Annotated in this window: 197 protein-coding genes, 1 tRNA gene and 3 pseudogenes (1 of these 201 cut by a window edge); 109 read left to right on the top strand and 92 right to left on the bottom strand. The window is 63.4% G+C overall.

The genetic code is table 11. The features are described 5' to 3' along the window. The 7 genes from ACN0X6_RS11035 to ACN0X6_RS11005 all read right to left on the bottom strand — a co-directional run. On the bottom strand, positions 1-1,116 hold the 5' portion of the coding sequence (locus ACN0X6_RS11035; protein WP_417703896.1) for a sigma-54 interaction domain-containing protein. It extends 255 nt beyond the left edge of the window; only the first 1,116 of its 1,371 coding nucleotides appear in the window; the start codon lies at positions 1,114-1,116; its stop codon lies beyond the left edge, outside the window. Positions 1,117-1,220: 104 nt separating this feature from the next. Then, positions 1,221-2,048: an ABC transporter permease gene (locus ACN0X6_RS11030; protein WP_099525820.1), complete on the bottom strand. Its 828-nt coding sequence runs from the start codon at positions 2,046-2,048 to the stop codon at positions 1,221-1,223. 179 nt (positions 2,049-2,227) lie between these two features. Then, on the bottom strand, positions 2,228-3,475 hold the full coding sequence (locus ACN0X6_RS11025) for an ABC transporter permease (RefSeq protein ID WP_417703894.1): 1,248 nt from the start codon (positions 3,473-3,475) through the stop codon (positions 2,228-2,230). Positions 3,476-3,629: 154 nt separating this feature from the next. Beyond that, positions 3,630-4,661, bottom strand: a complete 1,032-nt coding sequence (locus ACN0X6_RS11020; RefSeq protein ID WP_417703892.1) for an ABC transporter substrate-binding protein — start codon at positions 4,659-4,661, stop codon at positions 3,630-3,632. A gap of 53 nt (positions 4,662-4,714) precedes the next feature. After that, a complete protein-coding gene (locus ACN0X6_RS11015; RefSeq protein WP_417703890.1) occupies positions 4,715-5,812 on the bottom strand; it encodes an ABC transporter ATP-binding protein in 1,098 nt (365 codons plus the stop codon). 325 nt (positions 5,813-6,137) lie between these two features. Then, positions 6,138-6,767 carry a response regulator transcription factor gene (locus ACN0X6_RS11010; RefSeq protein WP_179526596.1) on the bottom strand — a complete coding sequence of 210 codons (630 nt, stop codon included), beginning with the start codon at positions 6,765-6,767 and terminating at the stop codon, positions 6,138-6,140. Further along, a complete protein-coding gene (locus tag ACN0X6_RS11005; protein ID WP_417703888.1) occupies positions 6,764-9,169 on the bottom strand; it encodes a PAS domain S-box protein in 2,406 nt (801 codons plus the stop codon). The genes ACN0X6_RS11010 and ACN0X6_RS11005 overlap by 4 nt, the downstream gene beginning before the upstream one ends. Positions 9,170-9,282: 113 nt before the next feature. Between ACN0X6_RS11005 and ACN0X6_RS11000 the strand changes: the two genes are divergently transcribed. Next, entirely contained in the window at positions 9,283-10,284 is a 1,002-nt protein-coding gene (locus ACN0X6_RS11000; protein WP_417703886.1) for an alpha/beta hydrolase family protein, read from the top strand. A gap of 22 nt (positions 10,285-10,306) precedes the next feature. On the opposite strand, the gene ACN0X6_RS10995 is transcribed toward ACN0X6_RS11000, so the two are convergent. Genes ACN0X6_RS10995 through ACN0X6_RS10985 form a run of 3 tightly spaced genes read right to left on the bottom strand, consistent with a single transcriptional unit; the run spans position 10,307 to position 12,762 of the window. Then, complete coding sequence (locus ACN0X6_RS10995) at positions 10,307-11,068, bottom strand: TerB family tellurite resistance protein (RefSeq protein WP_417703884.1); 762 nt, start codon at positions 11,066-11,068, stop codon at positions 10,307-10,309. After that, positions 11,069-11,740: an N-acetylmuramate alpha-1-phosphate uridylyltransferase MurU gene (murU, locus tag ACN0X6_RS10990; protein ID WP_417703882.1), complete on the bottom strand. Its 672-nt coding sequence runs from the start codon at positions 11,738-11,740 to the stop codon at positions 11,069-11,071. It lies immediately after the preceding gene. Further along, positions 11,737-12,762 (bottom strand): aminoglycoside phosphotransferase family protein, encoded by a 1,026-nt coding sequence (locus ACN0X6_RS10985; protein ID WP_417703880.1) that lies wholly within the window; start codon positions 12,760-12,762, stop codon positions 11,737-11,739. The genes murU and ACN0X6_RS10985 overlap by 4 nt, the downstream gene beginning before the upstream one ends. Positions 12,763-12,886: 124 nt before the next feature. Between ACN0X6_RS10985 and ACN0X6_RS10980 the strand changes: the two genes are divergently transcribed. The 11 genes from ACN0X6_RS10980 to ACN0X6_RS10930 all read left to right on the top strand — a co-directional run bounded on the left by ACN0X6_RS10980 (position 12,887) and on the right by ACN0X6_RS10930 (position 27,200). Then, on the top strand, positions 12,887-15,697 hold the full coding sequence (locus tag ACN0X6_RS10980; protein WP_417703878.1) for an LPS-assembly protein LptD: 2,811 nt from the start codon (positions 12,887-12,889) through the stop codon (positions 15,695-15,697). Continuing rightward, the gene (locus ACN0X6_RS10975) at positions 15,678-16,970 is read left to right on the top strand and encodes a peptidylprolyl isomerase (protein ID WP_417703876.1); all 1,293 of its coding nucleotides are present in this window, start codon (positions 15,678-15,680) and stop codon (positions 16,968-16,970) included. The genes ACN0X6_RS10980 and ACN0X6_RS10975 overlap by 20 nt, the downstream gene beginning before the upstream one ends. Before the next feature lie 96 nt (positions 16,971-17,066). Beyond that, entirely contained in the window at positions 17,067-18,080 is a 1,014-nt protein-coding gene (gene pdxA / locus ACN0X6_RS10970; RefSeq protein ID WP_417703874.1) for a 4-hydroxythreonine-4-phosphate dehydrogenase PdxA, read from the top strand. Between the two features lie 204 nt (positions 18,081-18,284). Continuing rightward, a complete protein-coding gene (gene rsmA, locus ACN0X6_RS10965) occupies positions 18,285-19,094 on the top strand; it encodes a 16S rRNA (adenine(1518)-N(6)/adenine(1519)-N(6))-dimethyltransferase RsmA (protein WP_417703872.1) in 810 nt (269 codons plus the stop codon). A 29-nt stretch (positions 19,095-19,123) separates the two neighbouring features. After that, positions 19,124-19,504 (top strand): Co2+/Mg2+ efflux protein ApaG, encoded by a 381-nt coding sequence (apaG, locus tag ACN0X6_RS10960; protein WP_417703871.1) that lies wholly within the window; start codon positions 19,124-19,126, stop codon positions 19,502-19,504. After that, a complete protein-coding gene (locus ACN0X6_RS10955) occupies positions 19,504-20,322 on the top strand; it encodes a symmetrical bis(5'-nucleosyl)-tetraphosphatase (protein ID WP_417703870.1) in 819 nt (272 codons plus the stop codon). Before apaG ends, ACN0X6_RS10955 begins: the two co-directional genes overlap by 1 nt. Positions 20,323-20,364: 42 nt before the next feature. Then, on the top strand, positions 20,365-20,694 hold the full coding sequence (gene glpE / locus ACN0X6_RS10950; RefSeq protein ID WP_417703869.1) for a thiosulfate sulfurtransferase GlpE: 330 nt from the start codon (positions 20,365-20,367) through the stop codon (positions 20,692-20,694). Between the two features lie 284 nt (positions 20,695-20,978). After that, positions 20,979-22,901, top strand: a complete 1,923-nt coding sequence (locus ACN0X6_RS10945) for a PrkA family serine protein kinase (protein ID WP_196474694.1) — start codon at positions 20,979-20,981, stop codon at positions 22,899-22,901. A gap of 111 nt (positions 22,902-23,012) precedes the next feature. Then, entirely contained in the window at positions 23,013-24,284 is a 1,272-nt protein-coding gene (locus ACN0X6_RS10940) for a YeaH/YhbH family protein (protein ID WP_192982864.1), read from the top strand. Positions 24,285-24,294: 10 nt separating this feature from the next. Continuing rightward, the gene (locus ACN0X6_RS10935; protein WP_417703868.1) at positions 24,295-25,860 is read left to right on the top strand and encodes a SpoVR family protein; all 1,566 of its coding nucleotides are present in this window, start codon (positions 24,295-24,297) and stop codon (positions 25,858-25,860) included. 110 nt (positions 25,861-25,970) lie between these two features. Continuing rightward, positions 25,971-27,200, top strand: coding sequence for a multifunctional CCA addition/repair protein (locus ACN0X6_RS10930; protein ID WP_417703866.1), 1,230 nt, complete (start codon positions 25,971-25,973; stop codon positions 27,198-27,200). Positions 27,201-27,361: 161 nt separating this feature from the next. Here ACN0X6_RS10930 and folK read toward each other — a convergent pair whose 3' ends face one another. Beyond that, entirely contained in the window at positions 27,362-27,880 is a 519-nt protein-coding gene (folK, locus tag ACN0X6_RS10925) for a 2-amino-4-hydroxy-6-hydroxymethyldihydropteridine diphosphokinase (RefSeq protein WP_417703864.1), read from the bottom strand. Continuing rightward, on the bottom strand, positions 27,871-28,227 hold the full coding sequence (folB, locus tag ACN0X6_RS10920) for a dihydroneopterin aldolase (RefSeq protein WP_417703862.1): 357 nt from the start codon (positions 28,225-28,227) through the stop codon (positions 27,871-27,873). The genes folK and folB overlap by 10 nt, the downstream gene beginning before the upstream one ends. A gap of 75 nt (positions 28,228-28,302) precedes the next feature. Here folB and plsY point away from each other — a divergent pair, with 75 nt between their 5' ends. Beyond that, positions 28,303-28,872, top strand: a complete 570-nt coding sequence (plsY, locus tag ACN0X6_RS10915; protein WP_417703860.1) for a glycerol-3-phosphate 1-O-acyltransferase PlsY — start codon at positions 28,303-28,305, stop codon at positions 28,870-28,872. Positions 28,873-28,941: 69 nt separating this feature from the next. Here the strand turns inward: plsY and tsaD are convergent, their stop codons facing one another. Then, positions 28,942-29,967 carry a tRNA (adenosine(37)-N6)-threonylcarbamoyltransferase complex transferase subunit TsaD gene (tsaD, locus tag ACN0X6_RS10910; RefSeq protein WP_417703858.1) on the bottom strand — a complete coding sequence of 342 codons (1,026 nt, stop codon included), beginning with the start codon at positions 29,965-29,967 and terminating at the stop codon, positions 28,942-28,944. Between the two features lie 203 nt (positions 29,968-30,170). Here tsaD and rpsU point away from each other — a divergent pair, with 203 nt between their 5' ends. The 12 genes and pseudogenes from rpsU (at position 30,171) to ACN0X6_RS10850 (ending at position 45,208) form a co-directional block, all read left to right on the top strand. Further along, on the top strand, positions 30,171-30,386 hold the full coding sequence (rpsU, locus tag ACN0X6_RS10905; RefSeq protein ID WP_003290642.1) for a 30S ribosomal protein S21: 216 nt from the start codon (positions 30,171-30,173) through the stop codon (positions 30,384-30,386). 146 nt (positions 30,387-30,532) lie between these two features. Continuing rightward, a complete protein-coding gene (gene dnaG, locus ACN0X6_RS10900; RefSeq protein ID WP_417703856.1) occupies positions 30,533-32,533 on the top strand; it encodes a DNA primase in 2,001 nt (666 codons plus the stop codon). A 67-nt stretch (positions 32,534-32,600) separates the two neighbouring features. After that, positions 32,601-34,448, top strand: coding sequence for an RNA polymerase sigma factor RpoD (gene rpoD / locus ACN0X6_RS10895; RefSeq protein ID WP_417703854.1), 1,848 nt, complete (start codon positions 32,601-32,603; stop codon positions 34,446-34,448). Between the two features lie 155 nt (positions 34,449-34,603). Then, on the top strand, positions 34,604-38,338 hold the full coding sequence (locus ACN0X6_RS10890; protein ID WP_417703852.1) for a bifunctional diguanylate cyclase/phosphodiesterase: 3,735 nt from the start codon (positions 34,604-34,606) through the stop codon (positions 38,336-38,338). Positions 38,339-38,354: 16 nt separating this feature from the next. Next, a tRNA-Ile gene (locus ACN0X6_RS10885) sits at positions 38,355-38,431 on the top strand. Between the two features lie 252 nt (positions 38,432-38,683). Next, a complete protein-coding gene (locus ACN0X6_RS10880) occupies positions 38,684-39,805 on the top strand; it encodes a Fic family protein (RefSeq protein WP_417703850.1) in 1,122 nt (373 codons plus the stop codon). 245 nt (positions 39,806-40,050) lie between these two features. After that, positions 40,051-40,703 (top strand): annotated as a pseudogene (locus tag ACN0X6_RS10875) (hypothetical protein). Then, positions 40,700-40,861, top strand: a complete 162-nt coding sequence (locus ACN0X6_RS10870; protein WP_417703848.1) for a hypothetical protein — start codon at positions 40,700-40,702, stop codon at positions 40,859-40,861. The pseudogene ACN0X6_RS10875 and the gene ACN0X6_RS10870 overlap by 4 nt, the downstream one beginning before the upstream one ends. 213 nt (positions 40,862-41,074) lie before the next feature. Next, the gene (locus tag ACN0X6_RS10865) at positions 41,075-41,845 is read left to right on the top strand and encodes an NERD domain-containing protein (protein WP_417703846.1); all 771 of its coding nucleotides are present in this window, start codon (positions 41,075-41,077) and stop codon (positions 41,843-41,845) included. 135 nt (positions 41,846-41,980) lie between these two features. Further along, complete coding sequence (locus ACN0X6_RS10860) at positions 41,981-43,225, top strand: SIR2 family protein (RefSeq protein WP_417703845.1); 1,245 nt, start codon at positions 41,981-41,983, stop codon at positions 43,223-43,225. After that, a complete protein-coding gene (locus ACN0X6_RS10855) occupies positions 43,218-44,990 on the top strand; it encodes an ATP-binding protein (protein ID WP_417703843.1) in 1,773 nt (590 codons plus the stop codon). Before ACN0X6_RS10860 ends, ACN0X6_RS10855 begins: the two co-directional genes overlap by 8 nt. Before the next feature lie 5 nt (positions 44,991-44,995). Further along, positions 44,996-45,208, top strand: coding sequence for a KTSC domain-containing protein (locus ACN0X6_RS10850; protein ID WP_417703841.1), 213 nt, complete (start codon positions 44,996-44,998; stop codon positions 45,206-45,208). Between the two features lie 345 nt (positions 45,209-45,553). Here the strand turns inward: ACN0X6_RS10850 and ACN0X6_RS10845 are convergent, their stop codons facing one another. Further along, positions 45,554-45,793, bottom strand: a complete 240-nt coding sequence (locus ACN0X6_RS10845) for a helix-turn-helix domain-containing protein (protein ID WP_196474704.1) — start codon at positions 45,791-45,793, stop codon at positions 45,554-45,556. A gap of 297 nt (positions 45,794-46,090) precedes the next feature. Further along, a complete protein-coding gene (locus tag ACN0X6_RS10840; RefSeq protein WP_417703839.1) occupies positions 46,091-46,363 on the bottom strand; it encodes a helix-turn-helix domain-containing protein in 273 nt (90 codons plus the stop codon). 95 nt (positions 46,364-46,458) lie between these two features. Between ACN0X6_RS10840 and ACN0X6_RS10835 the strand changes: the two genes are divergently transcribed. The 3 genes from ACN0X6_RS10835 (at position 46,459) to egtD (ending at position 49,414) form a co-directional block, all read left to right on the top strand. Further along, the gene (locus tag ACN0X6_RS10835; protein WP_417703837.1) at positions 46,459-46,986 is read left to right on the top strand and encodes a Bro-N domain-containing protein; all 528 of its coding nucleotides are present in this window, start codon (positions 46,459-46,461) and stop codon (positions 46,984-46,986) included. Between the two features lie 179 nt (positions 46,987-47,165). Next, the gene (gene egtB / locus ACN0X6_RS10830) at positions 47,166-48,449 is read left to right on the top strand and encodes an ergothioneine biosynthesis protein EgtB (protein WP_417703835.1); all 1,284 of its coding nucleotides are present in this window, start codon (positions 47,166-47,168) and stop codon (positions 48,447-48,449) included. Between the two features lie 2 nt (positions 48,450-48,451). Beyond that, positions 48,452-49,414, top strand: a complete 963-nt coding sequence (gene egtD / locus ACN0X6_RS10825) for an L-histidine N(alpha)-methyltransferase (protein WP_417703834.1) — start codon at positions 48,452-48,454, stop codon at positions 49,412-49,414. A 131-nt stretch (positions 49,415-49,545) separates the two neighbouring features. On the opposite strand, the gene ACN0X6_RS10820 is transcribed toward egtD, so the two are convergent. Next, complete coding sequence (locus ACN0X6_RS10820; protein WP_003084988.1) at positions 49,546-49,704, bottom strand: YqaE/Pmp3 family membrane protein; 159 nt, start codon at positions 49,702-49,704, stop codon at positions 49,546-49,548. Positions 49,705-49,863: 159 nt separating this feature from the next. Here ACN0X6_RS10820 and ACN0X6_RS10815 point away from each other — a divergent pair, with 159 nt between their 5' ends. Beyond that, the gene (locus ACN0X6_RS10815) at positions 49,864-50,499 is read left to right on the top strand and encodes a LuxR C-terminal-related transcriptional regulator (protein ID WP_417703830.1); all 636 of its coding nucleotides are present in this window, start codon (positions 49,864-49,866) and stop codon (positions 50,497-50,499) included. Positions 50,500-50,502: 3 nt separating this feature from the next. On the opposite strand, the gene ACN0X6_RS10810 is transcribed toward ACN0X6_RS10815, so the two are convergent. After that, positions 50,503-52,134 carry an ATP-binding protein gene (locus ACN0X6_RS10810; RefSeq protein WP_417703828.1) on the bottom strand — a complete coding sequence of 544 codons (1,632 nt, stop codon included), beginning with the start codon at positions 52,132-52,134 and terminating at the stop codon, positions 50,503-50,505. Between the two features lie 196 nt (positions 52,135-52,330). Between ACN0X6_RS10810 and ACN0X6_RS10805 the strand changes: the two genes are divergently transcribed. Beyond that, complete coding sequence (locus ACN0X6_RS10805; RefSeq protein WP_417703826.1) at positions 52,331-52,699, top strand: hypothetical protein; 369 nt, start codon at positions 52,331-52,333, stop codon at positions 52,697-52,699. A 7-nt stretch (positions 52,700-52,706) separates the two neighbouring features. Here ACN0X6_RS10805 and ACN0X6_RS10800 read toward each other — a convergent pair whose 3' ends face one another. The 4 genes from ACN0X6_RS10800 to ACN0X6_RS10785 all read right to left on the bottom strand — a co-directional run bounded on the left by ACN0X6_RS10800 (position 52,707) and on the right by ACN0X6_RS10785 (position 56,806). Then, on the bottom strand, positions 52,707-53,807 hold the full coding sequence (locus tag ACN0X6_RS10800) for a GGDEF domain-containing protein (RefSeq protein ID WP_417703824.1): 1,101 nt from the start codon (positions 53,805-53,807) through the stop codon (positions 52,707-52,709). A 72-nt stretch (positions 53,808-53,879) separates the two neighbouring features. Beyond that, positions 53,880-55,175, bottom strand: a complete 1,296-nt coding sequence (locus ACN0X6_RS10795) for a TRAP transporter large permease (protein ID WP_417703822.1) — start codon at positions 55,173-55,175, stop codon at positions 53,880-53,882. Beyond that, entirely contained in the window at positions 55,165-55,641 is a 477-nt protein-coding gene (locus tag ACN0X6_RS10790) for a TRAP transporter small permease (RefSeq protein ID WP_417703821.1), read from the bottom strand. The genes ACN0X6_RS10795 and ACN0X6_RS10790 overlap by 11 nt, the downstream gene beginning before the upstream one ends. Before the next feature lie 163 nt (positions 55,642-55,804). Then, positions 55,805-56,806, bottom strand: coding sequence for a DctP family TRAP transporter solute-binding subunit (locus ACN0X6_RS10785; RefSeq protein WP_072425006.1), 1,002 nt, complete (start codon positions 56,804-56,806; stop codon positions 55,805-55,807). Between the two features lie 299 nt (positions 56,807-57,105). Between ACN0X6_RS10785 and ACN0X6_RS10780 the strand changes: the two genes are divergently transcribed. From ACN0X6_RS10780 to ACN0X6_RS10750, 7 genes are all read left to right on the top strand, one after another. Beyond that, the gene (locus ACN0X6_RS10780) at positions 57,106-58,566 is read left to right on the top strand and encodes a sigma-54 interaction domain-containing protein (protein ID WP_417703819.1); all 1,461 of its coding nucleotides are present in this window, start codon (positions 57,106-57,108) and stop codon (positions 58,564-58,566) included. Positions 58,567-59,114: 548 nt separating this feature from the next. Then, entirely contained in the window at positions 59,115-60,500 is a 1,386-nt protein-coding gene (locus ACN0X6_RS10775; protein ID WP_417703817.1) for a GntP family permease, read from the top strand. 175 nt (positions 60,501-60,675) lie between these two features. Continuing rightward, positions 60,676-62,229, top strand: coding sequence for an acyl CoA:acetate/3-ketoacid CoA transferase (locus tag ACN0X6_RS10770; RefSeq protein WP_417703815.1), 1,554 nt, complete (start codon positions 60,676-60,678; stop codon positions 62,227-62,229). A 92-nt stretch (positions 62,230-62,321) separates the two neighbouring features. Beyond that, positions 62,322-62,492, top strand: a complete 171-nt coding sequence (locus ACN0X6_RS10765; protein ID WP_417703813.1) for a hypothetical protein — start codon at positions 62,322-62,324, stop codon at positions 62,490-62,492. A 55-nt stretch (positions 62,493-62,547) separates the two neighbouring features. Further along, entirely contained in the window at positions 62,548-63,102 is a 555-nt protein-coding gene (locus tag ACN0X6_RS10760; protein ID WP_143510118.1) for an NADPH-dependent FMN reductase, read from the top strand. A 105-nt stretch (positions 63,103-63,207) separates the two neighbouring features. Continuing rightward, entirely contained in the window at positions 63,208-63,789 is a 582-nt protein-coding gene (locus tag ACN0X6_RS10755; RefSeq protein ID WP_417703811.1) for a TetR/AcrR family transcriptional regulator, read from the top strand. Then, a complete protein-coding gene (locus ACN0X6_RS10750) occupies positions 63,786-64,664 on the top strand; it encodes an alpha/beta fold hydrolase (RefSeq protein WP_417703809.1) in 879 nt (292 codons plus the stop codon). Before ACN0X6_RS10755 ends, ACN0X6_RS10750 begins: the two co-directional genes overlap by 4 nt. An 89-nt stretch (positions 64,665-64,753) precedes the next feature. Here the strand turns inward: ACN0X6_RS10750 and ACN0X6_RS10745 are convergent, their stop codons facing one another. The 6 genes from ACN0X6_RS10745 to ACN0X6_RS10720 form a co-directional block, all read right to left on the bottom strand. Next, positions 64,754-66,709: a PhoX family protein gene (locus ACN0X6_RS10745; RefSeq protein ID WP_417703808.1), complete on the bottom strand. Its 1,956-nt coding sequence runs from the start codon at positions 66,707-66,709 to the stop codon at positions 64,754-64,756. A gap of 67 nt (positions 66,710-66,776) precedes the next feature. Next, positions 66,777-67,577 (bottom strand): energy transducer TonB, encoded by an 801-nt coding sequence (locus tag ACN0X6_RS10740; protein WP_417703806.1) that lies wholly within the window; start codon positions 67,575-67,577, stop codon positions 66,777-66,779. Then, on the bottom strand, positions 67,574-68,023 hold the full coding sequence (gene tolR / locus ACN0X6_RS10735) for a protein TolR (protein ID WP_417703804.1): 450 nt from the start codon (positions 68,021-68,023) through the stop codon (positions 67,574-67,576). The genes ACN0X6_RS10740 and tolR overlap by 4 nt, the downstream gene beginning before the upstream one ends. A 10-nt stretch (positions 68,024-68,033) precedes the next feature. Further along, the gene (tolQ, locus tag ACN0X6_RS10730; protein ID WP_417703802.1) at positions 68,034-68,744 is read right to left on the bottom strand and encodes a protein TolQ; all 711 of its coding nucleotides are present in this window, start codon (positions 68,742-68,744) and stop codon (positions 68,034-68,036) included. 218 nt (positions 68,745-68,962) lie between these two features. Next, a complete protein-coding gene (locus tag ACN0X6_RS10725; protein ID WP_417703800.1) occupies positions 68,963-70,924 on the bottom strand; it encodes a phytase in 1,962 nt (653 codons plus the stop codon). Between the two features lie 62 nt (positions 70,925-70,986). After that, positions 70,987-73,497, bottom strand: coding sequence for a TonB-dependent receptor (locus tag ACN0X6_RS10720; protein ID WP_417703798.1), 2,511 nt, complete (start codon positions 73,495-73,497; stop codon positions 70,987-70,989). A 374-nt stretch (positions 73,498-73,871) separates the two neighbouring features. Here ACN0X6_RS10720 and ACN0X6_RS10715 point away from each other — a divergent pair, with 374 nt between their 5' ends. From ACN0X6_RS10715 to ACN0X6_RS10705, 3 genes are all read left to right on the top strand, one after another. Continuing rightward, positions 73,872-74,789: a GGDEF domain-containing protein gene (locus ACN0X6_RS10715; RefSeq protein WP_417703797.1), complete on the top strand. Its 918-nt coding sequence runs from the start codon at positions 73,872-73,874 to the stop codon at positions 74,787-74,789. Between the two features lie 10 nt (positions 74,790-74,799). Continuing rightward, complete coding sequence (locus ACN0X6_RS10710; RefSeq protein WP_417703796.1) at positions 74,800-75,831, top strand: AraC family transcriptional regulator ligand-binding domain-containing protein; 1,032 nt, start codon at positions 74,800-74,802, stop codon at positions 75,829-75,831. 415 nt (positions 75,832-76,246) lie between these two features. Then, the gene (locus tag ACN0X6_RS10705) at positions 76,247-76,906 is read left to right on the top strand and encodes an endonuclease (protein WP_417703795.1); all 660 of its coding nucleotides are present in this window, start codon (positions 76,247-76,249) and stop codon (positions 76,904-76,906) included. A gap of 84 nt (positions 76,907-76,990) precedes the next feature. On the opposite strand, the gene hutC is transcribed toward ACN0X6_RS10705, so the two are convergent. The 6 genes from hutC to hutI form a co-directional block, all read right to left on the bottom strand. Next, positions 76,991-77,704 carry a histidine utilization repressor gene (gene hutC / locus ACN0X6_RS10700; protein WP_417703793.1) on the bottom strand — a complete coding sequence of 238 codons (714 nt, stop codon included), beginning with the start codon at positions 77,702-77,704 and terminating at the stop codon, positions 76,991-76,993. A gap of 116 nt (positions 77,705-77,820) precedes the next feature. Next, complete coding sequence (hutH, locus tag ACN0X6_RS10695) at positions 77,821-79,356, bottom strand: histidine ammonia-lyase (protein WP_417703792.1); 1,536 nt, start codon at positions 79,354-79,356, stop codon at positions 77,821-77,823. A 13-nt stretch (positions 79,357-79,369) separates the two neighbouring features. Continuing rightward, positions 79,370-81,031, bottom strand: a complete 1,662-nt coding sequence (gene hutU / locus ACN0X6_RS10690) for a urocanate hydratase (protein ID WP_417703790.1) — start codon at positions 81,029-81,031, stop codon at positions 79,370-79,372. Between the two features lie 38 nt (positions 81,032-81,069). Further along, positions 81,070-82,395 carry a YjiH family protein gene (locus ACN0X6_RS10685; RefSeq protein ID WP_417703789.1) on the bottom strand — a complete coding sequence of 442 codons (1,326 nt, stop codon included), beginning with the start codon at positions 82,393-82,395 and terminating at the stop codon, positions 81,070-81,072. Between the two features lie 83 nt (positions 82,396-82,478). Next, positions 82,479-83,414, bottom strand: coding sequence for a formimidoylglutamase (gene hutG / locus ACN0X6_RS10680; protein WP_417703787.1), 936 nt, complete (start codon positions 83,412-83,414; stop codon positions 82,479-82,481). Beyond that, positions 83,404-84,621 carry an imidazolonepropionase gene (hutI, locus tag ACN0X6_RS10675; RefSeq protein ID WP_417703785.1) on the bottom strand — a complete coding sequence of 406 codons (1,218 nt, stop codon included), beginning with the start codon at positions 84,619-84,621 and terminating at the stop codon, positions 83,404-83,406. Before hutI ends, hutG begins: the two co-directional genes overlap by 11 nt. A gap of 226 nt (positions 84,622-84,847) precedes the next feature. On the opposite strand from hutI, the gene ACN0X6_RS10670 reads away from it, so the two are divergent. Next, on the top strand, positions 84,848-85,441 hold the full coding sequence (locus ACN0X6_RS10670) for a HutD family protein (protein WP_417703783.1): 594 nt from the start codon (positions 84,848-84,850) through the stop codon (positions 85,439-85,441). A gap of 52 nt (positions 85,442-85,493) precedes the next feature. Here ACN0X6_RS10670 and ACN0X6_RS10665 read toward each other — a convergent pair whose 3' ends face one another. The 10 genes from ACN0X6_RS10665 to bioB form a co-directional block, all read right to left on the bottom strand. Then, on the bottom strand, positions 85,494-87,272 hold the full coding sequence (locus tag ACN0X6_RS10665; RefSeq protein WP_417703782.1) for an acyl-CoA dehydrogenase C-terminal domain-containing protein: 1,779 nt from the start codon (positions 87,270-87,272) through the stop codon (positions 85,494-85,496). A gap of 164 nt (positions 87,273-87,436) precedes the next feature. Then, positions 87,437-88,756: a GGDEF domain-containing protein gene (locus ACN0X6_RS10660; protein ID WP_417703781.1), complete on the bottom strand. Its 1,320-nt coding sequence runs from the start codon at positions 88,754-88,756 to the stop codon at positions 87,437-87,439. 276 nt (positions 88,757-89,032) lie between these two features. After that, positions 89,033-90,838 carry a phenylacyl-CoA dehydrogenase gene (locus ACN0X6_RS10655; RefSeq protein WP_417703779.1) on the bottom strand — a complete coding sequence of 602 codons (1,806 nt, stop codon included), beginning with the start codon at positions 90,836-90,838 and terminating at the stop codon, positions 89,033-89,035. Between the two features lie 169 nt (positions 90,839-91,007). Continuing rightward, on the bottom strand, positions 91,008-91,745 hold the full coding sequence (locus ACN0X6_RS10650; protein WP_417703778.1) for a putative metalloprotease CJM1_0395 family protein: 738 nt from the start codon (positions 91,743-91,745) through the stop codon (positions 91,008-91,010). A 54-nt stretch (positions 91,746-91,799) separates the two neighbouring features. After that, positions 91,800-92,099, bottom strand: a complete 300-nt coding sequence (locus ACN0X6_RS10645; RefSeq protein ID WP_417703777.1) for a hypothetical protein — start codon at positions 92,097-92,099, stop codon at positions 91,800-91,802. Between the two features lie 99 nt (positions 92,100-92,198). Beyond that, positions 92,199-92,885, bottom strand: a complete 687-nt coding sequence (gene bioD, locus ACN0X6_RS10640) for a dethiobiotin synthase (RefSeq protein WP_417703775.1) — start codon at positions 92,883-92,885, stop codon at positions 92,199-92,201. Positions 92,886-92,955: 70 nt separating this feature from the next. Next, complete coding sequence (bioC, locus tag ACN0X6_RS10635) at positions 92,956-93,807, bottom strand: malonyl-ACP O-methyltransferase BioC (protein ID WP_417703773.1); 852 nt, start codon at positions 93,805-93,807, stop codon at positions 92,956-92,958. After that, positions 93,800-94,522 (bottom strand): alpha/beta fold hydrolase, encoded by a 723-nt coding sequence (locus tag ACN0X6_RS10630; RefSeq protein ID WP_417703771.1) that lies wholly within the window; start codon positions 94,520-94,522, stop codon positions 93,800-93,802. Before ACN0X6_RS10630 ends, bioC begins: the two co-directional genes overlap by 8 nt. Then, on the bottom strand, positions 94,515-95,684 hold the full coding sequence (gene bioF, locus ACN0X6_RS10625) for an 8-amino-7-oxononanoate synthase (protein WP_417703769.1): 1,170 nt from the start codon (positions 95,682-95,684) through the stop codon (positions 94,515-94,517). The genes ACN0X6_RS10630 and bioF overlap by 8 nt, the downstream gene beginning before the upstream one ends. 106 nt (positions 95,685-95,790) lie before the next feature. After that, a complete protein-coding gene (gene bioB, locus ACN0X6_RS10620; protein WP_417703767.1) occupies positions 95,791-96,849 on the bottom strand; it encodes a biotin synthase BioB in 1,059 nt (352 codons plus the stop codon). 369 nt (positions 96,850-97,218) lie between these two features. On the opposite strand from bioB, the gene ACN0X6_RS10615 reads away from it, so the two are divergent. The 5 genes from ACN0X6_RS10615 to rarD all read left to right on the top strand — a co-directional run bounded on the left by ACN0X6_RS10615 (position 97,219) and on the right by rarD (position 101,474). Next, positions 97,219-97,512: a hypothetical protein gene (locus ACN0X6_RS10615; protein WP_192982711.1), complete on the top strand. Its 294-nt coding sequence runs from the start codon at positions 97,219-97,221 to the stop codon at positions 97,510-97,512. A gap of 43 nt (positions 97,513-97,555) precedes the next feature. Then, positions 97,556-98,296: a ComF family protein gene (locus tag ACN0X6_RS10610; RefSeq protein WP_417703764.1), complete on the top strand. Its 741-nt coding sequence runs from the start codon at positions 97,556-97,558 to the stop codon at positions 98,294-98,296. Between the two features lie 61 nt (positions 98,297-98,357). Next, positions 98,358-99,122 (top strand): TOBE domain-containing protein, encoded by a 765-nt coding sequence (locus tag ACN0X6_RS10605; RefSeq protein ID WP_417703762.1) that lies wholly within the window; start codon positions 98,358-98,360, stop codon positions 99,120-99,122. A gap of 133 nt (positions 99,123-99,255) precedes the next feature. Then, positions 99,256-100,230 carry a serine/threonine protein kinase gene (locus ACN0X6_RS10600; RefSeq protein WP_417703760.1) on the top strand — a complete coding sequence of 325 codons (975 nt, stop codon included), beginning with the start codon at positions 99,256-99,258 and terminating at the stop codon, positions 100,228-100,230. Between the two features lie 350 nt (positions 100,231-100,580). Next, positions 100,581-101,474, top strand: a complete 894-nt coding sequence (rarD, locus tag ACN0X6_RS10595) for an EamA family transporter RarD (protein WP_417703758.1) — start codon at positions 100,581-100,583, stop codon at positions 101,472-101,474. A 295-nt stretch (positions 101,475-101,769) separates the two neighbouring features. On the opposite strand, the gene ACN0X6_RS10590 is transcribed toward rarD, so the two are convergent. Both ACN0X6_RS10590 and ACN0X6_RS10585 read right to left on the bottom strand, forming a co-directional pair. Continuing rightward, positions 101,770-102,288, bottom strand: coding sequence for a glycine cleavage system protein R (locus ACN0X6_RS10590; protein ID WP_074855414.1), 519 nt, complete (start codon positions 102,286-102,288; stop codon positions 101,770-101,772). A 33-nt stretch (positions 102,289-102,321) separates the two neighbouring features. After that, positions 102,322-102,771 (bottom strand): GNAT family N-acetyltransferase, encoded by a 450-nt coding sequence (locus ACN0X6_RS10585; RefSeq protein ID WP_417703756.1) that lies wholly within the window; start codon positions 102,769-102,771, stop codon positions 102,322-102,324. A 302-nt stretch (positions 102,772-103,073) separates the two neighbouring features. On the opposite strand from ACN0X6_RS10585, the gene ACN0X6_RS10580 reads away from it, so the two are divergent. The 3 genes from ACN0X6_RS10580 to ACN0X6_RS10570 all read left to right on the top strand — a co-directional run bounded on the left by ACN0X6_RS10580 (position 103,074) and on the right by ACN0X6_RS10570 (position 108,190). Then, positions 103,074-105,251 (top strand): malate synthase G, encoded by a 2,178-nt coding sequence (locus tag ACN0X6_RS10580; protein WP_417703754.1) that lies wholly within the window; start codon positions 103,074-103,076, stop codon positions 105,249-105,251. 309 nt (positions 105,252-105,560) lie between these two features. Continuing rightward, a complete protein-coding gene (locus ACN0X6_RS10575) occupies positions 105,561-107,492 on the top strand; it encodes a putative nucleotidyltransferase substrate binding domain-containing protein (RefSeq protein ID WP_417703752.1) in 1,932 nt (643 codons plus the stop codon). Further along, positions 107,489-108,190 carry a PolC-type DNA polymerase III gene (locus tag ACN0X6_RS10570; protein ID WP_417703750.1) on the top strand — a complete coding sequence of 234 codons (702 nt, stop codon included), beginning with the start codon at positions 107,489-107,491 and terminating at the stop codon, positions 108,188-108,190. Before ACN0X6_RS10575 ends, ACN0X6_RS10570 begins: the two co-directional genes overlap by 4 nt. A 479-nt stretch (positions 108,191-108,669) precedes the next feature. On the opposite strand, the gene yegQ is transcribed toward ACN0X6_RS10570, so the two are convergent. The 4 genes from yegQ to ACN0X6_RS10550 all read right to left on the bottom strand — a co-directional run bounded on the left by yegQ (position 108,670) and on the right by ACN0X6_RS10550 (position 112,861). Beyond that, the gene (gene yegQ, locus ACN0X6_RS10565) at positions 108,670-109,977 is read right to left on the bottom strand and encodes a tRNA 5-hydroxyuridine modification protein YegQ (RefSeq protein WP_417703748.1); all 1,308 of its coding nucleotides are present in this window, start codon (positions 109,975-109,977) and stop codon (positions 108,670-108,672) included. Positions 109,978-110,226: 249 nt separating this feature from the next. After that, positions 110,227-110,733, bottom strand: a complete 507-nt coding sequence (locus tag ACN0X6_RS10560; RefSeq protein WP_417703746.1) for a hypothetical protein — start codon at positions 110,731-110,733, stop codon at positions 110,227-110,229. A gap of 91 nt (positions 110,734-110,824) precedes the next feature. Next, positions 110,825-112,594 carry a sodium:solute symporter family protein gene (locus ACN0X6_RS10555; RefSeq protein ID WP_417703744.1) on the bottom strand — a complete coding sequence of 590 codons (1,770 nt, stop codon included), beginning with the start codon at positions 112,592-112,594 and terminating at the stop codon, positions 110,825-110,827. 6 nt (positions 112,595-112,600) lie between these two features. Then, positions 112,601-112,861 (bottom strand): DUF4212 domain-containing protein, encoded by a 261-nt coding sequence (locus tag ACN0X6_RS10550; protein ID WP_160020000.1) that lies wholly within the window; start codon positions 112,859-112,861, stop codon positions 112,601-112,603. A 338-nt stretch (positions 112,862-113,199) separates the two neighbouring features. Between ACN0X6_RS10550 and ACN0X6_RS10545 the strand changes: the two genes are divergently transcribed. Then, complete coding sequence (locus ACN0X6_RS10545; RefSeq protein WP_417703742.1) at positions 113,200-115,332, top strand: TonB-dependent siderophore receptor; 2,133 nt, start codon at positions 113,200-113,202, stop codon at positions 115,330-115,332. A 110-nt stretch (positions 115,333-115,442) separates the two neighbouring features. Here ACN0X6_RS10545 and ACN0X6_RS10540 read toward each other — a convergent pair whose 3' ends face one another. The 4 genes from ACN0X6_RS10540 to ACN0X6_RS10525 form a co-directional block, all read right to left on the bottom strand. After that, on the bottom strand, positions 115,443-116,231 hold the full coding sequence (locus tag ACN0X6_RS10540) for a hypothetical protein (RefSeq protein WP_417703741.1): 789 nt from the start codon (positions 116,229-116,231) through the stop codon (positions 115,443-115,445). A 144-nt stretch (positions 116,232-116,375) separates the two neighbouring features. Beyond that, the gene (locus tag ACN0X6_RS10535) at positions 116,376-116,678 is read right to left on the bottom strand and encodes a hypothetical protein (RefSeq protein ID WP_417703739.1); all 303 of its coding nucleotides are present in this window, start codon (positions 116,676-116,678) and stop codon (positions 116,376-116,378) included. 47 nt (positions 116,679-116,725) lie between these two features. Further along, on the bottom strand, positions 116,726-118,069 hold the full coding sequence (creD, locus tag ACN0X6_RS10530) for a cell envelope integrity protein CreD (RefSeq protein ID WP_417703737.1): 1,344 nt from the start codon (positions 118,067-118,069) through the stop codon (positions 116,726-116,728). Between the two features lie 179 nt (positions 118,070-118,248). Then, positions 118,249-118,668, bottom strand: coding sequence for a phage infection protein (locus ACN0X6_RS10525; RefSeq protein WP_417703735.1), 420 nt, complete (start codon positions 118,666-118,668; stop codon positions 118,249-118,251). Between the two features lie 247 nt (positions 118,669-118,915). On the opposite strand from ACN0X6_RS10525, the gene ACN0X6_RS10520 reads away from it, so the two are divergent. The 3 genes from ACN0X6_RS10520 to ACN0X6_RS10510 all read left to right on the top strand — a co-directional run bounded on the left by ACN0X6_RS10520 (position 118,916) and on the right by ACN0X6_RS10510 (position 124,981). Then, complete coding sequence (locus ACN0X6_RS10520) at positions 118,916-120,547, top strand: VRR-NUC domain-containing protein (RefSeq protein ID WP_417703733.1); 1,632 nt, start codon at positions 118,916-118,918, stop codon at positions 120,545-120,547. Continuing rightward, on the top strand, positions 120,544-122,844 hold the full coding sequence (locus ACN0X6_RS10515) for an ATP-dependent DNA helicase (RefSeq protein ID WP_417703731.1): 2,301 nt from the start codon (positions 120,544-120,546) through the stop codon (positions 122,842-122,844). The genes ACN0X6_RS10520 and ACN0X6_RS10515 overlap by 4 nt, the downstream gene beginning before the upstream one ends. A gap of 370 nt (positions 122,845-123,214) precedes the next feature. After that, positions 123,215-124,981 (top strand): hypothetical protein, encoded by a 1,767-nt coding sequence (locus ACN0X6_RS10510; RefSeq protein ID WP_417703729.1) that lies wholly within the window; start codon positions 123,215-123,217, stop codon positions 124,979-124,981. A 302-nt stretch (positions 124,982-125,283) separates the two neighbouring features. Here the strand turns inward: ACN0X6_RS10510 and creC are convergent, their stop codons facing one another. From creC to ACN0X6_RS10480, 6 genes are all read right to left on the bottom strand, one after another. Further along, positions 125,284-126,705, bottom strand: coding sequence for a two-component system sensor histidine kinase CreC (gene creC, locus ACN0X6_RS10505; protein ID WP_417703727.1), 1,422 nt, complete (start codon positions 126,703-126,705; stop codon positions 125,284-125,286). A 3-nt stretch (positions 126,706-126,708) separates the two neighbouring features. After that, positions 126,709-127,389, bottom strand: a complete 681-nt coding sequence (gene creB / locus ACN0X6_RS10500; protein ID WP_417703725.1) for a two-component system response regulator CreB — start codon at positions 127,387-127,389, stop codon at positions 126,709-126,711. 281 nt (positions 127,390-127,670) lie between these two features. Next, positions 127,671-128,111 (bottom strand): CBS domain-containing protein, encoded by a 441-nt coding sequence (locus tag ACN0X6_RS10495; protein ID WP_417703723.1) that lies wholly within the window; start codon positions 128,109-128,111, stop codon positions 127,671-127,673. Positions 128,112-128,169: 58 nt separating this feature from the next. Beyond that, positions 128,170-130,200, bottom strand: coding sequence for a methyl-accepting chemotaxis protein (locus ACN0X6_RS10490; protein ID WP_417703721.1), 2,031 nt, complete (start codon positions 130,198-130,200; stop codon positions 128,170-128,172). A gap of 309 nt (positions 130,201-130,509) precedes the next feature. Continuing rightward, positions 130,510-131,019 carry an ATP-dependent zinc protease gene (locus ACN0X6_RS10485; RefSeq protein ID WP_417703719.1) on the bottom strand — a complete coding sequence of 170 codons (510 nt, stop codon included), beginning with the start codon at positions 131,017-131,019 and terminating at the stop codon, positions 130,510-130,512. Between the two features lie 237 nt (positions 131,020-131,256). Further along, positions 131,257-132,495 (bottom strand): HD-GYP domain-containing protein, encoded by a 1,239-nt coding sequence (locus ACN0X6_RS10480; RefSeq protein WP_417703717.1) that lies wholly within the window; start codon positions 132,493-132,495, stop codon positions 131,257-131,259. Positions 132,496-132,686: 191 nt separating this feature from the next. On the opposite strand from ACN0X6_RS10480, the gene ACN0X6_RS10475 reads away from it, so the two are divergent. From ACN0X6_RS10475 to ACN0X6_RS10445, 7 genes are all read left to right on the top strand, one after another. Then, complete coding sequence (locus ACN0X6_RS10475; RefSeq protein ID WP_417703715.1) at positions 132,687-133,580, top strand: acyltransferase; 894 nt, start codon at positions 132,687-132,689, stop codon at positions 133,578-133,580. A 284-nt stretch (positions 133,581-133,864) separates the two neighbouring features. Beyond that, on the top strand, positions 133,865-134,773 hold the full coding sequence (locus ACN0X6_RS10470) for a glutamate/aspartate ABC transporter substrate-binding protein (protein ID WP_417703713.1): 909 nt from the start codon (positions 133,865-133,867) through the stop codon (positions 134,771-134,773). 216 nt (positions 134,774-134,989) lie between these two features. Beyond that, positions 134,990-135,736, top strand: coding sequence for an amino acid ABC transporter permease (locus ACN0X6_RS10465; protein ID WP_079782594.1), 747 nt, complete (start codon positions 134,990-134,992; stop codon positions 135,734-135,736). Next, a complete protein-coding gene (locus ACN0X6_RS10460; RefSeq protein WP_192982646.1) occupies positions 135,733-136,401 on the top strand; it encodes an amino acid ABC transporter permease in 669 nt (222 codons plus the stop codon). Before ACN0X6_RS10465 ends, ACN0X6_RS10460 begins: the two co-directional genes overlap by 4 nt. Continuing rightward, positions 136,398-137,132: an amino acid ABC transporter ATP-binding protein gene (locus ACN0X6_RS10455; protein ID WP_417703710.1), complete on the top strand. Its 735-nt coding sequence runs from the start codon at positions 136,398-136,400 to the stop codon at positions 137,130-137,132. The genes ACN0X6_RS10460 and ACN0X6_RS10455 overlap by 4 nt, the downstream gene beginning before the upstream one ends. An 88-nt stretch (positions 137,133-137,220) precedes the next feature. Further along, complete coding sequence (locus tag ACN0X6_RS10450) at positions 137,221-139,089, top strand: sensor histidine kinase (RefSeq protein WP_417703708.1); 1,869 nt, start codon at positions 137,221-137,223, stop codon at positions 139,087-139,089. Continuing rightward, entirely contained in the window at positions 139,086-140,405 is a 1,320-nt protein-coding gene (locus ACN0X6_RS10445; RefSeq protein ID WP_417703706.1) for a sigma-54-dependent transcriptional regulator, read from the top strand. The genes ACN0X6_RS10450 and ACN0X6_RS10445 overlap by 4 nt, the downstream gene beginning before the upstream one ends. A gap of 163 nt (positions 140,406-140,568) precedes the next feature. Here the strand turns inward: ACN0X6_RS10445 and fdhA are convergent, their stop codons facing one another. The 8 genes from fdhA to ACN0X6_RS10405 all read right to left on the bottom strand — a co-directional run bounded on the left by fdhA (position 140,569) and on the right by ACN0X6_RS10405 (position 151,101). Continuing rightward, positions 140,569-141,768, bottom strand: a complete 1,200-nt coding sequence (gene fdhA / locus ACN0X6_RS10440) for a formaldehyde dehydrogenase, glutathione-independent (protein WP_160020018.1) — start codon at positions 141,766-141,768, stop codon at positions 140,569-140,571. Positions 141,769-142,053: 285 nt separating this feature from the next. Further along, entirely contained in the window at positions 142,054-142,917 is an 864-nt protein-coding gene (purU, locus tag ACN0X6_RS10435) for a formyltetrahydrofolate deformylase (protein ID WP_417703704.1), read from the bottom strand. Positions 142,918-143,203: 286 nt separating this feature from the next. Continuing rightward, positions 143,204-143,833, bottom strand: coding sequence for a sarcosine oxidase subunit gamma (locus ACN0X6_RS10430; protein ID WP_417703702.1), 630 nt, complete (start codon positions 143,831-143,833; stop codon positions 143,204-143,206). Further along, complete coding sequence (locus ACN0X6_RS10425) at positions 143,826-146,849, bottom strand: sarcosine oxidase subunit alpha (RefSeq protein ID WP_417703700.1); 3,024 nt, start codon at positions 146,847-146,849, stop codon at positions 143,826-143,828. Before ACN0X6_RS10425 ends, ACN0X6_RS10430 begins: the two co-directional genes overlap by 8 nt. Beyond that, the gene (locus tag ACN0X6_RS10420) at positions 146,846-147,172 is read right to left on the bottom strand and encodes a sarcosine oxidase subunit delta (RefSeq protein ID WP_160020022.1); all 327 of its coding nucleotides are present in this window, start codon (positions 147,170-147,172) and stop codon (positions 146,846-146,848) included. Before ACN0X6_RS10420 ends, ACN0X6_RS10425 begins: the two co-directional genes overlap by 4 nt. A gap of 308 nt (positions 147,173-147,480) precedes the next feature. Beyond that, positions 147,481-148,731 carry a sarcosine oxidase subunit beta family protein gene (locus tag ACN0X6_RS10415; protein WP_417703698.1) on the bottom strand — a complete coding sequence of 417 codons (1,251 nt, stop codon included), beginning with the start codon at positions 148,729-148,731 and terminating at the stop codon, positions 147,481-147,483. A gap of 122 nt (positions 148,732-148,853) precedes the next feature. After that, positions 148,854-150,107: a serine hydroxymethyltransferase gene (gene glyA, locus ACN0X6_RS10410; protein WP_417703697.1), complete on the bottom strand. Its 1,254-nt coding sequence runs from the start codon at positions 150,105-150,107 to the stop codon at positions 148,854-148,856. A 694-nt stretch (positions 150,108-150,801) separates the two neighbouring features. Further along, the gene (locus ACN0X6_RS10405) at positions 150,802-151,101 is read right to left on the bottom strand and encodes a hypothetical protein (RefSeq protein ID WP_099525919.1); all 300 of its coding nucleotides are present in this window, start codon (positions 151,099-151,101) and stop codon (positions 150,802-150,804) included. A 237-nt stretch (positions 151,102-151,338) separates the two neighbouring features. Between ACN0X6_RS10405 and ACN0X6_RS10400 the strand changes: the two genes are divergently transcribed. Further along, on the top strand, positions 151,339-152,379 hold the full coding sequence (locus ACN0X6_RS10400; protein ID WP_417703695.1) for a low specificity L-threonine aldolase: 1,041 nt from the start codon (positions 151,339-151,341) through the stop codon (positions 152,377-152,379). Positions 152,380-152,477: 98 nt separating this feature from the next. Here the strand turns inward: ACN0X6_RS10400 and gbcB are convergent, their stop codons facing one another. After that, positions 152,478-153,581 (bottom strand): glycine-betaine demethylase subunit GbcB, encoded by a 1,104-nt coding sequence (gbcB, locus tag ACN0X6_RS10395; RefSeq protein WP_417703693.1) that lies wholly within the window; start codon positions 153,579-153,581, stop codon positions 152,478-152,480. Positions 153,582-153,894: 313 nt separating this feature from the next. Here gbcB and gbcA point away from each other — a divergent pair, with 313 nt between their 5' ends. The 8 genes from gbcA (at position 153,895) to ACN0X6_RS10355 (ending at position 161,269) form a co-directional block, all read left to right on the top strand. After that, positions 153,895-155,187 (top strand): glycine-betaine demethylase subunit GbcA, encoded by a 1,293-nt coding sequence (gene gbcA / locus ACN0X6_RS10390; protein ID WP_417703692.1) that lies wholly within the window; start codon positions 153,895-153,897, stop codon positions 155,185-155,187. Between the two features lie 365 nt (positions 155,188-155,552). Next, positions 155,553-156,614 (top strand): helix-turn-helix transcriptional regulator, encoded by a 1,062-nt coding sequence (locus tag ACN0X6_RS10385; protein WP_417703938.1) that lies wholly within the window; start codon positions 155,553-155,555, stop codon positions 156,612-156,614. Beyond that, a complete protein-coding gene (locus tag ACN0X6_RS10380; protein ID WP_417703690.1) occupies positions 156,611-158,176 on the top strand; it encodes a hypothetical protein in 1,566 nt (521 codons plus the stop codon). The genes ACN0X6_RS10385 and ACN0X6_RS10380 overlap by 4 nt, the downstream gene beginning before the upstream one ends. A 23-nt stretch (positions 158,177-158,199) precedes the next feature. Continuing rightward, the gene (locus tag ACN0X6_RS10375; RefSeq protein WP_417703688.1) at positions 158,200-158,766 is read left to right on the top strand and encodes a hypothetical protein; all 567 of its coding nucleotides are present in this window, start codon (positions 158,200-158,202) and stop codon (positions 158,764-158,766) included. A gap of 10 nt (positions 158,767-158,776) precedes the next feature. After that, positions 158,777-159,784, top strand: a complete 1,008-nt coding sequence (locus tag ACN0X6_RS10370) for a hypothetical protein (protein ID WP_417703686.1) — start codon at positions 158,777-158,779, stop codon at positions 159,782-159,784. A 68-nt stretch (positions 159,785-159,852) separates the two neighbouring features. After that, positions 159,853-160,203: a YkgJ family cysteine cluster protein gene (locus tag ACN0X6_RS10365; protein WP_417703684.1), complete on the top strand. Its 351-nt coding sequence runs from the start codon at positions 159,853-159,855 to the stop codon at positions 160,201-160,203. Positions 160,204-160,617: 414 nt separating this feature from the next. Then, positions 160,618-161,079 (top strand): hypothetical protein, encoded by a 462-nt coding sequence (locus ACN0X6_RS10360; RefSeq protein ID WP_417703682.1) that lies wholly within the window; start codon positions 160,618-160,620, stop codon positions 161,077-161,079. 67 nt (positions 161,080-161,146) lie between these two features. Next, entirely contained in the window at positions 161,147-161,269 is a 123-nt protein-coding gene (locus tag ACN0X6_RS10355) for a hypothetical protein (RefSeq protein ID WP_417703680.1), read from the top strand. A 187-nt stretch (positions 161,270-161,456) separates the two neighbouring features. Here ACN0X6_RS10355 and typA read toward each other — a convergent pair whose 3' ends face one another. Next, on the bottom strand, positions 161,457-163,280 hold the full coding sequence (gene typA / locus ACN0X6_RS10350; protein WP_417703678.1) for a translational GTPase TypA: 1,824 nt from the start codon (positions 163,278-163,280) through the stop codon (positions 161,457-161,459). Positions 163,281-163,430: 150 nt separating this feature from the next. After that, the gene (gene thiI, locus ACN0X6_RS10345; RefSeq protein ID WP_417703676.1) at positions 163,431-164,885 is read right to left on the bottom strand and encodes a tRNA uracil 4-sulfurtransferase ThiI; all 1,455 of its coding nucleotides are present in this window, start codon (positions 164,883-164,885) and stop codon (positions 163,431-163,433) included. A gap of 328 nt (positions 164,886-165,213) precedes the next feature. Here thiI and glnA point away from each other — a divergent pair, with 328 nt between their 5' ends. The 5 genes from glnA to ntrC all read left to right on the top strand — a co-directional run bounded on the left by glnA (position 165,214) and on the right by ntrC (position 170,869). After that, the gene (gene glnA, locus ACN0X6_RS10340) at positions 165,214-166,620 is read left to right on the top strand and encodes a glutamate--ammonia ligase (protein WP_417703674.1); all 1,407 of its coding nucleotides are present in this window, start codon (positions 165,214-165,216) and stop codon (positions 166,618-166,620) included. Positions 166,621-166,901: 281 nt separating this feature from the next. After that, positions 166,902-167,465, top strand: a complete 564-nt coding sequence (locus ACN0X6_RS10335; protein ID WP_417703672.1) for a DUF4124 domain-containing protein — start codon at positions 166,902-166,904, stop codon at positions 167,463-167,465. 5 nt (positions 167,466-167,470) lie between these two features. Next, positions 167,471-168,088, top strand: a complete 618-nt coding sequence (locus tag ACN0X6_RS10330; RefSeq protein WP_417703936.1) for a DUF4124 domain-containing protein — start codon at positions 167,471-167,473, stop codon at positions 168,086-168,088. 262 nt (positions 168,089-168,350) lie between these two features. Continuing rightward, entirely contained in the window at positions 168,351-169,439 is a 1,089-nt protein-coding gene (gene glnL, locus ACN0X6_RS10325; RefSeq protein WP_017675830.1) for a nitrogen regulation protein NR(II), read from the top strand. Further along, entirely contained in the window at positions 169,436-170,869 is a 1,434-nt protein-coding gene (ntrC, locus tag ACN0X6_RS10320; protein WP_003463926.1) for a nitrogen regulation protein NR(I), read from the top strand. The genes glnL and ntrC overlap by 4 nt, the downstream gene beginning before the upstream one ends. Positions 170,870-171,246: 377 nt before the next feature. On the opposite strand, the gene ACN0X6_RS10315 is transcribed toward ntrC, so the two are convergent. After that, positions 171,247-171,645 (bottom strand): NINE protein, encoded by a 399-nt coding sequence (locus tag ACN0X6_RS10315; protein WP_021490398.1) that lies wholly within the window; start codon positions 171,643-171,645, stop codon positions 171,247-171,249. Positions 171,646-171,792: 147 nt separating this feature from the next. Here ACN0X6_RS10315 and ACN0X6_RS10310 point away from each other — a divergent pair, with 147 nt between their 5' ends. After that, a complete protein-coding gene (locus ACN0X6_RS10310) occupies positions 171,793-173,004 on the top strand; it encodes a putative DNA modification/repair radical SAM protein (protein ID WP_417703669.1) in 1,212 nt (403 codons plus the stop codon). Further along, positions 173,004-173,891, top strand: coding sequence for a TIGR03915 family putative DNA repair protein (locus ACN0X6_RS10305; RefSeq protein WP_417703667.1), 888 nt, complete (start codon positions 173,004-173,006; stop codon positions 173,889-173,891). The genes ACN0X6_RS10310 and ACN0X6_RS10305 overlap by 1 nt, the downstream gene beginning before the upstream one ends. Here ACN0X6_RS10305 and ACN0X6_RS10300 read toward each other — a convergent pair. After that, positions 173,857-175,002, bottom strand: a complete 1,146-nt coding sequence (locus ACN0X6_RS10300; protein WP_196477003.1) for a PilT/PilU family type 4a pilus ATPase — start codon at positions 175,000-175,002, stop codon at positions 173,857-173,859. The genes ACN0X6_RS10305 and ACN0X6_RS10300 overlap by 35 nt on opposite strands. 114 nt (positions 175,003-175,116) lie before the next feature. Continuing rightward, positions 175,117-176,151 carry a type IV pilus twitching motility protein PilT gene (locus ACN0X6_RS10295; RefSeq protein ID WP_045735678.1) on the bottom strand — a complete coding sequence of 345 codons (1,035 nt, stop codon included), beginning with the start codon at positions 176,149-176,151 and terminating at the stop codon, positions 175,117-175,119. Positions 176,152-176,368: 217 nt separating this feature from the next. Here ACN0X6_RS10295 and ACN0X6_RS10290 point away from each other — a divergent pair, with 217 nt between their 5' ends. The 11 genes and pseudogenes from ACN0X6_RS10290 to ACN0X6_RS10240 all read left to right on the top strand — a co-directional run bounded on the left by ACN0X6_RS10290 (position 176,369) and on the right by ACN0X6_RS10240 (position 185,619). Next, a complete protein-coding gene (locus ACN0X6_RS10290) occupies positions 176,369-177,061 on the top strand; it encodes a YggS family pyridoxal phosphate-dependent enzyme (RefSeq protein ID WP_417703665.1) in 693 nt (230 codons plus the stop codon). 17 nt (positions 177,062-177,078) lie between these two features. Then, on the top strand, positions 177,079-177,897 hold the full coding sequence (proC, locus tag ACN0X6_RS10285) for a pyrroline-5-carboxylate reductase (RefSeq protein ID WP_417703663.1): 819 nt from the start codon (positions 177,079-177,081) through the stop codon (positions 177,895-177,897). 11 nt (positions 177,898-177,908) lie between these two features. After that, positions 177,909-178,502 carry a YggT family protein gene (locus tag ACN0X6_RS10280; protein WP_417703661.1) on the top strand — a complete coding sequence of 198 codons (594 nt, stop codon included), beginning with the start codon at positions 177,909-177,911 and terminating at the stop codon, positions 178,500-178,502. Positions 178,503-178,582: 80 nt separating this feature from the next. Next, positions 178,583-178,888 (top strand): annotated as a pseudogene (locus ACN0X6_RS10275) (DUF167 domain-containing protein). A 181-nt stretch (positions 178,889-179,069) separates the two neighbouring features. Then, entirely contained in the window at positions 179,070-181,046 is a 1,977-nt protein-coding gene (locus ACN0X6_RS10270) for a dynamin family protein (RefSeq protein WP_417703659.1), read from the top strand. An 85-nt stretch (positions 181,047-181,131) separates the two neighbouring features. Continuing rightward, a complete protein-coding gene (metX, locus tag ACN0X6_RS10265) occupies positions 181,132-182,271 on the top strand; it encodes a homoserine O-succinyltransferase MetX (RefSeq protein WP_417703657.1) in 1,140 nt (379 codons plus the stop codon). Between the two features lie 2 nt (positions 182,272-182,273). Then, positions 182,274-182,894 carry a methionine biosynthesis protein MetW gene (gene metW / locus ACN0X6_RS10260; RefSeq protein ID WP_064495098.1) on the top strand — a complete coding sequence of 207 codons (621 nt, stop codon included), beginning with the start codon at positions 182,274-182,276 and terminating at the stop codon, positions 182,892-182,894. Positions 182,895-182,908: 14 nt separating this feature from the next. Then, positions 182,909-183,325 carry a DUF4426 domain-containing protein gene (locus tag ACN0X6_RS10255; protein ID WP_417703655.1) on the top strand — a complete coding sequence of 139 codons (417 nt, stop codon included), beginning with the start codon at positions 182,909-182,911 and terminating at the stop codon, positions 183,323-183,325. Positions 183,326-183,443: 118 nt separating this feature from the next. Further along, positions 183,444-184,040, top strand: a complete 597-nt coding sequence (rdgB, locus tag ACN0X6_RS10250) for an RdgB/HAM1 family non-canonical purine NTP pyrophosphatase (protein ID WP_417703653.1) — start codon at positions 183,444-183,446, stop codon at positions 184,038-184,040. Beyond that, positions 184,037-185,197: a radical SAM family heme chaperone HemW gene (hemW, locus tag ACN0X6_RS10245; protein ID WP_417703651.1), complete on the top strand. Its 1,161-nt coding sequence runs from the start codon at positions 184,037-184,039 to the stop codon at positions 185,195-185,197. The genes rdgB and hemW overlap by 4 nt, the downstream gene beginning before the upstream one ends. A 98-nt stretch (positions 185,198-185,295) precedes the next feature. Continuing rightward, on the top strand, positions 185,296-185,619 hold the full coding sequence (locus tag ACN0X6_RS10240) for a DUF3392 domain-containing protein (RefSeq protein ID WP_017675845.1): 324 nt from the start codon (positions 185,296-185,298) through the stop codon (positions 185,617-185,619). 143 nt (positions 185,620-185,762) lie between these two features. On the opposite strand, the gene ACN0X6_RS10235 is transcribed toward ACN0X6_RS10240, so the two are convergent. The 3 genes and pseudogenes from ACN0X6_RS10235 to ACN0X6_RS10225 form a co-directional block, all read right to left on the bottom strand. Continuing rightward, positions 185,763-186,488, bottom strand: a complete 726-nt coding sequence (locus tag ACN0X6_RS10235; protein ID WP_417703933.1) for a methyl-accepting chemotaxis protein — start codon at positions 186,486-186,488, stop codon at positions 185,763-185,765. A 132-nt stretch (positions 186,489-186,620) separates the two neighbouring features. Next, a pseudogene (locus tag ACN0X6_RS10230) lies at positions 186,621-187,661 on the bottom strand (cache domain-containing protein); the annotation flags it as partial. 284 nt (positions 187,662-187,945) lie between these two features. Continuing rightward, positions 187,946-188,494, bottom strand: coding sequence for an AAA family ATPase (locus tag ACN0X6_RS10225; protein WP_417703648.1), 549 nt, complete (start codon positions 188,492-188,494; stop codon positions 187,946-187,948). On the opposite strand from ACN0X6_RS10225, the gene ACN0X6_RS10220 reads away from it, so the two are divergent. After that, positions 188,493-188,954, top strand: a complete 462-nt coding sequence (locus ACN0X6_RS10220) for an N-acetyltransferase (protein ID WP_417703646.1) — start codon at positions 188,493-188,495, stop codon at positions 188,952-188,954. The two genes, ACN0X6_RS10225 and ACN0X6_RS10220, sit on opposite strands and share 2 nt — an antisense overlap. A gap of 7 nt (positions 188,955-188,961) precedes the next feature. Here the strand turns inward: ACN0X6_RS10220 and ACN0X6_RS10215 are convergent, their stop codons facing one another. The 5 genes from ACN0X6_RS10215 to ACN0X6_RS10195 all read right to left on the bottom strand — a co-directional run bounded on the left by ACN0X6_RS10215 (position 188,962) and on the right by ACN0X6_RS10195 (position 193,033). Further along, entirely contained in the window at positions 188,962-190,305 is a 1,344-nt protein-coding gene (locus ACN0X6_RS10215) for a DUF1329 domain-containing protein (RefSeq protein ID WP_417703644.1), read from the bottom strand. Between the two features lie 384 nt (positions 190,306-190,689). Further along, positions 190,690-191,406, bottom strand: coding sequence for a tRNA (guanosine(46)-N7)-methyltransferase TrmB (gene trmB, locus ACN0X6_RS10210; RefSeq protein WP_417703643.1), 717 nt, complete (start codon positions 191,404-191,406; stop codon positions 190,690-190,692). Positions 191,407-191,474: 68 nt separating this feature from the next. Further along, positions 191,475-192,269, bottom strand: coding sequence for a thiazole synthase (locus tag ACN0X6_RS10205; protein WP_417703641.1), 795 nt, complete (start codon positions 192,267-192,269; stop codon positions 191,475-191,477). A gap of 18 nt (positions 192,270-192,287) precedes the next feature. Beyond that, on the bottom strand, positions 192,288-192,488 hold the full coding sequence (gene thiS, locus ACN0X6_RS10200) for a sulfur carrier protein ThiS (RefSeq protein WP_061240208.1): 201 nt from the start codon (positions 192,486-192,488) through the stop codon (positions 192,288-192,290). A gap of 173 nt (positions 192,489-192,661) precedes the next feature. Beyond that, positions 192,662-193,033: a DUF423 domain-containing protein gene (locus ACN0X6_RS10195; protein ID WP_417703639.1), complete on the bottom strand. Its 372-nt coding sequence runs from the start codon at positions 193,031-193,033 to the stop codon at positions 192,662-192,664. A gap of 57 nt (positions 193,034-193,090) precedes the next feature. Here ACN0X6_RS10195 and ACN0X6_RS10190 point away from each other — a divergent pair, with 57 nt between their 5' ends. Beyond that, the gene (locus ACN0X6_RS10190) at positions 193,091-193,390 is read left to right on the top strand and encodes a hypothetical protein (RefSeq protein WP_417703637.1); all 300 of its coding nucleotides are present in this window, start codon (positions 193,091-193,093) and stop codon (positions 193,388-193,390) included. 30 nt (positions 193,391-193,420) lie between these two features. After that, entirely contained in the window at positions 193,421-194,149 is a 729-nt protein-coding gene (gene mtgA, locus ACN0X6_RS10185) for a monofunctional biosynthetic peptidoglycan transglycosylase (protein ID WP_417703635.1), read from the top strand. 102 nt (positions 194,150-194,251) lie between these two features. Here mtgA and ACN0X6_RS10180 read toward each other — a convergent pair whose 3' ends face one another. The 5 genes from ACN0X6_RS10180 to ftsY all read right to left on the bottom strand — a co-directional run bounded on the left by ACN0X6_RS10180 (position 194,252) and on the right by ftsY (position 198,939). Continuing rightward, complete coding sequence (locus ACN0X6_RS10180; protein ID WP_417703633.1) at positions 194,252-194,863, bottom strand: hypothetical protein; 612 nt, start codon at positions 194,861-194,863, stop codon at positions 194,252-194,254. A 62-nt stretch (positions 194,864-194,925) separates the two neighbouring features. Beyond that, positions 194,926-195,780 carry an RNA polymerase sigma factor RpoH gene (gene rpoH / locus ACN0X6_RS10175; RefSeq protein WP_037005340.1) on the bottom strand — a complete coding sequence of 285 codons (855 nt, stop codon included), beginning with the start codon at positions 195,778-195,780 and terminating at the stop codon, positions 194,926-194,928. A gap of 143 nt (positions 195,781-195,923) precedes the next feature. After that, positions 195,924-196,940: a permease-like cell division protein FtsX gene (gene ftsX / locus ACN0X6_RS10170; protein WP_099525948.1), complete on the bottom strand. Its 1,017-nt coding sequence runs from the start codon at positions 196,938-196,940 to the stop codon at positions 195,924-195,926. After that, positions 196,940-197,608, bottom strand: coding sequence for a cell division ATP-binding protein FtsE (ftsE, locus tag ACN0X6_RS10165; RefSeq protein WP_017675858.1), 669 nt, complete (start codon positions 197,606-197,608; stop codon positions 196,940-196,942). Before ftsE ends, ftsX begins: the two co-directional genes overlap by 1 nt. Then, positions 197,605-198,939, bottom strand: coding sequence for a signal recognition particle-docking protein FtsY (gene ftsY, locus ACN0X6_RS10160; RefSeq protein WP_417703630.1), 1,335 nt, complete (start codon positions 198,937-198,939; stop codon positions 197,605-197,607). The genes ftsE and ftsY overlap by 4 nt, the downstream gene beginning before the upstream one ends. Before the next feature lie 341 nt (positions 198,940-199,280). Here ftsY and ACN0X6_RS10155 point away from each other — a divergent pair, with 341 nt between their 5' ends. From ACN0X6_RS10155 to ACN0X6_RS10135, 5 genes are all read left to right on the top strand, one after another. Continuing rightward, a complete protein-coding gene (locus ACN0X6_RS10155; protein ID WP_417703628.1) occupies positions 199,281-199,715 on the top strand; it encodes a BLUF domain-containing protein in 435 nt (144 codons plus the stop codon). Positions 199,716-199,859: 144 nt separating this feature from the next. Beyond that, on the top strand, positions 199,860-201,227 hold the full coding sequence (locus ACN0X6_RS10150) for a M16 family metallopeptidase (RefSeq protein ID WP_417703626.1): 1,368 nt from the start codon (positions 199,860-199,862) through the stop codon (positions 201,225-201,227). After that, positions 201,224-202,684 carry a M16 family metallopeptidase gene (locus tag ACN0X6_RS10145; protein ID WP_417703624.1) on the top strand — a complete coding sequence of 487 codons (1,461 nt, stop codon included), beginning with the start codon at positions 201,224-201,226 and terminating at the stop codon, positions 202,682-202,684. The genes ACN0X6_RS10150 and ACN0X6_RS10145 overlap by 4 nt, the downstream gene beginning before the upstream one ends. Continuing rightward, entirely contained in the window at positions 202,684-203,289 is a 606-nt protein-coding gene (gene rsmD / locus ACN0X6_RS10140; RefSeq protein ID WP_417703622.1) for a 16S rRNA (guanine(966)-N(2))-methyltransferase RsmD, read from the top strand. Before ACN0X6_RS10145 ends, rsmD begins: the two co-directional genes overlap by 1 nt. Positions 203,290-203,366: 77 nt before the next feature. Next, positions 203,367-204,347, top strand: a complete 981-nt coding sequence (locus tag ACN0X6_RS10135; RefSeq protein ID WP_417703620.1) for a hydrolase — start codon at positions 203,367-203,369, stop codon at positions 204,345-204,347. Positions 204,348-204,508: 161 nt separating this feature from the next. Here ACN0X6_RS10135 and ACN0X6_RS10130 read toward each other — a convergent pair whose 3' ends face one another. Continuing rightward, positions 204,509-205,168, bottom strand: coding sequence for a TetR/AcrR family transcriptional regulator (locus ACN0X6_RS10130; RefSeq protein WP_417703618.1), 660 nt, complete (start codon positions 205,166-205,168; stop codon positions 204,509-204,511). A 460-nt stretch (positions 205,169-205,628) separates the two neighbouring features. Here ACN0X6_RS10130 and ACN0X6_RS10125 point away from each other — a divergent pair, with 460 nt between their 5' ends. From ACN0X6_RS10125 to ggt, 6 genes are all read left to right on the top strand, one after another. Then, complete coding sequence (locus ACN0X6_RS10125; RefSeq protein WP_417703616.1) at positions 205,629-207,059, top strand: coniferyl aldehyde dehydrogenase; 1,431 nt, start codon at positions 205,629-205,631, stop codon at positions 207,057-207,059. 42 nt (positions 207,060-207,101) lie between these two features. Next, the gene (locus ACN0X6_RS10120; protein WP_417703614.1) at positions 207,102-207,647 is read left to right on the top strand and encodes a twin-arginine translocation pathway signal protein; all 546 of its coding nucleotides are present in this window, start codon (positions 207,102-207,104) and stop codon (positions 207,645-207,647) included. 266 nt (positions 207,648-207,913) lie between these two features. After that, positions 207,914-209,512, top strand: coding sequence for a GMC family oxidoreductase N-terminal domain-containing protein (locus tag ACN0X6_RS10115; RefSeq protein WP_417703612.1), 1,599 nt, complete (start codon positions 207,914-207,916; stop codon positions 209,510-209,512). A gap of 104 nt (positions 209,513-209,616) precedes the next feature. After that, positions 209,617-210,099: a pantetheine-phosphate adenylyltransferase gene (coaD, locus tag ACN0X6_RS10110; RefSeq protein ID WP_160020073.1), complete on the top strand. Its 483-nt coding sequence runs from the start codon at positions 209,617-209,619 to the stop codon at positions 210,097-210,099. Positions 210,100-210,242: 143 nt separating this feature from the next. Next, positions 210,243-210,494: a YfhL family 4Fe-4S dicluster ferredoxin gene (locus ACN0X6_RS10105; RefSeq protein WP_417703610.1), complete on the top strand. Its 252-nt coding sequence runs from the start codon at positions 210,243-210,245 to the stop codon at positions 210,492-210,494. A 109-nt stretch (positions 210,495-210,603) separates the two neighbouring features. Beyond that, positions 210,604-212,262 (top strand): gamma-glutamyltransferase, encoded by a 1,659-nt coding sequence (gene ggt / locus ACN0X6_RS10100; RefSeq protein ID WP_417703608.1) that lies wholly within the window; start codon positions 210,604-210,606, stop codon positions 212,260-212,262. Between the two features lie 89 nt (positions 212,263-212,351). On the opposite strand, the gene ACN0X6_RS10095 is transcribed toward ggt, so the two are convergent. The 5 genes from ACN0X6_RS10095 to ACN0X6_RS10075 all read right to left on the bottom strand — a co-directional run bounded on the left by ACN0X6_RS10095 (position 212,352) and on the right by ACN0X6_RS10075 (position 217,169). Beyond that, a complete protein-coding gene (locus ACN0X6_RS10095) occupies positions 212,352-214,187 on the bottom strand; it encodes a Na/Pi cotransporter family protein (protein WP_417703606.1) in 1,836 nt (611 codons plus the stop codon). Between the two features lie 94 nt (positions 214,188-214,281). Next, complete coding sequence (locus tag ACN0X6_RS10090) at positions 214,282-214,620, bottom strand: multidrug transporter (protein WP_196476644.1); 339 nt, start codon at positions 214,618-214,620, stop codon at positions 214,282-214,284. 76 nt (positions 214,621-214,696) lie between these two features. Next, a complete protein-coding gene (locus ACN0X6_RS10085) occupies positions 214,697-215,275 on the bottom strand; it encodes a lysophospholipid acyltransferase family protein (RefSeq protein ID WP_417703604.1) in 579 nt (192 codons plus the stop codon). Positions 215,276-215,387: 112 nt separating this feature from the next. Further along, complete coding sequence (gene mutM, locus ACN0X6_RS10080) at positions 215,388-216,200, bottom strand: bifunctional DNA-formamidopyrimidine glycosylase/DNA-(apurinic or apyrimidinic site) lyase (RefSeq protein ID WP_417703602.1); 813 nt, start codon at positions 216,198-216,200, stop codon at positions 215,388-215,390. A gap of 102 nt (positions 216,201-216,302) precedes the next feature. Beyond that, positions 216,303-217,169 (bottom strand): HDOD domain-containing protein, encoded by an 867-nt coding sequence (locus ACN0X6_RS10075; protein WP_417703600.1) that lies wholly within the window; start codon positions 217,167-217,169, stop codon positions 216,303-216,305. 138 nt (positions 217,170-217,307) lie between these two features. On the opposite strand from ACN0X6_RS10075, the gene ACN0X6_RS10070 reads away from it, so the two are divergent. The 8 genes from ACN0X6_RS10070 to ACN0X6_RS10035 all read left to right on the top strand — a co-directional run. Next, positions 217,308-218,507: a class I SAM-dependent rRNA methyltransferase gene (locus ACN0X6_RS10070; protein WP_192982520.1), complete on the top strand. Its 1,200-nt coding sequence runs from the start codon at positions 217,308-217,310 to the stop codon at positions 218,505-218,507. A 316-nt stretch (positions 218,508-218,823) separates the two neighbouring features. Further along, entirely contained in the window at positions 218,824-219,942 is a 1,119-nt protein-coding gene (locus ACN0X6_RS10065; RefSeq protein WP_417703597.1) for an ABC transporter ATP-binding protein, read from the top strand. 34 nt (positions 219,943-219,976) lie between these two features. Continuing rightward, a complete protein-coding gene (locus ACN0X6_RS10060) occupies positions 219,977-221,050 on the top strand; it encodes an ABC transporter substrate-binding protein (RefSeq protein WP_417703595.1) in 1,074 nt (357 codons plus the stop codon). A gap of 120 nt (positions 221,051-221,170) precedes the next feature. Next, positions 221,171-222,406, top strand: a complete 1,236-nt coding sequence (locus ACN0X6_RS10055) for an ABC transporter permease (RefSeq protein WP_417703593.1) — start codon at positions 221,171-221,173, stop codon at positions 222,404-222,406. Positions 222,407-222,539: 133 nt separating this feature from the next. Beyond that, positions 222,540-223,394, top strand: coding sequence for an ABC transporter permease (locus tag ACN0X6_RS10050; RefSeq protein WP_417703591.1), 855 nt, complete (start codon positions 222,540-222,542; stop codon positions 223,392-223,394). Between the two features lie 111 nt (positions 223,395-223,505). Next, positions 223,506-224,453, top strand: a complete 948-nt coding sequence (locus ACN0X6_RS10045; RefSeq protein WP_417703589.1) for an AraC family transcriptional regulator — start codon at positions 223,506-223,508, stop codon at positions 224,451-224,453. Positions 224,454-224,576: 123 nt separating this feature from the next. Continuing rightward, positions 224,577-226,241, top strand: a complete 1,665-nt coding sequence (locus ACN0X6_RS10040) for a ShlB/FhaC/HecB family hemolysin secretion/activation protein (RefSeq protein WP_417703587.1) — start codon at positions 224,577-224,579, stop codon at positions 226,239-226,241. Positions 226,242-226,318: 77 nt separating this feature from the next. Further along, on the top strand, positions 226,319-230,686 hold a 4,368-nt coding region (locus ACN0X6_RS10035; protein WP_417703585.1), incomplete at its 3' end, for an MBG domain-containing protein.

Below are 230,686 nucleotides of genomic sequence, written 5' to 3'. Positions count from 1 at the left end.
ATTGATCAGCTCACGGATGTTGCCGGGCCAGGCGTAGTCGGTCAGTGCATCGAGCGCTTCGAGTTCCCAGCTCAGCGCTCGACCATAACGCTGGTTAAACTCGGCCAGGTAGAAATCCAGCAGCGGCTGAATTTCCTCGGGCCGCTCGCGCAAGGCCGGAATATGGATCGGCACGACGTTGAGCCGGTAGTAGAGGTCGGCGCGAAAACGCCCCTCGGCGACCATCGTACGCAGGTCGTGGTGGGTGGCGGTGATGATGCGCACGTCCACTTCCTTCAACTCCAGCCCACCAACCGGAATGAAGCGACTCTCCTCGATCACCTTGAGCAGCTTGACCTGCAGCGGCAGCGGCAGATCACCGATCTCATCGAGAAACACCGTGCCCTGGTGCGCCAGCTCGAGCAGACCACGCTTGCCCTTGCTGCCGGCGCCGGTGAAGGCGCCTGGCACATAGCCGAACAGCTCGGCCTCGATCAGGTTCTCCGGCAGCGCGCCACAGTTCAGCGCGAGAAAAGGCTGCGCCGCGCGCGGGCTGCTCTTGTGGATGTACTGGGCGATCAGGGTCTTGCCGACGCCGGTTTCCCCCTGCAGCAGCACCTTCACGTCGCTGGCGGCGACCTGCCGTGCCTGCATGAAGACGCGCCCGGAAGCAGGCTGATCGGCGACTGGCGAGGCATCGAGCAGATCGTCACGCTGCCCGGCATGCAGCCTGGCCGTGCTGCTGCGCAACTGCTTCAGCTGCTGCAGCTCGTCGCGCTCGTGCTTCATGCGCAGCAGCTCGGTCATGTCGCGCACGGTGCTGACCACGTAGCGCACGCGGCCATCGGCGGCGAAGATCGGCGTACCACTGACCAGCAGGCGTTTGCCCTGGCTGACGCTCTGCATCAGCGATAGCGCCTTGCCTTCCTTGAGCACACGCAGGGACACCGACTGCGAGATCACGCCCTGCTCTACCAGCGCCTGCATGTGCTGGCCGACGACGTCCTCGGCACGCAGCCCGGTCAGGCGCTCATAGGCGCTGTTGACCTTGAGGGTGATGCCGTCGGCGTCGGTGATGTAGACGCCATCGTGCAACGCGTCGATCAGCTCGCGAAAACCGGGATCATCGAAGTCCATCTGGCCGCCTTGTTACGACAGGGGAAACTGCACATTCTACGCCCGGAAACGAGCAAGGCCCCGCCGGTTTCCCGGCGAGGCCCTGAACCTGCAGCTGCGGCGATCTATTCCGGCGTCGAAGTGCGCAGCTTCTCGCTCCGCCCACGCAGCCACTCCAGAGTCAGCAGCAGCAACACCGAGAAGCCGATCAGCAGGGTCGCGGCGGCCGCAATGGTTGGCGACAGGTTCTCGCGGATGCCGCTGAACATCTGCCGCGGCAGGGTGGCCTGCTCGGGACCGGCGAGGAACAGGGTCACCACCACTTCATCGAAGGAGGTGGCGAAGGCGAACAGCGCACCGGAGATCACACCTGGCGCGATCAGCGGCAGGGTCACCCGGCGAAACGCCGTCAGCGGCGAGGCGCCGAGACTGGCGGCGGCGCGAACCAGGTTGTGGTTGAAGCCCTGCAGCGTGGCCGACACGGTGATGATCACGAACGGCACGCCGAGCACGGCATGCACCAGGATCAGCGACAGGTAACTGTTGCCCATGCCCAACGGGGCGAAGAACAGGTAGCTGGCCACACCGATGATCACCACCGGCACGATCATCGGCGAGATCAGCAGGCTCATCACCAGCGCCTTGCCGCGAAACTCGCCACGGGTCAGGCCGATGGCCGCCAGGGTGCCGAAGACCATGGCCAGCATGGTCGCGGCCGGAGCGATGATCAGGCTGTTCTTCAGCGAGCGCATCCAGTCGGCGGACATGAAGAAGTCCTCGTACCAGCGCAGCGAGAAGCCCTGCAGCGGGTAGACCAGAAAGGTGCCGGAGTTGAACGACAGCGGCACGATCACCAGCACCGGCAGGATCAGAAACAGCAGTACCAGGCCGCAGAGAATGCGCAGGCCGTAGTACCAGAGACGCTCGACGGGTGACATGTAGGGGCTGAGCATGCGGTTTTACTCCAGTGAGCTTTTTAAGCTCCCCTCTCCCGCTTGCGGGAGAGGGGTTGGGGGCGCCCGGCGTAGGGGAGAGGGGTGGGCGCAACTAATAGCCGCCCTCTCCCGCCCTTCGGGCACCCTCTCCCATGAATGGGAGAGGGTCATCAGATGGCCTGCTGCGCAGACCGTTTTCAAGCAAGCCTCAGCTTGCTCGCACCAACCAGCCAGCTGTACACCACGTAGAGCACCAGGGTCGCCGCCAGCAGCAGGCCGCCAAGGGCCGTGGCCATGCCCCAGTTGATGGTGGTGTTGGTGTAGAAGGCGACGAAGTAGCTGATCATCTGGTCGTTCGGGCTGCCCAGCAGCGCCGGGGTGATGTAGTAGCCAATCGACAGGATGAACACCAGCAGGCAACCGGCGCCGACACCGGCCAGGGTCTGCGGGAAGTACACCCGCCAGAAACTGGCGAACGGGTGGCAGCCGAGCGACACCGCCGCACGCATGTAGCTGGGCGAGATACCCTTCATCACGCTGTAGATCGGCAGGATCATGAACGGCAGCATGATGTGCACCATGGCCACGTACACGCCGCTACGGTTGAACACCAGTTGCAGCGGCTGCTCGATGATGCCCAGCGAGATCAGCGCGCTGTTGATCAGCCCGCCCGACTGCAGCAACACGATCCAGGCCGCGACCCGCACCAGGATCGAGGTCCAGAACGGTAGCAGCACCAGGATCATCAGCAGGTTGCCTTGCCGCGTGGGCAGGTTGGCCAGCAGGTAAGCCAGTGGGTAGGCCAGCACCAGGCAGATGGCGGTGATCACCAGGCTCATCCAGAAGGTACGGGCGAAGATGTCCAGGTAGATGGCCTGGTCCGGCGTGGCCTTGGCCAGTTCGCCAAGGTCGTCGATGCGGTGATCGAGCGCGGCCAGCAAATAGTACGGCGTCACCGACGAAGCATTGCGGCGGATCACCTGCCAGTAGGCGGGATCGCCCCAGCGCTCGTCCATCTCGAGGAAGGCTTCCTGGTAGGACGCCGGCTCCTCGCGCAGCGGCAGCTTGCGTGCGGTACTGCTGACCAGGCTGCGAAAGCCCGCCAGCTCCATGTTCAGGCGCTTGGACAGATCGCCCAGGCTCTGGTTGCGCCGCGCCTCGAGCATATCGCCGGCAATCGCCCGGTATACCGATTCATCCGGCAGACCACGACCATCCCATCCGGCAATCGCCTCGACGGTACGCGGCAGGCTGCCGACCACCTCCGGGTTGTCGACGCTGCGCATCAGCAGCGCGCCGATGGGCAGCAGGAAGGTCAGCAGGAGAAACAGCAACAGCGGCAGGATCAGCGCCTTGGATTTCAGGCGATTGAAACGCTCGGCACGAGCCAGACGCTGCTTCAGGCTCGGCCCTGGCAAATCGTTGGCGGGCAGTACGGCGGCCATGGACAACTCCGCAAGCTAAGGCCGCACCAGGCGGCAGAGAATCGGGGGATACGACACACATCGTTTGAGCAGCTCCGCCCCTCATCCGGCGCTATGCGCCACCTTCTCCCGCAGGAGAAGGGGACGAGGAAGGCGTCGCTACGCGACACCTGGCTTAACGGGCGGCCCAGGCGTTGAAACGCTGCTCAAGCTGCTCGCCGTAGTCGGCCCAGAAGGTCACGTCGATGGCCACCTGGTTGGCGATGTTTTCCGGGGTGGTCGGCATCAGGTTCAGACGCTCCGGCGCCAGCAACTCGATGGCCTGCTTGTTGGCCGGACCGTAGGCGATGTTTTCCGAGTAGGTCTTCTGCGCTTCGGGCTTGACCGAGTAGGCGATGAACTCCTTGGCCAGCTCCACGTTCTTGGCGCCACGCGGGATGGCCCAGGAGTCGAAGTCGTAGATGCCACCGTTCCACACCACTTGCAGGTTGCTCTCGGCTTGCACGGCCGCGATACGACCGTTGTAGGCCGAGCTCATCACCACGTCGCCGGAGGCCAGGTACTGCGGCGGCTGGGCGCCGGCTTCCCACCACTGGATATTGGGTTTCAGTTCGTCGAGCTTCTTGAACGCACGATCCTGGCCTTCCTTGGTGGCCAGCACCTTGTACACGTCCTTGACCGGCACGCCGTCGGCCATCAGGGCGAACTCCAGGGTGTACTTGGCGCCCTTGCGCAGGCCGCGCTTGCCCGGAAATTTCGCCACGTCCCAGAAATCGGTCCAACTGGTCGGTGCCGCGCTCAGTTTGTCGGCGTTGTAGGCCAGCACCGTGGACCAGACGAAGAAGCCCACACCGCACGGCTGGATGGCGCCGTCGATGAAGTTGGCCTGATCGCCGAACTGTGCCGGGTCGAGCTCCTCGAACAGGCCTTCGTCGCAACCACGAGCCAGCTCCGGCGACTCCACCTCCACCAGGTCCCAGCTCACGCTGCGGGTGTCGACCATGGCTTTGACCTTGGCCATCTCACCGTTGTATTCGCCGCCCAGCACCTTGTTGCCGGTGTCCTTCTCGAAGGGTTCGTAGAACGCCTTGACCTGCGCCGCCTTGTTCGCGCCGCCGAAGGAAACCGCCGTCAGATCCACCGCCAGTGCCGGCATGGCACAGCTAACGCCCAGGGCCAACGCCGCGAGCTTCAGGGATTTCGTCATTCTTATCAGCTCCTCTGTGTTACGGGGTAAAGATGAAGCACTGCGCGAAAGGCTCACTCGACTTGGAGTGGATCCAGCGCACGGACATGCTCGACAGACCAGCCGAGCGGAACCAGGTCACCAACCGTCAGCGCCGGATCGAGCTCGGCCACGGGTTGCTTGACGTAGAAATCGGATCTGCCGCAGACCTCCATGCGAATACGCACGTGGTCGCCCAGGTAGATGAACTCGGCGATACGCCCGGAGAAACGGTTCGGACAGGCTTCGCTGTGGCCATTCAAGCGGATGCGCTCGGGGCGAATCGACAGGCTCACCGCTTCGCCGACCGCGCCGACGTTGACCGCCGTGGCGCGTATCTCTTCGCCACGCGCCAGACGCACCACGCACTGCTCGCCATCGCGGCTGATCAGCTCGCCGGCCAGGCGATTGTTCTCACCGATGAACTGGGCGACGAAGGTGTTGTGCGGCGCTTCGTAGAGCTCGCGCGGCGGGGCGATCTGCTGGATCTCGCCCTGGTGGAACACGGCTACACGATCGGACATGGTCAGCGCCTCGCCCTGGTCGTGGGTCACGTAGACCACGGTCACGCCCAGACGCTGGTGCAGGTGCTTGATCTCCATCTGCATGTGTTCGCGCAGTTGCTTGTCCAGCGCACCGAGGGGCTCGTCCATCAGCACCAGTTGCGGCTCGAATACCAACGCACGGGCCAGCGCCACGCGCTGCTGCTGGCCACCGGAGAGCTGGCCCGGATAGCGGTTGCGGAAGCTGTCGAGCTGTACCATCGACAGCGCGCGCTTGACCCGCTCGCTGATGTCGGTGCGCGACATGCCACGCACGCTCAGCGGGAAGGCCAGGTTCTCGGCCACGGTCATGTGCGGAAACAGCGCGTAGTTCTGGAACACCATGCCGATGTCCCGCTTGTGCGGCGGCAGTTTGTTCAGGGAGCGGCCATCGAGCAGGATCTCGCCAGCGGTCGGCGTCTCGAAACCGGCCAGCATCATCAGGCTGGTGGTCTTGCCGGAACCGGAGGGGCCGAGCAGGGTCAGGAACTCACCCTTGCGGATATCCAGGTTGAGGTCTTTGACGATCAGCGTTTCGCCGTCATAGCTCTTCTGCACGCCACGGAAACTCACCAGTACATCGTTTGCCATCACACCACACCCTTGTTCTTGTCTCAGGCCGATGACCCAAGATTAGGTCGGCGAGACAGGCTGAAAAATCGGGCGGGATGACAAGCTGGTATCAGGCGCGAGGAGAATCTCGTGTAGGGATTGTCCTACAAATCCCGAGTAGGTATCTCGGGCATCACGCCCGTAGGGTGTCGCGGGGCCGCCGAGGCTGTGCGCACCAGTGGGTAGGGTGGACATCGCTTTTCATGTCCACCGGTGCGGATGTACTCATATCGCCACGGTGGATGAAAAAGAGCGTCATCCACCCTACGCCGGCCATACCGCCGCGTGTTGCAGGAGCGGTCGCTCAGACCAGGCGATGCTCCATGGCGTAACGCACCAGATCAGCCATCGAATGCGCGCCGAGCTTCTGCATCAGGCGCGCCTTGTGCGTGCTCACGGTCTTGTTGCTGATCGCCAGGTGCAAGGCGATATCGTTGACGCCCTCGCCCCGAACCAGACGCTCGAACACCGAAAACTCACGCTCGGACAGTTGCGCATGAGGCGGGCGCGAATCGGTCAGGCCGACCTCGAAGACCATGCGGTCGGCCAGCGCCGGATCGATGTAGCGACCACCGCCGGCCACCTTGCGAATCGCGGTGATCAGCAGCGCCGGGTCGCTGTCCTTGGTGGCGTAGCCGGCAGCCCCGGCCTTGAGCGCACGCGCCGCCATCTGCGCCTCGTCGTGCATCGACAGCACCAGAATCGCCGGGGCATCGGTCAGTGCGCGAATGCGCGGGATGGCCTCCAGGCCATTGACGCCGGGCATGGAGATATCCAGCAGCACCACATCGCAAGGCGTGCGCCGCAACACCTCGATCAGTTGCTCGCCATTGCAGGCTTCGCCGGCCACCTCGAGATCACGCGCCATACCGATCAATTGCTTGATGCCTTCCCGCACGATGGTGTGGTCTTCAGCCACCAGAACCCGAATCACGCTGCGATCTCCTCTTCCAGATTGATGCGCGCACACAGCGTAGTGCCCTCGCCCGGCTGGCTGTCAATCTGCAACTGGCCACCGAGCATGAGCATGCGCTCCTGCATGCCGACCAGGCCGAAGGATTGCCCCGGTTTGCGCAGCGCCGGATCGAAGCCCTTGCCATCATCGACGACCAACAGACACAAGGCGCTCCCTTCCTGCCACAGGCGCACTTCGACGCTGTGCGCACCGGCATGCCGCATCACGTTGGTCAGCGCCTCCTGGAGAATGCGGAACATGCCTATGGCCTGGGCATCCGGCAGGTGCGACAGGTGCTCCGGTACCTCGACCAGACAAGGAATCTGCGTGCGCTCCTCGAAGCGCCGCACTTGCCACTCGATGGCCGAGGCAATGCCGGCATCGAGAATCGGCGGGCGCAACGCCGTGGCCACATCACGCACCAGCTGGAACAACTGAGCGATCAGGCGTTTCATGCTGTTGAGGCGCTCGTCCAGCTCGGGAATCTGGCCGGCGCAAACCAGCTCGCACATCGCCGTTTCCAGCTTGAGCACGGTCAGCACCTGCCCCAGCTCGTCATGCACTTCGCGGGCGATCCGCGCCTTTTCCTCCTCGCGCACACTTTCCAGGTGCGCCGACAGTTCGCGCAGACGCGCCCGCGAGTCGGCCAGCGCCAGCTCGGCCAGCTTGTTCTCGGTGATATCCCAGAGGATGCCGTCCCACACCACGCGCCCATTGCCCAGCGGACGCGCGGTGGTACGAATGTCCGCCCACAGCACCTCCTGCTCGGCGGTGAGGATGCGCCCCTGCCAGTACCAGTCGCTCTCGCCCTCCAGCGCCAGCGTCTGGCTGTTCAGGTAGCTATTCAGATCCTGCGGATGCACCAGGCTGCGGATACCGCGCTCCTCGCGCTGCAACTCGTGCGCCGGCCAGCCGACCATGTCCTGACTGGCCTCGCTGATGTAGGCGAAGTTGACCACCGCTCCCGGCCCGGCGCGCTCCAGGCGAAACACCAGGCCGGGCACGTTGCCGGCGATCCCCTTGAAGCGTGCCTCGCTCTCCTCCAGCGCCGCACGCGCCCGACGGCGCTCGGTGACGTCGCTGAGAAACACCACCAGGTACTCGGCCTGGCGATAACGCAGGAAGCTCAGGGACACATCGGCCGGCATGCGGCTGCCGTCGGCGCGCAGGCAGTCGACCTCGAAGCTGGGGGAACCCTCGTCCTGCTCGCGCACGCGCTTCCACAGGTTGAGCCAGCGATCCATGTGCAGGCCGGGCTCCAACTGACTCAATGGCTTGTCCACCAGCTCGCCGGCGGCGTAGCCGAGCATGCGTTCGGCGGCGCGGTTGGCGTAGCGCAGGTGACTGTCCCAGTTGACCCAGAGAATGCCCACCGTGCTGTGGTCGATGGAGAACTGGCTCAGGCGCAATGCCTCGGCCGCCTGCTGATGACGATCCAGCTCGCCACGTGCCCCCAGCAGCCCTCGCTCGAGCAAACGCGTCTGCTGCCTTTGCCGATAGAGCGCGGTTGCCACCAGCATCAGCACCAGGCCGAGAAATAGCGCGAGCGTCTTCCAGAAACCGACGAAATCAGTGGACTGCGGATAGCGCAGAGGCATCCAGGTTTCCCGCAACTGCTCCAGCTCGCGAGCCGGCAGCGCTTTCAGGGTCTGATCGACGATGTCGGACAACAGTGCCTGATCGCGGCGCGTGGCCAGGCGCAGGAGCTGCGGCAGACCGATGTCGCCGACGATGCTCAGGCTGGAGAAACGTGACTCGCGCAGCAGCTGGCTGAGGCTCGCTTCATCCAGTACCGCGTAGCTGACTTCCTGATTCAGAACCAGGAGCAACGCCGAACGCTCCGAAGTCGTCGCGTGCAGACGCAGGTTGGTATGAGTGCGCTCCAGGTATTCGGCAGCCTGACTGGGCATGCGCAACGCGACCCTCTGCTCCAGCGGCAGTTGGTCGAGATCCACCGCGCCATTGCCGCTGCGCTCGCCGACCACCAGATGCGGCACGCGCAGGTAAGGCATGGAGTAGTGCCAGATGCGCAGGCCAGCCGGTGTCTGCTGCAGGCCTGGGGCCAGGTCCACCTCGCCTGCACCGGCGGCACGCTCCAGGGCTTCCAGATTCGGATACAAGCGCCAATCGGGGGCGACACCCATGCCTTCGAGCAGACGCTGCATCAGTTCGACATTGGCGCCCGTCAACTGTCGGTTCTGGTCACGCAGTACCCAGGGCGCCTGCTGAATCAGGCCCACGCGCAGCACCGGATGCTCCCTGAGCCAGGCGCGCTGCTCGGCATCGAAAACGGGGCGCAAGGGCATGCGCGTGCTCTCGGCCCAGGCGGAGGAAACAGCCAGCATCAGCAGGAGGGCGAGGGAACGGAGAAGGGAGTTCATGCACGGCGAATCCGGTGACGCGATCCCCTACCTTACTCCAGTCTTGCGCTAATCGCCTGACAAAAGCGGAGCTCGGCATTAGGCTCTGTAGCAGCCCCCAAGGAGCTTCATCGATGCCCCCCCACTCACTCGCACTGCTCGGTTTCTGCCTGCTCTTCGCCGCCACGAGCTGGGCGCAGGAGTCGCCCGAGGACACCCAGAACGCGACAGCCGACGAGGCCGAAACATCGACTTCCAGCGAACGCCCACTGCTGCCCGAGCGCAGCGTCAGCGAGGCGCACACGCTGGAGCAACGTCTGGACAAACGTGAACAGCAGATGTTGCAGGCCGGCACCGACACTTTTCTCGCCCTGTGGCTACCCGCCAACGTCGGCGAGCCCAGCGGTGCGGTGATTCTGCTGCCCGGCGATGTGGAAAACGCCGACGGCGCCGCCGCGATTGGCCCGCTGCGGCGCAAGCTGCCCGACGCCGGCTGGCACAGTCTGAGCCTGACACTGCCGGACCCGGACGGTGACCCGCTGCCACTGCGCCAGGCGAGCGCTGCAACAGCGGCCCCGCCAGGCGACACGGCAACCACCGAGAGCACTCCAGCCGCCGAAAGCCCGCCCGAAGCGACCGTAGACGAGGCGGCACAAGCGGCGGACAGCGGCACCATCAGCCCAGAGCAAAGGCGTCAGGCACATGTCGAACGGGTGCTGGCCCGCATCGATGCCGCCATCGCCTTCGCCAGCCAGCAGCAGCAGGCCAGGGAAATCGTCCTCCTCGGTCACGGCAGTGGCGCCTACTGGGCGGCGCGCTACCTGAGCGAACGCCAGCCGGACAACGTGCAGAATCTGCTGATGGTGGCGGCCGAGCTACCTGCCGGCTTCGCGCCGCCACTGGATGAAATGGTCACACAGCTGGCCGTGGCCACCGGCGACTTCTTCTACAAGGATCAAGCCACCGACCGCGCGGCTGCCTTGAAGCGCCTGCAGGCGAGCAAGCGAGCCAAGCTGCCCACGTACATACAGGTGTCGATGAAAGCCCTGCCGGGTAACCTGGATATTCAGCAAGAGCAGCTCTACCGCCGTCTACGCGGCTGGCTGACGCAGCATATACGCGCTGCAGGCAGCTAGCAGGCGGCTGAACAAATACCTGCTAGCGAATCCCTCGGCGCTGGCGAATCAGCGCATAGGCCTGATGCAATTGGCGCGTGGTGTCGGTGGCTTCACGAATGCGCTCGGGCGAGGCGCCGGAGCCGGCCAGTTTGTCCGGGTGATGCCGGCTGAGCAGCCGCCGGTAGGCGCGCTTGATCTGCTCCGGCTCGCTGCCTTCATTCACACCCAATAGCCGCAGCGCCTCCTGGTAACTGCCACCAGCCGGTGCCGGCTGCTGACTGCGACGCGGCGCGTATTGCTCGCCCAGGCTATCGAGCCGGGCACTGTCCCAGCCGAGCCACTTGCCCCAGAGCAGGATCAGTTCATGCTCGCTGGCCGACACCCGTCCATCGACCCAGGCCATGCGCCAGCAGGCTCGCAGCATGGCATCGGCGCGCTCGCGCTGACGCTGCAGCGGGGCACGCAAGCTGTCACGCCCGGTCTTGCCACGGGAGAAAGCCTCGATGGCGCGCCGCTGAGCCGCCGGGTCCAATCCCAGCCGCTGCATTTCCGAGCGTGCCTGCTGGATATGGCTCTGCACTACCCGGCCGTCGCTCTTGGCCAGACGCCCCAGCATCAGAAACAGCAGCTCGTCATCCGTCGGCGCCGCACGACCGCCCAGACGCTCACGCAGATTGTCCCAGCCATGCAGGCGCAGACGGCGATCCAGCACCTGCCCGAGCAGACCGCCCAGCAGAGCACCCGGGATGCTGGCCAGGGCGAGGCCGGCGGCAGCACCGAGCAGGGTCGCCGGCCACAACACCTAGCGTGCCTCCTGCAACAAGCGCTCGACTTCGGCCAGGCGCTCGTGCGTACCGACGTCGACCCAGCAGCCGCCATAGTGCTCGCCACTGACCTGCCCGTCGGCCATCGCCTCACGCAGCAGCGGCGCCAGCTTGAAGGCGCCGGGCCGAGAAGAGCCGAACAGACGCGGGTGCAGCACGGCGAGACCGCTGTAGGTCAACCGCTCGCCAGTCGCCTCGCCGTCATGAACCCGACCCGCCGCCAGCACGAAGTCGCCCTGCGGGTGATGCGCCGGGTTATCCACCAGCACCAGATGCGCCAGACCGGCGAGCGGCTCACGCAGTGCGGCGAAGGCGTAGTCGGTGAAGATATCGCCATTGACCACCAGAAATGGCTCGGCACCCAACAGCGGCAGCGCCTTGAAGATGCCGCCCCCCGTTTCCAGCGGCTCTCCTTCGGGGGAATAGGCGATGCGCACGCCGAAGCGCGAGCCATCGCCGAGGTAATCCTCGATCTGCTGGCCGAGCCAGGCATGATTGATCACCAGTTCGCTGAAACCGGCGGCCGCCAGTGCGCGGACGTGGTACTCGATCAGCGGCACGCCCGCCGCCTGCACCAGCGGTTTTGGCGTGTGCAACGTCAACGGACGCATGCGCTCGCCCTTGCCCGCCGCAAGGATCATCGCCTTCATGCACGCGCCCCTTGATCTTTCGCCAGGCTGGCGAACAGCTCTGCCAACTCGCCGAGCTCCGGTCGGCGCGCCAGCACAGCCTCCATATAAGAGAAGAAACGCGGCACGTCACCGAGGTATTTGGGCTTGCCATCGCGGTGGCAGATGCGCGCGAAGATGCCGATGACCTTGAGGTGGCGCTGCACGCCCATCAGGTCGCTGGCACGCAGAAAGTCGTCGAACGATGCCTGTACCGGAATGCCCGCAGCCTTGGCACGCTGCCAGTAATCCTGCAGCCAGCCTTGCACGCGCGCCTCGGGCCAACTGAGAAACGCATCCTTGAACAGAGACGTGATGTCATAGGTGACCGGGCCGTTGACGGCATCCTGGAAATCCAGCACGCCGGGATTGGGCGCGCTCTGCATCAGGTTGCGCGGCATGAAGTCGCGATGCACCACCACCTTGGGCTGCGCCAGGGCGCTGTCGATCAGCAGGCGGCTGATGCGCTGCCAGGCTGCTTCCTGCTCGGGTGTGAAGGCATGCCCCAGATGGCGTTGTACGTACCACTCGGGAAACAGCTGCAACTCACGACGCAGCAACGCCTCGTCGTAATGCGGCAGATTGCCGTCGAGCGGCAAACGCTGCTGCTGCAGCAAGGCCTCGATGGCATCGCCGAACAGCGCGTCGGCATTGTGTTCGTTTATCACGTCCAGGTAGGTCTGGCGGCCCAGGTCATCGAGAATCAGGAAGCCCTGCTCGAGATCGGCAGCCAACACCTGTGGCACATGCACTCCGGCACCGGCCAGCAACGCAGCGATACGCACGAAGGGTTCGCAGTTTTCCTGAGGTGGCGGCGCATCCATCAGGATCAGGCTGCGCTCACCGGCCTGCCAACGAAAATAGCGGCGAAAGCTGGCGTCGCTGCTGGCGGGAGTGAGCTCGGCCTCAGGCACCGCTCCCCATTCGCGTGCTGCGAAGAGGGCGGGCAATTGCTCGGCGAGCCAGGTTTGCAGCTGTTGCAGACGTACATCGTGTTCAGACATCAAGGGGTCTCCGACGGCGCTAGCCGTTGCGCGGGTCATGCTTTATTATCCAGCATCTTTTTCAGCCCATCGAGAGGCGTGCGGCCCCTGGGCCGATAGCGCGCAGGAAGCCCGGACTAACAAGATGGCAGTAAAATACCCCGCGTTCCGCAAAAAATTCCCGCTGCTGGTCACCGGCAGCCTCCTGGCCCTACAGCCCGCGTTCAGCCTACAGTCCTTTGCCGCCGAGCAATACGATTGCCAGGCGTCGCCCACGGGCGGTTGGGCCTGCGCGCCGAAATCGGCGGCCAGCACCCTGCCTCCGCGCCCGGTGCACAGTCGTGATGCTGTCAGCGTAGGTGGCGCCACCAGCGAGGCCGTAGCCAAGCAGGATGCTGCCCCGGTGCTGGTCACCGAAAGCAAGGGCCGCGCCCTCGCCTCGCGCAGTCCTGATTACAGTCACCTGGACTGGGTCCCGCGCGACAAGTTGACTGCCGCGCAACTGGCCGAGGCCGGTCCTTACTGCGCTGGCGCCTACGTCGAGCCGCTGCGTCCGGGCATGGATGACACCACGCCACTGGACGAGGCGCCGATGTTCATTTCCGCCAAAGCCTCGCGCTTCGAGCAGGAAAAGCAGATCGCCACGCTCGCAGGCGACGTCGTCCTGCGTCAGTCCGGCATGCAGGTCGAGGCCGACGAAGCCAGCCTGCACCAGACGGAAAACCGTGGTGAACTGGTCGGCAACGTACGCCTGCGCGACAAGGGCACGCTGGTGGTTGGCGACCGCGCCGAACTGCAGCTGGATAACGGCGAAGCCCGTATCGACAACGCCGAATACGTGATGCACCAGGCCCACGTGCGCGGCAGCGCGCTCTACGCCAAGCGCGAAGAGACCGCGATCATCCGCCTCAAGGATGGTACCTACACCCGCTGCGAACCGGGCGACAATGCCTGGCACCTGAAGGGCAACAACGTCACCCTGAACCCGGCGACCGGCTTCGGTACCGCCACCAACGTGACGCTGCGGGTCAAGGACATTCCGGTGTTCTACACCCCGTACATCTACTTCCCGATCGACGACCGTCGCCAGTCCGGCTTCCTGCCACCCAGCATCGGCACGTCGAGCAGCAACGGCTTCTCGCTGCAAACGCCGTACTACTTCAACCTGGCGCCGAACTACGACGCCACGCTGTACCCGACCTACATGGCCCAACGCGGCCTGCTGATGGAAGGTGAGTTCCGTTACCTGACCGAGAGCAGCGAAGGCCAGGTCGGCGGCGCATGGCTGAACGACAGCGAAGACGAGCGCAAACTGCAGTCCGAGTACGAAGACCAGCGCTGGATGTACAGCTGGCAGCACAAGCAGGGGCTCAACTCGCGCCTGCTCGCCGAGGTCGACTACACCAATATCAGCGACCCCTACTACTTCCAGGATCTCGATACCGACCTGGGCATCGACAAGCAAACCTACGTCGACCAGCGCGGCACCCTGACCTATCGCGGTGGCAGCTATACCGCACGCCTGAACGTGCATGCATACGAACTGGCCAACATCACCGATGTGACGCCTTATGATCGTCTGCCGCAGATCACCCTGGACGGCAAGCTGCCGTTCAATCCGGGTGGCCTGGACTTCACCTACGGCACCGAATACGTCCGCTTCGATCGCAACCTGCGTTCGGGCTTCTTCGTCGACGAGGACGGCGTGACCGGCCGCCCGCAAGACCTCTGGTACGACGCCCGCCTGACCGGTCTCAACCGCGCAGACGGCGAACGCCTGCACCTGGAGCCAGGTGTTGCCCTGCCGCTGAACTGGAGCTGGGGCTTCGTCAAGCCTCAGGTCAAGTACCTGCAGACGCAGTACCAGGTCAACCTGGACGGTCAGGGCAAGGCAGATCTTGCCAGCGCAACGAACGACCCCCTCAACCCGAATAGTCAGTGGTTCGGCGTCGACTACAAGCGTTCGCCCAACCGTGGCGTCGGCCTGTTCAGCGTCGACAGCGGCTTGTATTTCGACCGCAACACCCAGCTGTTCGGCAAAGACGCCCGCCAGACCCTGGAGCCACGCGCGTTCTATCTCTATGTGCCGGAAGAAGACCAGGTCGATATCCCGGTCTTCGACACCGGCGAGCCGACCTTCAGCTATGCCTCGCTGTGGCGTGAGAACCGCTTCAGCGGCAAGGATCGCATCGGTGACGAGAACAAGCTGTCGCTGGGCGTGACCAGCCGCTGGATCGAGTCGAACGGCTTCGAGCGTCAGCGTTTCAGCATCGGCCAGGCCTTCTACTTCGAAGACCGCAAGGTTCAACTGCCAGGTATCGATTACCGTGCCCGCCAGGAATCCACCGCCGACGTTTCGCCTTATGCGCTGGAGTACCTGTATCGCTTCAACCGCGACTGGCGCTTCTCCTCGACCTTCAACTGGGATCCGGACCAGCACGCCACCCGCTCGGGCAGCGCAATGTTCCATTACCAGCCGGAAGCCAATCCGAACAAGATCGTCAACTTCGGCTATCGCTATCGTAACGACACCGTACGCTACGACCGTGACAGCGGTACCTGGACGAGCAACCCGGACTACGGAACTCCCGATAGCCCCAACTACATCAAGAACTACTACAAGATCGACCAGCATGACTTCTCCGTCATCTGGCCGCTGGCTCCACAGTGGAGCCTGATCTCGCGCTGGCAGTACGACTACGGCCGCAACCGTACCCTCGAAGCCTTCGGCGGTTTCGAATACGACAGCTGCTGCTGGAAACTGCGCCTGATCAACCGCTACTGGATCGATTACGACGAAGTCAGCCTCGACCCATCGCGCAACGACGAGCCGGACCGCGGCATCTTCCTGCAGATCGTCCTCAAGGGCCTCGGCGGCGTGGTTGGCAACAAGGTGGAATCTTTCCTCGACCAAGGCATTCAAGGTTACCGTGAACGTGAAGACCAAGCTTTCTGATCGCCTGCGCCCCCTGCTGTTGGGCGCAGCACTGCTGGCGGCAACGGCTCAGGCCCAGGTTCGCCCACTGGATCGCGTCGTGGCCATCGTCGACAACGACGTGGTCATGCAGAGCCAGCTCGACGCGCGCCTGCGTGAAGTGCAACAGACCATCGACAAGCGCGGTGGCGCCCTGCCTCCCGATAACGTACTCAGTCAGCAGGTGCTCGAACGCCTGATCATCGAGAACATCCAGCTGCAGATCGGCGATCGCTCCGGCATCCGCATCACCGACGAAGAACTGAACCAGGCCATGGGCACCATCGCCCAGCGTAACGGCATGAGCCTGGAGCAGTTCCGTGAGGCCCTGGCACGCGACGGTCTGTCCTATGCAGACGCCCGCGATCAGGTGCGTCGCGAGATGATCATCAGCCGTGTGCGCCAGCGCCGCGTGGCCGAACGCATCCAGGTCACCGACCAGGAAGTGCAGAACTTTCTCGCCTCTGACCTGGGCAAGATGCAGCTGTCGGAAGAGTTCCGTCTGGCCAATATCCTGATTCCGGTTTCCGAGGGCGCGTCCTCCAGCGAAATCCAGGCCGCCGACCGTCAGGCGCAGGAGCTGTATCAGCAACTGCAGCAAGGTGCGGACTTCGCCCAGCTGGCCGTCTCTCGCTCTGCCAGCGAGAACGCCCTGGAAGGTGGTGAAATGGGCTGGCGCAAGGCCGGCCAGTTGCCGCCTCCGTTCGACAGCATGATCAGCCAGCTGAACCCGGGTGAAGTCACCGAACCGGTGCGAACCCCGGGCGGTTTCATCATCCTCAAGCTGATCGAGAAACGCGGCGGCGACACCCAGGTGCGTGACGAAGTGCATGTGCGCCACATCCTGATCAAGCCCAGCGAGATTCGCAGCGAGACGGAAACCCTTCGCCTGGTCGAGCGCCTGCATGACCGCATCGTCGCCGGCGAGGACTTCGCCGAACTGGCGAAGAGCTTCTCCGAAGATCCGGGCTCCGCGCTCAATGGCGGCGACCTGAACTGGATCGACCCCAACGCGCTGGTTCCCGAATTCCGCGAAGTGATGAACGACACCCCCAGCGGCGAGTTGTCCAAACCCTTCAGAAGCCCGTACGGCTGGCACGTACTGCAGGTCATGGGCCGCCGCGCCACCGACAGCAGCGTGCAGTTCCGCGAACAGCAGGCCGCAAACCTGCTGCGCAACCGCAAGTACGACGAGGAACTGCAGGCCTGGCTGCGCCAGATCCGCGACGAAGCCTACGTCGAGACCAAGCTGTAATAGCGGTATCGCCCCAAAAGCCCGGCCAAGTGCCGGGCTTTTTCGTGATCGGCCCTGCAGCGTAAACTGACGCACCAGCCCGTACAGAGAGCGACCATGACTGCGCAGCACTGTTTTGCCCTCACCCCAGGCGAGCCTGCCGGCATCGGCCCCGATCTGTGCCTGCTGCTGGCGCAGCAGGCACAGCCTGCGCCACTGGTCGCCATCGCCAGTCGCGAGCTGCTGGCAGACCGCGCAAAGCAGCTGGGGCTGGATATCCAATTGCTGAGCGCTGGCCCACAGCAATGGCCAGACGGCCCTGCAGCAGCAGGCGCCCTGTTTGTCTGGGATACGCCGCTGGCGGCCCCTGTCAGCCCCGGCGAACTGACGCCTGCCAACGCCGCCTACGTGTTAGAGACCCTCACCCGCGCAGGCCAGGGCTGCCTGGACGGGACATTTGCCGGGATGATCACCGCCCCCGTGCACAAGGGCGTGATCAACGAAGCGGGCATCGCCTTCTCCGGCCACACCGAGTTTCTCGCCGAACTCACCCATACCCAGCAGGTGGTGATGATGCTGGCGACCCGTGGCTTGCGCGTCGCACTGGTCACCACGCACCTGCCGCTGAAAGACGTCGCGGCCGCCATCACCGCCGAGCGCCTGGAACGCGTCACGCGCATCCTGCATGCCGATCTGCGAAGCAAGTTCGGCATCGCCGAGCCGCGCATCCTGGTGTGCGGGCTCAATCCGCACGCGGGCGAAGGCGGTCATCTGGGCCGCGAGGAAATCGAGATCATCGAGCCGACGCTGGAGCGTCTGCGCAGCGAAGGCATGCACCTGATCGGCCCGCTGCCGGCCGACACCCTGTTCACCCCCAAGTATCTCGAACATGCCGATGCCGTACTGGCCATGTACCACGACCAGGGCCTGCCCGTGCTCAAGTTCAAGGGCTTCGGTGCAGCGCTCAATGTCACGCTGGGCCTGCCGATCATCCGCACCTCGGTGGATCATGGCACCGCCCTGGATCTGGCCGGCACCGGCAATATCGACACCGGCAGCCTGCAGGTGGCACTGGAAACCGCCTACCAGATGGCAGCAGCCACCCGCAGCAAGCCGCAAGCAGCGGGTTGATCGCGACCGGCCATATGGCCCGATGCAATCCAGGGCCATCGCCGCCAGGCGTTCCCGGATTGCATCCGGGCTACGGCTCGTCAGCGTCATAAAATCCGCGCGCGCCTACAGCCGCAGCGTCTTTCGCTGTTAAACTGCGCGACTTTGCCTTATCGCTCTCGGCGCCTGCGTGATGCTTGCAGCTTGAGACTTGGAGCTGTCGCCATGTCCGAATACCAACACCGCGCGCGCAAGCGCTTCGGCCAGAATTTCCTGCATGATGCCGGGGTGATCGACCGTATCCTGCGCGCCATTCGCGCCAAGGACGACGAGCGCCTGCTGGAAATCGGCCCAGGCCAGGGTGCCATTACCGAGGGCTTGCTCGGCAGCGGCGCGCAGCTCGACGTGATCGAACTCGACCTCGACCTGATCCCTATCCTGCAAGGCAAATTCGGTGACAATCCGCGCTTTCGCCTGAATCAGGGCGACGCACTGAAATTCGACTTCGCCCGCCTCGAAGCGGCGCCACGCAGCCTGCGCGTAGTCGGCAACCTGCCCTACAACATCTCCACGCCGCTGATTTTCCATCTGCTGGACAACGCGCCACTGATTCGCGACATGCATTTCATGCTGCAGAAGGAAGTGGTCGAGCGCATGGCCGCCGGCCCAGGCGGTGGAGATTGGGGTCGCCTGTCGATCATGGTGCAGTACCACTGCCGCGTGGAGCATCTGTTCAACGTTGGTCCCGGCGCCTTCAACCCGCCGCCCAAGGTCGACTCGGCCATCGTCCGCCTGGTGCCGCATGAAACCCTGCCGCACCCGGCCAAGGACCATCGCCTGCTCGAACGCGTGGTGCGTAAAGCCTTCAACCAGCGCCGCAAGACCCTGCGCAACACGCTCAAGCAGTTGCTGCCCGCCGAGGCCATCGAAGCGGCAGGCGTAGACGGCAGCCTGCGCCCCGAGCAGCTGGATCTGGCCGCCTTCGTCCGCCTGGCCGACCAGTTGGCACTGCAGCCTTCGGCCGAGCAGGACTAAACTGCAATCACGCTCAACGGATCATGCGCATGTCCGACTCTCGTTATCAGATCGACGTCAGCGTCACCACCCGCTACCTGGCCGCGCAGTCGCAGCCGGAGCAGAAGCGCTATGCGTTCTCCTACACCGTGACCATCATCAACAACGGCGAGTTGCCGGCCCAGTTGCTGTCGCGTCACTGGATCATCACCGACGGCGATGGCCGTGTGCAGGAAGTGCGTGGCGCCGGAGTGATCGGCCAGCAGCCGCATATCGAACCCGGCGCCAGCCACACCTACAGCAGCGGGACGGTCATGGCCACGCAGGTCGGCACCATGCAGGGCAGCTACCAGATGCTCGCCGAGGACGGTAAACGCTTCGATGCGACCATCGCTCCGTTTCGCCTGGCCGTACCGGGGTCACTTCACTGATGGCGGTGTATGCCGTCGGCGACCTGCAGGGTTGCCTGAAACCGCTCCAGTGCCTGCTCGAGCAAGTGGCGTTCGATCCGGCGCAAGACCAGCTGTGGCTGGTCGGCGATCTGGTCAATCGCGGTCCGCAGTCGCTGGAAACCCTGCGTTTTCTCTACGCCATTCGCCATGCGGTCACCTGCGTACTGGGCAACCATGACCTGCATCTGCTGGCCGCAGCGCACAACATCGAGCGCCTGAAGAAGGGCGATACCCTGCGCGAGATTCTCGATGCGCCGGACCGCAACGACCTGCTCGACTGGCTGCGCATGCAGAAGCTGGTGCACCACGACGCCGAACGCAAGGTCACCCTGGTACATGCCGGCATCCCGCCACAATGGACGCTGAGCAAGGCGCTGCGCCGCGCAGCCGAGGTCGAAGAGGCGTTGCGTGACGATGCCCGTCTGCCGCTGTTTCTCGACGGCATGTACGGCAACGAACCGGCCAAATGGAACAAGGACCTGCACGGCGTGACCCGCCTGCGGGTGATCACCAACTATTTCACCCGCATGCGCTTCTGCAAGGCCGATGGCACACTGGATCTGAAGAGCAAGGAAGGTGTTGGCAGCGCCCCACCCGGCTTCGCCCCCTGGTTCAGCCACCCGCAGCGCAAGATGCGCGGCGAGAAGATCATCTTCGGTCACTGGGCAGCGCTGGAAGGCAACTGCACGGAGCCCGGCCTCTACGCGCTGGATACCGGCTGCGTCTGGGGCGGTGCGATGACCCTGCTCGATGTCGACAGCGGAGCACTTCACCGCTGCACCTGTCCCAAGGAATAAGCGCCAGAGGCGCCCCCCACGAATCACTCGAAGGCACCGCACATGAGCGAATTCAAGCGTATTTCCCCACAACAGGCGCAGGAGCTGCGCACCCAGGGCGCTGTCGTGGTCGACATTCGTGACCCGCAGAGCTTCGCCAATGGCCATATCAGCGGCTCGCGTCACCTGGACAACCACTCCCTGCATGATTTCATCACCCACGCCGACCTCGACGCGCCGTTGATCGTGTCCTGCTACCACGGCAACTCCAGCCAGGGTGCAGCGGCCTACCTGGTCGGCCAGAGCTTCTCCGAGGTGTACAGCCTCGACGGCGGTTTCGAGCTGTGGCACGCCACCTACCCAAGCGAAACGGCGCAAAGCAGCGAAGAATAAATTTCCTCAGGCGGCAAGCCGCGTCCGCTCTGGCCTGCCGCCATTTCCCGACGTACGGTAACATCCAGTTATTGTTACCCAGCCCTTGACCCTCGGCAGAACGAACTATTCTGTTACTCAGGCCATCCCACTCAAGGTAGAGCCGGCCAACCGGCATCGGGCCATCGGTAACGACTTTTAGGTTTTGGGGGATTCTTCCCGACTTGTCTCTGAGCCGGAGTTGCCCAGCACCTGCACGCACGACCGATCCCGAGCCAGCTTTCAGCATCGAGCGAGGTGAAGTCATGAGCATTTTCAGTCACTTCCAACAACGTTTCGAGGCGACCCGCCAGGAGGAGTACTCGCTGCAGGAGTACCTCGAACTGTGCAAACAGGATCGCAGCGCCTACGCCACTGCGGCCGAGCGCCTGCTGATGGCCATTGGCGAGCCGGAACTGCTGGACACCTCCAGCGATTCACGCCTGTCACGCATCTTCTCCAACAAGGTCATCCGCCGTTACCCGGCCTTCGCCGACTTCCACGGCATGGAAGAGTGCATCGACCAGATCGTCTCCTACTTCCGCCATGCGGCTCAGGGCCTGGAAGAGAAGAAGCAGATTCTCTATCTGCTGGGCCCGGTGGGCGGCGGTAAATCCTCGCTGGCCGAGAAACTCAAGCAACTGATGGAGAAGGTGCCCTTCTACGCCATCAAGGGCTCACCGGTATTCGAGTCGCCCCTGGGGCTGTTCAATGCCACCGAGGACGGTGCCATCCTCGAGGAGGACTACGGCATTCCACGGCGCTACCTCAACTCGATCATGTCGCCCTGGGCCACCAAGCGCCTGCAGGAGTTCGGCGGCGACATCAGCCAGTTCCGCGTGGTCAAACTGTACCCGTCGATCCTCAACCAGATCGCCGTGGCCAAGACCGAACCCGGCGACGAGAACAACCAGGACATTTCCGCTCTGGTCGGCAAGGTGGATATCCGCAAGCTGGAAGAATTCCCGCAGAACGACGCCGACGCCTACAGCTACTCGGGCGCACTGTGCCGGGCCAACCAGGGCCTGATGGAGTTCGTCGAGATGTTCAAGGCGCCGATCAAGGTGCTGCACCCGCTGCTGACCGCCACCCAGGAAGGCAACTACAACAGCACCGAAGGCCTCGGTGCGATTCCCTACAGCGGCATCCTGCTGGCCCACTCCAACGAGTCCGAGTGGCACAGCTTCCGTAACAACAAGAACAACGAGGCCTTCATCGACCGTATCTATATCGTCAAGGTGCCCTACTGCCTGCGCGTGACCGACGAGATCAAGATCTACGACAAGCTGCTGATCAACAGCTCGCTGGCCAAGGCCCATTGCGCGCCGGACACCCTGAAGATGCTCGCGCAGTTCTCCACCCTGTCGCGCCTGAAGGAACCGGAGAACTCCAACATCTATTCGAAGATGCGCGTCTACGACGGCGAGAATCTCAAGGACACCGACCCGAAAGCCAAGTCGATCCAGGAGTACCGCGACAGCGCGGGTGTCGATGAGGGCATGAACGGCCTGTCGACCCGCTTCGCCTTCAAGATCCTGTCCAAGGTGTTCAACTTCGACCCGCACGAGATCGCCGCCAACCCGGTGCACCTGCTGTACGTGCTGGAGCAGCAGATCGAGCAGGAGCAGTTCCCCGCCGAGGTGCGCGAGCGCTACCTGCGCTACATCAAGGAGTACCTGGCGCCGCGCTACATCGAGTTCATCGGCAAGGAAATCCAGACCGCCTACCTGGAGTCCTACAGCGAATACGGTCAGAACATCTTCGACCGCTACGTGCTGTACGCCGACTTCTGGATTCAGGATCAGGAGTACCGCGACCCGGAGACCGGCGAGATCCTCAACCGCGTGGCGCTCAACGAGGAGCTGGAGAAGATCGAAAAGCCTGCCGGCATCAGCAACCCGAAGGATTTCCGCAACGAGATCGTCAACTTCGTGCTGCGCGCCCGCGCCAACAACAATGGCAAGAACCCCACCTGGCTCAGCTACGAGAAGCTGCGCGTGGTGATCGAGAAGAAGATGTTCTCCAACACCGAGGACCTGCTCCCGGTCATCAGCTTCAATGCCAAGGGCAGCAAGGAGGATCAGCAGAAGCACAACGACTTCGTCAAACGCATGGTCGAGCGCGGCTACACCGAGAAGCAGGTGCGCCTGCTGTCGGAGTGGTACCTGCGGGTTCGCAAATCGCAATAACAGCAGCCGCAAGCTACAGGTTTCAAGCGGCAAGAACGAGCGGGGGCGCTGGCCGCCCTTTGCTTACTTGCAGCTTGCGGCTTGCGGCTTGAAGCCGCCCCGGAGGGGCTTATGAGCTATGTGATCGACCGGCGCCTGAATGGCAAGAACAAGAGCACGGTGAACCGCCAGCGCTTTTTGCGGCGTTACCGTGAACACATCAAGAAGGCGGTGGAGGAAGCCGTCAGCCGGCGCTCCATCACCGACATGGAGCATGGCGAGCAGATCAGCATTCCCGGTCGTGATATCGACGAGCCGGTGCTGCATCATGGTCGCGGCGGCAAGCAGACCATCGTCCACCCCGGCAACAAGGAATTCACCACCGGCGAACGCATCCCACGGCCACAGGGCGGCGGTGGTGGGCGCGGCAGTGGCAAGGCGAGCAACTCCGGCGAAGGCATGGACGAGTTCGTCTTCCAGATCACCCAGGAGGAATTTCTCGACTTCATGTTCGAGGACCTGGAGCTGCCCAACCTGGTCAAACGCCACCTGACCGGCGCGGAAACCTTCAAGACCGTGCGCGCCGGCATCAGCAACGAGGGCAACCCCTCACGCATCAACATCGTGCGCACCCTGCGTTCGGCCCACGCGCGGCGTATCGCCCTGTCCGGCTCCAGCCGCGCCAAATTGCGCGAAGCCAAGGCCGAACTGGAGCGACTGCGACGTGAAGAGCCGGACAACTTCGGCGATATACAGGCCATTCAGGAAGAAATCGAACGCCTCAGCGTGCGCATCCATCGCGTGCCGTTTCTCGACACCTTCGACCTCAAGTACAACCTGCTGACCAAGCAGCCCAACCCCAGCTCCAAGGCGGTGATGTTCTGCCTGATGGACGTGTCCGGCTCCATGACCCAGGCCACCAAGGACGTGGCCAAGCGCTTCTTCATCCTTCTGTACCTGTTCCTCAAGCGCAATTACGACAAGATCGACGTGGTGTTCATCCGCCACCACACCAGTGCAAAAGAGGTCGACGAGGAAGAGTTCTTCTACTCCCGCGAGACCGGCGGCACCATCGTTTCCAGCGCGCTGAAGCTGATGCAGGAAGTCATGGCCGAGCGCTACCCGATCAACGAGTGGAACATCTATGCCGCCCAGGCGTCGGACGGCGACAACTGGAATGACGACTCACCGGTATGCAGGGATATATTGATCAACCAGATCATGCCGTTCGTGCAGTACTTCACCTACGTCGAGATCACCCCACGTGAGCACCAGGCGCTGTGGTTCGAGTACGAACAGGTGGCCGAAGCCTTCGCCGACAGCTTCGCCCAGCAGCAACTGGTGTCCGCCGCAGACATCTACCCGGTGTTCCGCGAACTGTTCCAGCGTCGCCTGGTGAGTTGAGGTCAATGCCATGAGCGCCACCGCCAAGAAACGCCAACCGCTGTCCACCGGTTCGGAGTGGACCTTCGACCTGATCCGCCAATACGACAAGGAGATCGCGCGCATCGCCGAGCGCTATGCGCTGGACACCTACCCCAACCAGATCGAAGTGATCACCGCCGAACAGATGATGGATGCCTACGCCTCGGTCGGCATGCCGCTGGGCTATCACCACTGGTCATACGGCAAGCACTTCCTCGCCACCGAGAAAGGCTACAAGCGCGGGCAGATGGGCCTGGCCTACGAGATCGTGATCAACTCCGACCCCTGCATCGCCTACCTGATGGAAGAAAACACCATCTGCATGCAGGCGCTGGTGATCGCCCACGCCTGCTACGGCCACAACAGTTTCTTCAAGGGCAACTACCTGTTCCGTACCTGGACGGACGCCAGCTCGATCATCGATTACCTGGTGTTCGCCAAGCAGTACATCATGCAGTGCGAGGAGCGCTACGGCATCGACGCCGTGGAGGAGTTGCTCGACTCCTGCCATGCCCTGATGAACTACGGCGTCGACCGTTACAAACGCCCCTACCCCATCTCCGCCGAAGAAGAGCGGCGGCGCCAGAAGGAACGCGAGGAACACCTGCAGAAGCAGATCAACGACCTGTGGCGCACCATTCCCAGGAACGCGGACAAGAGCGGCGAGAAGGACAACAAGCGCTTCCCCGCCGAACCGCAGGAAAACATCCTCTATTTTCTGGAAAAACACGCGCCGTTGCTGGAGCCCTGGCAGCGCGAAGTGATCCGCATCGTGCGCAAGATCGCCCAGTACTTCTACCCGCAGCGCCAGACCCAGGTGATGAACGAAGGTTGGGCTACCTTCTGGCACTACACCCTGATGAACGACCTGTACGACGAAGGCCTGGTCACCGACGGCTTCATGATGGAGTTCCTGCAGTCGCACACCAGCGTGGTCTACCAGCCGCCGTTCGACAGTCCCTACTACAGTGGTATCAACCCCTACGCCCTGGGTTTTGCCATGTACCGCGACATTCGCCGTATCTGCGAAAACCCCACCGAAGAAGACAAACGCTGGTTCCCGGATATCGCCGGCAGCGACTGGCTGACCACGCTCAAGTTCGCCATGAACAGCTTCAAGGACGAGAGCTTCATCCTGCAGTTCCTCTCGCCCAAGGTGATTCGCGACTTCAAGCTGTTCGGCATCCTCGACGACGACCAGAAGGACGAACTGCTGGTGCCGGCCATTCATGACGAACCAGGTTATCGCACCATCCGCGAACTGCTCGCCGCGCAGTACAACCTGGGCAACCGCGAGCCCAACGTGCAGATCTGGAACATCGACCGCCGTGGCGACCGCTCGCTGACCTTGCGCCATCAGCAGCACGACCGCAAACCACTGGGCGACTCCACCGGCGAGGTGCTCAAGCACCTGCACCGGCTGTGGGGCTTCGACATTCACCTGGAGGTCTGTCAGGGCGACCAGTTGATCACCACGCAGCATGTACCACCGCGCGGCAGCTCGGAGAACGACAGCGAATACCCGAGGCTGGACCTGATCATTCCGCCGATCTGATCGGCATCTGCAGCGCGCGCCCGGCTGCCGACCATGGCCACGCCTTAAGCGTGGCAGGACACGCCCTGCCCCGATCTTCGGTATCCTCTGCGCTCAGTGGAGGAACACACATGCAGATCTACACAGTCGGCGGCGCGGTACGCGATCGCCTGCTCGGCCGGCCCGTCAGTGAAGTGGACTGGGTGGTGGTCGGCGCCAGCGCCGAGCAAATGCTAGAACTCGGCTATCGCCCGGTGGGCGCCGACTTTCCGGTGTTCCTGCACCCGCAAACGGGCGAGGAGTACGCACTGGCCCGTACCGAGCGCAAGAGCGGGCGCGGCTATGGCGGCTTCACCTTCCACGCCAGCCCCGAGGTCACGCTGGAACAAGACCTGATCCGCCGCGACCTGACCGTCAATGCCATGGCCGAGGACGACCAGGGCAACCTGATCGATCCTTATGGCGGCCAGCAAGATCTTGAAGCCCGCGTCCTGCGCCACGTATCGCCGGCCTTCGCCGAAGATCCGCTGCGCGTCCTGCGCGTGGCCCGCTTCGCCGCTCGCTATGCACCGCTCGGTTTCAGCGTCGCGCCAGAAACCCTTGAGCTGATGCGTCAATTGGCCGAATCCGGCGAGCTGGCCCACCTCACAGCCGAGCGCAGCTGGAAGGAAATATCCCGCGCCCTGATGGAGCCGCGCCCGGACGTGTTCATCCAGGTGCTGCGCGACTGCGGCGCGCTGGCCGCCCTGCTGCCCGAAGTCGACGCTCTGTTCGGTGTGCCGCAACCGCAAGCGCACCATCCGGAAATCGATACCGGCGTGCATGTGCTGAGCGTGCTGCGCCAGTGTGCGGAGCACGACCAGCCGCTGAACGTGCGCTGGGGCTGCCTGCTGCATGACGTCGGCAAAGGCCTGACACCGGAGGCCGAATGGCCACGGCATATCGCCCACGAGCCCAAAGGCCTGCCACTGATCCAGGCGATCAACGAGCGCTGCAAGGCACCGCGCGACTGCGCCGAGCTGGCAATGCTGGTCGGCGAGTTCCATACCCATGGCCATCGCGCGCTGGAGTTGCGCCCCTCGACACTGCTGGAACTGCTGCAACGCTTCGACGTGTTTCGCCGCCCGCAGCGCTTCGCCGAGTTCGTCGCAGCCTGCGAGATGGATGCGCGCGGTCGCCTGGGCCTGGAGCAACGCGACTACCCGCAGGCCGCTTACCTGCTGGGCGCCGCCGAGGCCGCACGGCAAGTGCCGGTCAAACCGCTATTGGAGAAGGGATTCAAGGGTGCGGAGCTGGGCGAAGCGCTCAACCGCGAACGCTTGCAAGCGCTCAAGGCCTACAAAGAGCAGCACGCCTCGTAGGAGCGGCTGGGCGGCATTCCGCTTCAGCCGCGAAACTCCGCGGCACGCCTTTTCGCGGATAAATCCGCTCCTACCGATCAACGCCAACCCGTAGCCCGGATGAAATCCGGGGCGATTCTGAGGCCGATCCCCGGATTGCACCCGGGCTACGCAGGGCGCGTCTACAGCAACTCAGCGGGCGTCAGTTCGACACCGCGCCACTGGAAGGCCGCCGGCCAGAGCTGCTGATCGATCTGCGCCGACGCCCACAGCTCGGCGAACGAACGGCCATCGACCGGATGACACGCCTCGGGAGCCAGCAATGCCAGCGGCCAGAGCACGAAGGCGTTCTTGAGAATTTCCGCGCGCGGCAGGATCAGGCCGTTGAAATTGCCGACCTGCTCGCCATACAGCAGCACGTCGATGTCCAGCGGCAAGCCCTTGCGGTCCGGCGCGTAGCGGCCATTGTCGGCCTCGATGAATTTCAGCCGGCGATCCAGTTCCAGTAGCGGCAGCTCCGTCTCGCCCACCACTACCAGGTTGAAGAAATTGCCGCTCTTGATGCCCACGGCATGGCTCTCGAACACCGGCGAGCAGCGCATGTCGCTGAGCAGCACCGTCAGCGCATCGAGGCCCGCGACGAGATGAGCCTCGCGCTCGATATTGCTGCCGAGGCCGAGAAAGACGCGTGTCAGAGGCATCCGCGCTCGATCTCCACGCCCACGCCACCGCGTGCGGCTGGCACCGCGCCGGGCTTGGTCAGCTTCAGTCGCATCCAGGGAATGTTGAATTCATCCATCAGGACCTGCACCAGCCGTTCGGCGAAGGTCTCGACCAGAATGAACTGCGACTCGGCGGCGAAGGCCTGAATGCGCGTGGACACGCTGGCGTAGTCGAGCGCCAGGTTGAGGTCGTCACCGGCTGCCGCCGGGCGGTTGTCCCAGCCCATCTGCAGGTCCAGACGCAGGCACTGGCGAATGTCGCGCTCCCAATCGTAGGCGCCGATCACCGTGTCGACTTCCAGCCCCTCGATAAATACTCTGTCCACCCGCACTCTCCGCGCCACGACAAGGGCGCTGCACCTCGTTAGAATCGGGCCACCCCATGCCCTGGAATGGCCACCATGTTCTGGCTTCTGGCAATCCTTGCCTACCTGCTCGGTTCGCTGTCCTTCGCCATCCTGCTCAGCCGACTCGCTGGCAGGCCAGACCCGCGCGCCAGCGGCTCGGGCAACCCCGGCGCCACCAACATGCTGCGCGTGGCCGGCAAGAAGCTCGCCGTGATGACGCTGATCGGCGACCTGCTCAAGGGCCTGCTACCGATCCTGATCGCCAAGCTGCTCGGCCTCAGCCTGCATCAGCAGGCCTGGATCGGCCTGGCGGCGGTCGTCGGCCATCTTTACCCACTGTACTTCCGTTTTCGTGGCGGCAAGGGCGTGGCCACTGCCGCCGGCATGCTGCTCGGCCTCTACCCACCAGCCGCCTTGCTCGCCCTGGCAGCCTGGGCCCTGGTATTCCTGCTGACCCGCACCAGCTCGCTGGCCTCGCTGATCGCCACACCGCTGACGCTACCGCTGCTGGCCTGGCAGCAACCGGCTGCCTTGCTGCCGGTCTGCGTGCTGGCCGGGCTGATCGTCTGGCGCCACCGCAACAATCTGCGTGATCTGTTCGCCGGCCGCGAGCGGCGCTTTTGAATAACCCGTAGGAGCGGGTTCAGCCGCGATTTTCGCGGCTGAAGCCGCTCCTACGGTACATGCGTTTCGTTAAATCGCCGGCAGCGACTCCATCGGCCAGCGCGCCTGTACCTTGATCGCCAGATCCTCATGCTGCCCGGCCAGCAAACGCTGGCACCCGGCGTAGGCGATCATCGCGCCGTTGTCGGTGCAGAAGCGTGGCCGCGCGTAGAACACCTTGCCCTTCATCTCGCCCAGCATGCGCTCCAGATGCTCGCGCAGCGCCTTGTTGGCACTCACGCCACCGGCGATCACCAGGCTGTTCAGCCCGCTCTGCTTGAGCGCGCGCTTGCACTTGATGGTCAGAGTCTCGACCACCGCCTGCTGGAAGGCCAGCGCGATGTCGCGACGGGCTTGGTCGAGGTCGTCACCGTTGTCGCGGCATTGCTGCCAGGTATTGAGCGCAAAGGTCTTGAGGCCGCTGAAGCTGAAATCCAGGCCCGGACGATCGGTCATCGGCCTGGGGAAAACGAAACGCCCCGGCGTGCCCTGCTCGGCCAGCTTGGCGATCTCCGGGCCGCCCGGATAGTTCAGGCCCATCAGCTTGGCAGTCTTGTCGAAGGCCTCACCGGCAGCGTCGTCCAGCGACTCGCCGAGCAACTGGTACTGGCCGATGCCATCGACTCGCACCAACTGGGTATGACCACCGGACACCAACAAGGCGACGAACGGAAAGGCTGGCGGTTGCTCTTCCAGCATCGGCGCCAGCAAGTGACCTTCCATATGGTGCACGCCGACGGCCGGTACGCCCCAGGCAAATGCCAGCGCCTGCGCGCAGGACGCGCCGACCAGCAGCGCACCGACCAGGCCTGGGCCTGCCGTGTAGGCCAGTGCGTCGATGTCGCTGGCCTGCTTGCCCGCCTCATCCAGCACCTGGCGGATCAGCGGCAGCATGCGTTTGACGTGATCGCGCGAGGCCAATTCCGGCACGACGCCGCCGTAGACGCGATGCAGGTCGATCTGGCTGAACAGGGCGTCAGCCAGCAGGCCGCGCTCACTGTCATAGAGCGCGACGCCGGTTTCATCGCAGGAGGTTTCCAATCCCAGTACGAGCATGGAGCTTGAGCCTTGATTTGCCGCGTGGAACAAAGGCGCGCATGATAAGCGCCGCCCGGCGGAGCGGCCAGCGCTTTTCGATCAGAGGCCTTTGCATTCCTCGGCTCGAGGGGGTAACATCCGCAACCCTTAAAAACCGACGCAACCCGAGCCATTTGCCGGGAGCGCGTTGAACACCGGTAATTAACGAAGGTACGACCTGGATGCCAGCCGTCAAAGTTAAAGAGAACGAACCCTTCGACGTAGCCCTGCGTCGTTTCAAGCGCTCCTGCGAGAAAGCCGGCGTACTGGCTGAAGTCCGTAGCCGCGAATTCTACGAAAAGCCGACCGCTGAGCGTAAGCGCAAGGCCGCTGCCGCTGTTAAGCGTCACGCCAAGAAAGTGCAGCGCGAACAGCGTCGCAGCGTTCGCCTGTACTAATACCGTACACGCAACGCTCGAATGCCCGGCTCTGGCCGGGCATTGCATTTGAAAGACTCCGCCTCGCGCTTCAGCGAGTGAGCGGAGTTTTTGCTTTTCTACCCATCGTTGTCCCGCGCTTGCGCCGGGCAGTATGCTGAGCGCCTATGGCCGGCCTGATCCCGCAATCCTTCATCGATGACTTGCTCAACCGCACCGACATCGTCGATGTGGTGAGTTCGCGCATCCAGCTGAAGAAGACCGGCAAGAACTACAGCGCCTGCTGCCCGTTCCACAAGGAGAAGACCCCCTCCTTCACCGTCAGCCCGGACAAGCAGTTCTACTACTGCTTCGGTTGCGGCGCCGGCGGCAACGCCCTCGGCTTCGTCATGGACCACGATCAACTGGAATTCCCCCAGGCGATCGAGGAGCTGGCCAAGCGCGCCGGCATGGACGTGCCGCGCGAGGAAAGTGGTCGCGGACACAAACCCAGGCAACCGGTCGACTCACCGCTCTACCCGTTGCTCAATGCCGCCGCCGAGCACTATCGCCAGGCACTGAAAAGCCATCCGCAACGCAAGTACGCCGTGGACTACCTCAAGGGTCGCGGCCTGACCGGGGAAATCGCCCGCGACTTCGGCATCGGCTTCGCCCCGCCCGGCTGGGACAACCTGCTCAAGCAACTGGGCGCCGACGCCCTGCAGCAGAAAGTCATGATCGATGCCGGCCTGCTGATCGAGAACGCCGAAAACGGCAGGCGCTACGACCGCTTCCGCGACCGCATCATGTTCCCCATCCGCGACAGCCGCGGCCGGGTGATCGCCTTCGGCGGCCGCGTGCTCGGCGACGACAAGCCCAAGTACCTCAACTCACCGGAAACCCCGGTGTTCCACAAGGGCCAGGAACTCTACGGCCTGTACGAGGCGCGCAAGCACAACCGCGATCTCGACGAGATCATGGTGGTCGAAGGCTACATGGACGTCATCGCCCTGGCCCAGCAAGGCCTGCGCAATGCCGTGGCGACCCTGGGCACGGCCACCAGCGAGGAACACCTCAAGCGCCTGTTCCGCATCGTGCCCAGCGTGCTGTTCTGTTTCGACGGCGACGCTGCCGGGCGCAATGCCGCCTGGCGCGCCCTGGAGTCCACCCTGTCGAGCCTGCAGGATGGCCGGCGCGCACGCTTTCTGTTCCTGCCCGACGGCGAAGACCCGGACACCCTGGTCCGCGCCGAGGGCACCGACGCCTTCCGCGCGCGCATCAACCAGCACGCGCAACCGCTGGCCGACTACTTCTTCCAGCAACTGTGCGAAGAAGCCGACCCGCGCTCGCTGGAAGGCAAGGCACACCTGGTGACCCTGGCCGCGCCGCTGATCGACAAGATTCCCGGCAACAACCTGCGCGCCCTGATGCGCCAGCGCCTGAGCGAGATCACCGGCCTTTCCGGCGAAGCATTGAGCCAGGTCGCCAGCGCCCCGCGCAGTCACACGCCGAGCACCACCAGTCAGACGCCCAGCAGCGATTACCCGGATTACGGCGACGTCCCCGACAGCGCCTATTACGACAACCTGCCGGACGTCGGCGGTTACGAGCAACCCGCACCACCGCAGCAACATTACGAGCGCAGCAACGAAGGCGGTAAGGGCAGCTGGAAAAAAGATGGCGGCGGCAAGTGGAACAAGAAGGGCAAGGGCGATTTCGCACCACGTGCCCCGCGCACCGCCGTGAGCGTCGAATCACCGCACCTGATCGCACTGCGCACGCTGCTGCACCATCCGCACCTGGCGCAAAAGGTCGAAGATGTCAGCCATTTCGCCGATGAAGATGACACCTACGCCCAGCTTCTCGTGGCCCTGGTCGGTGCCCTGCAGAAAACGCCCAGCCTGCGTTCGCTGCAACTGATCGCCCGCTGGCACGGCACCGAACAGGGTCGCCTGCTGCGGGCGCTGGCGGAGAAGGAATGGCTGATCCAGGGTGACAACCTTGAACAGCAGTTTTTCGACACCATTACTACACTTGCAAACAGTCAATCGCAGAGGCGGCGTGAAAAGGCGCTCCGCAGCATCATTCATAAAAGCCCCAGCGAGCTCACCGACGAGGAAAAGACATTGCTCAGAGAGCACTACAGCCTGGCCTCCTCGCAGAGCAGCAAGTCCCCAACTGGCGCCTAAAGCCAAAACCGAGGTATAATCCTCGGCTTGTTTTCAGCCCGCCAAGACCTTCAGTGGATAGGGTGTTATGTCCGTAAAAGCGCAGCAGCAATCTCGTATCAAAGAGTTGATCACCCTGGGTCGTGAGCAGAAGTATCTGACTTACGCAGAGGTCAACGACCACTTGCCTGAGGACATTTCAGATCCTGAGCAGGTGGAAGACATCATCCGCATGATCAATGACATGGGGATCCCGGTACACGAGAGTGCTCCGGATGCAGACGCCCTGATGCTGGCCGATGCCGACACCGACGAGGCTGCAGCCGAAGAAGCCGCAGCTGCCCTCGCCGCCGTCGAGACCGATATCGGCCGCACCACTGACCCGGTGCGCATGTACATGCGCGAAATGGGTACCGTGGAACTGCTGACCCGCGAAGGCGAGATCGAAATCGCCAAGCGCATCGAGGAAGGCATCCGCGAAGTCATGAGCGCCATCGCTCACTTCCCCGGCACCGTCGACGGCATCCTCGCCGAGTACACCCGCGTCACCACCGAGGGCGGCCGCCTGGCCGAAGTCCTCAGTGGCTACATCGACCCGGATGACGGCAGTGTGCCTGACGAAGCCGCCGCCCCCGTTCCCGTCAAGGAAGGCGCCGCCGCTGAAGAAAGCGACGACGAAGAAGAAGACGAGAGCGGCGACGACGAGGAAGAAGAAGGCGATGGCGGCCCGGACCCGGAAGAAGCGGCTCGCCGTTTCAACGCCGTGGCCGAGCAGCAGGACAAAGTCCTCAAGGCGCTGAAGAAGCATGGCCGTGGCAGCAAGCAGGCCATCGAAGAGCTGGCCACCCTGGCCGAGCTGTTCATGCCGATCAAGCTGGTGCCCAAGCAGTACGACGCCCTGGTCACCCAGGTGCGCGACGCCCTCGACCGTCTGCGTTCGCAAGAGCGCGCCATCATGCAGCTATGCGTACGTGATGCGCGCATGCCGCGTGCCGACTTCCTGCGCCTGTTCCCGGGCAACGAAATCGACATGGACTGGGCCGCCGACCTGGCCAAGGGCAAGGCCAAGTACGCCGAAGCCCTGGGCAACCTGCAGGGCGACATCCAGCGCTGCCAGCAGAAGCTTGCCGACCTGGAAGCCGAGTGCAGCCTGACCCTGGCCGAGATCAAGGACATCAACCGTCGCATGTCCATCGGTGAAGCGAAAGCTCGCCGCGCCAAGAAGGAAATGGTCGAGGCCAACCTGCGTCTGGTCATCTCCATCGCCAAGAAGTACACCAACCGCGGCCTGCAGTTCCTCGACCTGATCCAGGAAGGCAACATCGGCCTGATGAAGGCGGTGGACAAGTTCGAATACCGTCGCGGCTACAAGTTCTCGACCTACGCCACCTGGTGGATTCGCCAGGCGATCACCCGCTCGATCGCCGACCAGGCGCGCACCATCCGTATTCCGGTGCACATGATCGAGACCATCAACAAGCTCAACCGCATCTCCCGTCAGATGCTCCAGGAAATGGGCCGCGAGCCCACCCCGGAAGAGCTGGGTGAGCGCATGGAAATGCCCGAGGACAAGATCCGCAAGGTATTGAAGATCGCCAAAGAGCCGATCTCCATGGAAACCCCGATTGGCGACGACGAAGATTCGCACCTGGGCGACTTCATTGAGGACAGCACCATGCAGTCCCCGATCGACGTAGCCACGGTCGAAAGCCTCAAGGAAGCCACGCGCGAAGTGCTGGCCGGCCTCACTGCCCGTGAAGCCAAGGTCCTGCGCATGCGCTTCGGTATCGACATGAACACCGACCACACCCTCGAGGAAGTGGGCAAGCAGTTCGATGTTACCCGTGAGCGTATTCGTCAGATCGAAGCCAAGGCGCTGCGCAAGCTGCGCCACCCGACGCGAAGCGAGCATCTGCGCTCCTTCCTCGACGAGTGATACCAGAACCCCCGGCCCAGGCCGGGGGTTTTGCTTTCTGGGCAGCACGCCCGGCCACTCGCCAGCCAGAGGCAGCGCAGACGCTGCAATCAAACTGCCATCCCGGCGATGGCCGATCTACACTACGACGATACCGATCGCGAAACGAGGCCGTTATGCCCCGCTTGCCGGCCATTGTGCTGTTGTGCCTGGCGTACTGGATGACCCCGGCCCAAGCCCTGACACTCAACGAGGACGAGCGCACCTGGCTGGCAGCCCACCGCGAACTGCGCCTGGGTGTCGATGCATCCTGGCCACCGTTCGAGTTTCGTGACGAACAGGGCAACTACCACGGCCTGACCGCCGCCTATGTGCGGCTGATCGAAGAGCGCCTTGACCTAGAGCTGCAACCCGTCGAGCCCGACAACTGGAGCGCGATACTGGAGCAGGCGCGCATGGGCCGCATCGACCTGCTTCCCGGCGTGATGTCGACACCCGAACGCCAGCAATACCTGACCTTCACCCGCCCCTACCTGGATTTTCCCATCGTCATCCTTGCTCGCAACGGCGGGCCACAGCCGAGAAAGCTCGATGAGCTGTACGGCTTGAAGATTGCCGTGGTGGCCGACTACGCACCGCACGAGCTGCTGCGCCAGCAACACCCCGATCTCAACCTGCTGCCGCTGCGCAATGTCGCCGCTGCCCTGCAGGCATTGGCGACCAATCAGGTCGACGCCATGGTCGGCGATCTCGCCTCCAGCGTCTGGAGCCTGCGCCAGCTCAAGCTCGACGGCGTCTATATCAGCGGCGAGACGCCCTATCGCTACCAGTTGGCCATGGCCGCACCGCGCGGCCAGAGCATACTGGTCGGCATCCTCGACAAAATCTTCGCCGAGCTCAGCGCCGAAGAAATCGCCGCCTTGCAGGAACCCTGGGTCGGCAGCGTGCTGGACAAACGCAGCGTCTGGTACGAAACCCTGCTCTACGGCCTGCCCGCCCTGCTCGGCCTGCTGGCGGTCATCGCCATCATCCTGCGCATCAACCGCCGCCTGAAACGCGAGATGCGCAACCGCGAAGCGCTGGAGCAGGAACTGCGCAACCGCGAGCAGCACTTTCGCGACATGGTCGAAAGCCTCTCGGCCATCACCTGGGAAACCGAGTCCAGCGGGCTCACCTACACCTACGTCTCGCCCCACGCGGAAAAACTGCTGGGCTACCCGCTGCACGAATGGCTGGAGCCCGGCTTCTGGCAGCGCCACCTGCACCCGGACGATCACCAGCGCACCCTGCGCACCTGCCTGGAACAATGCTCGGCCGGCAACGACCACGCCCTGGAATACCGCCTGCTCGCCGCCGACGGGCGCACGGTGTGGGTGCGCGATATCGTCACCCTGCTGCAACGCGACGACCGCCAGGTGATTCGCGGCCTGATGGTCGACATCAGCGACGCCAAGCAGACCGAGCAGGCGCTGCGCCTGTCGGAACAGAAGTTCGCCTCGGTCTTCCAGCAGTGCCCGGACATCCTGATCATTGCCCGCCGCGTCGACGGCGTGCTGCTGGAGGTCAACACCGCCTTCACCGAACAGACCGGCATCAGCGTCGAGCAGGCCATCGGCAAGACCGCCACCGACCTCGATCTGTGGGGCGTGCCTGGCATCGGCCCGAGCCTGCTGCTGCGCCTGCAGGACGAAAGCCTGCGCAACCTGGAAATGCCCTTTCGCCGCGCCGATGGCAGCCTGTTCACCGGCCTCATCTCGGCCAGCCAGTTCGTGCTCGACAGCACCCCGGCACTGGTCGTGGTGGTGCGCGACATCAGCCAGCTCAAGAGCACCCAGCAGCAGTTGCAGATATCCGAAGAGAAGTTCGCCAAGGCCTTCCACGCCTCGCCCGATGGACTGCTGATCACCCGCCTGCGCGACGGCATGCTGGTGGAGGCCAACGATGGTTTCAGCCGCATCACCGGCTACAGCCTCGACGAGATTGCCGAACAAAGCACCCTCAGCCTGGGCATCTGGGCCGATCCGAAAGATCGTGAACGCCTGGTGCAACGCATTCGCGAGCAAGGCAGCGTGCGCGACCTGATCGCCACGGTGCGCACCAAGAGCGGCCAGTTGCGCCTCTGCGAACTTTCCGCACAGCCGCTGCCCATAGGCGGCGACGAATGCCTGCTGACCATCGCTCGCGACATCACCGAACGCCAGCAGATGCAGGAAGAACTGCAGCAGGCCGCCACCGTCTTCGAAAGCACTGCCGAAGGCGTGCTGATCACCGACCTCGAACAGCGCATCACTGCGGTCAACCGCGCCTTCACCCAGATTACCGGTTACAGCGAGGCCGAAGCCCTCGGCCAGCGCCCCAGCCTGCTGTCTTCCGGCCAGCACGACAACGCCTTCTACGCCGCCATGTGGCATTGCCTCGCGGCCAACGGCCACTGGCAGGGGGAAATCTGGAACCGGCGCAAGAGCGGCGAACTGTACCCCGAGTGGCTGACCATCAGCGCCGTGCGCAACAGCGATAACCAGATCACCCACTTCGTCGGGGTATTCGCCGACATCTCCAGCCTCAAGCATGCCCAGGCACGCCTCGATCATCAGGCCCACCACGACCCGCTGACCGGTCTGCCCAACCGCCTGCTGTTCGAGAACCGCCTGCGCAGTGCTCTGGATGGCTCGCGCGCCGACGACCAGCTGGGCGCCGTGCTGTTCCTCGACCTCGACCGCTTCAAGCAGATCAACGACAGCCTCGGCCACCCGGTCGGCGACCAGTTGCTCAAGGCCATTGCCGCGCGCCTGAAACTGCAACTGCGCGATATCGACACCGTGGCCCGTCTCGGCGGCGACGAATTCATCATCCTGCTGCCCGGCCTGCACCAGCCGCAGGACGCCGAACAGGTCGCGCAGAAACTGCTCGAATGCTTCGGCGCGCCGTTCCAGCTCGACAACCACGAGTTCTTCATCAGCGCCAGCATCGGCATCAGCCTCTACCCCAAGGACGGCCTCGACGTCGCCACTCTGGTCAAGAACGCCGACGCGGCCATGTACCAATCCAAGGCCAAGGGGCGCAACCGCAGCGAGTTCTACACCCGCTCGCTGACCTTCCAGGTCAACGAGCGCATGGCCATGGAACAGGAACTGCGCCGCGCCCTGGAGCGCGACGAACTGTGCCTGTATTACCAGCCCAAGTACTGCCTGCGCAGCCAGAGCCTGGTCGGCGCCGAAGCGCTGGTACGCTGGCCGCACCCGGTGTTCGGCGACATCCCGCCGGATCGCTTCATCCCGGTGGCCGAAGAAAGCGGGCTGATCCTGCCGCTGGGCGACTGGGTGCTGGAACAAGCCTGCCGGCAACTGCAGATCTGGCAGGAAAGCGGCCACGGCTTCGGCGCCCTCTCGGTCAACCTCGCCGGCGCCCAGCTGCACCAGCCCAGCCTGCTGCCGCGCATCAGCGCACTGCTGCAGCGCTACAACCTGGCACCGCAGCTGCTGCAACTGGAGATCACCGAAAACTTCATCATGAACCAGGCCGGCGAAGCGCTGGACATCCTCCACCGCCTCAAACAGCTCGGCGTGCAACTGGCCATCGACGACTTCGGCACCGGCTACTCCTCGCTCAGCTACCTCAAGCGCCTGCCGCTGGACGTGCTGAAGATCGACCAGTCCTTCGTGCGTGGCCTGCCGGACGACCCGCACGACCTGGCGATCACCCGCGCCATCATCGCCTTGGGCAACAGCATGCAACTGACAGTGATCGCCGAGGGCGTGGAAACCAAGGCCCAGGAACTCTGCCTGGCCGCCGAAGGCTGCCTGCAGATCCAGGGCTACGTGGTCAGCTGCCCGCTTTCGGCCGAGGCCTTCACCCGGAAGTTTCTCCCGCCAGGTCAAGCGGTTGGCGCTGGCGAGAACGCGCCGGTATAATCCGCCGGCCTTCTGGGGGCCTATAGCTCAGTTGGTTAGAGCACTCGACTCATAATCGATTGGTCGCAGGTTCAAGTCCTGCTGGGCCCACCACCTTCAAAGCCGCGCACTGCGCGGCTTTCGTGTTTCTGCGATGAGAAAAAATCGCTGCGGCGGCCCACCAACTTCACCCCCGCCACCCACAGAGCGTCTACGCGTCCCAAGGGCTATAACAATCTCCAGGGATGCCAAAACTGTGGCCGCACTACATGGGAGTGATTAGACAGTGAGCCGAATAGTCGGCATTATCGGCTCACTGAATGAGCCGAATAGGCTCGCTAATCGGCTCATAGATGAAAAACCCTTATGAATGACCCGCTCTGGATCTGGCAGCAGCCCGACTGGCCGCACTTCAGTTGGCAAGGCGAAACGCTTGCCCCGCTGCTGCGCGCTTGCAGTCAGGCTCAGGGACGTTTGTTGGGGATGCTCGGTGCGGTGGGCAGTGACACCGAAGTGCAGAGCAGCCTGGATGCCATGCTGCAAAACATCGTCACCTCCTCAGCCATCGAGGGTGAGCAGCTAAATGTCGGCTCGGTGCGTTCATCACTGGCGCGGCGCCTGGGGCTGAACGAAGAAGGCCGCACCACCTCGCGCTCCGAAGGCCTGGCAGAGTTACTGTTCGACGCAACCCGCTTGCATCAAGAACCGCTAGATGAACAACGACTTTTCACCTGGCACCGCTGGCTATTCCCTAGCGACGACCAACTGCTGGCTCGACCATTACACATCGGCACTCTGCGCGGCGAAGAGCCCATGCAGGTGGTTTCCGGTCGCATCGACCAACCGACCGTACATTTCGAAGCCCCGCCTCGCGCCGGGTTGGAAGCGCAACTGGCGGACTTTCTCGCCTGGTTCAAAAGCAGCCGCAACGATGTCAGCCTAGATCCCTTTCTCCGCGCCGGCATCGCCCATTTCTGGTTCGTGACCCTGCACCCCTTCGATGACGGCAACGGCCGCCTCACTCGCGCCATTACCGACTTGGCATTGGCTCAGGGCGAACAGCAGGCCATCCGCTTTTACGCGATGTCCGCTAGCATTCTCAACGACCGCGCCGGTTACTACCGCATCCTCGAAGCCAGTCAGAAAGGTGGGCTGGATATCACCAGCTGGCTGCAGTGGTTTCTCGCAACCTTACTCAACAGCCTGGAGCAGGCCCTTGCTCGTATCGACCGCGTGCTGGTCAAGGCGCGCTTCTGGCAGGCACACCGCAGCCAACCCCTATCGACCGAGCAGATAAAAGTGCTGAATCGCCTGCTCGATGGCGGCGAAAAGGGTTTCGAGAACGGTATCAGCGCGGCGCAGTACCAAGCCGTGGCGAAGGTATCCAAAGCCACCGCCACCCGTCATCTGAGCGACCTGATGGAGAAGGGCTGCATCGAGCGACTGCCCGGTGGTGGGCGCAGCACCCGTTACCAGATAGCACGCTGAGCACCTAAGCCGACCAAGTCAGCCTCTGGTGCGTCATCGTGCCATAGGCCAATGGCCACCCCCCGGCGCATTGAAAAATCCCCCCCTCCCTCAATCCTTGGCGACAATCTGGATAGAGCGCTGCAGGCCTTGAATGCCAATCTGCGGCAAGCCAGCCAAGCCATTGACAGACGCAACCTGCCAGCGCATAAACTGTCCTCAGTCCTAGGACAAAGGACAAAGGACAGTCGCTAACTGAGGCCGCCATGAAGAGTCAAGACGTTCTGTTGCTAGTCAAGCTGATCTGCCTTGAGCAGCGCGAACGCCTGCAACAGAGGCTTGAGAGCGAAACAGCAGAACTGCTCAAGCAAAGCGACGTCCCCTCACACGACCAGTGGCAAGGCTGGGAGGATGACGCCGAGCAAGATCCACCCGTCCATCACGACAGTTACTCAGTGCGCGCCCTGCAAGCCTCACTGGGCATCAGTAAAAGCGAAATTGCCTCCGCGCTGAAACGCTGCCAACAGACAGGTCTGTTGCGAATGGACCCGAACACACAGTTACCTCGGGTCAACAGCAAGGCACTGCTGGGCTTCATCGAGCATGGCTTGCGCTACGTATTCCCGTTAAAACCGGCTGAAATCGTTCGAGGCATTCCTACAAGCTTCTCCGCTCCCGTGCTGCAAGGCACCCTGATGAGTGGTGGCGACCTTATCCACGTCTGGCCAGACGCCTACGGCAATCGCAAGGGACAATCCATAACGCCCCTGTTCAGGACGGTGCCAGGCGCAGTCAAGAAAGACCCGCGCCTGTATGAATACCTGGATACCTGGCCCTGATCGATGCCATTCGCCTGGGTAACGCCAGAGAAGCCAATCTTGCCAACCAGATGCTGCGCGAGAAGGTGCTGCAGGCATGAGCCGCTCTCATAACATCCAGATGCTCGAAGTGGTCGCCCAGGCGCTTGGTCAGGACTTGTGCCAGCAGGTTGCCTTCGTTGAGCATCATCACGTCACCCATTCCATGAGCCGAATAGCGCCCGTATTCGGCTCATGGATAAACAATCCTTTTGAATGACCCGATCTGGTTCTGGCAGCAGCCCGGCTGGCCACACTGAACATTTCTGCAAAGGCACCAAACCAGGCGTAACCGCCCAGCGGCCATAGGACAATGGTCGCGAACCCCTTGAGCCATTGAAAGCAATTAGCCATTATCGAGATCAGTGCCAGGCATCTGGATTTCGGCACACCTGCTCGCCCAGCCATCAAGCAGCTCTGCTCAAGGAAGAAAATGGATTACAGCCCGATAGTCGCCCAGGTCTGGGGCATGCTGACCTGGTTCATCCCGGCAGCCCTGCTGATCGGCCTGCTCAAATCGCCCTGGGCCAAGGGGCATATCGGTGAACTGCTGGTACGCCTGTTCGCCCATTGGCAGCTGGACAAGCAGACCTACCGCCGCCTGCACAACATCACCCTGAACACGCCAGACGGCACCACGCAGATCGACCACGTATTCCTCTCGCCCTACGGCATCTTCGTGCTGGAAACGAAGAACATGAGCGGCTGGATCTTCGGCAGCGAGAAACAGGCGCAGTGGACGCAGAAGCTCTACAAACGCACCTTCAAGTTCCAGAACCCGTTGCGCCAGAACTACAAACACCTCAAAGCCCTGGAAGCCACCCTGGGCGTCAGCCCCGAGCATCTGCATTCGGTCATCACATTCGTCGGCGGCAGCACCTTCAAGACCGAAGTGCCGGCCAACGTGACCCAGGGCATCGGCTTTATCCGCTACATCAAATCATTCCAGCAGGCGGTATTCAGCGAGGCTGAAGTCGACGCCATGCTGCACGCCCTACAAACCGGCCGCCGCTCGCCGACCCTCGCCACCCACCGCGAGCACGTGCAAAACCTCAAACGCCGGAGTGATCCGACAGCCGAGCGGCAATGCCCGAGATGCGGTAATGCGCTGCTGATCCGCACGGTGAAGACAGGCCCGAAAATGGGACAACAGTTCTGGGGATGCTCGGGCTTTCCGAGGTGCAGGACGATGCAGAGCCTTTAACACCATCTATCGAGCGCACCTAATTAAACTGCCGAGACTAGATATCTACTACTTCAATGAAGAGTGACCTCGTAGAGAAATTAATCCGTGACTTTTCTCTGAAAATATTAATAGCCAAAAGGATATAAGCCAGCGATGAGTGATTCGACACATAACCCGGACCAGTATATGTTTGGCTTCCGTCAGCTGGCTAGTAACGGAAAGAAGAAAATTGGTGTTCTTATGGGAGCAGGAGCTCCGGTAAGCATTAATATAGGGCCCTCAAATGACGACTGGATATCACTGATCCCCAATCTTCAAGGATTGACAAAGACCGTTAAAGAGAACCTTTCCGCCAAGGAGTTGAAAGTCTATCAAGATCTTGAGGAATCAATTCTCAGCCCAAACCTAGAGAAAGTGCTTTCAAAAATACGGGCCCTGAATGAAGTCATTGGCGATTCAATTGTTTATGGCTGTAATTCAATCGAATTCCTAGAACTATCTGAAAAAATATGCAACCTAATTAGGGATGCAGTAAGCAAAGAATTACCGCTAGGGCAAACACCTTACTCAGAGTTAGTATCTTGGATTAATGGCGTAAATAGAAAACATGGCGTAGAGGTTTTCACAACAAACTATGACCTCTTGCTAGAACAGGCACTAGAACGCTCTAAGACACCGTATTTCGATGGCTTTAGTGGTGCAAGAGATGCTTTCTTTGACCCGTCAAGCATTTCTAAAAACGACCTTCCTTCACGATGGGTAAGACTATGGAAACTTCATGGATCTATTGGGTGGGAGAAAAACGATAAAAATGAAATTATCAGAATCCCACGCTCCAACAACGCAAGCATGGTTTACCCATCACACATCAAATATGATCAAACCCAAGCCGCACCATTTTCTTCACTATTTGAGCGGCTAAGAAATTTCATTCTCGAGCCTGACAGCCTATTAATTTCAACTGGCTTTTCATTCGCTGACGCACACATCTCATCAAGATTGCTGGAAAGCTTGCAGGCCAATCCCTCTTCAGCCCTATTAGCGTTTCAATACGGAAAACTCGAATCCGAAACATACATACGAGATCTAGCACTAAAATGTCCCGGCATAAGTGCATACTGTAAAGATGGCGCCATTATCAATGGAGTGGAGGCCAAGTGGAGAACAGGCGCACTGCCAAGTAAAGGCTGGAGAAATATAAGAGGCGAGTACTATAGTGAAGGCAACTTTTTATTGGGAGATTTTAGTCGACTAGCGAGATTCCTAGCAACCGCCGGAGGCGACTTTTCAAGTAACACAATAAGGGACCCGATAGATATCGAAGCTCTTATTGCAGTTGCCGGCACCCAACCAGCCGAGGCTGAAGAGGGTACACCTGAAGGGGATCATAATGAATAACTCCCCCACACTGCTTGGCAATATTAGCGCCGTCTCAAGCTCCTCGGCAGTTGTTGAACTCGCCGATTCTGTGGAGTCAGGCATAGTCATACTGGAAGGTAGAAACTATCGAATTGGCCAGGTTGGTAGCTTTGTAAAAATATTGCTTGGATATAATAACTTGTACGGCGTTATCGCCGGCTCCAGCGAGTCGTCTCAGTTAGACGATCAAGACGGCATCCACCTTGATCGTCGCTGGATAAAAATCGAGCTCATTGGGGAAATAGTTGCCGGTGAGTTTGAACGCGGCATTAGCGAGTACCCGAGCATAGGTAATGAGGTACACATAGTAGTAGACAGTGACCTGAAAAAAATATTTGGCAAGGACATTGATGGCCACTTTAACGTCGGGACACTTTCGAGCTCAGACGGCATAAGCGTTAGCTTGGACTTAGACAAACTAGTCACAAGGCATTCCGCGATATTCGGATCAACCGGATCAGGGAAATCTACTAGTACAGCTAGCATATTGAGATCCATGGTCACAGCGGCGGAAAAAATAAACATGCCTTCCGCTCGCATACTACTTATAGACATACATGGGGAATACCAATCAGCCCTAGGCGACATCGCTAATGTTTTTTCAGTTCTCCCTGAAGCTGAGAACAAGCTATACGTGCCTTACTGGTGCATATCTCCGACACACCTAATGGAATTTCTCTGTGGAACTTTAAGTGACAGCCAAAAAGCGATCTTTTTAGATAAAACAGTTTCTGAAAAAATAAACAGCATTACCGCCAATAACTTCGACGGTGTCAACCCGGATAGAGTTACAAGCTCAACACCTCTTCCGTACAGCATTAAAAAAATTTGGCATGAACTATGTTTCCTAGATAATGTGAACTGGATGGATAAGGACCAGACAGTGCCTGCCTACGCCACAAATGGTTTGGGCGACTGTGAAAGCCTTATAGCACCAAAATTTCAGCCTCCGGCACCTGGAAATACCCCACCATTTAAAGGTGGCGCAGGTTTAATGAAGAGACAGCTTGACTTAATGAAGTCAAGACTAGCAGACACACAATATTCATTTATGTTAGAGCCCGGCGAATGGAGCCCAAACAAAAATGGCGTTATAGAAAAAGATTTAGACGCACTTGTTGAAGGGTGGCTCGGCCATGAAAAACCAATAACAATTCTTGACTTGTCGGGAATGCCATCTTCGCGACTCAGCCTATTACTTGGAACTATTCTAGATGTGCTATTTGAGGTTTCTATATGGGGCCGAGAGCTACAGGCAGGAATGAGAAAAAGGCCGTTGCTCTTAGTTCTTGAAGAAGCACACAGATATCTTTCCAAATCTGAAACTGGTCTTGCAAAAGAAATGGTTCAGCGAATTGCTAAAGAAGGACGTAAATTCGGTGTTGGCGCAATGCTAGTAAGCCAAAGGCCCTCTGAAATTGACGAAACAATTTTATCTCAATGCGGCACGATTATTTCATTAAGGATAAACAACACCACTGACAGAGGCATAGTTAAATCCGCAATGTCCGAAGGCTTGTCTGGCATAGTAGACACTCTCCCAATCCTAAGAACTGGCGAAGCCATAATTGTAGGGGAAGCTGCAAAGCTACCTACACGCTGCAGATTTAACTTATTACCAGACGATAAGTACCCCAACAGTAAAGACCCATGCGTTGCGGATTCCTGGAAAAAACCAAAGGAAGTAGAAAACTATAAAGAGCTAATAAATAGCTGGCGTTCTCAAACCAACAATCAAGGATAATCAAAATGGAACGTGTACAGGTCGGATCTAGTAACCTCGCCTCAATCGGTTATGACCCGTCAACTGAAACACTCGAAATTGAGTTTCTCAATGGTCGCATCTACGAATACTACGGAGTACCAGAGTCTATATACACCGACTTAATGGGCGCCAGCTCTCACGGGGTATACTTCAGAGCTCACATAATGAACTCATTTAGCTATCAAAGAACCCAATAAAAGTTAGGGCACCATGTAATAGCATATTCACAAGCCAGTTAGCGCTGACGATTTCTTTAGCCCTAGCTCAACATAACTGCATGTAGAACCCCAATGAGTCGAAAACGCTGCGGATTACCCGTGCAATGCAAACCAATGTGGCAGCTTGCACTGGAAGCCATCGCAGTACAAAAAACAGTACACTGACGGTACAGCGTCCAGCTTCTGTCGCTTTTGCAAAATTACGCTCAAGCCCAGTAACGACGCTGCTTTCAGCTTATTTTACTTGCATTAAGCTATTCACGGTTTTGCTGGGTTTGAAGCGTTTCGAGGCAACTCATAATCCTTTACTCCACAACCAAAACCTCACAGCGGACTGACCTGCCCACACTCCGGTGCCGTGTCGCCTGTCATCAGCCAGAGGGTGTACTTCTTGAACCTCGGGTGATTGGTGACCTTTAGAAGAACCGTGGCGCTGATATCCGACCGCAGGGAAAGCTCTTGCTTCTTGTAGGTGCTCAGACTGATCTGCAGTTGCTCACAAAAGTCACCTTGCGTGAGGCCTTCGTGCATCCGTAGTGCCTTCAGTTTTGCCGGCAGATCCATCACACCCTCTATTGACAAGGGTCCCAAAGGGGACCTATATTGGTCCCAATTAGGACCCTTCTGCATCGCCGCTTAAGAGTCTACCAAATACCCCTCATTCCAGACTCGCCATGCGTGCGCATTCCCCTGCCCGCACGTTCGAACCCACCCGCCATAGGCGGCTGACAATCAGGTGGCCTTGTGGAAGATGCCTTGATCCCCATCGTGCTGATGCGTCGTCGCCGCCAGATGACGTGGGGAGAGATTCATTATCCTCTGCGACGGCACATCGCCCTGGGTGCACCGCCACCCGGAGCCTTAGCTCCTTCCTGTGTCCACACCACTATTGCCAGCCAACTCATCCTCGAAGCGCTGCACAAAGCTGCTCAAGCTGATGCCCAGCACCTGACAGATATCCCGGAGCTGGATCAGATCCAGCCGACGCAGCCCACGCTCCACATCGCTGACAAACGACTGTGGGCGGTCGAGCGCTTTGGCGAAGTCGTCCTGGGTCAGCCCTGCCTCGACCCGACACTGTTTGAGCAATTTCAAGAAAATCAGGTTCTCGTCTCGATAAACCGACTTTTCCACAGGAGGCATCCGTCCGTTGACAGGACAGTCACGGTATATCTAACCTCCAGATATCTGATTTTCAGATACAGTGAACCAAGCAGCCGGGAGGCCTTATGGAAGATGCCTACGTCCCCATCGTACTGATGCGGCATAACCGTCCGTTGCGCGGCGTGATGATCGACCGCCAGCCGTGGGTCTGTGCCTGGGAGTTTGCGCGCTTGCTGGGCCATCGCCACCCGGAGCGCATCTGCCGGCTGATGGATGCCGACCAGGTGCGGACGGTGCATTTCCAGCTGGCCAGCGGGCAGCTGGAGACGGTGGAGGTGCTCAGTGAGTCGGGCATGTACCGGGCGCTGTGGCGCTTCTCGCATCCGGAGAACCGTCTTCTGCGCCGCTGGCTCAGCCATGTGGCCTTGCCAGCGCTGCGCGACAGTGCGGCGTGGGCCGCTCATGAGCCATCCCGCTGCCTGATGGCCTGGGACAATCAGCAGGTCAATCTGCTGGAGTGGCAGGGTGAGCTGTGGATCGCCCTGGGCGAGTTGCCGCGCTTCCATCGGCAGACCCACTCAGCACCGCGCGAGCCTCAATCGTGGCTGGCGCGCTGGTGGCGTGGACGTTTTCGAGCCGGGGCGGCGCGCTGAACGCCCGCCAGTGGTGACAGCGCAGCGCCTGATCGCCGCACTCAGCATGGGCCGCATGCTGCGATGCGTTTCGGGCCCCTGCCATGTAAACGACACACTTTTCCTTGAACCTTTGCCCTTGTTGGCCAGTCGGCTTTTAGTACCGTCGCGCTTCGCGGCGCCAGCAAAGGATGCGTGTTATGCGAGACCGCACCAGCAGGATCGCCGTTTCACCGCCGCACCTCGAACCACTATGGCAGCGTTATCAGCGGGTGCGCGCCGCCAGTGAGCGGCTCTGTGAGCCGCTGGAGGCCGAGGACTATGTGATCCAGAGCATGGCGGACGTCAGCCCGCCTAAGTGGCATCTGGCGCATGTCACCTGGTTCTTCGAAGCCTTCGTGCTGCAGCCCTTTCTGCCGGGCTATCGCCCGCTGGATGCGCGCTACGACCATCTGTTCAATTCCTATTACAAGACCCACGGCACGCCCTTCGAGCGGGCGCGGCGCGGGCTGCTGTCGCGGCCGACGGTGAGCGAGGTGTACGCCTATCGCAGCCATGTCGATCTGGCCATGCAGCAATTGCTCAGCCAGCCGCACAGCGAGCTGTCCGATGAGCTGTTGCAGCGCATCGAGCTGGGGCTGGAGCACGAGCAGCAGCATCAGGAGCTGCTGTTGATGGATATCAAGCACATCCTGGCGCAGAACCCCTTGCGCCCGGTCTATCGCCACGACCTCAAGCCGGGCGGCGCGCCGGCCGGCGAGCTGCGATGGATCGAATTTCCCGCCGGGCTGCGCCATGTCGGCCATACCGGCGATGGCTTTGCCTTCGATTGCGAGCGGCCGCGCCACCGGGTGTTCGTCGAGGCCTTTCAGCTGGCCAGCCGGCCGGTGAGCAATGGCGAGTACCTGCAGTTCATCCGCGATGGCGGTTATCGCAGCACGGCGCTGTGGCTGGCGGACGGTTGGGACCATATCCAGCGTGCCGGCTGGCAGGCGCCGCTGTACTGGCTGCGCGAGGGTGACGACTGGCTGGAGCTGACCCTGGGCGGCCCGCGCGAGCTGGACCTGCATGCGCCGGTCTGCCACCTGAGCTACTTCGAGGCCGAGGCCTTCGCCACCTGGGCGCAGGCGCGTTTGCCGCGCGAAGAGGAATGGGAAGTGGCCGCGCAGGAGGAGCCGCTGTGGGGCAATTTCGTCGAGAACGATCACCTGCAGCCGGTGGCAGCAGGTGCCGGCACGGGCCTGCAGCAGCTCTATGGCGATGTCTGGGAATGGACGGCCAGCGCCTACCGGCCCTACCCCGGCTTTCGGCCGCTGGGCGGCAGCCTGGGCGAGTACAACGGCAAGTTCATGTCCGGGCAGATGGTGCTGCGCGGCGGCAGCTGCGCTACGCCTGAAGACCACGTGCGCCCCACCTACCGCAATTTCTTCTACCCCACGATGCGCTGGCAGTTCTCCGGCCTGCGCCTGGCCAGGGAGCTCTGAGCATGGCATTGGCAATCCGTACCCACGAACAATCCATCAGCCCGGAGCTGGAGTCGTTGCGCGAAGAAGCGTTGCGCGGCTTCGCGGCCAGCCCGAAGGCGATGTCGCCGAAGTTCTTCTACGATCATCGCGGTTCGCAGCTGTTCGAGCTGATCTGCCTGCAGCCGGAGTACTACCCGACGCGCACCGAGGAAACCATTCTGCGCCTGGCGGCGCACGATATCGCCGAGCTGGCCGGGCGCAACGCCAGCCTGGTGGAGCTGGGCAGCGGCGCCAGTCGCAAGATCCGCCTGCTGCTCGAAGCCCTGCGCCCGGCGCGTTACCTGGGCATCGATATCTCCCGCGATTTTCTGCATGGCAGCACGCGCCGCCTGGCCGCCGACTATCGCTGGCTCGACGTGCACGCGCTGTGCGCCGACTTCAGCCAGCCCTTGAAGCTGCCCACCGAGGCGCTGGGGCAACGGCCGCTGGCGTTCTTTCCCGGCTCCAGCATCGGCAATTTCGACCCGGACGCGGCGCGCGCCTTTCTGCGCAACCTGCATCAGGCACTGCCGGCAGGCAGCGGCTTGCTGATCGGCGTGGACCTGGTGAAAGACCGCCAGGTGCTGGAGCGCGCCTACAACGATGCGGCCGGGGTCACTGCGCTGTTCAACCTCAACCTGCTCGAGCGCATCCGCAACGAGCTGCACAGCGACATCGACCCGCGCCGCTTCCAGCACCGGGCCTTCTACAACGAAGCCGAGTCACGCATCGAGATGCATCTGCTCAGCCGCCAGGCGCAGCGGGTGCGCATCGAGGATCGCGTGTTCGAGTTCGCCGCTGGCGAAACCCTGCACACGGAGAACTCCTACAAGTACACGCCCAGCGGTTTTCGTGATCTAGCGGGCGCATGCGGCTTCGCCTCGGTCGCCATGTGGCGCGACCCGGCGCAGTTGTTCAGCGTGCACTTTTTGCGGCGGGAATGAGGGGGCTTCGCCAGGGGCGAGATAAGCAAATTGCTGCGTGATCTTCTGCCCTCTCCCCCGCCCCTCTCCCGCAAGCGGGAGAGGGGAGAAAGCGCGTTCGACTAGGCAGGCGAATAAGCTCGGAGAGGGCCTCAGCGTTTGGCGATGATGTACACCGCGTGCACGATGCCGGGGATGTAGCCGAGCAGGGTGAGCAGGATGTTCAGCCAGAACGCGCCGCCGAAACCGACCTGGAGAAACACTCCCAGCGGCGGCAGCAGGATGGCGATGAGGATACGGATAAGGTCCATGCGGTACTCCTTTACATTCCATAAGGGGTACCTGAACAGACTGCGGGCAGCGCCTTGCAGTTCACTCGGGGCGACCAAGCCAGCGGTAATACTGAGAACCTGCCACTGGCGCCGCCAGGGATATGACTCTAGTCTGGCGCCAATATGAAGGCGCCCAGCATGTCTGAACAGTCACCACACGAACGCATCATCGTCGCCGACGATCATCCGGTTTTCCGCGATGGCCTGTGTCGTATCGCCCAGCGCGTCTTCCCCCAGGCATGCATTCTCGAAGCCGGCGACATGGATGAGGTGCTGAGCCTGGGGCACGCTGGCACGGCACCGAGCCTGTTCATGCTCGACCTGCTGTTCCCCGGCCAGTCGCCACAGGCCATCAGCGCCCTGCGTCAGACCTTTGCGCGCAGCTCGATCGTGATCGTGTCGATGGTCGACAACCGCGAGTTGATCGATGAGGTCATGGCGGCCGGTGCGGACGGTTTCATCGGCAAGGCGGTGCCGCCGGATGAAATCGCCGATGCCTTGCTGGCCGTGCGCGCCGGGGAGTTCGTCATGAGCCTGGGCCCCGCCGGCGTGCCGGCCTTCGCCGAGGGCCGTCATCTGCTGGAGCAACTGACGCCACGTCAGCAGGAGGTCTTGCTGCTGGTGGTGCGCGGCCTGTCGAACAAGGAAATCGCCCGCGAGCTGGCGATCTCGCCCTTTACCGTACGCATTCACGTTTCGTCGCTGCTGCGCACGCTGGACGTCAGCACCCGTGCCGCCGCCGCCGCCAAGGGGGCCAAGGCCGGGCTGGTGTGATCATCACGCAGCCCTGAGCTGGAGTTTCAAGGCCACCAGCAGCGAACGCAGCTCGGCGGGCTGCACCGGCTTCGCCAGGATCGGAATATCGCTGTCGCCCACCTGCTCCTGCACACGGCGCACGTCGTGCCCGGTCATGATGATCGCCGGTACCTTGCGCCCACTGCTGCGCCGCACGTGCTGGATGCAGTCGGCCCCCGAAGCCTCGGTGCCCAGGTCGAAGTCGGTCACCACCAGATCGAAATGCGCCGAGGCATCGGGCAGCGTGCTGAAGGTGGCGACTTCGCAGCCCCACTTCTGCAGCAAGGTGGCGGTGGCCATGAGCACGTTCTGGTCATCCTCGATCAGGCACACGCGCAAGCCATCGAGCATGCGCGGCGCCTGCAGACTGCCGCCCGTTGTCGAAGGCAGCTCGCGCGGCGCCTCGACGCGCTGCAAGCCGGCGATCACCACCCGCGTGCCGCGTGCCTCCACGGAGCGAATGCTCACGCGCATGTCCATCAGCGCTCCCAGGCGCCTGACGATGGCCAGACCCAGGCCCATCCCCTCGACATCGCTGTCTCGCTCCTGCCGCACGCGGTAGAACTCCTCGAAGACGTTGTCGAGATGGCCGGCGGCGATGCCGCGCCCCTTGTCGTAGACCTCGATGGCAACGCCTGCCCCCCGGCGACGACAGGCGATCAGCAGCGGCTTGCCTGGCGCGTATTTCAGCGCATTGGACAGCAGGTTCTGCAGCATGGTGGTGAGCAGCACCGGGTCGGCACGCACATGCAGCGACGGGCAGTGCAGGCGTATCTCGACCCCGGCCCAGCGCGCCGCCTCGACATTCTGCTGAATGAGTTGCTGCAGCAGGCCGCGCAGCTCCAGCGATTCCGGCTGCGGCACCACCTTGCCGCTGTCGAGCGAGTACATATCGAGAATCGTGCGGAACAGGCGTGCGACGCTATGCAGTGATCTGTCGATGTTCTCCACCAGGCGCAGCTGTTCGGTGCCCAGGCTGCTGTCGCGCAGGCAGGCGGTGAACAGGCTGATGGAATGAATGGGTTGTCGCAGGTCGTGGCTGGCCTGGGCGAGAAACTGCGACTTGGCCCGGTTGGCAGCCTGCTCGGCCTCTGCCGCCTGGCGCGAGCGCTTGAGCAGCACGTGCATGTAGGCCGGCGCCATCAGGGTGGTGAGCAGCAGCGTGACGATCAGGTAGGGCTGCGATTGCCAGTACGCCGACAGGCTGGCGGCCACGCCAAGCGACAACAGCGCCATCAGGGTGGCCAGCAGCAGGTAGCCGGAGCCGTAGCGCAGGCCGTAGCCGATGGTGACCCAGATGAGGATCGCATAGACCGGCAGCATGGCCGCGCCACCAGATGCCAGGGCCACCGTGATACCGGCATAGTCGGTGAGCAGGGTGATCAGCCGGCGCCCGCGATAGTCGCCCGGACGCCGCCGGATATCGAACCAGATCAGTGTCGCGGCGACGCTGAAGGCGCCCTCCAGGAGAAAGACCTTCCATACCAGCGCCGGATCGATCAGCGCGAGATGGTAGAGGATCACGATGTAGCAGGCGGCGACCGACATGAAGATCATCCGCACCCCGGCCTGGGCGCGTTCGGTGTCGTAAACGGTGAAGGCGTTGCGGTACATGACATTTCCCTGCTGATGACAGCGCATGTGGTCGTGTCGGCACCTTAGGCCGGAGCCTGCAGCCCGCGCAAGGAGCTGTTTGGCAGGCACAACGACACTAGTACACCCGTACTATTTCGCGCGCTCCCACCCGTTCCTAGAATCCGGGCAACGCCTCGACACAGGGTCGGGGCCCGGTCATGAAAGGGAATGCTTGATGAACAGCAAAGGAACACTGGGCGTCCTCATGAGCGTCGCCGCGCTGGCCTCGCTGAGCGGATGTCTGGCGCAGAACACGCAAACCCAGGGGCTGCAGAACACCCAGCTGGCCAACGATCCCTGCGCACCGAGCGCGACCAGCAACCTGATCGCTACCGGGCGCAGCCTGCTGGAGATGGCCAACACCGTGCTGGAGACACAGCAGAGCTTCAATGGCAACTCGGCGACCTATGCAAAACGCATGGAAGTGGCGGAGAACGCGCAGAAGGTCAATCAGGGCCATAACGTGCTGAACGACGTCGAAAACCTGGCGGGCATGGGCCAGCAGCCCTGCGTGCCCGCCGCCTCCAACAGCGCAGCACGCTAGCCGGCACTCAAAGCCGCACGTCGAACTTGTCCAGGAGCAGCTCGGTCGGCAGGTCGGCGCTGACCAGTTGATTGCGGCCGCGCTGCTTGCCGCTGTACAGGCGACGATCAGCGGCGCGGTAGAGCTCCGCGGCGCTGCGGCCGTCAACGGGCCAGGCAGCCAGGCCGAAGGTGGCGGACAAGGCGATCTGCTCACCATCGTACTCAAGCGGCTGTTCGGCGATCTGCTTGCGCAGCTTGTCCACCAGCGGGTCGGCGCCGGCGCTGTCGGTATGGCGTAGCAGCAGGCCGAACTCCTCCCCGCCCAGGCGACCGAGAAAGTCGGTCACGCGCAGGCGTTGCTGGAGGATCTGACAGATGTGCTGCAGCGCCATATCGCCCGCCTCGTGCCCCCACTGATCGTTGACCTGCTTGAAGTGGTCGACGTCGAGCAGCACCAGCACCAGATGCCCGTTGCTGCGTTCGGCCTCCTGAATGCTGCGTTGCAGGGCGTGCTGGAAGCTGCCGCGGCTGGCCACGCCGGTCAGCGAGTCGGTCTGCGCCAGGCGCTCCAACTCCTCGTGGGCCTGCATGCGCAAGCCGTCGTAGATGTGCACGAACACCAGGATCAGCACGCCACACAGGGCGGCGTTGCCCAGGTCGATCAGGCCGAAGGTGTCCAGGGTCAGGTGGTTGTCGGCGAAGTACAGCAAAAGCCCGGCGAACATGAACGGCGCGGTGAGCAGGAAGGCGCGCTGCTTGCCCAGCAGCAGGTAGGCCAGCAGCGGGATCATGTACAGCCAGACGAACGCCGCCGCTGAGGCGTCCGGCATGACGATGATGTAGAGGATGAAGCAGAAGGTCGGGATCAGGTACAGGTAGATCCACAGGTACAGATGGCGGGCGCCTTCGATGCGCCAGGCGCCGAACAGCAGCAAGGCGGTGCACAGCACTTCGAGGATGGCGAAGGGATAGTTGCCGGCCAGCGCCTGCAGCACGGCAAAGCCGCCCAGGGTCAGGCCGGTGGCGAGCAGGATGGTGCGCATCAGCTTGCGCTTGCCCGACTCGCGCAGCCCTTCGCAGTGCCCTGCGCCTACATCCCTGTGATCGTTATAGTTGCCGTCACTCATCTTGGTGCCCAGCGCCGCCGCCCTCAGCGGTGCGCAACCCCCCGCTGCGCACCATCAGGCAACTATAGACGTTTACACCGCATAACCCAGCATGCGCGGCAGCCACAGGGCGATTTCCGGGAAGATCGCCACCAGCAGCAGGGCACTGGACATCACCACGACGAACAGCGCGGCCCAGCCGACGGTCTGCTCCAGGCGTATCTTGGCGACCTCCGCCGTGACCATCAGGTTGATCGCCACCGGTGGGGTGAACTGGCCGATGGCGATGTTCATTGCCAGCAGGATGCCGAACCACACCGGGTTCCAGCCGAAGTGCTGCATCACCGGAATCAGGATCGGCATCAGGATCAGGTAGATGGAGATGGCATCGAGCAGCATGCCGGCCAGCAGCACGGCGAGCATCACCAGCGCCAGCAGCACCCAGCCGTTATCCGACAGCGAGATCAGCCATTCGGCCAGGTGGCGGAAGGTGCCGAGCAGGGTGCCGGCCCAGGCGAAGATGCCGGCCAGGGCGATGATCAGCATGACTACACCGGAGATCACCCCGGCTTCGCCACACAGGCGCCAGAGGCTGCGCCAGTCCAGCTCGCGGGTGACGAACAGGCCGATCAGCACGCCGTAGGTCACGCCGACCACAGCGGCTTCAGTGGGGGTGAACAGCCCGCTGCGCAGGCCACCGAGGATCAGCACCGGGGCGAACAGCGCTGGCAGCGCCTGCTTGAAGCTCTCGCCCAGCGGCGGACGCTCGCCCTGCTCCGGGGACTCCCAGCCGTAACGGCGCGACAGCAGCCAGGCCGGCAGCAGCAGCACCAGGCCGGCCAGGATGCCGGGGAACAGGCCGGCGGCGAACAGCGCGCGCAGGTCCACGCCCGGTACCACGATGGAGTAGAGAATCAGCGCGATCGACGGCGGAATCAGGATCGCCGTCGAGGCCGAAGCGGCGATCAGCGTGGCGGAGAACGGTCTCGGATAACCCGCCTTGGTCATGCTCGGCAGCATCACCATGGCCACGGCGGCGGCATCGGCCGGACCGGAGCCGCTCATGCCGCCCATGATCAGGCACACCAGCACCGCGACCATGGCCAGGCCGCCATGACGCGGGCCGATCACCGCCTGGGCGAAGCGCACCAACCTCAGGGCCACGCCGGCTTTCTCGAACACCAGGCCGGTGAGGATGAACAACGGAATGGCGATCAGCGGGTACTTGGCCACGCCGTTGTAGGTGTTGGTGCCGAGGGTGGCGAGCATGTCCGGCGACAGGCCGGCGATGATGCCGATGGCGCCGGACAGGCCGAGGGCGAACGCCACCGGTACACCGAGTGCCAGCAGCACGGCGAAACTGAGGATCAGCCAGAGATCAGGGCTCATCGCTGATCCTCCCGCGCAGACGATCGACGGTCATCTGGCTCAGGCGTACGAACACCAGCAGCGCCAGGATCGGCAGCCAGATCACGTACCACCAGTTGGGCAGGCCGAGGCCGGGCGACTCGGAATCCCACTGGAATTCCTCCCAGGCGAACTGGCCACCGAACCAGCACACCAGCCCCAGCACCAGCGCGCCGGCCAGCCACTGCAACAGGATCAGCGGCGTGCGCAGACGCGGGAACATGCGCTCCAGCAGGCCGATACGAATGTGCCGGTTGCTGCGCATGGCCACCGAGGCGCCGGCGAAGGTAAGGATGACCAACAGGAACACCGAGATTTCCTCGGTGAAGGCGAAGGATGCATCGGTGAAATAACGCACCACGACGTTGGCCAGGCTGATCAGACTGATGATCACCAGGGCCAGGGTGGCGAGCACGCGCTCCAGCGGCGCGTCGACTGGCTTGCTCATAAGAACCTCGAATGACCGACTTGGCGTTGTTCTACAGAAGTACCGCTAGCCCTCTCCCCCAGCCCCTCTCCCATAAATGGTAGAGGGGAGCGGATCGGTGTCGCGCGACAGACTTGCAGCATCACGCCCCGAAGCCCTTGGGCTTCCGGTCAGATGAAACGAATCAGGGCTGGGCCACGGCCTTGCGCGCGGCGTCCATCAGCGCATCGCCGATGCGCGGTGCCCATTTCTCATGCACGCTGGCGGTGGCCTCGACGAAGGCGGCGCGCTCGGCGTCGCTCAGTTCGATCACTTCCACGCCGCGCTCACGCACGTCGACCAGGCGCTGCGCCTGGGCACCGCGCGACAGTTCGATCTCCCACTTGCCGGCGTCGATGGCGGCCTGGCTGAGCAGCTCGCGATCTTCCTCGGGCAGGGATTTCCATACGCGCTGGTTGACGGCGAACACCAGCGGGTCGGCCATGTAGTCCCACAGGGTCAGGTACTTCTGGCCAACCTGGTCGACACGCGCCACGTCGAATACCGACAGCGGGTTTTCCTGGCCGTCCACCGCGCCGGTGGTCAGCGCCGGCTTGGCATCGGCCCAGCTCATCTGCGTCGGGTTGGCGCCGAGGGCGGTGAAGGTGTCCTGGAACAGCGGCGAGCCGACCACGCGAATCTTCAGACCCGCCATGTCAGCCGGGCTGCGCACCGGCTTGGCCGAGTTGGACAGCTGGCGGAAGCCGTTCTCGCCCCAGGCCAGCGGCACGATGCCACGCTGCTCGATGGCGGCGAAGGCCAGTTTGCCGGCTTCACCCTGGGTGATGGCATCGAGGTCGGCATCGTTCTTCATCAAAAACGGCAGGGAGAACAGGTTGAGTTCCGGCACCTGCGGCGACCAGTTGATGGTCGAGCCCACGGCCATGTCGATCAGGCCGGAGCGCATGGCGGAGAATTCCTTGGTCTGGTCGCCGGCCACCAGTTGCGCATTGGGGTAAACGCGCAGGGTGATGCGCCCCTCGGAGCGCTCGTTGACCAGATCGGCCCACTTCTGCGCGGCCTGGCCCCAGGGGAAGGCGTCCGACAGCACGGTGGAAACGGAGTATTCACGCGCTTGCGCGGTGGCGCACAGGGCGGTCAGCGCAGCGCCGGCGGCGAGCGCGGAGAAGAGTCGCTTGAGTTTCATCGGGGCGTCCTTGTATGGATCTTGGTCGTTGTCGTTGTGGCACCGGCAAAGCGGTGCGGATCCAGCGGCGGGCGGATGGCTCGCCTGGCGCGCCTGGTCGGCACGCGAAAGGGACACGGCAGGTGTCACGGCTGCCGGGCAGGCCTTGTGGGCGATCGGCAGGTGCCGGCGGGTTGCGCGCGGCCGCCCAACTATTCCAGAAGCGCGCGGCGAATGCCATTGTCCGATGACTGTTGACGTTGCCCGGCCTGATCGGCGCTGCCCATAATCACCGACATTTCACTTCCGGACCCTCGCCCATGGCCATTTCCCGCGACGACCTCGACCAGCACGGCCTGATCATCGGCGTGTCGCCCGAGCGCTTTCGCGCGGTGGCCATGCCGCTGCTGTTCGATCACCTCGATGCGCAGTGCGAGGGCACCATCGCGGTCAACCGCCAGGCGCGCATCGTCTGGATCAACGACAAGTACGCGCAGAAGGTCGGCATCGCCGATGCGCGCACGGCGCTGGGCAAGGAAATCGAGGAAGTGCTGCCGGCCAGCCGCCTGCGCGAGGTGGTGGAAAGCGGCCAGCCGAGCATGCTCGACCTGATGGCCTTCGGCAGCGAGCACTTCGTGGTCACCCGCATTCCGCTGCGCGACGAGGACGGCACCCTGGTCGGCGCGCTGGGCTTCGTATTGTTCGACCGCGCCCGTCACCTCAAGCCGCTGATGGCCAAGTACGCCAACCTGCAGACGCAGTTGCTCGCCACCCAACACGAATTGGCCAAGGCGCGCCGCGCACGCTACACCATCGCCGGGTTCATCGGCGCCAGCGCGGCGGCCAGTGAGGTGAAGCGCCAGGCTCGTCGCGCCGCCCAGCTCGATGCCACGGTGCTGATCCGTGGCGAGACCGGTACCGGCAAGGAGCTGCTGGCGCAGGGCATCCATAACCTGTCGCCGCGCGCCAACGGTCCCTTCGTCGCGGTCAACGTCGCGGCCATTCCGGAAACCCTGGTCGAGGCCGAACTGTTCGGCACGGCACCCGGCGCCTTTACCGGCGCCGACCGCAAGGCGCGCATCGGCAAGTTCGAAGTGGCCAACGGCGGCACGCTGTTTCTCGACGAGATCGGCGACCTGCCGCTGCCGCTGCAGGCCAAGCTGCTGCGCGTGTTGCAGGAGCAGGAGGTGGAGCCGCTCGGCTCCAATCAGGTCAAGCCGCTGAACGTGCGGGTGATCGCCGCCACTCATATCGACCTGGAGGCCAAGGTGGCCGCCGGGCAGTTCCGTGACGATCTCTACTACCGCCTCAACGTGCTGGCCCTGCGCGTGCCGCCGTTGCGCGAACGCGCGAGCGACATTCCCGCGCTGATCGAGCATCTGCTCGATGACCTGGCCAACCGCTCCGGCCTGGCGCCCATGGAGCTGACGGAAGATGCCCTCGCCCTGCTCTGCGCGCAGCCCTGGCGCGGCAACGTGCGTGAGTTGCGCAACCTGCTGGAGCGGGCGCAACTGGCGGTCGATGGGCGGCTGGATGGCGAAGCCTTGCGTGGCTTGCTGGTCGACCCGGTAGCGCCGAGCTCGCCGACGCCCGTTGCGCCGCCAATCACGAGTGCAGCGCAGTCGTTGGCCGAACAACTGGCGCACGCCGAGCGCCAGGCACTATTGGCGGCCCTGGCCGCAACGGATGGCAATCGCCAATTGGCAGCCGAACGCCTGGGGATTTCCCGCGCCGGGTTCTACGCCAAGCTGGCACAGCACGGGCTGGGGCGAAAGGGCTGAGCGCTGGTCGCTGGTCGTAGGAGCGGCTTCAGCCGCGATTGTCACCGAATCGGAAATCGCTTCGCGGCTAAAGCCGCTCCTACGGAAACCGTTGCCGTCCGCAATTTGTAGCCCGGATGAAATCCGGGGATCAGGCGCCCACAAAAGTCCCGGATTGCATCCGGGCTGCAGCTCGGGCGTAGGGTGGATCACGCTTCACCGATCCACCATTGGCTATATCGCCGAGCTCAATGGTGGAAATAAACAGCGATTTCCACCCTACGAAACACTCTAAATATCCAAATATCTGGACAAAATTCAAACCTGAAAGTCCAGATCTACGGACTAAATCCAAAAATATGGACACCTATACGCCTCTCTCCAGGCTTTCCGAGTGAGGCATGAAAGCCTGAAATACCCTGCCTGCAAGCCTTTCAGCACTATCGACCAAAGTCTGCCCCGTCTCTGGCACGACTCTGGCTCTATATCCGGCAAAGGCACGCTGCCGCATCCGCGCCTTCCGATAAAACGGCCACGAGCCGCTAGAACAACAACAAAAGGAACCACCCATGGGTACCCTCGGTATTCTGATTTCCCTCGCATTGTTGATGTACCTCGCCTATCGCGGCATCAACGTCCTGATCCTCGCCCCGCTGCTGGCCCTGCTGGCGTTGCTGTTCGCCGGCGACATCGCCCTGCTGCTGCCCACCTACACCCAGGTGTTCATGAAGGCCATGGGCGGCTACGTGATCCAGTTCTTCCCGCTGTTTTTGCTCGGCGCCCTGTTCGGCAAGTTGATGGACGACTCGGGATCGGCGCGCGCCATCGCCCACGGCATCGTCGCCAAGGTCGGCAGCGAGCGGGCGATTCTGGCCATCGTGCTGGCGTGCGGCATTCTCACCTACGGCGGCGTGTCGCTGTTCGTGGTGGCCTTCGCCGTGTACCCGATCGGCGCCGCGCTGTTTCGCGAGGCGGGCATTCCCAAGCGCCTGATCCCCGGTGCCATCGCCCTCGGCTCGTTCACCTTCACCATGACCGCGCTGCCCGGCACTCCGGCGATCCAGAACGCCATTCCCAACCCTTTCTTCGGAACCGACGCCTTCGCCGCACCGGGCCTGGGGGTGATCGCCGGCCTGATCATGTTCGGCCTCGGCACCTGGTGGCTCACCGCGCAGTCGCGCAAGCTGATGACGGCGGGCGAAGGCTACGGCGAGCACCGCGACGACCCGGTCGTCGAAGAGCGCCGCGACATTCCCGGCTTCTGGCTCGCGCTGCTGCCGATCTTCGTGGTCATCGGGCTCAACTTCCTGATGGCCAAGCAGATTCTGCCGGCGGTGGACACCAGCTACCTGGCCAAGCCGGAATTCGGCGGCCTGCAGGATGCCAAGTCGCTGATCGGTATCTGGTCGATCATCGTCGCCCTCAGCGCCGCCATCGTGCTGCTGATCGCCATGCACTGGAAGCGCTGGATGGACCTGAAGAAGAGCGTCAACGACGGTGCCTTCGGCTCCATGCTGCCGATCCTCAACACCGCCGCCGAGGTGGGTTACGGCACGGTGATCGCATCCCTGGCCGGCTTCGTGATCATCCGTGATCTGGTGCTGGGCGTCTCCAGCAACCCGCTGGTCTCCGAAGCGGTGGCGGTGAACATCCTCGCCGGCATCACCGGTTCCGCCTCCGGCGGTATGTCCATCGCGCTGAAGACCCTCGGTGCGCAGTATCTGGAAATGGCCAACGCCGCCGGCATCAGCCCCGAACTGCTGCACCGCGTCGCCGCCATGGCCTCGGGCTGCATGGATACCCTGCCGCACAACGGCGCGGTGATCTCGCTGCTGGCGATCTGCAAGCTCACCCACCGCGAGTCGTACAAGTTCATCTTCGTCAACACCGTGGCCTTCCCGATGGTGGCGCTGGCCGTGGTCATCACCCTGGGCACCCTGTTCGGCAGTTTCTGACAGGACACTACAAAGCTGCTGCGCTCGGTCATACGGCGTTGCACTCAGGCTCGGATTGCTCATGTACGTCAGTACACTGCGCATCCTCGCCTGAGCGCGCCTTGTCTGACCTTCGCTCGCTACGCTTTGAAGCGCCCTGTACCGAGTTTCGTTCAATCGCTTTCGAGTCCCCACCATGAGCAAGATCATGACCGCCGCCGAAGCCGTGGCGCGCATCCCCGACAACGCCAACCTGGCCACCGGCGGCTTCGTCGGCATCGGTTTCGCCGAGCAGATCGCCATCGCCCTGGAGCAGCGTTTTCTCGCTGAGCAGGCGCCGCGTGACCTGACCCTGGTGTATGCCGCCGGGCAAGGCGACGGCAAGGGTCGCGGCCTCAACCACCTGGCCCACGAGGGCCTGGTACGCCGGGTGATCGGCGGCCACTGGGGCCTGGTGCCGGGGTTGCAGAAGCTGGCGGTGGACAACCGCATCGAGGCCTACAACCTGCCACAGGGAGTGATCTCCCAACTGTTTCGCGACATCGCCGCCGGCAAGCCGGGTCAGCTGTCACGCGTTGGCCTGGGCACCTACGTCGATCCGCGTCATGGCGGCGGCAAGCTCAATGCGCGCACCACTGCCGAGCTGGTGCGGCTGATGCCCATCGATGGCGAGGACTACCTGTTCTACCCGACCTTCCCGATCAACGTCGGCATCGTTCGCGCCACCAGTGCCGACCCTGACGGCAACCTCAGTTTCGAGCGCGAGGCGCTGACCATCGAGAGCCTGGCCATCGCCATGGCCGCGCGCAACAGCGGCGGCCTGGTGATCGCCCAGGTCGAGCGGGTGGTCGAGCGCGGCTCGCTCAACCCACGCCAGGTGAAGATTCCCGGCATCCTGGTGGATTGCGTGGTGGTGGCCGAGCCGGCCAATCACCAGCAGACCTTCGCTACCGCCTACAACCCCGCCTTCGCCGCCGAGACCCGGGTGCCGGTGGACAGCCTGACCCCGATGCCGCTGGACGTGCGTAAGCTGATCGCCCGCCGCGCCGCGCTGGAGCTGAAAAGCGGTGCGGTGGTCAACCTCGGCATCGGCATGCCCGAGGGTGTCGCTGCAGTGGCTGCCGAAGAAGGTGTGATCGAGCGCCTGACCCTGACCGCCGAGCCCGGCGTGATCGGCGGCGTACCAGCCTCCGGTCTGGATTTCGGCGCAGCGAGCAACCACAGCGCCTTGCTCGACCAGCCCTATCAGTTCGATTTCTACGATGGCGGCGGCCTGGACATCGCCTTCCTCGGCCTGGCCCAGGCCGACGCGGCGGGCAACCTCAACGTGTCCAGGTTCGGCTCACGCCTGGCCGGTGCCGGCGGTTTCATCAACATCAGCCAGAACGCCAAGCAGGTGGTGTTCGTCGGTACGTTCAGTGCTGGCAAACAGGACATCCGCATCGAAAATGGCCAGTTGCGTATCGTCCAGGACGGCGAGCTGCGCAAGTTCGTCGCCGAGGTTGAGCACCGTACCTTCGCCGGCCGCCTGGCCGCCGAGCGCGGTCAACCGGTGCTCTACGTCACCGAACGTTGTGTGCTGCGCCTGAGCCTCGAAGGGCTGGAACTGATCGAAGTGGCGCCGGGCGTGGATATCCAGCGCGACATCCTCGCACGCATGGATTTCGCCCCCATCGTGCGTGAACCGAAACTGATGGATGCACGGCTGTTCAGGCCCGAGCCCATTGGCCTGGCGCGATGCCTGGACTAGCGCAAGGACTGTTTTCGAGCGTGGACTCACGGGCCTGAACAGGCCCGTTTTTTTAGCGCCCTGATGATCGGCTCAGGTGCTCTCTCCCGCCCATGCCTGAACATCTCGCCCAACCCTGGATAGCCAGTGGTGGCCTGCGCGCGCTGCCCAGCATCTGGAATGTCACCGTGCAGTTTCGCCTGGCCAGCCATCCCGCCGGCGAGGCCGGACAATCTGCTGGAGGCGTTCTGCGGCTGATGAGGCGCGCGCCCTGCACCTGCTGAAACTTCCGGGGTCTATAGTGGTTGTTCCTTCCTCACCACACCCTCTGGAGTTCACATGAGCAAGACCTACAACGTCGCCGTGCTGGTCGGTAGCCTGCGCAAAGCCTCCATCAACCGCAAGCTGGCCCTGGCGCTGGCCGACCTGGCGCCGGCCTCGCTGAACCTGGAAATCCTCGAGATCGGCGACTTGCCGCTGTACAACGAAGACGCCGACGGCGATAGCGCGCCGGCCTCCTACGCGCCGTTTCGCAGCAAGCTCAAGGCGGCCGATGCGGTGCTGTTCATCACCCCCGAGTACAACCGCTCGATCCCGGCGCCGATGAAGAACGCCATCGACGTCGGCTCGCGCCCGTATGGCCAGAGCGGCTTCAGCGGCAAACCGGGCGCCGTGCTCAGCGCCTCGCCAGGTGCCGTCGGTGGCTTTGGTGCCAACCATCACCTGCGCCAGTGCCTGGTGTTCCTCGACGTGCATGTGCTGCAGCAACCGGAAGCCTACCTCGGCGGCGCCGGCAACTTCTTCGACGAAAACGGCGTACTCAGCGACGGCATCAAGCCATTCCTGCAGAAGTTCATCGACGCCTATGCCGCCTGGGTGGCCAAGCAGGCCTGATACCTCGCGCCGCCCACTGGGCGGCGCTCCACTGTGCCGATATACCCTCATCTGCGGCTTGAATGACACTGGCAACTAGACCGACCGGTCTACATAATCCAGGCCATGACCAAGACCACTCGTGACAAACTGATCGACGCCATGATCGATGCCCTGCAGCGCAAAGGCCTGCATGGCGTCGGCCTGAGCGAACTGCTGGCCGCCGCCGATGCGCCCAAGGGCAGCCTTTATCACCACTTCCCGAACGGCAAGACCGAACTGGCGGTAGCCGCCATCGAACGCATCGGCCAGCGCGCCGAGCAGGCGTTCGCCACGCTTTTCGAGCGTCAGGCCGATCCGCTCGATGCGTTGACTATCTGGCTGCAGAGCGCGCTTGGCCAGTTGCAGGACAGCGCCTTCGAGCGCGGCTGCCCGCTGGCCACCGTCGCCCTGGAAAGCGGCCCGCAAGATCACGAAATTCGTACAGCCCTGGCCAATGCCTTCGTCGCCATTCGCCAGGCACTGCAGCAGCAGCTGCAGCGCCATGGTTACCCACAGCCAGCGGGGCTAGCCGCCCTGTTCGTCGCGCTCTACGAAGGCGGTCTGCTGCAAGCACGTGTCGCCGGCAGCAGCGAGCCGCTGAAACAGGCCGTTGCCACCCTGCTCCACCTGACCCGCCAGCACCGCACGGAGTCCCCGCCAGCATGAACACATCCGTCCGCAGCGAAACCCTGCCCCTGCTCGCCCTCGACGACTACCAGTTGGCCGCCACGCGCTATCACGCCGAACGACCCCAGGCGCAGCTGCTGATCGCCGGCGCCACCGGGGTGCCGCAAGGTTTCTATCGGCGTTTTGCCGAACACGCCGCCAACCGTGGTTTCAACACCATGACCCTGGACTACCGTGGCATCGGCCAATCGAGGCCAGAGAGCCTGCGCGGTTTCGAGATGGAGTATCTGGACTGGGCCCATCTCGACCTGGCCGCGGCGGTGGATCAGCACCGGCACGCCGAGCGCCCGCTGTTCATGATCGGTCATTCGTTCGGCGGTCACGCCTTTGGCCTGCTGCCCAATCATGATCAGGTCGCCGGCTTCTACACTTTCGGCACCGGCGCCGGCTGGCACGGCTGGATGCCCAGGGCCGAGCAGGTTCGCGTGCTGGCCATGTGGCGCCTGATCGGCCCGCTGATGACGCGCTACAAGGGTTATCTGGCCTGGAGCAAACTGGGCATGGGCGAGGATCTGCCGCTGGGCGTGTACCGCCAGTGGAAACGCTGGTGCCGCTTCCCGCGCTACTTCTTCGACGACCCGCAGATGCCGGGGCTGGCCGAGCGCTTCGCCCAGGTGAGCACACCGATTGTGGCGCTCAATACCCTGGACGATCTGTGGGCGCCTCCCGTCTCGCGCGACGCCTTCATGGCCGCCTATGTGAATGCGCCCTACCAGGCGCGCACGCTCGACTCACAGGCGCAAGGCCTGGGTGCTATCGGTCATATGGGGTATTTCCGCCCTGCGGCGCAGCGTCTGTGGGACGAGACCCTGGACTGGTTCGAGCAGATCAACGCCGGGCGACAGGCCGCCTGATCGCGTAGGGTGCGCTGTGCGCGCCGGCCATGGCGGGCGCAGGCTTCGGTGCGCGCGGCGCACCCTACGGAGAGGGTGCGCCGCAGGAATCAGCCGCCGATCACTCCGCCATCGATCCGGGTCACCAGCACCGTGGTCGAGCGCGGACGGCTACGTCCGTCGCTGGCCGGGTAGCTGATGCCCGGGTGCTGGATGTTGGCCCACATCGCCTTGCCGTCAGGGCTCCAGGCCAAGCCGGTGATCTCGCAGCCGCGCGGGCCGACCATGAAGCGACGCACCTCGCGGGTAACGGGGTCGGCGCAGAGCATCATGTTGCAGCCCATGCCCTGCATCGGCGCCTCCTCGTCGTCATAGTCGGTCTGGATCCACAGGCGCCCGGCGGCATCGAAAGCCAGGCCGTCCGGTGAAGAGAAGATGTCGCCATTGACGGTGCCGGTGAGGTTGGCCGGTACCGGCTCACCCTCGGCAGTCCGAGCGCCCTTGGCCTCTCCGGCCAGCAGAAACAGCTCCCAGGTGAAGACGGTGGCGGTCGGGTCGGCGCCCTGCTCTTTGAAGCGCAGGATCTGCCCGTGCAGGTTGTGCGGGCGCGGGTTGGCGGCGTCGGTGGGCTGCTTGTCGCCACGGCCATCGTTGTTGGTCAAGGCGATATAGACTTCGCGGGTGCCGGGGTGCACCGTGGCCCACTCGGGACGATCCAGCGGCGTGGCGCCAGCACGGTCGGCGGCGGCACGCGCGTTGAGCAGCACCTCGGACTGGCTGGCGAAGCCGTGCTCGGCGCTCAGGCCGTTCTGCCCGTGCACCAGGGCCAGCCACTGGCCGCTGCCATCGGCATCGAACCGCGCGGCGTACAGGGTGCCTTCGTCCAGCAGGTCGCGGTTGGCGCGAGGATTGGCGACGTCGAAACGCCCGGCCGGGACGAACTTGTAGACATACTCGCCGCGGGCGTCATCGCCCGAGTAGAAGGCCATGCGCCCATCTTCGCCAAGCGCCAGTGCCGCGCACTCGCGACTAAAGCGGCCGAAGGCGGTGCGCTTGATCGGCTGCGCGCTCGGGTCGAAAGGGTCGATCTCGACCACCCAGCCGAAGCGGTGCGGCTCGTTGACGTGGCCGCCGTGGGGCTGGTCGGCATGGGGCGTGGCGTCGAAACGCGGATCGGCGGTTTCCCAGGCGTAGTTCTTGCTGGTGCCCTCGGTGGCCAGCCCGTAACGCTTGTGCGACACCCGGCGCTGATAGTCCTGCTTGTCGCGGTTGATGAAGTAGTTGTGCCAGTTTTCCTCGCAGGTGAGGAAGGTGCCCCACGGGGTGACACCGGTGGCGCAGTTGTTCAGGGTGCCGAGCACCGTCAGGCCTTCGGGGTCGCTGGCGGTCTTCATCATCTCCAGCCCCGCCAGCGGCCCGGACAGGCGCATCGGCGTGAACATGCTGATGCGCCGGTTGTAGGGCGAATCCAGCACTCTGTGCCACTGGCCGTCCGAGCCCTTCCTCACTTCGATCACCGAGACACCATGAGCGGCCTGCTCCTTGCGCACCTCGTCCAGCGGGCGCGGCTTGGACTGGTCGATCACCCCGGACGGATGCAGCGGCGGGTTGACGTATTCGTGGTTCATCACCAGCAGGCCGCGCTCCTGTTCGCCTTCAAAGGCGAAGAAGTTCATGCCGTCGTGGTTGTCGCCGGCCTGCTTGAGCTGGGCATGCCAGTCATCACTGGCATCCGGGCGCCAGTCCGGCGCGCCTGGCTCCACCGCGTCGCCCCAGGAGAAGAACGGCACGGCGCGGTAGCCTGGCGGCACCAGCACCTGATCGAACTGTGCATCGAACTGCAGCGGCACGCTGGTGAAGTTCAGCAACGGGCTGGCCGACGCCTTGCCGCAGGCAGCCAGGCCGCCGCCGAAGAAGCCCAGGGCAGCCAGGCCGAGGCCGCCCTTGAGCAGGTTGCGCCGGGTGGGGTCGATCAGCGTGGTCAGCGGCGGATTGGCGCTGGGGTTGATCGACTGGTCGTCGTGGGCTTCGAGGCGTTGGTGAAAGTCCTGCGGATCGTGCTTCATCGAGCGTCTCTGTGCTGGCTGGTGTTCCCGGAGGGCATCCGGGCTAGGGATGAATTGAGGAGCAGCGTTATTCGATGCGGTAGGTAAAGGTGTTTCTCACGTTGGCAACCGCCACGGCGCGGCCGTCGACCACACGCGGCTGGTAGCGGAAGCTCTTCGCCGCGTTCAGCGAGGGGCGGACGAACAACGGATGACAGTCAGGCTCGGCCTCGGGGTTCTCCACCCGACCCTGCTCGTTGACCCGGTAGCGCACCGTGCACTGTCCTTCGAGGCCTTTGTCCAGGGCGCGCTGCGGATAGGCTGGGGCCTGCTTGGCGATGGGCAGGAACTCGCGACTGGCGGCTGCAGCCGCTTCCGCCTGGCGCGCGTGTTCGGCCGCTGCGGCCGCCGCCTGCTGACGCTCGGCCTGTTCACGCTGCTCGGCCAGGCGCTGCTGCTCCAGTTGCTCGCGCACCTCGGCCTCGCGGCGCTGGCGCTCCTGCTCGCGCCGCTGCGTCTCACGCTGGCGTTGCTGCTCCTGTTCAAGGCGCTGCTGCTCGGCGCGTTTGCGCGCCAGGGCAGCCTGCTCCAGGCGCTGCTGCTCGATGGCCGGATCGGGCTGCGCCGGCGTCACCGGCTGCGGCGGTTCGGGGATCGCCGCAGGCGGTTCTGGCACAGCGGGTGGAGCCAGCGTCAACAGTTGCAACTGCACCGTGCTGACCAGCGGCGCCGGTGGCTCGGCAACCTGCCAATGAGTCAGCAACAACGCGCCCAGCCCCAGGTGCAGGGCGAGGGTCACGCCCAGGGCAGTGCAGCGCCTGCGCCAGTGCAACGAAGGCAAGGCCAGCGGTCGAGAGTCCTGCGCGGCGGGCATGGCCAGGCTGCTCATTGCGGGGCCTCGGTGACCAGCCCCAGGCTGCTCACCCCGCCCCGCTGCAAGGCGGCGATGCCGGCCACCACGCTGGCATAGTCGGCAGCCTGGTCGGCGCGGATATACACCTGGGTATCGCCATCCTCGGCGACCAGTTGCGCCACCCGCGCACTCATCACCTCCAGGTCCACCGCCTGCTCGCTGGCCGCGCCCAGTTCGGTGTCCAGTTCGCTGCCGAGGTTCCAGTAGTAGCTGCCGTCGGCCTGCACCGAGAGGGTCAGGATGCGCTGCTGGTTATCACTGGGCAGCGCCTCGGCGGCGACCTTGGGCAACTCGATCTGCACCCCCTGTGTGAGCATGGGCGCGGTGACCATGAAGATCACCAGCAGCACCAGCATCACGTCGATGTAGGGCACCACGTTCATCTCGGCCTTGGGGCCGTGCTTGCTCTGTGGCCTGCGCATGGTTTTCCCCTCAGGCCGCCGCGGCGATGCGGCCGCTACCGGCGTGCAGCTTGCGCTGCAGGCGCCCCTGCAACTCGTTGCCAAAGCCGTAGTAGCGCGCGCCGAGGCTGGCTACCCGAGCGGAGAAGCGGTTGTAGGCGATCACTGCGGGAATCGCCGCGAACAGGCCGATGGCGGTGGCGATCAGCGCCTCGGCAATGCCCGGTGCGACGGTGGAGAGGGTCGCCTGCTGCACCTGGGACAGACCGATGAAGGAATTCATGATGCCCCAGACGGTGCCGAACAGGCCTACATAGGGGCTCACCGAACCCACCGTGGCGAGCAGCGGCAGGCCCTTTTCGAGACGTTCTTCCTGTTCGGCGATGGCCACCAGCAGGCTGCGCTCGACGCTCTCGACCACCGCCTCGCTGGCGACGCCCGGCTCCAGCTGCAGATGCTGGTACTCGCGGTAACCGGCCTGGAACAACTGCTGCAGGCCCGCATCCTGATCCACCTCCGCGCCGCATTCGCGCTGCAACTGGGCCAGGTCGGCGGTGCCGCGAAAGCGCTGCAGGAAGCTCCGCGCCTCACGCTCGCTGCGGCGCAGCACGGCGCTGCGCTGAACGATCAAATACCAGCTGGCCAGCGACGCCAGCACCAGGCTGAGCATCACTGCCTGCACCAGCAGGCTGGCCTCGCTGACCAGGCTCCAGACGGTCATCTGTTCGAGTGAACTGTGCATCTTCGACTCCTTGCTTGCTGCGCCCGCCATGGGTGGCGGGCGCCATCTCTATTGCGGTTACCGGCGAAATTGCCCCGCTGCCGTGGGAGGGGCTTTAGCCGCGAGCTTTGCGCCCCGTCTGTAGCGCCCGGTGCTTCGCTGCGGCGGACTGTTCGCTGCGCTCCTGAGTCCGCCCTACGAACGCCCCTAGCCGGACGAAATCCGGCCGTGAAACGCGGTTATTCCAGGCCCAGGGCCTCGGCCACTGCGCGCCAGGGCAGGTACTTGTAGTTCTGCCGGCCTTCGGGCATGCGCTTGCGGCCGTCCTGCACCACCAGCATCCCCTGGCTCCAGGGGCCACCGAGGTTGGCCGAGGTCACCTCCAGGCCATCGGTCTCCGACACACCGTCGATGCCGCGCTCTGCATCCAGACCGATACGGAAGGCGCCGCGCACCGCATAGGGCGCCTGGCCGTCGAGCACCACGTAGCTGTCGTTGCCCTGACTGGAGATCACTAGGTAGTCGCGCTGCTCGCCCTGGTAAAAGGCCAAACCCTCGATATCGGCGTGCACCACATCGCCGACGCTGATCACCTGCTGCAGCTCGGCCGCTGCCTCGGCGCGAGCATCGAGAGCCCACACCGCGACGTCCTCCTCGCCGACGAACAGGCGCTGATTACGGTCATCGGCGACGCAGCCTTCCGGCTGGCTGGCGACCTTGAACTGGCGCGCCAGCGTGGCCTGCACACGGCCGCTGGAACCGTCCAGGCGGTACTGCAGGAAGGTGCCGTCCTTGTCGTTGGCTATGGCATGGACGGCGCCATCGGGCTCCTGGAACAGGCACAAGCCGTAGATATCGGTCAGGGTGGTCGGCGCCTGGCCAAGATCGCTGAGCTCGCCACTGGCGCGGTCGATGGCGAAGAACTGCAGGGCGTTGTTGTCGCGATGGCTGGCTACGGCCAGGTCCACCGTGGCACTGCCGAGGCGAAAGCCCGGGCGCAGGTCGACGTTGTTGACGCGGCCAACACGCAGGTCCTGCAACTGCTTGCCCTGCAGGTCGTAGACCAGCAGGCCGCCCTGCTTGTCGGTGCCCAGCACACGACTGCGGCTCGGCTCATCCGGGTGCAGCCAGATCGCCGGGTCGTCGGCGGCGTCGCCCAGGCTTGGTACCTCGTCGGTCTGAACCAGCGACGTCAGCACCGGTAGCGCTCTGATCGGCGCCAGTGGCTCCGGCAGCCAGTCGAGCTGAGCACGGTGCAGGCCACGGTCGTCGCCGATCAGCAATTGCAGGCCACCCTCGACCATCCGCGCACCGAGGCGCTCCGGCTCATCCAGCCCGGTCAGCGGCAGCGGCGTCTCGGCGCGCCAGCCTTTGTCCTGGCGACTGTAGCGGTGCAGCACGCCGGCCTCGGGGTCGAGGGCAAGCACGCCAGCGGGAATCACGGCCATGCTGCCCATGGCCTCGGCGATATCACCGAACGGCTGACGCAGGCCCACCGGCTGCCGGATCAGGTCGGCCTCGGCGTGGGCGGCGTAGGCCCACAAGCCGACGTTTTCCTCGTTGACGTAGAGCAGCTCGGCAGCATCATCCACGCGACAATGCTCGCTGGCCGGCGGCAGGCTCAGGCGCCGCACCAGGCGCGGCTCGGCCAGCGGCTGCAGGGCCTGGGCCACCAGCCACTGTTCGCCCATGCCCTCTTCGCCGACCAGGAACAGGAACTGGTTGTCGGCCTCGTCGCGCGACAGGCACAGGCCGTCCACCTTGAAGCTGGCGCGCGGCAGATACACCGGCGCGCCCCAGCGCCGCTCGGCACCGCGCAGCGCCACCAGCACGGGCTGCTGACGGTCGATGTCGACACTGGCCAGCAGCAGGCCCTCGGCATCGACGCGCTGATCCAGGGCGCCGAAGCGACCGGGCAGATGAGCCAGTTGGGCGCCCTGTTCATCGAGCAGGTAGAGGCCCTGCTTCTCGCTGCTGAGCAGGTAGCGCGCACCCGGCCAGAACGTGGTGTCGGTCAGCAGTTGCAGGTCTTCGACGGCAATCTCGGTGGCAGGCTGCCAGGCCTGTGGTGCCAGAGGCGCAGCCTCGTTCGCAGTGGGCTGGGCCTGGACGGCCCGCGCCTGTGGCTCACAACCAGCGAGGAGCAGGACACTGGCGAGTAGAGCGAGAGCCAGGGGCGAAGGGGTAAAAACACGGTTCATTACAGGGGCGATCCTTGTACGGGTCGCCCTGCGCTGCCCGGCGGGTGCGCAGGGCAGAGATTTTAGAAGTGGGTAAAGGTCAGGCCGAGCTTGTAGGTCGGGCCGTATTCCTCGTACTGGGCGTTGTAGCGACGGTTGCCGGTATAGAGGTAATAAGACTCGTCCGTGATGTTCTGCGCCTCGAACTTGAGCTGCAGGTTGTCGCTGAGGAAGTACCCGGCGCTGAAATCGACGAACAGCTGAGCATCGGCATAGAGGTCATGGGCCTTGTCGTCCACCGCCGCCACCTCCGCCAGGTACCTGGATTTGTAGTTGGCCGCCAGGCGCAGGCTGAGCTTGTCGTTCTCCCAGCCCAGGGTCAGGTTGCCGACCTGGTCGGACTGGTTCGGCAGGTCGATGCTGCGCTGGCTGCCCTGGCCTTCGATGCGCGCATCGGAACGGCTGAAGGTGGCGTTGGCGCCCAGCAGCAGGCCGTTCCAGGGTGCCGGCAGCCACTCGAACTTCTGCGAGTAGGCCAGCTCGATGCCGTAGAGTTTGGCGCTGGTGCCGTTGGCGAAGGTATTGGCCTCGCTGAAATCGGCCCAGGCGCCGCTGCCGGCCAGGTCCGTGGCATAGACGAAATTGTCGATATCCTTGTAGAAGGCGAAGGCCGAGACTACCCCGGCGCGGCCCAGATAGCGCTCGATACCGAGGTCGAAGTTGCTCGACTCCAGCGGCTTGAGGTTGGGGTTGCCGAAACTGGCCTCGTCACCGTCAATGACGAAGCCTGGCGCCAGCTGGCCGAAGGTCGGGCGCACCACCGAGTTGGTCCAGGCGGCGCGGATCTGCGTGCTGGCATCGAGCTGATAGCGTGCGTGCAAGCCCGGCAGCCAGTGGTCGTAGCGCTTGCGGCTGGTGATCGCCTCGTAGGCATCGTCGCGTAGGCCGGTGCCCTTGGCCTCGAACTCGGTGCCCTCGTAGCGCATGCCGGCGATAAAGCGCCAGTCGTCGATATCGACGCTGTTCATCAGGTAGGCGGCGTTGATGTCCTCGCGCATCGAGAAGTCGTTGATGCGCGATTCTTCCTCGTCATAGAAGTCGGCCTTGTTCAGCCCGGCGAGCAGACGCTCGATGGCCTTGGCGCTGATGCCCGGGCCGAAGCGGCCGAGACCGTAGTCGACCTCGCCCTTGACGAACTGGCCGAGGTTGAGCTGCTCGTCCGTCAGGCCGAAGTCGCCCAGATCCTCGTAGACCCAGGCCTCCAGGTCATTGTCCTTCTTGCGCCGGCTGAGCTTGCCACCGAACTTGGCCTGCGCCGCATAGCCACTCAGCTCGTAGTCGCGGGCCAGGTCGAGCTTGATGTTCTTCTCGGTGTCAGTGGTCTTCTGCTTCTCCCACGCCACTTCGTCGAGGGTGAAGTTGGCCGGGTCGTAGAACTCCGAACCGATGTTCAGACTGGGCTTGCGCGTGCCGCCGAAGCCGACATCGGCAAAGTCGTCGTTGCCCTCGAAGGTGGCGCCGGCGATGCCTTCCGGGGTCTTCTCGCTGGCCTTGCTGTAACCGAGCTGGCCACTGACCGTCCACAGGTCCAGGCTGCGCTCGCCGCCGAACACGTAGGACTGGATCTGCTGGGTTTCCTCGCGGCTTTTCAGCTCACGCCAGCCTTCGGCCTCGCCGGTCTCGCCAGGCAACTGCGCGTCTGCGAACCCGACGCCGGCGGCGTTGCGCGTTTCCGTGTCCTTGAAGCGGCTGTAGAGGGTACGCAGGTAGTAACTGGAGGCGTCGTCCGGCTTGTAGTCGAAGTTCAAGCCGAAGCCAGTGCGCTCGCGGCGGATGTCGTAGGCGCGCTGTTCCAGCTCTTCGAGCCGCGCCCCGTCGCTGAAGTCCCAGGCACCGCCGGTCTCCACGTTGTCCGAAGCGAAATCGCGTTTTTGCCAGCTCAGCGCCGCGGCCACACCGAAGTTGTCGATACCGTCGCCGAGACTGAAGCGCTCGCTAATGGCGCCGGAGAATTTCGGGCTGGTCTGGCTGCTGTTGTCGTCATGGCTGGCCTCGCCGCTGAGGGTGTAGAACAGGCCGTCGTGGTCGAAGGCCGACAGGCTTTCCACCTGCACGGTGCCGCCGAGGGAGTTGGCGTCCAAGTCCGGGGTCAGGGTCTTGACCACCGACAGTGACTGCACCAGCTCGGACGGCAACACGTCGAGGGCCACCGCGCGGCGGTCGCTCTCCGGCGAGGGCACCAGGGTGCCATTGATGGTCACGCTGTTGAGGTCCGGGCCGATGCCGCGCACGCTGACGAAGCGGCCCTCGCCCTGGTCGCGCTCCACCGACAGGCCGGGAATACGCTGCAACGCCTCGGCGGCGTTGTCGTCCGGCAACTGGCCGATGCCGTCGGCATGCACCACGCTGGTGACGCTGTCGGAGCGGCGCTGATCCTGCAACGCCTCGTCGATGCTAGCGGCCTGGCCGACCACCTCGACGTGTTCGAGCAGCAGCGGCTCCTCGGCCAGGGCGACACTGCTGGCGGCGATGGCCAACGCCAGGGTGCTGATACGAAAGCCCGCATGGCGGGTCCTGCTGTGACCTAGGCGCATGGCCTGCTCTCCCCAAGAGTGGAATCCACCGGCACGGGGCCGGCTCGCTGGAGGCGCAAGCTAGGCGCGGCGAATGACGCTTCTGTGACAGCCCTGGAGCGAACAGCGCGAATACCCGGGTTTTAACGGCACGATCGGTGGCAGATGAGCCGAAATGACCTGATGCGGCGCGCCTCGACAGCGGGCTGCCTGCTCGTGGCGAGTGGAGCGTAGCGACTGAACGGCGGTGGGGTTGGTGCGCGCGGCGCTCCCTGCGGCCGTGCGCAGCAAAAAATCGTGCAACTGCCCTGAGCCGAATCGACCTCCCCGGCTGCAACCAAAGTGTCATGGGCGTCTGTTCTGCTGCCGCCATCGAAGCCCGCGGAGCACCGCCGATGCCACCCCTGCTGAAACTGCATGCCTGGAAACTCGCCGGCCTGTTGCTGCTGGCCAACCTCGGCCTGCTCGCTCACCTGATCGCCGGCCATATCAAACCCGGCAGCGAATGGAACTGGACCGATATCCTCGGCGAAGGTGGCTCGGCGCTGCTGGTGCTGCTGTGGATCGGCCTGTTGCTGAAAAGCCGCCCGGCCGGGCGGGTCACCAACCTGCTGTTCTACGGCCTGGCCTGCCTGTTCTTCTCGCTGTGGATGGACTCGGTGGACGAGTTCGTGCAACTGCCAGCCAGCGTCAACTGGGACAAGTGGCTGGAGTCCGGGCCGATGCCGGTAGGCTTCATCCTCATGACCCTGGGCATCTACCACTGGCACCGCGAACAGTTGGCGATCAGCGCGCAGATGGAAAAGCGCGAGCGGCTGTTCCGTGAACACCGCCTGTTCGACAAGCTCACCCCACTGGGCGGCGCCGAGTACCTGCGCCTGCAAGTGCAGCAGGCGCTGCAGCAGAGCCGCGCCGAAGGCCAGCCGCTGGCCCTGGCGATCCTCGACCTGGATGGCTTCGGCCGCTTCAACCGCGAGCACGGCCACGCCGAGGGCGATCGGGTGCTGCAGAGCCTGACTCAGTTGCTGCTGCTCAACCTGCGCCGCCAGGACCTGCTCTGCCGCCTGGCCGGCGACCGTTTCGTCGCGTTGCTGCCAGGCACCGGCGCGCAACAGGCGCAACAGATCGCCAGTGAGCTGCAGGACGCCGTGCACCATCTTGCCTACCGTAGCAGCCGCAACGGCGAGCGCCTGCAGCTGTCGGCCAGCGTGGCCAGCGTGCTGGCGCAGGACGAGGACGGTGACAACCTGCTCAAACGCCTCAACCTGGCCCTGGCACGGACCAGGCAAGCGCCCGCCATCAAACGGGCCTGAGGAAGACGCCATGGCCATCAAGGGCAGTTGGTACGAACGCGACAGCCGCTTCATCGCCGCCCACCACCAACCAGCGTTGCTGCTCGATCTGGCTCTGGCTCGCGAGCTGGACAGCCATCGCCTGCTGCGCGGCAGCGGCCTGTTCCACGAAGACATTCTCAGCGGTCAGGCGCGCATCAGCCCACAGCAGTTCCTGCAACTGATCGACAACGCGCGGCGCCTGCTGGACGCCGACGACAGCAGCTTCCTGTTCGGCCAGCGCCTGCTGCCTGGCCACTACGGCGCCGCCAGCCAGGCCCTGCAGCAAGCCGGAAACCTGCAACAGGCGCTGGAGTTGCTGACACGTCTGCGCGCCCTGCTCAGCCCGCTGCTGGCGCCGCGCCTGCTGCTCGACGAACAGCGCATCTACGTCGTCTGGCTGGATGCCTGCGGCTGCGGCGAGCAACGCCGCTTTCTGCTGGAGGCGAGCATGACCGCCCTGGCCTCCTGCAGCCGCTGGCTGGCTGGCGAACGCCTGCCCTGGCAGTTCGAATTCGCTCACGAGCAGCCACGCTATATCGAACAGTATTGGGTGCACCTGGGAGAGGACGTGGCGTTCGCACGCCAGGTGGACATGATGAGCCTGCCGCGTGAATACCTGGCCCGCCCCTGGTCAGGCGCCTCGCTCACCGCCGGACAGGTGGCCGAGCAGCAGAGTCTGGCGCAACTGGAGGCGCTGGGATTCTCCGCCAGCCTGCTCGATCGCCTTTACGATCACCTGCACGAGCAGATTCGCGAGACGCCTAATCTGGACAAGGTGGCGCACACCTTCGCCATGAGCCCGGCCACTCTCAAGCGCAAGCTGGGCAAGCACGACAGCCACTTTCAGGAGCAACTCGATCTGGTGCGCAAGCACGTCGCGCTGTACCTGTACCGGGTCAAGGGCTACAGCAATGACGAAGTGGCCGCCTACCTGCAGTTCCACGACAGCACCAACTTCCGCCGCTCGTTCAAACGCTGGACCGGTCTGTCACCCAGTGCGCTGCGTCAGTTGCTGGGTTGATGGCGCGCACCCTGTCGGGGAGATTCGGAGGGGATCGAACGGGGATGGGCGAACGCCCAAAAAAGAAAACCCCGCGTTCGCGGGGCCTTGCAGACTGTAGTCCTGACATCCTTGATCTGCTCACCATCCTGGCGGCTGTCCAGCGTGTCCTTGTTCGTCTAGGCGCTTCCTGCGCTGAATCCATGTGCGACAGAGTACGCGCGTACCTGATCGACCGACAGTGGCGAAAATCGTGACATCGTGTAAGCCATGGCTTACACCGATCAGCCCTCCGTCAGCCGCCTGACGTTGCCCTGGCCAGCCCAGATTGGGAGAAAGCAGTTAGCCATGTTTTTTGTGACGTGCGTCTTGCTAGACTGCAGCTTGTCCTACAAAAACAACAGACTCCGACAACGGCGGTCACGGGGGCTAGAGTATGCGCGCGGTCACCCTGCTTCTCGGTTGCCTGGCAACCTGCATCAGCACCTCCTCTCTGGCCAATGGCCAGACTCAACTGGGCGACGCCAAACAGGCCATCGATCAGGCGTTCTGGCAGGACCTGTACGGTGATGGCGGCACCACGCTCTATTGCGGCCAGACCTTCGCCAGTGAAAGCGGCACCCTGACTGCCAGCCCGATCTACAGCAGCAAGCAGCTCAAGAGCGCGATGCGCTGCGTCACCGACCGCCAATGCACCATCATGAATCCGCGCTATCCGTACATCGCCGCCGACCTGCATAACCACTACCCGGCGCTCAGCCGCGTGGAGCTGGCACGACGCAACGCCCAGTTCGCCGAACTGGCCGACGACGTACCGAGCAAGTTCGCCGACATCGGCTGCGACATGAAAGCCAGCTTCCAGCTGGTGGAGCCGCGTGACGAAGCCAAGGGCAACATCGCCCGGGCGATCTTCTACATGCATGTCGAGTACGACCTGCCCATCGTCGGCCTGGTGCCGATGTACAAGACCTGGCACCGCATGGACCCGCCGGATGCCGAGGAAAAGGCACGCAACGACAAGATCGAGGCCCTGCAGGGCACGCGCAATCGCTTTATCGACGATCCCGCGTTGGTGGATCAACTGATCCGCGATTGACCCTGCTCACTGTGGGAGGGGCTTTAGCCGCGACGAAACCACTGCGGATCGCCGGCAAGCCGGCTCCTACGGTTTGTGGACAGACTACCCTCTGCGCTTGTGCAACGAACGCAGCTTGTAGCGGTCACCCGGATGGATCAGCCGCGCATAGCTGATCAGGTGATCGTCCGACCAGGTGCGGCGGATCACGCTCAGGCAGGGCATGGCCGGGTCGATCTGCAGCAGGGCGGCCGTGCGCGCATCCACCAGCACCGCTTCGACCACATGCTCGACATCCGAGATCGGGCAGCTGGCAACCAGCACTTCGTTGGGCGTGACCCGGGTGAAGTCGCTCTGCAGGTAATGCGGCACCCAGCGCGGGTTGACGAAGCGGTCCTCGAGCTGGATCGGCAGATCGTCCTGCAGGTGCACGAGGATGCTGTGAAACACCTCGCCGCCCAGGCGCAGCCCCAGACGCAGGGCCACTTCGTCATCGGCGGCGATGGCTTCGCAGCGCACCACGGCATTGCTGTAGGCGTGCCCACGGCCGCGCACTTCGCTGGCGATGTTCATCACCTCGTGCAGCGGCGACTCGGCCTTGCGGTCGGTGACGAAGGTGCCAAGCCCGGCCTGACGCACCAGGTAGCCTTTCTGCACCAGATTCTGGATCGCCTTGTTGGCAGTCATGCGGCTGACGGCGAAGTCGCGCGCCAGCTGTTCCTCGGGCGGAATCTGGTGATTGACCGGATAGGCACCGCCGTGAATGCGCTCGAGGAGAAAATCCTCGATGGCCTTGTAGCGCGGGGTGGGACTGGTCACGACTGCTCCTTGGAAATGCCCGGTGCGCGGATGATAGCGGAGCGAACCACTCCGCTCCCAGCGCCGTAGCCCGGATGAAATCCGGGAGCCCCGAAACCAGGACCCCGGATTGCGGCTCAGTCTACCGAAGGCAACATGCCGGCCGGCAGCAGCGGCGTCAGCACGCGCTCGGCGAGCAGTGCATCGGCGGCGGCGATGTCGGGGGCGAAGAAGCGATCCTCGACGTAATACGGCACCTTGGCGCGCAGCGCCTGACGGGCCTGTTCCAACGCGGGGGTGCTTTTGAGCCCTTCACGGAAATCCAGGCCCTGGCAGGCGCCGAGCCATTCCACGGCCAGCACGCCACGGGTGTTGGCGGCCATGTCCCACAGGCGCTTGCCGGCAGCCGGGGCCATGGAAACGTGGTCTTCCTGGTTGGCCGACGTCGGCAGGCTGTCGACGCTGTGCGGGTGGGACAGTGCCTTGTTCTCGCTGGCCAGGGCCGCAGCGGTGACCTGGGCGATCATGAAGCCGGAATTCACGCCGCCATTGGCCACCAGGAACGGCGGCAGTTGCGACATGTGCTTGTCCATCATCAGCGAGACGCGCCGTTCGGACAGCGAGCCAATCTCGGCGATGGCCAGGGCGATATTGTCGGCGGCCATGGCCACCGGCTCGGCGTGGAAGTTGCCACCGGAAATCACCTCACCTTCGGCCGCAAACACCAGCGGGTTGTCCGACACGGCGTTGGCCTCGACGCCGAGCACTTCGGCAGCCTGACGCAGCTGGGTCAGGCAGGCGCCCATGACCTGCGGCTGGCAGCGCAGCGAGTACGGGTCCTGCACCTTGTCGCAGGCAGCGTGGGAGCGGCCGATCTCACTGCTGTCGCCGAGCAGGTGACGGAACGCCGCCGCCGCGTCGATCTGCCCGCGCTGACCACGGGCAGCATGAATGCGTGCATCGAAAGGCGAGCGCGAGCCCAGCAGCGCCTCGACGCTGAGCGCACCGCAGACACTGGCGGCGGCGTACAGGTCTTCGCCCTCGAACAGCCCGCGCAGGGCATACGCCGTGGAAACCTGGGTGCCGTTGAGCAGGGCCAAGCCCTCCTTGGCGGCCAGGGTCATCGGCTCCAGGCCGGCGATGGCCAGCGCCTCGGTGGCCGGCAGCCACTGGCCGTTATGGCGCGCCTGGCTTTCGCCAAGCAGCACCAGCGACATGTGTGCCAGAGGCGCCAGGTCGCCGGATGCCCCCACTGAGCCTTTCAACGGAATGTGCGGGTAGACCTCGGCGTTGACCAGGGCGATCAGCGCGTCGATCACCTGGCGGCGGATGCCGGAGAAACCGCGCGCCAGGCTGTTGATCTTCAGCAGCATGATCAGGCGCACCATGGCATCGTCGAGCGGCTGGCCGATGCCGGCGGCATGCGACAGCACCAACGAGCGCTGGAGTTTTTCCAGGTCGTCGTTGGCGATGCGGGTCGAGGCCAGCAGGCCGAAACCGGTGTTGATGCCGTAGGCGGTGCGGCCCTCGGCGATGATCTGGTTGACGCAGGCGACGCTGGCGTCGATGGCCTTATGGGCGCTGGCGTCCAGGGTCAGGTGCACGGGCGCCTGGTAGGCGGCGCGCAGATCGGCCAGGGTCAGTTGGCCGGGTTTCAGGTTCAGGGTGTTCATGGAATCTCTTTCCTCAGCCGATCATCGGCAGGTTCAGGCCCTGTTCGCGGGCGCAATCGATGGCGATCTGGTAACCGGCGTCGGCGTGACGCATCACTCCGGTGGCCGGGTCGTTGGTCAGCACGCGGGCGATGCGCGCGGCGGCTTCGTCGGTGCCATCGCAAACGATGACCATACCCGAATGCTGGGAGAAGCCCATGCCCACGCCACCACCGTGGTGCAGCGAGACCCAAGTCGCGCCGCTGGCGGTGTTGAGCAGGGCGTTGAGCAGCGGCCAGTCGGACACGGCATCGGAGCCGTCCTGCATCGCTTCGGTCTCGCGGTTGGGGCTCGATACCGAGCCGCTGTCCAGGTGATCGCGGCCGATCACGATAGGCGCGCTCAGCTCGCCCGAACGCACCATCTCGTTGAACGCCAGGCCGAGCTTGGCGCGCTGGCCCAGGCCGACCCAGCAGATGCGCGCCGGCAGACCCTGGAAGGAAATGCGCTCGCGGGCCATGTCCAGCCAGCGGTGCAGGTGGGCGTCATCGGGGATCAGTTCCTTGACCTTGGCGTCGGTCTTGTAGATGTCCTCGGGGTTGCCGGACAGCGCCGCCCAGCGGAACGGGCCGATGCCACGGCAGAACAGCGGGCGGATGTAAGCCGGGACGAAACCGGGGAAGTCGAAGGCATTGCTCACGCCCTCTTCCTTGGCCATCTGGCGGATGTTGTTGCCGTAGTCGAAGGTCGGCACGCCCATCTTCTGGAAGTCGAGCATGGCCTGCACGTGCACGGCCATGGACTGCTTGGCGGCCTTGACCACGCCAGCCGGATCGGTGGCTGCACGATCCTTGTACTCGGCCCAGCTCCAGCCGATCGGCAGGTAGCCATTGAGCGGATCGTGGGCGCTGGTCTGGTCGGTGACCATGTCCGGGCGCACGCCACGGCGTACCAGTTCCGGCAGGATTTCGGCGGCGTTGCCCAGCAGGGCGATGGAGATGGCCTTGCCTTCGCCGGTGTACTTGGCGATGCGCGCCAGGGCGTCGTCGAGGTCAGTAGCCTGTTCGTCGACGTAACGGCTGCGCAGGCGGAAGTCGATGCTGGTCTGCTGGCACTCGATGTTCAGCGAGCAGGCACCAACCAGGGTGGCGGCCAGCGGCTGGGCGCCGCCCATGCCACCGAGGCCGGCGGTCAGCACCCAGCGGCCTTTGAGGTTGCCGGCGTAGTGCTGGCGACCGGCTTCGACGAAGGTTTCGTAGGTGCCCTGGACGATGCCCTGGCTGCCGATGTAGATCCAGCTGCCGGCGGTCATCTGGCCGTACATGGCCAGGCCCTTGGCGTCGAGTTCGTTGAAGTGCTCCCAGCTCGCCCAGTGTGGCACCAGGTTGGAGTTGGCGATCAGCACGCGCGGGGCGTTGCTATGGGTCTTGAACACGCCGACCGGCTTGCCGGATTGCACCAGCAGGGTCTCGTCGTCATTCAGGTTGGTCAGGCTCTCGACGATCTTGTCGTAGCACTCCCAGTTGCGCGCGGCGCGGCCGATGCCGCCGTACACCACCAGCTCCTTGGGGTTCTCGGCGACGTCCGGGTCGAGGTTGTTCATCAGCATGCGCAGCGGCGCTTCGGTCAGCCAGCTCTTGGCGGTGAGCGTATTGCCGCGCGGGGCGCGGATTTCGATATCGCGGAACTTGGTCATGTTGCGGGCTCCTGTGGGAACGGGTCAGTGGTGGGCGGTCAGAGCCAGCCCAGAAATTGTGCGAGGTAGGCCAGCGGGATGGCCAGCAGCAGGCTGAGCAGGGTGCGCTGCAGCCAGATCAGCAGCAGGTGGCCCAGGCTCAGCGGTATTCGCGTGGCCAGCACGCAGGGAATCGAGGCCGAGAGAAACAGCACGCTGCTGACCGAGACGATGGCGGTGACGAACTTCACCAGCACGTCGGCGTCCTTGAGCAGCATCGCCGGCAGGAACATCTCCGCCAGGCCGGCGGAGATGGCGCGCGCCACCTGCATCGGCTCCTCCAGGCCGAACAGCCAGGTCAGCGGGTAGAACAGCACGCCGAGGGCGTCGAACAGCGGGGTGTACTTGGCCGCGAGCAAACCGAGCAGGCCGACGGCGAGAATGCTCGGCAGGATCGCGGCGGTCATGCGCAGGCCATCGACGAAGGTTTCACGCAGGGCCGAGCCCAGCGAGGGGGCGATGCTGGCCTGCTGCATGCCGGCACGCCAGGCGCTGCCCAGGCGACTTTCACCGGGTTGCAGCTGCGCCTCGGGCATGGCCTCGGACGGCAGGCGCGACAGTGGGTAGATGCGCGCGCTGATGGCGGTGACGACGAAGGTCACCGCCATGGCGCCCCAGAAATACAGGTTCCACTGGCCCATCAGCCCCAGGGTCTTGGCGATGATCACCATGAACGGCGCCGACACGGTGGAGAAGCCGGTGGCGATGATCGCTGCCTCACGCACGCTGTAATGACCCTGCTGGTACATGCGGTCGGTGATCAGCAGGCCCACCGAGTAGCTGCCGACGAAGGACGCCACGGCATCGATGGCGGACTTGCCCGGCGTGCGCCAGATCGGCCGCATCACCGGCTGCATCAGCACGCCGATCAGTTCCAGCAGGCCGAAACCGATCAGGAACACCAGCGCCAGCGAACCCAGCGGCACGATCAGGGCCAGGCTGAGCACCAGCTTGTCGAACAGAAACGGCAGCATATCCGGCTGATACAGCGCCTGCGGGCCGAGCTGCAGCAGGTAGGCGCCGCCGATCAGCAGACCGAATACCTTGAGCAGGCTGAATACCCTGTGGGTCATGCTGCGGCGCCAGCTGCCGTCGAGCCAGGGCGCCAGCGCGCCGTAGAGCATGAACAGCAACGCCACGCCGATCACCAGCGGCCGCGCGTGCACCTGCAGGGCGCTGGCGGCGTGGTCGAGGAGGATGGTCGAACGCCCGGCGATCTCGAACGGGACGAAGAACAGCAACAGGCCGATCAGGCTGTAGCCCAGCAAACGCGCCAGGGCCCGCGAACGCGATACGCCGGCGCTCAAAGGCAAGGACTCAGACATGACGCGGCTCCTGGCCGCAGCGGCGGACGGTGGTGAACATCGGGATTTCCTCGTAATTGTTGTTGTGCGAGAAAGCGTCAGGCTCAGAGGCTGAGCAGGTGAATCAGCCGCGCCGCCACCTTGGCGGTACGGTTGTCGATGTCGTACTCCGGATTGATCTCGGCCAGGTCAGCCAGGCGCAGCTTGCCGCTGGCCTTGAGCCGTTCGAGCAGCGGCTCGAGCAGTTCCAGGCGCACGCCACGTGCGGCCGGTGCACTGACGCCCGGCGCCTCGCAGGCCGGCAGCACGTCGATGTCGAGGGTCAGGTAGAGCACGTCGCAACTGGCAGCGAAGGCGTCCAGGTCGGCGCCGATGCTCTCCAGGGTCGATTCACGAATCTCGTGGTCCTCGCGCACCAATACGTTCAGCTCGGCAGCACGGGAAAACAGCGCACGGGTGTTGCTGGCACGGCTGACACCGAGGCAGGCATAGCGGAACGGCCAGCCGCGCGCCGCGCACTGCTCGGCGATCTGTGCGAAGGGCGTGCCGGAGGAATGCACGTGGGCCGGGTCGCGCAGGTCGAAATGGGCATCGAAATTGATGATGCCGATTTTCGGGGCCGGGTTGCCGGACAGGTGCTCGGCCAGCCCCGACCAGCTACCGAAGGCCACCTCATGACCACCGCCGATCACCACGGGCAGGTGGCCGGCATCCAACAGCGCGCAGACGTTGCGACCGAGGCGGGCCTGCGCCGCTTCCAGGTCGCCATCCTCGCAGACGACATCACCGGCATCGTAGGCCGGCGCCTGACGGTGCCAGGCCAGGTTGGCCAGCGCCTTGCGCACGCCCTGCGGTGCAGCGGCAGCACCGACGCGGCCATGGTTGCGGCGCACGCCCTCGTCGCAGGCGAAGCCGAGCAGAGCCAGGCCCGGCTGACTGTCCTCAGTGAGTGCGCGGATGCGCTGGTGCCAGCGTGCGCTGTCGCTTTCCGGGTCGCTACGACCGCTCCAGGCAGCCATCGAATGACGATCAGCGAGCATGAGTAATGGCTCCATTGAACACGCGCTGACGCAGGCGCCCGGCCTGCACCGCGTAGGCCAGTTCGGCCGGTTGCTGGATGTCCCACAGGCACAGGTCCGCCGGGGCGCCGACGGCGATGCGACCCAGCTCCGGCAGGCCGAGGGCGCGAGCGCCATGGGCGGTCATGCCGGCCAGGGCTTCGCGCGGGGTCAGACGGAACAGAGTGCAGGCCAGGTTGGCCATCAGCGTGGGCATGCAGATCGGCGAGGTGCCGGGATTGGCGTCGCTGGCCACGGCCATGGGTACGCCGTATTGGCGCAGCAACTCGATGGGCGGCAACTGGGTTTCGCGCAGCACGTGGAAGGCGCCGGGCAGCAGCACGGCGACGGTGCCGGCCTCGGCCATGGCGCGCACGCCGGCTTCGTCGAGGTACTCGATATGGTCGGCAGACAGCGCACCGTAACGTGCGGCCAGGGCACTGCCACCGAGATTGGAAAGCTGCTCGGCATGCGCCTTGATCGCCAGACCATGGGCCTGGGCCGCCTGGTAGATGCGCTCGCACTGCGTCGGGGAAAAGCCGATGCCCTCGCAGAACACGTCCACCGCATCGGCCAGCCCTTCACGCGCAGCGGCCGGGATCATCGCGTCACAGACCAGGCTCACGTAGTCGTCGGCGCGGCCGGCATATTCCGGCGGCAAGGCATGGGCACCGAGCAGCGTGGTCAGCACGCGCACCGGGCGCAGCTCGCCGAGGCGGCGGGCCACGCGCAGCATCTTCAGTTCGCTGTCGACGCTCAGGCCGTAGCCGGACTTGATCTCCAGCGTGGTCACGCCATCGGCCAACAGCGCATCGAGACGCGGCAGGCTGACGGCAATCAGTTCGTCCTCGCTGGCCGCGCGGGTGGCACGCACACTGCTGAGGATACCGCCGCCGGCACGGGCGATCTCCTCGTAGCTCGCGCCTTCCAGACGCTGCTCGAACTCGCCGGCGCGGTTACCGGCATAGACCAGATGAGTGTGGCAGTCGACCAGACCTGGCGTCATCACGCCGCCGCGCCCGGCTTCCACTGCGCCCTGAGCCTGCGCCTCATCGAAGCTGCGCGACGGCCACAGGCCGGCAATGCGACCGTCCTCGACCAGCACGTTCATTGCCTCGTCAAGTTGCGCCAGGCCATCGAAGACCTGCACATCGCGCCAGAGCTGTTTCGAGGTGGAATGCATCGGCATGGGATTCTCTCTGCTTTATTTGTATATACAATATGAGTGGATCGAATCGGCGTCAAGCCGAGAGCAACAACCTGACCTTGTGATCACAAGACCAGACAAGGCATATGCAGTAAGGCTTGATACCCTGAATAGAGCGTTACCGGCCTCTGTCTGGAGACAGCTTCGCCGACCTTGTGATCGGAACCGTTTGTCGCCCAGTCACTATGTATATACATTTGGAGTGATCATGCCCTGCACCCTGCTCGACCCCGCAACTGCCCGCGCGATGCCCTGGAAGAACGGTGGTGGCTCCACCGTGGAATTGGCCATTTCGCCAGCGGATGCCGACCTGGAGGATTTCGCCTGGCGCATCAGCACTGCTCAGGTTGAGGTGGATGGTGCCTTTTCCAGCTTCCCGAGCATCGACCGCAGCCTGGCCGTGCTCGCCGGTAATGGCGTGTGCCTGCAACGCGCCGACGGGCAGCGCGAAATACTGCTCAGCGGTGGCGCCATAGCGGTGTTCGACGGCGAAGAGGCGATCAGCGCCCAGTTGCTGGACGGCCCGATCACCGATCTCAACCTGATGACTCGACGCGACGTTTGGAAGCATGAGTTGCAGGTGATGAAATGGCAGGGAACGCAGGGGCTGGAGAACGATGCAGCGGTACTGCTGCTGTGGAATGCCGCCCTGGACGCAGTCGAAGTGAATGCAGGCGGCGCGATGCACCACCTCGCAGCGGGCAATGGCCTGCTGATCGAGAATGAGCCCGGCCAGTTGCACCTGCACGCGCAACGACCCGCCCTGCTCTACGTGACCAGGCTGAATCCGTGCACCTCCTGAAATGAAAAGCCCCGGCACGCGGGCCGGGGCTCATTTAGACGATGCGGCGTGATCAGAACTGCGCAGCATCCAGCAGGTACAGCGATTCGCTGCCCGCCTTGACCGACGCACTCAACGAGTGGATGCGCGGCAGCAGGCGAGCGAAGTAGAAACGCGCGGTGCCCAGCTTGCTGGCGTAGAACTCGTCCTGCGCTTCCTTGCCAAGCGCAGCACGCGCCATCAATGCCCACATGTAGGCGTAGGCGGTGTAGCCGAACACCTGCAGGTACTCCACCGAGGCCGCGCCGATCTCGTTGGGGTTGTTCTTCGCGCGATCCAGCACCCAGGCAGTCAAGTCATCGAGGTTCTGCACGGCGGCTGCCAGTGGCTTGGTGAACTCGTCGAGGTTCGCGTCGGCCGCAGCGATGAAGGCCTTGATCTCGTCGGCCAGGTGCTTGTAGAAGCTGCCGCCGCTGCCGACGATCTTGCGCCCCATCAGATCCAGCGACTGGATGCCGTTGGTGCCTTCGTAGATCTGGGTGATGCGGCAGTCGCGAACCAGCTGCTCCTGCCCCCACTCGCGGATGAAACCATGGCCGCCGAAGATCTGCTGACCATGCACGGTGGTTTCCAGCGCCATGTCGGTGAGGAAGGCCTTGGCCACCGGGGTCAGCAGCGCCACCAGCTCGTCGGCGCGCTTGGCGGTTTCCTTGTCCTCACTGTACTTGGCGGTGTCCAGCTGCATGGCGACATAGCTGGAGAAGGCGCGACCGCCCTCGTTCAGCGCCTTCATGGTCAGCAGCATGCGGCGCACGTCCGGATGCACGATGATCGGGTCAGCCGCTTTGTCCTTGGCCACCGGGCCGGTCGGCGCGCGGCTCTGGATGCGCTCGCGGGCATACTCGATGGCGCTCTGGTAGCTGCGCTCGCCCAGCGCCAGGCCCTGGATGCCAACGCCCAGGCGCTCGTAGTTCATCATGGTGAACATGGCATTGAGGCCCTTGTTCACTTCGCCAACCAGGTAACCGGTGGCGCCGTCGAAGTTCATCACGCAGGTGGCCGAGGCCTTGATGCCCATCTTGTGCTCGATGGAGCCGCAGCCCAGCGCGTTCTTCTCACCCAGCGAGCCGTCGGCATTGACCATGACCTTGGGCACGATGAACAGCGAGATGCCTTTCGGCCCGGCCGGCGCGTCGGGCAGCTTGGCCAGCACCAGGTGGATGATGTTCTCGGTCAGATCGTGCTCACCGCCGGTGATGAAGATCTTGGTGCCGCTGATCTTGTAGCTGCCATCTGCCTGGGGCTCGGCCTTGGTACGGATTATCCCTAAGTCGGTGCCGGCGTGCGGCTCGGTCAGGCACATGGAACCCGCCCAGACACCGGCATACATGTTCGGCAGGTACTGCGCCTTCAGCTCTTCACTGGCGTGGTTGAGGATCGACAGGCAGGCGCCGGCGGTCAGCATCGGATACAGACCGAAGGACAGGTTGGCCGAATTGACCATCTCCTCGACCTGGGCGCCGATCACCTTGGGCATGCCCATGCCGCCGAACTCCGGCGAACCGCCAACACCGACCCAGCCACCTTCGGCGTAGGTCTGGTAGGCCTCGGGGAAACCGGCCGGGGTTTTCACCGCACCGCCTTCCCAGGAGCAGCCTTCTTCGTCACCGCTGCGGTTCAGCGGGGCAATGCTGCCTGCGGTGACCTTGCCAGCTTCTTCCAGGATGGCACTGGCGGTATCGGCATCGACCACCTCGGCCAGGGCCGGTAGCTCGGCCCAGAGCTTGGAGACTTCGAATACTTCATTGAGCACGAAGCGCATGTCGCGCAGGGGGGCTTTGTAATCGGCCATGACACATCCTCGAAAACGGACTTACGTGAGAGGGCCGAGTTTACTTGAACAACTTTATAGACACATAGGGTCTTGTTGTGACCAATAATTCACGCAAGGTCACTAACTATCTGCTTGACCGAGGGCAAGGAAAGCTCCTGCCGACCGCTCGTCTGCCAGCGCAGCTATTCGCGCCCGGCGGCCAGCTTAACCGCCCCGCGGCGCTGTCCGGCGCTACGGATGCAATTGCGCCCTGCCGCCTTGGCACTGTACAGCGCCTTGTCCGCTTCCTTGATGACCTCCTGTGGCGTGCGCTGCTCGGCCTGACGCTCGGCGACGCCCATGCTCACCGTCACCGATACCTCGCTGGCAGCCTTGCCGGCCCGGCGCTGCTTGCCTTCACGGTCATCACGCGGGCGGCTTTGCGGGTCGCGCAGTTGCATGCGGTACTGCTCGATGGCCAGACGCACTGCCTCGATGTGCGGGATGGATTGCTCCACGCTCTTGCCGGGAAACAGCAAGGTGAACTCTTCACCGCCATAGCGATAGGCCTTGCCACCGCCACCAACCTTGCGCAGCTGACCGGCGACCAGACGCAACACCTGATCACCGACATCATGGCCGTGGGTGTCGTTGAATTTCTTGAAGTGATCGACGTCGACCATGGCAATCACGTAGTCGCGCCCCAGGCGCTGCAGGCGCTCATTGAGCGCACGCCGCCCCGGCAGTCCGGTGAGCTCGTCACGGAAGGCCATCTGGTAGGCCTCGTGCGCCACGGCGGCAACCAGCATGAGCATCACCATGCTGATCATCACCTGCAACGCGTTGGCCAGGATGAACACCTGCGGCAACATCCACAGCAGCCCGCACAACCCCACCCCTTGCGCCGCGTGCAGCGGTCTGGGCTTGCGCAGGTACTGCACGGACAGAGCGATGAACGCGAGCAGGAACGCCAGGTAGACCAGTTGCGCCAGGTTCATCCAGGCGCCGTGCAGCGACGGCCAGTGAATCTGTGCCAACCAGTCGGCGATGCCCTGTGGATAACGGCGCGCCAGGCCGAAGGCCACCGCGCTGACCGCCAGCAGGACCAGGGCGCGGGCGAACATGTCCTGCGCCAGGTGCGAGCGTTCCTCCCAGCAGCCGTAGAGGGCGTAGAGCAGCGGTAGCAACAGGCAGATCAGGTGGAAGACCAGAGCTGCGTCGCCCCGTACCTGGCCGTTGTCACGAAAGTGATCGACCTGGATATCCAGCAGGAAGTAGCCGACATACAGCGCCAGCAGCAGAAAAACTTCCCGCTGGCGGCCATACACCAGGCAGAACGCACCGCCGAGCAGCAACAGCAGCGTCGGCAATACATTGAACAGGGAGATGAAGAACTCGCTCAGCACCGGCAGCAGCGCAGCCACGATCCCACCGGCCAGCAAGGGCAGCGACGAGAAGAAGTGACTGAGGCGCAGATTGGCCGGACGGATCACGCTGACATCCTTTGCGAGAGATGAAGGCATTCTGCCTGCTTCGACTGTTGAAAACAGCGACAGGATGCGACATTCCCTTCAGTGTCCCGCGCAAAAACGACAACGCCGCCCCGAGGGGCGGCGTTGTCATTCAACCGAATGAAGATGGCCTAGAGCCTGTTTACGATCTCGCGAGCTAGAGCCATGCAAGGCAAAAACAGGCGAGGAGCGGTCGGAGTCGCGCTCGACTTTACGAGCTGTAAATGAGCAGTCCGAGCCTGTTTTTAACGCAGCAGGGCCGACGCGCAGCAGATCATAAACAGGGTCTTAGAAGCCGAGCGCGAAGTGCTCTTCTTCCATGTCCATCAGGTTGCTGGCGCCCGACAGCATGGCTTCGACATGCGTGCGGGTACGCGGCAGGATGCGCGCGAAGTAGAAGCGAGCGGTCTGCAGCTTGGCCTTGTAGAAGGCCTCGTCATCAGTACCGGCAGCCAGCTTCTCGGCAGCCAGGCGCGCCATGTCGGCCCAGAAGTAGGCCAGGCAGGCGTAGCCGGAGTACATCAGGTAGTCCACGGAGGCGGCACCGACTTCTTCGCGATCTTTCATCGCGGCCATGCCGATCTTCATGGTGATGTCGCCCCACTCCTTGTTCAGCTTGGCCAGCGGCTCGACGAATTCCTTGACGGAATCGTTGCCTTCGTTGGCCTGGCAGAACTTGTGCACGATCTTGGTGAAGTTCTTCAGAGCGCCGCCCTGAGTCATCAGCACCTTGCGGCCCAGCAGGTCGAGTGCCTGAACGCCAGTGGTGCCTTCGTACATCATCGAGATACGGCAGTCGCGCAGGTTCTGCTCCATGCCCCACTCGGCGATGAAGCCGTGACCACCGTAGATCTGCATGCCGTGGGAAGCAGCTTCGAAGCCCACTTCGGTCATGAAGGCCTTGGCGATCGGAGTCAGGAAGGCCAGCAGTTCGTCGGCGGCTTTCTTCTCTTCTTCATCCTGGCTGTGCTGGACGATGTCCACCTGCTTGGCGGTGAAGTAGACCATGGCGCGGTTGCCTTCGGCGAACGCCTTCATGGTCAGCAGCATGCGGCGCACGTCCGGATGCACGATGATCGGGTCAGCGGCTTTTTCCGGCGCTTTCGGGCCAGTCAGCGAACGCATCTGCAGACGCTCGCGAGCGTACTTGATGCCACCCTGGAAACCGACTTCGGCGTGGGCCAGGCCTTGCAGCGCGGTACCCAGACGAGCGGTGTTCATGAAGGTGAACATGCAGTTCAGGCCTTTGTTGGCCGGGCCAATCAGGTAGCCGGTGGCGCCATCGAAGTTCATCACGCAGGTGGCGTTGCCGTGGATGCCCATCTTGTGCTCGATGGAGCCACAGGAAACGGCGTTGCGCTCGCCTACGCCGCCCTCTGCGTTGGGCAGGAACTTCGGCACGATGAACAGCGAGATACCTTTGGTACCAGCCGGTGCATCGGGCAGGCGGGCCAGAACGATATGGACGATGTTGTCGGCCATGTCGTGCTCACCCGCGGAAATGAAGATCTTGGTACCGGAGACCTTGTAGCTGCCGTCGGCCTGCGGTTCGGCCTTGGTGCGCAGCATGCCCAGGTCGGTGCCGCAATGCGGCTCGGTCAGGCACATGGTGCCGGTCCATTCACCGGAAACCAGTTTGGTCAGGTAGGTGTGCTTCTGCTCGTCGGTGCCGTGAGCGCCGATGGTGTTCATCGCGCCATGGCTCAGACCCGGGTACATGCCCCAGGACCAGTTGGCCGAACCGACCATCTCGCTGATGGCCAGGCCGAGGGATTCCGGCAGACCCTGGCCGCCGTGCTCGACGTCATGTGCCAGGCTCGGCCAGCCGCCTTCGACGAACTGCTGATAGGCCTCTTTGAAGCCGGTCGGGGTTTTCACGCCGGATTCGCTCCAGGTGCAACCTTCGGTGTCACCCACACGGTTCAGCGGCGACAGCACCTGCTCGCAGAACTTGGCGCCTTCTTCGAGGATGGCATCGACCATGTCCGGAGTGGCGTCCTGGCAGCCAGGCAGGCTCTGGTAGTGCGCTTCATAACCCAGCAGCTCGTCACGAACGAAACGAATGTCACGCAAGGGGGCCTTGTAGTCAGGCATAACGGTAAACCTCTGCGGTGGATTCCTAGTAGTTGGGGTGACCGTCTTGGCGGTCGCTCTCGGGATCAGTCCCGGCTGCCTGGCCGCGCGGCTGCGACCAAAGCAATCAAACAGGCGTTTGAAACATACGTTTACGCCAACCCCTTGTCAAGCGCTGCCAATCGGCCGGCTACGCGACCAGATCGATGCGAGGCTCCGGCGCGGGCGCCTCGCCCAGACGCCGATACAGATCAAGATTAGGCGCTGGTGGCAGAGCCTGCTGCGACTGCTCGGCGGGCTGCTCATCCGCATCTCTGGCTTCGTCACGCGCCTTGCGCTGTTCGACGGCGCTGATGGCTTCTTCGCGCCGTTGCTCAGCCAGTTCGGCGCGCGCCTGCGCCGCCTGCGCCTGAGCCAGAGCAGCGACACGCAGGTCCTGCGGGGAAGGTTCGATGGGGGCGAGTGCTGCGCGCAGGACGATTTCCATCTTGCGCAGCGTCGCTTCGGGGTCGTTGGGAACGGGAGCGGTATCGATGCTGACTTCGCCGGAAACGGCGTAGCGCTGCCCATCAGGGCCGCGCTTGAAACTGTAGGTGGGCGCACCGGCGTATTGTCCGCCCACGGCAGCGTGCGCCTGCTCGTGGGTGCGCACCTCACGGTCACGCTGCACGAGATCGGCGATTTCCAGTTGCTGCTGGCGCTGCTCGCGGGGGCCTGGTTCAGGCTTGCCTGCAGGCGTCGATGAGTTGGCGTCGCGATCCGCCTCCTCTCGCCCGGAGGCAGCGGAATCGGCCTGCTGCTCTTGCGGCGCGGCGACAGGCGCCTGATCGGCGCGGGCAATATCAGGGGAAACATCGGACGACAGCGGTCTCGCCGAACTGGCGGACGGCGCGGGAGTGAAAGGTGGCAGGCTACTGCCGATCTGCATGAGCGCCCTCCTGCCCCGCCGCTGGCCGCATTCGCGCGGCCGGGGTGAGACGACTTAAGCGCGGGTATCGATCAGGGTGCCTAGCACCTCGTCGGCCGTGTCGACGACGCGCGCATTGGCGCGCACTTCGTTTTCACCGACGCGCAACGCAACGAGGCTTTCGGTCAGATCGGGACGGCTACGCTCGGCAACCTCTGAGCTCGGGTTGACCTGATTCTGCGGCGGTGTCTGCGTCGCCTGCTGCGAAGGATTGATGGTGTTGCTGGCGATATCAGCGGCTGCCTGTTCGACACGGCGTTGCCCGGCCTGAATACCGTTCAAACCCGAACTGAATGCATTGGTGGAGATTTCCATCGGCAGCCCCCTGAGGGATGTAAAACCTGACAGCGAGCATTGAAGCAGAAAACGGCTAAAAAACGTACAGGCAAAAGGCTATTGTCCCTTTACTGTTTATTACCAGTCTGCCAGCAACTCGAGATTGAGGTGCTCCGCCACCGCCGCGGCCGTCGCGTTGCCCAGGTGCGGCACACGCCCCAGGCACGGCGCTGGCAGCCGCTCGCTGAGGGTGGCGAGATTGTCCTCCAGGCGCGAGGTCTTCGGCTCGACGATATTGGCCACCCAGCCGGCCAGCCTGAGCCCGTCGCACTCGATGGCTTCGGCACTGAGCAGCGCATGGTTGATGCAACCCAGGCGCACACCCACCACCAGAATCACCGGGATGCCCAGCGCCATGGCCAGGTCCGACAGGTTTTCCTCGCCGGCCAGCGGCACACGCCAACCACCCGCGCCCTCCACCAGCGAGAAGTCCGCGCCCTTGCCCAGAATCGCCCTGACCTGTGGCAGCAGGCTGGCAACATCCAGTTTGACGCCCACCTCACGGGCCGCCAGATGCGGGGCAATGGCCGGCTCGAAGGCCAGTGGGTTGACCTCCTCATAGCGCAGCGGCAACGAACACTGGGCGAGCAAGGCCAGCGCATCGTCGTTGCGCAATCCGTCGGCCGTTCGCACGCAACCGGAAGCGACCGGCTTGGCCGCTGCGGTGCTCAGGCCCTGCAGACGCGCCGCATGGAGCAGGCCAGCGGCGATGGTGGTCTTGCCGATTTCGGTATCCGTTCCGGTGACGAAGTAGGCTTGGGTCATCTGATATTCCGGTAGGAGCGAGCTCTGCTCGCGAAGCTTCTCTGGGGCTTATTGACGGGCGGGCTCATGCCTATGAAGGTTTCTGCAGCACGCCGTACACCACCTGGTAGGTCGCCGGCAGCCCTTGCGGCTGACGAAAACGCTCATAGGCCTCGATCAGCGCGCGAATGCGTGAGCGTCCGGTCAATCCACCTGGTCGCCCCGGATTGAGGTTGTGCGCGCCGAGGTCCTTGAGCGAGGTGGTCAGGCTGCGCAGATCCGCGAAGTGCAGCACCTCGGCCTGGCGCTGCAGTGTCAGCGGCTGCAGGTCGCTGTCCGCACATATCTGCTGGTAATCCTCGAAGCGGCGAAAGCGATTGACGTGGACGAAACCATCGACCGCCAGCCAGCTGTCACGCAGCTCCTGCAGGGTGCCGACGCACAGGCTGGAAAACCCCAGCACACCCCCAGGGCGCAACACCCGCTGCGCTTCGCTCAGCACGCGTGGGAAATCGGCACACCATTGCAGTGCCAGGCTGGAGAACAACAGCTCGACGCTGTCGCTTTGCAGCGGCAGGGCTTCGGCATCACCAGCGATGAAATGAGCAGCGCCACCATGAGGCCTGGCGTGACGCAGCATGCCTTCGGCGATATCCACAGCCAGCCCTTCGCCTTGTGCATGACGCTCGGCCAGGGCTCGGGTGAAATAGCCCGTGCCGCAGCCCAGGTCCAGCCAACGATGCGGCTGCAGCGAGGCCGGCAAACGCGCCAGCAGTTGCGTGCCGACATTGCGCTGCAACTCGGCCACGGCATCGTAGCTCTCTGCCGCGCGGGAAAACGACGCGGCGACCTGACGCTTGTCCGGTAGGACCGCATCACCGTAGGGTGCGCCGTGCGCACCAAGGGATTGGTAAAGCGGGTCCGTACCACGCAGCTCAGACATCATTGGCCTCGCAGATGAAATCGAACATCAAGGCCGCCAGAGCATCCGCCTGGTCAAGTACGAAGGCGTGACCACAATCTTCCAGCACGCCCACCTCACCCCTTGGCAACAGCGCCAGCAGCGCATCACCCGCCGCAGCCGGCACCAGCGCATCCTGCTCGGCCAGCAGGTGCAATTGCGGCCCGGTGAAAGCCGCCAGCGCCACGCGATTGTCGAGAGTCGCCAGCAAGCGCAGCCCGGCCAGCAAGGATGGCTCGTCGCTGGACGCCAGATGGTTCTGCAGCTGTCGTGACAGGCCGCGTGTGTCGGCGCTGCCATGGGCACAGAGCATGGCGAAGCGCTTGAGGGTCGCGCCAGCATTCGCCTGGCAGTCCTGATAGAAGGCTGCGTAGGTCTGCGCCGGCATCGCCCGCGGCCAGGCATCGCTGGCGACGAAACAGGCGTTGCTGGCCAGAGTGATCAGGCCACGGCAGCGCTCGCCACGACGTGCCGCCAGGGCAGCGGCCAACATGCCGCCGAGCGACCAGCCGGCCAGCCAGCAATCATGCGGCAAGCGCGTATCCAGCTCGTCGAGCCAATCGGCCGCCGCCGCACTGCTCAGTCGCGGCAGGGCCGGCACCTGCACCTGCAGATCGCCCCCCAGCGCCTCGGCCAACGGCTGCAGCAAGGCGCCGTCCAGACCCCAGCCCGGCAACAGAATCAGCGTCTCACGCATCGGTCTGCACCTGCGGCCAGCACTCGGCCAGCGCGTCGAGCAACAGCTCGAGCTGCGCATCGCTGTGCGCAGCGGACAGCGTCACGCGCAAGCGGGCACTGCCAGCCGGTACGGTCGGCGGGCGGATGGCGCCCACCAGCAGGCCGCGATCCTTGAGCAGTGCCGAGAGTTTCAGCGCCCGCGCGCTGTCACCCACCAGGATCGGCTGAATCGGCGTGGGGCTGTCCATCAGGCTCAGGCCGATCTCGGCGGCGCCCTGGCGAAAGCGTGCGATCAACCGGTGCAGGTGCTCGCGACGCCAGCTTTCGCTGCGCAGCAGCTCCAGGCTTTTCAGCGTGGCGCAGGCCACGGCCGGCGGCTGGCTGGTTGTATAGATGTAAGGACGGGCGAACTGGATCAGGGTCTCGATCAGTTCCTCGCTGCCGGCGACGAATGCGCCGGCGGTACCAAAGGCCTTGCCCAGCGTGCCGACCAGTACCTGCACATCATCCTGGTCCAGACCGAAATGCTCGACAATACCGCCACCGGTGGCGCCCAGCGGGCCGAAGCCGTGAGCATCATCGACCATCACCCAGGCCTGCCTGGCGCGCGCCTCGGCACACAACGCCGGCAGATCGGCCAGATCGCCGTCCATGCTGAACACGCCATCGGTGACCACCAGACAGTTGCCGCTGGCCTTGCGCAAGCGGTTGGCCAGGCTCACCGCATCATTGTGCAGGTAGCGGGAGAACCGTGCGCCGCAGAGCAGCCCGGCATCGAGCAGCGAAGCGTGGTTGAGACGATCCTGAATTACGCTGTCGCCCTGCCCGAGCAGCGCGGTGACGACGGCCAGGTTGGCCATGTAACCGGTGGAGAACAGCAGCGCACGCGGCCGACCGGTGAACGCGGCCAGCGCTTCTTCCAGTTCATGGTGCGGCGTGCTGTGGCCGATCACCAGGTGCGAGGCGCCGCCGCCGACGCCCCATTGCTGCGCGCCCTGCTGCAGGGCGCGGATCACCTCGGGGTGGTTGGCCAGGCCAAGATAGTCATTGGAACAGAACGCCAGCAACTCCTGATCATCGGCTCGTACCTGCGGCCCCTGCGGGGTCTGCAGCAGCGGGCGCTGGCGGAACAGGTCGGCGGCCTGACGGTCAGCCAGGCGAGTTGCAAGGTCGAAAGACATGGGGAGCACCGGAGATTGGTGGATAACCGCAAGCGGGTTATCCACCCTACGCATGGCCTCGGGCTGCGTAGGGTGAATGACGCTTCATCCATCCACCTGGGAAATATCAGGCCGAAGCGGCGTTGTAGAACAGCTTGGCGTCGCGCTGCTCGACCAGCGCCTGCTCGATGGCCGCCTGGTGCACCTCATCGGCATGCTCTTCGCGCTCTTCGGGTTTGATGCCGAGGCGCTTGAACAGGGCCATGTCCTTGTCCGCCTGCGGGTTGGCGGTGGTCAGCAGCTTCTCGCCGTAGAAGATCGAATTGGCGCCAGCCATGAAGGCCAGGGCCTGCATCTGCTCGTTCATCGCTTCGCGGCCCGCGGACAGGCGCACGTGGGACCTGGGCATCATGATCCGCGCCACGGCCAGGGTACGGATGAAGTCGAACGGGTCGACGTCCTTCTCCTCGGCCAGCGGCGTGCCCTTGACCTTGACCAGCATGTTGATCGGCACGCTTTCCGGGTGCTCCGGCAGGTTGGCCAGCTGAATCAGCAACCCGGCGCGGTCGTCCACCGACTCGCCCATGCCGAGGATGCCGCCGGAACAGATCTTCATCCCTGCTTCGCGCACGTAGGCCAGGGTCTGCAGGCGCTCGCCGTAGGTGCGGGTGGTGATGATGCTGCCGTAGAACTCCGGCGAGGTATCGAGGTTGTGGTTGTAGTAGTCCAGCCCCGCTTCGGCCAGCGCCTGGGTCTGCTCCTGGTCGAGGCGACCGAGGGTCATGCAGGTTTCCAGGCCGAGCTTCTTCACGCCCTTCACCATCTCCAACACGTAGGGCATGTCCTTGGCGGATGGATGTTTCCAGGCCGCGCCCATGCAGAAGCGCGTGGAACCGATGGCCTTGGCCTCGGCGGCCGCCTCCAGGACCTTCTGCACTTCCATCAGTTTTTCCTTGTCCAGGCCGGTGTTGTAGTGGCCGGACTGCGGGCAGTACTTGCAGTCTTCCGGGCAGGCGCCGGTCTTGATCGACAGCAATGTCGAGACCTGCACGCGGTTGGCATCGAAGTGCTGGCGATGGACGGTCTGCGCCTGGAACAACAGATCATTGAACGGCTGCTCGAACAGCGCGCGAACCTCGGCGAGGCTCCAGTCGTGGCGGGTGGTGATTGCAGCGGTTGCGCTCATCTGAGAAGTCCTTCGACGCTTGGTGGCATCTGTTGTCAGGCCCACACGGGGCATTCAGGCTTTGGCCATCATAAGTGGCGATTGGATGCTGTCAACCGCAACAAAGACACAGGTTTACATATGATCATTTATTGGCCAATAGAACTTATGTCATGGCACAAGGCCAAATACTTACCAGGCCGTTGAAAAACGTAGGCGAGGCAGCCAGTGCAATACCGATGGCGGCCCCACAAAAACAGGCGAAAAACGGTCGGAGTCGCGGTCGACTTTACGAGCTGTAAATGAGCATTTTTAGCCTGTTTTTAGCGCAGCAATGGCAGCGCAGGTAGTTTTTCAACAGCCTGTTACCCCTCCAACAGGATGTTCTGCATGCAAGTAGAAGGTTTTTTCGAAGGGCTCGGCGAAGCGCTGGGTCGCGCCATCCGTTTCATCGTCGACATGCTGTCCGGCGTGCTGGGCGCCATGGCCGATGCCATCGACGACTTTCTCCATGGCCTGGCCAGGGCCATTGGCATGGACGTGTCGATCTTCAGCATCATCCTGCTGATCATCGGCCTGCTGCTTTTGTTCAGCGGCGCTCGTTCGCTGTTGCGCGGCTCTATCATCGGCGGGGTGATCTGGCTGTTTCTCGGTCTGGTCGTGATGGGCTGGCTCATTCGCTGACGCTGACTAAACTCCAGGCACCACTGCTCAAGGACGAGCCGCCATGCCTCCGTTTGATCTCACCGCTCTGCAACGCCTTGCCTGGCTACGCCAACAGCGCCATTGCCAGCTCTGCGACGAAGCCACCGACCACCCCACGCACAACATCTGCACGGCTTGCGAATCCGAGTTGCCCTGGCTCGGGGCCCATTGCCAGATCTGTGCGGTGCCATTGTCGGCTCATGACCTGATCTGCGGCGCCTGCCAATCGAAACCACCGAGTTTCACCCGCGTGGAAGCGCCCTGGCGCTATGCCTTTCCCGTCGACAACCTGATCACCCGCTTCAAGCACCAGGCGCAATGGCCACAGGGTCGCCTGCTCGCCGAGCTGCTGGCCGAACACCTGCGCCACGCCTTCGATGAAGGTCTGCCCCGCCCCCTGGCGCTGCTGCCGGTGCCGCTGGCCCGCAAGCGCCAGCGTCGACGCGGCTTCAATCAGGCACAGATGCTCGCCGACTGGCTGGGTGCCAGCCTGGATCTGCCGGTGCAGCATGACTGGCTCCAGCGCCGCGTCGACACGCCCGCACAGCAAGGGCTGGACGCCGCGACGCGCAAGCGCAATCTGCGCCTGGCCTTCGATCTGGCCCGGCAAGCCAAGGTTGCCGGCGCTCATCTGGCGCTGGTCGACGACGTACTCACCACCGGCGCCACGGCAGGCGTGCTCGCCCACCTGCTGCGTCGCGCCGGCGCCCTGCGCGTCGATGTGTATTGCCTGGCACGCACGCCACGGCCGGGCGATGGCTGACTTGACGCGCCTGGCGCAGTCACGCACCGTGCCCGACATCCTCCCTGGCCACGCCTGAACCATGTCGCAGCTCGATTCCATCGCCCAATTGCTCAGCCGCCGCCCGAAACGCCTGGCCCTGCTCGAGCAGATCGCCGCACAAGGCTCCATCACCCGCGCCGCCAAGGCCGCCGGGCTGAGCTACAAGGCGGCCTGGGACGCCATCGACGAGCTGAACAACCTGTCCGAGCAGCCCCTGGTCAGCCGCAGCGTCGGCGGCAAGGGCGGCGGCGGTGCGCGCCTGACGCCCGCTGGCGAGCGCCTGCTGGCACTGCAGCAACGCCTGCAGGTATTGCAGACGCAACTGTTGCAGGCCGCCGGTGACGATGCCGACCTGGAGCTGCTCGGCCGCCTGATGCTGCGCACCAGTGCGCGCAACCAGCTGACCGGCCGCGTGCGCGCGATTCACGCCCACGGGCACAACGACCTGATCGATATCGAACTGCCAGGCGGCGGCCACCTGCAGGCGCAGATCACCCATGACAGCACGGAAAACCTGCAACTGAGCGAAGGCAGCAGCGTGGTCGCCCTGATCAAGGCCGGATGGCTGGAGTTGCAGCCACTACAGGCTCCTCGTGCCGAACAGCACAACGCACTCGAAGGCCGCATCGAACAGATTCTGCCGGCCAACGACGGCCCCAGCGACGTGCGCATCAGTCTGCCCGGCGGCCAGACCCTGTGCGCCCTGATCGAATCCGCTCGGCTGGCCGAGCTGGGCCTGCGCGTCGGCGATCCGGTGCGCGCGCAGTTCGCTGCCAGCCAGGTGCTGCTCGGGACACAACTGTAGGGCGGGTGCAACCCGCCAGTCACTTCAGCGGCGGGTTGCCCGCCCTACGGCTAATGATGCCAACGGCGGGTTACACCCGCCCTACGTTTAGCGCAAGCCGGTAGACTGGGCGCCCACTCACGCGGAGCCGCTCATGAGCCATCCTTTTTCCACCCTCACCCCGGATCTGGTACTCGATGCCGTGGAGAGCCTCGGCTACCTCAGCGACGCCCGCGTATTGGCACTCAACAGCTACGAGAACCGCGTCTATCAGGTCGGCATAGAGGGCGAAACGCCGCTGATCGCCAAGTTCTATCGCCCGGATCGCTGGAGCGATGCGGCGATCCGCGAGGAGCACAGTTTCAGCGCCGAGCTGGCCGAGCATGAGGTCCCTGTGGTGGCGCCACTCACGCGCGATGGCGAGACGCTGTTCGAACACGGCGGCTTCCGCTTCGCCCTGTTTCCCCGTCGCGGCGGCCGCGCACCGGAGCCGGGTAATCTCGAACAACTGTATCGCCTCGGCCAGTTGCTCGGACGCATGCACGCCATCGGCGCCAGCCGCCCGTTCGCTCACCGCGAAACCCTGGCGGTGGACAACTTCGGCCATGCAGCCCTGGCCTCCCTGCTCGACGGCGGGTTCGTGCCGCGCAGCCTGCTGCCCGCGTACGAGTCGGTAGCGCGCGACCTGCTCGCCCGCCTCGATGAACTGTTCTCCCGTGTGCGTTACACGCCGATTCGCCTGCATGGCGACTGCCACCCCGGCAACCTGCTACACCGCGATGACGCCTTCCATGTCGTCGACCTCGACGACTGCCGCATGGGCCCGGCCGTGCAGGATCTGTGGATGATGCTGGCCGGCGAGCGTCATGAGCGCCTTGGCCAGTTGGCCGAACTGGTCGACGGTTATCAGGAGTTCCATGATTTTGCCGCCCGCGAGCTGCCGCTGATCGAAGGCCTGCGCGCCCTGCGCCTGATGCATCACAGCGCCTGGATCGCGCGGCGCTGGGACGACCCGGCCTTCCCCCTGGCCTTTCCCTGGTTCGCCGGCGAACGCTACTGGGGCGACCAGATTCTCTCTCTGCGCGAACAGATGGCCGCACTGGATGAAGAGCCACTGCGACTGTTCTGAGCCGATGACATCCGGGACCGCAGTTCCCGGATTGCATCCGGGCTACGCACTGAAGCTTTCGCGGCTGAAGCGGAATGCCGCACAGCCGCTCCTACAGGTGTTCACCGGCCCCGTAGGAGCGGCTTCAGCCGCGATGCTTTCGGTTCCATCCCAGGGCTCCGGATTGCATAAGGGTTACCAGCGACCGCGCCACCCCCGTATGACCAATACAGTTGCACACGCCGCGTAAAGTTTGCCTTACGACTTTACCGACATCTCGGCATGCGGAAAAAACTGAACGAACAGACAAGGCAGAGGCCAGAGCGCTAGAATTTCGCGGCAACCGTTAGCTGCCTAACCAAGGATTCTCGATGGCCACCGCCAACCCGCAACGCGGGTACATTCTGGGTCTCACCGCCTACATCATCTGGGGCCTGTTCCCGCTCTACTTCAAAGCCCTGCAAAGCGTGCCGGCGATGGAGATCATCGTGCACCGCGTGCTCTGGTCCGCGCTGTTCGGCGGCCTGCTGCTGCTCGTCTGGAAGCACCCTGGCTGGTGGCGCGAGCTGCGCGACAATCCCAAACGCCTGGCAGTGCTGGCTGGCTGTGGCCTGCTGATCGCGACCAACTGGCTGGTGTACGTGTGGGCGGTGAACAACGACCGCATGATCGAGGCCAGTCTGGGCTACTACATCAACCCGCTGATCAACGTGTTGCTCGGTCTGCTGATTCTCGGCGAGCGCCTGCGTCGCCTGCAGTGGCTGGCCGTCGCCTTGGCCGCGCTGGGCGTGCTGCAGCAGCTATGGCAGGTCGGCAGCCTGCCCTGGGTATCGCTGGTGCTGGCGCTGACCTTCGGTTTCTATGGATTGATCCGCAAACAGGCACCTGTGGCGGCACTGCCCGGGCTGGTGGTGGAAACCTGGCTACTGGTGCCGGTGGCGCTGGCCTGGCTGGCGCTGCATCCGGCAGCAATGAGCAGCCAGGCGAGCTTCTGGACCAGCAGCGAGGCGCTCTGGTTGGCGGCGGCCGGCCCCATCACCCTGGTGCCGCTGGTATGCTTCAATGCCGCGGCGCGGCATCTGCCCTACACCACGCTGGGCTTCCTGCAATATCTGGCACCGACCCTGGTGCTGCTGCAGGCCATCCTGCTGTTCGATGAGCACTTCTCGCCGAGCACCCTGCTGGCGTTCGCCTGCATCTGGGCCGGACTTTTTGTATACAGCCTGGATATCTGGCTGAACCTGCGCAAGCGCTCGAACGCTTAACCCGGCGGTGCGCACGGCGCACCCTACGATTCCGCGCGGAGCATCCTCGTAGGGTGCGCTGCGCGCACCGGCTTCTCTTTCACTGAACAAAAAACACCCATCCACCGCCAGGCCGCGTCACCCCTGGCGCCGCGCCTGTCACCCCCGGCTTATCCACAGATCCATCCCCGGCATTTGTGCACAAGCCATTGATCCTGCTGATTTTTTGCTCAGACATGGAAAAGCTCCGGGGCACTAGGCAGTGCGCCGGGGCTCCCCAGTTTATCCACAGGCTGATCCACGCAATGCGTGGATATCAGTCCTCGGCGCGCAGATTCAGCTCCACCATCAGATCATCGGCCAGGGTTTCCAGGCGTGCCTGCAATTGCTCCAGCGCCAGCGTCTCCGGCACGGCCAGCAGCGCTTCGGCGGTGAACAACAGTTCGCCGCTCATCGGCGCTGGCGCCACCTCGGTCAGCAGGCTCTCCAGGTTGACGCCCTGCTCGGCCAGCACACGGGTGATATCGCGGACGATACCGGGCCGGTCGTTGCCCACCAGCTCCAGGCGAATTGCGGTGAAGCGTCCGCCGGGCTCGCTGCCACTGGCCGCCAGTTGCACACGAATGCCCTGTGCACTGAGGGCTTCGAGCTCCTTGATCAGGCCGCCGTGGGCCTCGGCCGGCACATCCACCCGCACGATCCCGGCGAACTGCCCGGCCATGCGTGCCATACGGCTCTCCAGCCAGTTGCCACCATGATTCGCCACGCAGCCGGCCAGACGCTCGACCAGACCCGGTTGGTCCTCGGCGATCACCGTCAGTACCAGATGGTCCATGTACTACCTCACTCGTTCACAGGATTGGGAAGGTCAGCCGCGTAGCGACAACCAGTAGGTGAAGAACTGCTCGTCACGCACATAGCCAAGCCGCTCGTAAAGGCGCTGACCGGCCAGGTTGGTCTTCGCCGTCTCCAGTTGCAGACCGCAGGCGCCGGTCGTCTCGGCATGCGCGCGAGCGGCATTCATCAGCGCCTCGCCAACGCCTGAGCGGCGCGCGCTGTCATCGACATACAGATCGCTGAGCAACCAGGCCGGTTCCAGTGCCAACGAAGAATGAAAGGGATAAAGCTGCACGAACCCCTGCGCGGCGCCCTGCTCGCTCCGGGCGATGAACAGCTGCGAATCCCCCAGTTGCAGGCGCAGGCCAAGGAAGGCGGCGATCTGCGCCTCGTCGCGCGGTACTTGATAGAAGCGCAGGTAGCCAGCGAACAGACGGGTCAGGTCGGCAAGGTCGGCAATAACAGCTGCAGATACCGTCATGGCGGGCTCCAGGATGCTCGAAAAGCAGTGTAGGCGAAGAGGCGTAGGCCATATTGGCGCCGTTGTCAGTAGCCCCTTCAATTAATCGTGTACGTTTTTGCATATTTTATGGAACAATAGCGCACTTTTTTGCACACATAGCGTATTGATCGTGACCGCAAACAGCCTTTTGGTCGCAGACTGACGCCACCCCGCTGCATTTCCCCAGGATCTTGATGTAGTATGCCGCGCTTTGGACTACAAGACGGAAACCCGTCGCCAAAGCGGCTATTGAGTAGAGCTCAGAGAGAGTGAGGCAAGTGATGACTGAACGCGTTCAAGTCGGCGGCCTGCAGGTCGCCAAAGCCCTGTACGACTTCGTGAACAACGAAGCCATTCCCGGTACCGGCATCGCTGCCGACCAGTTCTGGGCCGGTGCCGCTGCGGTCATCAAGGACCTGGCGCCGAAGAACCGTGCCCTGCTGGCCAAGCGCGACGAACTGCAGGCGCAGATCGATGCCTGGCACCAGGCGCGCAAGGGTCAGGCCCATGACGCCGCTGCTTACAAGGCCTTCCTCCAGGAAATCGGCTATCTGCTGCCGGAGCCGGAAGACTTCCACGCCACCACCACCAACGTCGACGAAGAAATCGCCCGCCTGGCCGGCCCACAGCTGGTGGTGCCGGTGATGAACGCGCGCTTCGCCCTGAACGCCTCCAACGCCCGCTGGGGCTCGCTGTACGACGCGCTGTACGGCACCGACGTGATCAGCGAAGAAGGTGGCGCCGAGAAAGGCAAGGGCTACAACAAGGTCCGCGGCGACAAGGTCATCGCCTTCGCCCGCGCCTTCCTCGACGAGGCCGCGCCGCTGGCTGCCGGCTCGCACGTCGACTCCACCGGCTACGCCATCGTCGACGGCAAGCTGGTCGTCGCCCTCAAGGGCGGCAGCAACAGCGGCCTGCGTGACGACGCGCAACTGGTCGGTTTCCAGGGCGAGGCCAGCGCGCCGATCGCCGTGCTGCTCAAGCACAACGGCCTGCACTTCGAGATCCAGATCGATGCCTCCAGCCCGATCGGCAGCACCGACGCCGCCGGCGTCAAGGACGTGCTGATGGAAGCCGCGCTGACCACCATCATGGACTGCGAAGACTCCGTCGCCGCCGTCGATGCCGATGACAAGGTGGTGGTCTACAAGAACTGGCTGGGCCTGATGAAAGGCGACCTGGCCGAGGACGTGTCCAAAGGCGGCAAGACCTTCACCCGCACCATGAATCCGGACCGCGTCTACACCCGGCCGGACGGTTCCGAGCTGACCCTGCATGGCCGTTCGCTGCTGTTCGTGCGTAACGTCGGCCACCTGATGACCAACACGGCCATCCTCGACGCCGAAGGCAACGAGATCCCGGAGGGCATCCAGGACGCGCTGTTCACCAGCCTGATCGCGGTGCACAACCTGATCGGCAACACCAGCCGCAAGAACACCCGCACCGGCAGCGTGTACATCGTCAAACCGAAGATGCACGGCCCGGAAGAAGTCGCCTTCACCAGCGAGATCTTCGCCCGCGTCGAGGATGTGCTGGGCCTGGCCCGCAACACCCTGAAAGTCGGCATCATGGACGAAGAGCGCCGCACCACCGTCAACCTCAAGGCGTGCATCAAGGCCGCCAGCGAGCGTGTAGTGTTCATCAACACCGGCTTCCTCGACCGCACCGGTGACGAGATCCACACCTCCATGGAGGCCGGCGCCGTGGTGCGCAAGGCCGCCATGAAGAGCGAAGCCTGGATCGCTGCCTACGAGAACAACAACGTCGACGTCGGCCTGGCGACCGGCCTGCAAGGCCGTGCGCAGATCGGCAAGGGCATGTGGGCCATGCCGGACCTGATGGCTGCCATGCTCGAGCAGAAAGTCGCGCACCCGCTATCCGGCGCCAACACCGCCTGGGTCCCCTCGCCGACCGCCGCCGCCCTGCACGCGCTGCATTACCACAAAGTCGACGTGTTCGCCCGTCAGGCCGAACTGGCCAAGCGCGCCCCGGCTTCGGTCGACGACATCCTGACCATTCCGCTGGCCAAGGACACCAACTGGAGCGACGAGGAAATCCGCAACGAGCTGGACAACAACGCGCAAGGCATCCTCGGTTACGTGGTGCGCTGGATCGACCAGGGCGTCGGCTGCTCCAAGGTGCCGGACATCAACGACGTCGGCCTGATGGAAGACCGCGCCACCCTGCGCATCTCCAGCCAGCTGCTGGCCAACTGGCTGCGCCACGGCATCGTCAGCGAAGCGCAGGTAGTGGAAAGCCTCAAGCGCATGGCGCCGGTGGTGGATCGTCAGAACGCCAATGACCCGCTGTATCGCCCGATGGCCCCGGACTTCGACAACAACGTCGCCTTCCAGGCCGCGCTGGAATTGGTAGTCGAGGGCACCAAGCAGCCCAACGGCTACACCGAGCCGGTGCTGCATCGCCGTCGTCGCGAGTTCAAGGCCAAGAACGGCCTTTAAGTCGCGCATCCTGTAGGAGCGGATTTATCCGCGAAAGCTGCACCTACGAGCCAATAAAAAACCGCCTGCGAGGGCGGTTTTTTATTGGTTGCGGCGCCGCCTTGTGGGAGGGGCTTTAGCGGCGACTTTGGTGTACAACGTCGCGGCTAAAGCCCCTCCCACAGCCCTGTAGAGCCCGGATGCAATCCGCGGATGCCGGCCCCGGATTGCATCCGGACCACGCCTCCTCTCCCCCTACTTAGGTGCAATGGGCAAGCCGGCCAGCCAGGACCACACTGACAACATCCCGAAACTGCGAGGCGCACGCCCATGAGCAAGGCCGACGCGATGGCCGATGCGGGCAAGACAGCGGTGCTGCAGAACATCCACGGCACCATGGAGTTCCTGCAGAAGTTTCCGCCCTTCAACCAGATGGACACCGCCCACCTGGCGTTTCTGGTCGAGCACTGCCAGCTGCGCTTCTATGCCGAGGGCGATTCGATCATCAAACCGAGCGATGGCCCGGTCGAGCACTTCTACATCGTCAAGCAGGGCCGTGTGCATGGCGAGCGCCCGCACAGCGCCCGGCGCGGCACGGAAACCACCTTCGAGATCACCGCCGGCGAGTGCTTCCCGCTGGCTGCGCTGATCGGCGAGCGCGCCACGCGCACTGAGCACCTGGCCGCCGAAGATACCTTCTGCCTGCTACTGTCCAAGCTCGCCTTCGTCAAACTCTTCGCCGTCTCCAACCCGCTGCGCGATTTCGCCCTGCGCGGGGTCAGCAGTCTGCTCGATCAGGTCAACCAGCAGGTGCAGTTGCGCGCGGTGGAAACCCTCGGCGCACAGTATTCGCTGGATACCCGCCTGGGCGAACTGGCCATGCGCCAACCCATCGGCTGCGCCCCTGACACGCCACTGCGTGATGCCGTGCGCATGATGCACGAGCAGCATGTGGGCAGCATCGTGGTGCTCGACCCGGCCGACAAACCGCTGGGTATTTTCACCCTGCGTGACCTGCGCAGGGTGGTGGCCGATGGTGTCGACCTGGCCCAGCCCATCGACAACCTGATGACGCCCAACCCTTTTCACCTGGCGCCTGATGCCAGCGCCTTCGACGCCGCTATCGCCATGACCGAGCGGCATATCGCCCATGTCTGCCTGGTGGAGCACGAAAAGCTGTGCGGGGTGATTTCCGAGCGCGATCTGTTCAGCCTGCAGCGTGTCGACCTGGTGCACCTGGCGCGCACCATCCGCCATGCCGGCAAGGTCGAGACCCTGGCCGGGCTGCGCAGCGACATCCGCCTGCTGGTCGACCGCATGCTCGCCCACGGCGCCAGCTCGACGCAGATCACCCATATCGTCACGCTGCTCAACGACCACACCGTATGCCGGGTGATCGAGCTGACTCTCGAGGACATGGGCGATCCGGGCATCCCCTTCACCTGGCTATGTTTCGGCAGCGAAGGTCGTCGCGAGCAGACCCTGCACACCGACCAGGACAACGGCATTCTCTTCGAGGCCGAGAGTGCCAGCGAGGCCGCTGCCATTCGTGAGCGCCTGCTGCCGATCGCGCGCGAGATCAATCAGCGCCTGGCGCAGTGCGGCTTCACCCTGTGCAAAGGCAACATCATGGCCGGCAACCCCGAACTGTGCCTGTCGCGCGAGGAGTGGTCGCGGCGCTTCGCCGGCTTCGTCCTCGAAGCCACGCCGGAGAATCTGCTGGGCTCGTCGATCTACTTCGACCTGCGCACCATCTGGGGCCCGAGCGAAGGCTGCGAACAGCTGCGTGAAGCGTTGCTCCGCCGCGTCGCCAGCAACAGCCTGTTCCAGAAGATGCTGGCCGAGAATGCCCTGCGCCACCGCCCGCCGGTTGGACGTTTCCGCGACTTCGTGGTGGCCCGTTCGGGCGCCGACAAAGACACCCTCGACCTCAAGGTGCAGGGCCTGACGCCCTTCGTCGACGGTGCCCGTTTGCTCGCGTTGGCCAACGGCATCAGTGCGGTCGGCACCCTGGAGCGCCTGCGCGCGCTGATCAGCAAGGGCGTGATCGAGGCCCTGGACGGCGCCGCCTATGAAGAGGCCTATCACTTCATTCAGCAGACGCGCATGCAGCAGCATCAGCTGCAGGCGCGCGACGAGCTGCCCTACTCCAATCGGGTCGACCCCGACCACCTCAACCACCTGGACCGGCGTATTCTGCGCGAGTCGTTCCGCCAGGCGCAGCGCTTGCAGAGCAGCCTGGCCATGAGGTATCAGCTATGAGCAAGTTCACCTGGTTCACCGGCCGTGGTCCGGCCCTGACCCAGCAGCAGTTGCAACGCCGCGATGCGCTGAGTGCGCCGGCGCCGTTCGACGAACGCCCGCTGCACCAGCAGCGCTTCGTCGTGCTCGATCTGGAAACCACCGGCCTGAACATGCGCCGCGATCAGGTGCTGGCCATCGGCGCGGTGGTGATCGACAACGGTGCCATCGACTTCGCCGAGCAGTTCGAATGCACGCTGCACCGCGCCGATCACCAGGCCAGCGCCAGCACCCTGATCCACGGCATCGCCCCCAGCGAAGTGGCCCGTGGCGTGGAACCGGCCGAGGCCCTGCTGGATTTCATGGAGTTCGTCGGCAGCAGTCCGCTGTTGGCGTTTCATGCCGAGTTCGACCAGCGCATGCTGGGCCGCGCACTGCGCCAGAGCCTGGGCTATCGCCTGCAGCACAGCTTCTTCGACGTCGCCGAAATCGCTCCGCTGCTGTGCCCGCAATCGCGCATTCGCCAGAGCGGGCTCGATGAGTGGGTCGCCGAATTCGGCCTGCAGGTGCACCAGCGTCACAACGCCAGCGCCGACGCCCTGGTCACCGCCGAGCTGGCCCTGATGCTGTTCAGCAAGGCGCGCCGGCAGGGCATCGACAGCCTCTGCGAACTGGAGCGCCAACTGGCCAGCCAGCGGCGGCGCCAGCACGCCATGTGACCACCATGCACCACGGCGCAATCGCAACGTTTCCTCGGCCCTGATCTCTTCTGCAGCAAAACAGTTCACCAGCCCCAGGTGCGCACGGCGCACCCTGCGGATTGGCACCCACGTAGGGTGCGCCGCGCACACCAACACTTTCGGCACTGTCCCTCCTGGTGGATGGGTGAAGCGTCATCCACCCTACGAAAAGCCTACAGGCCGCGTCTCGGCACGTAGGGTGGATGGCGCTCTTTCATCCACCATGGGCAGTCCGGCAATACTGGCCAGCCGGCACACCATGTGACCACCGTGCACCACGGCGCAATCGCAATGCATCCTTGGCCCTGATCTCTCCTGCAGCAAAGCAGTTCACCAACCCCAGGTGCGCACGGCGCACCCTACGGATTGGCGTCCACGTAGGGTGCGCCGCGCGCACCGACACTTCGGCACCGTCCCTCCTGGTGGATGGGGGAAGCGTCATCCACCCGACGAAAAGCCTAAAGATCCCGCATCAGCAGTCCGTACTCCAATTGCACATCTGCCGGCAGCGGCAGATACAGCACGTGGCCATCGCCCGGTGCCACTGACAGCGCCTGCCCCTGAGCGTTCTGCAACTGCTCCAGGGTGAAGCGCAGATTGCCCTGCGGCGTCATCAGCTCCAGCCCGTCACCCACAGCGAAGCGATTCTTCACCCTGACCTCGACCAGTTCGCCACGGCGCTCGCCGGTCAGCTCACCGACGAACTGCTGACGCTCCGCAAGCGAGCTGCCGCGCGCGTAGTTCTGGTATTCGTCATGTACGTGGCGGCGCAGGAAGCCCTCGGTGTAACCGCGATGCGCCAATGACTCCAGATGCCCAAGCAGGCTCGGATCGAAAGGCCTGCCAGCCAGCGCATCGTCAATGGCGCGGCGATAGACCTGGGCGGTGCGTGCCACGTAGAAGTGGCTCTTGGTGCGCCCTTCGATCTTCACTGAATGCACGCCCATGCGCACCAGCCGCTCGACGTGCTGCACCGCGCGCAGGTCCTTGGAGTTCATGATGTAGGTGCCGTGCTCGTCTTCGAAGGCGGCCATCTCCTCGCCTGGACGACCGGCCTCTTCCAGCACGAAAGCCTGGGTCGTCGGTGCGCCCTGACCGAGAGTCGGGTCGACCACACGGACGATCTCGCCTAGCTCGTTCTCGGCCGCAGGTGTGGCCTGGTACTGCCAGCGACAGGCATTGGTGCAGGTGCCCTGGTTGGGATCGCGGCGATTGATGTAGCCCGACAGCAGGCAGCGCCCGGAATAGGCCATGCACAGCGCGCCATGGACGAACACCTCCAGCTCCATGCCCGGCACCTGCCTACGGATCTCCTCGATCTCTTCCAACGACAGCTCACGCGACAGGATCACCCGCGTCAGCCCCTGCTGGCGCCAGAACTCGACACTGGCCCAGTTCACCGCATTGGCCTGCACCGAGAGGTGAATCGGCATCTGCGGGAAGTGCTGGCGTACCAGCATGATCAAACCCGGGTCGGACATGATCAGCGCATCCGGCGCCATCTCGATCACCGGCGCCAGGTCCTTGAGGAAGGTCTTCAGCTTGGCGTTGTGCGGGGCGATGTTGACCACCACGTAGAACTGCTTGCCCTGGGCGTGCGCCTCATCGATGCCGAGGGCCAGGTTGGCGTGGTCGAACTCGTTGTTGCGTACGCGCAGGCTGTAACGCGGCTGCCCGGCGTACACCGCATCGGCGCCGTAGGCGAAGGCGTAGCGCATGTTCTTCAGGGTGCCGGCTGGCGACAACAGTTCGGGAAGACGGGGCATGACCGCACGCTCGAAAAATCAGGGGCTGGCGATTCTATGCAGGCAACAGGCGTGGATATTGATCTGGGTCTATCGGACGCGGAAAAGCGGCCCAGTCTGGCACCATCGGTGAAGGGCCGGTGCGCACGCGCACCCTACAGTGAAAGGCATCGGCAAATAGGGGGTGGTCGCCCAGGTCGCGTGCACCGATGCTGCGCTTTCGGGTAGGGTGCGCCGTGCGCACCGCTGCCGCGACGCAAGAATGGCGCGCTAGCGACACACCTGACGATACAGCGCGTCATCCTTGTCGATTCGCTTGAGCTGTGCCAGCTGAGGCTGTTTCTTCTCGTCCAGCGGCAACAACTCGCCGGTTGCGCAGTTGAGCAGATGGGCGCGGTGCGAAACGTGATCGATGTGTTGCTTCTCGAAGCGATAGAGCATGAACTCGGCCACTTGCGCGTCCGCCACCTGCTCGCGCACGACGCTCTTGCTGTCGAGTACGGTGAAGGCGGTGACCATAGGTACGAAGTAGCTCCACGGGCGCCAGAACACGTGGCCCGCTTCGGTCGCGACCACGACCGACTCCCTGGGCTGACGCGCCTGTTGATGCTCGAACCAGGAGTACTCGTAGAACACCTGATAACCCAGCATCCCCAGACCACCGAACAGCGGCACGATCCACTTCGGCAGTTTGTTACGCGTCAGTTTGCGCAGCAGCAGAGCGATACCGGCAGCGCCGAGCCCCGCGACCACGATGGCAAGCAAAGTCCACAACATATGGTTGTTCCCGAAAAAAGACGGGCCTCCAGTGGAGGCCCGTCTGTCAGACCCTGGACCATCGACAGATGGCGTCAGGCCAGGATTATGCTCAGTGGCTCAGCGCGGCACCAGCACCTTTGGGGGTACGTACGCTTTCCACCAGGTCCTGGATTTCCTGCGGCGGCTCGGCGGTGACCATCGATACACCGTAGGCCACGGCGAAGTTGATCAGGGCGCCGACGGTACCGAAGGAAGCCGGGGAGATACCCATGAACCACTGGTCCGGGGTATTGGGCAGCATGTTGGTCTCCGGAATGAAGAACCAGCCCAGGTAGGTGAAGATGTACAGCAGGGTGATCACCAGGCCGGCGACCATACCGCAGATCGCACCCTTGTCGTTCATGCGCTTGGAGAAGATCCCCATCATCAGCACCGGGAACAGGGTCGCCGCAGCGATACCGAAGGCCAACGCCACCACCTGCGCGGCGAACCCGGGTGGATTCAAGCCCAGATAGGTCGCCAGCAGAATCGCGCACGCCATCGATATCCGCGCCGCCATCATCTCGTTCTTCTCGCTGATCTTCGGGTTGATCAGGGTCTTGATCAGGTCATGACTGATCGCCGAAGAAATCGCCAGCAACAATCCCGCAGCCGTCGACAGTGCCGCCGCGATGGCGCCCGCCGCGATCAGACCAACGACCCATGCAGGCAGGTTGGCGATCTCCGGGTTGGCCAGAACCAGGATGTCGTTGTTCACGGTCAGCTCGTTACCGTTCCAGCCACGCTCCTGAGCGGTCGGGGTAAAGGCCGGAGTAGCATCGTTGTACATCTGGATGCGGCCATCGCCGTTCTTGTCTTCCCACTTGATCAGGCCGGTCTGTTCCCAGTTCTTGACCCACTGCGGACGCTCGTCATAGGACAGCGCCGGGGCCGAGGCGCCTTGCGGATAGATGGTGGTCACCAGGTTCAGACGCGCCATCGAGGCCACGGCCGGAGCAGTCAGGTAGAGCATGGCGATGAAGATCAGAGTCCAGCCAGCCGACCAGCGTGCATCGGAAACCTTCGGTACAGTGAAGAAACGGATGATCACGTGCGGCAGACCGGCAGTACCGATCATCAGCGACATGGTGAACAGCACCATGTTCAGCTTGTTGTCGACATCGGCGGTATAGGCAGCGAAGCCCAGGTCACGCACCACTTCATCGAGTTTCTGCAGCAGTGGCAGGCCGGACTCGACATGGTCACCGAACAGGCCCAGCGGCGGGATCGGGTTACCGGTCAGTTGCAGGGAGATGAAGATAGCCGGGATGGTGTAGGCCACGATCAGTACCACGTACTGAGCGACCTGGGTGTAGGTGATGCCCTTCATGCCGCCGAATACGGCGTAGGCGAACACCACGGCCGCTGCGATCCAGATACCGGTGGAGTTGCTCACTTCGAGGAAGCGCGAGAATGCAACGCCGGCACCGGCCATCTGACCGATCACGTAAGTCACGGAGATGATCACCAGGCAGATCACTGCAGTCAGGCGCGCGCCACGACTGTAGAAGCGATCACCGATGAAGTCCGGTACGGTGAACTTGCCGAACTTGCGCAGGTAGGGCGCCAGTAGCATCGCCAGCAGCACGTAGCCGCCGGTCCAGCCCATGAGGAAGGTGGAGTTGGCATAACCGCCGGCGGCAATCAGGCCCGCCATGGAAATGAAGGATGCAGCGGACATCCAGTCAGCGGCTGTCGCCATGCCGTTGGTGACCGGATGCACACCACCGCCCGCGACGTAGAACTCTTTGGTGGAGCCGGCACGCGCCCAGATGGCGATGCCGATGTAGAGCGCGAAGGACGCACCTACGAACAACATGTTGATGACGAATTGGCTCATGACCACTTACTCCTCGACGCCATATTCTTTATCGAGTTTGTTCAGTCTCCACGCGTAGTGAAAAATGAGCCCGATGAAGAAGAGGATGGAGCCTTGCTGTGCGAACCAGAATCCGAGGTCGGAACCGCCAACCGAGATTCCCGCGACCATCGGGCGCAGAATCATGGCGAATCCGTAGGAAACCAGCGCCCAGATAACCAGGCTCCAGGTGATGAGCCGCACATTGGCCTTCCAATAGGCCGCAGCATTTGTTTGTTCAGAAGTCATAGACGCCTCCGGTTATTGTTATTCTGATGCAGCTTCAAGCTAGCAGCAGGCCAGCACCGACCGACAGATAGACATTGGTATTAGCAGGCTGTTGAAAACCACCTCTGCATTGGCCTCCTGCGTCGCTCTACCGCTTGCATCCATGCAGTCATCGCCGACGTTTTTCAATGACCTGCTTGCCGCATCGCAACGCTTCGGCATTTATTGCAAATGCCGAAAACGTAGAAGAGGTATGGCATCTCCAAGTGAGCTTTTGCGATTAAAACTCATTTGATAATGATTATCCAAAGCAATAGAATCCCGGGCCCTCATCCACTCCCGCCCCAAGGATTCACACCATGCGACGCCTGGTCGTACCGCTGCTCGCCCTTCCCGCCCTCGCCTGTCACAACGCCCTCGCCAGCTCGGACAACGACACCCCATTGGCGCTTGAAGAAATGCAGATCACCGCGCCAAGCGAGCGGGCCGACGGCCCGGTGGATGGTTACCGTGCGAGTCGCTCGGCCAGTGCCACCCGAACCGACACGCCAATCCACGAGATCCCACAGTCGATCAGCGTCGTCCCCGCGCAGGTGGTGCAGGACATCGGCGCGGTGCGCCTGGAAGATGCGCTGGACTACGCTGGCGGCGTGGAGCGCGGCAACAACTTCGGCGGCCAGGGTCTGACCGAATTTCTGATTCGCGGCTTCAACAGCCAGGAGTTCTACCGCAACGGTTTCGCCGTCAACCGTGGTTACCCGAACATGCCCGACGCCAGCACCATCGAGCGCATCGAAGTGCTACGCGGCCCGGCCGCCATGCTCTATGGCCGCAGCGATCCGGGCGGCACCTTCAATATCGTCAGCAAGCAGCCGCAGGCCGAGCGCCGCACCATGCTCGGTAGCCAGGTCAACAGCGAGGGCCTACGTCGCGGGACCCTCGACACTACCGGTGCGCTGGATGAGCAAGCCGCCTTCACCTACCGCCTGAACCTGGTGGCCGAGGGTGGCGACAGCTTCCGCGATGATGTCGAGAGCGAGCGCTACAACGTCGCCCCGGTACTGCGCTGGCAGCTCAACGAAGACACCGCCGTCACCCTCGAAGGCGACTACCTGCACAACCGCCACCCCCTCGACCGTGGCGTTACCCGCTATTCCAACCAGAACGGCAAGTTGCCGCGTGACCGCTTCCTCGGCGAGGAATCCGCCGGCAAGCTGACCAACGAGAACGCCAGCACGCAACTGCGCATCGAGCATCTGCTCAATGACAGCTGGACCCTGCGCGGCGGTGTGCAGTACCTCGATGGCAAGATCTACGGCGGCGCCGTGGAGAACAACAGCAACGCCTATACCGGCTTGCCTGCAGGCGCCAGCAGCGTCGGGCGCAACTACAACGAGCGCTGGCTGAACTGGAACGACGTCAACGCCCAGGCCAACGCTGAAGGCAACTTCGATCTCGCCGGCTTCGCCCACACCCTGCTGGTGGGCGTGGAGTACGACAAGTTCAACTACAACTCGCTGATCATCCGTTCGCCGGGCGGCGGCGCTTACCCCATCGACCTGTACAACCCGGTGCACGGCCAGCCGCTGCCGGCGCTGACCCGCACCACCACGCATGACGCCGAAACGCTGGAGTCCTACGCTGTCTACCTGCAGGATCAGGTCGCCCTGACCGAACGCCTCAAGGCCCAGGTGGGGGCGCGCATCGAGCGCTTCGAGCAGAGTTATGTGAACAAGCTCAACGCTGGCGGCAACTGGGATCAGGCGCACAACGCCGTCACCCCGCGCTTCGGCCTGATCTACGATCTCACCGACGAGCTGGCGGTATTCGCCAACACCTCGCGCTCGTTCAAGCCCAACCGTGGCGCTGATCGCTTCGGCAACGCCTTCGACCCGGAAAAAGGCATCGCCTATGAAGTCGGCATCAAGTACGACATGGCCGACCGCGACCTGAGTCTCACCGCCGCGCTGTTCCATATCGTGAAAGAGAACGTGCTGACCAGCGACCCGCTCGACAGCACCCGCAGTATCGCCGCCGGCGAAGTGCGCAGCCGTGGCTTCGATATCAATGTGGCCGGCAACATCACTCCGCAGTGGCGGGTGATCGGCGGCTATGCCTATGTCGACGGCGAAGTCAGCGAAAGCACCAGCGCCACCATGCCGGTGGGTACGCGCCTGGCCAACGTGCCACGGCACAGCTTCAACCTGCTCGACACCTACGAGTTCGACAGCGGAGCCCTGGCCGGCCTGGGCCTGGGCGTTGGCCTGAAATACGTCAGCGCGCGCCAGGGCCAGACCAGCAACAACACCTTCGACATGAACGGCTATGGCCTGGTCGACCTGCTGGCCTACTACCCGCTGACCGAGAACGTGCGCCTGAACCTCAACCTGAACAACGTCTTCGACAAGCACTACGAAGAACGCGCCTGGAACGTCTGGAGTTATCCGGGTGAGCCGCGCACGCTGCAGGCGGGGATTTCGGTCAGCCTGTAAGGGTGAACACCGGGTGAACGATGCTCACCCGGCTCACCTCGTCGTAGCCCGGATGCAATCCGGGGATGGTCTGTTGCACTGTTCCCGGATTGCATCCAGGCTGCGTGCCTTCAGAGCGGGTCGGAAGCCAGCTCGATCGGCAGCAGATAGCGCTCCTCGTCGTACTCGATGGGCAACTGGTAGCGGTGCGTGCTCTCTTCGACGGTCTGGCATTGGCCATCGACCAGGGCAATACGTCGTTCGACGCGGGTGTCCTTGAGCCGCAGGTCGCGATAGCCATGGTTACCGATACGTTCGGTAATGATGACCACCCCCTTGGTTTCGCTGAATTCTCCCGTGCAGTTGGTATCCCACTCGCCCCATGACAGCGCGACCGGCAACTCACCCAGCAGCAGGCGAAGGCGGCGTGCCTCAAACTCATACAGGTGCAATTGCGTTTCACTGAAGGGATTCACCCGCGAACCGTTCTCGCGCGAGATTCGCAGACCAAACGCCAGATCATCCCCGCGCAGGCGATAAGGCGCGGTATCGAAGGCCAACCGGGTCACGTAGATCGCATCCCAGTCCAGCCCATTGGGCTCCACGAGGCGGGCCACGAAATCCTGCCTGGCGCTATCGAGCAGCAGCACTTCAAGATCCGTCTCGCCATGACTGTCGTGCTCTGCACGCACCAGTGGCACTGCAATCAGGGTCAGCTCGGGCCGAGCCGGCCAGACCTTGCAGATGCTCTGTTCGGCATCCACCCGATAGGTGCCGCGTTCATCTTCCAGCCACACCCCGCCGGCCTGGCCAGGGTGTGCCTGCTCCAGCCAGGCAGGCAGTTGCGCCGAGCAGTCATCGGCCAGCGCCACGCCGGCCGTCAGCAGACCAGCCAATACCCCCGCGAACAGTGCTTTCATCCTTGAGATCCTCCGTTTCATCCCGGCGCGAGTCTACGCGGCTGCCCGCCCACTGCCCATGACGCGCATCGCGAAACAACCAGGTGATACGCAGCGCCAACAGATGCCCGGCGCGCACCTCCTCGCGCAAACCGACATGCCCACTCATGCCCGGTACCACAGGCGCATGAAGCCCAGCGCGAGCAGCAGGCCGACCTGACCCAGCGCCGCACACAGCGACAGGAAGGAGCGCAGCGTGCCGTTGTTCGCCGCGTCCTGTATGCCGGTCAGAGCACTCCAGAAGCTCTCTGGCAGCACCATCAGGCTCAGGCTGGCGAGTGGTTTGCCGGTCAGCAGCAGGCCATCGATCAGGTTGAACCAGCCGCAGAACATCAGGCCGATGAGGATCATCACCGCCACCACCAGGCCGAGGCCCAGGCAGGCGGAAAACTGCATGAGAAGACGCATGGGATTCTCTCCAGAAAAGGGGCGCGGCCTGCGCCGCGCCAATTGATTCAGGCCTGCGGAGCGCTGCGGCCGACGCCGTACCAGTCCAGTTTGCGGGTCAGCACCATCACGCTGCCGAGTACGCCGAACACCAGCAGCGAGCCCATCAGCAGGGCGTAGTCCTCGGCGTTGAGCAGGCCGTAGAGCATGGCGTACAGGGCTGCCAGCAAGGCGCCGAAGCCCATGCCACGCCGCCAGCTGTGCAACACGAAGCTGACGTAGAAGCCGATCAGGCCGACGCAGGCGCTAGCGGACAGGCCGTAGGCCAGGGCGAACTCCAGATGCTCGGAGAGCGACAAGAGCAGCAGGTAGAACAGCGCCAGCGACAGGCCGACCAGGGCGTACTGCACCGGGTGCACGGCCAGGCGCTTGAGCACCTCGAAGAGGAAGAAGGTGGCGAAGGTCAGGGCGATGAACAGCAGCGCATATTTGATCGCACGGTCGGTCTTCAGGTACTGATCCACCGGGTCGACGAAACTTACCCCGAAGTTGCGGCCGAACAGCCCCTGGCAACGATCACCGCCTACGCAGTCGCGTAATGCTTCTTCCAGGTTGGTGGCGAAGAAACTGGTCTGCCACTCGGCGGTAAAGCCTGCAGCGCTGATCTCGCGGCTGCTCGGCAGATACTCACCGACAAAGCTCGGGTGCGGCCAGTCGGAGCTCAGCTTGACCCGGCTGTCGCGCCCGACCGGCACCACCGAGAGCTGCTCGGTGCCCTGCAGCTTGAGGTCGAAGGCGAACTCGAGGGTTTGCCCACCCTGCGCATCCAGGGCCGGGATCGGTGCATGCACGCCGGCGCCGAAGTTATCGTCAGCACTGCCTGGCGCGAAGCTCAGGGTCTGGCCATTGAGGCGCAGTTGCAGGTCGTTGCTGATGCCGCGGATATCGCTGATGCCAACCGAGAGGAAGGGTTTCTCGAAGCGGTAGAAGCCCAGGTCGTCGCCCAGCCCCATACGTGCCGGCAGGCGGAATTGGCCGCTGACCTGGCTGTCGCTGCGGTACAGGCGCGCCTCGTAGATGCCACGGGCACGCAGCTCGGTGCCAACCGTGCCTTCGAGCACGAAGCGCTCCGGCAGGAAGTACAGGCGACCACGCCGCTGACGCTCTTCGCTGTAGCGCTCGCCGGTCTTCTCGTTGGTCTTCCACTCGTGGGTGGTCTTGATATAGGGCAGCACCAGGATCGGCCCGGTGATCTGCTGGCGGTAGCTGGAGCTGCGCGCAATATCCTGCAGCACCTCATGGCGCAGGCCTTGGCGCTCGTCGACCAGGCCATCGATCATCAGCAGGGGAATCATCAGCAGCAATATCAGCAGAGCGATGGCGCCCAGCTTGAAGCCCAGGGAACGGCTCATGGTACGGCTCTCCGTAGCGAGTGAAGGTACGGCAGAGTCTGGGCAACGGCGGTGGGAGGCGTATGGGGCGAGCGTGGAGATTGTGTGGAGAATGGGTGAAAGAGAAAGGGCGCCGATTCAGGGCGCCCTTTCTAAGTGCAATGCGGCATGAGACTGCTCCCGCGTGATGGATATCCGGATCAGCTGATACGGCTGGCACCTACGCGGTCGGCACCATCTTCGGCTACGCGGTTCAGGCCTACGCGGTCAGCGCCACCTTCGGCTACACGGTTCAGGCCTACGCGGTCAGCGCCACCTTCGGCTACACGGTTCAGGCCCACGCGGTCAGCACCACCTTCGGCTACACGGTTCAGGCCAACGCGGTCAGCACCACCTTCGGCTACACGGTTCAGGCCCACGCGGTCGGCGCCATCTGCGGCTACACGGTTCGGACCAACTCGGTCGGCACCATCTGCGGCTACACGATTAACGCCGACGCGATCTGCGCCATCTTCGGCGACTACAGGGGCTGCAGACTGTTGAGCGTTGATCTGCGGCAGGGCGAAAGCACTGGCGGACAGGGCGGCGATAACGAAGCTGGCGAGGATTTGCTTTTTCATGTTCGTTCTCCTGAGAGGGGGTGATTAACTGGCTACGGTTGCCATGTTACGCACGCCCCAGAACGGCAAAAGGCACATCTCGGGATAGTGACAATCGACGCCATCGATACCTGATAAATCGCTTATCGATCAGACAGATAGTTGCCACGAACAGTAGCCCAGCGTCGTCCTCGCCTTCAGCCTATTCGGCACGGTAGCGGGTGAACGGCACTGGCATCTGTATAAAAAACCAGTAAAACTTCGCACCATGCTCAGCCTCGACGCTCCCGAACTCTATTACCTGGCCAACTTCCGCAAGGCCCTCGCCTGGCTCGATACCCATCACCGCGACCTGATGGATGACGCCGAGCGCGCCTTCGTAGCGGATGTCCCTCAGCTACCACTGCCCACCCAGGCGCTGCTGGTGCGCCTGGTGATGCGCAAAGGCGTGCACTTTCGTGTCAGCAAACTGCGCTATGCCGAGATCGGCGATATTCCGACCGCTGCCGCTCCGCTGCTGGAACTGGGCTGGCTGATCGACTGCGCCGCGCTCAGCTTCGACGAGATGGGCGCCCTACTGCTCAAGGACGAACTGGCCGCGCATTTCGCAAGCTATCTGCCGCGCGGCAACCTGAAGAAAAGCGAAGTGCTCGACCATCTGCGCGAGCTACACACAGAGCCGCGCAGCCTGGCCGACTGGTGCCCGCAGTTGGACGAGCGCCTGCTGAGCCTGGCCATCGGCCCACTGTGCGACCGCCTGCGCCTGATGTTCTTCGGCAACCTGGCCCAGGACTGGTCGGAGTTCGTGCTCGCCGACCTGGGCATCTTCCGTTATGAACAGGTGCCGATCACGCCGGGCTCACGCGGTTTTCGCAGCCGCCAGGACGTGGACGACTACCTGCACCTGCGCGCCTGCCGCGAAGCCTTCGAAGCTGGCGTGGCGGTCACCGAGGTGCTGCAGCAGCTCGGTGATTTCAGCAGCGACAGCGTCCACATCGGCGAACGCCATCAGCGCCTGCTGCTGCAACTGGCGCAGCACCTGGAACGTGCCGGCGAGCTGGAATCGGCGCTGACCCTGTACCGCGATACCCGCGCGGTCGGCTCGCGGCAGCGGCAGATTCGCGTACTGGAACACCTGGGCCAGGATGCCGAAGCCCTGGCCCTGGCCGAACAGGTGATCGCAACGCCGCACAATGCCGAAGAAGCGCAGCTGGCCGAACGAGCCCGTACACGCCTGCGCAAACGCCTCGGCCTGCCGCCAGCGGCCAGGGCGGCGAAGCTCAATGAAGATCGCCTCGACCTGCGTCTGCCGCGCGCCGCCAGCGTCGAGCTGGCCGTGGCCATGCACCTGGCCGAGCCGGACGCGCCGGTGCATTACGTGGAGAACACGCTGATCTGCGGGCTGTTCGGCCTGCTGTGCTGGGAGGCGATTTTCGCCCCGCTGCCCGGCGCCTTCTTCCACCCCTTCCACACCGGCCCGGTGGATCTGCACCGCGCCGACTTCCATGCCCGGCGCAGCGAGCTGTTCGCCGCCTGCCTGGCGCGCCTGGAGGATGGAAGTTACATCGAGGCCATGCGTCGCACCCACACCGAGAAATTCGGCATCCAGTCGCCCTTCGTATTCTGGGAGCTGCTCGACGCCGAGCGCCTGGAACAGGCGCTGGCCTGCCTGCCACCGGCGCACCTGGGCGCCTGGTTCCGCCGCCTGCTGGCCGACATCCGCGAGAACCGTGCCGGCATGCCCGACCTGATCCAGTTCTGGCCGGCCGAGGGGCGCTACCGAATGATCGAGGTGAAAGGCCCTGGCGACCGCCTGCAGGACAACCAGAAACGCTGGCTGGCGTTCTGCGCCGAGCGCGGCATGCCGGTCAGCGTCTGCTACGTGGAGTGGAGCGATTGAGCCTGCGCATCGCCGTGCGCGAGCTGTGCGAGTTCACCGCCAAGGAGGGTGACCTCGACCTGCGCTTCACCCCCTCGCCCACCGCCGCCGAAGGCATGGCCGGGCACGCCACGGTGGTCGCCCGGCGCGGCCCGGACTACGTTGCCGAGCTGCCGCTGATCGGCGAGTTCGAGGGGCTGACGGTCAGTGGCCGCGCCGATGGGTTCGACCCGGAGTTTCGCCTGCTGGAAGAGATCAAGACCCATCGCGGTGACATCTCGCGCATCCCGGCCAACCATCGCCTGCTGCACTGGGCGCAGGTCAAGATCTACGGCTGGCTGCTGTGCCAGGAACTGGGCTTCGCTGAACTGGATCTGGCGGTGGTCTACTTCAACGTCATGACCCAGCAGGAAACGGTGTTCCGCGAGCGCCACAGCGCCGCGTCGCTGGGCGAGTTCTTCGCCCTGCACTGCCGCCGCTACATTCACTGGGCACGCCAGGAGCAGGCGCACCAGCAGGCGCGTAACGAAGCCCTGGAGCGCCTGAACTTCCCCTACGGCGAATTTCGCCATGGTCAGCGGCAACTGGCCGAAGCCGTGTACCGTGCCGCGCGCGATGGTCACTACCTGCTGGCGCAGGCCACCACCGGCATCGGCAAGACCCTCGGCACCCTGTTCCCGCAGCTCAAGGCCATGCCCGGCCAGCAGCTCGACCGCCTGTTCTTCCTCAGCGCCAAGACGCCCGGTCGGCGCCTGGCGCTCGATGCCCTGCAGCGCCTGCGCGAGCCGGACACACCGCTGCGCGTGCTGGAGCACGTGGCTCGCGACAAGGCCTGCGAACACCCGAGCAAGGCCTGCCATGGCGACTCCTGCCCGCTGGCCAAGGGCTTCTACGACCGCCTGCCGGCAGCGCGCAGCGCGGCGCTCAAGGAGCGCTGGCTGGATCAGCAGGCCGTGCGCAACATCGCCATCGCCCACGGCGTGTGCCCCTACTACCTGAGCCAGGAGCTGTGCCGTTGGAGCGACGTGGTGGTGTGCGACTACAACTACTACTTCGACCTCGGCGCCCTGCTGCACAGCCTCACCCTGATCAACCAGTGGCGCATCTGCCTGCTGGTGGACGAGGCGCACAATCTGGTGGAACGCGGACGCGGCATGTACAGCGCCGAGCTGGATCAGGCGCGCTTCAAGGCCCTATGCCGCGACGCGCCGAAACGCCTGAGGAGCGTGCTGGAACGGATCGACCGCCACTGGGATCAACTGCACCGCGAGCAAGAGGTGCCCTATCAGGTCTACCCGCTGGCGCCGGACTTGTTGCTCGCAGCCCTGGGCAAGGCGGTCAGCGCCATCACCGACCTGCTCACCGACCAGCCCGAAGGCAATGCCGGCGAACTGCTCAGTTTCTACCTGGACGCCATGCTGTTCTGCCGCCTGGCGGAAAGCTTCGGCCCGCACTCGCTGTTCGATATCAACCGCGTCGACGCCGGCAACGGGCGCAGCTATTCGACCCTGTGCATCCGCAATATCCTGCCGGCGCCCTTCCTCGGCCCGCGCTTCGAGGACGCCCACAGCGCCACGCTGTTCTCTGCCACCCTCAGCCCCAGCCACTACTACCTCGACCTGCTCGGCCTGCCCGAAGAGACCCAGTGCCTGGACGTGGCCTCGCCGTTCAGCGCCGAACAACTGCACGTGCAGGTAGTGCGCAACCTGTCCACGCGCTACCAGCACCGTGACGCCTCGCTGGCACCGATCTGCCAATTGATGGCGCGCCAGTACGCCGAACGTCCCGGCAACTACCTGGCCTTCTTCAGCAGCTATCAATATCTGGAACAGGTGCTGCAGCAGCTGCGCCGCGATCACCCGCAGATTCCGCTGTGGACGCAATCGCGGCAGATGGACGAGGCGGCGCGCCAGGGCTTTATCGAACGCTTCCAGATCGGCGGGCGCGGCATCGGCTTCGCCGTGCTCGGCGGTGTGTTCGGCGAGGGCGTCGACCTGCCCGGCGAACGCCTGATCGGCGCCTTCGTCGCCACCCTCGGCCTGGCCCAGCTCAACCCGATCAACGAAGAAATCCGCCAGCGCATGGACGCCCTGTTCGGCAATGGCTACGACTACACCTACCTCTACCCCGGCCTGCAAAAGGTCGTGCAGGCGGCCGGCCGAGTGATCCGCACGCCCGAAGACCAAGGCGTGCTCTACCTGATCGACGACCGCTTCGCCCGCCACGAAGTGCGCCGTCTGCTGCCGAGCTGGTGGCAGGTGGAACTGCTGCGTTTGCCATACAAAACACCCACACCCGAGCCGCAACCCGACCTGTAGGAGCGGCTTCAGCCGCGCTCATTGCAGCCTGGGAGCCGTGGCCAGGGTTGAGCGAAGCGATACCCGGGAACCCACAGAAAATGGGTTTCGCGGTGCTCTACCCATCCCACGCGCTGAACATTCTCAGGGCATTCCTAAGAAAGACAGGTGTCAGTCACTTTGCGCACAAAGGCCACTTGCCATCACACATCCAAATTGGTGTATAACCAACCAAACGCCTCCCACTTGCAATCGGTGAGATAGAGAAGGAAGCAGATGATGGCAAGGAATGTTATCCACTACTCCATGCCGGACAGTTATACAACATTCAGTGTCTATTCATAGTTATGGCCATTTGGCAAATTTAACCGTCCACAAAAGGATTTGAGTGATGATTGGAAACTTAAGCCTAAGCAAAAACGTTCAATTCTACAAACTAAAGAAAGCACTTACAAAAAAATCCATTGAAGACACATTCAAAGAAATCTCTAAAGAACGTATTGGGAATTACCTATTTAATGACGTCAAAATAGAACACACAACGACTACAGGCAACAAAATCGTATATTCTCTTGCTTCATATAAAATAGAAATAGAACCCTCATTCCTTGAAGGAACTTCAATTAAAGAACAAAAATATGCATTCTTATTAGTAATTGAATGCAATGATGCCTTAGCCATTTTGAAAAAACATGTTGAATCACCAGAAGATTATTTTACCAACTTCATAGCTGAGTTTGAATATGAAAGATTTTGTCACTTTCACGGCGATAAAAATCCTGAGTATGAAAGAGTCACAATGAGAAACATGAGCATATCAAATGCCGTCATAAGGTCCCGATCACTAGAAGCTAAAAGCTTAAATGGTATCCTCTCATCCAATTCATCAAGCCGATCAATCCCTAGCAACTTCAGAATGAAAGTCGGAGAAGATTCTTACACGCTAACCCCAAGTACCTCCAGAGTTAGCCACAGAGACAAAAAATCAGAGCTTGACGGCCTAATCGACTGGATTATTGAAGTTAAAGAAGAAATAAAGATAACCACAAATCAAAGTGAATTCCTGAGTAATTTCGCCTCTCCAATCTGTTTGAAAGACATCATCGATTTAGGCCATCAAGTTGTCGCAATCCTTATAGACCTGAATGAAATAGAAGCCAAAGTTCTCAATGGAAGTGCAACGCTAATAAAAAGCGGCGGCAGCCAACTAAGCGGCATGGAAATTAACAAGCTTTTCAATCAATTAAAGTCACCCATTTTAGTTGATGGCAACTTGTTAAAAATGAAAGGCACCACTCTGGCCGGAAAAATTTCGTATTCAAAAAATCTGATCACAATAAGAAACAAAATCCTTGACAGTATCTCCGTTGTTGAAAACGGCCTTGAGACTTATACGATAGGCCGTTACCTAAACAAAGAAAAAACATTCTCCGCGGTATTTGACTCCCCCAATTACTCATACTACTCAAAATCGTGCTTTGAAGACAAACATCTAACAAACAACATCCAATCCATACTTAACATATTTAATGACAGCTATAATTTCACAGACATTCTTAGTGAAAAAGAAAAACCACACGCAGCAAACCTAGATAGATTTCCCGACAGATCACTATTTCGAAAAGTAGAAGATCAGTACTGTGCCAATTACAACATCTTCATTTGCGACGATATGAATGATGAATGGGCTGATCATATTGCCATTGATAGCAACAGCGCTATTCCATCTATTTCTTTCATACACTCTAAATTTACTAAAAAAGATACTCATGGCGCCAGCGCATTCCATGACGTTGTAGCACAAGCGTTAAAAAATATTGGCCGAACCCAAGCTGAAAAACAATTATTTAAAAACAAGTATGATAACGAATGGCACAAAAACTATGAAAACACCAATATTAGTCGGGTCACAGGAGCTCAGAACTGGCAAGATCTGGAAGTCGCCATCGATGCAGTTAATCAAAACCCCAACTCAATAAAAAAAATAGTACTCGCAACTCCTTTTATAAGCAAAGCAACACTAGCCGCAGAGCTAAACAAATTAGCATCAGGCCAAAAATGCAAGCCACACTACATACAGTTAATCTGGCTAATAAATACCTTTATCAGCTCATGTAAAGATTTCGGGGTTCAAGCTCACATATTGTGTAAACCATAGCCCTAACACGTATATGGACTCGCCCTAAAAGCAAGTAGCCCAGACAACGATTCCAGCCGCTGGATGAAAAAGCGCCATCCACCCTACGGGACATCGTCGCGTAGGGTGGACAACACGAAGCTAGTCCACCATCCAGCAAATAGCCTGGGTAGAGCACAGCGAAACCCAGGAACCCAGGAACCCACAGACAATGGGTTTCGCGGTGCTCTACCCGTCCTACGCAGCTCGATGCGCTTCGCGACTGAAGTGGAGTGCCACCAAGCAGCTCCTACAAAACAGCAGGCAAGTATGTGCAGTGCAATCTAGGCGGGTAACGCCAGCCATACTTCCACCCCGCCTTCGACATTACCGATCTGCAACTCGCCGCCATGCAGCTCGGCCACTTCCTGCACGAAGTTCAGGCCCAGCCCGGTGCTCTTGCGGCCGCCGTTGGGACGCGGCAGGGAGTAGAAGCGTTCGGTCAGGCGCGCCAGGGCGTAATCGGGGATGGCTTCGCCCTGGTTGAACAGGCGTAGCGTCACGCGCTCGCCCTGGCGTTCGGCGGCGATGCGGATGCGCCCGCCGGGCGGGGTGAAGTCCAGGGCGTTGTCCAGCAGGTTGGCCAGCGCCTGGCGCAGCAGGAAGCGCTCGCCGCGCAGGCTGAGGCCGGCCGGCAGTGCCTGCTCGATCTGCAGTTTGGCAGCGGTGATGCGCGCCTGCTGCGCCTGCAGCAGTTCGTCCACCAGTGCCGCCAGCGGCACTGTCACGCGCTCTTCCAGGCCCTGGCGCTGCTCCACCTGCGCCAGGTGCAGCAGGCGTTCGATGAGGTTCTGCAGGCGCGCGCTTTCCTGCTGGATATTGGCCACGAAACGCTGGCGCTGCTCGGCCGGCATGTCGCCATCGAGCAGTTCGGCGGCGCCACGGATGGCCGCCAGCGGGCTTTTCAGTTCGTGGGTCAGGGTGTGCACGTAGCGCTCGACGTAGGCCTTGCCCTCCAGCTCGGTGCGCATGCGCTCCACCGCCTGGGCCAACTGGCCCAGTTCGCCGCCACGCACAGTGGGCGCCTCGGCGCGCTGTCCCTCGCTGACGGCCTGGGCGTAACGAGTGAGCTTGCCCAACGCGGCGCTGAGCCACCAGGACAGCGCCGCGCCGATCAGCAGGCCAAGGGCGATCAACCCGGCACCGAGCCAGCCAAGGCGCGTCTGCGAGCGCTCGATATAGGGCTGCAGGGTGCGATTGGGCTTGGCCACCGAGACCACGCCGATGATCTGCTCGCCATCTCTGATCGGTGCGGCGACGTACATCACCGAGGAGTCGGGATCGTCCGGGTCTTCACGGGTCGAGCGCGCGCCGTACTGGCCGCGCAGGGTCAGCAGCACATCGTTCCAGCGCGAATAATCCTGGCCGACCGCCAGGCCGGTGGAGTCGAGCAGGACGATGCCCTTGGTGTCGGTGACGTAGATGCGGTGGTTGACCTCGGCCTTGGTCAGCCCCCAGATGCTCGCCTGTGGCTGGCGCCGGCCATAGGCTTCCAGCGCTTGGTGCAGACGGCCCTCGCCAAGGGTGCCGGCCTTGACCTCGTCGCGCAGGATCTCGGCCAGCAGGTTGGCGGTATCGACCAGCGTTTCCTCGGTGCTCTGGCGCACGCCGGGACGAATCTCGTCCATCACCGTGCTCAGCACGAACCAGCCGGCCAGACCAACGAAGAGGAAGTAGACGAGGAAGATGCGCACGCCCAGTGGCATGACTCAGGCCTCCGGTTCGAAACTGTAGCCCAGGCCGCGATGGGTCTGGATCGGCTCTTCGCTCGGGGCGATGACGCGCAGCTTGGCGCGCACGCTCTTGATATGGCTGTCGATGTTGCGCTCGTAGCCGGCCTCGCTGGCCACGCCGAGGGCATCGAGCAATTGCTCGCGCGAATAGACCCGGCATGGCTGACCGAGCAGCGTGCGCAGCAGGCGAAATTCGTGGCGGGTCAGGCTCAGGGCCTGGCCATGGTAGTGAATGCGAAAGGCGGCATCGTCGATCTGAAAGGTGCTCGGCGCGCTGGCTGCTGGTGTTTCACGCGGCGCCACGCGTTTGAGAATGGCCTTGACCCGCGCCGCGACTTCGCGCGGGCTGAAGGGTTTGACCACGTAGTCGTCGGCGCCGATTTCCAGGCCCACCACGCGGTCGATTTCCTCGCTACGGGCAGTGAGGAAGATCACCGGTAGTTCGGAGAAACGGCGCAGGCGCTTGCACACTTCGAAGCCGCTGATATCGGGCAGGCCGACATCGAGAATGGCCAGGTCGAAGGCGCCGTTTTCCAGCAGCGTCAGCGCCTCGCCACCCAAGCTCGACCAGTGCGTGGCGAAACCTTCGGCCTGCAGGGCATAGACCAGCGTATCGGCAATCGCGGCTTCGTCTTCGACTATCAGTATCTGCGGCATCGGGCGTCCTGCACCTGTGGGGCGACGGCGGCAGACTGCCGGGGGTTGGATCATGCGTCAAGCGGGCGATAGTGTAGAACGGGGCAGCCCGTCAGGGGTGGTTGGCGGGTTGCACCCGCCCTACACGACAGCGCCGCTGCGACTGCATGGATGCAGGAGGTAGAGCGAAGCAGGATGCCAGAGTCGAAAGCGCCTCCCACGAGGTTTTCGCTCACCCGTAGCCCGGATGCAATCCGGGGAATCGTGCCATTCGTTCCCCGGATTGCATCCGGGCTACGCGCTCAGGGAATCTCACCGCGAATGTACTGCTCCAGCTGACGGATCAGGTCGGCCTGTTCGGCGATGGTTTCCTTGACCAGGTCACCGATGGACAGCAGGCCGATCAGCTCGCCTTCGGCCAGCACCGGCAGGTGACGCAGGCGGCGCTCGGTCATCAGCTCCATGCAGTACTGCACGCTGTCACGCGGGCCGACGCTGATGACGTCGCTGGTCATGATTTCGCTGATCTTGGTGGTGAGCAGCGAGCGCTCGGCCAGCGCCACCTTGCGCACGTAGTCACGCTCGCTGACGATGCCGACCAGGCGCCCGCCGGAGAGCACCACCAGTGCCCCGACACCCTTTTCGGCCAGCACGCGCAAACCGTCGAGCAGCGAATCCTCACGGTCGACGCTGTAAACGTAGGCATGGGCTTTACTGCGAAGAACTTCTGCGGCGGTTTTCATGCTGACGACTCCTTTTGTTGTTATCCGTTTTTAGCAGAGTTGGCCGCCGCGGTCAGCCTCACTGGAGGCTGAATCGTCCAGTATTCTGCGCCAGCCCTTCGCTACCTCTGCGCAGTTGCTCGGCGGCGCTGCTCACGGCCTGGGCGCCATCGAGCAGTTGTCCGGCAGCCTGATCGACCTGCTGGATGTTGCCACTGACCTCATCGGCGGTGGCCGCCTGCTGCTCGGCGGCCGTGGCGATCTGCGCCAGGCGGTCGCTGACGCGCTGTACCGAGTCGACGATGTTCTGCAGTTCATCACCCATGGCCAGCACGCTGCCGATATCGCCGTCGGCCTGGCTGCAGGCTTCTTCCATGAGAGTGACCGACTGCCCGACCACGCGCTGCAGGTTGTCCACGGTCTGGGCGATTTCCTGGGTCGAATCCTGGGTGCGCCTGGACAGCGAGCGCACTTCGTCGGCAACCACGGCGAAGCCTCGACCGGCCTCGCCCGCGCGCGCGGCTTCGATGGCCGCGTTGAGTGCCAGCAGGTTGGTCTGCTCGGCGATGCCCTTGATCACCTCGACCACGCGGTTGATCTGCTGGGTCTGATCGCGCAGTTGCTGCAAAGCCGCAGCGCTGTCGCCGAGGCGACTGCTGAGGTGGCGCATGCTGGCGCTGGTGCGCTCGCTGCGCTGGTTGCTGCTCAGCGCCACTTCACGGGTCTGCTGCGCCTCCACTGCGGCCTGCTCGCAGCTTTGCGCCACGCTCTGTGCGGTGGCGGCCATCTGCGTCGCGGCAGTGGCGATCTGGCTCATCTGCGCCTGCTGCTGCTCGACGGCATCCAGAGCGTCACGCGCCTGACCACCGAGCAGTTGCACCGTGCTGTCCAGTTGCTGACTTTCGCGGTTGACGCCTTGCAGCGAGTCGCGCATCTGTTCGACTGCGGTATTCAGCGCCTGGGCGATGGCGGCCAGGTCGTCACGACCATTGACCTCCATGCGCACGCGCAGGTCGCCATCACGCAGACTACGCGCGGCCTCGATGATGTTGCTGGTGCTGAGGCGGATCGAGGCGTTCAGGCACATCAGCACGTACATCGCCAGCAGGGTCAGCACGATGAAGGCGCCGATCACTTCGATCATCGAGTGCAGCGCCTGCTGCCGGTAATGACCAAGGCTGGCGCTGAACTGCTGATAGAGCGCTTGCTGCAGCCCCTGCAGCTGGGTCTGTAGCGCTTCGACACGCTGCACGAACTGCTCGGGCGTGAGCGCCATGGGGCTGGCCTCGAACATGTCGCGGTCGATCTGGGTGAGGAATTCGTCGAACGCCTTGAGCGAGGCGTCGAAGGGCGCGCTCAGTTGGCGCATGGCCTGCGGCGCTTCGCGCGACAGGGTGAGCTGCGCCTTGACCAGTTGCGCACGCTGCTCGTCCAGGCTGCGGCGCAAGTCGCGGATCAGCACCCGGCTCTGCAGGGTGAAATGCTGCGAGACCACGGCGCCATGGCCCTGAGCGGCGAAGGTGCCGAGCTGCTCGAGCAGACGCGGCATGATGTAGGTGATCTGCTCCATCATCAGGTAGGTGTCGAGGCGCGGATCGAGAATCAGGGTGCTGTCGGTGGCCACCTGCTCACGCAGAGCGATCAGCGACAGCAGTGCCTTCTGGTAGCGCTCCAGCGCGTCGGGCAGGGCGACCTTGGTCAGCCCGGCAGCGCGCAAGCCGTCGCGTTCGCCCTGCAGGACCTGGAAATGCTCGCGCGCCTGATCGCTGATCAGGTCGCTCTGCAGCGGCTCGGCGGCCCGTTGCAAGACCTCGTCGAGCTTGGCCTCGCGCTGCTGCAGCAGGCCCTGCGCGGCATTCTCGGTGCCCTTCCAACGCGCCAGCAGGGTGCGCTGGGCGATCAGTTCATGCTGCACCTGCGCCATGCGCTCCAGCGCTTGCGCACCTTCCACCTCGAAGTCGATGGACTGCAGGCGCGACAGGTAGTCGCTGCTGATGATCCACAGCGCGTAACCGAGCGGAAGCGCGAACAACAGGAACACCAGCTGAAACTTGTGGGCAAAACTGAAACGCTGCAGCAGCCGTACACCCGGCTTGAGTACTCCCGTCATAGCGACACCTCAACGACCTAAAGGGCCTACAGGCCTGGCAAAGGATTGCATATAGCAAAAAGCAGGCCCGACGCTGACGCCGATCAGATGAGCGTCCCAAAACCGCCGCTCGCAGGAGCCCCGCCCCGGGGGGCGAAGCGTCACGAGTCCGCTCCGCCCGGGTTCGCGGCGGAGCGCCGCTCCCAAATGGGGCGGTGCATCAAGGCTCAACTGAGTGGCGCTGGCTCCAACACGGAAGTCGTTACTGGGCACTCTCGACGAGTGTAATGGCCAATGACTATCAGCCTTTTCCGAAATGCGACAATTAACTCAGCATTGGGGACGATCGCGGGTGTAGCGCTCAGCCGGGTCCACCGCCGCACCAAGATCGCGCATGGCGCTGGCACCGATCAGCAACGGATAGCTGAAGGTGCTGCGATCCGTCAGGTTGACCTCGATGGTGCGCTCTTCTTCGCCCAGGCAGATCGGCATCTCGATCACCGGGCGCTGCGAGTAGGCGACTTCCTTGATCTCGGCGTCACTCTCTTCGGCGCGCTTCTTGATCTCGGCGATGCGCACCAGCGGGTGTTCGTAAATCGTATCTTCGGCGCCATCGACAGCCAGGCGGAAGCGTACCCAGTCTTCGCCGTCGCGCTTGAAGGATTCAATGTCCTTGGCCGACAGCGAGGCAGTCATCGCGCCGGTGTCCATCTTGGCCTTGAGGGTCTGGCCCAGAGCAGGGAGCTTGATCAGTTCGTAGCGGCCGTAAAGGTCCGGTTGTTCATCGGCCATGGTCGGCAGACTGATGGCGGCGGCCAGCAGGAGCAGAGCGTATTTCAAGGTTAAGTCCTCTCGTTTGCGGTGACCGAACCTACGACTGCCATGCGCCTGCTGCGTTCCACCAGAAGCGTTACAACATGCTGCGTGCAAGCGCTACCTTTAACCTGAACTTTCCGCACGCCGTCAGGGAAACACTGAAAAATCGTCATGCCCACGCAAGCGGGTATCCAGAACCCGCCAAGCATCTGGGCTCCCGCCTTCGCGGGAGTGACGATAGATGGCTTTTTCAGAACATCCTCAGCGGCCGCGCCCCTCCAGATCCATCCCACTCCACAGCTCGTCGAGCCGCTCGAAACCCCATTCCTCGGCCGACTCACGGCCAACGATGCGGTCCTGGTCGGTGATTTTGCTCAGATCGACGACGCTCTGCGGCAACGGCAGACGCGACTTGGCCGAGAAGAACACCTTGACCCTGGGCGCCAGCAGCGCCTTGGGATTCTGCTCCATGACCACCGCCAGGCGTCCACTCTGCAAACGCACCAGGGCGCCGACCGGGTAGATGCCGACGGTCTTGACGAAGGCCTGGAACACCAACTCGTCGAAATGCCCCTTCCACTCGGCCATCTTGCGGATCGACTCGGCCGGGTCCCAGCCCTGCTTGTACGGACGGTTGGACGTGATGGCATCGTACACGTCGCAGACCGCGCCCATCTTCGCCATCAGGCTGATCTGCTCGCCCTGCAGACGGTGTGGATAACCGCTGCCATCGACCTTCTCGTGGTGATGCAGGCACACGTCGAGAACCAACGCACTGACCTGCTTGCTGGCGATCAGAATGCCGCCGCCCTCCTCCGGATGCTTGCGCACCTTGGCGAACTCGTTGTCGGTGAGCTTGCCGGGCTTGTCCAGCAGCTCCTGCGGTACGGCCATCTTGCCGATATCGTGCAGCAAACCGGCCAGCCCGGCCTCGCGCACGGCCGCTTCGGGCAAGCCGAGCTGGCGCGCCAGGGCGATCATCAGCGCACACACGGCGACCGAGTGCATGTAGGTGTATTCATTGCTGTGCTTGAGCCGCGCCAGGCTGATCAGGGCGTTGGGGTGGCGCATCACCGACTCGGAAATTTCCTCGACCAGTGATTCGGCCTGTTCGAACTGCAGCGCCTGGCCCATGCGCGCATCGCAGAACATCTCCATCACCGCCTGCTTGGAGCGCGCGCAAAGCTTCACGGCCTGCTCCAGTTCCTGCTCCATCGACAGCGTCCTGACCTTGGGCGGTTCGATAGCGGCCAGCAACCGCGCCTCGGCTTCGCACTCGGCCTCGGCTTCTGTCGCGGCTCTCACACCAACAGCGACATCGGTGCCCTTGCTGACGTCGATCCACAACTCAGTGATCGCACTCTCGCGAATGCGAGCGAGGTCCTTTTCGGAGTTGAGGACAAACTTGGACTTCCAGAAGGGATGATCCATCCATGATCCGCAAAACTCCTGGACGTACATGCCGATGCGCAGATCAGCTACCGCAATGCGTTTCAACATCGAGATCATCCAGAGCAGTTGGCGGGAAGGTTCGAGCAGGGCACCCGAGAATCGTCGAACAATCTCCTTACATTCCACACTGATCAGCATCAAGGCTTCCACGTAAAATAGCCATAGGCCACTAGTCGCAGTTTTGAGACAGCTTCTTCAGGTGCTTATGATGGCCACCACGCGCCCGCCAAGGAGTTGATATGCGTCCCCTGCTGACTGGCCTACTCAATATAGTCCTGCTGCTCGCCAACACCCTGATCCTGATCGGCCCGCTGCTGCTGATCGCCCTGGCCAAGTTCGTCTTGCCCGGGCAAAGCGCCCGCGACACCTGTTCGCGAGGGGTGATGTGGGTGGCCGAATTCTGGGCGGAGAACTGCAAACGCATCTTCGCCCTGCTGACGCCGACATTCTGGGACATTCGCGGCAATGCGCAGCTGCGCAGAGACCGCTCCTACCTGGTGATCAGCAATCACCAATCCTGGGTCGACATTCCCGCCCTGGTGCAGGCGTTCAACCGCAGGACGCCCTACTTCAAGTTCTTCCTCAAGCAAGAGCTGATCTGGGTGCCCTTCCTCGGCCTGGCCTTCTGGGCGCTCGATTACCCCTTCATGAAGCGCTACTCCAAGGCATTCCTGGACAAGAACCCGCATATGAAGGGCAAGGACCTGGAGATCACCAAGGCCGCTTGCGAGAAGTTCAAGCGCCTGCCGGTGACCGTGGTCAACTACCTGGAAGGCACTCGCTTCACGCCGGCCAAGCAGGCCCAGCAGCAGTCGCCCTACCGCTACCTGCTCAAGCCCAAGGCTGGCGGCGTGGCGTTCGTCCTGGCCACGTTGGGTGAACAGATCGACGCCGTGCTGGACGTGACGCTGGTCTACCCCGGCCAGCAGGTGCCGGGGTTCTGGGCCTTGCTCAGCGGCCAGGTGCCGAAGGTGATCATGGATATCCAGACCCTCGAACTGGACCCGGCGCTGTACCAGGGCGACTACGAGAACGACGCCGAATTCCGCCAGTACCTGCAGGAGTGGGTGAGCCAGCTGTGGCGGGACAAGGATGCCCGTATCGAGCGCCTACGCGAGCAAGCCACCTCGTAGGGTGCGCAGTGCGCATCGATCTTCCAAAGCCACTGGTGCGCGCGACCTCGGCAGCCCCTCGACGCCCTGTCGTTCGGCTTTCCGAACGAGCCACCCCGACTTATTCGCCAAGCCGAACGCACCACGTCGCCGACAGAAAAATAAAATCCTTTAAATTCAAATAATTAGAGTTAAAAAAGGCACTGGCACATATCCTGCTCCGTCCTCCTCAGGAATGCGATAGACCTTCCCTGAGCAAAGTGGCGTACCGCGCCATCACAACAACAACATCGAGGACTCGATTCATGCGTACCTTCCACCGTGTACTGAGCGTGGCCATTGCCGCCGCCTTCCTTTCCACTCCGGTGACCGCCGAGGAACTGACCGGCACCCTGAAGAAGATCAAGGACAACGGCACCATCACCCTGGGCCACCGCGACTCGTCCATTCCCTTCTCCTACTTCGGCGACAACTCGCGCCAGCCGATCGGCTACTCCCATGACCTGCAATTGAAGGTGGTCGAGGCGATCAAGCAGGAACTGGGCATGCCGGACCTGAAGGTACGCTACAACCTGGTCACTTCGCAGACCCGCATCCCGCTGGTGCAGAACGGCACCGTCGACCTGGAGTGCGGCTCCACCACCAACAACATCGAACGTCAGCAGCAGGTCGACTTCTCCGTCGGCATCTTCGAGGTGGGCACCCGCCTGCTGGCCAAGAAGACCAGCGGCATCAACGATTTCGACGACCTCGAGGGCAAGAACGTGGTGACCACCGCCGGTACCACGTCCGAGCGTCTGATCAAGTCGATGAATGCCGAGAAGAAGATGGGCATGAACGTGATTTCCGCCAAGGATCACGGCGAGTCCTTCCTGATGCTCGAATCCAACCGCGCCGTCGCCTTCATGATGGACGATGCCCTGCTCGCCGGCGAAATGGCCAAGGCCAAGAAGCCGGACGACTGGGCCGTGGTCGGCACCCCGCAATCCTTCGAGATCTACGGTTGCATGGTGCGCAAGGGTGACGCTGGCTTCAAGCAAGTGGTCGACAAGGCCATCAGCGACACCTTCGCCTCCGGCGAGATCAACGACATCTACGCCAAATGGTTCCTCCAGCCGGTGCCGCCGAAAGGTCTGAACCTGAATTTCCCCATGAGCGACGAGCTGAAGAAGCTGATCGCCAACCCGACCGACAAGTCTGCAGAACAGATCTGACGGTAAACCTGCGCCAGCTTCACAAGAGCTAGCACAGCACCGTAGGGCGGGTGCAACCCGCCAACCCGATCCTCCACGACGACTCTGGCGGGTTGCACCCGCCCTACGGTTCTTTCTCCTGATGGATAAGGGGCACAGCCGCCACCCGCGGCTGGGGCACGCTGCTGCGCGCTCGGCCCCTCCAACCCAAGCTTTAGCCACACGGGGGTCACCCGCATGAATTACAACTGGGACTGGGGCATCTACTTCAAGTCCACCGGCATCGGCAGCGAAACCTACCTCGACTGGTTCATCACCGGCCTGGGCTGGACCATCGCCATTGCCCTGGCCGGCTGGATCATCGCCCTGGCGCTGGGCTCGCTGCTCGGCGTGATGCGTACCCTGCCAAACCGCTGGCTGTCCGGCCTGGCCACCGCCTACGTGGAAATCTTCCGCAACGTGCCGCTGCTGGTGCAGCTGTTCCTCTGGTACTTCCTGGTGCCGGACCTGCTACCCGAGCCGCTGGAGCTGTGGTTCAAGCAGGACCTCAACCCTGCCACCTCGGCCTACCTCTCGGTGGTGGTGTGCCTCGGCCTGTTTACCGCCGCGCGGGTCTGCGAACAGGTCCGCACCGGCATCGAGGCGCTGCCCAAGGGCCAGACCGCCGCCGCCTACGCCATGGGTTTTCGCCTGCCGCAGATCTACCGCAACGTGCTGCTGCCGCAGGCCTACCGCATCATCATTCCGCCGCTCACCAGCGAGTTTCTCAACATCTTCAAGAACTCCTCGGTGGCGTCGCTGATCGGGCTGATGGAGCTGCTGGCACAGACCAAGCAGACCGCCGAATTCAGCGCCAACCTGTTCGAAGCCTTCACCCTGGCCACGCTGATCTACTTCACCCTGAACATGAGTCTGATGATGATCATGCGCATGATCGAGAAGAAGGTTGCCGTGCCTGGCCTGATCTCCGTAGGGGGTAAATGATGGATTTCAGCGAAATCATCCCCGCCCTGCCAGGCCTGTGGGACGGCATGGCGATGACCCTGCAGTTGATGGCCCTGGGCATCATTGGCGGGGTGGCACTGGGCACTCTGCTGGCCCTGATGCGCTTGTCGCACAACAAGCTGCTGGCGAATATCGCTGCCACCTACGTCAACTACTTCCGCTCGATCCCGCTGCTGCTGGTGATCACCTGGTTCTACTTCGCGGTGCCGTTCATCCTGCGCTGGATCACCGGCGAAGACACGCCGATAGGTGCGTTCAGCTCGTGCCTGGTGGCCTTCGTGATGTTCGAGGCGGCCTACTTCTGCGAGATCGTGCGTGCCGGTATCCAGGCCATTCCCAAGGGCCAGATGGGTGCCTCCCAGGCGCTCGGCATGAGCTATGGGCAGAGCATGCGCCTGATCATCCTGCCGCAGGCCTTCCGCAAGATGACGCCGCTGCTGCTGCAGCAGAGCATCATCCTGTTTCAGGACACCTCGCTGGTGTACACCGTGGGCCTGATGGACTTCCTCAACGCCGCACGCTCGCGTGGCGACATCATTGGCCAGCCCCATGAGTTCCTGATCTTCGCCGGCCTGGTCTACTTCACCATCAGCTTCGCCGCCTCGCGCCTGGTCAAGCTCCTGCAAAAAAGGTTAGCCGTATGATTTCCATCCAGAACGTCAACAAGTGGTACGGGGATTTCCAGGTGCTGACCGATTGCAGCACCGAGGTGAAGAAGGGCGAAGTGGTCGTGGTGTGTGGGCCGTCCGGCTCGGGCAAGTCGACCCTGATCAAGTGCGTCAACGCGCTGGAGCCGTTCCAGAAGGGTGACATCAACGTCGACGGCACCTCCATCGCCGACAAGAAGACCAACCTGCCCAAGCTGCGCTCGCGCGTCGGCATGGTGTTCCAGCACTTCGAGCTGTTCCCGCACCTGACCATCACCGAGAACCTGACCATCGCGCAGATCAAGGTGCTCGGCCGCAGCAAGGAAGAAGCCACCAAGAAGGGGCTGGCCCTGCTCGATCGTGTCGGTCTGGCTGCCCATGCGCACAAGCATCCTGGTCAGCTCTCCGGTGGCCAGCAACAGCGCGTCGCCATTGCCCGCGCCCTGGCCATGGACCCGGTGGTGATGCTGTTCGACGAGCCAACATCGGCGCTCGACCCGGAAATGGTCAACGAGGTGCTCGACGTGATGGTGCAGCTGGCTCAGGAAGGCATGACCATGATGTGCGTGACCCACGAGATGGGCTTCGCGCGCAAGGTCGCCGACCGGGTGATCTTCATGGACGCCGGGCAGATCGTCGAAGACTGCCCCAAGGAGCAATTCTTCGGCGACATCAACGCCCGCTCCGAGCGCGCCCAGCAGTTCCTGGCGAAAATCCTCCAGCACTAAGATCGGGCTTTGCTCCCCTCTCCCATTTATGGGAGAGGGGCCGGGGGAGAGGGCAACTGCCCGCCCATCTGGCCAGCCCGGGACGACTATGATGCAATGCCTGCCCGCCCCTCCTCGCGCCGATCTGATCGTGAAACCGCGCCTGCTCCGCCACCTGTCGCTGATTCTGCTGTTCCTGCTGCTGGTGCTCGGCTGCGGCTACGCCGCCTATCACCTCAGCGACCGCGCCGGCATCCGCGCGCTGGCCGAGAACGGCGAGCGCCAGCTGGAGCTCAACGCCCGCGCGGTGGAAAGCGAAATCACCAAATACACCTACTTGCCCAGCCTGCTGGAACTGGAAGGCAACGTCTCGCGCCTGCTGCTGGCGCCCACGGCCTACCGCCGTCATCACGTCAACGTGTACCTGCAGGGCCTCAACGAGCGCAGCGGCAGCCTGGCCATCTATGTGCTCGACCCCGACGGCCGGGTGATCGCCACCAGCAACTGGGGCGAGGCCGACAGCTACCTCGGCGAAGACCTGTCGTTCCGTGCCTACTACCAGGACGCTATCAAGGGCCGCCCCGGCCGCTTCTACGGCATCGGCAGCACCACCGGTGAGCCTGGTTACTACCTGGCCCATGGCCTGCGCGAGGGCAATCGCATCATCGGCGTAGCGGTAGTCAAGGTGCGCCTCGACGACCTCGAGGAGCGCTGGCAACGCGCGCTGCTGGAAGCCTACGTCAGCGACGAGAACGGCATCATCATCCTCGCCAGCGATCCGATGGTGCGCCTCAAGTCCGTGCGCCCGCTCGACGAAGCCACCAAGGAGCGCTTGGCGCGCAGCCTGCAATATCACTGGGCGGCGCTGGAAGAACTGCAGCTGTTCAACCGCTCGCCGCTGGACGAGGGCATCGAACAGGTCAGCTTCACCACCGCCGGCACGCCCGCCAACTACCTGCTGCAGACGCGTCGTCTGGAAGATACGCCGTGGCACCTGACCCTGCTCAGCCCACTGCAGGAGCAACGCAGCGCGGCCATGAGCCACGGCATGCTGGCGGCCGTGGCGGCGGCTCTGCTGGCCTTTCTGCTGATCGCCTGGAACGAGCGGCGCAAGGTCATCGCCACCCGTCTGGCTGCTCGCGAGGCATTGCAGGCAGCCAACGACGAACTGGAACGCAAGATCACCGAGCGCACCGCCGACCTGCAGGCCAGTAATGAACGCCTGCAAGCCGAGGTGCGTGAACGCCAGCAGGCCGAGACCACCCTGCGCCAGGCCCAGGACGAACTGGTGCAGGCCGGCAAGCTGGCGGTGATCGGGCAGATGTCCACCAGCATCGCCCACGAACTGAACCAGCCGCTGGCAGCGCTGCGCACCCTGTCCGCCAATGCGGTGCGCTTTCTCCAGCGCGGCGCGCTGGATGTCGCCAGCAGCAACCTGCAGAACATCGCCGAGCTGGTCGATCGCATGGGCAAGATCACCGGCAGCCTGCGCGCCTTCGCCCGTCGTACCGGCGACCAGGGCGAGGCCTCGCTGCAGCAGGCAGTGGACGCCGCGCTGCTGCTGTTGCACCCGCGCCTGCAGCGCACCCGCGTGCAGATCCACCACGCGTTCGCCGAGACGCGCCTGAACATCGAGCAGATTCGCCTGGAGCAGATTCTGGTCAACCTGATCAGCAACGCCCTCGATGCCCTGCAGCCGCAGACCGACCGGCAGATCTGGCTGAGCGGCGCCCGCGAGGCCGAGCACTATCAGCTGGAAGTGCGCGACAATGGCCCCGGCATCACCCCGGAAACCCGCGCGCACCTGTTCGAGCCCTTCTTCACCACCAAACCCGGCGAGCAGGGCCTGGGGCTCGGCCTGACTCTTTCTGCCAGCCTCGCCGCCGCTGCCGGCGGCAGCCTCAGCGTGCGCCACCCCGAAGAGGGCGGCACCGCCTTCGTCCTCAGCCTGCCCTACCCGCGAGAGCCACAAGCATGAGCGACCGCCTGACCGTCCTGATCGTCGAAGACGATCCCCATGTGCTGCTCGGCTGCCAGCAGGCTCTGGCGCTGGAAGACATCCCCAGCATCGGCGTCAGCAGCGCCGAAGAAGCGCTGGCGCAGGTCGACGCGGACTTCGCCGGCATCGTCGTCAGTGATATCCGCCTGCCCGGTATCGATGGCCTGGAACTGCTCACCCGCCTCAAGCAGCGTGACCCGAGCCTGCCGGTGGTGCTGATCACCGGCCACGGCGATATCGGTATGGCTGTCAGCGCGATGCGCGACGGCGCCTATGACTTCGTCGAAAAACCTTTCTCCCCCGAGCGCCTGGTAGACGTCGCCCGCCGCGCTCTGGAGCAGCGCAGCCTGGCCCGCGAGGTCAGCGCCCTGCGCCGCCAGTTGGCCGGCCGCCAGGCGCTGGAGCAGCGCATCATCGGCCGCTCGCCAGCCATGCAGCAGTTGCGCGAACTGATCGCCAACGTCGCGGACACCAACGCCAACGTGCTGATCGAGGGTGAGACCGGCACCGGCAAGGAGCTGATCGCCCGCTGCCTGCACGACTTCAGCCGACGCCAGCACAAGCAGTTCGTCGCGCTCAATTGCGGTGGCCTGCCGGAAAGCCTGTTCGAGAGCGAGATTTTCGGTCACGAGGCGCATGCCTTCACCGGCGCCGGCAAGCGCCGCATCGGCAAGATCGAACACGCCGACGGCGGCAGCCTGTTCCTCGATGAGATCGAGAGCATGCCGATCAACCTGCAGATCAAGCTGCTGCGCGTGCTGCAGGAGCACAGTCTGGAGCGCCTCGGCTCGAACCAGTCGATCAGGGTCGATTGCCGGGTGATCGCCGCGACCAAGGCGGATCTCGGCGAGCTGGGCAAGCGCGGCGAGTTTCGCAGCGACCTGTATTACCGCCTCAACGTGGTGACCCTGGAGCTGCCACCGCTGCGCGAGCGGCGCGAGGACATCGCCCTGCTGTTCGAACACTTCCTGCAACTGGCGGCATTGCGCTTCGACCGGAGCGTGCCAGAACTGGATCGACACATCCTGGCCGCGCTGATGGCGCACGACTGGCCCGGCAATGTGCGTGAGCTGCGCAACGTCGCCGAACGCTTCGCCCTCGGATTGCCGGTGTTCAAGAAAAGCGGTCTGGCCGACAACACCGGTCTCGGCTTCAACGAGGCGGTGGAAGCCTTCGAGCGCAACCTGCTGGCCGGCGCCCTGGAACGCCACGCCGGCAACCTCAGCCAGGCGGCGCAAGCCCTGGGCCTGGCCAAGACCACGCTGTTCGACAAGGTGAAGAAGTACGGGCTGTAACCACCGCTGCCGCGGTAGGAGCGGCTTCAGCCGCGAAAAAGGTGAACCCGGAACGGCCTCATGCAAAACAAAAAGGGAGCCCGCAGGCTCCCGAAAGAAGACGCCAACAACTGCGCCTTTGCCGTGAAAGGTAGCGACCTGGGACTAAACCCAGGTCACGCCGTCACGCCGCACTGAAGCTCTTGTGCGGATCGATGACGAATTTCTTCGGCACGCCGGCATCGAACTCGCCGTAGCCACGCGGCGCATCGTCCAGGCTGATCACCTGCACACCGACCACTTCGGCGATGTTGATGCGATCCCACATGATCGCCTGCATCAGCGCGCGGTTGTACTTCATCACCGGCGTCTGACCGGTGTGGAAGCTGTGCGATTTGGCCCAACCGAGGCCGAAGCGAATGCTCAAGCTACCGATCTTCGCCGCGGCATCCACCGCGCCCGGGTCCTCGGTCACGTAGAGACCGGGAATGCCGATCTTGCCGGCTACGCGCACGACCCCCATCAGCGAGTTGAGCACCGTGGCCGGCGCCTCCTGCTGGGCACCGGCATGGCCGTGGCCACGCGCTTCGAAGCCAACGGCATCGACCGCGCAATCCACTTCCGGCTCGCCCAGCAGATCGGCGATCTGCTCATGCAACGGCGTGTCCTTGGACAGGTCGGCGATTTCGAATCCCTGGGCCTTGGCATGCGCCAGGCGCGTTGGGTTGACGTCACCGACGATCACCACCGCAGCACCCAGCAGCCGAGCCGAAGCGGCAGCGGCCAAACCGACCGGGCCGGCCCCCGCGACGTAAACGGTGGAACCCGGGCCAACGCCCGCAGTGACCGCCCCGTGGTAGCCGGTGGGCAGGATGTCGGACAGACAGGTCAGGTCGCGGATCTTCTCCATGGCCTTGTCGCGATCCGGCAACTTGAGCAGGTTGAAGTCGGCGTAAGGCACCAGCACGTACTCGGCCTGGCCGCCGGTCCAGTCGCCCATGTCGACGTAACCGTAGGCGCCGCCGGCACGCGCCGGGTTGACGGTCAGGCACACGCCGGTGTGCTGCTCCTTGCAGGAGCGGCAACGGCCACAGGCGACGTTGAAGGGCACCGACACCAGATCACCGATCTGCAGACGCTCGACGTCGCGGCCCTTCTCGATCACCTCGCCGGTGATCTCATGGCCCAGCACCAGGCCGACCTGCGCGGTGGTACGGCCGCGCACCATGTGCTGGTCGGAGCCGCAGATATTGGTGGAAACGACTTTCAGGATGACCCCGTGCTCGATCTTCTTGCCGCGCGGGTCCTGCATTTTCGGGTAGTCGATCTTCTGTACTTCGACCTTGCCCGTACCGAGATAAACCACACCACGATTACCAGACATGCGTAACTCTCCTTTCTTGTTGTGGACACAAGACGCGACCGACTGGCCGCGCGGCCTTGCACTGGAGCTTGTTGCGTCTGTTGCCGGAAACCGCCGGTGAAACCTGGCAGGGCGGGTTCCGTAGGGTGCGCTATGCGCACCGATGCTCTTGCGTTGATTCCCGGTGCGCACGGCGCACCCTACGGGCGGCGCCGTTACCGTAGGGTGGGCCGGGCGGCGTTCCGCTCCAGCCCACCGAAAAAGTCTGTGGGCTGAAGCCCACCCTACAGCCTGGTAGCTGCGTGATCAGGCGTTGAGCACCACCGTACGGTTGGCGTTGAGGAACACGCGGCGGTCGATGTGGTAGCCGACGGCGCGGGCCAGGGTCAGGCACTCGATATCGCGGCCCTTGGCGATGAGGTCTTCCGGGTAATGCGCGTGATCAACCGCCTCCACGCCCTGGGCGATGATCGGCCCCTCGTCGAGGTCGTTGTTGATGTAGTGCGCCGTGGCGCCGACCAGCTTGACGCCCTTCTGGTAGGCCTGGTGGTAGGGCTTGGCGCCCTTGAAGCCCGGCAACAGCGAGTGGTGGATGTTGATCGCCCAGCCGTCCAGCCTGCGACACAGCTCGGGCGACAGCACCTGCATGTAGCGGGCGAGCACCACCAGCTCCGCACCGGTGTCTTCGATCACCTGCAGCACCTTGCGCTCCTGCGCCGGCTTGTCGGCCGGATCGAGCGGGAAATGGTGATAGGCAATGCCGTGCCAGCGCGCCAGCGGTTCGAGATCGGGGTGGTTGGAAACCACCGCCACCACGTCCATGGCCAACTGGCCGATGCGCTGGCGATAGAGCAGGTCATTGAGGCAGTGGTCGGCCTTGGACACCATCAGCACCACCTTGGCGCGGTAACCCGGCGGGGTCAGCTCGACCTGCATGTCGAAGGGTGCCAGACGCTCGGCCACACCGGCGCGAAAGGCGGCCTCGTCGAAATCCTGCGGCTGGCGGAACTCGACGCGAATGAAGAAGCGCGACGACAGTCGATCATCGAAGCTGTGGTGCTCGGTGACATAGCAGCGCTGCTCGAAGAGAAAGCGCGTCACCGCATCCACGGTGCCGAGCACGCTCGGGCAGTGGGCGGTGAGAATCCAGGTGTCAGGGGTGCGGCTCATAACAAACTCCTATGATTTTCACCCCTCTCCCCCCGGGAGAGGGGCCGGGGGTGAGGGCTATCCGACCCAACGCGGTCTGCCTTCCCCTCACCCCAACCCTCTCCCGGAGGGAGAGGGGGCTGTTCGTGGCTGCTTGTGAGACCGACGCCAAGCACGCGGCGTAGCGACCTACCCTTTCCTCACCCCAACCCTCGGCTTTGGCATCCTGCGTCGCCCTACCTCCTGCATCCATGCAGTCGTCTCCCGGAGAGAAAGGGGGCTGTCCGCGTATGTCTCAGGTTCAGCTTCAAGCCTCGACCGCCAACCCATACTCGGCGCTGGCGTCCTGCAGCCACAGCCAGAAGTAGTCGGCGAAGCTGCGGCGGATCACCAGTTCCCAGGTTTCTTCGCCGGTGTGGCGGATCACCAGTTGCGACTTGGCGAACACGGTGCCCACCGCCTTGCCGACCGGGAAGTTGCTCGGATGCACGTCGTAGCTGGTGGACTTCATCAGCAGCTCGCGCACCTTCGGCCCGGACAGCTCCAGCAGGGTCTGCCCGCCACTGACGTTGACCACCGAGAAATGCTGGCCGTCCAGCGCCGCGCGCAGTGTGCGCTCGACCTCGAACTCGGTGCCGCCCGGCACGATCAGCAGCCATTCATCGGGGCCCAACCACTGCAACGAGGTGTCGCCATCGGCCACCAGGGTCAGCGCCACCGGCAGTTCCAGGCCCAGGGCCTTGTGCACGCCGCCGGAGAAGGCGGCGTCGCGAGCGTCGCCACGGATCACCAGATATCCGCGCAGCGTCTTCTCGCGCAGGGTGATGCCGGCGTTGTTGCGGCCCTTGCCGACCAGTTCGTGCAGGCCGGCGTGGTGCAGCGGCGATTGCCCGGCGATGTCGGCGGGGCGTTGCTGATAGACGTTGACGTTAGACATTCTGGCGATCCCCTTTCGGGTCATAGAACACGGAGCTGCAGATTTCGGCTTCGATCAGGCTGCCATCGGCCAGCGGCGCGAACACGCGCTCGCCCATGCGCTTGAGGCCGCCCTTGACCACCGCCATGGCGAAGCTGTAACCCATGGCCGCGCTCATGTAGCTGGAGGTGACGTGGCCGACCATCTGCATCGGGATGGACTGTTTCGGGTCGAACACCAGTTGCGCGCCTTCCGGCAGCACCTGGTTCGGGTCGATGGGCTTGAGCCCGACCAGCTGCTTGCGGTCTTCGCGCAGGCAGTCGTCGCGGTTCATGCCGCGCTTGCCGATCCAGGAGAAAGGCTTGGTGCGACCAACGCACCAGCCCATGTTGAGGTCGTCCGGGGTCACCGAGGCGTCGGTGTCCTGGCCGACGATGATGAAGCCCTTCTCCGCACGCAACACGTGCATGGTCTCGGTGCCGTAGGGCGTCAGGTCGAACTCCTTGCCGGCTTCGATGATCTGTTCCCAAACGCCCAGGGCGTAGTCGGCCTGCACGTTCACCTCGTAGCTCAGCTCACCGGTGAAGGAGATACGGAACACCCGTGCTGGCACGCCGCCGACCAGGCCTTCCTTCCAGCTCATGAAGGGGAAGGCGTCCTTGTCCAGGTCGATGTCGGTGACCTTGGCCAGCAGCTTGCGGCTGTTGGGGCCGGACAGGGTCATGGTCGCCCAGTGGTCGGTGACCGAGGTGAAGTAGACCTTCAGTTCCGGCCATTCGGTCTGGTGGTAGATTTCCAGCCACTCCATCACCCGCGCCGCGCCGCCAGTGGTGGTGGTCATGACGAAATGGTTGTCCGCGAGACAGGCGGTAACGCCGTCGTCGAAGACCATGCCGTCTTCCTTGCACATCAGGCCGTAGCGCGCCTTGCCCACGTCCAGCTTGGTCCAGGCATTGGTGTAGACGCGGTTGAGGAACTCGCGCGCGTCCGGGCCCTGGATGTCGATCTTGCCCAAGGTGGAGGCATCGAGGATGCCCACGCTGTTGCGCACGGCCAGGCATTCACGAGCCACGGCGGCGTGCAGGTCCTCGCCATTTTTCGGGAAGTACCAGGGGCGCTTCCACTGGCCGACGTCCTCGAACTCGGCGCCGTTCTTCAGGTGCCAGGCCTGCATCGCGGTGTAGCGCTTGGCATCGAACAGCTCGCCACAGTGGCGACCGGCCACGGCGCCGAAAGTCACCGGGGTGTAGTTCGGGCGGAACATGGTGGTGCCCATCTGCACGATGCTGATGCCCATCGAACGCGCGGCGATGGCCAGGCCGTTGATGTTGCCCAGTTTGCCCTGGTCGGTGCCGAACCCCAGTGCGGTGTAGCGCTTGACGTGCTCGACCGACTCGAAGCCTTCGCGAGTGGCCAGCTCGATGCCGGCCGCAGTGACGTCGTTCTGCAGGTCGACGAACTGCTTGGGCGCACGTGCCGTGGACTTGTCGTGCGGCACCTGGAACAGCGCCAGCATCGGCTCTTCCTGGCGCATCTCGGCCTGTGGCAGGCTGCCGCTGACGGCCTTGTAGCCAGTCTCGGCAGCCGCCTTGGCGCCTGCTTCGAAGCCATTGGCGAGCACGTCGCCGAGGGCAAACACGCCGTTCACCGCACCGGCGTCGATGCGCTGCTGGATGCCGTTGCCCGGCCCCGGCACGAAGCCGAGGATGTCTTCGCGCCACTCCGGGCGACCGCCCAGGTGCGACGCCAGGTGCACCACCGGGCTGTAGCCGCCGGAGCTGACGATCAGGTCGCAGTCCAGTACTTCGCCGGGGCTGGTGACCTTGTGCGCCTTGGCGTCGATGGCGCAGATACGCGCACCGGTCACCCGCTTGCTACCGCGTGCCTCGACCACTGCGCTGCCGGTGAGGATGCGTACACCACGGGCACGCGCCTCTTCGACCCAGCTGCCACGCGGGTTGCTGCGCGCATCGGCCACCGCCACGACCTTACGCCCGGCATCGAGCCAGTCGAGCACCACGCGGTAGGCGTAATCGTTGTTGGTCGACAGCACCAGTTCCTGCCCTGGCGCCACGCCGTAACGACGCACGTAGGTGGACACGGCGCCGGCCAGCATGTTGCCGGGCACATCGTTATTGGCGTACACCAGCGGCCGCTCATGGGCACCACTGGCCAGCACCACGCGCTTGGCACGCACGCGGTGCATGCGCTGACGGGCCTGCCCCATCGGCGCGATTTCACCGAGGTGATCGGTCAGGCGCTGATGGATGGTGAGGAAGTTGTGGTCGTGATAGCCGTTGACCGTGGCGCGTGGCAGCAAGGTCACTTCCGGCATTGCCTGCAACTCGGCGATGGCCTGCGCCACCCAGTCGGCGGCGGGCTTGCCGTCGAGGGTTTCGCGGGTGTCGAGCAGGCTGCCGCCGAACTCTTCCTGTTCATCGGCGAGGATCACCCGCGCGCCGCTACGGCCAGCAGACAGCGCGGCGGCGAGACCGGCAGGGCCGGCGCCGACGATCAGCACGTCGCAGTGCTGGTTGAGCTGGTCGTAGATGTCCGGATCGACCTCGGTGGGCGCGCGGCCTAAACCGGCAGCCTTGCGGATGTACTTCTCATAGGTCATCCACAGGTTCTGCGGATACATGAAGGTCTTGTAGTAGAAGCCGGGCGGCATCATGCCGCCGCCGACCTTGCCGAGGATGCCCATCAGGTCGGTATTGACGCTCGGCCAGCCGTTGGTGCTGCTGGCCACCAGACCGCTGTACAGCGCCTGCTGGGTGGCGCGTACGTTGGGGATCTGCGCCGCCTCGGTGGAGCCGATCTGCAGCACGGCATTGGGCTCTTCGCTACCGGCTGCGACGATGCCGCGCGGGCGCGAATACTTGAAGCTGCGCCCGACGATGTCGACGCCGTTGGCCAGCAGCGCGGCGGCCAGGCTGTCGCCGGCGTAGCCCTGATAGGTCTGGCCATTGAAGGTGAAGCTCAGCGCCTGGCTACGGTCGATGCGACCACCCTTGGCAAGACGATTGACCTGGCTCATGCCGTTACTCCTTCTGCCACGGCTTGCTTGTCGGTGGCCCCGGTTGCGGTGACCGAAGGCTTCTCGCCGACCTTGTAGGTCTCGAGGATCTCGTAGGTCACGGTGTGGCGGGTGACATTGAAATACTTGCGGCAACCGGCCGCGTGCACCCACAGCTCGTGGTGGATACCGCGCGGGTTGTCACGGAAGAACATGTATTCGCCCCACTCTGCATCCGTGCAGGCATCGGGATCGAGCGGGCGGGCGATGTGCGCCTGGCCCTTGGCATGGAATTCCTCTTCGGAGCGCAGTTCGCCACAGTAGGGGCAGAAGATGTGCAGCATGCTCGGTACCTCCAGAAAATCTTCAAACCCGCTCGTATAACCATGCGGGACAAGCCTGTCTCCCCTCTCCCCCTGGGAGAGGGGCCGGGGGTGAGGGAGTGAGGGGACCGCGATCAGTCGAACCACCCTCTCCCGCCCTTCGGGCACCCTCTCCCGGAAGCGGGAGAGGAGATTTGTTCTCCCCTCTCCCCCTGAGAGAGGGGCTGGGGGTGAGGGCTGCGGTGTTTGGCCGAACCACCCTCTCCCGCCCTTCGGGCACCCTCTCCCGGAGGGAGAGGGTCATCAGATGTCGCGCTGCGCGCGAACTTTTAATGAGCCACGGCAGCAGCGCCGTGCTCGTCGATCAGTGCACCGGTGTGGAAACGGTCGATGGAGAACGGCTTGGCCAGTGGATGCATTTCGCCCTTGGCCAGGCTGGCGGCGAATACATGGCCCGAACCCGGTGTGGCCTTGAAGCCACCGGTCCCCCAACCGCAGTTGAAGAACAGGTTGTCCACCGGGGTCTTGGAGATGATCGGGCAGGCATCGGGGCTGGTATCGACGATGCCGCCCCACTGACGGTTCATGCGCACGCGCGAGAGCACCGGGAACATCTCGACGATGGCCTGCAGGGTGTGTTCGATGGTGCCGTAGGAGCCGCGCTGACCGTAGCCGTTGTAGCCGTCGATGCCGGCACCGATGACCAGGTCGCCCTTGTCCGACTGGCTGATATAGCCATGCACGGCGTTGGACATGATCACGCTATCGATGATCGGCTTGATCGGCTCGGACACCAGCGCCTGCAGCGGGTGCGACTCCAGCGGCAGGCGGAAGCCGGCGAGCCCCGCCATGTGCCCCGAGTTACCGGCGGTGACCACACCGACGCGCTTGGCACCGATGAAGCCCTTGTTGGTCTCCACGCCGATCACCGCACCGTTCTGCTTGCGGAAACCGATCACCTCGGTGTTCTGGATCAGGTCGACGCCCAGGGCATCGGCGGCACGCGCGTAACCCCAGGCCACGGCGTCATGACGGGCGACGCCACCGCGACGCTGCACCGTCGAGCCCATCACCGGATAACGGGTGTTCTTGCTGCAGTCGAGGTAGGGAATCTCCTCGGCCACCTGCTTGGCATCCAGCAGTTCGCCATCCACGCCGTTGAGGCGGTTGGCGCTCACGCGGCGCTCGGCGTCACGCATGTCCTGCAGGGTGTGGCAGAGGTTGTAGACGCCACGCTGGGAGAACATGACGTTGTAGTTGATGTCCTGCGACAGCCCTTCCCACAGCTTCATCGCGTGCTCGTAGAGCTGCGCGGACTCGTCCCACAGGTAGTTGGAACGCACGATAGTGGTGTTGCGCGCGGTGTTGCCGCCGCCGAGCCAGCCCTTCTCGACCACGGCGACGTTCTTCACGCCGAATTCCTTGGCCAGGTAATAGGCCGTGGCCAGGCCGTGGCCGCCACCACCGACGATGACCACGTCGTACACCGGCTTGGGCGTCGGGTTGCGCCACATGCGCTGCCAGTTCTCATGGTGGCTGAACGAGTGCTTGAACAGGCCGAAGCCGGAATAACGTTGCATAAGGAGGCTCCTGAATTCTGTTCCCCTCTCCCTCTGGGAGAGGGGCTAGCCCGTAGGGTGGATCACGCCTTACCGATCCACCGATACGCGGTGGAAGGAAACCGCGCCTTCCACCCTACGAATTACCGATACACCGGGTAATCCGCGCACAGCCCGGCCACCAGCTTGGCCACCTGCGCCTCGACATCGGCATCGCCGAGGTGATCGAGGATGTCGCAGATCCAGCCGGCCAACGCCTGGCACTGGGCGACCTTGAAGCCACGGGTGGTGACGGCGGGCGTACCGATGCGGATGCCCGAGGTCACGAACGGCGACTGCGGGTCGTTGGGCACGGCGTTCTTGTTCACGGTGATGCCGGCGCGCCCCAGGGCGGCGTCGGCTTCCTTGCCGGTCAGCCTCTGTTTGATCAGGCTGAGCAGGAACAGGTGATTGTCGGTGCCGCCGGACACCACCTCGTAACCGCGCTCGATGAACACCTTGGCCATGGCCTGGGCGTTGTCGATCACCTGCTGCTGGTAGGCCTTGAAATCGGGCTCCATGGCTTCCTTGAAGCACACCGCCTTGGCCGCGATGACGTGCATCAGCGGGCCGCCCTGGGCACCGGGGAACACCGCGGAGTTGAGCTTCTTCTCGATCTCTTCGTTGCCCCGCGCCAGGATCAGGCCGCCACGCGGGCCGCGCAGGGTCTTGTGGGTGGTGGTGGTGACCACGTCGGCAAAGGGGATCGGGTTCGGGTACAGGCCGGCCGCGACCAGGCCGGCAACGTGAGCCATGTCGACGAACAGCAGCGCCCCGGCCTTGTCGGCGATGGCACGGAAACGTGGGAAGTCGAGGGTCTTGGAGTAGGCGGAGAAGCCGGCGACGATGATCTTCGGCTTGTGCTCCACGGCCAGTCGTTCGACCTCGTCGTAGTCGATCAGTCCGGTGGCAGTGTCCAGCCCGTACTGCACGGCGTTGTACAGCTTGCCCGAGGACGACACCTTGGCGCCGTGGGTCAGGTGGCCGCCGTGGGCCAGGCTCATGCCGAGGATGGTGTCGCCGGCATTGAGCAGCGCCAGGTACACAGCGCTGTTGGCCGAAGAGCCAGAGTGCGGCTGGACGTTGGCGTAGTCGGCGCCGAACAGCGCCTTGGCTCTGTCTATTGCAAGCTGTTCGACCTTGTCGACATACTCGCAACCACCGTAATAACGCTTGCCCGGATAGCCTTCGGCGTACTTGTTGGTCAGGCCGCTACCTTGCGCTTCCATCACCCGCTGGCTGCAGTAGTTCTCCGAGGCGATCAGCTCGATGTGCTCTTCCTGACGGCGTTCTTCCTGATCGATCGCCGCGAGCAACTCGTCGTCGTAACCCTGAATCCGATCCTGCTTGCTGAACATCTCGAGTCTCCTGCAGCGCCTGTGGGCGGCGGTCTTGGACGGGCGGGCCAGCAAGGCCCTGTGCAGCGATGGTAGGGCCGCCCCTGCCCCCTCAAATGCCTGCCAACGCCGCGAGAGCATTCGTTTGCGACATGGCCTTGTCGCAATCAGGCGCATCGAGATCAGTTCGCTGCTTTGCGCACAAATAACGGGGATCAAGCTGTGGATAAACCGTGCATACCGCGCGCTGCCCCAGCATCTGCAAGGGTTTCCGGGAGACGGTCATTTCCTGATCGATATCAAACAGTTAACAACACAGACCATGCACAGAAGCGGTGGACTAGCCTGTGGAAAAGCTGTCGACAGATGGCTGCCGCCCTCGCCAGCGCTGCCCATGAGGGCGCTGTTCGATATCCATACACGCACGCAGGCTCCCTGGCTTATCCACCAGCGACATGAACGAGAGGCAGGGATCGGTTGGGGATATGCACAGAAGATGTGGATGAAACTGTGCATAGGCTGTTCGACGAGGGCGCGCGCCCAGAGCCACCGCGGCCTGCCGGGATACGGCTAAAAATCGAACAGGATCAAGAAGGTAGATCAGGCTTGTGCACAAATACTGTGGGCGGCGCTGTGCATGGCCTGTGGAAACATGGCGCCAGGCCAGAGCCCATGGGGCTCCGGCGCCAGCGCCTGCTATTTGCTCAACGACGCCTTACGGCTTGAGCTTGCCAGCACAGCTGCTGGAGGCATTGACCAGACGCTGCTGCATGGCAGGGTCAGGTGGTGATTGGCGGCTGATTTCCTGCAATTCGGCTTCGCTGAATTCCTTGCTGACGTTGGTCGCAGCACAGTCGCAATAAGCGCGCAGTTGTGGCTCCTCGTAGCCTGCAGGGGCGCCAGCGATGCACTGCTGGACGAACTCGGTCTTGGCGTTATCCGACCACTCGGCAGCGGAAACGGGAAGCGCCACGGCCAGCGGCAGGGCAAGGGCGAGCAGGTGACGATAAGTCATGGGAAACTCCTTCTCTTGATCGCGGAGGGCGGATCGACTGCCGCCCTCTGGTAAGTGTGAGCCTCGCAGCAAGCCCCGAGTTCCATCTGCGAGCCGAACGGCCGGCCACGAACCGACCCGGCAGTACGCTTCAGCGCAACAACTCGTCGCCGCGACGGACGCCTGAGCGACGGCCGCAGGGTAAAGTGAGCGCTTTGTCGGCAGATCCGCCGGCAGGTTTTCAGAAGGAACGCGCCAATGCCCGACAATGCCCAGCAATTCGCCAGCGACAACTACTCCGGCATCTGTCCCGAAGCCTGGGCCGCCATGGCCGAAGCCAACCAGGGCCACCAGCGCGCCTACGGCGATGACGAATGGACCGCGCGCGCTGCCGATCACTTCCGCCGCCTGTTCGAGACCGACTGCGAAGTGTTCTTCGCCTTCAACGGCACCGCCGCCAACTCCCTGGCCCTGGCATCGCTATGCCAGAGCTACCACAGCGTCATCTGCTCGGAAACCGCCCACGTCGAAACTGACGAATGCGGCGCGCCGGAGTTCTTCTCCAACGGTTCCAAACTGCTGCTGGCCAAGACCGACAACGGCAAACTGACGCCGCAAGCCATCCGCGAAATCGCCCTCAAGCGCCAGGACATCCACTACCCGAAACCGCGCGTGGTCACCCTCACCCAGGCCACCGAAGTCGGCACCGTGTACCGCCCGGAAGAAGTCCGCGCCATCAGCCAGGTCTGCAAGGAGCTGAATCTCAACCTGCACATGGACGGTGCGCGCTTCTCCAACGCCTGCGCCTTCCTCGGCTGCAGCCCGGCGGACCTGACCTGGAAAGCGGGCGTCGATGTGCTGTGCTTCGGCGGCACCAAGAACGGCATGGCGGTAGGTGAAGCCATCGTCTTCTTCAACAAGGATCTGGCCGAAGACTTCGACTATCGCTGCAAGCAGGCCGGCCAGTTGGCCTCGAAGATGCGCTACCTGTCCGCGCCCTGGGTCGGCATCCTGCAGGACGATGCCTGGCTCAAGTACGCCAACCACGCCAACCGCTGCGCGCAGTTGCTGGCCACACTGGTCGAGGACGTGCCCGGCGTCAGCCTGATGTTCCCGGTGGAAGCCAACGGCGTGTTCCTGCAACTGTCGGAGCCGGCCATTGCCGCCCTCACCTCACGTGGCTGGCGCTTCTACACCTTCATCGGCGCCGGCGGCGCGCGCTTCATGTGCAGCTGGGATACCGAAGAAGCCCGCGTGCGCCAGCTGGCCGCCGATATCCGTGAAGTGATGAGCGCCTGAGTCAAGCAGCAGTCCCTCAGCGTAGCCCGGATGCAATCCGAGCTACAGACCCGTAGGGTGCGCTGCGCGCACCAGCGCCCTCCGATCCAACGTGACGATCAATAGTCGATCGCCACGTCGCCTTTCGGCACGCTGCAGCACGACAGGATGTAGCCCTCGGCCACATCCTCGTCGGTGATGCCACCGTTGTGCTCCATCTCCACTTCGCCCGCCGTCTTCATCACCTTGCAGGTACCGCAGATGCCCATGCCACAGGCCTTGGGAATGTGCAGACCAAGCTTGGCGGCAGCGGCGTGCACGGTTTCGCCGGGCACCACGCGAATGCTCTTGCCGGTGCTGATGAATTCCACCTGGTGCAGGTCGGCCAGCGGCACATCCGGCGCATCGGCCGCCTCGGCAGCCAGCTCCTTGACCTCGGCGCGAATCTCCGGCGGCGTCGGACCGAAGGCCTCTTCGTGATAACGGCTCATATCGTAGCCATTACCTTGCAGCAGGTGCTTGATCGCGCCCATGTAGGGGGTCGGGCCGCAGCAGAATATCTCGCGCTCAAGATAATCCGGGGCGATCAGCTCCAGCATCGGCTTGTTCAGGTAACCGCGATAACCGGCCCAGGACTCCCCCAGCCCGTGCTTCTCGCAAATGATATGCAGGCTGAAGTTGTTGATGCGCGCGGCCATGTGCTCCAGCTCACGTTGGTAGATGATGTCCTTGGGCGAGCGCGCGCTGTGCACGAAGACCATGTCGACATTGGCGTTGGTGTCGTAGAACCAGCGCGCCATCGACATCACCGGGGTAATGCCGACTCCGCCGGAAAGAAACAGCACCTTTTCCGTGGGGAAATCGATGGCATTGAACAGCCCCACCGGCCCATGCACTGGCACCTCGTCGCCTTCCTTGAGGTTGTCGTGCAGCCAGTTCGACACCTTGCCGCCCGGCACCCGCTTGATGGTGATGGAGAAGCTGTAAGGCACCGAAGGCGAGCTGGAGATCGTATAGGAACGCATGATCGGCTGGCCGTCGATCTCCAGCTCCAGGGTGACGAACTGCCCCGGCTTGAAGAAGAACAACACCGGCTGATCGGCCATGAAGCAGAAGGTGCGCACGTCCCAGGTTTCCTGGATCACCTTGACGCAACGCACCAGGTGGCGACCGTTGGTCCAGGTCTGCGTCGTAACCGGATTGAGGAAGGCGTTGGTGCTCATGAACGGCTCTCCACGCGGCCGGATATCGGCCCATATGCGGCGGATTGTGCGAAAGGCTGCTGGCGGTCATTTATCTACCTGCGACATCCGCATGCTTATCGCGACCTGCCCGATAGCGCGGGGCCTGGCGCGTCGGAAACAAATCCGGCCATGTCGCCCATGGATAAGGTTTTACCTGTTGCCGGCTCCACACTCCACTCACCAGGCATGCACGCCCATTGCAGGCGGCAGCGATTGATCGAGACCTTGCGGCACATACCGTATCAGCCACTATTTCCGGCAGGCGCGAGGCGCTCGCCAATGAGGAGCCACCATGGACTGCACCCAAAACCTGAGCCTGGGCGACCCGCTGGAGCCCGTCCGCAAGGCCACCGCGCAGATGCTGCATGAGCGCGATCACAGCTTCTCGCTGCCGCAGCCTTTCTACAACGATGAGCGCCTGTTCCAGGTCGACATGCAGGAGATCTTCCACAAGGAATGGCTGATCGCTGGCATGACCTGCGAAATCCCGGCCAAGGGCAACTTCCTCACCCTGCAGATCGGCGACAACCCGATCCTGGTCATACGCGGCGCCGAAGGGCAGATCCACGCCTTTCACAACGTCTGCCGTCATCGCGGCTCTCGTCTGTGCGTATCGGACAAGGGCAAGGTCGCCAAGCTGGTCTGCCCCTACCACCAGTGGACCTACGAGCTGGACGGTCGCCTGCTGTTCGCCGGCAGCGAAATGGGCGCCGACTTCGACCTCAAGGACTACAGCCTGAAACCGGTGCAGTGCAAGACCGCCGGCGGCTACATCTTCATCTCCCTGGCGGAAAACCCGCCGGCCATCGACGAGTTCCTCGCCACCCTGGCGCACTACATGGAACCCTACGACATGGAGAACGCCAAGGTGGCCGTGCAGACCACCCTGATGGAAAAGGCCAACTGGAAGCTGGTGCTCGAGAACAACCGCGAGTGCTACCACTGCAATGGCTCGCACCCGGAACTGCTCAACACCCTGCTGGAATGGGATGACGTCACCGACCCGCGCGCCAGCCAGGCGTTCAAGGATCAGGTGGCCGAATGTACCGCTCGCTGGGATAAGGACAAGATTCCTTACGCCCACGCCAGCTTCGGCCTGCGCAACCGCATCGTGCGCATGCCCCTGCTCAAGGGCACCGTATCCATGACCATGGATGGCAAGCAGGGCTGCAAGAAACTCATGGGCCGCATCACCGACCCGGACCTGGGCTCCATGCGCATCCTGCACCTGCCGCATTCGTGGAACCACTGCATGGGCGACCACATGATCGTCTTCACCGTGTGGCCGATCAGCGCGCAGCAAACCATGGTCACCACCAAGTGGCTGGTGCACAAGGACGCTGTGGAAGGTGTCGACTACGACGTCGCCCGCCTGCGCCAGGTGTGGGACGCCACCAACGACCAGGATCGCCGCCTGGCCGAGGAAAACCAGCGCGGCATCAACTCCACTGCCTACCAGCCGGGCCCGTACTCCAAGACCTACGAGTTCGGCGTGATCAACTTCGTCGACTGGTACAGCGAGCGGATGCTCAACAACCTCGGCGACACCCCGGCGCAATCGCTGCGCCAGGTAGCGGGCGAGTGATGACGCTCAGCCTGCTGGTAGTGATCGGGCTGGCAGCCTATGGGCTGCTGGCCTGTCGGCCAGAGCACGACTGATTCTGCATGCCCCCGGCATCCTCGCGGATGCCGGGGGCTCAATGCCACTGCACACTGCAGGAGCGGCTCTAGCCGCGAAACTTACCGTCCTTCCAGTGGAACTCGAATCATTCTCTCGGAATGTTCATTCAGCACGACACAGCTTGTCGCGCCCCTGTCACAGACTCAGCCCTGACTATCCACCGATCCAGTGCCGATTTTAGCTAGCACAAAGCCATCAAAGATGGTTAAAGTGCCATCAGCATGACGCCGGTAAACCGGCGAAAGGATCAACGAGACAAGGCTGTTGTCATGCCCGAAGCGAAAGACACATTGCTCAGGCTTTTTAGTCTGCTGCGCCTGATACCTGAGTACCCTCGCTACAGCACCGCCCCAACGCTTCACGAAAAACTTCGTGACCGCGGTTTCTACGTTGATCTACGCACCGTACAGCGCGACCTGCAGCGGCTCTCCGGGCCGTTCTCGCTGATCGACGAGGAAGAAGGCGGCCGCAAGCAGTGGAGCCACGCCAAGAACGCCCCGCTGGATCTGCGCGACATGGAGCCGGCCACTGCCCTGGCGCTCTACCTCGCCGAAGGGCACCTGAAGAACCTGCTGCCGCAAAGCGTGCTCGACCTGCTCGGTCCGCAGTTCAACAAGGCGCGCAACTACCTGGGCGAGCTGGAACAGAACCACCTCGGCCACTGGGCACGTAGTGTCCGCGCCCTGCCGAACGGCAAGGCCTTGCTGCCAGCTGAAATTGACAAGGATGTCTGGCAGGAGACCTCCGCCGCACTGCTGGAACGCAAGCCGCTGCGCATCGACTACCTGAGCCGCAGCAAGGCCGCAGCCAAGCAGCTGCTCATTCATCCTGCCGGCCTGATTTCACGTCATTCCATCAGCTACCTGATCGCCAGCGTCGACGGCTACGACGACCTACGCCAGTTCGCGTTGCACCGTATCCACCATGCCGAGCGCCTGAACGAGCCCGCACGGGCGCGCCCGGACTTCGCAGTGGATACCTACATCCGTCAGCAGCTCAATACAGCCGCCCCCATCGAACAGGTGGAGCTGGTTGCCGACGTCGCCCCCCAAATCGCCTGGCTACTCGGCGAAACCCCGCTGAGCCCGGAGCAAAGCCTAGAGCCACTGCCCAATAGCGACTGGCAACGCCTGCGCGCCAAGGTTCCGGATGATAAGGAGACGCTGTGGTGGGTGTTTGGGTTGGGGGAGAACGTTCACCTGCATCAGCCAAAACGTTGGATAGATGTCATCAAAGAGAAGCTGACAAAAATGAGCGGACTGTATAGGCAGTCAATGCCACACCAATCGGCCACCATTACCGATGCACACTCCTGCCAGGAGGCTCCATGAAACCCAGCGACACTCCTACACTTGCTTCAACCCCCAGAGAGCAAGACGACAGCAGAGACGAAGTTGAACGGGATATCGGCCGCACCGCAATAGCACTTTCCACGAGTGAAACCGTCAACCGTTATGGCAGTGCCAACGCCGAGTTCGTCAAAGCCTATACCGGTATCGACAACGAAGCAGGCAAAGTTCTCAGCAAAGGCCTGAAAGGCATCAGCCAGGAAAAAACCGGCGTTAAACACCGAGCGGGCTGGGCTGGCGAAGTTGCCGGTACCAGTCGTGACAATGCCGAAGCCATCATCAACAAATCGTCTGAGCGCACGATTCGCAGCGATGATCTGAAGCATTACGGCATTGACACCGATCCCAAGTACCGCGAAGCGGTGGATCGAGTACGCGTGGATGAAAACGGCAAGATCATTTACGAAGCCCAGACTAAGTTGGAGGCCAGTGGAAACAGGGTTGCCAACCAGGTTAGCCATGAGGATCACAAGTACAGTAAGTACTTCGGCAAAAAGTTGGAGCTGCCTAGCGAGCAGGTCGAAGACGCCAAGACTTACTGCCGCAATCGTGCGGATAATCTAAGAAAACACGCACTGCAGGCAGAACAAAAAGGAAAACCGGAGCTTGCTGAAAAATTCCGCGAGCGCGCCGACAGGTTCGACAGGCTTGCCGAAGAAGACATCGTTGATCTTGGCATATCGACCCAACAGGCTATCGACTACGCCGAAAAGCCGTTGCGCGAGACGCTGAAGGACATCGCCAGCACCAGCCATCGCGCAGGCATGGAGGGCGCCAAATACGGTGCACTTATCGGCGCCTCCATCTCTCTGCTGTCCAATGCGGTCAGCGTGGCCCAAGAGAAAAAGCAATTCGCAGAAGCGGCTCAAAACCTCGCAACCGATACCGTCAAGGCCGCCGCTCTCGGCTATGGCACTGCCTTCGCTGGAGCGGCCCTCAAAGGCGGCTTGCAGCAATCGAGCAACCAGACCCTGCGCACACTTGCCGGCACCAACGCGCCAGCGCTAGCAGTCAACATCTGCCTGTCACTGGGCAGTTCCGTCAAACGCTATGTCACTGGGGAAATCAGCGAAGCCCAGTTACTGACCGAGGTCGGCGAGAAAGGCGCAGGCATGCTCTCCAGCAGCATGATGGCCGCGCTGGGGCAACTGGCCATTCCCATCCCCTTCGTGGGCGCTGCCATTGGCGGGATGATTGGTTACACGCTCTCTTCCTTCTTCTACCAGAGTGCGTTGGAAGCCGCGCAAGGCGTGGAGCTTTCACGCCAGCAACTGGAACGCATCCGCGCCATCGAGTCAGCCGCACGCGAACGGCTGGCTGCCGAGCAGGCCGAACTACGCGTGTTTACCAACAACGAAATTCCTCAGCTGCGCCGGGAAACCGAACGCCTATTCGCCATCGCCGACAACCCCAGCCTTAGCAACACCGACGATCTGGCTGCCGCCATCAACGAATACGCCACCCTGCTGGGCAAGACATTGCAATTCCAGAACCTGGCGGAGTTCGACGACTTCATGGACTCCGACAAGCCCCTGGCCCTGTAAATCACACAAGCGAGAACATACCCATGCTCATCAAACTATTGCCGGAACCGGAAAAGCCCTTGCTGCTTGACCTGGCTGAATTGCTGGCGCTCTCCGACAATCCGGTTCTCTGGGATGGAAAAAAATACGATGAACTCACTTCGGATACCGACCTAAGCAACCTATCCATCCAGATCGACGAACAGGAAAACGAACTACTTGAAGACCTGGAGCATTCCGCCGGTCACCCAGCACACCGAGAGTCAGGCTGGTTCAGTACATCAGTCAAGAACCGTTTGGTAGAGCAACTGAAAGCTTTTGCCCTGAGCAAGGTAGAACTACCAGAAAGCCGCATGGCCGCCTCTCAGGCCGTATTAGCCCAACTTCTGGAGGGGCGATCTACAGATCGACCGGAAGTCCCGAAGATCATGCTATTCGAGATGTTCCTGGTCGCCCTACGCGATGGCTCGATTTCCAGCATCGAGCAGAAGCTGATGCGAGCATTTCAGCACCACTACCAGATTGAAGACTTCATCTTCGACGACCTGCTGGAGCGCGCTGAAGCCCTGAACGATGAAGTCAGCAAAACCATCGCCCTCGTCCTCGAATAAGGAGAAAACCATGCCGATTCCAATCATCCTCGGCGTTGCCGCAGCAGCAGCCGGCCTCTACGGTGCCGCCAAGGGCGTCAGTGGAGCCATAGACCACAGCAACGCCAAGGGCCTCAATGACGAGGCTCGCACCATGGTCAACGTGTCCAACCAGAAGGTCGAGAAACATCGAGAATCCACCAACAAGACCCTGGAAGACTACGGCCAGCGCAAGCTGCGCGCCTTTAACGGCGTCATCGCCGACTTTATCACCACTTTCGAACGGTTGAAAAATGTCGAGGTCATGGGTAGCCCAGAATTAGACAAACTGAATGCCGGCGACTTTTCCAACAATACGCTGAAGGGTCTACGCCAGGATTACCAGGCACTCAAAGATGCCGGCCTGGGCCTCGGGGCCGGGATGGGCAGCGGCGCGGCCCTGGCGTTCGGGGCCTACAACGGCACCATGCTGCTGGCGACCGCCAGCACCGGCACCGCCATTTCATCACTTGGCGGCGTCGCGGCCACCAACGCCACATTGGCCTGGCTAGGTGGTGGATCCCTGGCCGCCGGCGGCTATGGTATGGCTGGCGGCATGATGGTGCTCGGCGGCATAGTCGCCGGCCCGGCGCTGGCCATCTTCGGCCACATCCTCGGCAGCAAGGGTGAAGAAGCCCTGAACAATGCCCGCAGCAATCTGGAGCAAGCGAAAACCATCCGCGACCATGCCAACCTGATGGCCGGCAAGCTACAAGCCATTGAACAGGTCACAGCACTGGCCAATTCCACCTTCTCCAAGATCAGCGCGCAATTGCGCCATGCCGTACACGATATGAAGATCGCCATAGAAACCCATGGCGAGGACTATCGGGCACTCCCGCAGGACAGCCGGAACGTAGTGCTCAGCTCAGTCAAGTTCGCCCAGTTGCTCAAAGCCATGATTGATACGGCGATTCTGGATGAACAAGGTAATCTAGTGCTGTCCACGGAAAAGCGTATTCAGGACATTGCCACCGAACTGACGGCCCCAAGCGCATAAACGACAAGGCCCGTGCCGCTACACGGGCCTTCTCTGGACAACCTAGAGCGGTCAATAGCGATCATTGTATGTCCTACCCAAACGCGCGGCTTTCTGTCTTCCCTTGCAACCAATGCGGCCTGTGCTGCCAGCACGTTTACCTGGCCGAGGAAACCAGCTTTCTCGACCGGGGCGACGGCACCTGTCGGCACTACGACACCGCCAGCAGAGGATGCAGCATCTACGCCAAACGCCCGGACATATGCCGAGTGGATCGGCAATACGAACTGAACTACGCCCAGCAATACACCTGGGAGGATTTCGTCACCCTGAACCTCAAGACTTGCGAGCTTCTACAGAAAGGCAGCTCCTCCAAGCCGCCACCAGGGAGCAGCCCATTGATTTTCTGCTCTAAGTCCCCTGGCGAAGACACCGCATGATCGCCGGCGCCCAAACATAGCCCCCCTCGACTTGCGCAATCTACCCCATAGCTAGTCTCAATACGGTGAGTGTCCACAATTGGACATTCACCTGACTTCATGCCATCGGCAGCGACACAATCTGTCGCGCCCCCGGCGCAGAGTACCTCCCATACCGAGCAAGGGAGATCTCGTTCATGCCAATACCCCCTCAGCCACGCACATTCCGTTGCCCAGCCTGCAACTGGCAAGGCACCACGATTCCATTGAGCGATTGCCTCATGATCGGCATCGACTGGCACAGCACCTGCCCCCAGTGCCATAGCGACGCTCTCGACTCCCGAACCGCAACACGCAGCGAAGTCATGAAGAAGCGCCTGAGCGATTTTCTGCGTCCCCGCCACACCTGACACCAACGCAACGGAGAGAAACATCATGCAAGGGAAGACCACATGGCTGCTGTGCAGCCTGCTCGCCTGCAGCACTGCCAGCGCCGGCACCTATGAATGGACCAGCGGCTGGGGCATGGGCGTCAGCGAGCACCTGGTCGATGACGGCAATGGCAACGAGCTGAACATTTCCTGCCCGGACCATGAGGAAGATGGCGCCGTGCGCGCCTATGCCACCGTCGCCGGCAAGCAGTACAGCTCGGAAGAAGGCGCGATGTCTGGTGATCGTAGCTTCGACGTGATCGTCGACGGCGAGCATTACAGCAATCCGTTTTTCACCGATTGCCGCGCTTGTGGCGCCAACTTTCCCGCGTTCTGGCAAGCGCTGCGCCAGGCCAACCGCCTGCAACTGGTGGCTGGCGGACACACGATCAATCTGCCGACAACCAATATCAGCAACGTTCTAGCGCCACTCGGCCCGGAAAACAGCTGTCGTTCGGCATGGTAGGAACAGCAATGGAAAAGGCATGGGATGGAAATAAGCCCATCCTGCCTGACGATAACTGGAGAGTCTTATGCTGAAAAACATCCTCGCCACCATTGGCCTCGTGGTCGTGACCAAAGCTGCCTATGAACACTATTGCGAATATCGCGAGCTGAAGCGCGAACGGGAGGAACGCAAGGGCAGACCGGCATAGCAGATGTAGTTGTTGTGGGGGCTAGATCTATCGCCTTTCCGGGTATCGATACGCTCAGCCCATGCTACGGCCTATCAGCATCGCACCGGCAGGATCGCCCGCAAGCGGGCTCCTACACGAAACAAAAAGCCCCGCCAGATCGCTCTGGCGGGGCTTTTCATTTTCAGCCGAGGCTAGTCGCTAAGCGTCAGGCCTTGTTGGCTTTCTTGGCAGCGCGGGTGCGCTCGCCTTCGTCGAGGATCTTCTTGCGCAGACGGATCGACTTCGGCGTCACTTCGCACAATTCATCGTCCTGGATGAACTCCAGAGCCTGCTCCAGGGTGAAGCGAACCGGCGGTACCAGGGCGATGGTTTCGTCCTTGCCCGAAGCACGCATGTTGTCGAGCTTCTTGCCCTTGGTCGGATTGACGCCCAGGTCGTTGTCGCGGCTGTTCAGGCCGACGATCTGACCGTTGTAGATTTCCTGGCCGTGCTCGACGAACAGCTTGCCGCGCGCCTGCAGGGTTTCCAGGGAGTAGGTCAGCGCCTTGCCGGTGTCGATCGACACCAGTACGCCGTTCTGACGGCCAGACATGGTGCCGGCCTTAACGGTGTCGTAACGGTCGAAGATCGAGGTCAGGATGCCGGCGCCGTTGGTCAGGGTCAGGAACTGGTTACGGAAACCGATCAGACCGCGAGCCGGGATGTTGTATTCCAGGCGCACGCGACCTTTGCCGTCCGGCGACATGTTGGTCAGATCGCCCTTGCGCAGGCCCATTTCTTCCATGACCTTGCCCTGGGATTCCTCAGGGATGTCGATGGTGACGTTCTCGAACGGCTCCTGCTTGACGCCGTTGACTTCACGGATGATCACTTCCGGACGGCCAACGCCCATTTCGAAACCTTCGCGACGCATGGTTTCGATCAGTACCGAGAGGTGCAGCTCGCCACGGCCGGAGACCTTGAACTTGTCGGCGCTGTCGCCTTCTTCAACGCGCAGGGCCACGTTGTACAGCAGCTCCTTGTCCAGACGCTCCTTGATGTTGCGGCTGGTGACGAACTTGCCTTCCTTGCCGCAGAACGGCGAGTCGTTGACCTGGAAGGTCATCGAGACGGTCGGCTCGTCAACGGTCAGCGGCTTCATCGCTTCGACGTGGTTGATGTCGCACAGGGTGTCGGAGATGAACAGCTGATCCATACCGCTGACGCAGACGATGTCACCGGCGGTGGCTTCTTCGACGTCTACGCGGTGCAGGCCGTGGTGGCCCATCAGCTTGAGGATACGGCCATTACGCTTCTTGCCGTCGACGTCGATGGCAGTCACCGGGGTGTTCGGCTTGACCTTGCCGCGAGCGATGCGGCCAACGCCGATGATGCCGAGGAAGCTGTTGTAGTCCAGAGCGGAAATCTGCATCTGGAACGGGCCGTCGAGGTCGACGTTCGGCGCCGGCACGTGGTCGACGATGGCCTGGTACAGCGGGGTCAGGTCTTCGGCCATGTCGCTGTGGTCGAGACCGGCGATGCCGTTCAGGGCGCTGGCGTAAACGACCTGGAAGTCGAGCTGCTCATCGGTGGCGCCGAGGTTGTCGAACAGGTCGAAGATCTGGTCCATGACCCAGTCCGGACGCGCGCCCGGACGGTCGATCTTGTTGATCACGACGATCGGGCGCAGGCCGGCTTCGAAGGCCTTCTTGGTCACGAAGCGGGTTTGCGGCATCGGGCCGTCCTGGGCGTCGACCACCAGCAGCACGGAGTCGACCATCGACATCACGCGCTCGACTTCACCACCGAAGTCGGCGTGGCCGGGGGTGTCGACGATGTTGATGCGATAGTCGTTCCACTTGATGGCGGTGTTCTTGGCCAGAATGGTAATGCCGCGCTCTTTTTCCTGGTCGTTGCTGTCCATCACGCGCTCGTCGTTGAGCTCGTTGCGTTCCAGGGTGCCGGACTGACGCAGCAGGGCGTCGACGAGGGTGGTTTTGCCATGGTCGACGTGGGCGATGATGGCGATGTTGCGCAGATTTTCGATCACTGTGTGTATCTCGATCAGAGGATTCGGTGTGTCGCCCAGCCTGGACGACGAATATGAAGAAAACTGTTTCAGCGAGCTGAATGGGGTGTCGCCGCTGGCGAACGGTCGGGAGGGCGATGGCGGATACTTCCGCCATTAAGCCCCGGCGTTCTATGCCGGACGATAAACGCGCACATTGGCATGTCCCTCGCTCAGCAGATGGTGGGCGTGCAGGCGGCTCATGACGCCCTTGTCGCAATACAGCAGGTACTGGCGGTTCTCATCCAGTTCCTTGAATTTGTTGTTCAGCGCATAGAACGGCAGCGCCTGCACCTCGATGCCAGGGACGTCCAGCGGCTCGTCTTCGGCGGCGTCGGGATGGCGGATGTCGATGACGATCTGTCCGGCCAGCGCTTCACCGACCTCCTCGACCTGCACGTCCTTGCCCAACTCGTCGATCACGCGGTCGATGGGCAACTGGGTGGCGCGTTCGAGGGCGCGCTCGAGGATGGCCATGTCGAACTGGGCCTCCTCGTGCTCGATGCGGTAACCGCGAGCCTTGGTGGTCGGGTTGACCGAGATCACGCCGCAATACTCGGGCATGTTCTTGGCGAACTCGGCGGTGCCGATCTGCGTGGCGGTGTTGATGATGTCCTGCTTGTGGCTGGCGATCAGCGGGCGCATGACCAGCATGTCGGTGGCCGAATCGATCACTGCAAGGTTGGTCAGGGTCTGGCTGGAGACCTGACTGATCGCCTCGCCGGTGACCAGCGCCTCGATCTGCAGGTTCTCGGCGATACGGGTGGCAGCACGCAGCATCATGCGCTTGAGGATAACGCCCATCTGGCTGTTGTCGACCTTGCCGAGAATCTCGCCGACCACTTCCTCGAACGGCACGCTGATGAACAGCACGCGCTGCGAGCGGCCGAACTTCTGCCAGATATAGTGCGCCACTTCCATCACGCCCAATTCGTGGGCGCGGCCGCCGAGGTTGAAGAAGCAGAAGTGGCTGACCAGGCCGCGACGCATCATCTGGTACGCCGCCACGGTGGAGTCGAAACCGCCACTCATCAGCACAAGGGTCTGCTCCAGCGAGCCCAGCGGGTAACCGCCGAGGCCTTCGTGACGGTTGTGCACCACGAACAGGCGCTGGTCGCGAATCTCCATGCGCACTTCGACGTCCGGTTTCTTCAGGTCGATGCCAGCCGCATCGCACTCACGACGCAGGCGCGAGCCGACGTGACGCTCGACATCGATGGAAGAAAACTCATGCTTGCCGCCGCGCTTGCAACGCACCGCGAAGATCTTGCCCGGCAACTGATCGGCATAGTGACGCTTGCAATGCTCGGTGATGTCGTCGAGATCGCCCAGCGGGTATTCATTGACCTCGAGGAACAGGCCGATGCCCGGCGTATTGCGCAGGCGCTCGGTCATCTCGGCGAGCAGCTTGGGATCGTCCAGGTCGGTTTCGACTTCGAGGTTGTCCCAGACACCTGTCACCCGCAATTCGGGGTCAAGATCACGCAGCACGGAGCGAATGTTCTTCCCCAACTGGCGAATGAACTGCTTGCGCACTGGGCGGCTCTTGATGGTGATTTCCGGGAAAACTTTGACGATGAGCTTCATGAATAGGCCGCCCGCTTGGGGGACGAAAAAACAGGGGCGCGGATTATAGCGGAAATTGTTCAAGCTTTGACCAAAAATACTGCATCACTCACGCAGCGCACCAAAATGGATCTTTCTTGAAATTAAAGGCCCTTAAATGGTGCAAATATTTCTGGCGAATTAGCGCGCAGACGGCGCGGTACCTGAGTTTCGTGGCTTCTGCCCAATAAAGGGCACTGGCATGCAATTTGCTCCCTTGTGAGGCAGGTCGCCCTGGAGGACTATCCCGCCGGGCTTCACCGCATCTTCAAGGCTTATCGATAAGAGCCTTTTCCACCTGGAGGACAACATGTCTAAGGCTGTTCAACTGATCAAAGAACACGACGTGAAGTGGGTAGACCTGCGCTTCACCGACACCAAGGGCAAGCAGCACCACGTGACCATGCCGGCCCGTGACGCCCTGGACGAAGACTTCTTCGAGCACGGCAAGATGTTCGACGGCTCGTCCATCCATGGCTGGAAAGGCATCGAAGCCTCCGACATGATCCTGATGCCGGTCGACGAAACTTCCGTACTGGACCCGTTCACCGAAGAGCCGACCCTGATCCTGGTCTGCGACATCATCGAGCCGAGCACCATGCAAGGCTACGACCGCGACCCGCGCTCCATCGCCAAGCGCGCTGAAGAGTTCCTCAAGGGCACCGGCATCGGTGACACCGTATTCGTGGGCCCGGAGCCCGAGTTCTTCATCTTCGACGAAGTGAAGTTCAAGTCCGACATCTCCGGCTCGATGTTCAAGATCTATTCCGAGCAAGGCTCGTGGATGACCGACGGCGACGTCGAAGGCGGCAACAAGGGCCACCGTCCGGCCGTCAAGGGCGGTTACTTCCCGGTTCCGCCGTGCGACCACGACCACGAAATCCGGACTGCCATGTGCAACGCCATGGAAGAGATGGGCCTGGTCGTCGAAGTGCACCACCACGAGGTGGCCACTGCCGGTCAGAACGAAATCGGCGTGAAGTTCAACACCCTGGTGGCCAAGGCTGACGAAGTTCAGACCCTGAAGTACTGCGTGCACAACGTCGCCGACGCCTACGGCAAGACCGCTACCTTCATGCCGAAGCCGCTGTACGGCGACAACGGCTCGGGCATGCACGTGCACATGTCGATCTCCAAAGACGGCAAGAACACCTTCGCTGGCGAAGGCTATGCCGGCCTGTCCGAGACCGCTCTGTACTTCATCGGCGGCATCATCAAGCACGGTAAGGCCCTGAACGGCTTCACCAACCCGTCGACCAACTCCTACAAGCGTCTGGTTCCGGGTTTCGAAGCACCGGTGATGCTGGCCTACTCGGCTCGCAACCGCTCCGCCTCGATCCGCATCCCTTACGTTGCCAGCCCGAAAGCCCGCCGCATCGAAGCGCGCTTCCCGGACCCGGCTGCCAACCCCTACCTGGCCTTCGCTGCTCTGCTGATGGCCGGTATCGACGGCATCCAGAACAAGATCCACCCGGGCGATGCGGCCGACAAGAACCTGTACGACCTGCCGCCGGAAGAAGGCAAGCTGATCCCGCAGGTGTGCGGCAGCCTGAAAGAAGCCCTGGAAGAGCTGGACAAGGGCCGCGCGTTCCTGACCAAGGGCGGCGTATTCTCCGACGACTTCATCGATGCTTACATCGAGCTGAAATCCGAAGAAGAAATCAAGGTACGTACCTTCGTACACCCGCTGGAATACGACCTGTACTACAGCGTCTAAACCAGTCTCGCGCCGCCTCGTGCAGCGCGCTCGAAAGCCCCGCTCGGCTCTGCCTGGCGGGGCTTTTTCATTTCCCACCGGTAGGGTGCGCCGCGCGCACCGAGAGCCCGAGACACTGCAACAGATGGCGCGCACAGACCAGTGCTCCACGACGCCCTAAGTCATCCGCCCCCATGGCCCGCGCCGATTTGTAGCCAGACATCACAGCCATGGCGCCCTGCGCTTGCCAGGAACCGTCAGCAGTGCAAGGCTTAGCGCATCATCCGCGGAAGGATCGGCCCATGCGCCCGTTACTCGCCTGCCTGCTGCTTGCCCTGGCCTTGCCGGCCAGTGCGCAGATCTACAAATACGTCGACGCCAACGGCAACACAGTCTTCACCAACCAGCCGCCCGATGGCGCAGCAGCCGAGAGCGTCAACCTGCCGCCAACCAATACGGTAGAGATGCAGACGCCCAGCACACCGGCGGGCAATGACGACACCTCGACACAGAGCGCAGCACCCTACTCCGCACTGAGCCTGACCGGCATCCCGGACGACGAAGCGATGCGCGCCAACAACGGCACCTTCGTCGTCGGCGTGAATATCCAGCCACGCCTGCAGCCCGGCCACCAGCTCCGCCTGATCCTCGATGGCGAGCCATACGGCCAGGCCGGCAACGTGCCGAGCCTGCAGCTGACCAATGTCGAGCGCGGCGAACACAGCCTGGCGGTGGCGGTCGTCGCTGGCGAACGCATCGTCCAGCAGAGCGCCACCGAAACCTTCACCGTGCAGCGCATCAGCACCAACAGCCCTGCCCGTCCACCTGTAACGCCACCGCGCCCGACTCCGAGACCTACGAACTGATCATGATGCGTACACTGCTGCTCTGCCTGTTGTTCATCAGCCAGGCAGCCTCGGCCCAGGTCTATACCTATGTCGATGCTGAAGGTAACCGCGTATTCACCGACAAGCCGCGCAGCAGCACTGCCGAACGGGTGATGCTGGCGCCGTCCAACAGTGCGGAAATGAGCCAACCCCAACCCACGGTGCGCATGGCCCCGCCACCTGCGGTAAGCAAACCGACCGTGCACTATCAGGTGCTGCGCATTCTCGTGCCTGAGCCGGACGCCTCGATCCACAACGGTTCCGGCGACATGATCGTCACCCTCACCAGCGAGCCAGGTCTGCTGCCCGACCACAGCTACCGGTTGCTGCTCGACGGCGCCCCCCAGGGCGAAACAAGCCGCAGCCCGGTGTTCTCCCTGCAGCACGTCGACCGTGGTACGCACCAACTGGTGGCAGAAATCATCGACTCCGCCGGGCTCATCGTCGAGCGCACACCGGCGCAACCCTTCCACATGCACCGCATGACCCTGGCACAGAAGCGCAAGATCAATCCGTGCAAGAAGGATGAATACGGCGTTCGCCCCGAATGCCCACTCAAAGACAAGCCCAAGGAAGAGGCCAGCATCCTTCCCTTCTTCTGAATTCAATTGCACCTTGATGGTGCAATCGAACGCACCGCCTCCTAAGCTCTCCCTGTTTTGGGTCGTTTTTCTCAACCCGACCTCGCTACCACGCCACCAGACCTCGGACAGATCGCACAGAAATTGCCGGAAGCCATTTTTGACCTCGCTTGCGACGGCCCAAAGAGGGGCCGTCAGGGATGGCAGGCCATAAAAAGTGCGTCTTTTCGGGGCCTTGGTTTGCTTCTTGCATTTTCCTGCCCATTGCCGGAATGCGCTGCCTATGACCATCAACGACGCTCTGCATCGACTGCTACTCGACAACCTGACCACCGCCACCCTGCTGCTCAACAGCCAGCTGTGCCTTGAGTACATGAACCCGGCGGCGGAAATGCTCCTGGCCGTCAGCGGCCAGCGCAGCCATGGTCAGTTCATCAGCGACCTGTTCACCGAATCGCCAGAGGCGCTGTCATCGCTGCGCCAGGCGGTGGAGCAGGCTCATCCGTTCAACAAGCGTGAAGCCGTGCTGACCTCGGTCACTGGCCAGACGCTGACCGTGGACTACGCCGTCACCCCACTGTTCAGCAAGGGCGAAACCCTGCTGCTGCTGGAGGTGCATCCACGTGATCGCCTGCTACGCATCACCAAGGAAGAGGCGCAGCTGTCCAAGCAGGAAACCACCAAACTGCTGGTGCGCGGCCTGGCCCACGAAATCAAGAATCCGCTCGGCGGCATTCGTGGCGCAGCACAACTGCTGTCGCGCGAACTGCCCAACGAAGAGCTCAAGGACTACACCAACGTCATCATCGAAGAGGCCGACCGCCTGCGTAACCTGGTCGACCGCATGCTCGGCTCGAACAAGTTGCCGTCGCTGGCGATGACCAACGTGCATGAGGTGCTGGAGCGCGTCGCCAACCTGATCGAAGCGGAAAGCCAGGGCAGCATCACCCTGGTGCGCGACTATGACCCGAGCATTCCGGACCTGCTGATCGACCGCGAGCAGATGATCCAGGCCGTGCTCAATATCGTGCGCAATGCCATGCAGGCCATCGCCGGACAGAAGCACGACATGGGTCTCGGGCGCATCAGCCTGCGTACCCGCACCCTGCGCCAGTTCACCATCGGCCATACGCGCCACCGTCTGGTGGTCAAGGTCGAGATCATCGACAACGGCCCCGGCATCCCGCCTGAGCTGCAGGAAACCATCTTCTATCCCATGGTCAGCGGGCGTGCCGACGGCACCGGCCTGGGCCTGGCCATCACCCAGAACATCATCAGTCAGCACCAGGGCCTGATCGAGTGCGAGAGCTATCCCGGCCACACCGTATTCTCGATCTTCCTACCGCTGGAACAAGGAGCGCCCACGCCATGAGCCGCAGTGAAACCGTCTGGATTGTCGACGACGATCGTTCCATCCGCTGGGTACTGGAAAAGGCCCTGCAACAGGAAGGCATGACCACCCAGAGCTTCGACAGTGCCGACGGTGTACTCGCCCGCCTGACCCGCCAGCAGCCGGACGTGATCATCTCCGATATCCGCATGCCCGGCGCCAGCGGCCTCGACCTGCTGGCCCGCATCCGCGAGCTGTACCCGCGCCTGCCGGTGATCATCATGACCGCGCATTCCGACCTGGACAGCGCGGTGGCCAGCTATCAGGGTGGCGCCTTCGAATACCTGCCCAAGCCGTTCGACGTCGACGAGGCCGTCTCGCTGGTCAAGCGCGCCTTCCAGCACGCTCAGGAACAACAAAGCCTGGCCGCGCCCGCAGCGCAGGCACGCACCCCGGAAATCATCGGCGAGGCGCCGGCGATGCAGGAGGTGTTCCGCGCTATCGGCCGCCTCAGCCATTCCAATATCACCGTGCTGATCAATGGTGAATCCGGTACCGGCAAGGAACTGGTGGCTCACGCCCTGCACCGCCACAGCCCGCGCGCGGCAGCGCCGTTCATTGCGCTGAACATGGCGGCGATCCCCAAGGATCTGATGGAGTCCGAGCTGTTCGGCCACGAGAAAGGTGCCTTCACCGGCGCAGCCAACCAGCGTCGCGGTCGCTTCGAGCAGGCCGATGGCGGCACCCTGTTCCTCGACGAGATCGGCGACATGCCGGCCGACACCCAGACCCGTCTGCTGCGCGTATTGGCCGATGGCGAGTTCTACCGTGTCGGCGGCCACACCCCGGTGAAAGTGGACGTACGCATCATCGCCGCCACCCACCAGAACCTGGAAACCCTGGTGCAGGCCGGCAAGTTCCGTGAAGACCTGTTCCACCGCCTCAACGTCATCCGCATCCATATCCCACGTCTGGCCGATCGCCGCGAGGATATCCCGACCCTCGCTCACCACTTCCTCGCCCGTGCGGCGCAGGAACTGGCAGTGGAGCCCAAGCTGCTCAAGAGCGAAACCGAGGATTACCTCAAGCACCTGCCCTGGCCGGGCAACGTGCGCCAGCTGGAGAACACCTGCCGCTGGATCACCGTCATGGCCTCGGGCCGTGAGGTGCATGTCGACGACCTGCCGCCGGAGCTGCTGACCCAGCCGCAGGACGCCGCACCGGTGACCAACTGGGAGCAGGCGCTGCGCCTGTGGGCCGACCAGGCCCTGGCACGTGGCCAGTCCAACCTGCTCGACAGCGCCGTGCCGGCGTTCGAGCGCATCATGATCGAGACCGCACTCAAGCACACAGCCGGCCGCCGCCGCGACGCCGCCCTGCTGCTGGGCTGGGGTCGCAATACCCTGACGCGCAAGATCAAGGAACTGGGCATGAAGGTCGACGGCGGGGATGACGACGACAGCGACGACTGATCCCGCCGGCGTTACGAAAAAAGGGCATCCCATGGGATGCCCTTTTCATTTTCCCCGGATTGCATCCGGGCTACGGCGCTTGTCTCCCCTCTCCCGCTTGCGGGAGGGGCCGGGGGAGAGGGTCTATCCGGCAACACCGAACCGCCTGAACCACCTTCTCCCCAGCCCTCTCCACTAGGCTCTGTACGAAAAGTGCCTGCGCTCGGTGATGCTTCGTTAAAAACGGGTTCGGAATGCTCATTTACAGCTCGTAAACTCCGCTTCCTCACCCGATTTTGCCTCGCCTGACCTTCGCTCGGCGACTTTTCGTACACACCCTAGGCGTGCCCCCAATAAATGGGAGAGGGGGCAGACTGTGCAAATCACTTGTCTCTGACTCAACCGCGCTGCGCGTTCTTGATCGATATCTGCGTGTTCAGCGTCCAGAAGTCATAGAGCACACCGATCAGGAACAGGCCGCCGGTGAACAGATAGATGATCCCGGTGATCCACTTGCCCTGATACATGCGGTGCACACCGAACACACCGAGGAAGGTCAGCAGGATCCACGCCACGTTGTAGTCCGTATCCCCCGCGGTAAAGCGCAGGTCGGCCTCGCGATCCATCGAGGGAATCAGGAACAGGTCGATGATCCAGCCGATGAAGAACAGTCCCAGGGTGAAGAACCAGATGGTACCGGTGACCGGCTTGCCGTAGTAGAAGCGATGGGAACCGAGAAAACCGAAAATCCACAGCAGATAGCCGATCAGCTTGCTGTGCGTATCCTGTCGTTGCATGACGAACTCCTTGTACGAGGTGCAGCTATGACGCTGCGCGCCGAGTGAAGGTTTCATTTTCGCAGAAACGATGCAACACAACGAATGACTTGATAGCTGTACGACGCCCATATACTGTATAAAAAAACAGTATAGATATCGCCTGCCATGCAACTGATCGAAAAGCTCACCATCCTCGCCGACGCAGCCAAGTACGACGCTTCCTGCGCCAGCAGTGGCGCGCCAAAGCGCAGCTCCAAGGGCAAGGACGGCATCGGTTCGACCAACGGCATGGGCATCTGCCACAGCTACACGCCGGATGGTCGCTGCGTGGCGCTGCTGAAAGTCCTGCTGACCAACTTCTGCCTGTACGACTGCCAGTACTGCATCAACCGACGCTCCAGCGACGTGCCGCGTGCGCGCTTCACCCCCGAGGAAGTGGTGACGCTGACGCTGGACTTCTACAAGCGCAACTGCATCAGCGGCCTGTTCCTCAGCTCCGGCATCATCCGCTCGGCCGACTACACCATGGAGCAGTTGATCCGCGTCGCCAAGCTGCTGCGCCAGGAGCACCAGTTTCGCGGCTACATTCACCTCAAGACCATCCCCGATGCTGCACCGGAACTGATCGCCGAAGCCGGCCTGTACGCCGATCGCCTCAGCGTCAACATCGAACTGCCCACCGAGACCAGCCTGGTGCGCCTGGCGCCGGAAAAGAACGTCGGTAGCATCCACAAGGCCATGCACAACATTCATCTCGGCGAGCGCGAGGCCAGGGAAGAACGCCGCGCGCCGCGCTTCGCCCCGGCCGGGCAAAGCACGCAGATGATCGTCGGCGCCGATGCCACCGATGACAGCACCATCCTGCACAACGCCCAGAGCCTGTATCACGACTATCGCCTGCGCCGCGTCTACTACTCGGCGTTCAGCCCGATTCCGCAGAGCCCCAAGACCGTGCCCTTCGAAGCGCCACCGCTGCTGCGCGAGCACCGCCTCTACCAGGCCGACTTCCTCATGCGCGGCTACGGCTTCAGCGCCACGGAGCTGCTGGCCGGCCCTGGCAACCTGGCGCTGGACATCGACCCCAAGCTGGCCTGGGCGCTGGCCAATCGCGAGCAGTTTCCGGTGGACCTCAATCGTGCCGACGAGTCGCTGATCGCCCGCGTGCCTGGCATCGGCGTGCTCAGCGCGCGGCGCCTGGGTGCGTTGCGGCGGGAACGGCGCATCCGCTACGAGGATCTGACCCGCCTGCGCTGCGTACTGGAAAAGGCCAAACCCTTCATCATCACCCAGGATTACCGCCCGCCACGTGCCGAACACGAGTCAGTGGTACTGCGCCAGCAACTGCGCGACACACCAGCACAGATGGCGTTGTGGTGATGCACAGCCTGCGCTTCGACGGCACCTTCGCCACCTGGCGCCAGGCCGCGCGCCGCGCCCTGCTGCAAGGCCTGGCACCGCACCAGTTGCAATGGCTGGACGAAGAGGCAGCGCCTGGACTGTTCGACCAGCCCGCCGAGCGCGCGCCGGAGCCCAACGGTCGCCTGCGCGTATCGCCCGAACTGCTGGAGCTGCTGGAAAGCGCCGCGCAGTACCGGGGCGACGAGCGCTGGAGCCTGCTCTACCGTGTGCTCTGGCGTTTCGTGCAGGGCGAACGCAGCGCCGTACTGGCCGGTGACCCCGACGGCAGTGAGCTGCATCGTCGGCTCAAGGCCGTGCGCCGTGAGGCCCATCACTTGCACGCCTTCGTGCGTTTTCAGCCGAGCAAGGCTGCGGGCGCGCCGGACTTCGTCGCCTGGTTCGAACCGGCGCACGACATTCTCGCCTCGGCCAGCGGCCACTTCGCCGAGCGCCTGGGCAAACACAGCTGGCTGATCGCAACCTCGCGTGATGGCGTTTACTGGGATGGCCAACGCCTGCAGCATGAGCGTCGCTGCCCAGCGCAGTGGCAAGCCTGGGCGCAACAGCCCGAGGATGACGGTCAGGCCCTGTGGCGTGCCTACTACGGCAGCACCTTCAACCCGGCACGGCTCAACCGCACGGTGATGCAGCAGCATCTGCCGCTGAGATTCTGGAAACACCTGCCGGAAGGCCCGCTGATTCCGCAACTGATGAGCGAAGCACGCGCCGGCGCGCAGCGCGATGGCCAGGCATTGGTGCTGGCAGGCAGGAAGGGCAAACGCATCGCCCGGATAAACGAAGGGGACGCATCGCGCCCCCTGTCTGACAGCATCAGCGGAAGCGACGCCCCGGATCTTCCTCGCTGACCTCCAGCGCCAGGCCCTGAGCCATGCTGGTCAGGTGATCGCCATCGGTTTCCGAGCCGAGCTTGATCATCAGGCGCAGGTCGTTGGCCGAGTCGGCGTAGAGCAGCGCATCTTCGTAGGTGATCTCGCCCTGGGTGTAGAGGTTGTACAGCGCCTGGTCGAAGGTCTGCATGCCCTGCTCGGTGGAGCGTTTCATCAGTCCCTTGAGCTCGTGCACCTCACCCTTGCGGATCAGGTCGGCGGCCAATGGGGTGTTGATCAGCACCTCGATCACCGCGCGGCGGCCCTTGCCATCCGGGGTCGGCACCAGTTGCTGGGCGACGATGGCCTTGAGGTTGAGCGACAGATCCATCCACACCTGGTTCTGCCTGTCCGCCGGGAAGAAGTTGATGATGCGGTCCAGCGCCTGGTTGGCGTTGTTGGCGTGCAGGGTGGCCAGGCACAGGTGGCCGGTTTCGGCGAAGGCCACGGCATGATCCATGGTCTCGCGGGTCCGCACCTCACCGATGAGAATCACGTCCGGCGCCTGACGCAGGGTGTTCTTCAGCGCCACTTCGAACGACTCGGTGTCGATGCCCACTTCACGCTGAGTGACGATGCAGCTCTGGTGCTGGTGGATGTATTCGATCGGGTCTTCGATGGAGATGATGTGGCCGCTGCTGTTCTTGTTGCGGTAGCCGATCATCGCCGCCAGCGAGGTGGACTTGCCGGTACCGGTGGCACCGACGAACAGCACCAGGCCGCGTTTGGTCAGCGCCAGCTTCTTGAGGATTTCCGGCAGCTTGAGGTCGTCGAGGGTGGGGATGTTGGTCTCGATCCGGCGCAGCACCATGCCCACCAGGTTGCGCTGGTAGAAGGCACTGACGCGGAAACGACCGATACCACGGGCACTGATGGCGAAGTTGCACTCATGGTTCTCGGCGAAGTCGCGGCGTTGCGCCTCGTTCATCACGCCCAGCACGGTCTCGCGGGTCTGCTCCGGCGACATGGCGTTCTTGGTCACCGGCATGATCTTGCCATTGACCTTCATCGACGGCGGTACGCCAGCGGTGATGAACAGGTCGGAGCCGCCTTTTTCGACCATCAGGCGCAGTAGTTTTTCGAATTCCATCGTCGTTCTCGCAGCTTCGTGTGCAATGCCTGCGGCAACCATCTGCCGAATCGCAGGAGCGAGCTCTGATCGCGAACAGAGCTTGGCGAGCAACGCCCGCTCCTACACCAGTTCCTAGAAGTTTTCCGGGCTCTTGGCCTTCTCGCGCGCACTGTCGCGGCTGACCAGCCCTTTGGACACCAGCGTCTTCAGGCAGGCATCGAGGGTCTGCATGCCCAGCGCGCCACCGGTCTGGATCGACGAATACATCTGCGCGACCTTGTCCTCACGGATCAGGTTACGAATGGCCGGGGTGCCGATCATGATTTCGTGGGCGGCGACACGGCCACCGCCGATCTTCTTCAGCAGGGTCTGCGAGATCACCGCCTGCAGCGATTCCGACAGCATCGAACGGACCATCGACTTTTCCTCGGCCGGGAACACGTCGACCACGCGGTCGATGGTCTTGGCGGCGGAGGTGGTGTGCAGGGTGCCGAATACCAGGTGGCCGGTTTCTGCGGCAGTCAGCGCCAGGCGGATGGTTTCCAGGTCGCGCATCTCGCCCACCAGGATGATGTCCGGGTCTTCACGCAGTGCCGAGCGCAGGGCTTCGGAGAAGCCGTGGGTGTCGCGGTGCACTTCACGCTGATTGACCAGGCACTTCTTCGACTCGTGGACGAATTCGATGGGGTCTTCGATGGTGAGAATGTGGTGGTACTTGTTGCTGTTGAGGTAGTCGAGCATCGCCGCCAGGGTGGTCGACTTGCCCGAACCGGTGGGACCGGTAACCAGCACCAGGCCGCGCGGCACGTCGGTGATCTTGCGGAACACTTCGCCCATGCCCAGGTCTTCCATGGTCAGCACCTTGGACGGAATGGTACGGAACACCGCACCGGCGCCACGGTTCTGATTGAAGGCGTTGACCCGGAAACGCGCCACGCCCGGCACTTCGAAGGAGAAGTCGGTCTCGAGGAACTCTTCGAAGTCCTTGCGCTGCTTGTCATTCATGATGTCGTAGATCAGCGCGTGTACCTGCTTGTGATCCAGCGGCGGCAGGTTGATGCGGCGTACATCGCCGTCGACGCGGATCATCGGCGGCAGACCCGCCGAGAGGTGCAAATCCGACGCGCCTTGCTTGGCGCTGAAGGCGAGCAGCTCAGTGATATCCATGGGACTCCCCAATTACAAGCAAGCAGGTAGAATGCCGCAAACCCTGAGAAGGTGTTTACAAAGCAGCGAGCGAAGGTCAGGCAAGGCGAAGTCAGGCGAAAAGGCGCAGTGTACGAGCTGTACATGAGCCTTTTGAGGGTGACTTCAACGCAGCATGGTCGAGCGCAGCAGTTTGTAGACGCCCTCTCTAGAGGTAGGGCTTTATAGAGCGCAATTAATGTCCACGATAGCAGAGAATATTGCAAAGGTCGGAGCGCGCATCCGTGAGGCGGCGCAAGCCTCGCAGCACAATTTGGCGGATATCGGCCTGCTCGCGGTGAGCAAGACCAAACCAGCAGCGGCCATTCGCGAAGCCCACGCCGCCGGCCTTCGCGATTTTGGCGAGAACTACCTGCAGGAAGCGCTGGAAAAACAGGCCGAATTGAGCGATCTGCCCTTGATCTGGCACTTCATCGGCCCCATTCAGTCGAACAAGACCCGGCCCATCGCCGAGCATTTCGACTGGGTACATTCGGTGGATCGACTGAAAATCGCCCAACGCCTCTCCGAGCAGCGCCCCGCGCACCTGCCGCCGCTGAATATCTGCCTGCAGGTCAATGTCAGTGCTGAGGACAGCAAATCCGGCTGCAGCCCCGAAGCGCTGCCAGAGCTGGCCAAGGCCGTCGCCGCCCTGCCCAACCTGAGCCTGCGGGGGCTGATGGCGATTCCTGAACCTACCGACGATGTCGCCGCGCAACATGCCGCATTCGCCCACTTGCGCCAATTGCGTGATGACCTGGCGCTGGACCTCGATACCCTGTCCATGGGCATGAGCCATGACCTGGAGGCCGCCATCGCCGAAGGCGCCACCTGGGTGCGCATCGGCACCGCCCTGTTCGGCGCCCGCGATTACGGCCAGCCCACCCATTGAATGAAGGAATTCCCGTAATGAGCAACCCGATCATCGCCTTCATCGGCGCCGGCAACATGGCCGCCAGCCTGATTGGCGGTTTGCGTGCGCAGGGCGTGCCGGCCAGCGCCATCCGCGCCAGCGAGCCCGGCAGCGAACAGCGCGCCCGTCTGCAGCAGGAGCATGGCATCGCCACCTTCGCGGATAACGGTGAAGCCATCAAAGGCGCCGACCTGATCGTGCTGGCGGTCAAGCCGCAGATCATGAAGGCGGTATGCCTGGATCTGGCTCCGCACCTCGCGCCAAATCAGGTGATCATCTCCATCGCCGCCGGCATTAGCTGCGCCAGCCTGGAAAGCTGGCTGGGCGAGCGCCCGCTGGTGCGCTGCATGCCCAATACGCCGGCGCTGCTGCGCCAGGGCGTTTCCGGCCTGTTCGCCAACCCGCGCGTCAGCACCGAGCAGAAAGCCCAGGCCGAACAGGTGCTGAGCGCCGTGGGTCTGGCCCTGTGGCTGGACAGCGAAGCGCAAATCGACGCAGTCACTGCCGTATCCGGCAGCGGCCCGGCTTATTTCTTCCTGCTGATCGAAGCCATGACAGCGGCTGGCGAGCAGCTCGGCCTGCCGCGCGAAACCGCTGCCCGCCTGAGCATCCAGACCGCACTGGGCGCTGCACGCATGGCCAGCGAGAGCGATGTCAACGCCAGTGAACTGCGTCGCCGCGTCACCTCGCCGAACGGAACCACCGAAGCAGCAATCAACACCTTCCAGGCCGGCGGCTTCGAAGCGCTGGTACAACAGGCACTGAATGCCGCCGCCAATCGCTCGGCCGAACTGGCCGAACAACTGGGTCAATAAGGGAAGCAAACATGTCCGGACTCATCGAAGCCCTGATCTACATCATTCAGACCCTCGGCAGCCTGTATCTGCTGATCGTCCTGCTGCGTTTCATCCTGCAACTGGTGCGCGCCGACTTCTACAACCCGCTGAGCCAGTTCATCGTCAAGGCCACGCAGCCGCTGGTGACGCCCCTGCGGCGGATCATCCCCGGTTTCGCCGGGCTGGATCTGGCCTCGCTGGTGCTGGCCATCCTGGTGCAGCTGCTGCTGATGGTCGTCACCCTGACGCTGATGGGCTACAACGTCGGCGGTTTCATCCTGCAACTGCTGGTGTGGTCACTGATCGGCGTGACCTCGCTGTTTCTCAAGGTGTTCTTCTTCGCCATGATCATCAGCGTGATCCTCTCCTGGGTCGCCCCAGGCAGCTACAACCCCGGTGCACAGCTGGTCAATCAGATCTGCGAGCCGCTGCTGGCGCCGTTCCGCAAGTTGCTGCCGAACCTCGGTGGCCTGGATATCTCGCCGATCTTCGCCTTCATCGCGATCAATCTTGCAGACCGCTTCATCATCGGCGGCCTGGCGGCATACACGGGCCTGCCGCCCATGCTCAGCCCCTTCCTCTAGCATGAGAGTCGCGCAGCGACACCTTCCTTGCTGACCTTCTCCCTCCGGGAGAAGGTGGCGCGCAGCGCCGGATGAGGGGTATGCCGATCAAGACCGCAAGTTTCTACCGCTGGGACGGCGAGGACCTGATCCTCGACTGTCACCTGCAACCCAAGGCGAGCAAAAATGAGTTCGCCGGGCTGCAGGGTGATCGGCTGAAGATCCGCCTCACCGCCCCACCGATCGAGGGCAAGGCCAACGCCCATCTGCTGGCCTTTCTGGCCAAGGCTTTTGGCGTGGCCAAGAGCTAGGTGAGCCTGGAAAGCGGCGAACTCAATCGGCAGAAACGCCTGCGCATTCGCGCTCCGAAGAACCTGCCGCCGATTCCCGGCCTGCAGCGCGCCTGATGACCACTCAGCCACCAGACCCGACCACAAGGCGGGACTGTACAAGCCGCCAATTGACGGCCGCCCTGTACCTCGCATAATGCAGGTTATTCTCGCGAATGCCGTGCTTCCTGGCGGCAACGCCAACCGAACAGTCACGCAGCCCCAGCAAGTGGATGAACTTGCCGAGAGGAGAGCCAGGATGAGCATGGAACGTCTCAGCCAGCAGGTTGACGCTTACGTCGCCTGGAAACGCGAACTGATGCGCGAGATCACGCGTTATCGCAGCTGGCTGGAACACAACCGGCTCAACTCCGAGGCAGTTCAGGCCAAGCTCGAACGCGCCCTGAAAATCCTGCGTACCGACCACATCACCCTGGCCTTCGTCGGCGAGTTCTCGCGCGGCAAGACCGAGCTGATCAACAGCCTGTTCTTTTCCGAATACGGCCAGCGCATGCTGCCTTCGCATGCCGGGCGTACCACCATGTGCCCGACCGAACTGTTTTTCGACCCGCGCTCGGAACGTCCCTACATCCGCCTGTTGCCCATCGAGACGCGCACGGCCTCGGCCAGCGTCGCCCAGTTCAAGCGCATTCCCCGGCACTGGGTGAACATCCCACTGGACACCAGCGACCCGGCCAACATGGCGCTGGCTTTCAGCCAGGTGGCCAAGACCAAACCGATGCCGGTCGAGCAGGCAATCCAGCTCGGCTTCCACCCGGACATGCTCGAAGGCACCGGAAAGCGCGGTCAGGTGCTGGTGCCAGCCTGGCGCCATGCCATGGTCAACTTCGACCACCCGCTGCTGCGTCAGGGCCTGCGTATTCTCGACACTCCCGGTCTCAACGCCCTGGGCAGCGAGCCGGAGCTGACCCTGTCGATGCTGCCCAATGCCCAGGCGATCATCTTCCTGCTGGCCGCCGACACCGGCGTCACCGCCAGCGACATGAGCATCTGGCAGCAGCACATCCGTCAGCTCGAGGAGGACACCCAGACCAGCCTGTTCGCCGTCCTCAACAAGATCGACGTGCTGTGGGACGACCTGGCAGGCGAGACCTTCGTGCAGAACGCCATTGGCCAGATCCAGAGCGCCACCGCCAAGCAGCTGGGCATCGCCAAGCAGGACGTACTGCCCCTGTCGGCCAAGCAGGCGCTGCTGGCCAAGGTGCGCAAGGACGAGGAACTGCTGGCACGCAGCCAGATGGCCGGTCTGGAGACCCTGCTGTGCGAGCGCATCGTCGCGCAGAAGGAACGCCTGATCGAAGATAACGTGGTGCGTCAGGTGCTGGCGCTGCTCAATAACAGTCAGCACGTGCTCAGTCTGCGCCTGGAGAAAGTCAGCGAACAGCTGGCCCTGCTCGGCAGCCATCAGCAGGACAACGGCCAGTTGTTGTTCGAGCTGACCGCCAAGACCAAGGAAGATCACAGCCGGCATCACAAGCGCCTGCTCGGCCTGAAGACCAACCAACGCCTGCTGCAACGCCAGGGTCAGCTGCTGCGCCACGCCGCACGCGCCGAACGCCTGGAAGAACACCTGAGCGAGGTGCGCCGCAATCTGACCGGCAGCTGGACCACCCTGGGCATCAACCAGGCCATCCTGCATTTCTTCCGCGCCGTCGAGCAGGATCTGCACAACCTGCAGCACGAAGCCGACATGGCCAACAAGATGGTTGCAGCCATCTATCGCCGCCATAACGAAGACAACCCACTCGGCGGTGTCGATGCGCCGCAGTTCAAGATCCAGCGTTATCTGCGAGAGCTGAAGAAACTGCAGGAAAAGGGCGACCAGTTCCGCCTGCACCTCAAGACCCTGCTCACCGAGCAGCGCAGCCTGACCCGGCGCTTCTTCGCCACCCTGGCCCAGGAAGTGATAGGCCTGCACCAGCGCCTGCGCCTGGATGCCGAGCAATGGGCCGCCGATGCGCTGATGCCGCTGATGCAGCACACCCTGGAACACAAGCAGATGCTGGAAAGCCACATGCTGCGCCTCAAGGCCCTGGCTCAGGAAACCCAGCAGACGCGCAAACGCAGCCTGCAACTGGCGCGCTACCGGGAAGAACTGGAGCAGCAACTGGCCCAGGCCAGCGACATGCTGCGCGTGCTGCGCCGCCCGGCACCGGTGCAGCGCCAGGGCAAGGTGGTCAACCTGCCGATGGCGGCGCGGCCACAAAGCCTGTAGAGCGGAGCGGGCGCCCAGCTCGCTTGCCGCTTAGGTCGGTGCTCTTTAGACTGGCGCCCTCCTCCGATTCATTAGCAGCGCCTTCATGCCCACTGCATTTCCCGAAGATTCCGTCGGTCTGGTCAGCCCCCAGGTGTTCCGATTCAGCGAACCCCTGGCACTGGCCTGCGGACGCAGCCTGGCCGAGTACGAACTGGTCGTCGAAACCTACGGCGAACTGAACGCCGCGCGCAGCAATGCCGTGCTGATCTGCCACGCGCTGTCCGGCCATCATCACGCCGCCGGCTACCACAGCCCGGAGGACCGCAAACCCGGCTGGTGGGACAGCTGCATCGGCCCCGGCAAGCCGATCGACACCAGCAAGTTCTTCGTCGTCAGCCTCAACAATCTGGGCGGCTGCAATGGCTCCACCGGCCCGAGCAGCGCCAACCCGGCCACCGGCAAGCCCTATGGCGCCGACTTCCCGGTGATGACGGTGGAAGACTGGGTGCACAGCCAGGCACGCCTGGCCGATGTGCTCGGCATCGCCCAATGGGCAGCGGTGATCGGTGGCAGCCTCGGCGGCATGCAGGCCATGCAGTGGACCATCAGCTACCCCGAGCGCGTACGCCACTGCCTGGCGATTGCCTCGGCGCCCAAGCTGTCGGCGCAGAACATCGCCTTCAACGAAGTGGCGCGCCAGGCGATCCTCACTGACCCGGAGTTTCACGGCGGGCATTTCCAGGAACAGGGCGTGATCCCCAAGCGCGGGCTGATGCTGGCGCGCATGGTTGGGCACATCACCTACCTCTCCGATGACGCCATGGGCGAGAAATTCGGCCGTGGCCTGAAAAGCGAGAAGCTCAACTATGACTTTCACAGCGTCGAGTTCCAGGTGGAAAGCTATCTGCGCTACCAGGGCGAGGAGTTCTCCGGCCGTTTCGATGCCAACACCTACCTGCTGATGACCAAGGCGCTGGACTACTTCGATCCGGCCGCCGCCAACGACGGCGACCTGGCCAAGACCCTGGCCGCGGCCGAGGCGGATTTCTGCGTGATGTCCTTCACCACCGACTGGCGCTTCTCCCCCGCCCGCTCGCGGGAGATCGTCGACGCCCTGCTGGCGGCGAAGAAGAACGTCTGCTACCTGGAGATCGACGCACCGCAGGGCCATGACGCCTTCCTCATGCCGATCCCGCGTTACCTGCAGGCGTTCGACAGCTACATGAAGCGAATCGAGGTATGAGCATGCGAGCGGATCTGGACATCATCCAGGAATGGATCGCCCCGGGCAGCCGCGTGCTCGACCTGGGCTGCGGCGACGGCGAGCTGCTCGCCTGGCTACGCGACAACAAGCAGGTGGCCGGCTATGGCCTGGAGATCGACCCGGACAAGATCGCCCTGTGCATCGAGCGCGGCGTCAACGTCATCGAGCAGAACCTCGACCTGGGGCTGGGCAACTTCGCCAGCAACAGCTTCGATGTGGTGGTCATGACCCAGTCGTTGCAGGCGCTGCACTACCCGGACAAGGTGCTGGCCGAGATGCTGCGTGTCGGCAAGACCTGCATCATCACCTTCCCCAATTTCGGCCACTGGCGCTGCCGCTGGTACCTGACGACGAAAGGTCGCATGCCGGTATCGGACTTCCTGCCCTATACCTGGTACAACACCCCGAACATCCACTTCTGCACCTTCGAGGACTTCGAGCGTCTCTGTCACGCCCAGGGTGCCCGTGTGGAAGAACGCTTGGCAGTGGACCGTGACCACCGTCATGGCCTGGCAAGCCGCATCTGGCCCAACCTGCTGGGCGAGATCGGCATCTACCGCATCAGCGGCGCGGACCTGTCCGCCCAGCGCGTCGCGGTCTGAACGAGGAGAACATCATGAGCCGCATCATCCCCTTCCTGATCGCCCTGTGCCTGGCTCTGCCGGCCGCCGCCGAGCGCAAGCAGAGCTTCGGCGATCTCGACGTGCACTACAGCGTGTTCAACTCCAGCTTCATCCAGCCAGACATTGCCGTGGCGGCGGGACTGACCCGGAGCAAGACCCTGGGCGTGATCAACGTCGCCGTGCTCAAGGCCGGCAAAGCCAGCACCGCCGTGGTCGGTGGCGAGGTGAAGAACCTGCTGGGGCAGAGCACCGCGTTGACCTTCAGGCAGGTCACCGAAAGCGGCGCCATCTACTACCTGGCACAGTTCCCCTTCGCCAGCCGCGAGATTCTCAGCTTCACCCTCGATGTGCGCCAGGGCGACAGCACGCACCGCATCACCTTCAACCAGGAAATGTTCCCGGATGACTGATGCTGAAGGCGCTGCCAGCGCCTTTGCGTAGGAGCCCTGCCACGGAACGAAGCTTTCGCGGCGGGGCGCGCTCCTGCAGGTTCTGTAATTCAACGTTCAACTGACAGGCAATATCCGCATGATCGACCTCAAGGAACTGGTACTGGCCAGCCATAACGCCGGCAAGCTCAAAGAGTTGCAGGCCATGCTCGGCGATGCGGTGCGCGTGCGTTCCATCGGTGAGTTCAGCCAGGTCGAACCGGAAGAGACCGGCCTGTCGTTCGTCGAGAACGCCATCCTCAAGGCACGCAACGCCGCGCGCATCTCCGGCCTGCCTGCGCTGGCCGACGACTCCGGCCTGGCGGTGGATTTCCTCGGCGGCGCGCCCGGCATCTACTCGGCGCGCTATGCCGATGGCCAGGGCGACGCGGCGAACAACGCCAAGCTGCTAGAAGCCCTGAAAGACGTGCCGGAAGCCAAGCGCAGCGCACAGTTCGTCTGCGCCCTGGCACTGGTGCGCCACGCCGACGATCCGCTGCCAATCCTCTGTGAAGGCCTGTGGCACGGCAGCATCCTGCATGAAGCCCGTGGCGAGCATGGCTTCGGCTACGACCCGCTGTTCTGGGTGCCGGAAACCAACTGCTCCAGTGCCGAACTGCCTGCCGAGCAGAAGATCCGCCTCAGCCACCGCGCCCGCGCCATGGCCCTGCTCAAGCAGCGCCTGGGGCTGGCATGAGCGATTCCGCTGGCGGGAGTTTCCTGCTCCCGCCCCTGGCGCTCTATATCCACATCCCGTGGTGCGTGCGCAAATGCCCTTACTGCGACTTCAACTCCCATGCTGCCGGGCCGACGCTGCCTGAAGATGAATACGTCGACGCGCTGCTCGCCGACCTCGACATCGACGTGCAGCACGCCCACGGCCGGCCGCTGAGCTCGATCTTCTTCGGTGGCGGCACGCCCAGCCTGTTCTCCGACCGTGCCCTGGGGCGCCTGCTGGAGGGTGTCGAGCGACGCATCGCCTTCGCGCCAGACATCGAAATCACCCTGGAAGCCAACCCCGGCACCTTCGAGCAGGCCAAGTTCAAGGGCTACCGCGCGCTGGGCATCAATCGTCTGTCCATCGGCGTGCAGAGTTTCCAGGAAGCCAAGCTCAAGGCGCTGGGGCGCATCCATAACGGCGACGAAGCCATCCGTGCCGCTGATATGGCGCGTGCTGCCGGCTTCGACAACTTCAACCTCGACCTGATGCACGGCCTGCCCGATCAGAGCATCGAGGACGCTCTGTTCGACCTGCGCACCGCCATCGCCCAGGCCCCCACGCACCTGTCCTGGTACCAACTGACGATGGAGCCGAACACGGTGTTCTGGAGCCAGCCGCCGACGCTTCCCGAGGATGATCTGCTGTGGGACATCCAGGAAGCCGGCCAGGCGCTGCTCGCCGCCGAGGGCTACGCGCAGTACGAGGTGTCCGCCTACGCCCAGCCCGGCAAGCAGGCGCGGCATAACCTCAACTACTGGACCTTCGGCGATTTTCTCGGTATCGGCGCTGGTGCCCACGCCAAGCTGAGCACACCCGCAGGGCGCATCCAGCGCACCTGGAAAACCCGACTGCCGAAGGATTACCTCGACCCGGCCAAGGCATTCCAGGCCGGCGAGCGCCTGCTGGAAACCGACGAGCTGCCCTTCGAGTTCCTGATGAACGTGCTGCGCCTGACCGAAGGCGCGCCGGCCGAGCTGTTCAGCCAGCGCACCGGCCTGCCGTTGCAGCAGCTCGAACAGGCACGCCGCGAAGCCGAGCGCCTGGGCCTGCTGCAAGCCGACGAAACTCGGCTGGTCGCCACGGCAAAGGGTCAGCTGTTTCTCAACGATCTGCTGCAGCAGTTCCTGGCCTAGTTCCGCCACAGCGTCACGACAATCCGTTAGTCTTGGGCGCTTCGCTTGCGCAGCCCTGATGCCGCTGCACTGACCGTTAAGCCTGCCAAGGAGCCTGAATGGATCTGCTACTGGACCTGATCGTCACCCTCTCGCGCTGGAGCCGCAGCCACCTCGGTGATATCTCCCTGGCCATCATGGCCACACTGCTGGTGCTGTTCGGCCCAGCCATCAACGCCTGGGTTCAACGCACCATCGGCAACCTCAATTTCGTCCTGCGCACCCTGCTGTTCGTGGTGTTCTGCGCGGTCGGCTACGGCCTGGCGATCGTTTTCCTGACGCCCTGGCTGGCCAAGGGCCTGGCGCACTTCAACAACTACACACTGGCGCCGGTGCTGATCCTGATCTTCGTGGTGATCGGCATACTGGCCGACAGGAATTAGGTCGACAACGAAGCGCGATCGCATTCGCTGCAAGAAGAACACAGCCCGACTGGATGCGATTTCCCTAGCAGGAGCGGTGTCAGCCACGGACAGTGGCCTTCGCGGCTGAAGCCGCTCCTGTGGCAGGGGGCGAACCACTGTTTCTACAGCACGAACTTGGACACTTCGCTGCCGATCTGCCGGCCGAGCGCCTGCAGGTTGGAAGCTGCCGCCGAGGCAGCATGGCTGCTCTGTGACATCTGATCGCCCATGGTGCGGATGTTCTCGGTGTTGCGGTTGACCTCCACGGTGACACTGGCCTGCTCTTCCGCCGCCGAGGCGATCTGCGCGGCCATGTCGTTGATCTGCCCGACCGCCTCGGTGATGCGCTGCAGCAGGTCACTGGCCGCCTGGGCGTCGGTCACGCTCTGCGCAGCCTTGGCAGCGGCGTTGTCCATCACCCCGACCGCCTGGCGGGTGGCGTCCTGCAGCACCTGGATCATCGCCTCGATCTCGCGGGTCGACTCGTGGGTGCGTTTGGACAGCACGCGCACCTCGTCGGCCACCACCGAAAAACCACGACCGTGCTCGCCGGCACGCGCCGCCTCGATGGCCGCATTGAGGGCCAGCAGGTTGGTCTGGTCAGCGATGCTGGCGATGGTGGCGAGAATCGAGCTGATCTCGTTGGAGTGGCGGTGCAATTCATCGATGATGCGCCCGGCCCCCTCGACTTCTTCAGCCAGCAGGGCGATGGACTGCTGGCTGCGCTCCACCTGGCGGCGCCCTTCCACACTCAGGCTGACCGAATCCACGGCCTGACCGGAGGCAGTCTCGGCATTGTGCGAGATTTCCTGTGTGGCGGAAGCCATCTGCGTCACCGCAGTGGCCACCAGATGCAGCTCGGACTGGTGCTGCTGCACGTGCTGGTTCTGCGCTTGAGCATCCTGCGCCACCTGTCCGGACTCACTACTCAGCGCCACGGCGACATCGCGCAGACGGGAAATGATGCCGTGCAGTTGCTCGATGAAGCGGTTGAAGCTGCTAGATAGCTGGCCAATCTCGTCATTGGAGTTGACCGGCAGGCGCTGGGTCAGGTCACCATTGCCTTCGGCGATGGCGTTGAGGTTGTGACGGATCTGCTCGAGATCACGGAACAGCACACGGCCCAGCAGAGCCAGCACCAGAATGGCGACGGCCAGCATGCCGATACCGATGATCAACTGCACAGCGAGCTGCTTACGCACCGGCGCGAGTACTTTTGCCTCATCCATGACCATCACGAACGTCCACCGGGTATTGGGGATCTCGACGGCGAACAGCAGGCTGTCGGTGCCCGCCACCTCAGCCTGAGTGAGACGACGCTGCTGCACCAGGGCCTTGAGCTGCTCGCCACCCAGCGTCGGCGAATAGTCGGAGGCCGACTTGGTGCGCCACGCCTTGTCAGGGTGCGCGATCATCTGCCCGCTCTGGTCGATCAACAGCGCGTAGCCGTCACCGGGGATGCTCAGCTGGCCGATGGTCTCGGTCAGCGTATCGAGCGTCAGGTTGGCGCCGACCACACCAATCAGCGTGCCGTTGCGGCGTGCCGGGTAGGCGATGGTCACCACGTAGGCACCATCGGTGAGCGAGACGTAAGGGTCGCTGATGAACACATCGTTGTTCTTCTCAGCGCCCTGATACCAGCCGCGCTGACGCGGATCGTAGTTCTGCAGGATCACCGTCGGGTCGTTCTGCAGCATCTGTCCATCATTGGTGCCGATGTAGGTGATGTTGAAGGCGAAGGTCGCCCAGGTCTGCTGCAGCAAGATGTGCGGGGCGATCTGCGGCTGCTGCATCAGGCTGCCTGCAGTGGTCTTCACGGCGTTGATGCGGTCGTGCATCCAGTTGCCCAGGTTGACCGATATCGACTGGGCGAAGCCGTCGATATCACGCCGCAGGGTGTCATTGACGGTCCGATCCAGGGACGAAACGCTTTGCCAGATCAGCACGATGCTGACCAGCGATAACAGCGCCGCCGCCGTCAGGGTGATTTTCAGGCGCAGCGGCCAATCCTTGATGTTCATGCACAGGACTCCATCGATGCCTGGCGCGAGCAGACACCTGTCGTTGAAAGCCAGATCCATGACGAAGCGTCGCAGCGCAGCAGCACGCCCCCCTGGGCAGGCTTTTCAGCGCAGAACGTTATCGGCGGGATCTGGAAGCGGTTATGGGTTGCCCGGGAACCTGGGTAGCCTTGACGGGCACACGCAGGTAATAAGCGACCGCACGCCGCAGAAGCTGAAGCGGAGAATGCGCAAAACCGCTGAAAAGCATTGAGCTAGAGCGGGGGAGCTACCGAGCTCCTCGCTCAGGACTGCAGCCAGCTCAGCACACGCTCGGCCAGTTGTCCGGGCGTGTGCCGGGTGGAGTCCAGCTGCAGCAGCGGACAGCTCAGATGGCGGGCCATCCAGGTTTCGTGCATAAGCAGGCTGCGTGTGTCCAGGTCCCCCTGCTCGTAACCGGCGGCCCATTGCAGGAAGGCCTGACTCTGCTCGTGCATGTCACCTCCCTGCTCGATGCGCCCGCCATAACGCTGCGCTTCACGCTGACGCAACCGGCGCATGCGCTCCTGGTCGTCCAGGCGCAGGAACAGGGCATGGCTGAATGATGGGATCAACGCCTCTCCCCAGCTGCACAGCGAACCACTGAGCACCCAGCTGGGCGCTTGTGCGCTACGCTCGCGGATCAGCCTGACGCGTTCCTCGGGCAGTCGCTTGTACAGATAGGGCGGCTCGCTGGGTAACCAGTAGACATCGTCGCTATCCAGATGCAGCCAGCCATTGCGCTCGGCCAGCGTGCGAGCCAGGGTAGTGCTGCCCGAGCCGGATGCACCGAAGATATGTAACCGAACCTCCATGGATTCACCTCTCCTCGAACAGGACCTCATCATGCTTCGCCCCTACCAGCCCACGGACAGCGACGCCGTACTCGACCTTTGGTTGAAGGCCTCCATTCAGGCCCACGACTTCGTGCCGGAGACGTTCTGGTACGAGCAGCTACCCGCCATGCGCGAGCTGTACCTGCCGCAGGCCGAAACCCTGGTGCTGGAGGAAAACGGCCACGTGCTGGGCTTCGCGTCGCTGCATGAACAACGCCTGGCCGCGCTGTTCGTCAGTCCGAGCGCTCAGGGGCGCGGCCTGGGCCGTCAGCTACTGGACGAAGCCAAGCGCAGGCGCGACAACCTCGAGCTGGGCGTCTACCGCGCCAATACCCAAGCGGTGGCCTTCTACCGAGCGAACGACTTCATGACGCTGGAAGAGACGCGCGACCCGCACACCGGCCAGCCAGAGCTGACGATGCGCTGGTCACGCGGATGATGCGGGCTCAGTTACCCTCGCGGCGCAGCGCCTGCGGGGTGAAGTCGCGCGGACTCAGCCGGGCGTTGAAGTCGTACATCTTCTCGTTGTTATCCAGACCGTCGGCGAAGTAGCGGCCGCCCTTGAGATCGTAGGTGGTCTCCAGGGTCGAGCCGAACATCGGCACGTCGTAGTAGCTGATCGGGTGGGCTTCCTGCAGGCCGATCAGGTTACCGTTGCGGTCATACAGGTCGACCGCGAGGATCTGCCAGCTGTCCTCGTCCAGATAGAAGCGACGTTTGCCATAGGGATGGCTGAAGCCGGTGCGCAGATCCGCCTCGACCACCCAGACGCGGTGCAGCTCGTAACGCAACAGCTCGGGGTTGATGTGCTTGGCCTGCAGGATATCGGCATAGGGAATGCCGCGCTGGTGCACCGCATAGCTGTTGTAGGGCACCAGCATCTCGCGCCTGCCCAGCAACTGCCACTCGTAGCGATCCGGCGCGCCATTGTAGGAATCCACCTGGTCGGCGGTGGCCATGCCATTGGTGTCCGGCTGCAGGGTATCGTAGGCAAGCATCGGCAGACGGCGCACACGGCGTTCGCCACGATTGAAACGCCAGGCCTTGCGGATCGCCAGCACCTGATCGAGGGTTTCCTGCACCACCAGCGCCGAACCGGCCAGCTTGGCGGGAGCCACGACCTTGTACTTGTAATAGAACAGGGTGTTGTCCAGGTCCTGCGGGGCCACGCCGTCACGGCCATAGACGAAGTAGATGTCGCGTTCGAGCTTGAGCAGGTTGTAGCTACCGTTGCTGAGCACCGCCGCCTGGTTGGTGGCCATGCTGATCTGGTCACCGCGATAACGCATGACATGGTTCCAGATCGCTTCCTGGCCGTTCGCCGGTAGCGGGAAGGGTATGCCGGAAGCAGCGCCCTGAACGCCGTTACCACCGGAAATCAGCTCGGCATTGAGGGCGTTGAAGCGCGTTGCATCGTAGATGCGTTGCGGCGCGGCTGCACTGCGGCGGGTCGGGAATACGCGCAGGTAGAAGCTGGGGTTCTGCTGCAGCAGGGTCTTGAGGCCGACCGGCAGCTGCTGTTCGTACTGCGCCAGGTTCTGGCTGTCGACCCGGTACAGCAGTTTGTCGTCAGCATAGGGATCAGGGTGATGCATGCCCGGCAGGTAATTGGCCGGCGGCGTGGCCAGGCCACCCGTCCAGGCAGGGATGGTGCCACTGGCATTGCCGGCACGCTCGCCGCCAAGTGGCGTCAGTTCCTGACCCAGGCGCGCGGCCTGGCTGGCATCGACCTTGGCCTGGGCCTGAAACGCCAGGGCAGTCAGCAGAAGAAGGGAAACCGATCTCAACACAATGCTCTCCTCGCGGCGCCATGCAAGCGGTGCCGCTATTGCTCGCGCACCTTGTAGGTGCGCTTGTCTTTGTTGTGTTCTGAGAGCCTGCTCACGATCTCGCGAGCTAGAGCGATACAAGGCAAAAACAAGCGAGGAACGGTCGGAGTCGCGGGCGACTGTACTTTTGTACATGAGCATGACTCGCTTCGCTCCCCCCCTTCGGGGCCGCACCAGAGGTGCGTTAGCCGCAAGCGGCTTTCCGAGCTTGTTTTTAACGCAGTAGCGCCGACGCGCAGCAGATCGTGAGCAGGTTCTGAGGTGAGGCGCCGTCCTGGCCGTCGGGTTATCCCGATCTAATCGTGCATCCTGCCGGTTCTAATCGAACGCTTGTCGCGGGGTGAGTCATTCCTGACGCTGGAACTTCAGATCCCACACGCCGTGGCCGAGACGTTCGCCACGACGTTCGAACTTGGTCACAGGGCGCTCCTCGGGACGCGGCACGTAGGTGCCATCGGCTGCCAGGTTGCGATAGCCCGGCGCCGCATTCATCACCTCGAGCATGTGCTCGGCGTAGTTTTCCCAGTCGGTAGCCATGTGCAACACGCCACCAACCTTCAGCTTGCTGCGCACCAGCTCGGCGAACGCCGGCTGGACGATGCGACGTTTGTGGTGCCGCGATTTGTGCCAGGGGTCGGGGAAGAACAGCAGCACGCGATCGAGGCTGGCATCGGCGACGCAGTCGCGCAGCACTTCCAGCGCATCGCAGCTGTACACGCGAATGTTGCGCAGATTCTGCACCATCGCGCCGCTCAGCAACGCACCGACGCCGGGTTTGTGTACCTCGACGCCAATGAAATCCTGCTCGGGCGCGGCAGCGGCCATCTCCAGGGTGGAGTGGCCCATACCGAAGCCGATCTCGAAGGTGCGCGGCGCGCGGCGGCCGAATACCTGATCGAAATCGCGCAGGCCATCTTCCAGCTCCAGGCCGAACAGCGGCCAGCCCTTGTCGATGCCGCGCTGCTGGCCTTCGGTCATGCGCCCGGCGCGCATCACGAAGCTCTTGATGGTACGGCGCTGGCGACCGTCTTCGGTCAGTTCGGGCTGTTGGGTATCGGTCATGCTGTGCTCTTGTAGATTGCTTTACGACCCAGCGGGCCGGCAGGCCGGCACGCAGCAAATCGTCTTTCTTACTTGATCAGGCCAGTCAGCGGCGACGATGCACTGGCATAAAGTTTCTTCGGCATGCGGCCGGCCAGGTAGGCCAGGCGGCCCGCCTCGACGGCATGCTGCATGGCGCGCGCCATCAGCACCGGATTCTGCGCTTCGGCAATGGCGCTGTTCATCAGCACCGCCTCGCAGCCCAGCTCCATGGCGATGGTGGCGTCGGAGGCAGTACCCACACCGGCATCGACCAGCACCGGCACTTTCGATTCCTCGAGGATGATGCGCAGGTTGTACGGGTTGCAGATACCCAGGCCCGAGCCGATCAGGCCGGCCAGCGGCATCACCGCGATGCAGCCAATCTCGGCCAGTTGACGCGCGATGATCGGATCGTCGCTGGTGTACACCATGACGTCGAAACCGTCCTTGACCAGCACTTCGGCGGCCTTGATGGTTTCAATGACGTTGGGGAACAGGGTTTTCTGGTCGGCCAGCACTTCCAGCTTGACCAGGTTGTGGCCATCAAGCAGCTCGCGAGCCAGGCGGCAGGTGCGTACGGCCTCGACGGCGTCATAGCAGCCGGCGGTATTGGGCAGGATGGTGTACTTGTCCGGGCTGATCACGTCGAGCAGGTTCGGCTCACCGGGGTTCTGGCCGATATTGGTGCGGCGCACCGCCACGGTGACGATCTCGGCCCCGGAGGCGGCGATGGCGTCACGGGTCTCGTCCATATCCTTGTACTTGCCGGTACCGACCAGCAGACGCGACTGGAACGTACGGCCGGCCAGAGTGAAGGGCTTGTCGCTGCGAACTTGGCTCATGGAAAACTCCTCGTGAGGTCAGCCGCCGCCGATGGCGTGCACCACTTCCACCTGATCGCCCTCGGCGAGCTGGGTGCTGTCGTGCTGGCTGCGTGGAACGATGTCCTGATTGAGTTCGACCGCCACACGGCGCCCGGTCAGGTCGAGGCGAACCAACAGGTCGGCGACGCTCTGGTTATCCGGCAGTTCGAAGGGTTCACCATTCAACTGGATACGCATGACGACTCGGTCACAACTGGAAAGAGGGCCGGCATTCTAGCCCGTTAACTGGCCACCACCAAGGCTAAAAGGCGCCATTCGTCCTCATTTCTGACGCCAGAGTCAGGTCTGCCAACCTAGGGTGCGCCGTGCGCACCGCCGGCAGCCCCCGAGGTTCGATCGATACGCAGGGCTTACGTCAGCTTCCAGGCCGCCAGCCCCAGGCACAGCCAGCCAACGAGGAAGGCGACGCCGCCGAAAGGCGTGATCATGCCCAGCTTGCCGATGCCGCTGAGGGTCAGCAGATAGAGGCTGCCGGAAAACAGCAGGATACCCAGGGCGAAGGCGCCGCCAGCCAGATTCACCAGGCGGCTGGGCACATGCATCGCCAGCAGGCCGACACCGAACAGGGCCAGCGCGTGGATCAGTTGGTAATGCGTGCCGGTCTGGAACACTGCCAGATACTCCGGGGTCAGCCTGTGCTTCAGACCATGGGCCGCGAACGCGCCCAGAGCGACACCGGTGAAGCCGGTGAATGCGGACAACAGCAGCCAGAGACGCGTCATGGAAACTCCTGATGAAATCGACCTGAACGCAGTTTAACCATTGGGCCTGAAGACGACATGATCGTTATTGTCACACCGGTGCCCAGTCCTGTGGTTTCGCGGGAGTTCATTCGGCGCCTTGTGTTGCCTGCCATCCCTGGCAGCAACCCTTCGGGCCGTCGCAAAGCGACGTCAAAAATTGCTCCCGGCAATTTTTTTGTGGCCTGCCATCCCTGGCGGCAAGCCTCGCGGGCCGGCGAAAAGCGACGTCAAAAATTGCTCCCGGCAATTTTTTGTGGCCTGCCATCCCTGGCGGCAAGCCTCGCGGGCCGGCGCAAAGCGACGTCAAAAATTGCTCCCGGCAATTTTTTGTTTTAATAGCGCCTCACCTGATCATTGCGAGACCTCATGCTCCGAGCCCTGACCCGCCGCCTGCTGAAACTGCTGCTCTGGCTGATCCTGGCCAGCGCGCTGCTGGTGCTTGCCCTGCGCTGGGTGCCGCCGCCCGGTACGGCGCTGATGATCGAGCGCAAGATCGAATCCTGGGGCAGCGAACAGCCCATCGAGCTCAAGCGCCAGTGGCGCCCCTGGAACGAACTGCCGGATCACCTGAAGATGGCGGTGATCGCCGCTGAAGACCAGAAATTCGCCGAGCATTGGGGTTTCGATGTCGGCGCGATTCAGGCAGCGCTGGCACACAACCAGAGCGGCGGCTCGCTCAGGGGCGCCAGCACCCTCAGCCAGCAGGTGGCGAAGAACCTGTTTCTCTGGTCCGGCCGCAGCTGGCTGCGCAAGGGCCTGGAAGCCTGGTTCACCGCGCTGATCGAACTGCTCTGGCCGAAGGAGCGCATCCTCGAGGTCTATCTCAACAGCGTCGAGTGGGGCGATGGCATCTTCGGCGCCGAAGCCGCCGCACAACATCATTTTGGCGTCGGCGCGCCCTATCTCAATCGCCAGCAGGCCAGCCAGTTGGCAGCGGTGCTACCCAATCCGCTGCGCTGGAGCGCCGGCCGCCCCGACGCCTACGTCAATCGCCGCGCCGCCTGGATTCGTCAGCAGATGTCGCAACTCGGTGGCAGCCATTACCTCAATCAGCTCAAGCCGCAGCGCCCCGATTGGTGGCCGCGCTGGCTGTAGAAACCGCCGGATGACGCTGCTCGGTGCGCGCGGCGCACCCTACGGTCGGAACACCGGACGGCGTAGGGTGCGCCGTGCGCACCAGGGATCTCAATCGGCGCGCTAGCGGTGAGGCGCGAACGCGCCTTTGGGCACCGCATGCAGCAACGCGACGTCATCGCCCCGCAAGTGTACGGTGAGCCCCCATTGCGGATAGACCCAGGCCTGGCCCTCGGCCAGCTCCAGGGTCAGGCGCGGCTGCCCGAGACTGGCGGCCAGGCGCTCGCTGGCCAGCGCTTGCGGGGCACTCAGATGGAGGCTGGCGATGGAAAAGCCCGCCATCTGGTCGATCAGTGACTGACCAAGGGCCAGCTCGGCATCACCGACCTGGAGGCCCTGCGCCGCCATCAAGCTGTCGCGCTGACCTTGGCTCAACGCCAGTTCAGCCTGCAGCATCCACTCGCCCTCTTCCCCTTCGAGCGACGCACGATAGAAAAGCCGTGCACCGTCCAGACGCGGCTCCAGCCACAGCTCCCCCGAACCCAGCGCCTGCACGTCACGCAGCGTCAGTTCGTCTTCGGTCAGCGGCTGTAACAGCCCATCGCGCCACTGCTGCAGATTGGCCAGCGGATGCACCTCGGTGCTGCGCATCAACCAGGCGCCCCAGGCGAAGAACAGTACGGCCACGACCACGAACACCAGCCAGTGCTGCACTTTAAGAGGGGCTTTGTTCAAGGCAATTGCTCCAGACAGAAAAAAGCCGCACCTGAGTGCGGCTTTTCGGGGTAACGACAGACTCAGGCGGCAATACAACCCTTGAGCTTGTTCATCGCGTTCTTCTCGAGCTGACGAATACGCTCGGCGGACACGTTGTACTTGGCAGCCAGGTCGTGCAGCGTCGCCTTTTCCTCGGCCAGCCAGCGCTGGTGGAGAATGTCGCGGCTGCGCTCGTCCAGGCTTTCCAGCGCTTCGTGCAGGTTGCTGCTGGAACTGTCGCTCCAGTCGGCATCCTCGAGCTGGCGAGCCGGGTCGTAGCGATGGTCTTCCAGGTAATGCGCAGGCGACTGGAAGGCGCTGTCGTCGTCGGCATCGGCTGCCGGGTCGAAGGCCATGTCCTGGCCGGTCAGACGACTTTCCATCTCGCGCACTTCGTGCGGCTCGACGCCCAGGCTTGCGGCCACGGCGGTCACTTCATCGTTGTTCAGCCAGGCCAGACGCTTCTTCTGGCTGCGCAGGTTGAAGAACAGTTTGCGCTGGGCCTTGGTGGTAGCCACTTTGACGATGCGCCAGTTCTTCAGGATGAACTCGTGGATTTCCGCGCGAATCCAGTGCACGGCGAAGGAGACCAGACGCACACCCATTTCCGGGTTGAAGCGTTTGACCGCCTTCATCAGGCCGACATTGCCTTCCTGGATCAGGTCAGCCTGGGCCAGACCATAACCGGAGTAGCTGCGGGCGATATGCACCACGAAACGCAGGTGGGCCAGCACCATCTGGCGGGCAGCCTCGAGATCCTGCTGGTAGTAGAGATTTTCGGCCAGTTCACGCTCCTGCTCGGGCGTCAGCAGCGGGATGCTGTTGACCGCATGCACGTACGCTTCCAGGTTGGCGCCTGGAACCAGAGCATGAACAGGTTGCAAGGAAGTGGACATTCGAATCCTCCGATTCACGAAACTCGTGCAGTTTAGCACTGCGCTATCTGATGCAGGGGCTGTGGATAAGTTCCCTGACAGATAGTCAATATCAATCAAAACAATGGCTTGTCAGCTTGCGTTCAGCCTCGCCGAACAGCGCCCTAACGGGGTGCAAGTTCGTTCAGATGCCGCGCCACTGCCAACCAGGCGCCAATATAGCCCAACAGCACGGCGCCGAGCAGCAGCGAAAAACCGTCGGAAGAAGGTACGCCACCCAGCGCGAAATCGCTACCGTAAAGACCGGCCAAACGTACTACGGCATCGTTCAGCCAATCCAGCCCGAAGGCCAGCAGCAGCCAGGCGAAGATGCCGGCCCCAAAACCGTACAGCGCGCCCATATAAAGGAAGGGACGACGCACGTAGCCATCGGTCCCACCCACCAGCTTGATCACCTCGATCTCGGCGCGGCGGTTCTCGATGTGCAGGCGGATGGTGTTGCCGATCACCAGCAGCAGCGCCAGGATCAGCAGCAGGCTGAGGCCGAAGACGAAACGATCACCCAGCTTGAGGATCGCGGTCAGACGCTCGACCCAGACCAGATCGAGCTGCGCCTGCTCCACCTTGGGCAGCTCCGCCAGGCGCTGGCGCAGGGCTTCGAGCTTGGCCTTGTCGACCTCCTTCGGCGTCACCAGCACCACGCCCGGCAGCGGGTTCTCCGGCAGCTCCTTCAGCGCCTGGCCCAGCCCCGAGAGTTGCTGGAACTCCTCCAGCGCCTGCTCGCGACTGATCCACTCGGCGTCGGAGACGTCATCCATCGCCGCGATCTGCTCGCGCAGCGCCTGGCCGTCACGCTCGCCGGCGGACATGTCGAGGAACAGCGAAATCTGCGCCGCACGCTGCCAGGAACCGCCGAGCTTCTCGACGTTGTCCAGCAGCAGCGACAGGCCCATGGGCAGGCTCAGCGCCACGGCCATCACCAGGCAGGTGAAGAAGCTGCCGATGGGCTGGCGCGCCAGGCGGCGCAAGCTGTCGACCAGGCTGGCGCGGTGGCTTTCCAGCCAGGCATTGAGCAGCGTGCGAAAATCCGGCTCGTCGGCCGGGCCGTCGACCACCTTGTTGCGCGGCGCCGCGCCGACCCGTTCGGCCGGTTGTGGTGTGGGCATCTTCGATGCGCTCATCAGGCAGCCTCCCCGTCACCGATCAGGCGACCGCGTTGCAGGGTCAACATGCGCTGGCGCATGCGCGCGATCAGCGCCAGGTCGTGGCTGGCAATCAGCACCGTGGTGCCCAACTGGTTGATGTCTTCGAACACGCCCATGATCTCGGCGGCCAGACGTGGGTCGAGGTTACCGGTGGGTTCGTCCGCCAGCAGCAGGGCCGGCCGGTGGACGATGGCGCGGGCGATGCCGACGCGCTGTTGCTGACCGGTGGACAGGTCGCCAGGCGACTGCGCCGCCTTGTCGCTGAGGCTGACCCGCTCCAGCGCGGCGCCGACGCGCTTGCCGATCTCCGGCTTGGACAGGCCGAGAATCTGCAGCGGCAGCGCGACGTTGTCGTACACGGTGCGATCGAACAGCAGCTGATGGTTCTGGAACACCACACCGATCTGCCGGCGCAGGAAAGGAATCTGCGCATTGGTGATGGTCGACAGATCCTGCCCGGCCAGCAGCAATTTGCCGCTGGTGGGTCGCTCCATCGCCAGCAGCAGACGCAACAGCGTGCTCTTGCCGGCACCGGAGTGACCGGTGACGAAGAGGAATTCGCCGGGGCGAACGCGGAAGCTCAGCTCGTGCAGCCCGACATGGCCATTGGGGTATCGCTTGGCGACCTGCTCGAATCGGATCATCCGCGTTCACGCTCCTCGAAGAGTGCCTGGACGAAGGCCTGCGCCTGGAACGGGCGCAGATCATCAATGCCTTCACCCACGCCGATATAACGAATCGGCAGGCCGAACTGCTTGGCCAGGGCGAAGATGACGCCGCCCTTGGCGGTGCCGTCGAGCTTGGTCAGCGCCAGGCCGGTGAGGTTCACGGTCTGGTTGAACTGCTTGGCCTGGTTGATGGCGTTCTGCCCGGTGCCGGCGTCGAGCACCAGCAGCACTTCGTGCGGCGCCGTCTCATCCAGCTTGCCGATCACGCGGCGCACTTTCTTCAGCTCTTCCATCAGGTTGTCTTTGGTGTGCAGGCGCCCGGCGGTATCGGCGATCAGCACATCGATGCCGCGCGACTTGGCGGCCTGCACCGCATCGAAGATCACCGAGGCAGAATCGGCGCCGGTGTGCTGGGCGATCACCGCGATGTTGTTGCGCTCGCCCCAGACCTGCAGCTGCTCCACCGCAGCGGCGCGGAAGGTATCGCCAGCGGCGAGCATGACCTTCTTGCCTTCTAGCTGCAGCTTCTTGGCCAGCTTGCCGATGGTGGTGGTCTTGCCCACGCCATTTACACCCACGACGAGAATCACGTAAGGCTGTTTGGCACCGTCGATGAGCAGCGGCTGCTCGACCGGCTTGAGCAGGCTGACCAGCTCTTCCTGCAGCGCCTTGTACAACGCGCCGCTGTCGGCCAGCTCCTTGCGCGCCACACGCTTGGTCAGATTACCGATGATCGCGGTGGTCGCCTCGACGCCAACGTCGGCGGTCAGCAGGCGGGTTTCCAGGTCGTCGAGCAGGTCATCGTCGATGGCCTTCTTGCCGAGGAACAGGCTGGCCATGCCCTCGCCGAGACTGGCGCTGGTTTTCGATAGGCCTTGCTTGAGGCGGGCAAAGAAACTCGGCTTTTCCTGCGTGACTGGCGCAGCGACGGTAGCCGGCGCAACAACTTCGGGCAAAGCTTCGACGACAGGTTCGGGCACGACCGGCGGCTGTTCAGCGACAACAGGAGTGGCGGCCGGGGGTTCGGCAACCAGCGGCTCAGGCTGTGGCGCAGGCGCGCCCCCGACCACTTCAGGCTCGGCTGCCGGCAAGGCTTCGGGCGCGGGCGCGGGCTCAGGGGTCGACAGCTCAGCAGGTAGCCGAGCAGATGCCGGCTGTTCGACGGGCGCGGGCTGAGCCGGCTCGGCAGCAGTCTCTGCGGGCTTCTTGCGCCACCAACCGAACAGGGATTTCTTCTCTTCATTCACAGGCTGAGCCTGAGTACCGGCCTCGGCCGGTGGATTCTTGTCGTCTTTGGAACCAAACATGGGTCATCTCAAAGGGGCGAGCAGTCGTCGCAGGCAGCCTGCGCCGCGGACCGCATCCAGAAAAATTCGCTTGCCAGGCACGTCCCGGGGCATTGGCCCGCACGGGCACATCAAAAGGGCTTGCGCTGTCAGAAACAGCCCAAGACTTTACCACTTTAGAGCGCTACCGCGCAGCGTTGCTGGCCGCCCGGTGCCAGCCACTGATCAGTCGGCTGCCGTCAGCGCCTTCGCCAACGAAAGAGCAAGAGCGGCAACGGCAAAAACCTATACAAAACCTGTACAAACCCATGCACAATTGTCGAGCATCTTTCTAAGCTCAGTCTATTTGCGGGGTCGCCAACATGCTCGTCCGCCTAACCTACGCCAGCCGCGCCAGCCATGGTATCTCTTCGCAGCTGATCCGCGAGATTCTCGAAAGCTCGCAACGCAACAACCCGGCACACGGCCTCACCGGCATTCTGTGCTGCAACGCCGATACTTTTCTTCAGGCATTGGAGGGACCGCGAACGGCCATCAACGCCTTGTACAACCGCCTGGCCGAGGACACTCGCCACAAGGACCTGACCATTCTCGACTACGAAGAGATCAGCGTACGCCGCTACGCCAACTGGAGCATGGGCTGGGCCGGCGCCAAGCAGGCCAACCGGGAGCTGTTTCTGAAGTACTCCTGCAGCGACCGCCTGGACCCTTTCAGCATGAGCGCCGCGCAGGTCAATGGCCTGTTGCTGGAACTGTCGGCAAGCGTGAGCACGATCAGCGCCCCGATCATCGACTGAAGCCAGTTCGCTACCACGCAGAACCTAATCGTGCGCACTGATGTCGGAACGGCGGGCGATGCCTCGTCGTGTGTATGGGGTATCCTGACGCCCTCTCGTCAACGGCGGTTCGACCGCCCCGGCCATCCAACAGGACGACACCTGATGATTGTCTCTGCACGCCGCACCCTCGGTCTGATCATGGGGGTGCTCTGCCTGCCGCTGACGGCGTTCGCCGCCGCGCCGCAGCCCACCCACGAATTCGAACTGGACAACGGCCTCAAGGTCATCGTCCGTGAAGACCACCGCGCCCCCGTGGTGGTCTCGCAGATCTGGTACAAGGTCGGTTCCAGCTACGAGACGCCAGGTTCCACCGGCCTGTCCCACGCGCTGGAACACATGATGTTCAAGGGCAGCCGCAAATTCGGCCCCGGCGAAGCCTCGCGCATCCTGCGTGAACTGGGCGCCGAGGAGAACGCCTTCACCAGCGACGACTACACCGCCTACTACCAGGTGCTGGCCAGCGACCGCCTGGGCGTGGCCCTGGAGCTGGAGGCCGACCGCCTGGCCAGCCTGCAACTGCCGGCTGCCGAGTTCGACAAGGAGATCGAGGTGATCAAGGAGGAACGCCGCCTGCGTACCGACGACCGCCCGTCCTCGCTGGCCTATGAGCGTTTCAAGGCCATGGCCTACCCGGCCAGCGGCTACAGCATCCCCACCATCGGCTGGATGGCGGACCTCGAGCGCATGCACATCGACGAACTGCGCGCCTGGTACCAGAAGTGGTACGCGCCGAACAACGCTACCCTGGTGGTGGTCGGTGACGTGAGTCTGGACGAGGTCAAGAGCCAGGTTCAGCGCTACTTCGGCGATATCCCGCAGCGCCAGGTACCCACCGCCAAGCTGCCGCTGGAACTGGCCGCGCCGGGCGAGCGACGCACCACCCTGTATCTCAAGACACAGTTGCCGAGCCTGATCATGGGCTTCAACGTGCCGGGCCTGGCCACCACCAAAACGCCGCGCCAGGTCTACGCCCTGCGCCTGGCCGCCGCCCTGCTCGACGGCGGCTACAGCGCTCGCCTGTCCACCCGACTGGAGCGCGGCGAGGAGCTCGTTTCCGGCGCCAGCGCCTGGTACAACGCCTTCACCCGTGGCGACAGCCTGTTCATCCTCTCGGCCACCCCCAACGTGCAGAAGGGCAAGACCCTGGAGCAGGCCGAAGCCGGTCTGTGGCGCGAGCTGGAAGCACTGAAGAAAGCCCCGCCGTCCGCCGCCGAACTGGCCCGCGTACGCGCCCAGGTCATCGCCGGCCTGGTGTTCGAGCGCGACTCGATCACCAGCCAGGCGACCAGCATCGGCCAACTGGAAACCGTCGGCCTGTCCTGGCAATTGATCGACCAGGAACTGGCCGAGCTGGAGGCCGTGACCCCGGCCGACATCCAGCAGGCCGCGCGCACCTTCTTCGTCCGCGACCGTCTGAGCGTCGCCCACGTACTGCCCGAAGAGTCTCGCAATGAGGAGTCCCGCCCATGAAGACTGAGCAACGCCGCCTGGGCCTGCTCGGCCTGATCCTGTCCAGCGCCCTGGCACTGGGCGCCTGCGCCAACCTGTCCGACAGCACCGTGACTGGCGATGCCGCCAAGTTGCAGTCGCTGGCTGCACTCGACGGCAACGCACCAACCCGCCGCACCCTGGATATCCAGACCTGGACCACCGCGCAGGGCGCCAAGGTGCTGTTCGTCGAAGCGCACGAGCTGCCGATGTTCGACCTGCGCCTGACCTTCGCCGCCGGCAGCAGCCAGGACGGCGGTGTGCCGGGCCTGGCCACCCTGACCAACGCCATGCTCAACGAAGGCGTGCCGGGCAAGGACGTCGGCGCCATCGCCGCCGGTTTCGAGGGCCTTGGTGCCGAGTTCGGCAACGGCGCCTATCGCGACATGGCGGTGGCCAGCCTGCGCAGCCTCAGTGCACAGGAGCAACGCGCGCCCGCCCTGGCACTGTTCGCCGATGTGCTGGGCAAGCCCACGTTCCCCGCCGACTCGCTGGCACGGATCAAGAACCAGCTGCTCGCCGGCTTCGAGTTCCAGAAGCAGAACCCCGGCAAGCTGGCCAGCCTGGAGCTGTTCGAGCGCCTGTACGGCCAGCACCCCTACGCTCATCCGAGCGACGGCACCGAGCAATCGATCCCGGCCATCACTCGCCAGCAACTGTCGGCCTTCCACGCTCGCGCTTACAGCGCCGGCAATGCGGTGATCGCCCTGGTCGGCGACCTCTCGCGTGCAGAGGCCGAGGCCATCGCCGATCAGGTCTCCGCCGCCCTGCCGCAAGGCCCGGCACTGGCCAAGATCGCCCAGCCGCAAACGCCGAAACCCGGCGCCAACCATATCGAGTTTCCGTCCAACCAGACCCATCTGATGATCGCCCAGCTCGGCATCGACCGCCGCGACCCGGACTATGCCGCGCTGTACCTGGGTAACCAGATCTTCGGCGGCGGCGGTTTCGGTACGCGCCTGATGAGCGAAGTGCGCGAGAAACGCGGCCTGACCTATGGCGTCTACTCCGGGTTCAGCGCCATGCAGGCGCGTGGCCCGTTCATGATCAATCTGCAGACCCGTGCCGAGCTCAGCGAAGGCACCCTGGCTCTGGTCAAGCAACTGCTCGCCGACTACCTGCGTGACGGTCCGACCCAGCAGGAACTGGACAACGCCAAGCGCGAACTGGCCGGCAGCTTCCCGCTGTCCACAGCCAGCAATGCCGCCATCGTCGGCCAGTTGGCGTCGATGGGCTTCTACGACCTGCCGCTGACCTATCTGGACGACTTCATGGGTGACGTGCAAAGCCTCAGCACCGAACAGGTGAAAGCGGCGATGGCCAAACACCTCGACCCCGAGGCACTGGTGGTGGTCACCGCCGGCCCGACGGTAGCGCAGAAGGAACTGCCGCCGCCCACCGACCGGCCGGCCGAACTGCCCAGCGCGGTGCCGCACTGATGCGCGGTCGCACAGCGCAGAATCCTGCCGCCAAGGTTCACGGCGGCCAGGGCCAGTTGCGCATCATCGGCGGGCAGTGGCGTTCGCGGCGCTTCGCCTTCCCCGATGGGCCAGGCCTGCGCCCGACCCCGGACCGGGTGCGTGAGACGCTGTTCAACTGGCTGGCGCCTTATGTCGAGGGCGCCCACGTACTCGACCCCTTCGCCGGCAGTGGTGCGCTGCTGCTCGAAGCCCTGTCGCGCGGTGCCGCCAGCGGCCTGGCTTGCGATCTCAACCCGGCCTCGGTGAACGCCTTGCGCGGGCATCTGGCGACGCTGCAGTGCAGCACGGGCGAGATTCAATTGGGCGACGCCCTGCAGATGCTGGCGCGCCCGGCGCCGCGCCGCTTCGACATCGTCCTGCTCGACCCGCCCTTCCACAAGGATCTGCTGCAGGACACCTGCAACCTGCTGGAAACCCAGGGCTGGCTGATCGATGACGCCTGGATCTATACCGAAAGCGAAACGGCGCCCTCGACCCTCGGCCTGCCCGGCAACTGGCGCCTGCACCGCGAAAAGCACACCGGCCAGGTGCATTACGCGCTGTGGCAACGCAGCGTACCGTGACCTGCCTGGGATGAATGCTGCTTTTTACATCCACCACGACAGCACATTTGGTGGATGACACCCGACAGGACACCTTCATGACCCCCTTCCAGCCCGCCTGGTGGCTTCCCGGCCCGCATCTGCAGACGCTGTGGAACCCCTTCTGTCGCAAGCCGCCGCCGCTCGAACGCCAGCGCGAGCGGTTGTGGCTGGACGATGGCGATTTCCTCGACCTCGACTGGCACGGGCCGCACGACGCCCATGCGCCGCTGGTGCTGGTACTGCATGGTCTGACCGGCAGCTCCAACTCGCTGTACGTGCTCGGTCTGCAGCAGGCCATGGCCGCACGCGGCTGGGCCAGTGCGGCGCTGAACTGGCGCGGCTGCTCCGGTGAGCCCAACCTGCTACCGCGCGGCTACCACTCCGGCGCCAGCGAGGATCTGGCGTCGGCCGTGGCTCACCTGCGCGCGCAACGGCCGATGGCGCCGCTGTACGCCGTCGGTTATTCGCTGGGTGGCAACGTGCTGCTCAAGTACCTGGGTGAAAGCGGCACGCAGAGCCAATTACAAGGCGCCGTGGCGGTGTCGGTGCCGTTTCGTCTGGACCAGTGCGCCGACCGCATCGGCCTGGGTTTCTCGCGGGTGTATCAGGCGCACTTCATGCGCGAGATGGTCGCCTACGTGAACAACAAGCAGCGCCTGTTCGCCGAGAGTGGCCAGGGCGAGCGCCTGTCGGTGCTGGAGCGCCTCGGCCCGCTGGACGGCATGCGCACCTTCTGGGACTTCGACGGGCGCATCACCGCCCCGCTGCACGGTTTCGCCGATGCCCACGACTACTACCGGCGCGCGTCCAGCCGTTTCTATCTGGGTGAGATTCGCACGCGCACATTGATCATCCAGGCCGAGGATGACCCCTTCATCTTCCGCCACAGCCTGCCCGAGGCCAGCGAGCTTGCCCCGGGAACCGAGCTCGAGCTGCATGCCAAAGGCGGCCATGTCGGTTTCGTCGAGGGCAGCCCACGCCGGCCTGCTTATTACCTGGAACGGCGCATTCCGCAGTGGTTGGATAATCGCGGCTGAAGCCGCTCCTACGCGGCGTGAGGAGGTAGCCCGGATGAAATCCGGGAAAACGCGCCGGACTGCAACCGAGCACGGCAATCGCCACCAATTGCGGGAGGCGCCTCAGCGGCGAAACGCTCGCGGCTGAAGCCCCTCCCACAAGGACCGTGTGTGCGAGGTAATCACCCCAGCACCTGCTCCAACGGCACATGCAGGCGGCCATACAGCGCCTCGACCGCATCACGGGCTGAAGGGGCGATGTAGCCACTTTCCAGCGCCAGCACCTGGTAGATGCCACGGCGCAGCATGTCCTGGCTGAGATTGTCCGGGTTGGCCCCGGCGGTGCAGAGAAAGCGCACCCAGGAGGTCATGATGATCCAGGCGTTGAGCGTCAGCGCCTCGATCTGCGCCGGGCTCATCAAGAGGATGCCGGCCTCGACGAATCCCTGATAGACCGACTGCGCACCTATCAGACAGCGCCGGGCGAAAGCACGGTAGCGCTCGGCCAACTCGGCGTCGGATTCCAGCAGATGCTCCAGATCACGGTGCAGGAAGCGGTAGTGCCACATCGCCGCCAGCAACGCCTCCAGATAGAAGGTCTTGTCCGCCACCGTCAGCGCGCGCCCCTCAGGCAGGCGCAGGAAGCTGTCGACCTGCACTTCGTACTGAGCGAACAGCTCGGCGATGATCATCTGCTTGTTGCGAAAGTGGTAGTACAGGTTACCCGGCGAAATCCCCAGGTGCGCGGCGATATGGTTGGTGGTGACTGCGCGCTCGCCCTGGCTGTTGAACAGCGCCAGGCTCTCGGCAACGATGCGGTCGCGGGTCTTGGGTGGCGCCATGAGGCAGCTCGATCTCGACTTCAAAAGTGGCAAAGGTACAGGCGAAACAGCCGAAGTGTTACCCCCTGATGCACCGCGCAAGCCTTGGCAGGCCTTTGGTTAGGGTGCAGCGAGGGCGACATCGCGGCATCCTGTTTGACACATTAGAGTAATTGCTCTAAAAATCCAGCTCAGTCTAATCGCGGCTTATAGCCGCCTCCAGCAGGCTGTTTGAAAACGTCGGCGACGACTGCATGGATGCAGGAGGTAGAGCGAAGCAGGAAGCCCGAGCCGAGGCAGTCAGCGCAAGGCAAACACAGGCGAAAATCGGTCGGAGTCGCGCTCGACTTTACGAGTTGTAAATGAGCATTTTGATGGGGGCGCCTAGCTCGGACTCGCGCACGAGCCTGTGTTTAACGCAGCGATGACAACGCCGATAGTTTTTCAACCGCCTGCCCGCTGGAACGTCGAGGAGAAACCCATGGTCGCCGACATCGCCTACCTGCAGCACAGCCAACAGCAGATCAACCAGCTGGACGGCACCTTCGCCCTGCAGCGCTCTGCCTTTGCCGCCAACCCGATGCCTTCGGCCGAGCAACGCATTCAGTGGCTGAAATCCCTCAGCGAACTGCTCACTCAGCAACAGGACGCCCTGGTGGCAGCGATCTGCGAAGACTTCAGCAACCGCTCGGCTGACGAGACCCTGCTCGCCGAACTGATGCCCAGCCTGCATGGCATCCATTACGCGAGCAAACGCATCAAGAAGTGGATGAAACCGTCACGGCGCAGCGTCGGCATGCAGTTCATGCCGGCTTCGGCCAAGGTCATCTACCAGCCGCTGGGCGTGGTCGGCATCATCGTGCCGTGGAACTACCCGCTGTTTCTCGCCATCGGCCCGCTGACCGGCGCGCTGGCTGCCGGCAACCGGGTGATGATCAAGATGAGCGAGTCCACGCCGGCCACCTCACAGTTGCTCAAGGACCTGCTGGCGCGCGTCTTCCCCGAGGACCTGGTCAGCGTCGTCCTGGGCGAGGCGGAAGTCGGCATGGCCTTCTCCAAACTGCCGTTCGACCACCTGCTGTTCACCGGCGCCACCAGCATCGGCAAGCACGTGATGCGCGCCGCCGCCGAGAACCTCACCCCGGTGACCCTGGAGCTGGGCGGCAAGTCGCCGGCCATCGTGTCTGCCGATGTGCCACTGGCGGACGCGGCCGAGCGCATCGCCTTCGGCAAGACCCTCAACGCTGGGCAGACCTGCGTGGCGCCGGACTATGTGCTGGTGCCGCGTGACCGCATCGACGGCTTCGTCAGCGCCTATCGCGACGTGGTGCAGCGCTTTTACCCAGTGCTCAAGGACAACCCCGACTACACGGCGATCATCAACGAGCGCCAGTTGGTACGCCTCAACGGCTACCTGCAGGACGCCGAGGCCAAGGGGGCACGCATCGTCTCGCTGTACCCCGAAGCCCAGGGTCGACGCCTGCCGCAGAGCCTGGTGCTGGACGTCAATGACGACATGAAGCTGATGCAGGACGAGATCTTCGGCCCGCTGCTGCCGCTGGTGCCCTATGACCGCCTGGAACATGCCTTCGCCTACGTCAACGCACGGCCACGGCCGCTGGCGCTGTACTACTTCGGCTACGACAAGCACGAGCAGCAGCGCGTGCTTCACGAGACCCACTCCGGCGGCGTGTGCCTGAACGACACCCTGCTGCACGTGGCTCAGGACGACATGCCGTTCGGTGGCATCGGCCCGTCCGGCATGGGCCATTACCACGGCCACGAAGGCTTCCTGACCTTCAGCAAGGCCAAGGGCGTGTTCATCAAGCAGCGCTTCAATGCCGCGCGGCTGATCTACCCGCCCTATGGCAGGTCGATCCAGAAGCTGGTCTACAAGCTGTTCGTGCGCTGATCCACGCGGGCCCGGCCCGTTCTACGCCTGGTGATAACAACAATGAACGACACCACCCTGAACACGCCGCAACTGTCGCGGCGCAGCCTGCTCAAGGTCGGCCTGCTGGGCACGGCGCTGCTCGGCACTGCGGGGCTGACCGCCACCTTGAGCGGATGCTCGGCCAGCACGCCGGCCAATGGTTACCTGATCCTGCGCAGCAGCGACATGCCCTTTCTGCGCGCACTGATCCCGGTGATGCTCGATGGCGCCGTCAATGCCGAGCAGATGCCGCTGGCCATCGACGGCACGCTGCAGAGCCTCGACAACAGCCTCGCGCACCTGTCGCCAGAGATGCTGAAACTCACCGTGCAACTGTTCGACGTGCTGGCCCTGCCCATCACGCGCGGCCCGCTGACCGGGGTCTGGGGCAGTTGGGACAACGCCAGCGACGATGACGTGCGCCATTTCCTCGCACGCTGGCAGAACAGCAGCCTGAGCCTGCTGCGCATGGGTCACGCCTCGCTGCTGCAACTGGTGATGATGGCCTGGTACAGCCGCCAGGAGGCCTGGGCGCATTGCGGCTATCCGGGGCCGCCCGCCGTATAACGGCTGATTCGTAGGGTGGGCCGGCCGGCGATCCGCTTAAGCCCACCAATAGAGACAGCTTGGTGGGCTGAAGCCCACCCTACCAACTGGAATTTAGCCAACCGCGATTATCAGAATGAGGCCTCTGAAACCGTCGCGAGCGGTTCGAGTGCAAGGAAGGCTCGCAGCACGTGGCGAGGCTGTACTGAAGTACGCCGAGCCACGGGCGAGAACCTGACGCCGCAATCGGATCGCGCAGTAGGTTTCAGTGACTCCGAGGAAAAACAATGCCTGTACCCGATTTGTTCAAGCAAGGCCTGGCCAAGGGCTGGAAGACATACGACGGTTCGCGCCTGGAAAACGACCTGACCCTGGAGGCCGACGTCGCCATCGTCGGCAGCGGCGCTGGCGGCGGTACCACGGCGGAAATCCTCAGCGCCGCCGGCTACAAGGTGCTGCTGATCGAGGAAGGCCCGCTGAAGACCAGCGACGACTTCAAGATGCAGGAAGCTGACGCCTACCCGTCGCTCTATCAGGAAGGCATCGGGCGCATGAGCAAGGACGGCGCCATCACCATCCTGCAGGGCCGCGCGGTCGGCGGCACCACGCTGATCAACTGGACCAGCAGCTTTCGCACCCCGCCGCAGACCCTGGCGCATTGGGCCGAGGCCCACGGCGTGGCTGGCCATGATGAAGCAAGCATGGCGCCCTGGTTCGAGAAGATGGAGCAGCGCCTGGGCGTTGCGCCCTGGGCGGTGCCGCCGAATGCCAACAACCAGGTACTGCGCCGCGGCTGCGACAAGCTCGGCTATCACTGGGCGCCGATCCCGCGCAACGTGCGTGGCTGCTGGAACCTCGGCTATTGCGGCATGGGCTGCCCGACCAACGCCAAGCAATCGATGCTGGTCACCACCATCCCCGCCACCCTCGACGCCGGCGGCGAGCTGCTCTACCTGGCGCGCGCCGACAAGCTGCTGATCGAAGACGACCAGGTGGTCGGCATCGACTGCCTGGGCATGGACGAACGCTGCGTGGCGCCCAATGGCCGGCGCATCCGCGTCAAGGCGCGGCATTACGTGCTGGCCGGCGGCGGCATCAATACGCCCGGCATCCTGCTGCGCTCCGAGGCACCCGATCCGCACCAGCGCGTCGGCCGCCGCACCTACCTGCATCTGGTGAATTTCTCCGCGGCGCAGTTCGAGCAGGTGATCAACCCCTTCTATGGTGCCCCGCAGTCGGTCTATTCCGATCATTTCCAATGGCAAGACGGCACCAGCGGACGCCTCTCCTACAAGCTGGAAGTACCGCCGCTGCAACCGGCGCTGACCGCCACCCTGCTCGGTGACTTCGGCCGTGAGAACGCCCTGCGCATGGAACAGTTGCCGCACACCAACGTGATGCTCGCCCTGCTGCGCGATGGTTTCCACGAGGACAGCGCCGAAGGCCGCGTGGAGCTGCGCAGCGACGGCAGCCCGGTGCTCGCCTACCAGATGACCGACTACACCTGGGATGGCGTGCGCCGGGCCTACCTGAGCATGGCGGAAATCCAGTTCGCCGCCGGCGCCAAGGCGGTGATGCCGACCCATGCCGATGCGCGTTATGTCGGCAGTTGGAAGGAGACCCGGGAAATGATCGAGAACCTCGACCTGGCGCTGTACCGCACCCGCCTGGGCAGTGCTCACGTGATGGGCGGCTGCGCCATGGGCGAGGATCCGCAGCTGGCCGTGGTCGACAGCCTGGGCCGGCACCATCACCTGGCCAACCTGTCGATCCATGACGGCTCGCTGTTCCCCACCAGCATAGGCGCCAACCCGCAGTTGTCGATCTACGGCCTGACCGCCAAGCTTGCGACGCTGCTGGCCGAGCGACTGAAAAGCCCGAGCTAGACGCCGCTGCCCTGGCATGGGAGAACGCAACGCAGGCCGTGGCTTGGCCGCTGGCATGCGCTGCGCTACCATCCGACTCCTTTTCGACCCGCCAGGACGTCCCGATGAATCGAGTGTTATACCCCGGCACCTTCGACCCCATCACCAAGGGCCACGGTGATCTGGTCGAACGCGCCGCGCGCCTGTTCGATCACGTCATCATCGCCGTCGCCGCCAGCCCCAAGAAGAACCCTCTGTTTTCCCTGGAGCAACGCGTCGAGCTGGCACGCGAGGTGACCAAGCACCTGCCCAACGTCGAAGTGGTGGGTTTTTCGTCGCTGCTGGCGCACTTCGTCAAGGAGCAGAACGCCAATGTCTTCCTGCGCGGCCTGCGCGCGGTGTCCGACTTCGAGTATGAATTCCAGCTGGCCAACATGAACCGTCAGTTGGCGCCGGACGTGGAAAGCCTGTTCCTCACCCCGTCGGAAAAATATTCCTTCATCTCCTCGACTCTGGTGCGCGAGATCGCAGCCCTGGGCGGCGATATCACCAAGTTCGTCCACCCCGCCGTGGCCGACGCGCTGAACGAGCGTTTTCGCAAGAACTGAAGCCAACGCCGTAGGGTGCGCCATGCGCACCTGATGGCAGCAGCGATCTCACGCCGCATGGCGCCCCTGCCGGTAATCCGGCACAATTCGCAGCATCGTTGCCCGTAAAGTGTCGAAGCCTGCGCCTCGACAGGAGTTGCCCCATGTCCCTGATCATCACCGACGATTGCATCAACTGCGACGTCTGCGAACCCGAGTGCCCCAACGGCGCCATTTCACAGGGTGAGGAGATCTACGTGATCGACCCCAACCTGTGCACCGAATGCGTTGGCCACTACGATGAGCCGCAATGCCAGCAGGTGTGCCCGGTGGACTGCATCCCGTTCGACGAGAACAACGTCGAGAGCAAGGATGAACTGATGCACAAATACCGCATCATCACCGGCAAGGCCTGATCCTGCCCGGGAGACCGCCGGTCTCCCGTTTCCTCCACGCCCGTTCTGCCCTTCGCCTGAACAAGGCTGTTAAGCTTCCAGCCTCCTTCAGCCGCCCCTGGTAGATCGCATGTTGCGCACACTCCTGCTATCGACCCTGCTGCTCGGCGCCAGCCTGCTGGCCCAGGCCGCCCCGCAGCAGGCCGCCATTGCCACCGCCCACCCTGCCGCCACAGCCGCGGCGCAGCAGATGCTCGACGCCGGCGGCAATGCCTTCGATGCCGCCGTCGCTGCCAGCGCGGCGCTGGCCGTGGTCGAACCCTACGGCTCTGGCCTTGGCGGCGGCGGTTTCTTCCTGCTACGGACTGCCGGCGATACGCCGGGCTACGACTTCCTCGATGCCCGTGAGCGCGCCCCACTGGAAGCCAAGCCGAACCTCTACGTCCGCGATGGCAAGGTGCAGCGCGACCTGTCGCTCAATGGTGCCCTGGCGGCTGCCATTCCCGGGCTACCGGCGGCGCTGGTCGAGCTGGCCGAGAAGCACGGCCGCCTGCCGCTGAAAACCAGCCTGGCCCCGGCGATTCGCCTGGCCAACGCAGGCTTCGCGGTCGATCGCGTCTACCGCGAGCGCGCGACCTGGCGCCTGGCCGCGCTGCGTGACGATGCCGAGAGCGCCACGCTCTTTCTCGACCAGGGCGAAATCCCCGCCGAAGGCCATCTGCTGCGCCAGCCCGACCTCGCCACCACCCTGCAGGCACTGGCCGAACATGGCCGCGCGGGCTTCTATACCGGCCCGGTGGCCGAGCGTCTGGTCAGCGGCGTGCGCCATGCCGGTGGCATCTGGACGCTGGATGACCTGCGCGAGTACCGCATCGCCCGTCGCACGCCGCTGCGCTTCCCCATGGAAGACGGCCGCGTGCTGATCAGCGCGCCACCACCCTCGGCTGGCGGTATAGCGCTGGCGCAGAGCCTGGCCATACTCGAACAGCTGCCCTGGCGCGATGCCGAGCCCGTACAGCGCACGCATTACGTGGTCGAGGCCCTGCGTCGTGCCTACCGTGACCGTGGCCTGCTGGGCGACCCCGACTTCATCAAGAATCCTGTAGAGCAACTGTTGTCACCCGGGCATCTGGCCGTGCTCGCCGGCAGTATCGACCCCGAACGGGCCACGCCCAGCGCCAGCCTGCCGCCTGCCGGCACCTGGCACGAAGGCGACCACACCACCCACTTCGCTGTGCTCGATGCCGAGGGCAATGCCGTGGCGGCGACGCTGTCGATCAACCTGCCGTTCGGCGCGGCCTTCACCGTGCCCGGCACCGGCGTGCTGCTCAACGACGAGATGGACGATTTCGCCGCCGACGTGCAGGGCGCCAACGCCTATGGCCTGGCCGGCAGCCAGGCCAACGCCATCGCAGGTGGCAAACGCCCACTGTCATCGATGAGCCCGAGCTTTGTCGAAAGCAGCGACGAGTTCGCTGCCTTCGGCACACCGGGCGGCAGCCGTATTCCGAGCATGGTGCTGCTGTCGATGCTCGAATACCTGGACGATCAGCCCATCGAGCGCTGGCCGGCGGTGGCGCGCTACCACCACCAGTTCCTGCCGGACGTGATCGAGCATGAGCCGGATACCTTCAGCGAAGAACAGATCGCCGAACTGCAAAAGCGCGGCTACAGCCTCAAGCGCCTGGACCGGCAGTACGGCAACCAGCAGGTGCTGTTCTGGGACAAGGTCAGCGGTGAGGTGCAGGCCGCGAGCGACCCGCGCGGAATTGGCACGGCGATCCCTTGATGCGCACCGGCCAAATGTGGCCGTAGCCCGGATGAAATCCGGGGGTGTCGTGGCCCAAGAGCCCCGGATTTCATCCGGGCTACCAGGGTTCAGGAGAGCTGGATCAGGCTCTCCTGCTCTTCACCAAACTTGCGCAACTCGCGAAACAGCGCCTGCTCGCTGCCCAACATCAATACGTTGCGCAGGCTCTGGAAGATGCGACTGACATAACCCAGGTCGTTCATCAGCGAGCTGGTCTGCAGGCCATCCAGATGGCCGTCGCGTACCTCGGCGAACAGCCGCTGACGAAACCTCGCATCGAAGCTCGCCGCCTGCTCGTCGAGCCAGCGCAGGCGCGATTGACATACCTCGTCCGGCAGATCGGCACGGGCCAGCTCACGCACCTCATGCAGGGTGGTGAGCAAATGGCGACGCAGCTCCACATAGGCATTACGCACCGCCGAAGGTGGTGCATCCAGATAATGGCCAAGGTTCTTCTGCAGGTGCTTGGCGTCCTTGACCGCATCCACCAACTGCAACGCCGCCAGTTGGCAGCTGATCCAGAACTGCTGATGCGCCTCGTCCATGGGCAGTTCCATGCGCCCCATGAAGCTCAGCAGGTCGCCATACACACCCTTGATATGGAATTGGTACAGGTGCTCCGCCTCGAAGCCGCCCTGGGTGGGTTTGGCCTGCAGCAGCTGTTCATCCGCCTGTGCACGCGCCAACTGATCAACCGGCAGATAGAGCGCATGGCAGATCACCTCCAGGCTCAAGCGGCCAAGGTGCCCCAGCTCCTGCACCACCGCGCCGGAGGCGGCATCCACCGAATCCAGCGCGCGCTCATTGAGATAGCGCGCACGCGTGCGCTCGGGTTCTGCCACTCGTTCGCTCGCCAGCTCGGTGATCAGTACCTGTGGCTCGGCGCGCTCCGGCAGCCAGCGGATCAACAACCGCGCCAGACGCCCCTGCAGCGGCCAGAACAGCGCGACACCCATGGCATTGAACAGGGTATGGAACATCGCCAGTTGGATCAGGCTGTTCTCGCCAAGGCCCAGAGGTTCGGCCAGCGCATGCACCAGCCAGGTCAGCGGACCCAGCAGGCAGAAGGCGAGCGTACCGGTGGTGATGTTGAACAGCACGTGCGCCAGGGCCAGGCGCTGGCCATTGCGATTACCGCCGAGGGAGCCGACGAACGCGGTGGTCACGCTGCTGCCGACGTTGGAGCCAATGGCGATCGCCAGGCTCTGACCGAGTTCCAGCTGGCCGCCGGCCAGGGCCGCCAACGTCAGCATCAAGGTGGCGTGGCTGGACTGCAGCACCACGGTGATGGCCAGGCCGATGGCGGTGAACAGCAGCGCACCACGCAGCCCGCCCTCCTGGTAGCCGGTCATGTCCAGGCCGTCACCGAAACTGGCGAAGCCGTCCTTGATCTGATCGATGCCGAGAAAGATGAAGGCGATACCCAGCACGATACGACCAGCCGCCTTGCTCCTGGGCCCGAAGAAACCGGCCAGCACACCGAACACCAACAGCGGCAGGGCCAGCGGACTGAGGCTGAGGTTCTGCCCGGCCAGCGCCAGCAGCCAGATGCCGCTGGTGGCGCCCAGGTTGGCACCGAACAGAATGGCGATGCCACCGGCCAGCTGGATCAGGCCGGTGCTGATGAAGGCGATGGTCAGCAGCGACACCAGGGTGCTGGATTGCAGCAGCAGGGTGCCGCCAACCCCGAACAGCAGGCTCTTGAAAGGGGTGGACGTGCTGTGCCCGAGTATCTGCTCCAGCTTGCTGCCCGCCAGCTGGCGCAAGCCTTCTTCCAGGCACTGCATGCCGAACAGGAAGATCGCCAACCCGGCGCAGAGTTGCAGCCAGCCCTGGCTGAACCAGAACGAGGCGATCAGCCCCATTACCACCAGCAGCAATATCACCCAGCGCAGGGACTTCATCACCACCGTTCCTTCCTATTCTCGGCGTTCAAACGTAAACGGCCCCTCGCCTCGGTGAGGAGGCGAGAGGCCGCGTCAAACGGGTTGCAGCGAATCAGTCTTGCTTGTAGCCGCTGCTGGTGCAGCCCAGGCAGCGTACGAAGGCTTCTTTGCCCGGCTCTACCACGAGCGACTGCGCGGCTTCACCGACGTTACCGCCCAGCGCGGTGAACGGCAGGCTGACGATAAAGGCTGCAGCACCGATCGCAGTGGCGCCGATCAGCAGGGGGCGGGCGATGACCAGATCGCCGACCATGGCATAGCCCTTGGGCGCCTCGATGGAGTACAGCGGGTCACCACTGGCGTTCTGCTGAACCACTTCCGCTTGCGCCGATAGCGCCAGCAGGCCAGAGGTCAGCGCCAGGACAACAGCGGAGGTGCGGAACGCTTTCATGGATCGATCCTTCAGATTATTCGGGAAAGTGCCAGTAACTATAACAGCGCATTGATAATTGTCAGCGTGACGGACGTCAATCGCCGTGAAAGGCATATTCCGGCTTTTTCGGTACGTATGGACGAAAGAACGCCAGCATGGTCGCCAGGTCGGCTTTCTCGTCACCGGTTGGCTGGAAGGTCGGGCCGATCACCACCCGCCGATTCTGATAATCCAGGGCGCCCAGCACTATGGGCACGCCCGCGCCCAGCGCGATATGGTAGAAGCCCATCTTCCAGCGCTCGACCTTCTTTCGCGTACCCTCGGGCGACAGCACCAGGATGAACTCGTCATGCTCGCCAAAGGCCTGAATGGCCTGTTCGACGGTGTTCAACTGGCGATCCCGACGGATCGGGATGCCGCCCCAGCTGCGCATCAGGCCACCGAAAGGCCAGCGGAAGATGCTGTGCTTGCCGAACCAGCGGGCGTTGAGGCGCAGCACGAATTTCAGCGCTATGAAGATCACGAAATCCCAGTTGGACGTGTGATGAGCGCCAATGGCGACGAACTTGTCGAGCTTCGGCAACTGTCCCTCGATACGCCAGCCCATCAGTTTCAGCACACTGCGCCCCAGCCATTCGGCGGCCGGATTGCGTGGCAGGTAGTTACCGGACATCGATCAACCTCGGTATTTCTTGTTTTTATGACGTAGGGCGGGTGCAACCCGCCATTGGCCCTTTGGCGGGTTGCACCCGCCCTACGGCTCGCCCATCCAGCGGATCATCAGCTCAGCGTTGGCACTTGGGACAGTAGACACTCGCCCGCTGGCCCAGCTTGACCTCGCGCAGCGTAGTGCCGCAGACCTTGCAGAACTCGCCGCCGCGCCCGTAGGCGAACAGTTCCTGTTGGAAGTAGCCGGGCTGACCATCGCCACCGACGAAGTCACGCAAGGTGGTGCCGCCACGCTCGATGGCATGGGCCAGGATGCGTTTGATCTCCTCGGCCAGGCGCAGGTAACGCGCCCGCGAGATGGAGCCGGCTTCGCGGCGCGGATCGATACCGGCGGCGAACAGCGCTTCGGTGGCGTAGATGTTGCCCACGCCGACGACCACGGCGTTATCCATGATGAAAGGTTTGACCGCCATGCCGCGCCCGCGCGACATCTGGAACAGACGCTCACCCTCGAACAATCCGCCCAGCGGCTCTGGGCCGAGCTTGCTGAGCAACTCGTGGCGCAGCGGATCTTCGCTCCACAGCAGCGCGCCGAAACGCCGAGGATCGGTGTAACGCAAGGCGAGCCCCGACTCCAGCTCGATATCCACATGCTCGTGCTTGGCCGCAGGCAGACCGCACTCGACCAGACGCAGACTGCCGGACATGCCCAGATGACTGATCAGGCTGCCGACTTCGGCCTTGATCAACAGGTACTTGGCACGGCGCTCGACGCACTCGATACGCTGGCCGGACAGACGCACGTCCAGGTCTTCGGGGATCGGCCAGCGCAGGCGGCGCTCGCGCACGATCACGCGGCTGACGCGCTGACCTTCCAGATAGGGCGCGATACCGCGACGGGTGGTTTCGACTTCGGGTAATTCAGGCATGGCAATACGACAGGAAACGGCGGTGCGTCACCTTAGCAGGAGCCGCGCGGCAAGCGGTAGGGTCCGCCGCTCACCTGCCCGGCGGCGCAAGCGCTTGAAGACTCAGAGCACGGCCAGGTCACGGATGCTTTCGCGCAGGTTCTCGAAGTCATACTCCGACAACCCCAGATACTCGAGAACCGGCTGCGCGATGTACTGCCACTCCAGGTCGGTGGCCTGCCCGCCCTGCACGCGATGCGTCTCGCAGATATGCTCGGCCATCTTCAGAATGCCCAGCAGCGTCTTCAACTGAGCGTCGCGCCCCGAGTCGTCGCTGAAGATCGACAAGGCGTTGTGGTGGTTGGCGATGACCTCGCAGAGATGCTCCGGCAGACGCCAGGAACGTGCGGTGAAATAACCGACCACGGCATGATTGGTGGTCAGCAGACGGTTCTCGGTATCGACCACCCGGCGCTCTTCACTGGCACTGGCGTAGGCTTCCTCCAGCACCTGCATGTAGTTGGGAAAGCGTTTGAGCATCAGCGGAATGCCGCAATCGTGGAACAGCCCCAGGCTGTAGGCTTCGTCGGGAGAGTGATAACCGAGGCGCTTGGCCAGGGTCAGGCAGGTCATCGCCACGTCCTGGGCACTGTCCCAGAAGCGGTTGAGCACCAGGATCGCTTCGTCGGTCAGCTCGCCTTTGATCGACTGCGCATTGATCAGGTTGATCACCGTGTTGCAGCCCATCAGATTGACCGCCTGCTGAATCGAGGCGATGCGATTGGCCAGGCCGAAATGCGGCGAGTTGACGATTTTCAGCAGCGCGCCGGACAACCCAGGGTCCTGACTGATCAGCTTGGCGATGCTGCGCAGATCGGGGCTGGGCATGATCTGCTCCATCTGCAGATCGACCATGATCTGCGGTTGCGGAGGTACACTGATCCCCTGCAGGACTTGCTGGATCTGTTCGGCGGTAAGTTCGTAGGTCATGACAGAGGGATCGTGCAGGGTGAGAAGTAGCGCACAGTCTAGCCAAAGCACTGGCCAGCCCGCAGTCGACTTTTGTAACCGCCGTCCCCGTGTGCAAACCGCTATAATCCCGCTCTTTTCCCCGCGGAGCCCGAACTCATGTCTTCCCTGCCCAGTCTGCGCCTGAAAGCCAACGCCGACCGACGCCTGCGCGCCGGCCACCTGTGGGTCTACAGCAACGAGATCGATGTCGCCGCCACCCCGCTGCATGGTTTTGCCGCCGGTGACCAGGCTGTTCTCGAAGCCGCCGGCGGCAAGCCGCTGGGCATCGTCGCCATGAGTCCGAACAACCTGATCTGCGCGCGTCTGCTGTCACGCGACGTCAAGCACGTGCTGGACAAATCCCTGCTGGTGCACCGCCTCAACGTCTGCCTGTCGTTGCGCGAGCGCCTGTTCGACAAACCCTGCTACCGCCTGGTGTATGGCGACTCAGACCTGCTGCCGGGGCTGGTGGTCGACCGCTTCTTCGACATTCTGGTGGTGCAACTGGCCTCGGCCACCATGGAAGCACACAAGGATGACGTGCTCGCGGCCCTGATCCAGGTGTGCAAGCCCAGCGGCATCCTGTTCAAGAACGACTCCAGCGCGCGCGACGCCGAGGGCCTCGAACGCTACGTGGCGACCGCCTACGGCGAGGTGCCGGAGTGGGTAGCGCTGGAAGAGAACGGCGTGAAGTTCGAAGCCCCGGTGATCGAAGGGCAGAAGACCGGTTGGTTCTACGATCACCGCATGAACCGCGCACGCCTGGCGCCCTATGTCAAAGGCAAGCGCGTGCTCGACCTGTTCAGCTACATCGGCGGCTGGGGTGTGCAGGCTGCGGCCTTCGGCGCCAGCGAAGTGTTCTGCGTGGACGCTTCCGGCTTCGCCCTCGATGGCGTGGAGCGCAACGCCACGCTCAACGGCTTCGCCGAGAAGGTCACCTGCGTGGAGGGCGACGTATTCGCCGCGCTGCGTGAACTGAAATCCGCCGAAGAACGCTTCGACGTGGTGATCGCCGACCCGCCCGCCTTCATCAAGCGCAAGAAGGACATCAAGAACGGCGAGGCGGCCTACCGGCGCCTCAATGAAACCGCCATGCGTCTGCTGAACAAGGACGGCATCCTGGTCAGCGCCAGCTGCTCCATGCACCTGGAAGAGGACAACCTGCAGAACATCCTGCTGACCAGCGCCCGTCATCTGGATCGCAACATCCAGCTGCTCGAACGCGGCGCCCAGGGCCCGGATCACCCGGTGCACCCGGCGATCAACGAGACCCGCTACATCAAGAGCCTGACCGTGCGTCTGCTGCCCAACAGCTAAACGTAGGGTGCTCCATGCGCACCGAAAATGCCGGTGTCATCAAGCATCATTGGTGCGCACAGCACACCCTACGCGATACGCGCCGAAACAGGGACGCTCTCCAGACCGTGCACCTGCCAAGTGCGTGTCGACAGGAGCCCCATCCCTTCCCTCGCCGTTACCTCTCCCCACACCCGCCTCGCATCTCGCCCAGTATCGACTAGGCTTTAAGCTGCATAGCAGAACGCTATCAACCAACCACTGGTTAACTGGCGTGCTTATTGCTCTTGGCTATCGACACAACGACCGCCTTTCACGGACAACAGCGGGGAGGACTATGACTGCGCAGGCTGGGAACGACGCGTTCCTGCGATTCACCAACGTCAAGAAGACCTACGATCACAAGACTCTGGTGGTCAAGGACTTCAACCTCAACGTGGCCAAGGGCGAGTTCATCACCCTGCTCGGCCCCTCCGGTTCGGGCAAGACCACCTGCCTGATGATGCTCGCCGGCTTCGAGGACGTGACCAGTGGCGAGATCCTGATCAACGGCCGCAACGTCACCAGCATCGCCCCCTACGCTCGCAACATCGGCATGGTCTTTCAGCAGTACGCGCTGTTCCCGCACATGACCATCCGCGAGAACCTGGCCTACCCGCTGAAGATTCGCAAACTGCCCAGGGACGAGATTCGCGCCAAGGTCGAGGAGTACCTCGCCCTGGTCGAACTGCAGGCCTTTGGCGGCCGCTACCCCGCCCAGCTCTCCGGCGGCCAGCGCCAGCGCGTGGCCCTGGCCCGCGCGCTGATCTTCGCCCCGGACATCGTGCTGATGGATGAGCCGCTCGGCGCGCTGGACAAGAAGCTGCGCGAGCAGATGCAGTTCGAGATCAAGCGCCTGCACGAGCAGCTCGGCTTCACCGTGATCTACGTGACCCACGACCAGACCGAAGCGCTGACCATGAGCGACCGCATCGCCGTGTTCAACAACGGTGTGGTACAGCAATGCGCGGCGCCGCACGTGCTCTACGAACGTCCGGCCAATCTGTTCGTCGCCGACTTCATCGGCGAGAGCAACAAGCTTTCCGGGGTGATCGAGTCGGTCGACGCCGAACGCGTCCAGGTCCGCCTCGACGATGGCGGCCTGGTGAGCACGCTGAAAGCCAACTGCACCGAAGTCGGCCAAGCCACCACGGTGTCGGTTCGCCCGGAAAAGCTCAATTTCACCGACCGGCTCGGCGCCAGCGGCAATCAGGTCAAGGCCCGCTTCGTCACGCGCCATTACGTCGGCGAATACATCCGCTACCACTTCGAGACCGCCAGCGGTGCCGAACTGGTGGTGAAGAATCTGAACGACAGTTCAGCCCCGCAACTCAGCGCTCAGGAAGAGATCGCCCTCGCCTGGCTGCCGGAAGACAGCCAGGCCCTGGATCGATCGGAAGTGCCGAAGACGCTCTGACCCCACAACTAGTAGAAGCAAATGGAGCACAGCAATGGCTAGATCACTGACTACCAGCTTTTCCACCTTCGCCCTGGTGGCGGCATTGGGACTCACAGCGGGCAACGCCACGGCCCAGGACAGCCTCACCGTGGTTTCCTGGGGCGGTTCCTACGGCGCCGCGCAAAAGAAACACGTCATCGACCCGTACCAGGCGGAATCCGGCGTCAAGGTATTGTTCGAGGATTACTCGGGCGGCGTCGCCGAGATCAAGGCCCAGGTCGAGTCCGGCAACATTCAGTGGGACGTCGTCGACTTCGAAGTGATCGACCTCGAGCGCGCCTGCTCCGAAGGCCTGCTGGAAACCCTCGACCACAGCGTGCTGCCGGCCGGCATCGACGGCACCTCGGCCGCCCAGGACTTCATCCCCGAAGCACTGGCCAGCGAGTGCGCAGTGGGTAACATCGTCTGGTCCGTTGTGTTCGCTTACAACCAGAACACCATCGGCGGCACCAAGGCGGCCAGCATTGGCGACTTCTTCGACACCGCCAAGATTCCGGGCAAGCGCGCCATGCGCAAGCGCCCCCAGGTGAACATGGAATGGGCGCTGATGGCCGACGGCGTCGCACCTGAGGAAGTCTACGAAGTACTGGCCACCCCGGAAGGCCAGCAACGCGCCTTCGACAAGCTGGCCAGCATCAAGGATGACATCGTCTGGTTCGACTCCTGGTCGCAAGCGCCGCAATTGCTCAATGACGGCGGCGCCGTGCTGGTGCAATCGGCCAACGGCCGCTTCTACGACGCCATCGTGCAGGAGAAGAAACCCTTCGAAATCGTCTGGGACGGTCACGTCTACGACCTCGACGCCTGGGCCATCGTCAAGGGCAGCCAGAAGAAGGACCTGGCCATGGAGTTCATCAAGTACGCCACCGGCTCCAAACCGCTGGCTGGCATGCCGGACGTTGCCTATGGCCCGACCCGCAAGTCGTCCATGCCTCTGGCCGACCAGAGTGCAGCGCCGCACCTGCCGACCGCTCACCTGGACAAAGGTATCCAGGCTGGCTCCGAGTTCTGGGCTGACTATGGCGAGTCGCTGGGCGAGAAGTTCAACGAGTGGCTGTTGAAGTAAGCACCACACCCTCCCCACGGACGACCTGTGGGAGGCGCTTCAGCGGCGACGGTCGCGGCTGAAGCCCCTCCCACGGGTACCGAGGTCCAACGGAGAAGGGGCTGATCCCGGAGCAATGTCTTGACCTCTCTCACCACCAGCGAAGCCGGCCAAGCCGCCAGCGCCCGACGCAAGAAGCGCCTCGCCGCCTTCCTGTTCGTGGTGCCGCTGCTGCTGTTCATCATCGTCACTTTCGTCGCACCGATCGGCACCATGCTGTGGCGCAGCGTGCATCACCCGACCGTGGCCGAACTGATTCCGCTGACCCTGGCCGAACTCGAACGCTGGGACGATCACAAGCAACTGCCGGACGAAAAGACCCTGCAGGTATTCGTCAAAGAACTGCATGGGCTTAACGAGCAACGCCTGTCTGGCAAGCTCTCCGAAGAGTTCAACCGTGCCTATGCCGGCATGTCCAGCGTGGTCAAATCCAGCGCTCGACGGGTCGGCCGGCTGGATGCGCAGAAGCTCGAAGCCCAGGGCGTAAAGACCCTGCTCGACGCCCATCGCAACTGGAGCAAGCCCGAGCTGTGGTACGCCATCGAGCGCGCCGGCAAGGTCTACACCTACGATTACTACCTGACCGCCCTGGACCTTGAGCTGCACCCCGACGATGGCATCCAGGTACGCCAGGACACGCAGATCTATCTGCAGCTTTACTCCAAGACCCTGAACATGGCGCTGGTCATCACCCTGCTCTGCGCCCTGCTCGGCTACCCGCTGGCCTACTACCTGGCCGGACTGCCATCGAATCGCGCCAACCTGCTACTGGTGTTGGTACTGCTGCCGTTCTGGACGTCGCTGCTGGTGCGCACCACCTCGTGGATCGCCCTGCTGCAGACCAACGGCGTGATCAACTCCTTTCTCATGGGCATCGGCCTGATCGGTCAGCCCTTCGAGATGCTCTACACCTCGTTCGCCACCGTGGCAGCGATGACCCACATCCTGCTGCCGTTCATGATCCTGCCGCTGTACAGCGTGATGCGCGGCATCGATCCCAGCTACATGCGCGCGGCGCTGAGCCTCGGCGACAAACCCATTCCGGCGTTCGCCCGCATCTACTTCCCGATGACCTTGCCTGGCCTCAGCGCCGGGGCACTGCTGGTGTTCATCATCTCGGTGGGCTACTACATCACTCCAGCGCTGGTCGGCGGTACCGACGGGCAGATGATCAGCAACATCATCGCCTTCCACATGCAGCGCTCGAACAACTGGGAGCTGGCCGCCGCGCTGGGCTCGCTGCTGCTCGGGCTGATCCTGCTGCTGTACTGGGTGTACGACCGTTTCGTCGGCGCCAGCAACATCAAGTTGGGATGAACATGTCCGTACCGTCATTTCCTCATAACGGTGTAGCCCGGATGCAATCCGGGAAAACCGGCCCCCATCCCTCCCCGGATTTCATCCAGGCCAAGGGCGGCACTCGCCGTCCCTACAACCCGGGCTCAGCGCTATGAAAATCCCCGCCTATTACGGCTTCTGGCACCACCTCGGCAGTTGGCTGCTGAAGGTCAGCTCCTGGCTGGTGCTGCTGTTCCTGATCCTGCCGATCCTGGTGATCGTGCCGCTGTCGTTCAACGCCGAGCCCTTCTTCAGCTTCACCGAAGGCATGCTCAGACTGGACCCCGAGGCCTACTCGCTGCGCTGGTACCGGGAGATCTTCAATGATCCGAAGTGGATACTGGCGATCAAGAACAGCTTCTTCATCGGCATCCTCTCCACCATTCTCGCCACGACTCTGGGTACCTGCGCCGCCGTGGGCCTGGCGCGCGACGAGATGCCGTTTCGCCGCTTCATCACCGCCCTGCTGCTGTCACCGATGATCGTGCCGCTGATCATCACCGCCGCTGGCATGTTCTTTTTCTACTCGGACCTCGGCCTGGCCGGCGGCTATCTGGGTGTGATCCTGGCCCACGCGGCGCTGGGCACGCCCTTCGTCATCATCACCGTCACCGCCACGCTCACCGGCTTCGACTACAGCCTGGCACGCGCCGCGCTGAATCTCGGCGCCACGCCAATACGCGTGTTCTTCGACGTGATCATGCCGCTGATCCGCCCCGGCGTGATTTCCGGCGCACTGTTCGCCTTCATCACCTCCTTCGATGAGGTGGTGGTGATCCTGTTCATGGCCGGACCACAACAGCGCACCATTCCGCGGCAGATGTTCTCGGGCCTGCGCGAGCAGATCAACCCGAGCATCCTGGCCATCGCCACCCTGCTGATCCTGGTATCCATCGCGTTGCTGGTAACCATCGAACTGCTGCGCCGCCGCGCCGAGCGGATGCGAGGGATCGAGATACCGGACTGATACCCCGCGGAGCATGGCGCAGAACGCTTCCCCTGTTCGTCCGACGCCCATCGCCTTTATTATCGGCCCGCACTGTCTATCCACCAGCTTCGAGCACGACACGCCCTGACCATGAATGCCACCCGAGACGTACAGGAGCAGCGCCTGGCAGAGCAGGAGCGCGCCTTGCTGTTCGAACGCCCGCATGCGGGGCCGCGCAACCCCTACGAACGGGACAAGCCACCGCCCCATGCGTTGCAGGACCGGCGCATCCTGCGAGCCATTCGCTACATTGAGGCCCACCTGGATCGGCCGCTCTCTCTTGATCGCCTGGCTGCTCGCGCCAGCCTGAGCACCTTCCACTTTCAGCGCCTTTTCCGCGAGGTAATGGGTGAAAGCCCCAGCGAATACATTCGTCGCACCCGCCTCGACCGCGCGGCGATTCACCTGTTGATCTACCCGGAATCGGTGCTTTCCATCGCCCTGTCCGTTGGCTACTCCAGTCATGAGGCTTTCATCCGTGCCTTCCATCGTCAATTCGACCTGACGCCCACCCAGTACCGTCAATTCGCGCGCCAGGCCAGCATCCCCGCCACCGCCGAGGAATATCGCAGAGCGGCCGAGGTGCAGGTCATACACCTGCCCGATCTGGCGTTGCTGAGCATGCGTTTCTACGGCAGCTATGCGCGAGTCGTGGAGCATTGGCAACGCTTTGCCGAAGAGCTGCAACGTATCGGCTATCCACTGGATAACGCCAGGGCCATCGGCGCCATCACCGACAACCCGGAGATCACCCCCAACGACCTGGTGCGCTACGACTGCGCAGTAGTCGATCTCGGACTCCCCATCGGTGACGCCCCACTGAGCCGAGTGAGACGGCCAGCCGGACGTTATGCCTGCCTGCAACATCAAGCTCCATACAATCAGGTATTCGCGGCCTATCGCACCCTCGCTGTCGCCTGGCCGGAACGTTCCGGCGAGCGTTTCGTTCCTCAGGACGGCTATGAGCTCTATCGCCAGCCGCCCTGGTCGGGTGACGCCACGCAATGCCTGGATATCGCCCTAGGCCTGGAGGGCTGAGGCAAACACCGCAAGTTCTATCAAGCTGCATCCACGTCACACTCCCTATTCTTCAACTTTGTCTCTGGCCTACACAGATCACTCAGGCCTGGGCAGCCGTCTCCCACAAGGAAGCTGATCGCCATGCGTGTTGCCACGAGCCTGTTGTCCGTCGCCTTGCTGGCTGCCGGGAATATCCTTGCCAACCCGGCTCTGGCAGCTGTAGCGCCGGACGCCGGTCAGACTCAGCAAGGCCTCGACCAGAAGCCTCTGCAGTTACCCGAGCGGCAATCCATAGACCTCAATCTGCCCGACGCCCCCACTGATCAGGTGCAAGGCGCCGGGCCGAGCCTGCAGGTCACGGGCTTCATCCTCGAGGGCAACAGCGCCATCCCCAGCGAGCAGTTGCTGCCGCTGCTCGATGACCTGCAGGATCGCACGCTCCTACTTGGCGAACTGCAGGGCGCTGCCAATCGCATCACCCGCTACTACCGCGAGCGCGGTTACCCGCTGGCACGTGCATACCTGCCGGCCCAGGAGATCGACGGCGGCAGGGTCACGATCGCCGTGCTCGAAGGCCGCTATGGCCAGGTGCAGATCAACGATCAGGCCGGCTTGAGTGGCAGCGCCCTCACGCCCCTGGCGGCACTACAGGCCGGCGACGCGGTGCAGGGCAGGCCGCTCGAACGCAGCCTGTTGCTGCTGCAGGACACCCCCGGTGTCGAGGTGAAGTCCACCCTGCGCCCCGGCACCAGTACCGGCACCACCGACCTGCTGGTGAATATCGAGCGCGCATCGCTGTTATCCGGCGCCATCGACGCCGACAACTACGGCAACCGCTTCACCGGTCAGTACCGCCTCGGCGGCACCCTCGACCTCAATAGCCCGCTGGGGCTGGGTGACCGCCTGACCCTGCGCGCCATGGGTTCGGACGAAGAGCAGAACTACGGCCGCATCGCCTATCAGCTACCCGTCGGCCCCTGGTCGACTCAGCTCGGCGTGGCCTATTCGGACATGGACTATGAGCTGGCGAAGGACTTCGAAGACCTCGATGCCCATGGCAATGCACGCATCGCCAGCGTCTTCGCCCTGCAACCGCTGGTGCGCTCGCGGGACTTCAGCCTCTATGCGCAGGCCCAGTTCGACGACAAGCGCCTGCAGGACGACATCGACCTGTTCGACCAGAAGAGCGAGAAGCGCTCGCGCGTGGTCATCCTGACGCTCAATGGCAACAGCCGCGACACCCTGCTCGGCGGTGGCATCAACAGCTTCGCCCTGGCCTGGAGCCAGGGCAGCCTGAACCTCGACGATGCCACTGCGCAACGTATCGACGACCTCACCGCCGGCACGGCCGGGCGCTTCCAAAAACTCAACCCCAGCCTGGTACGCCTGCAGCGCCTGAGCGAGCGCTTCAACCTGTACACCCAGCTGCAAGGCCAATGGGCCGACGGCAACCTCGACAGCTCGGAGAAGCTCTACCTGGGCGGCGCCTACGGTGTACGCGCCTACCCGCAAGGCGAAGCCTCCGGCGATCAGGGCTGGCTGGCCAACCTCGAACTGCGCTATGCGCTGACCGATGCCTGGCAGCTCAGTACCTTCGTCGACCATGGCCAGGTGCGCCTGAACAAGGACACCTGGGCCTCCGGCGAAAATCATCGCAGCCTTTCCGGCGCAGGCCTGGGCGCACGCTGGGCGGCCCACGGCTGGCAGGTCAGCGCCGTGACCGCCTGGAAACTGGGCAACAGCGACCCGCAGAGCGATGTCGACCGCAGCCCGCGCCTATGGGCGCAGGTGGTGCGCTTCTTCTAACGCTGCAACCCTTGATGGTTACACCGCAGGGCCGAAACGCAACACTCCGCAGCCAGACGATTGATAAGGGGACACCCATGAACCGCAGCTACGCTCTAATCTGGAACCACGCCCTGGGCACCTGGGCCGTCGCCCACGAACACGCCCGCAAACGTGGCAAGGGCGCCGGTGCGGTAGTGGCGGCGAGCCTTGTGCTGGCCGGCTCGGCCTTCGCCGCCGACCTGCCCACCGGCGGCCAGGTGGTTTCCGGCAACGGCAGCATCAGCCAGCCCAACGGCCAGCAGATGGTCATCGATCAGGCCAGCAACAAGCTGGCCATCGACTGGCAGAGCTTCGACATCGGCAGCGGCAACAAGGTGACCTTCAATCAGCCCGGCACCGACTCGATCGCCCTCAACCGGGTGCTCGGCGCCGACGGCTCGAAGATCATGGGCCAGCTCGATGCCAATGGCCGGGTGTTCATCATCAATCCCAACGGGGTGCTGTTCGGCGCCAGCGCGCAGGTCAACGTCGGCGGCCTGGTGGCCTCCACACTGGATCTGTCAGTGAGCGATTTCGAAGCGGGCCACTATGCCTTCAAGGGCGACGGCAGCAACGCTTCGATCATCAACAACGGGCGCATCACCGCCGCCGATGGCGGTAGCGTCGCCTTGCTCGGTGGCACGGTCAGCAACAACGGCGTGATCATCGCCAACCAGGGCACGGTGGCCCTGGCCGCTGGTAATGTCGTCACCCTCGATTTCGCGGGTGACGGTCTGCTCAACGTGCAGGTCGACGAGGCCGTGAAGGACGCACTGGTGGAAAATCGTCAGCTGATCCAGGCCGACGGCGGCAACGTCATCCTCACCGCCAGCGCGGCCGATGCCCTGCTGCAGACCGTGGTCAACAACGACGGGGTGATCCAGGCCCGCACGCTGGGCGAGAAGGAAGGCAGGATCGTCCTGCTAGGCGACTTCGACGGCGGCACGGTGCAGGTCGCCGGCACCCTGGATGCCAGCGCGCCGGATGGCGGCAATGGCGGCTTCATCGACACCAGCGGCGCCCATGTGCAGATCGCCGAAGGCACGACCGTCACCACCAAGGCCACGACCGGGCAAACCGGCACCTGGCTGATCGACCCCACCGACTTCACCGTCAGCGCCGGCAGTGCCAGCCAGACCACCAGCGGCATCGGCGCCACCACCCTCAGCGCCAACCTGCAGAACACCAGCGTGACGCTACAGACCGTGGCGGGAGGCAGCGAAAACGGCGACATCAACGTCAACGCTGGCGTGAGCTGGAGCGCAGATACCACGCTGACGCTCGATGCCCATGGCCGCATAAACGTCAACAAGGACATCACCGCCAGCGGCGACAATGCAGCGCTGGTGCTGGCCTATGGCAATGGTTACAGCCTGAACCAGGGCGCCCGCATCACCCTCTCGGGAGACAATGCCGGACTGAGTCTCGGCGGCATCGACTACACCCTGATTCGCGACCTCGGCGCCCTGCAAGGAGTCTCGGGAGGCGGCCACTACGCGCTCGCCATCGACCTCGATGCCACTGCGACCAGTACCTGGAACGCTGGAGCCGGCTTTGCACCCATCGATGGCTTCAACGGCACCTTTGCCGGCCTCGGGCACACGGTTGACGGTCTCTTCATCTATCGCCCCGATAACGGGGTTATCGGTATGTTCGGCCTCACGGCAGCGGCCATACGCGACCTGACCCTCTCCAATGTCTCCATCACTGGCGCTGGTACGGTGGGTGGTCTGGTGGCACGGCTAAGCGGTGGCAGCCTGACCAATGCCCATGTCACCGGGCAGGTCTCCTCTCAGGGCGACAGGGTCGGCGGGCTGGTGGGCTGGAGCGATCTGGGCGTCGTCAGCCAGTCTTCCTCTACGGCCACGGTCAGCGGGGGGAGCGAGGTCGGTGGCTTGATCGGTCGTAACCGTGCTGCCTCGGTCACGGACGCCTATGCAACGGGAGCGGTGACCGGTACAGGCAGTGCCATCGGCGGGCTGATCGGCAGCACCGTGCAGGGCACCACATTGACCAATGCTTACGCCAGCGGCCGAGTGACCGGCACTGGCGGGCTGGTGGGGAATGTTGATGGCTCCGGCGCCACGGTCACCAACAGCTACTGGGACGTGGATTCGACCGGCCAAGCAACCAGCGCTGCCGGTACTGGCATCGACTCCGCCAATGCCCGCACCCAAGCCACCTATGCCGGCTTCGACTTCACCGACACCTGGGTAATGTTCGAGGGCGATACGCGGCCCATGCTGCGCGGCGAGTACTCGACGACCCTCTTCACGCCCCACGCCCTGCAACTGATGGCACTGGATCTGTCGGCCGACTACCGCCTGGGCACCGACCTGAATCTCGGTGCGGCACTTGCAGCAGGCGGCAATGGCTACTACGGCGATGTCTGGGGAGCGGCAGGGTTCAAACCGGTGGGCAACTCCAGCACCCCCTTCACCGGCTCGCTGGATGGTCAAGGCCACCTGATTCGCGACCTGAGGATCGATCGCGCTACCGAAAGCCAAGTCGCATTGATCGGACAGACAGCCGCCGGGGTGCAGATTCACGACCTGGGAATGGTGGGTGGCAGCGTTCGTGGCGGGTCCAATGCTGCCAGCCTGGTAGGCATCAACTACGGCGGCATACTGAGCGACCTGCATACCAATGTCACCATCAGCGCCACTGAGCGCGGAGCGGGTGGCCTGGTGGCGCGCAACCGGGACAACGGCATCATTCGCAACAGTTATGCCACTGGCGATGTCAGCGGCGCGGAGAACGTCGTAGGTGGACTGGCTGGCGAAAACTGGGGCCTGGTGGAAAACGCCTATGCCACGGGCAACGTCAACGGAGTCGTGTTTGCCGGCGGCCTCATCGGTACCAACATCGGCACCATCCGCAACGCCTACGCCACCGGCCAGGTGCAGGGCACGCAGTATGTAGGCGGTCTGGCCGGGTATGCCGGCGGCTTGATCGAATACACCTACGCCACCGGCGGCGTGAGCGGAGTGACCTCCGTAGGGGGGCTGGTAGGCGATTTAGGAACCGGACGCGTAGTGGACTCGTTCTGGAATACCGATACCTTCAGCGGCCCCGGCGCGGGCACCATTGGTGGCTCTGCGACCGTGGAGAATCTGCGCGGCCTGGACAGCACGGCGTTACGCGACGCCTCCAACTATGCCAACTGGAACCTGGCTACCAGCGGCGGCAGCAATGCAGTGTGGAGGATCTACGAGGGGCAAACTGCACCGCTGCTGCGCAGCTTCATGCAGAGCCTGACCGTCACGGCGACGGACATCGGCAATAAAACCTACGATGGCCAGAGCAGCGGCACCAGTGTCTATACGACGGATCTTGGCACTACCCTGGATGATGATCTGCTGCTTGGTAGCCTGACCTATTCCAGCGCCTCGCAGAACGCCGGCAGCTACAGCACCACCGATGGTGGTCTCAGCCTGGATGGGCTGTATTCGGGTCAGTTGGGCTACGACGTCAGCTACGCCGATACAACCCTGACCATCGACAAGGCCGCGCTCACCGTCACCGCCAACGATGCCAGCAAGACTTACGATGGCCTCGCCTTCACTGGCGGCAATGGCGTCAGCTACAGCGGCTTCGTCAATGGCGAGGATGTCGGCGTGCTCGGTGGCGCGCTGGTCTACGGCGGTAGCGCACAGGGTGCGGTCAACGCCGGCAACTATGGCCTGGGCGTCAGCGGCCTGAGCGCCGACAACTACGCCATCAGCTACACCGCAGGTAGCCTGAATGTCGGTAAGGCCCAGGCTACCATCACCGCCAATAGCGGTCAGGTGACCTACAATGGCCAACAGCAGAGCATTACCGGCTTCACCGCCAGCGGTTTGGTCAACGGTGAAACGGCAACCTTGCTCAGCGGTATCAGCACCACCGGCGGCGCTGGCATCAATGCCGGCAGCTACACCCATAGCGCCAGTGGCACGGACGTTAACTACAACCTGACATTCGTCGATGGCACCCTGACCATCGACAAGGCCGCGCTCAGCGTCACCGCCAACGACGCCAGCAAGACTTATGATGGCCTCGCCTTCACTGGCGGCAACGGCGTCAGCTACAGCGGCTTCGTCAATGGCGAGGATGTCGGCGTGCTCGGTGGCGCGCTGGTCTACGGCGGTAGCGCACAGGGTGCGGTCAACGCCGGCAACTATGACCTGGGCGTCAGCGGCCTGAGCGCCGACAACTACGCCATCAGCTACACCACTGGTAACCTGAATGTCGGTAAGGCCCAAGCTACCATCACCGCCAATAGCGGTCAGGTGACCTACAACGGCCAACAGCAGAGCATTACCGGCTTCACCGCCGGCGGTTTGGTCAACGGTGAAACAGCAACCGTGCTCAGCGGTATCAGCACCACCGGCGGCGCTGGCATCAATGCCGGCAGCTACACCCATAGCGCCAGTGGCACGGAC

The sequence above is a fragment of the Pseudomonas sp. genome, from assembly GCF_048269965.1.
GTDB lineage: Bacteria > Pseudomonadota > Gammaproteobacteria > Pseudomonadales > Pseudomonadaceae > Aquipseudomonas.
Note: the sequence above shows the minus strand (reverse complement) of the source record. Positions and strands in the feature narration are given on the sequence as shown.

Excerpts from the sequence above, each read along its gene's own strand:
- ACN0X6_RS11030 (WP_099525820.1), bottom strand. The coding sequence starts at position 2,048 with ATGCTCAGCCCCTACATGTCACCCGTCGAGCGTCTCTGGTACTACGGC.
- ACN0X6_RS11025 (WP_417703894.1), bottom strand. The coding sequence starts at position 3,475 with ATGGCCGCCGTACTGCCCGCCAACGATTTGCCAGGGCCGAGCCTGAAG.
- ACN0X6_RS11020 (WP_417703892.1), bottom strand. The coding sequence starts at position 4,661 with ATGACGAAATCCCTGAAGCTCGCGGCGTTGGCCCTGGGCGTTAGCTGT.
- ACN0X6_RS11015 (WP_417703890.1), bottom strand. The coding sequence starts at position 5,812 with ATGGCAAACGATGTACTGGTGAGTTTCCGTGGCGTGCAGAAGAGCTAT.
- ACN0X6_RS11005 (WP_417703888.1), bottom strand. The coding sequence starts at position 9,169 with ATGAACTCCCTTCTCCGTTCCCTCGCCCTCCTGCTGATGCTGGCTGTT.
- ACN0X6_RS11000 (WP_417703886.1), top strand. The coding sequence starts at position 9,283 with ATGCCCCCCCACTCACTCGCACTGCTCGGTTTCTGCCTGCTCTTCGCC.
- murU (WP_417703882.1), bottom strand. The coding sequence starts at position 11,740 with ATGAAGGCGATGATCCTTGCGGCGGGCAAGGGCGAGCGCATGCGTCCG.
- ACN0X6_RS10985 (WP_417703880.1), bottom strand. The coding sequence starts at position 12,762 with ATGTCTGAACACGATGTACGTCTGCAACAGCTGCAAACCTGGCTCGCC.
- ACN0X6_RS10980 (WP_417703878.1), top strand. The coding sequence starts at position 12,887 with ATGGCAGTAAAATACCCCGCGTTCCGCAAAAAATTCCCGCTGCTGGTC.
- pdxA (WP_417703874.1), top strand. The coding sequence starts at position 17,067 with ATGACTGCGCAGCACTGTTTTGCCCTCACCCCAGGCGAGCCTGCCGGC.
- rsmA (WP_417703872.1), top strand. The coding sequence starts at position 18,285 with ATGTCCGAATACCAACACCGCGCGCGCAAGCGCTTCGGCCAGAATTTC.
- apaG (WP_417703871.1), top strand. The coding sequence starts at position 19,124 with ATGTCCGACTCTCGTTATCAGATCGACGTCAGCGTCACCACCCGCTAC.
- ACN0X6_RS10955 (WP_417703870.1), top strand. The coding sequence starts at position 19,504 with ATGGCGGTGTATGCCGTCGGCGACCTGCAGGGTTGCCTGAAACCGCTC.
- glpE (WP_417703869.1), top strand. The coding sequence starts at position 20,365 with ATGAGCGAATTCAAGCGTATTTCCCCACAACAGGCGCAGGAGCTGCGC.
- ACN0X6_RS10945 (WP_196474694.1), top strand. The coding sequence starts at position 20,979 with ATGAGCATTTTCAGTCACTTCCAACAACGTTTCGAGGCGACCCGCCAG.
- ACN0X6_RS10940 (WP_192982864.1), top strand. The coding sequence starts at position 23,013 with ATGAGCTATGTGATCGACCGGCGCCTGAATGGCAAGAACAAGAGCACG.
- ACN0X6_RS10935 (WP_417703868.1), top strand. The coding sequence starts at position 24,295 with ATGAGCGCCACCGCCAAGAAACGCCAACCGCTGTCCACCGGTTCGGAG.
- ACN0X6_RS10930 (WP_417703866.1), top strand. The coding sequence starts at position 25,971 with ATGCAGATCTACACAGTCGGCGGCGCGGTACGCGATCGCCTGCTCGGC.
- folK (WP_417703864.1), bottom strand. The coding sequence starts at position 27,880 with ATGCCTCTGACACGCGTCTTTCTCGGCCTCGGCAGCAATATCGAGCGC.
- plsY (WP_417703860.1), top strand. The coding sequence starts at position 28,303 with ATGTTCTGGCTTCTGGCAATCCTTGCCTACCTGCTCGGTTCGCTGTCC.
- tsaD (WP_417703858.1), bottom strand. The coding sequence starts at position 29,967 with ATGCTCGTACTGGGATTGGAAACCTCCTGCGATGAAACCGGCGTCGCG.
- rpsU (WP_003290642.1), top strand. The coding sequence starts at position 30,171 with ATGCCAGCCGTCAAAGTTAAAGAGAACGAACCCTTCGACGTAGCCCTG.
- dnaG (WP_417703856.1), top strand. The coding sequence starts at position 30,533 with ATGGCCGGCCTGATCCCGCAATCCTTCATCGATGACTTGCTCAACCGC.
- rpoD (WP_417703854.1), top strand. The coding sequence starts at position 32,601 with ATGTCCGTAAAAGCGCAGCAGCAATCTCGTATCAAAGAGTTGATCACC.
- ACN0X6_RS10890 (WP_417703852.1), top strand. The coding sequence starts at position 34,604 with ATGCCCCGCTTGCCGGCCATTGTGCTGTTGTGCCTGGCGTACTGGATG.
- ACN0X6_RS10880 (WP_417703850.1), top strand. The coding sequence starts at position 38,684 with ATGAATGACCCGCTCTGGATCTGGCAGCAGCCCGACTGGCCGCACTTC.
- ACN0X6_RS10870 (WP_417703848.1), top strand. The coding sequence starts at position 40,700 with ATGAGCCGCTCTCATAACATCCAGATGCTCGAAGTGGTCGCCCAGGCG.
- ACN0X6_RS10865 (WP_417703846.1), top strand. The coding sequence starts at position 41,075 with ATGGATTACAGCCCGATAGTCGCCCAGGTCTGGGGCATGCTGACCTGG.
- ACN0X6_RS10860 (WP_417703845.1), top strand. The coding sequence starts at position 41,981 with ATGAGTGATTCGACACATAACCCGGACCAGTATATGTTTGGCTTCCGT.
- ACN0X6_RS10855 (WP_417703843.1), top strand. The coding sequence starts at position 43,218 with ATGAATAACTCCCCCACACTGCTTGGCAATATTAGCGCCGTCTCAAGC.
- ACN0X6_RS10850 (WP_417703841.1), top strand. The coding sequence starts at position 44,996 with ATGGAACGTGTACAGGTCGGATCTAGTAACCTCGCCTCAATCGGTTAT.
- ACN0X6_RS10845 (WP_196474704.1), bottom strand. The coding sequence starts at position 45,793 with ATGGATCTGCCGGCAAAACTGAAGGCACTACGGATGCACGAAGGCCTC.
- ACN0X6_RS10835 (WP_417703837.1), top strand. The coding sequence starts at position 46,459 with ATGGAAGATGCCTACGTCCCCATCGTACTGATGCGGCATAACCGTCCG.
- egtB (WP_417703835.1), top strand. The coding sequence starts at position 47,166 with ATGCGAGACCGCACCAGCAGGATCGCCGTTTCACCGCCGCACCTCGAA.
- egtD (WP_417703834.1), top strand. The coding sequence starts at position 48,452 with ATGGCATTGGCAATCCGTACCCACGAACAATCCATCAGCCCGGAGCTG.
- ACN0X6_RS10820 (WP_003084988.1), bottom strand. The coding sequence starts at position 49,704 with ATGGACCTTATCCGTATCCTCATCGCCATCCTGCTGCCGCCGCTGGGA.
- ACN0X6_RS10815 (WP_417703830.1), top strand. The coding sequence starts at position 49,864 with ATGTCTGAACAGTCACCACACGAACGCATCATCGTCGCCGACGATCAT.
- ACN0X6_RS10810 (WP_417703828.1), bottom strand. The coding sequence starts at position 52,134 with ATGTACCGCAACGCCTTCACCGTTTACGACACCGAACGCGCCCAGGCC.
- ACN0X6_RS10805 (WP_417703826.1), top strand. The coding sequence starts at position 52,331 with ATGAACAGCAAAGGAACACTGGGCGTCCTCATGAGCGTCGCCGCGCTG.
- ACN0X6_RS10800 (WP_417703824.1), bottom strand. The coding sequence starts at position 53,807 with ATGAGTGACGGCAACTATAACGATCACAGGGATGTAGGCGCAGGGCAC.
- ACN0X6_RS10795 (WP_417703822.1), bottom strand. The coding sequence starts at position 55,175 with ATGAGCCCTGATCTCTGGCTGATCCTCAGTTTCGCCGTGCTGCTGGCA.
- ACN0X6_RS10790 (WP_417703821.1), bottom strand. The coding sequence starts at position 55,641 with ATGAGCAAGCCAGTCGACGCGCCGCTGGAGCGCGTGCTCGCCACCCTG.
- ACN0X6_RS10785 (WP_072425006.1), bottom strand. The coding sequence starts at position 56,806 with ATGAAACTCAAGCGACTCTTCTCCGCGCTCGCCGCCGGCGCTGCGCTG.
- ACN0X6_RS10780 (WP_417703819.1), top strand. The coding sequence starts at position 57,106 with ATGGCCATTTCCCGCGACGACCTCGACCAGCACGGCCTGATCATCGGC.
- ACN0X6_RS10775 (WP_417703817.1), top strand. The coding sequence starts at position 59,115 with ATGGGTACCCTCGGTATTCTGATTTCCCTCGCATTGTTGATGTACCTC.
- ACN0X6_RS10770 (WP_417703815.1), top strand. The coding sequence starts at position 60,676 with ATGAGCAAGATCATGACCGCCGCCGAAGCCGTGGCGCGCATCCCCGAC.
- ACN0X6_RS10765 (WP_417703813.1), top strand. The coding sequence starts at position 62,322 with ATGCCTGAACATCTCGCCCAACCCTGGATAGCCAGTGGTGGCCTGCGC.
- ACN0X6_RS10760 (WP_143510118.1), top strand. The coding sequence starts at position 62,548 with ATGAGCAAGACCTACAACGTCGCCGTGCTGGTCGGTAGCCTGCGCAAA.
- ACN0X6_RS10755 (WP_417703811.1), top strand. The coding sequence starts at position 63,208 with ATGACCAAGACCACTCGTGACAAACTGATCGACGCCATGATCGATGCC.
- ACN0X6_RS10750 (WP_417703809.1), top strand. The coding sequence starts at position 63,786 with ATGAACACATCCGTCCGCAGCGAAACCCTGCCCCTGCTCGCCCTCGAC.
- ACN0X6_RS10745 (WP_417703808.1), bottom strand. The coding sequence starts at position 66,709 with ATGAAGCACGATCCGCAGGACTTTCACCAACGCCTCGAAGCCCACGAC.
- ACN0X6_RS10740 (WP_417703806.1), bottom strand. The coding sequence starts at position 67,577 with ATGAGCAGCCTGGCCATGCCCGCCGCGCAGGACTCTCGACCGCTGGCC.
- tolR (WP_417703804.1), bottom strand. The coding sequence starts at position 68,023 with ATGCGCAGGCCACAGAGCAAGCACGGCCCCAAGGCCGAGATGAACGTG.
- tolQ (WP_417703802.1), bottom strand. The coding sequence starts at position 68,744 with ATGCACAGTTCACTCGAACAGATGACCGTCTGGAGCCTGGTCAGCGAG.
- ACN0X6_RS10725 (WP_417703800.1), bottom strand. The coding sequence starts at position 70,924 with ATGAACCGTGTTTTTACCCCTTCGCCCCTGGCTCTCGCTCTACTCGCC.
- ACN0X6_RS10720 (WP_417703798.1), bottom strand. The coding sequence starts at position 73,497 with ATGCGCCTAGGTCACAGCAGGACCCGCCATGCGGGCTTTCGTATCAGC.
- ACN0X6_RS10715 (WP_417703797.1), top strand. The coding sequence starts at position 73,872 with ATGCCACCCCTGCTGAAACTGCATGCCTGGAAACTCGCCGGCCTGTTG.
- ACN0X6_RS10710 (WP_417703796.1), top strand. The coding sequence starts at position 74,800 with ATGGCCATCAAGGGCAGTTGGTACGAACGCGACAGCCGCTTCATCGCC.
- ACN0X6_RS10705 (WP_417703795.1), top strand. The coding sequence starts at position 76,247 with ATGCGCGCGGTCACCCTGCTTCTCGGTTGCCTGGCAACCTGCATCAGC.
- hutH (WP_417703792.1), bottom strand. The coding sequence starts at position 79,356 with ATGAACACCCTGAACCTGAAACCCGGCCAACTGACCCTGGCCGATCTG.
- hutU (WP_417703790.1), bottom strand. The coding sequence starts at position 81,031 with ATGACCAAGTTCCGCGATATCGAAATCCGCGCCCCGCGCGGCAATACG.
- ACN0X6_RS10685 (WP_417703789.1), bottom strand. The coding sequence starts at position 82,395 with ATGTCTGAGTCCTTGCCTTTGAGCGCCGGCGTATCGCGTTCGCGGGCC.
- hutG (WP_417703787.1), bottom strand. The coding sequence starts at position 83,414 with ATGCTCGCTGATCGTCATTCGATGGCTGCCTGGAGCGGTCGTAGCGAC.
- hutI (WP_417703785.1), bottom strand. The coding sequence starts at position 84,621 with ATGCCGATGCATTCCACCTCGAAACAGCTCTGGCGCGATGTGCAGGTC.
- ACN0X6_RS10670 (WP_417703783.1), top strand. The coding sequence starts at position 84,848 with ATGCCCTGCACCCTGCTCGACCCCGCAACTGCCCGCGCGATGCCCTGG.
- ACN0X6_RS10665 (WP_417703782.1), bottom strand. The coding sequence starts at position 87,272 with ATGGCCGATTACAAAGCCCCCCTGCGCGACATGCGCTTCGTGCTCAAT.
- ACN0X6_RS10660 (WP_417703781.1), bottom strand. The coding sequence starts at position 88,756 with ATGCCTTCATCTCTCGCAAAGGATGTCAGCGTGATCCGTCCGGCCAAT.
- ACN0X6_RS10655 (WP_417703779.1), bottom strand. The coding sequence starts at position 90,838 with ATGCCTGACTACAAGGCCCCCTTGCGTGACATTCGTTTCGTTCGTGAC.
- ACN0X6_RS10650 (WP_417703778.1), bottom strand. The coding sequence starts at position 91,745 with ATGCAGATCGGCAGTAGCCTGCCACCTTTCACTCCCGCGCCGTCCGCC.
- ACN0X6_RS10645 (WP_417703777.1), bottom strand. The coding sequence starts at position 92,099 with ATGGAAATCTCCACCAATGCATTCAGTTCGGGTTTGAACGGTATTCAG.
- bioD (WP_417703775.1), bottom strand. The coding sequence starts at position 92,885 with ATGACCCAAGCCTACTTCGTCACCGGAACGGATACCGAAATCGGCAAG.
- bioC (WP_417703773.1), bottom strand. The coding sequence starts at position 93,807 with ATGTCTGAGCTGCGTGGTACGGACCCGCTTTACCAATCCCTTGGTGCG.
- ACN0X6_RS10630 (WP_417703771.1), bottom strand. The coding sequence starts at position 94,522 with ATGCGTGAGACGCTGATTCTGTTGCCGGGCTGGGGTCTGGACGGCGCC.
- bioF (WP_417703769.1), bottom strand. The coding sequence starts at position 95,684 with ATGTCTTTCGACCTTGCAACTCGCCTGGCTGACCGTCAGGCCGCCGAC.
- bioB (WP_417703767.1), bottom strand. The coding sequence starts at position 96,849 with ATGAGCGCAACCGCTGCAATCACCACCCGCCACGACTGGAGCCTCGCC.
- ACN0X6_RS10615 (WP_192982711.1), top strand. The coding sequence starts at position 97,219 with ATGCAAGTAGAAGGTTTTTTCGAAGGGCTCGGCGAAGCGCTGGGTCGC.
- ACN0X6_RS10610 (WP_417703764.1), top strand. The coding sequence starts at position 97,556 with ATGCCTCCGTTTGATCTCACCGCTCTGCAACGCCTTGCCTGGCTACGC.
- ACN0X6_RS10605 (WP_417703762.1), top strand. The coding sequence starts at position 98,358 with ATGTCGCAGCTCGATTCCATCGCCCAATTGCTCAGCCGCCGCCCGAAA.
- ACN0X6_RS10600 (WP_417703760.1), top strand. The coding sequence starts at position 99,256 with ATGAGCCATCCTTTTTCCACCCTCACCCCGGATCTGGTACTCGATGCC.
- rarD (WP_417703758.1), top strand. The coding sequence starts at position 100,581 with ATGGCCACCGCCAACCCGCAACGCGGGTACATTCTGGGTCTCACCGCC.
- ACN0X6_RS10590 (WP_074855414.1), bottom strand. The coding sequence starts at position 102,288 with ATGGACCATCTGGTACTGACGGTGATCGCCGAGGACCAACCGGGTCTG.
- ACN0X6_RS10585 (WP_417703756.1), bottom strand. The coding sequence starts at position 102,771 with ATGACGGTATCTGCAGCTGTTATTGCCGACCTTGCCGACCTGACCCGT.
- ACN0X6_RS10580 (WP_417703754.1), top strand. The coding sequence starts at position 103,074 with ATGACTGAACGCGTTCAAGTCGGCGGCCTGCAGGTCGCCAAAGCCCTG.
- ACN0X6_RS10575 (WP_417703752.1), top strand. The coding sequence starts at position 105,561 with ATGAGCAAGGCCGACGCGATGGCCGATGCGGGCAAGACAGCGGTGCTG.
- ACN0X6_RS10570 (WP_417703750.1), top strand. The coding sequence starts at position 107,489 with ATGAGCAAGTTCACCTGGTTCACCGGCCGTGGTCCGGCCCTGACCCAG.
- yegQ (WP_417703748.1), bottom strand. The coding sequence starts at position 109,977 with ATGCCCCGTCTTCCCGAACTGTTGTCGCCAGCCGGCACCCTGAAGAAC.
- ACN0X6_RS10560 (WP_417703746.1), bottom strand. The coding sequence starts at position 110,733 with ATGTTGTGGACTTTGCTTGCCATCGTGGTCGCGGGGCTCGGCGCTGCC.
- ACN0X6_RS10555 (WP_417703744.1), bottom strand. The coding sequence starts at position 112,594 with ATGAGCCAATTCGTCATCAACATGTTGTTCGTAGGTGCGTCCTTCGCG.
- ACN0X6_RS10550 (WP_160020000.1), bottom strand. The coding sequence starts at position 112,861 with ATGACTTCTGAACAAACAAATGCTGCGGCCTATTGGAAGGCCAATGTG.
- ACN0X6_RS10545 (WP_417703742.1), top strand. The coding sequence starts at position 113,200 with ATGCGACGCCTGGTCGTACCGCTGCTCGCCCTTCCCGCCCTCGCCTGT.
- ACN0X6_RS10540 (WP_417703741.1), bottom strand. The coding sequence starts at position 116,231 with ATGAAAGCACTGTTCGCGGGGGTATTGGCTGGTCTGCTGACGGCCGGC.
- ACN0X6_RS10535 (WP_417703739.1), bottom strand. The coding sequence starts at position 116,678 with ATGCGTCTTCTCATGCAGTTTTCCGCCTGCCTGGGCCTCGGCCTGGTG.
- creD (WP_417703737.1), bottom strand. The coding sequence starts at position 118,069 with ATGAGCCGTTCCCTGGGCTTCAAGCTGGGCGCCATCGCTCTGCTGATA.
- ACN0X6_RS10525 (WP_417703735.1), bottom strand. The coding sequence starts at position 118,668 with ATGAAAAAGCAAATCCTCGCCAGCTTCGTTATCGCCGCCCTGTCCGCC.
- ACN0X6_RS10520 (WP_417703733.1), top strand. The coding sequence starts at position 118,916 with ATGCTCAGCCTCGACGCTCCCGAACTCTATTACCTGGCCAACTTCCGC.
- ACN0X6_RS10510 (WP_417703729.1), top strand. The coding sequence starts at position 123,215 with ATGATTGGAAACTTAAGCCTAAGCAAAAACGTTCAATTCTACAAACTA.
- creC (WP_417703727.1), bottom strand. The coding sequence starts at position 126,705 with ATGCCACTGGGCGTGCGCATCTTCCTCGTCTACTTCCTCTTCGTTGGT.
- creB (WP_417703725.1), bottom strand. The coding sequence starts at position 127,389 with ATGCCGCAGATACTGATAGTCGAAGACGAAGCCGCGATTGCCGATACG.
- ACN0X6_RS10495 (WP_417703723.1), bottom strand. The coding sequence starts at position 128,111 with ATGAAAACCGCCGCAGAAGTTCTTCGCAGTAAAGCCCATGCCTACGTT.
- ACN0X6_RS10490 (WP_417703721.1), bottom strand. The coding sequence starts at position 130,200 with ATGACGGGAGTACTCAAGCCGGGTGTACGGCTGCTGCAGCGTTTCAGT.
- ACN0X6_RS10480 (WP_417703717.1), bottom strand. The coding sequence starts at position 132,495 with ATGTTGAAACGCATTGCGGTAGCTGATCTGCGCATCGGCATGTACGTC.
- ACN0X6_RS10475 (WP_417703715.1), top strand. The coding sequence starts at position 132,687 with ATGCGTCCCCTGCTGACTGGCCTACTCAATATAGTCCTGCTGCTCGCC.
- ACN0X6_RS10470 (WP_417703713.1), top strand. The coding sequence starts at position 133,865 with ATGCGTACCTTCCACCGTGTACTGAGCGTGGCCATTGCCGCCGCCTTC.
- ACN0X6_RS10465 (WP_079782594.1), top strand. The coding sequence starts at position 134,990 with ATGAATTACAACTGGGACTGGGGCATCTACTTCAAGTCCACCGGCATC.
- ACN0X6_RS10460 (WP_192982646.1), top strand. The coding sequence starts at position 135,733 with ATGATGGATTTCAGCGAAATCATCCCCGCCCTGCCAGGCCTGTGGGAC.
- ACN0X6_RS10455 (WP_417703710.1), top strand. The coding sequence starts at position 136,398 with ATGATTTCCATCCAGAACGTCAACAAGTGGTACGGGGATTTCCAGGTG.
- ACN0X6_RS10450 (WP_417703708.1), top strand. The coding sequence starts at position 137,221 with ATGATGCAATGCCTGCCCGCCCCTCCTCGCGCCGATCTGATCGTGAAA.
- ACN0X6_RS10445 (WP_417703706.1), top strand. The coding sequence starts at position 139,086 with ATGAGCGACCGCCTGACCGTCCTGATCGTCGAAGACGATCCCCATGTG.
- fdhA (WP_160020018.1), bottom strand. The coding sequence starts at position 141,768 with ATGTCTGGTAATCGTGGTGTGGTTTATCTCGGTACGGGCAAGGTCGAA.
- purU (WP_417703704.1), bottom strand. The coding sequence starts at position 142,917 with ATGAGCCGCACCCCTGACACCTGGATTCTCACCGCCCACTGCCCGAGC.
- ACN0X6_RS10430 (WP_417703702.1), bottom strand. The coding sequence starts at position 143,833 with ATGTCTAACGTCAACGTCTATCAGCAACGCCCCGCCGACATCGCCGGG.
- ACN0X6_RS10425 (WP_417703700.1), bottom strand. The coding sequence starts at position 146,849 with ATGAGCCAGGTCAATCGTCTTGCCAAGGGTGGTCGCATCGACCGTAGC.
- ACN0X6_RS10420 (WP_160020022.1), bottom strand. The coding sequence starts at position 147,172 with ATGCTGCACATCTTCTGCCCCTACTGTGGCGAACTGCGCTCCGAAGAG.
- ACN0X6_RS10415 (WP_417703698.1), bottom strand. The coding sequence starts at position 148,731 with ATGCAACGTTATTCCGGCTTCGGCCTGTTCAAGCACTCGTTCAGCCAC.
- glyA (WP_417703697.1), bottom strand. The coding sequence starts at position 150,107 with ATGTTCAGCAAGCAGGATCGGATTCAGGGTTACGACGACGAGTTGCTC.
- ACN0X6_RS10405 (WP_099525919.1), bottom strand. The coding sequence starts at position 151,101 with ATGACTTATCGTCACCTGCTCGCCCTTGCCCTGCCGCTGGCCGTGGCG.
- ACN0X6_RS10400 (WP_417703695.1), top strand. The coding sequence starts at position 151,339 with ATGCCCGACAATGCCCAGCAATTCGCCAGCGACAACTACTCCGGCATC.
- gbcB (WP_417703693.1), bottom strand. The coding sequence starts at position 153,581 with ATGAGCACCAACGCCTTCCTCAATCCGGTTACGACGCAGACCTGGACC.
- gbcA (WP_417703692.1), top strand. The coding sequence starts at position 153,895 with ATGGACTGCACCCAAAACCTGAGCCTGGGCGACCCGCTGGAGCCCGTC.
- ACN0X6_RS10385 (WP_417703938.1), top strand. The coding sequence starts at position 155,553 with ATGCCCGAAGCGAAAGACACATTGCTCAGGCTTTTTAGTCTGCTGCGC.
- ACN0X6_RS10380 (WP_417703690.1), top strand. The coding sequence starts at position 156,611 with ATGAAACCCAGCGACACTCCTACACTTGCTTCAACCCCCAGAGAGCAA.
- ACN0X6_RS10375 (WP_417703688.1), top strand. The coding sequence starts at position 158,200 with ATGCTCATCAAACTATTGCCGGAACCGGAAAAGCCCTTGCTGCTTGAC.
- ACN0X6_RS10370 (WP_417703686.1), top strand. The coding sequence starts at position 158,777 with ATGCCGATTCCAATCATCCTCGGCGTTGCCGCAGCAGCAGCCGGCCTC.
- ACN0X6_RS10365 (WP_417703684.1), top strand. The coding sequence starts at position 159,853 with ATGTCCTACCCAAACGCGCGGCTTTCTGTCTTCCCTTGCAACCAATGC.
- ACN0X6_RS10360 (WP_417703682.1), top strand. The coding sequence starts at position 160,618 with ATGCAAGGGAAGACCACATGGCTGCTGTGCAGCCTGCTCGCCTGCAGC.
- ACN0X6_RS10355 (WP_417703680.1), top strand. The coding sequence starts at position 161,147 with ATGCTGAAAAACATCCTCGCCACCATTGGCCTCGTGGTCGTGACCAAA.
- thiI (WP_417703676.1), bottom strand. The coding sequence starts at position 164,885 with ATGAAGCTCATCGTCAAAGTTTTCCCGGAAATCACCATCAAGAGCCGC.
- glnA (WP_417703674.1), top strand. The coding sequence starts at position 165,214 with ATGTCTAAGGCTGTTCAACTGATCAAAGAACACGACGTGAAGTGGGTA.
- ACN0X6_RS10335 (WP_417703672.1), top strand. The coding sequence starts at position 166,902 with ATGCGCCCGTTACTCGCCTGCCTGCTGCTTGCCCTGGCCTTGCCGGCC.
- ACN0X6_RS10330 (WP_417703936.1), top strand. The coding sequence starts at position 167,471 with ATGCGTACACTGCTGCTCTGCCTGTTGTTCATCAGCCAGGCAGCCTCG.
- glnL (WP_017675830.1), top strand. The coding sequence starts at position 168,351 with ATGACCATCAACGACGCTCTGCATCGACTGCTACTCGACAACCTGACC.
- ntrC (WP_003463926.1), top strand. The coding sequence starts at position 169,436 with ATGAGCCGCAGTGAAACCGTCTGGATTGTCGACGACGATCGTTCCATC.
- ACN0X6_RS10315 (WP_021490398.1), bottom strand. The coding sequence starts at position 171,645 with ATGCAACGACAGGATACGCACAGCAAGCTGATCGGCTATCTGCTGTGG.
- ACN0X6_RS10310 (WP_417703669.1), top strand. The coding sequence starts at position 171,793 with ATGCAACTGATCGAAAAGCTCACCATCCTCGCCGACGCAGCCAAGTAC.
- ACN0X6_RS10305 (WP_417703667.1), top strand. The coding sequence starts at position 173,004 with ATGCACAGCCTGCGCTTCGACGGCACCTTCGCCACCTGGCGCCAGGCC.
- ACN0X6_RS10300 (WP_196477003.1), bottom strand. The coding sequence starts at position 175,002 with ATGGAATTCGAAAAACTACTGCGCCTGATGGTCGAAAAAGGCGGCTCC.
- ACN0X6_RS10295 (WP_045735678.1), bottom strand. The coding sequence starts at position 176,151 with ATGGATATCACTGAGCTGCTCGCCTTCAGCGCCAAGCAAGGCGCGTCG.
- ACN0X6_RS10290 (WP_417703665.1), top strand. The coding sequence starts at position 176,369 with ATGTCCACGATAGCAGAGAATATTGCAAAGGTCGGAGCGCGCATCCGT.
- proC (WP_417703663.1), top strand. The coding sequence starts at position 177,079 with ATGAGCAACCCGATCATCGCCTTCATCGGCGCCGGCAACATGGCCGCC.
- ACN0X6_RS10280 (WP_417703661.1), top strand. The coding sequence starts at position 177,909 with ATGTCCGGACTCATCGAAGCCCTGATCTACATCATTCAGACCCTCGGC.
- ACN0X6_RS10270 (WP_417703659.1), top strand. The coding sequence starts at position 179,070 with ATGAGCATGGAACGTCTCAGCCAGCAGGTTGACGCTTACGTCGCCTGG.
- metX (WP_417703657.1), top strand. The coding sequence starts at position 181,132 with ATGCCCACTGCATTTCCCGAAGATTCCGTCGGTCTGGTCAGCCCCCAG.
- metW (WP_064495098.1), top strand. The coding sequence starts at position 182,274 with ATGCGAGCGGATCTGGACATCATCCAGGAATGGATCGCCCCGGGCAGC.
- ACN0X6_RS10255 (WP_417703655.1), top strand. The coding sequence starts at position 182,909 with ATGAGCCGCATCATCCCCTTCCTGATCGCCCTGTGCCTGGCTCTGCCG.
- rdgB (WP_417703653.1), top strand. The coding sequence starts at position 183,444 with ATGATCGACCTCAAGGAACTGGTACTGGCCAGCCATAACGCCGGCAAG.
- hemW (WP_417703651.1), top strand. The coding sequence starts at position 184,037 with ATGAGCGATTCCGCTGGCGGGAGTTTCCTGCTCCCGCCCCTGGCGCTC.
- ACN0X6_RS10240 (WP_017675845.1), top strand. The coding sequence starts at position 185,296 with ATGGATCTGCTACTGGACCTGATCGTCACCCTCTCGCGCTGGAGCCGC.
- ACN0X6_RS10220 (WP_417703646.1), top strand. The coding sequence starts at position 188,493 with ATGGATTCACCTCTCCTCGAACAGGACCTCATCATGCTTCGCCCCTAC.
- ACN0X6_RS10225 (WP_417703648.1), bottom strand. The coding sequence starts at position 188,494 with ATGGAGGTTCGGTTACATATCTTCGGTGCATCCGGCTCGGGCAGCACT.
- trmB (WP_417703643.1), bottom strand. The coding sequence starts at position 191,406 with ATGACCGATACCCAACAGCCCGAACTGACCGAAGACGGTCGCCAGCGC.
- ACN0X6_RS10205 (WP_417703641.1), bottom strand. The coding sequence starts at position 192,269 with ATGAGCCAAGTTCGCAGCGACAAGCCCTTCACTCTGGCCGGCCGTACG.
- thiS (WP_061240208.1), bottom strand. The coding sequence starts at position 192,488 with ATGCGTATCCAGTTGAATGGTGAACCCTTCGAACTGCCGGATAACCAG.
- ACN0X6_RS10195 (WP_417703639.1), bottom strand. The coding sequence starts at position 193,033 with ATGACGCGTCTCTGGCTGCTGTTGTCCGCATTCACCGGCTTCACCGGT.
- ACN0X6_RS10190 (WP_417703637.1), top strand. The coding sequence starts at position 193,091 with ATGATCGTTATTGTCACACCGGTGCCCAGTCCTGTGGTTTCGCGGGAG.
- mtgA (WP_417703635.1), top strand. The coding sequence starts at position 193,421 with ATGCTCCGAGCCCTGACCCGCCGCCTGCTGAAACTGCTGCTCTGGCTG.
- rpoH (WP_037005340.1), bottom strand. The coding sequence starts at position 195,780 with ATGTCCACTTCCTTGCAACCTGTTCATGCTCTGGTTCCAGGCGCCAAC.
- ftsX (WP_099525948.1), bottom strand. The coding sequence starts at position 196,940 with ATGAGCGCATCGAAGATGCCCACACCACAACCGGCCGAACGGGTCGGC.
- ftsE (WP_017675858.1), bottom strand. The coding sequence starts at position 197,608 with ATGATCCGATTCGAGCAGGTCGCCAAGCGATACCCCAATGGCCATGTC.
- ftsY (WP_417703630.1), bottom strand. The coding sequence starts at position 198,939 with ATGTTTGGTTCCAAAGACGACAAGAATCCACCGGCCGAGGCCGGTACT.
- ACN0X6_RS10155 (WP_417703628.1), top strand. The coding sequence starts at position 199,281 with ATGCTCGTCCGCCTAACCTACGCCAGCCGCGCCAGCCATGGTATCTCT.
- ACN0X6_RS10150 (WP_417703626.1), top strand. The coding sequence starts at position 199,860 with ATGATTGTCTCTGCACGCCGCACCCTCGGTCTGATCATGGGGGTGCTC.
- ACN0X6_RS10145 (WP_417703624.1), top strand. The coding sequence starts at position 201,224 with ATGAAGACTGAGCAACGCCGCCTGGGCCTGCTCGGCCTGATCCTGTCC.
- rsmD (WP_417703622.1), top strand. The coding sequence starts at position 202,684 with ATGCGCGGTCGCACAGCGCAGAATCCTGCCGCCAAGGTTCACGGCGGC.
- ACN0X6_RS10135 (WP_417703620.1), top strand. The coding sequence starts at position 203,367 with ATGACCCCCTTCCAGCCCGCCTGGTGGCTTCCCGGCCCGCATCTGCAG.
- ACN0X6_RS10130 (WP_417703618.1), bottom strand. The coding sequence starts at position 205,168 with ATGGCGCCACCCAAGACCCGCGACCGCATCGTTGCCGAGAGCCTGGCG.
- ACN0X6_RS10125 (WP_417703616.1), top strand. The coding sequence starts at position 205,629 with ATGGTCGCCGACATCGCCTACCTGCAGCACAGCCAACAGCAGATCAAC.
- ACN0X6_RS10120 (WP_417703614.1), top strand. The coding sequence starts at position 207,102 with ATGAACGACACCACCCTGAACACGCCGCAACTGTCGCGGCGCAGCCTG.
- ACN0X6_RS10115 (WP_417703612.1), top strand. The coding sequence starts at position 207,914 with ATGCCTGTACCCGATTTGTTCAAGCAAGGCCTGGCCAAGGGCTGGAAG.
- coaD (WP_160020073.1), top strand. The coding sequence starts at position 209,617 with ATGAATCGAGTGTTATACCCCGGCACCTTCGACCCCATCACCAAGGGC.
- ACN0X6_RS10105 (WP_417703610.1), top strand. The coding sequence starts at position 210,243 with ATGTCCCTGATCATCACCGACGATTGCATCAACTGCGACGTCTGCGAA.
- ggt (WP_417703608.1), top strand. The coding sequence starts at position 210,604 with ATGTTGCGCACACTCCTGCTATCGACCCTGCTGCTCGGCGCCAGCCTG.
- ACN0X6_RS10095 (WP_417703606.1), bottom strand. The coding sequence starts at position 214,187 with ATGAAGTCCCTGCGCTGGGTGATATTGCTGCTGGTGGTAATGGGGCTG.
- ACN0X6_RS10090 (WP_196476644.1), bottom strand. The coding sequence starts at position 214,620 with ATGAAAGCGTTCCGCACCTCCGCTGTTGTCCTGGCGCTGACCTCTGGC.
- ACN0X6_RS10085 (WP_417703604.1), bottom strand. The coding sequence starts at position 215,275 with ATGTCCGGTAACTACCTGCCACGCAATCCGGCCGCCGAATGGCTGGGG.
- mutM (WP_417703602.1), bottom strand. The coding sequence starts at position 216,200 with ATGCCTGAATTACCCGAAGTCGAAACCACCCGTCGCGGTATCGCGCCC.
- ACN0X6_RS10075 (WP_417703600.1), bottom strand. The coding sequence starts at position 217,169 with ATGACCTACGAACTTACCGCCGAACAGATCCAGCAAGTCCTGCAGGGG.
- ACN0X6_RS10070 (WP_192982520.1), top strand. The coding sequence starts at position 217,308 with ATGTCTTCCCTGCCCAGTCTGCGCCTGAAAGCCAACGCCGACCGACGC.
- ACN0X6_RS10065 (WP_417703597.1), top strand. The coding sequence starts at position 218,824 with ATGACTGCGCAGGCTGGGAACGACGCGTTCCTGCGATTCACCAACGTC.
- ACN0X6_RS10060 (WP_417703595.1), top strand. The coding sequence starts at position 219,977 with ATGGCTAGATCACTGACTACCAGCTTTTCCACCTTCGCCCTGGTGGCG.
- ACN0X6_RS10050 (WP_417703591.1), top strand. The coding sequence starts at position 222,540 with ATGAAAATCCCCGCCTATTACGGCTTCTGGCACCACCTCGGCAGTTGG.
- ACN0X6_RS10045 (WP_417703589.1), top strand. The coding sequence starts at position 223,506 with ATGAATGCCACCCGAGACGTACAGGAGCAGCGCCTGGCAGAGCAGGAG.
- ACN0X6_RS10040 (WP_417703587.1), top strand. The coding sequence starts at position 224,577 with ATGCGTGTTGCCACGAGCCTGTTGTCCGTCGCCTTGCTGGCTGCCGGG.